The following is a 230,686-nucleotide window of genomic DNA, read 5'->3' as shown; positions in this document are numbered from 1 at the left end:
TGTGAGTGCAGGGATGTCAAAGATAGTCCTGGGTTTTACCCAGGCGATGACACAACGTTTCAATTTCGCGTTTTAGTTCTAGTGCTTCCATAGTTCTTGCTAATTAGAGCGCGCTTTATATTTTAAGCGCATTTATAATATGTTCGTACAATTTGCAAAGTAGAAATTAGGGAGCGGGGATTAGGGGTCAGGGATCGGGAGAAGCTAAAGGAAAACTTTCTTCCTTGTCCCTCTTCGCCCCCTAATCCCCTCCAGGGGACCCCGAGTTCCCCCTTGTCCTCCCAATCCCCAATCCCTAAAATTATGAAACAATATGAACTGACCATCGGTTGGCTATATCCTACGCTCATGAGTACCTACGGTGATCGCGGTAATGTGATTGTCTTAGAACGTCGTTGCCAGTGGCGGGAATATAATGTCAAAGTGTTGCCCTTAGACCAAAATGCTACAGCAGACGATATCAAATCTGTAGATTTAATTGTGGGTGGTGGCGCTCAAGACCGTCAACAAGAAATAGTCATGCGTGACTTGCAGGGTGCAAAAGCAGAAGCAATGCGCGAAAAAATTGAAAATGGTACTCCCGGCGTTTTTACCTGTGGTTCACCGCAACTGTTGGGACACTACTATGAACCAGGTTTTGGACAACGCATTCAGGGCTTAGGCATATTAGACATCGTATCAGTACATCCTGGTGAAAATGTCCAGCGCTGTATCGGTAACTTAGTCGTGGAAGTGACTGCAACTCGTTTAGCGCGGGATCTCCAAGAAATGACAGCTAGCAAACCATACCTCATCGGATTTGAAAATCATGGTGGACGTACTAAGCTAGGCAAAGTAGAAGCACTAGGGCGCGTAGTCTATGGCTTAGGCAATAATGGCGAAGATGGTACAGAAGGAGTATTTTATCAAAACGCGATCGCTACTTATTCTCATGGCCCGCTATTACCAAAAAATCCCTTCGTGGCAGATTGGTTAATTCAAACCGCGTTAAGACTAAAATACCAGCAGCCTATCACTCTATCAGCTATAGATGACACCTTAGCAATGCAAGGACGGCAAGCGATGTTTAAGCGGTTGCAAGTAGATTTGCTAACACCTGCCAAAGTATAAATACTAACTGTGCGTTCCTTTGCGTTAGCCTCCGCGTCCCTCAGCGTTGAAAACAGCCCACAAGTTGCAAAACTAACTACTTTGTCGAAATCACGTTAAAATCAAAAACGTTCGGTTCTAGTGGGGAGCAGCCACTAGAGGTAACGGGGAAAGTCCGGTGTAAATCCGGCGCTGTCCCGCAACTGTGAACTTAACAAAGTAAGTCAGGATGCCCGCCGAAGTTAATTTTGCTTCTAAAATATCTGCGAGGTACAGATGACCACAGCCACAAATACTTCTGCAATTTCTACACAGAATAATACTCAGCAACCCTCCCATACTTTATTTGTGTGCAAGACTTGTGCTAGCCTCTGGCAAGATGGTAAACGAGTCGGTGAGAGTGGTGGGCAAAAGTTATTAAAGCAGCTTCAAGAATTAGCTCAAGATTGGCATCTTAAAGATGATTTTCCGATTCAAGAAGTAGAATGTATGAGTGCTTGCAGTCATTCTTGTGTAGTCGCCTTTGCTGGTTCTAGAAAACTAACTTATATGTTTGGAGATTTACCAGTAGATGATAGTGCGGCTGCGATTCTCGAATGTGCTAGCAAATATTATGATAAACCAGATGGTTTGTTACCTTGGTCAGAACGTCCCGAACCCCTCAAGAAAGGCATTTTAGCAAGGATTCCTTCGTTATCTTGAAGTTTAAGTTGTAAATCAGGTTTCTGAGTTGTAAATTAGTTTCACAAGTCATAAAACAGATTCTTAACTCAAAAGTCCGGGTTTCAGTTTGTAAATATCTTATTTTCATCCAATTTCACTGGAATGCGTTCCAATACTGCTTCGGTTAAGATAAATCTCTTGGCATTTAAAATCTGTAGAGACGTGCTATGGCACGTCTCTACAGGGCAAAATTATGTCGAAAAATCCTTAATCAAACCCTTTTTTCCCGATTCCCGATCCCTTATCCTCTTTCCCTGATCGCCTACTCTTCCGCAATCAATTTTTGAAACCGCTCATCTGTGAGAAATTTTTGAAAGCTGGAGTTAGTTTTTACTGTCTTTTGACACTCAGGATTGAGACTAATGGCTTGTTGTAAGCTTTCAAGGGCCAATTCAAGATTTTTTTGCAAAGCATAACAGCAAGCTTTGTTGTAATGAGCTTCAAAGGAATCAGGAACTAGCGCAATTGCTTTGTTAAGGCTAATTAGTGCTTCTTGATAAGAACCTAATTTATTGAGCGCATTACCTCGGCTGTACCAAGCTTGGTAATTGTGAGGTTGGATAGTTAGTACTTTGTCGTAGCAAACTACTGCTTCTTTGTTGTCTCCCAAATTTCCCATGACTACACCCCGGTTGTACCAAGCTTCGTAATAATCAGGCTTGATAGCTAGTGCTTGGTCATAACAAGTTAGTGCTTCTTTGTATTTGCCTAAAGAGTATAGACTATTACCTTTGTTGTACCAGGCTTTGTAATGGTCAGGTGCGATCGCCACTGCTTTATCGCACGATGCAACTACTTCTTGATAAAAGCCCAAGGGATATAAGGCTATACTGCGGTTGTACCAGGCTTGGTCATAGTCTGGCTTGATCAGCAGCACTTTGTCGTAAGCAGCAACTGCCTCTTCGTAGTGTCCCAAAAAATACAACGCATTGCCCATGTTATACCAGGCTTGGTAATGGTCGGGTTTAAGTTCTACTACTTTGTCGCAGGATCTAACCACTTCCTCGTATAATCCCAACAGATATAGCACTACACTCCCGTTGTACCAAGCTTGATAATAGTCGGGTTTAAGTGCCAAAGCTTGGTCGTAGGAAGTAACTGCCTCGTCGTAATGTTTTAATGCATACAATGCATTACCTTTGTGATACCAAGCTTGGTAATGGTCGGGTTTAAGCGTCAGTACTTGATCGTAGGAAGCAACAGCCTCTTCATAACGCCCCAAGTTCTCTAGTGCTTGGCATCGACTGTAATAAGCTTGGTGATAGTCTGGTTTGATAGCTAGTGCTTTATCGTAGGAAACTACTGCTTCTTGATCGCGTCCCAAAAAATACAAAGCAATGCCTCGATTATACCAAGCTTGATCTAAATCGGGCTTGATCGCAAGCGCCTGATCATAGGAATCAACTGCTTCTTCATAGCATCCCGATAGGTGCAATGCTAGACTCCGATTATACCAACCTTGGTAAGAGTTACTCTTCAGGGCTAGGGCTTTGTCATAGGATGCAACTGCTTCTTCATAACTTGCTAATAAGTACAGTGCAATACCACGGTAAAACCAAATATCAGAGATTTCACAGTTGAAAGTGAGGAGATGATCGAAGCAAGTTAAGGCTTGTTTGGGGTGATTGAAGTTTAAGAGTTGACAGCCAAAAGTAAAGAGTTTACCCAGCATTTGCTGGGGATATCTATCCGTTAGCCGCAAAATCAAGTGGGATAGGGAATCAACATATTCATTCGCATCCACTTGCTTGGCTTTGGCTTCTATTTGTCCTTGGCGAGGATTAAGGATGTGTTCACTTTCAATCAGATCATTTAGGACTCTGCGAATTAACCAACGATGTTGTAACTGTTGCTGGGATTGATCCCCAATCATTAATAAAGCAGCTGGTTCTAGGATGAATCGCTCAACTGCAAGATTAAATTGTTGGAGCAAATCTACAGCATTGTAAATATATCGGCTAGCTGGATGTTTTTTGATGGCATCTGCGTAGCACTTTTCCCAAGTCTGTTGACAAGCTTCAATGTAATTATTAGAGCTTAAAGATAAGCCTTTATTTCTCAACCGACGGAGATTTGCAACTACATTTGTGAAAGTGTGGTCATTTTTCTGGGCGATCGCTAAATAATCTTCTTCGTTAGTTTTTATCTTATTTTGAGGAACAGTATTACTTAATAACTGAACAATCGCCGCATTTTCTGGTTCTGGTAATTGATAAACCTGAAAACGCTTCTGTTGCAGTTTTTCCCATTCACTTGCGGCAGTGGCAATCACCCGTATTTTATCCTGACCGCAGAACTGTTCATAAATTTCTAGAACTCGCCACAGTCGCTGTTGTAAAGGCACAGTCAAAGGGGCTAATTCAGATTCTTCTAGTCCGATAGGCAGTTTGGGGAGGCGATCGTCTATCCTCTGATGGAGATTATCAAGCACAAACAACAACTTGCGATTAGCAGCAATTTTTTGTAGTTGCTCTTGGTTTGGTTCATCTATCCATCCATTAGATTTTAGCCAAAGAACTGTCCAGCCTTCTCGGTTATAAAGTTGTGCTAATTCAGCGGCTTCTCGAGTTTTCCCGATTCCTGCTTGTCCGACAATCAAAAGCCAACGGAATTCTTCTAATTGATTTTCCAATTCTCGCCGCACATTACGATCAGCTTGTCGCATTTGATAAGGAATACAGGAATCTGCTAAGGGATCATTGCTATCCTCACCGAAAGCCACAGATAATACATTTCCATTGGGTTTGATAACCTCAAAGGGAAACATGGAAGGAGGTATTTGTCTAATCCGCCTCTGTTGCATGTAACACCACACAAGTCTAACAACGGCATTAATTTAGGGTGTGAGCAACGTGCAAAGAAAGGATATGAATAAGTTCACCACAGTTTTTTGTAGGTGGATCAAAGGTAAGGATAAAAATGTAATTATTTCCCTTTTAACCTTGAATCTTAACCTAATCAAAAATTATCAAATTTGGGTTGGTGAATTAATATTTAATCCTTCTTTCATCTTGATATAACTCTCAGCTACTCACCCAATTGCTTGAAAATCTAAGCCCAAAAATATTCGATTGCGTATTTAAATTCTCTTTCTTGAAACCTGAACAAAGGAATCATCCCAACTTGGCAACTTGGCGGTGTCAACCAAATTACACAAACTCAACCCACCTGCACGAGTTGATATAACAATACCAGGCGGAGTTTGCCTGTATAACTGCGATTTTCAATCGCCAGGGATTTTTTGCACATATGAGATGCTTCCTGAGCAAGTTACTCAAATATTATCCCATAACTAAATAAATAAGAGTTAACTGAAATCAGTGAACAGTAAACAGTGTAGACGCGCTCATAGGCTTCCCGTAGGGTACAGTTATCAAGCGCATGGTTGGGGATTAAAAGGGAACAGGGAACAGGGGGTAAGCAAGGGGAATAGTAAAATCCAAGGCGTTGCTGAATAAAGGTATGTTTTAGGCAGGTAAGGGAACAGAACGATATTTGAGGTAGTGCAATAACAATCGAACAGAGTATCTCAGCATTTCCTCGGTTTTGGAATAACATAAAGTTTTACGATGAAGACGAGCCAAATAATGTCTAAGCCTTGTGTTTTCATTTTCGACTCGTGTCATGTAGGTCTTACTCACAATTTGGTCACCATCAGGAACAAAACAAGGGTAAACAGGGTATCCATCTGTGACGTAAAAATAACTCTGCCAACACTGGACAATGTTCCATAACTGTTGGAAAGTAGTCGAACTACGATCACCTAAAACCCAAGCAAGAATACCTTGAGTAAAGTGATTTACCGCCGTCCACAACCAGATTTTATTTTTTTTGAACCAATAAATGTTTCTAATTCATCTAGTTCTCCCACCTGCGGAATTTCCTTTGAATTTGGTGTATCCGCCAATTGTGTACCCACTCGTTTAACCCAATGAATAATGGTAGTATGATGAACGTTTTTCACCCTTTCAATTCCACGAAATCCCATACCATTGACGTACATTTTTAGGCATTCTTGTTTGATTTCATCCGAGTAGCCCCTGGGTGGTTTATAGACATCAATGAATTGACGACCACAATCACAGCAAATGTGATTCTGTTTACCTCTTTTCTTTCCATTCTTACGGTTATGACAAGATCCACAGCGTGGACATTCCATGATTAATTGACCTCAATTCATACCGCTATTATGCAACGCCAAATCCAATTACCCATTACCAATTACCTATTACCAGCCTCTAGGGCAAGACTTGAATCAATTGGTATTGTTGCACAGTACCCAAAACACGATGAGGTGTAGATAAATTAGTTGCTTGTTTTGCAGAGATCCAAGCATAGCTATAAACTGGTAGTTCTGAAATTTGCTGTACATCTTCTCCGTGATGAGGAGTGTAAAAATCAAGTAGCACCCCTGTTTTTCCCCCAACTTTCACAAAGTGGATGGAATGATTCTGCAAAATATGAGCGATCGCAGGCTGTGCTAAAAAAGTTCTCATGTGTGGATTGTAATCACTCAAAAAGCCATTACTACCAGCAACAGCCAAAGCTAACCAAGCTGGAATTAACCAACCAGTCAACCAGTAGTTGGAATTCAAAAACTTTTTACCAAAGCGGTAACGACCAATCCAAACTAAAGGTAAAATCAACCAACCACAGCCTAGAGCCAAACCAACAGTTGCATATTTACGAATATCAGCACTACCCCAAATAAAAGCCAATATACTCATCAACAACAATAAAATAGCTAACACACCAAATCCATAGCTGAGATTGCAAAAAAGTTTCTGAAATCGGGGTTTCTGTGATGGGGTGATGGGGTGTAGACGAGGCAGTGCGGTGGACGGGTTTCCCGGCATAAAGCATCTGCCGTGCGCTTTACTCGGCTTCCCGTAGGGTAGGGGAGATGGGGAGAACTTAGAATTAAACTCTTCCCACCGGGAAGTTTCCCCATCAAAACCCACACTACCCAGCCAATCCAGCCCGACAGCCGCCAGCAACGCTATAAAAGGATATAGTGAAAGACTGTAGTGAGGTAAACGAGTAGAAAAAAGACTAAGTTCAAAAAATAAAACTAATGGTAAACCAACCAATATCAAATGATAGCGAGGAATAGGACGACGCCAAGCCACAAATAAACCCAAAAGACCAAAGAAAAACCAAGGAAAGGCTTTAATCGGGAGATTCCATAAATAAAATAAAATTCCATTTCCAGAACGTTCTTTAGAACCTAAACGAAATACAAATCGCAATAATTCTTCAACACTATCACTACCGTAGTGCGAAAAATTTAACCAAAGCCAAATAAAAGTAGGAGTTAAACCCAGCAAAAATCCTAAATACAACATTGGGTTTGTGAGATGACGATGACGGCTATGTTCCCAAACCAGATAAGGAAAAAAAGCTATCATTGGCAAAAAAATCATAAAGCTTCTGACAAAAAAACCCAAACCAAAACAAACACCAACCAGAAAAGTATAAAAATAGCAATATTGAGGATTAGATTCTGCTTTTAATAAAGCTAAAATTGCCAAAAGTATCAGAAAAATCATTGGCACATCAGGCGTGCCTAAACGACAGTATTGCAACCACAGAAATTCCACACTTAAAATTGCACTAGCTAGCCAAGCAATTTTTTTATCTAATAAAATTTTCCCAATTTCATAAAGAATGATGACACTCAGTATGCCCAAAATCATACTTGGCAGACGTACACTAGCCTCACTGATACCAAATAGGGTATAAGAACTAGCAATTAACCAGTAGGGACCTGGAGTTTTATGATGGGGTTGTGACCAAGGATTGATCCAATCACCAGAATCTAATATTTGACGCGATCGCCAAGCATAAAGTCCTTCGTCATGGGCCATTAAGCTACTATGCCCAGAATTAAATAACAATAACGGCAGTATCCAAAATAACAAAGTTACGTAAGGAAAGCCTACCCAATAATGTAGATGTTGCCAAATGAACTGATAACAACGTAGTAGTTGAAATAACATTTAATTCAGACCAAATGTTGTTATATTAGCCAAAAAATATAAATAATGAAAAAATTTATACTTCCCCCTTCATCCTTTCCCCTTCATCCTTTAGTTAACTCGCCTATTTTTCAGAGTGTTTTTAATATACGTATGGTGGTACACAAATTTAAGTAAGCCAGCACAAATAAAGCTAACTCGTTGGGGTCGTCATTTGTCCAAAGTCATTGGTCATTGGTAAGGGTTCTAGGTGTATTTACTTTTCGTAATATAGTTATGTTTATTCCCACCGACTTATTTGGGTAAGTCTTCTCATAATCTCAGTTTTATGCTCCTCAGACCAGAACAACGTACTAAACTTGACGCAGGCGACGACAAACAATTTTATTCCTTTGCGCGCTTTGTCACTCATGTAGACGAAGGTTTTATTAAACAATTAACCGACTTATATCGCGATCGCCTGCAACCCAACACACGCATTTTAGATATGATGAGCAGTTGGGTTTCGCATTTACCAGAAGAAATGCAGTTTGCCCATGTGGAAGGACACGGACTCAACGCTGAGGAATTAGCACGTAATCCCCGCTTAGATCATTATTTTGTTCAGGATCTCAACGAAAATCCCCGTTTACCACTTCCAGATCAAAATTTTGATGCTGTCCTCAATTGTGTCTCTGTGCAATATTTGCAATATCCAGAAGCAGTATTTTCCGAAATTTATCGCGTCCTCAAACCAGGTGGAATTGCTATCATCAGCTTTTCTAACCGCATGTTTTTTCAAAAGGCTATCCAAGCATGGCGAGATGCATCAGAAGCAACCAGAGTTGAATTAGTTAAAGGCTATTTTACCTCTGTACCTGGATTTACTACCCCAGAAGTGATTGCCCGGCAATCAAATATACCAGCTTTTCTTCAATGGTTGGGTGCTGCGGGAGGAGATCCCTTTTATGCAGCGATCGCTAAACGCCAGAATTAAGGGTGTAAGGGTGTGAGGAGTGTGGGGGAGAGTAAATAATGAAATGACCATTGACTAATGACTAATGACCAAAATCCAAAATCGGATGATCCACACCTCAATTTCCTCCTACACCCCTACACCCCTATACCCTTACACCCTCACACCCTTGTGTCACAAAGTCTGATCAAAAAGTAAATTTTCTGTTAAAAGCACGTAGAAACCGTGATAATTGCCTTGAAAGTTTAGCATCAAGGAGAGTCAAACATGAATTTTCCTCGTGTCCGCAGAATTTTAGCTGTTGTGTTACTGTCAGTATTGTTACTGACTACAGCCTGTACTCCCAAACAACCTGGACGCTTTGACCAGGTACAACAAGAAAGTAGCCGTCAAAAAACTGGTCAAGCTGTTGCCAAACAAGCAACTCAGGGTAGCGAATTTAACAAGTTTTTTCCCCCTGCTGGAAATGGGTATGAGCGTGTATATACTCAAGAGAAAAAAGGTTTTGCTGAAGCTAAGTTAAAAAAAGGTGGTCAAGAATTAGCGATGCTGGCTATTTCTGATACTAAAAGTACACCGACAGCAGCAGCAAAATTTGCCAGCAGCACTAAGCAAATTGCTGGTTATCCAGCAGTAGAAATTGGCAAGACTCAAACTGCCATACTCGTCAACAATCGCTACCAGGTAAAAGTACTTTCTCGTTCACCATCATTTACAGCTAGCGATCGCGAAATCTGGCTAAAAAAATTTGACCTGAATGGTCTGGCAAAACTGAAATAAGAAATTGTCCTTCGTCATTTGTCCTTTGTCATTTGCTAATGACCAGTGACCAATGACCAACGACTAATGACTAATGACAAAATAAGGAGATTTTTGTGAGTAAACCCATTTTTGAGTTGGTAGACGAACTACCAACTAATAACTTGACTGTTTCGATGTTAAATTCGCTGGATTTTGTCGCCCCTGGTGAGTGGCAAAATATTGTCGGTTTTGTCAACACGATTAAAACTGTGACTGGCGAGACTGATGAAAGCTTGATTCAAGCAATTGGCGAACGAGCAATTTATCTTTACAATGATCGTTCCCAAGGCTACCAAAGGGCTATGTGGTTATATCAAACTGTTGATCGCACAGATAAAGCCCTGGGTGCAGCAGCTTTGGCTAATAAGGTAGGAGAGAAAATTCCTTTGTTTGGGTTTCTCAACTCTGTTACTCCCAAAGCAGATAAAGCTCAAACTATTGATTTGTGTTTGAAATTAGTTGCTGAGTTGGTAGCTTTTTGTAGCATCAACGGTATTCCCGGCGATAGTATTGGTGACTTTGTGGCGTCCTTGGGTGAGTATAGCGGTGAGTCACTGATTCGCATGGTGGCTTTGGTTTGTGTTGATGGTTTGATACCTCTAGGCCCGGACTTTATCAGCAAAGCCTTATCTACAATTAGTCAAACCAATCCCCAAGAGTTGGAACAAAACACAACTTTCCAAAATATGCAAGAGGCAATTCCAGGTCAAAACTCTGCCAGCAAACTGAATTTTATTGGCGAAAGTTTTCAGTCGGTTCAAGGTTGGATGAGTAATTTAGTTACTGCCAATAATTTGACGCCCCAAAAGGTTGTTCATAACTTGCAAAATTTTGTTGAAATAACTGATGACAAATTAGATTATTTAGGAGCGTTTCTAGATGTAGCAACAAATTACTACGAACATACAGGCACACAAACCCTTGCACGCCGTTTGATTGAACGGGCTGTAGCAGAAATTTAGTTGGATAACTTAATGGGTAATTAGTAATCAATTCTATTACTAATTATCCTTATTCAAAGAATAATTCCTAAGAAAAAATTCTCGCCAAAAAGTAGTTAATTAAACTGGAAATTCAGGGGTTGTATTCGATAATAATTGACGCGACTCGCTAGGTTGGCATATATAAACGTATTTTTCGTGGTGGCTGTTAGTAGCTAATGGTTAGTAGTTAGTGGTTAACAAACAACTACTAACCACTAACTACTAACTACTAACTTCCTAGCAGTCAACCTTTGAGGAAGTTAAACATACAACCCCAATGAATCAGCATCATATTGAAGTCACAGTTTCCGCCAGAAACTTTAAAGATAATATTCGCTACATCCGAGATTTTGTTGCACCTGCAAAGTTGTGCGTAGTGATGAAGGCAAATGCCTACGGACATGGTTTGAGGCAGTTAGCAACAACGGCAGTTGTGGCAGGAACAGATTACATTGGTATTTGCACAAATCCGGAGGCAACAACTATCCGTGATTTGGGTTTGGATGTCAAACTCCTGCGTTTACGCATGGCGCTACCAGAGGAATTAGAAGAGTCGATACGCCGCCTGAATATTGAAGAACAGGTGGGAACAATAGAAGCAGCAGAGTATTTATCTGATGCAGGGGTGAAGCACAACAAAAAAATTCCTGTGCATATCAATATTGATACGGGGATGGGTAGAAGTGGTTTCTTTTCATCTCAGATTGAAGAATTAAAGAAAGTTTGTACATTGCCGGGTTTATCTATTGTTGGCATTATGACTCACTTCGCCAGTGCTGATGGTAAAGTTCTGGCGTTTACACAAAAGCAGATGGAAGATTTTTATCATGTTCGTACTGCTCTTCATGATTACTTGCCCGATAATGTATTAAGTCATACTCACAATAGTGCTGCAACAGTGCGCTTGACTCCTAAATGTAATAGCTTGGTAAGGGTTGGCGCTGCCTGTTATGGGGTACGCACTTCACGGGACTTTGAAAATCCTTTAGAACTAAAACCTGTTATGTCAGTCAAAACCAGGGTAGCGCAGGTAAGGAAAATACCAGCAGGCAGAACTATTGGTTATGGCAGTTTATATACTACCCAACGCGATAGTTTAATTGCATCTTTACCTGTGGGTTTTGGTGAAGGTTATCCGCGATCGCTATTTAATAAAGGTATTGTCTTAATACAGGGTCAGCGTTGTCCAGTCGTGGGAAGAGTTTCGCTAAATATTACAACAGTAGATGTTACTGATCTACCAAAAGAAGTAAAATGGGGTGACGAGGTAGTTTTGGTTGGTAGTCAAGGTAACGAGGAGATTACCTTTGAAGAATTAGCAGATAAGTTTCAGAGTGTACATACAGAAATCAACCTGATGGCTGGTTTTATGAACCAGGTAAGTTACTTATATTGATTCAGGTGATGTGCTTTTTCCCATCATGGCACGGCAAGCAGCCGTGCTTTTATTATAGATTCAGAAGGCAGAGGGCAGATGGGGTAAGAAATTTTATACTTGGTTGTGGAAATTCCCCGTGATTAGCTGTCTTGAAAATAGCGATCAACATTAGCGACCAACTTAACAGCAAACTCATAATCCATCGGTGGGTATCGGTATACCTTACGGAAGCCTATGAGCGCGTTTACGTTAGACTTTTCATCCCCTCATTGTGGGCAGTTGCCCGTGATCTTCAAGTTTGAAACATAAGATAATTTACGTAATTCCACGGGCTTGATGAAATCTTTATTTTTACTTTCGACTACTCTTATAAACTTTGTTTTATACATACTTGCAGTTTGGTAAATTATTAACATAGCTTAAAAAAAGTGTATTTAGGCAAACAAGGGGCGAAGTTGAGTTACTATCCAGAAGGCATTCCTGCTCATGGTGGGCAGTTGGTTAATCGCATTGCTACACCAGAACAAAAAGAAGTATTTATTTCTAAGGCTGAGTTTCTGCCGCGCGTGCAACTCGATCAAAGAGCAGTTTCTGATCTAGAAATGATTGCGATCGGTGGTTTTAGTCCTCTAACTGGTTTTATGAACCAGCAAGACTATGATCGCGTTGTCGCCGAAATGCGCTTGGCGAACGGTACTGTGTGGTCAATTCCCATTACACTTTCAGTCAGCGAAGAAGTTGCGGCTTCCCTTACCGAAGGCGGTTTGGTGCGTCTGGATAACCCTGAAGGCAGATTCATCGGGGTTTTGGAACTCAGCCAAAAATATCGCTATGACAAAAAGCGAGAAGCAATCAATGTCTACCGCACCGATGATGAAAAACATCCCGGTGTACAAGTAGTCTACAATCAAGGGCCTGTGAACCTTGCAGGTGATATTTGGTTATTAGAACGCGATCCCCATCCCTACTTCCCCACCTACCAAATCGATCCTGCCGAGTCCCGGCAATTATTTAAGCAAAAAGGCTGGAAAACCGTTGTTGGTTTCCAAACTCGTAATCCCATCCACCGCGCCCATGAATATATCCAAAAGTGTGCGCTAGAAACCGTAGATGGTCTATTTTTGCATCCCTTGGTAGGGGCAACAAAAGATGATGATATCCCTGCCGATGTGCGGATGCGTTGCTATGAAATTTTGCTAGAAAACTACTATCCCCAAGATCGGGTAATTCTAGCAATCAATCCTTCGGCAATGCGTTACGCTGGGCCTCGTGAAGCGATTTTCCATGCCTTAATCCGCAAAAATTATGGCTGTACTCACTTTATCGTTGGGCGGGATCATGCAGGCGTTGGTGATTACTACGGAACCTATGACGCCCAATACATATTTGATGAGTTTACACCAGAGGAAATTGGCATCACGCCAATGATGTTTGAACACGCCTTCTACTGCACCCGTACTAAGCAGATGGCGACGACTAAAACCAGTCCCAGCAAACCAGAGGAACGCGTTCACCTATCGGGTACAAAAGTACGGGAAATGCTGCGTCGAGGCGAGTTACCTCCACCAGAATTTTCCCGCCCAGAGGTAGCAGCAGAACTAGCACGGGCGATGAAAGTGAGTGTTTAACAGTGAACAGTTTTCATTGATAACTGATAACTGATAACTGCTCCAAAACTTTACACTACAGCCCTCTGCCCGATAAGCTTAATAAGCTGGTGGACTAAGGGCTGATAGCAATTATGAAGCGGCGGACGTTTTTGCAACGGTTTGGCTCCATACTCGCGGCGTTGGGTGTCGCAGAAGCTGAGTGGTTCCAATTTGGAACTCGTTATCAGCAGGCATTAGCGCAACCCAGTCCGCGTAAACTGGCGTTATTGGTAGGTATCAACCAATATTCTGAAAGTCCAGCACTGAATGGTTGTCTGGTAGATGTGGAACTGCAAAAAGAGGTTTTAATCCATCGTTGTGGTTTCCAAGCGTCAGATATTTTGTCTCTGACTGATGAACAAGCCAGTAGAGAATTTATTGAAGCTGCTTTTTTAGAGCATTTGATTAGACAAGCAAAACCCGGTGATCTAGTTGTATTCCACTTTAGCGGCTATGGTAGTCGTGTCCGCTTGGGGAACACACCAGAAGCGATACAAAATGCTCTTGTTCCCGTAGATGGAATTGAAGCAAAATCACAAGTTCCAAAAATTGTCAACTATTTATTAGAAGAAACCCTACTGTTGATGTTGCGATCGCTTCCTACAGATCGAGTTACAGCAGTATTAGACACCAGTTACTATGCACCTACTAGCATTTTGACAGCGCCTTTGCGAGTTCGCGCCCGCCAAACGCCACAAGAAGCGATTTTAGTAGATGCAGAACTCGATTTTCAAAAACAACTCCAACAAAAAGCCTCTACAGAACAGCCAGGAGTCATACTGTCTGCAACCTCCGCTCCCAACCAACTAGCACGGGAAATCCAATATTCTGGTTTTAGTGCCGGATTATTTACCTACACCTTGACACAATATCTCTGGGAAACAACACCAACAATCACAATTCCCGTGTTTAGCTCCCGGGTAGAGAGTGCAATGCAGCAGTTAGGTAGTAGACAGCAACCAGGCTTGTTGATCGGTAAAAAAAATCAGCAGCGAGTCCAACTCAACGAGAACTTTTTCCTAAATAATCCTGGTGCAGAGGGAGTAATAACAGCAACCGAAGAAGATGGCAAAACAGTACAAGTATGGTTAGCAGGAATTCCACCCCATGTACTGGAACACTACGGTGTGAATTCTCGGTTGCATCTGGTGAGTCAAACAGGTGTAACTACAGAATTAATCGTGCGATCGCGTAGTGGCTTGACAGCAAAAACGCAGATTTCCTCTACTGAGGATAAAACATCTCCCCAAGTCGGGCAACTTGTTCAAGAAGCAGTGCGAGTCTTACCCCGAAACATCAACTTAATAGTTGCTTTAGATGGAGAACTAGAAAGAATTGAACGGGTAGATGCTACCAGCGCCTTTGCTACAGTCGATCATGTGACAAGTGTAGTTGCAGGAGAACAACCAGCCGACTATGTATTTGGTAAACGTCCAGACACCAAAAACAAAGACTTAATTGCTTCCACCTCATTAATAGTCTCTCCCAGTCGCTATGGCTTATTTTCTTCTAGCAGCGAGAGAGTTCCCAATACCTTTGGCGAAGCAGGAGAAGCAGTCAAAGTCGCAGTACAGAGGTTAAGTCCCAAACTACAAACCCTTCTGTCAGCAAAATTGTGGCGACTCACAGATAACGAAGGTTCTTCCCGATTGAAGGTGAAAGCAACTCTAGAAATAATTAGTGGAATTGCACCTCGTGCAGTCATGCACCGCGAAACACTACGAACTGATCAACCAGAAACTACTAACAAGAAATTAGCTAATCCTGAACCAGGACACACCCCGACTATATCTATTGGGAGTCGGGTACAGTATCGCGTGCAAAACATGGGCAACAGCCCAATCTACTCTATACTTTTGGGACTAAATAGCGCTAAGAATGCGATCGCTCTTTACCCCTGGCAAAAAGTCACACAAACCGATGAGTCCCCAGAACCACAGCTGAGTGATATTACCATTACTCCCGGCGAAACCCTGACAATACCACAAACCACATCTGGTTTTGAGTGGGTAATCCAAGGACCACCTGCCATTAGTGAAACCCAATTAATTTTTAGCACAGCTCCATTTACCCAAACCCTCAACGCCTTGGCAGCTGCCAAACACCCACGGGCCGATCAACAACGTATTCTCCCAATATTAAACCCTCTAGAAGTTGCCCATGCCCTTCTGCAAGACTTACACAATGCTAGTACCACAACAGCCGATCCTAATACTATACCTACTGACTCCTATGTATTGGATGTAAATAACTGGGCAAGTTTAGGTTTTCTGTTTCAGGTGGTTTAATAGTGAGCATCCCAATTTTTCAATTATTCACGGGATAAAGCAAAAACCCTTTAGAGTTTCTTACCTTTGCGCTCTTTGTGTTCTTTACGATTCGTTTCTTCATTCTTGAGCGTAGAGGCAAAATACATCAATACCAATTCTTTATAAAATACACTGCTTTCAACTCAAACGAATACCTACTCCAAATCATCTTCTTTTTTCGACTTCTTATTCTCAACTGTATACTTAATCTCTAACTGCTCAGCAGCACGATAACTTTTTTCCTCACCAGTACCATAAACAACCTGTAAATTCCCTCTTCTGTTCTCCTTCTCTTGGCGATCTTGGCGTTGTGGCGGTACCCTGCGGGAAGCCACTTGCGCGTCTACATTTCTCACCCCTCTTCTCCTCGCCGAAGTTCCCTCTTCCGCCGTATCTTGCGCCACCACCTCATATAAAATCGCCTGCTTATGATTATCCTTACCCTTCCTTAACACCCTTCCCAATCTCTGAATATATTCTCTGGCCGAACCCGTACCCGATAAAATAATCGCTACACTCGCCGCCGGCACATCTACCCCCTCATTCAACACATGGGAAGCAACAACAGTCTTATACTCCCCCTCCCGAAACTTTGTTAAAACCTCATGGCGTTCCTTCACAGGGGTTTGATGAGTAATTGCTGGAATTAAAAACTCTTGAGAAATCCGATAAACCGTAGCATTATCAGCAGTAAAAATTAAAACTCGCTCCGGGTAATGCTTCGCTAATAAATTTGCTAAAATTCTTAACTTTCCATCTGTACCAACAGCAATTTCTTTGGCTTGGCGATGGGCTAACATTGCTCTACGTCCGGCTTGCGATCGCGCACTCATCTGTACAAACTTTTGCCAACCCTGGATACTCCCCAAAGAAATTTTCGCTTGCTGTAAGAAATCATTACGGATTTGAATCAACTCGTTGTATTTTTCCCGTTCATGCTGGGATAGCTTGACTTTAATTTGGACAATTTCATGTTCTGCTAACGCCTTCCCTGCCAAATCTTCAGCCCTTTTGCGATATACTTCTGGGCCAATCAATATATTCAAATCAGTATGTTTCCCATCGCTGCGTTCGGGTGTCGCCGATAATCCTAAACGATAGGGTGCGATCGCATACTCTGCAATTACCCGATTAAAATCTGTTGGTAAATGATGACACTCATCAAAAATCAACAAGCCGTACTGATTTCCCAAACTTTCAGCATGAATCGCGGCACTGTCGTAAGTTGCAACCAGTATCGCTGTTTTATCCCGCGAACCACCCCCCAGTAACCCCACCTCCCCATCCGGAAACGCTGATACCAAATGTGCATACCACTGATGCATTAAATCCAACGTCGGCACAACAATTAGCGTACTGCGCGGCGTCGCTTCCATTGCCATCTGCGCCAAATAAGTTTTTCCGGCGGCAGTAGGTAGTACCACTACACCTTGTCTTCCCGCCAACTTCCAAGCCGTTAACGCCTCACTCTGGTGGGGGTAAGGTTCCATTTCCAAACTAGAAAGCAATTCTAGAGAAGTAAAACCCTTCGCCTCATCAACAAAATAGGTATCTTCCGCTTGCAGTGCTTCCACCAAAGCACGATATTTGCTCGCCGGAATGCGGAACTTTTCAACTCTATCATCCCATACAGCGTAATCTGTCCAAGCTTTGCCACGCGGTGGTGGATGCAAAATTAATGTGCCACGATCAAAAGTTAATGTGGGGGTACGAGCCATTTTTAGCGTTCTCTCAAATAGTCATTTGTTATTTGTTGTTTGTTGCTTGTTTCCAGCAACTACCAAAACCAACTACCAAAAAAATTTACTTACTAAACTTATTCCCTTAACAAAAATAACTGAAAACGTGCATGATTAAACCGACAGACACAGATAAAGAGCAACTTGATATATTCCTGAAACAAGTGATGTCTCACTGGCAAAATCCTGCTAGTATTTTCGACTCTTACACCACACAAAGACAGAAAATGATGCTTGACCGACTACGATTACAAGCACAGATTATGTTAATTGTTGGACTAACAGTAATCGCCTTTTTTTTATGGGTGAATGTACAAGCAGCAGGGAAAATATCTGCTTTTAAGATTGGTCTGGTTGTCGAGTTAATGATTGGAGCTTGTTGGTTTCTCTGTCAAAATAATTTTGGTCGTCGTTATCCTCAAATTATCTTTTTGACTCTTTGTTGGTCTGTAACTTGCATTGCCCAAATTGCTACAGCTTTGTTTTTTAATTTTGTGGAGCCAAGAATAGGTATTTTGATTCTTATGTTTCTCACCCAGGCAACAATGGTTCCTGTTCTCTGGCATTTACATTTAATCTCTCAAATTGGGACTATTACATGCTATCTTGTTTTATATTTTTTCTATAATTCTACTTTAAAATATCCATTTACTTATTATGTAGAACAAGGCATATATTTGTTTTGGACTTGTATTATTTGTAATTTTTCTGTTTATTTATATGAAAAATTACGTAAAAATGAATATAACACTCGTAAAGAATTAGAATTAGCTCAAGAAAAGTCAGAAAGATTATTACTAAATATTTTACCAGAAATGATAGCAGAAAAGCTCAAACATCAGCATACAACTATTGCTGATAGCTTTCATGAAGTATCGGTTTTATTTGCTGATCTTGTAGGCTTTACAGAACTTTCTAGTAATATACCTCCCCAAAGATTAGTGGAATTGTTAAATGAAATTTTTACTATCTTCGACAAATTAGCCGAACATCACCAAATAGAAAAAATTAAGACCATTGGCGATGCTTACATGGCTGTAGCTGGTTTACCAATTCCCCGCAGCGATCATGCACAAGCGATTGCTTATATGGCGTTAGATATGCAAAAGGCGATTAATAAGTTTAATCAAGAAAGAAACTTATCATTTTGTATTCGTATTGGTATTAGCACAGACCCTGTAGTTGCAGGAGTAATTGGATTAAAAAAATTTGCTTATGATCTATGGGGAGATACTGTCAATACTGCTAGTAGAATGGAATCACACGGTTTAGCTGGCTGCATTCAAGTTTGCGAAGCTTCTCATCAATGTTTAAAAGAGAAATTTGTATTGGAAAAACGAGGATTGATTAAGATTAAAGGTAAGGGAGAAATGATGACTTATTTACTCAAAAGTGCGATCGCTAATTAATAGCCCTTCGGGCAAGGCAGAACGCAGAAAGAAGGTTTCAGAAAAATTTTTTGCTCCTATTGACGTAACAAGCTAACTAAATGGGAAAGTTCTGGCAAAATTAGTTTTTCCATCGCTAATTGCACCGCATTGCTAGAACCAGGAAGAGAAAAAATTAATTTACTTTGATAAACACCAGCAACAGCGCGAGAAGCGATCGCTCGGGAACCAATTTCCTGATAACTTAAAAAGCGAAACAATTCACCAAATCCAGGCAAAGTCTTTTCTAACAACTTTTCTATGGCATCATAGGTAGTATCTCTTGCAGCGATACCCGTGCCACCAGTGAAAATTACAGCATCTAAATTGGAATTTTTACCCAGCAGTTCTAACTGTTCTTGGATTTGAGTTGGTTCATCTTTAACAATCGTGTATACCCCGACTATATGGTTAACATCTCGGAGTAATTGTTGAATTAACTGACCACTTTTATCTGTGGATTGGGAACGTGTATCGCTAACGGTAACTACAGCACAAGTTACCGTCAACATTTGAGAATCTGAATGAGGAATATTAGTCATTTATTTGTTGTTTGGTGTTCGTTGGTTGTTGGTTGTGATTGGTTGTTTGAGCAAACACCTACCAACTATCAACCATCAACAAAATTCCTTAGCCAATGACCAATGAATTTTTAAGATTTATTAAATCCCAAGTCATTTTCTTCTGCATATCTTTGCATAAACCGCATAAAGCGATCCCATTGTTCTTTAGATTTCATTAAATAAACAGCTTCCAAGGCTTCTGGTTTACCGTTGACAAATCTACCTTTGACCTCGCGGGTGACAATTTCCCCTTCTTCGTCAATCATGTACATACCGGTGATGTCTTCGGTATTGGTACTATCTAATGCTTTGGGATTTTGAAAAATAAACGTTGCAGTACCACTTTCACCAGTGCGCGATCGCGTCAAGCGTACTTCTGGAATTACTTCTTCGTCAATACCTTTAGAAAACTGGATTTTTGCCATGATGAGTGATTTTAAAGTTTTGTGATGCTTAAATTAATATTCTCTCATCTTTTAGTACAAATAAGCCTAGATAATGATGAGATAGATTGCCTATGTGTAAACACTTATATACTTTCTTTATCTAGTATTAAGGTCACAGGCCCATCATTTTCAATAGTAACTTGCATCATTGCTCCAAATTTACCAGTTTCTACATTCAAACCACTCTCCCGTAACTTGGCAACAAAGCGATTATATAAATCTTCAGCTGTTTGAGGGGCTGCTGAACGATCAAATGACGGTCGTCGACCTTTGCGACAGTCACCGTAAAGCGTGAACTGACTAACTACTAGCAACTCACCACGGATCTCTTGTACAGATTTTTGCCATCTATCTCCGCCTTCTTGGTCAGGGAACAATCGCACTTCCAAACATTTACGTACCATCCAGTCAAGTTCAGCATCAGTATCACTATCAGCAATACCCACAAGCAAATTCAGTCCTCGTCCAATTTTGCCGATAATTTCACCATTAACTATGACTTGAGATGATTTAACTCGCTGAATCACAACACGCATTATTTAAAGTGAAGTCTTAAGTGTTATGTATACTGTATTATTTTTTATTTCACTTAATACTTCTTCATGTTCGATAATCTGTGTAAATTCCTTGCTGAAACCTTCTCAAGTGATTTTGCCAGTTGGCTATTAGGAGAACCAGTTACCCTCACCGAGTTAAGTCCCTCTGAACTCTCTGTTGAGCCGATTCGTGCCGATGCACTAATATTACTCCAATCCGATCAAGTTATACTTCATTTGGAATTTCAAACTCAACCCAAAACCGAAATTCCATTTCGGATGGCAGATTATCGACTGCGTGTGTATCGGCGTTTTCCTCACAAACGCATGAATCAAGTTGTGATTTACCTACAAAAGACGACTTCTGATCTGGTACAACAAAATACATTTACTCTAGAAAGAACTCATCACGAGTTTGATATCATTCGCTTATGGGAGCAACCAACCAGTGTGTTCTTGCAATATCCAGGTTTATTACCGTTTGCAGTCTTGAGTCAGACTAATGACCGCACTGAAACACTTAGACAAGTCGCTCAAATAATTTCTAATATTAAAGATCAACGTACACAAAGTAATATTGCAGCATCAACGTTCATCCTAGCTGGGCTAGTATTAAATAAAGACACAATTCAACAGTTGCTGCGAAAAGAACTTATGCAAGAGTCAGTAACTTATCAAGCTTTAATTGATGAAGGTCGGGCTGAAGGTCGGGCTATAGGTCGGGCTGAAGGTCGGGCTGAAGGTCGGGCTGAAGGTATTCAAGAAGGTATTCGACGGGTTGCTATCAACCTTTTCAAAGAGGGAATGTCAAGAGAAATGGTAGCAAAGTTGACAGGTTTATCAGTAGAACAGTTGCAACAGTTGGAGATTTCAGAGTCTGAAAACTCACAAGAATAAAAAAACTAATTATTCCCTCACCTCAAGGTACTTGTTAAGAAGGCAGGAGGCCCACGATAGTGGGGTTGGGGGAAACCCTCCAATGCAGGGGTCCTTTATGCTGGGGAAAGAGTCCACTGCACTGGTGGTGGCTTTCTCTCTACCCTCTGCCTTTCGTTGGTCATTAGTCCTTAGCTATTCTCATGACAAATGACTATTTCCCGAATCCTTTACCACGAGTCGTAGAAGGAATACATAAACAGTTTTCTAATTGTTCTCGCAATTTATCATGGTCTAAATTTTGACCAATTAGTACTAATTGATTTTTCTTTTCGCCTTTCCACTCATCATCATCTAAGGTAAAGCGTTTACCACAAAGGTGAAAAATGTGTCGCTTGGGACTTTCATCAAACCACATAATACCTTTTGCGCGGAAAATAGTATCGGGAAGTTGGTTATCTAAGAAATACTGAAATTTTCTGATTGCAAAAGGTTTGTCACTCTCAAAAGAGATTGAGGTAAAGCCATCATTTTCCAGATGATTGGAATGATGGTGATGGTGATGATGATGATGATCGTGGTCGTGGTGGTCGTGACCAGATTCTGAGTGGTCATGATCATGATCGTGATGGTCGTGCCCACATTCTGAGTGGTCATGATCATGGTCGTGGTGGTCGTGATCATGCGCTTCAACAGCGTCAAAATACTTATCTGTTTCAAACAGACCAACACTGAGAATTAAAGGTAGTGGTACTTGTGCGTTCTTGGTACGAATAATTCTCGCACCTTCCTTAACCTCTCGAATTTTTGCTTCTAGGGTTTCTAATTCTGCTTCAGAAACTAAATCTGTCTTATTCAACAAAATCACATCACCATAGGCAATCTGACTGTAAGCTGCTTGAGAATTAAATAAATCTAGGCTGTAATTTGCTGCATCGACAACAGTGATAATCGAATCGAGACGAGTTAAATCTCGTAATTCCGTGCCCAGAAATGTTAAGGCAACTGGTAGTGGATCTGCTAGTCCAGTTGTTTCTACAACTAAATAATCTATATTTTCTTGACGTTCCAAAACTTTGTAAACGGCATCGACCAAATCATTATTAATGGTGCAACATATACAACCATTACTTAACTCCACCATATTATTATCATCGTCAGTGGAGATAATTAACTCGTTATCGATGCCAATCTCACCGAATTCATTTACTAAAACAGCAGTTTTTAAACCTTGCTGATTGCTCAAGATATGATTGAGTAAAGTTGTTTTTCCACTGCCAAGAAAACCAGTAATAATTGTGACTGGTAATCCTTGTTTTGGGGCATCCATTGAATGAGATTCAGAAGTAGCTGCTTGCATAACACTGCCATCAAATGAGTCAAACTAAAGAATGTAGCGTAGAGAGTCAATAAAACACTAGCATAGGGATGCTGAATCAACGTCCCAGTTGCTTTAACCTATTATTGCGTATCTCAATTCAGTATTACTGTGTTATGACCCTAACTGTTTACAATACCCTCACTCGTCGCCAAGAACCTTTGGAAACAATTGAGCCTGGAAAAGTTAAGATGTATTGCTGCGGCGTGACGGTGTATGACTATTGCCATTTGGGTCATGCTCGTTCCTACATAGTTTGGGATACTATACGTCGTTATCTGCAATGGCGCGGTTATCAAGTCCACTACATCCAGAATTTTACCGATATTGACGATAAGATTCTCAACCGTGCTAGGGAACAAGGTACAACGATGGAAGCGGTATCATATCGTTTTATCGATGCTTATTTTGAAGATATCCGTCGTTTAAATGTCATGGATGCGGATGAATATCCCCGTGCAACGGAACATATTCCGGAAATCCATGAGATGATTAAAGCCTTAATGGCAAAAGATTATGCCTATGCGGCTAATGGTGATGTCTACTACAGAGTTGAGCGTTTCCCCACATATGGCAAGCTATCTGGGCGAGAACTAGAACAAATGCAAGCTGGTGCTAGCGGGAGAGTAGATGCAGAATATCAAGAAGGCAAAAAACAGCACCCCTTCGATTTTGCTTTATGGAAAGCCGCTAAACCAGGAGAACCTGCTTGGGACTCACCTTGGGGTAAAGGTCGTCCAGGGTGGCATATTGAATGTTCAGCGATGATTCGATCGCGATTAGGTGAAACAATTGATATTCATGGCGGCGGTGGTGATTTAATCTTCCCTCACCATGAAAATGAAATAGCCCAATCAGAAGCCGCCATCAACAAGCCCCTGGCACACTACTGGATGCACAACGGCATGGTAATGGTAGATGGTAAGAAAATGTCCAAGTCTCTGGGCAACTTTACTACCATTCGAGAATTATTAGATCGCCCCGTTGATCCAATGGCAGTGCGTTACTTTGTCTTGCAGGCACACTATCGCAAACCTCTTGATTTTACCGATGAAGCGATCGCTACTGCTGAAAGTAGTTGGAAAACCCTCAAAGAAGGTTTACTCTTTGGCTACGAACACGGTCAAAAACTTGGGTTTGGCAATGACGGTAATAATTTAGATAAAGAAATCATCAACAGGTTTGAAGAATCAGGAGATGATGATTTTAACTTCTCTGGTAGCCTAGCAGTACTATTTGAACTTGCCAAGGAACTACGTCGAGAGGGTAATCTTTTGGTACATGAAGGCAAAACCGAAACACCACCACAAGAATTAGCTAGACAATGGCAGACTCTGGTTACTTTAGCTGGGGTTTTGGGTTTAGAAGCTAAAGTTACAGAAGAAACAATTGGCAGTAGTGGTATTTCTGAAGCAGAAATCGAGGAGTTAATTCAAAAACGGCAAGAAGCAAGAAAAGCGAAGAATTTTGCCGAAGCAGACCGTATCCGTGATGAATTACAAACTCAAGGCATTACTTTAATAGATAGCCGTGAAGGTACGCGCTGGCATAGGGGTTGATTGGGAGGACAAGACAAGGAAGACAAGGGGGACAAGGAAAACAAACCAATTACTAACTACTAACCACTAATTACTAGCCCTTGACTTCCCCTATGGAGAGTCAAGGAAAAATCGCCAATTCTGTTTCTGGATCAAAAAAGTGGAGTTTTTCTGGTGTCAGGGATAACCATAGCTGTTCGCCCACATGTACCAGCCTATCTGGAGGTACTCGCACTTGCAAAGAATTACCAGAAGAAGTTACAGGTTGTTGGAAACTAGAATCGATAATTTTTGTAGATAAATAACTATCATTGCCGAGGTTTTCTACCAATTCGACTTGTACAGGAAGATTTCTGGTAGCTGGGACACTTAAAATTAAATGTTCTGGACGAATGCCTAATATTACAGTGCGTCCATCGTATTTTTGTAAGGCATTGCCCCAAAGTTCTGGTAAAGTAAGGCGAAAATCGCCGTTGGTAATTAATAAAGGGGCATGAAATTGCATCGGCATAAAATTCATTGGTGGTGAACCAATAAATTCAGCTACAAAAAGGTTGGCAGGACGATTATAAAGTTCCAACGGCTGGGCAACTTGTTGAATTTGACCTTGATTGAGAATTGTAATGCGATCGCCCATTGTCATCGCTTCTGTTTGATCGTGGGTAACGTAAATTGTCGTTGTTCCTAACTGGCGTTGCAGTTTGACAATTTGGGCCCGGGTTTCGGCGCGCAGTTTAGCATCGAGGTTAGAAAGCGGTTCATCCATGAGAAACACTTGCGGGTTGCGCGCGATCGCCCTTCCTAAAGCTACCCGTTGTCTTTGTCCCCCGGATAATTGTTTGGGTAAACGATTTAACAGTCCTTCAATTTGTAATAACTGGGCAACGTATTTTACCTGTTCATTTACTGAGCGTTCTTTCTCAGAAATATAACGTAGTCCCTTGGGTAAATTTCGTGTCATTCCCACTAACATCTTTTCTGCCCATTGGGAAACTCCTTCTGTCCCTACTTCCCCTACTTCCAAACAACGGCGTCGCAATCCAAAAGCAATATTGTCATACACCGACATATGGGGATAGAGGGCGTAATTTTGAAACACCATCGCAATATCTCGTTCCTTAGGCGGAAGATCGTTAACTAAGCGATCGCCTACCCAAATATTGCCTCCAGTCATGACTTCCAAACCAGCAATTAACCGTAGCAAGGTGCTTTTACCACAACCAGAAGGCCCCACCAGCACCATAAATTCACCATCTGCCACAGTCAGGTTAATTCGCCGCAAGACATTTACACTATCTGCACCTTTAGAGGCAGTTGCTTTATTCTTGTCCCCAGAGTTCAACACCAGCTGGGTTTTAGAAGTAACACTTTCTCCTCGACGAGGAGGAAAACTTTTATAAACGTTTTCTAAAATTACTTGGGCCACGAGTTTTTCAACAATGGTCAATGGTCAATGGTCATTTGTCATTCGTTAATAACTTTCAACAAATGACAAAGCATATTTAGGCTTCAGGGCTCATGATACACGTTTGCAGTGGCTACGAAAAGTTAAAAAAATAGCTTTTACTATAACAGCCACACTACCTAGAAAGTCACCTCACCCCGTCCTATCGGACACCCCTCTCCTTGTTAAGGAGAGGGGCAGGGGTGAGGTTTTTTCATGCTTAGTGGTGAAATTTTTTCATTGGGATTACCTTGAAAGAAAGCACATTGGGGAATTTTGTTATGGCTTCTCATCTTACCTCAAATCCTTCTCTTCAAGAGATGCCGACTCCTACCCATGACATTTTAGACGTACAAACTACAAATTGTTGCATTGTCGGTGGAGGCCCAGCAGGTGCTGTTCTTGCCCTAATGTTAGCGCGTCAAGATATTTCCGTAATTTTATTGGAAGCACACAAAGATTTTGACCGCGACTTTCGGGGAGACACCATTCACCCATCGGTGATGGAAATTATGGAGGAACTGGGCTTGGCTGAAAAGTTGCTGCAACTTCCTCACGCTAAAATGCGCCAAATCAGGGTTCGGACTCCACAAGCGAGTGTTACTTTAGCTGATTTCAGTCACCTGAAAACCCGTTATCCCTACATTACGATGCTTCCACAAGCGAGATTTTTGGAGTTTATTACTACTGAAGCCCAAAAGTATCCAAATTTTCAGTTAATTATGGGTGCGAATGTACAGGAGTTGATTGAAGAAGATGGGGTAGTTCGGGGTGTGCGTTATCGTGGGCATGGTGGTTGGCATGAAGTGCGGGCAATTTTGACGGTGGGTGCAGACGGACGTCACTCACGTTTGCGTCAACTGGGTGGTTTTGAATCTATCCAAACTTCACCACCGATGGATGTATTGTGGTTCCGCCTACCTAAGCAATCAGGAGATTCTGAAGGGGGAATGGGACGCATCGGTCGTGGTCATATTATTGCTATGCTCGATCGCGGTGATCTATGGCAAGTTGCCTACGTGATTCCCAAGGGAGGATATCAGGAAATTCGTGCTGCTGGAATCGAAGCTTTGAAAAAGTCTATTGTAGAAGTAGCACCTGAATTACAAGAGCGCGTTCAACACCTACAAGATTGGCAACAGATTGCTTTCCTTTCAGTAGAATCCAGTCGCCTAGTCCGTTGGTATCGTCCAGGACTACTGCTAATTGGTGACGCTGCCCATGTTATGTCTCCTGTCGGTGGAGTTGGGATCAATTATGCAATTCAAGATGCTGTTGTGAGTGCAAATGTCCTGAGTCAACCACTCAAGCAAGGACATGTAGAATTGCACGAACTCGCCAAAGTTCAGCGTCAAAGAGAATTCCCAACCCGCGTTATCCAAGCATTTCAGTCATTTATACAACAGCGGATATTTGCCCGTGTTCTCAACTCAAATCAGTTGATACAGCTACCTAGTTGGTTACGCTTGCCTTGGTTGCGTGAATTACCAGCAAGGTTAGTAGCCTACGGTGTTTTTCCTGCTCATGTCAAAACTTGAAGACAGTTATGGTACATTAGTACTAAGTTATTGTAGAATTAAATACTTAATCGCAGCCAAGTACAGTTTCCGAATAGTGGTTTGATACTGTTCGTAATACTTCCTTGGCTTTTATGCTAAAACAGTCTCAAAGCCAAGAGTGTAAATTATGGAATTTAATTATTCACCATCAATAAAGTTAATTCGTCTTGGTTGTCAATGGTCAATGGTCAATGGTCAATGGTCATTTGTCATTGGTCATTGGTCATTAATTATCATTAACAATATTTTTAATTTAGACATTAGCGTGATAAACCAAACAAACATTATTTAATATTCTTTCTTACCCTTTCCCCAATCCCCGACCCTATTTTCAACTCAGGAGAATTTTGATGAACAGCTGTATTTTAATGGCGGAAATTGTTAAAGAACCAGAACTGCGTTTTACACCAGATGGATTGGAAGTGACAGAGATGCTGGTGCAGTTTTCTGGGTTGCGAGAAGGTGAACCAGCAGCAAATATAAAAGTAGTAGGCTGGGGCAATATGGCTAAAGAAATTCAGCAGCACTACCACGTTGGCGATCGCATACTTTTAGAAGGACGTTTAGGAATGCATACTATTGATCGTCCAGAAGGTTTTAAAGAAAAACGTGCTGAGTTGACAGTACAAAAGATTTATCCTTTAGTTGCAAATTTAAACATGGGTGGGTCTTCAGTGACGACAGCACCAGCATCAGCACCAGCTTCCACTCCTCAAAAAGCTGTTTCTAGTTACGAACCACCACTTTCGACACCAACTTCAGCAAAAAGTAATATTGGTGTCGCTTCCCAAAATAATTACTCAGAACCTGTTCCCCAAACCTCAAAACCTGAGCGTAGTTCCTATCCTCCGGTAGTACCTAACCCAGAACCAGACGTTGATGACATCCCATTTTAAATCCAGTGGACAGTTATCAGTGATCAGTAAACAGTGAGGGAAAAGGTGTAAGTCCCAGAATCGATGTACCAATAACTGATAACTGTACAGACGCGAGGAACATCGCGTCTCTAACTGATAAAATCCTGTTTATTTTCAATTCCCGTTTAACCCTGACTTCCTATGAAAGAAATAGTCCTAGATGTTCGCGACTTACAGGTAGAATTTGCTGGTGATAGCAAACTCATCAAAGCTGTAGATGGAATTTCTTTTCAATTGCATCGAGGTGAAACTCTAGGCATAGTAGGAGAGTCGGGGAGTGGTAAATCAGTCACATCTCTAGCTGTAATGGGTTTGTTGCAGTCTCCGGGTAGGATAGCAGGCGGAGAAATTTGGTTTCGTGGCAATGAAAATAGTCAACCCATCAATTTGGTAGAGTTGTCTCCAAAGGAAATGCAACTGCACCGGGGTGGCGACATCGCCATGATTTTTCAAGAACCGATGAGTTCGCTTAACCCTGTGTATACTATCGGATTTCAACTGACAGAAGCAATTTTACGACATCAAAATATTTCAGAAGCAGAAGCCAAACACCAAGCGATCGCACGGTTGCAAGAAGTAAAATTGCTCCAAAGTGATGAGGAGATCCGACAGCATTATATTGACAGTTGGCAACACTCATCCTTTGCTTCATTCAACTTAGACGAACAAAAACTGCTCAAGTTAATTAAGCAACACAAAGAAGCCATCCTAGAACGTTATCCTCATCAACTTTCCGGGGGTCAATTGCAACGGGTGATGATTGCGATGGCAATTTCTTGCAACCCCTTGGTATTAATTGCTGATGAACCAACCACCGCCTTAGATGTGACGGTGCAAGCAACTATTATTGATTTGCTGCGAGAATTACAAGCCAGTCGCGACATGGCCTTGATATTTATCAGCCACGACTTAGGCTTAATTGCCGAAGTAGCCGATAAAGTCGTGGTCATGTACAGAGGTAAAATTGTTGAATTCGACGATGCCACCAAAATTTTTGCGAATCCTCAACATCCTTATACAAAAGGCTTGGTGGCTTGTCGTCCTAAACTTAACCGCCGTCCCCACAAGCTATTAACTGTTTCCGACTACATGAATGTCGAGGAAATACCAACGACGGGACAACTAATTATTCAAGGAAAAGAACCCACAGAACCGCCAGATGTCACGCCTGAAGAAATAGCACAAAGATTAGCAGATTTAGAAAGCGAACCACCTCTACTCAAAGTTAAGGATCTTAAGGTTGGTTTTCCGATCAAAGGCATATTTGGTGGTACAAAACGTTACTACGTCGCAGTTAATAGGGTTTCCTTTGATGTCAAAAAAGGGGAAACTTTAGGATTAGTAGGTGAATCTGGTTGCGGCAAAACTACCTTAGGTAGAACTCTGTTACGCTTAATTGAACCGATGAGTGGTCAAATTATCTTTGAGGGACGAGATATCACAACTCTCAAAGGAGAAGCGTTGCAAAAATTGCGACGGGAAATGCAAATAGTTTTTCAAAACCCGTTTAGTTCCCTTGATCCCCGCATGAAGGTAGAGGACACGATCATGGAACCCTTGCTGATTCACTCCATTGGTAGTACAAAGCAAGAAAGACAAAAACGTGCTGCTTATTTGTTAGAACGAGTTGGATTAAGCGCTGATGCTATGAAGCGCTATCCGCATCAGTTTTCCGGTGGTCAACGCCAAAGGATTTGTATTGCTCGTTCTTTAGCCTTGAATCCTAAATTTATTATTTGCGATGAATCGGTTTCGGCGTTGGATGTATCAGTGCAGGCGCAGGTGCTGAATTTGCTTAAAGAATTACAAGATGAGTTTGGTTTAACTTACATCTTTATTTCTCACGACTTGAGCGTGGTGAAATTTATGAGCGATCGCATTTTAGTTATGAATGCTGGTGAAATTGTCGAACAAGGCATCGCAGAAGAAATTTATCGCGAACCCAAACAAGAATATACCCAAAATTTAATTGCTTCGATTCCTACTGGTAGTCGCGATCGCGTCCAAAATCGCCAGTTGCGGGCAATGTAAAGTAGGGTGTGTCACGGCTTTAGCCTGACGCACCATGTTATGTAGCGGTGCGTTAGGTGTTTTGATAATGTTTTTTGTTAACAATCATCTCAAAAAATGCGCCTAACACACCCTACAGCCGCAATTTTCAATTTATCAAGCGCGAGTTTCAACTTCTCATACCCAGTTGTGTTTAAAAACCTCACCCCCTGCCCCTTATCCCCACAGGGAACCCCCCCATCCCCTCTGTTGCGAGTTCACCAGAGGGGTGGCGTAGCCGGGGTGAGGTAATATCTATAGAATGCAACTCGGTATCAACTACGAGTTCTAATACCTATTCAAAAAATGTTGGCGACACATTCAGAATATGAGACGCGATAAATCGCGTCTCTACAGAATTCATCTGTCGCATTCTTTTTTCAAATTGGTATAATATCGATTTCAGTTAATCACTTAAAATGAAAAACTTCACCCCGCCTTCGGCACCCCTCTCCTTGCCAAGGAGAGGGGATGGGGGTGAGGTTAAACGGGAATTATAAGTAATCATGCGAACTTGATATAACTTCTCATGGGCCAGTTTCAACTTCTCATGGGCGAGTTTCTGATTCTCAAGTTCATACAAGAGGTCTAATAAATATACTCTCAGCTAGGTAAGCAAATATTTCCATTCTGCTAAGGTGAGAATAGGCAGTGTATATTTAAGTATTTTCATCTGCGCTGCTATCAGGAGGAATCAATGCCTGGACACGATATAATCGTAGTCGGAACATCAGCAGGCGGGGTTGAAGCACTTACTTATCTGGCAAAAAATTTACCTCCAGACATCAAAGCTGCTATTCTCATTGTTCTTCATGTTCCTTCTCACGGTACAAGCGTACTGCCCCGCATCTTGAAGCGAGCTGGGAATTTGCCTGTGCATCATCCTCAAGATGGAGAAGCAATTGTTCTAGGTCGAATTTACGTTGCCCCGCCCAATTACCATTTACTTATCAAACGAGGGTACATCAGCTTGTCACGGGGGCCAAGAGAGAATAGTCATCGTCCAGCTATCGATCCCTTATTTCGTACCGCAGCGCGCGCGAGCTTACGGACGACGAGTAGTTGGTGTGATATTAACAGGTGTACTTGATGACGGCACGGCGGGATTAAAGGCAGTGAAGATGCGAGGTGGGGTAGTGGTTATTCAAGACCCCAATGATGCCATTTATGCAGGAATGCCACGTAGTGCCATCGAAAATGTAGAGGACATTGATTATGTTCTGCCACTAGCAGAGATTCCATCTGTGCTGGTGAAATTAGCTAACACACCTATAGAAGAAGCAGAAAATTTCCTATCCAATGAAATTGAATTTGAATCTGACATAGCAGAACTAGATATGGAAGCAGTAGACAGCGACAGCAGACCTGGTAAACCCTCAGCTTTCTCCTGTCCGGAGTGTGGTGGTACTCTTTGGGAATTGCAAGAGGGAGATTTGTTGCGGTTTCGGTGTCGCACAGGTCATGCTTACTCGACGGAAACTCTGTTGGCAGAACAATCTGACGCTTTGGAGGATGCCCTTTGGATCGCCCTGAGAGCATTAAAGGAAAAATCTTCTTTGGCACACCGCATGGCGAAGCGGATGCGCGATCGCAATCAAATCTTATCAGCTGAACGATTGCAACAAGAAGCTCAAGACTGCGATGAACGTGCTGCTGTGATTCGAGAAGTTCTACTTAACAGCAATCGCCACTCAGTAACAGAACTGAATGAGACTCCAGCTCTACAGAATCAAGAAGCGATCAATGACGAATAGCTACATAGTAGTAATGGTAGCCTCAGCTGGTGGACTCAAAGCTTTGAGTGAAATTTTATCTAACTTACCACCAGACTTTCCTGCGCCGATCGCGGTGGTACAGCACCTAGATCCCCACTATCCTAGTATGCTAGCCAGTATTCTGAGTAAGCGCACTCCTTTGGTAGTCAAACAAGCAGAAGCAGGTGACAAGTTAAAACCAGGCACAGTTTACATTGCTCCTCCCGATCAACATCTGTTAGTTAATACCGACGCAACATTGTCTCTTTCTCAAGACAAAAAAGTCTGTAATGTCCGCCCCGCAGGCGATGTGCTGTTTCAGTCTGCCGCAGCTAGTTTTCAAGAACAGGCGATCGCTGTAGTCTTAACTGGAATGGATAGCGATGGTGCCGCCGGAGTACAGGCAATTAAAAGTATGGGTGGTGTAGTTATTGCCCAAGATAAAGCAACTGCTGATTTTTTTGCGATGCCTGAAGCTGCAATTAAAACTGGAACTGTTGATTTTGTTTTACCCTTAGATGCGATCGCTTCTACTTTAATTGAATTAACAAATAGGTGACTAAAGAAAGGCAGAGGGCATTCCCAGTGAAAAAACCTCACCCCTGCCCCTCTGTTGCGAGTTCACCAGAGGGGTGTCCTCTCTTGACGGGGTGAGATGACTTCAAGGTTTTCGCTCACAGCTGGCGTCAGTTCTGTAACTATAAAATTTTATTTTTTAGGTACCATTACAAAATTAATTACACATTCTTTATATTCCTGTTCAAAATTCCCTATTCTTTACCCTGCAATGAGTACCACGGATACTAACCCAGAACTAGAAAACCTTTTAGAATACATCAAACGCAACCGTGGTTTTGATTTTAGGGGCTACAAGCGCACCAGCTTAAGTCGCCGCATCAAAAGACGTATGCAAATGATTGGTGTTGAAAGTTACAACGAATATCTTGACTACTTGGAAGTACATCCAGACGAGTTTGTTGACTTGTTTAACACGATTTTAATCAATGTCACGGGTTTTTTTCGAGATGCGGAAGCTTGGGAGTACGTAGCAAGTGATATTATTCCTCAAATAATTACTAACAAGCACCCCAGCCAACCGATCCGAGTATGGAGTGCGGGATGTGCTTCCGGGGAAGAAACTTACACCTTAGCTATGTTGTTGGCTGAAGCACTGGGTATGGAACAGTACACAGCACGAGTGAAAGTGTTTGCCACTGATGTAGATGTGGAAGCGCTAGAATATGCCCGTCATGCCAACTACAGCCCCAAAGAAATCCAAACCATTTCTCCAAAACTACTGGAAAAGTATTTTGAGCGTGTAGGTGGTCGCTATGTTGTACAAAAAGAATTACGTCGCGGTGTAATTTTTGGTCGTCATGATTTAGTGCAGGATGCACCAATTTCCAGAATTGATCTGCTGGTGTGTCGTAATACTCTCATGTATTTCAACTCTGAAACCCAGGCGAAAATTTTGGATCGCTTTCACTTTGCTTTGCACGATCACGGGTTTCTATTTTTGGGTAAAGCAGAAATGCTGTTTACTCGTAATCACTCCTTTACACCTCTTGACTTGCGGCGGCGGATATTCACAAAAGTACCAAACGGCAATCGTCGCGATCTATTGTTGAACATAACTCATTTGAGTAGCCAACAATCCAGACCTGAGATGGTTGACCCAATGACTCGCATTCATCAAGCTGCCTTCGAGATCGATCCGATCGCCCAAGTGATAGTGGATGTTCACAATTCATTGGTACTAGCCAACGAACAAGCCCGGAGTTTATTTAATCTCAATCCCAGGGATATAGGTCGCCCGTTGCAGGATTTAGAAATTTCCTACCGACCAGTAGAATTGCGATCGCGGATTGAGCAAGCTAGCACTAACCGTCGTGCTGTGATTTTGAAAGATGTTGAATGGTCAGTTACAGAACAAGAAACCAGATTTTTTGATGTCCACGTCATACCACTGATAGACAACAACGGTGATGAACTCTTAGGTGTAAAAATCGTCTTCACCGACGTTACCCGCTTTAAACAGTTACAAAACGAACTCGTACACGCCAACCAAGAACTAGAAACCGCTTATGAAGAACTCCAATCTACTAACGAAGAACTAGAGACAACAAACGAAGAACTCCAATCCACCGTCGAAGAACTAGAAACAACCAACGAAGAACTCCAATCTACCAACGAAGAGTTGGAGACGATGAACGAGGAACTACAGTCTACTAACGAAGAACTCCACACCCTCAACGACGAACTGCGGCAACGTAGTGATGAACTTGTCCAAGTCAACACCTTTTTGGAATCGATTTTATCTGGTTTGCATAGCGGTGTGACCGTTCTCAACCAAGACCTACACATCCAAATTTGGAACTACCGTGCTGAAGACCTCTGGGGCATCCGCCCTGATGAAGTTAAAGGTAGGCACTTCCTGAATCTAGATATCGGTTTGCCAGTCGAACAACTGCGTCAGCCAATCCGCGCCTGTTTACTAGGAGAGTTGCCATACCCAGAAGTCACATTACAAGCCACAAATCGTCGTGGTCGGGCAATTTTATGCAAAGTTTCCTGTACACCTCTACGTGCCTCGACCACACGCGATATTCAAGGAGTAATCTTGTTAATGGAGGAAATTGACACGAGTGAATAACTGATATTGTATTCTACTCTTCCTAAACTCATACTTTAGAAGCTGTATGTTATCACTCGCAGAGAAGATATAAAAATACTATATATTTGTCACTCTTAATAAATTAAAAGGTGTGCATTCTACTTATAGATGACCCTGCTTTTTGAAATAGCATTTATTTCCTAACAAAAGTTTAGGATCAATGCTTAAACTTGTGGACAATTAAATATTGCAGGATTTATAACGCTCGGAGGGTGTTAACTTCCTAAACTCTACTTAGTATGTTAAATAAAGTGACAAAAATTAGAGCTTATGGCTCTAGCTCAAAATCTTGCAATGTTTTAACTGAAAACATGCTGAAATCTTGTTACATAGTTAACAAAAACCCAATACTGTTTTTGCTCATAAGGCAAATTCTGTGAAATAATTTCTTTGACAGGAGCTATGATTTTACTAGTACAAGATAGGTAATTAAAAAACTTTCAATCAAAGATTTTTAACAAAATATTTTAAAATTCCATCTCATTTAATATGCCAAAAAAACTCCCCTACCTCTCTCCTGACTCTGTTAATCAATCAGTTTCACTACATAAATTTAATACTCCAGAGTCTTCCTGACTACTTCGTTAGTGCTAATTACTCTGAGAGTTTTACATAATTTGATTAAAAAAATTTGATTACAAAATATAGAAAACCAGCGAGAATCAATAGGAGTTTCAGTGTGAACGCCTACGAATTAACCCAACAAATAAATGCTGTGCGTCAACGTGCTGATGCACTACAAAATCATGCCAATATGTCGCCACTACCGCCATCGGAAATTCTGCACGACTGTCTTGAAGAACTTAATACAGCATTAGAAGAACTAAGAGTGGCAGAAGAAGAATTACGTCAACAAAACGAGGAATTAACAAGTATTCGCTTTTCGTTGGAAACAGAACGCCAACGCTACAAAGAACTATTTGATTTTGCGCCAGATGCCTATTTGGTGACTAACATCGAAGGCAAAATATTAGAAGCAAATCGCGCTGCTACCGGCTTATTTAAAATATCACAAAAATATCTCCAAGGCAAATTACTTATCAACTTCATTCCAGAAAATCAGCGTCGTACCTTTCGTTCCCAGCTAATGCGTTTGCACCAGATCAAACAAATCCAAGATTGGGAAATCCAAATGCATACGCGTGAAGGAGATAAATTTAATGCTGCTATCAGTGTAACTACAGTGTGGGATCGCGAAGGTAATCCCAAGGGCTGGCGTTGGTTGGTACGGGATATTACCGCCCGCAAACAAGCAGAAGAAGAGTTACGGGCGATTAGGCTGGAAAATTTGCAACTCCAAGAAGCTACAAGGCTGAAATCCCAATTCTTGGCGGTTATGTCTCATGAACTGCGTACCCCCATGAATGCGATCTTGGGCTTTTCCCAACTATTGCTACGCCACCCATACAATCAGTTTCCTCCCCAAGCAAGAAACATGGTAGAACGGATTGTATCTAGTGCTAGACGCTTGCTAGCGCTGATCGAGGATATACTAGATTTTTCCAAACTAGAGGCTGGGCGGCTGGAGTTGAATTTGACAGAATTCAATTTAGCTGAATTGGTAACAACAACTGTAGAAGAACTGCACTGTTTAGCCCAGCAGAAACATTTAGGTTTAGATGTTTATATTAACCTGCAAAATCCTAATGTTGTTAATGATAGCGATCGCCTCCGCCAAATTTTGGTTAATCTGCTTTCTAATGCGATTAAATTTACCGATATAGGTAAAGTAAATGTGGAAGTATTAGAAATTCAAGAACGAGTGATGTTGCTTGTCAAAGATACAGGCATAGGCATTAGCGAAGCCGACTTAAAAAACATCTTTCAAGAATTTCGTCAAGTCAACCAATGTCTCACTCGTAAACATAGTGGTACTGGATTAGGACTAGCAATTGTAGATCAATTAGTGCGCTTGATGCAAGGCAGCATCACTGTAGAAAGTAAACTCGGTGAGGGTTCAACTTTTCGTGTGGAGTTACCAAGAGTAGTTAACAGCCATAATTAATAATTAAATATATTGATACAGCGCTTTCAACCCCTCTCTAACCTTCCCCGCTAGTCAGGTTACCGTGTACATACAAATGATCGAATCACCCCAAACCCCGAAAAACCTCACCTCCAGCCCCTCTTTGAACCTGCAAAGAGGACGGGGTGAGGTTTGATTTTAGGCTTTTCGAGTCAATTTGAATCCGGTTTTTCCGACTTCTGTGTACACCGTAGGCTAGCGGGGAGGGTGCGCGTAGCGCGGGTAGGATTCTTGTGTGAATTCTGATTGGTAAATGAGAAATTAACAATTATGTTCTTAATTGCCCTATTGCAGTGGAGTAATTCTGTTCAATTGGATTTAAGTCAGTTTGCATTTGTATAGGTAATCCTCGAATAAGTTCCCGAATCACGTCTGTTGCTGGTCTTCCAGTTTGTTGGCAATATTTTTCAAGCTTTTCGGCTTCACCTGATGCTAGGTTCAAGGTAATTCGCTTTGTTGCCCATTTTTTGTTCATCATTACTGAATATTTACCTAAAATGTTTTGGGTGTGTTCAGAAGTAAGTAGATGAACATAAATAAACGAAAGTTTCTAGTAACTAGTCAAAGCTTCAACCTATAGGAACTTCTGTAAGGGTAGCATTTACTACAAACTAGAAGTATCTTTGATGTTTAATTATGTTCATGTACTTCATACATGAAGAAACGGAAGACCAGCCTCTTTTAGGGATACTCTAATAAAGGTGTCATTGCCTCAACGAGAAATTCTAAAGTCTCTCATTCACTAGTTGCACCCTAAAAAGGCAGGCTGGTTTTTCTCATCGGAACCAAGAAAAGCTTTTAGCTTGTGATGTTAATGTTGTTCTCTTTAAGAAATTACTGTTTTGTAGGCTTGCTTTCCATACGTCTAAGGTATAAAACCCCTGTTAATTTTTTAAGTAATTACCGATACAAATTGGATAATCAGAAGTAGCAAAAACTATCAATAAATACAGATTAGACGAGATTAATAAAAAAATCCATTGATATTTTACGCTTAATGTAAATTAAAGTCATGTTTTAGAAACCGACAAGTGCTAAAGTAGCTAAACTGTTGGCTATGATGAATATTTTCATGCCCTCGTTGTGGGATTTTCCCCTGATTAACTGTTTTGCAAATGGGTGTGGGGATGTAAGGGTGTAGGAGGAATCAAATTTCCATTTCCTCTTGTGGGCATAATTGCCCGTGAGGGTCTTGCTTCCTTTTTAAGAATTGGTACTATAATCCGTGTTTCCTCGTTATAGGCTATTGCCCGTGGGAGTCTTGCACCATTCTTAACAAGAGCCAGAGGCTCTTGTTCTTGTTACCAGGTTCAACCTGGTAACAAGAGTTTGGAGGCTCAGCCTCCTGTTTGTTGCAACTCTTGCAAAATATAAATTTTAACGGGTTTAAGCTTTGAGCTTAAAACTTTTAGTTTGGGGCGTGATGCAAGATATGGACGAGAAGTTAAATATTAAACTGCTGTCGTTGATACAGCGACCAATATAAACCCTTTTGCTGTAACAAGTCTGTATGTGTACCGCGTTCGACGAGAACTCCTTTTTCTAACACCAAAATTAGATCAGCACGTTTTAAAGGTGCAAAGCGGTGAGCAATTAAAAATACAGTCCGTCCTTGAGAAACTTTTTGCAAGTTTTGTAGTACTTGCTGTTCGGTTTCACTATCTAGGGCGCTGGTAGCTTCATCTAAAATCAAAATCGGCGCTTGGGAGAGGAACAACCGCGCTAAGGCAATACGCTGTCGTTGTCCACCAGATAAAGCTGTACCCCTTTCGCCGACGTTGGTTTCGTAACCGTGGGGTAATTCACTAATAAAGTCGTGGGCAACAGCAAGTCTAGCAGCTTCTACTACTTGTTCAGCGCTAATCTCCGGATTACCAAGGGTAATATTCTCCAAAATTGAACCGTTGAATAAAAAGTCTTCTTGGAGAACAACACTAATTTGTTGACGCAAGGAAGTTAAATCAGCACTTTTAATATCAAAACCATCAATCAGGATGCGTCCTGATTCAATTTGATAGAGGCGTTGCAGAAGCTTAGAAAGGGTACTTTTACCAGAACCACTACGTCCGACAATACCGACAAATTGCCCTGGCTGCACGTTAAAAGAAATACCTCGCAGTACGGGTTCAGTATTTTGGCGGTAGCGGAAGAAGACTTGATCAAAAGCAACTTGCCCTTTGAGGGGTGGCAAAACTAAACCTGTGCCTGGTTCTGCTTCTGGGGCGACGTTGAGAATATCGCCAATCCTGTCTACGGAAAGGAGAACTTGTTGCAGATTTTGCCATAGTTGCACTAATCGCAGTAATGGCCCGGTAACTCTACCAGAAAGCATTTGAAAAGCAACAAGTTGACCAACAGTCAGTTTATTGTCAATGACTAACTTAGCACCAAACCAGAGAATGAGTAAGCTAGAGAAATTGGTGAGGAAATCACCGATATTGCTGCTGATGTTAGAGGTAGTGGAAGCTTTGAAGCCTGTGCGGATAAAACGGGCAAATAAACCTTCCCAGCGATCGCGTGCTACTGCTTCGGCGGCATGGGCTTTCACTGAATGAATTCCTGTCACCGTCTCTACCAAAAATGACTGGCTATCAGCACTGCGATTAAAGGTTTCATTCAGCCAGTTGCGGAGAATTGGTGTAGCTACAAGTGTGAGGATGGCAAATAAAGGCAGCACAGCCAACGCCGTGAAGGTGAGAGGAATGCTGTAGTAAAACATCAATACCAGGTACACGACAGCAAACACACTATCTAAAACCACAGTCAACGCCGTACCTGTGAGGAACTGGCGAATTTGTTCCAGTTCTTGCACCCGCGCAACTGTGTCTCCTACCCGGCGTGATTCAAAATAAGCCAAAGGTAAGCGCATCAAATGGCGAAATAGCTGGGCGGACAAACTTAAATCCAAGCGTCGGGCGGTATGGGTAAAGACAAATAGCCGCAAAATACCAAGTACTGCCTCAAAAATTGCCACTAATAATAAGGCAAGTGCCATGACATCAAGAGTTGCCAAACTCTCTTGCACCATGACTTTATCGATCACGACTTGGGTAATCAGTGGCGTTGCTAACCCCAACATCTGTAACGTCAACGACGCCAGCAACACTTCCCCTAACAGTCCTCGGTACTGCCATACTGCTGGTAAAAACCAATTGAGGTTGAATTTTTCCTGCTTTTGGATTAACTCTACTTGCCACAGTTGCCCATTCCAATGTTCTTCCACCAAAGACTGCGGCAAAACTTCACAAGTGCGATCGCCATTGAGGGGATTGGCAATGAGTAAGCGATCGCCCCTGACAGCATAAACTACAACCCAGTTACCCTCAGCTTCTGGGGATGCACCCCACTGCAACAAAGCTGGAAATGACAACTGCTGCAAATCAAACCAACTCACCTGTAACCGTCGCAGCACAAAGCCTAACTTTTCTGCTGCTTCTACAACATGTTTCGGCTGCTGTCCTCTGACTTGTCGTTGTACCCATTCCAACTTCACAGGTTGATCTAATTGTTGTGCCACCATTGTCAAGCAAGCAGCAGCAGTGTTGCGGCTAGCAACAAACGGGTAAGTGGGGTGGGTGGAAGTAGGGGAGTGGGGGGAGTGTGTAGACGCGTAGCGGCTTAAGGTAAGGGTGGAGTGGGGGGAGTGTAAGGAGTCCCCCTTGTCCTCCTTGTCCCCCTTCTCTGCTTGCCTCCCTCGCCAAAACTCCTCAATCTGTGGTGTGGAAATTTCTGCCCATACTGTCACAGGCCAACGTACCACTACTACATCTTTACTAGCAGCTACAGCTTTGCATTCGAGGGGTAGTTCCTGCAAACTACCAAACCAATCATCCGCAGCTAAAGTTGCTAGGGGTTTACCAACTCCTTCTTCGCGCAAACGGACTTTACCAGTCGCAATCAAAAACTGATAACCCACTCCATCTTTTGGCCAGATTTTTTCTCCTAAACCGAAGCGTAGAGTTTCTGCCCGTTTTTTCAATAGAGTTTGCTGTTGTGGAGTTAACCAACATAGTGGTGCTTGTGTCCAAGGTAGAGAAGCTAGCACCCTTGTATGTGAAGACTCATCATCTATCAGCTTTAATTCACTTGCAGTTTTACCGTTAGCTTCTGAATTTTCTCTGCTAGCCATTTCTCAAACAACTCATTCTGTAGTGCTTGCTTTAGTTGAGTATCTTCCAATGAAGCTGGCAAAATTTGTTCTACACGAAACAAACCATAACGTTCTTCCAGCTCGATTGGCCCTACTATTTCCATTGGCCTTGCCACATCAATTGCTGCCCTGAGTGTATCAGGCAATGTTCCTCGGCTGACGGGCCCCATCATGCCGTTGACGATGCGATCCTCTGTGAGTGAATATTCTCTGGCTAATGCCTCAAAGCTAGCTCCTTCCTCTATTTGGGCTTGTAATTCCTCGGCTAGTTCTCGATTATCTACAATAATTCGCGAAATCACCACCCGATCCAGGAAGATCTTCCTTTCGATGAAATATTCTGGCAACTTTGGTTCTGTTACTACTGCTTTGAGTTTTTCTAACTTGAAGCTTAGAGCCACACTAGCGTGAAAAGAATCATAGTCTTTGCCATTATTTTGTAGCCATTCTTGAAAACTTTTTGGCTCTGTGAGTTGATTTTTCAGTCGAAAATCAATAATTGCCTGTTCAGTAAGAGCCGGACTAATAGCTATATCTTCGCGAGTTTGTAATTCTTTTTCTATTACATATTGACGTAGAATATCCCCAATGAATTGTCCTAATTTTCCAGAATTTTGCAAATACTTTACTGCTTGTCCAATCGAAATAGGTTGCTCATCAATATTTAAAAACGATGAAGATTCCATAAGGTAAGTACGTAAATCACCATAAGTTATTTATACATTTATTTCTCAGAGGAAATTCGTAAATTGCTTGGCAGGATTATGCCAAGTTTATATAGCCATAGTAAGACTTACAAGACAGAGTGGCAACTCCATCTTGTAAATATATCGTAAAAATATCTACCTAGTATCGGAAAATAATTAAGAGAGTATGGCAGAAACAACTAGTGGCGTTTGGGAAAAATAACTACGTATTCAAAATAAGCTGACAATCTCACGTTATTAGAATTACAATCCCCCGACTCTTACCGATTGAGATTAAGCAACTGTAATTGCCCAAAACCAAGCCAACAAAATCGCCGCGATCGCACCGATTAATGTATTCAAAATATTCACTAATTCGTTTGTTAACCAAGTGTATTTTGATTGCAATGTTGCTCCAATGACACTTTCTACATTTGTGGCAATAAATGCTGCTACTACGCACCAAAGTACACCCAAAAGTTCGACTAAACCAACAGCCCAACCCACAAAAGCAATAACCACTGAAGCCACCACCCCAGCTAAGGTTCCTTCTAAACTTACTGCTCCCTCAGTTCCACGGGGAACTGATTGTAGAGTGGTAATCAAAAAAGTACTCTTGCCATAGGCTTTCCCCACTTCACTAGCACAGGTATCAGACAGCTTGGTACTAAAACTGGCTACATAACCCAGGAGTAGTAGCGATCGCAGATCAGCGATCAAAGATTGGGTAACGGGAAGAATCCCCAACTCTAGCATTCCTACTCCTAAAGCGCACAGTGTCCCAATTAAAGCTGAACCCCAAACATTTTCCGGTCCTCTGGCGCCAGAACGCTTTTCAGCAATACCTTCAGCTTCTTTTTGGGTCATACCCATGCGTGTGACAAAAGAACCAACCAGAAAATAGAACATTACAACTATATATCCTCGCCAACCTAATGTCCCCCAAATCAAGACACCTAGTAACCAAGCGTGGAAGTAACCAGAGGTTGTAAGTAGTTTTTTGGGAGCAATCCAAGCCACAACTAACAAGATAGAATTCAGCACCACTCCCACTAGCCAGGGATTTACAGAGTTAATTAAAGCCAGCATTGTTTATGTGTTTGAGTATTTTATTCAAGCCACCAACAGGATATCCAAATTTTGGCTGGACTCCCAAACCCCATAGTCTAGTGTCCTAGTAAAATTACGCAGCAGAATTTTAAAGTTCAGGTAAAATTTTGATGCTGATTGATTAAAGACATGTAGAATCAGGTTATTTTCTCACGAAAGAAACAGATGATAGATGTAATTAAAGTTATCTGTAGTTTGAGATACCAGGTGAAAAATGTCATCGGATCTTGCTGGCAATTCCTTAGATAAAGCTAGAAGTTTTACATTTACAAATAATTCTGAGATTTTTACTGATAAACTTTCTCTTAAAGATCGAAACGATTATTACCAATTCACCCTTGAGGGTAAGAGCAGTTTTCAACTTGACTTGACTCGCTTAAGTGCTAATGCCAATGTCGAGTTGATTCGGGATGTGAATGGCAATGGTGTAGCAGACAAGGGAGAAGTCATTGCTGCTTCTAAGCGTACTGGTAAAAAAGCCGAATCAATCACCCAGATTTTAGAAGCCGGTACTTACCAGATTCGAGTTTATTCTCAGGGTAAAGCTAAAACTAAATATGACTTGAGTGTTTCGGCGACACCGATTGATAACGCAGGTAACACTATCGACACAGCTTGGGATATAGGTGAAATTTCAGCCAATACAGAAACTCTTAGCTATACAGATTGGGTAGGTAAATCCGACAGCTACGATTACTATAAGTTCAACATCAATACTGACGGCGATGTCACTCTGTCACTCAAAGATTTGGGTGCTGATGCAGATATGCGATTGTTGAATTGGCAAGGTGAGATTCTGGCGGGTTCTGCCAATATTACTAATACTGATGAATTTATTAGTAGTAGCTTAACAGCCGGAACCTATTACGTACAGATTTATCCATACAACGGCAATCAAACTTTTTACAATCTACGTTTATCATTAACACCGCCGGATTCTACGGTAATGATTCAAAGTTCAGATGAACTAGAATCAGTAGATGCTGCCAATAGCACATCTATCACACCTGCAACTGCTGGCAGTAACCAAGCTACACTCAGAGCAGATACGTTTGTATATACACCGACTTCAACACAAACTGTATTTTCTGGTAAAGGGAATATCGACTTTGGTAGCGGAGGGCGAGATATACTGGATCTCTCTGCTTTTGTATCTACACAAGTCCAAGCGTTTAACTATGCTAACACTGCCAATGGTGGTGTAGTTTACGATCCTGGTAATTCAGTTGCCCGTGTGTTTGATGCGATCGCTTTCTCTGACGGTAGGCAAATTTTCTTTGAAGGTATCGACACTATTAAGTTTGCAGATACTGTAATTGACTTATCGGTAATCCCAAATGATCCGCTATTTAGCCAACAATGGAACTTGCACATGATGGATGTGCAGAAAGCATGGCGGTTCACAACAGGCTCAGATCAGATTCTACTTGGAATTGAAGATACAGGATTAGCAACTGACATTAACGGCTACCTTCACCCTGATTTGCGATTTACCGAAAGTATTAGTTCTAACTATTTTGATGAATATTCCTCTGATTCTCACGGAACTTTAGTCCAAGGAACGATCGCTGCTGCTAGCAATAATAATATTGGTATCGCTGGCATCAACTGGAATTCTACGCTAATGCATGTCGATGTTGTTGGTGGTAACTCCGGAGATTATAGTTTAGCTGATGCGACACAGATATTAATCAATTGGGCAGATAGTCAAAATAAGCGTTTAGTTATTAACCTCAGCCTAGCTGGTGGTTACTCCACAGCATTTGAACAGCTAATTGCTAACAATCAAGACGATGTTTTGTTTGTCATCGCTGCTGGCAATGGTAATCAGAGTACCATTTCGAGTCCTGCCGATTTAGCTAAGAAGTACCAAAATGTGATCTCCGTTGGGGCTTGTTGGGGAACTCGAGACTACTACGGCAATGCGAAAACACCAGGAACAAGAGTTGATTATCCGAGTGCAGGTATACAGTGGTATGGTTCTAACTATGGGGAAGGTTTAACTCTAATGGCCCCAACAGAATTTACCTCTACCAGTGCTACTCGCAACACATCTGAATCTTTCTACAATAACTTCGACTACATAAACTATTTCAGTGGTACTTCCGCAGCAACAGCAAATGTTACAGGAATTGCATCATTAGTCTGGAGTGTTAATCAAGGGTTAACAGCCACACAGATACGTTCGATTCTTTCAGACACTGCTTACGATCTTGGTGATCCTGGTTATGATACAGTCTACGGCTACGGTGTTGTCAATACTGATGCTGCTGTACGTCGGGCGCTGGCTATTGCAAGGACTTAAGGGGGAAAGATGAAGGGGGAAGGGTGAAGGGTGAAGTGTAGTGATCGCATCTAGCATAGCTAGCGCCATGTCATACCATTTCACAAAATTCTTGATATAAATCCTCCTCCTTGTCCCCCTTGTCCCCCTTGTCCTAGTTTGTCGCCAAATGTATCAGACTTATGATGAAACGGTATGAGCGATCGCTTGGAGATAATTGGGATGGTGTGTAGGTAAATCGTTCAGTTTGTTCTTGTACTTGATTCCTAATTCCTAATTCAATCCTAAATCTACCGCTATTCGATGAGCGCAGGCAAAACCAGAAAAAGCCACTGCATTTAAACCCTGTCCGGGAAATGTACTATCTCCTACACAATAAAGTCCCCCAATTGCTGTTCTATTAAACGGCATTGCTAGCAATCCCCGCAATTTCCGTCGCGGAATTGGCCCGTAAGTACCATCCTCACGACCTAAAAAGCGACGATGAGTGCGTGGTGTTCCTACTTCCAGGTAGTCTAAGCCTGCATCTAACCCCGGAAATATCTTCTCCAAGCGTTCGATAATTCGCCAAGCAGCTTTCTCTTTGTTTGCTTCATAATTCTTTACAGATAGACCTTGCCAATCATTTATCCAATGTGGTGTAAAGGCGTGAATGATATGATAACCAGCTGGTGCTAAATCCGGGTCAAGCAACGTGGGAATCGACACAAAAATAGTACCTTCAGAATCTGCCATTTTCTCCCAGTCTTCTAATAAAATATGATGGCATTCTGTCTTGGCAGGTAAACAAGATGCCTGAATGCCCATATGCAGACTCAAAAAGCTAGGCGATTTCTGATATAATTGCTGCCACTTTTTCTCATTAGACGGAAAATTTTTTTGCGGTAGTAATTTCTGAAAAGTATCCCAACGTGTAGCATTAGAAACAATACGCTTAGCACGATAGATTTGGCCATTAGCTAATTTTACACCTACGGCTCGTCCCTTTTCTGTGAGTATTTGCGTGACTTTCGTTTGGTATTTAATGTTACCTCCAGCTTGAATCAGACCTTCTACAAGCTTTTGAGCGATTTGACCCACACCACCTTTGGGATAGTTCACACCACCATAGTGTCTGTCGGAAAACACCATTCCCGCATTGATCATCGGTGTCATGTCTGCTGGTACTACCGACCAGCAATAGCATTCCATATCGATAAATTTCAACAATAGGGGATCTTTTATGTATCGTTGTGCTACATTTCCAGCATTTTGTGGCAAATACCTTAATAACCCCAAACAAGCCAAGGGATGTTGAAAAAACATCCGCAGCAAATAGCGTGGCTCTTCTAAAGATAAGAGAGCCATGCAATTTAAGCAGTGAAATACTCGCCAACATTCGTCATAAAATCGACGAATACCCTTTGCTTCGTGGGGAAAATAGGCGATGAGATTTTGTAAGAACTTTTCGTAATTCCGCTCAACCCTCAGATCAAGACCATTAGGCAGATGATAATGAATCTGCACCATGTCAGGAATTACTTCTAAGCTGACATTCACAGCATCTAAAGCACGGGTGAGTAAGTTGGTTGTACCGCGTTGTCCAAACCCGAAAATCATCGAAGCGCCAACATCGAAGCGATAACCATGTCTTTCAAAATAGCCAGCACTGCCACCTGGAATGAGATAGCGTTCTAAAACAAGTACTTTGGCCCCTTTCGCGGCCAATTGAGTTGCTGTCACCAGACCACCAATCCCAGAACCAATGATAATTGCATCATAATAGGGATCGGTGATCGGGGAGCGAGGATTGGGAATTTTCGCTATGGAGTTAGCCATTTAAAAGGTAATAGGGAAAGGGAAACGGGGAACAGAGCAACAAGATTTTTTGAATTTTATGTATTTTATATAACAAATCAAGTTACCATATTTTACGTTTTTAATACCCTGATCCTTAATTCCAAAAAAAAGAGGGAAAAGCCTGCGATCGCTGGCCAATCCCGTCTGCCGATCCTTAAAGAGAGGAGAACACTGACTATTAATATAACTTTGATTGAGAAAGACTGTCAACTATTAATGAAAAATATTATCAATAATTTTTAGAAGAGTGTCTATTATAGCTAATAGCCGGATATCGGAAAGAGTATTATGATGTTTCAGTTGTTATACAATCACAGAACGCCTAATTCCGGCTATGACGCTACAATTGCGTGTTTATGTTCCACCGCATCCCTTAATCAAGCATTGGTTAGCAGTTGCCCGCGATGCTGCTACACCTTCAGTATTATTTCGCAGTGCTATGACTGAATTGGGACGCTGGCTTACTTATGAAGCTGCCCGAGAATGGTTGCCTACTCAAGATACAACGGTGCAGAGTCCTTTAGGTATCTGTCCGGCAACTTATATTGATCCAGAGGTTCCAATGGCAGTAGTGCCGATTTTGCGAGCAGGCTTAGGATTGCTAGAAGGAGCCCAAACATTACTACCACTGGCATCAATTTACCATCTTGGTTTAGTGCGGGACGAAATAACTCTACAACCATCTTGTTACTTGAACAAACTTCCAGAAAAATTTCATCCTCAAACACGAGTACTAATCACCGATCCGATGTTGGCTACAGGCGGATCAATTATTAAGGCAATGGAAGAATTAACACAACGGGGAGTTGATCCGGCTTTAACTAGAATTATTTCTGTGGTTGCAGCTCCCCCAGCTTTACAAAAATTAGGCGCGGCTTATCCTGGTTTAATAATTTACACTGCGACCATAGACGAGCAGGTAAATGAACGGGGATTTATTGTCCCAGGTTTGGGAGATGCAGGCGATCGCACCTTTGGGACTTAAGCTAGTATGCAGCTAGAAGTGGAAAGTTATTAAACAACCTAAAAGTGCAGCTTTTTTTATTGGCGGTAATAGATATGAGTCAGCGTGATGGTTTTGCAAGTGGTTTTTTCTTCGGAGCGATAGTTGGTAGTGTAATAGGTGGTGTTTTGGGTGCAGTTGTTGCTTCTCGCGCCGATAGCGAGTTAGCAGCAGAACAAGAGGAGCAAATCTCTATGAACCCAACAGAAGCCAAAAAATTATCTCTGCGACGGCCTCATATGAAGAGTTCAGAAACCGACAGCATAGAGATGGAAACAGCACGGCGATCGCTAGAAGATAAAATAGCCCAGTTAAATGCCACAATAGATGAAGTGCGGCAGCAACTGGGCAACGTTAATAGTAACTCCGCTCAGGCGATCAATGAAAGGCCTCTCACGAAAGATGCTTGAGAATCGGGAAAGAGGACAACTTATCAGTTATCAGTTATCAGTTATCAGTTCTCAAATTAAACTGGTAACTGTACCCTACGGAAAGCCTATGAGCGCGTCTACACTGTTAACTGTTAACTGATTTGGTGAAAACGTACACCATGACCTGAGCTAGCTTAAAATCTAAGATATAAGACCACAATAGACACTTACACAGGAAAGGAAACTAACCAATCCATGTATTTACTGATTTCCACACTTGCTACTTTCATCAATATTTATAGCACCCTCTTAATTATTAGGGTTTTACTGACTTGGTTCCCCAACATCAACTGGTATAATCAACCATTTGCTGCTTTGAGCCAAATCACTGATCCCTATTTGAATATTTTCCGTAACATTATTCCCCCATTAGGTGGAATTGATTTTTCTCCGATCTTGGCATTTTTAGTACTCAATATCATTGGCTCTTTGTTGATACAAGGTGTAAACTCTCTGGCAAGCCTGCCATCTTTTGGGTGAATGCAGAGCAAAAAAATATCTGAGTTTGTTTGTAGAGACGGCAGATGATCAACGTCTCTACAACTTATCTGTTTGTGTAGATAGGACAAGTTGCTTACAACTCAGGATGTAGCCAATTAAAAAGTCCTAAAGAAGCAACTGTCCCCACAAAATGAGCAGTAATACCAGTCATACTAGCCGTAGCGACAAAAATGTCGAGCGAGCGAATAATACGACTCGGGTCATAGATTGCTACTCCCTGGGGCTGGGCGATAGATTTGGACAGTAGCACACCTAAACCTGAGCCTCCTCCCAGAATAGTCAGCAACATGCCTACGAAACCGGCAATCACAGCAACCCGCAGCACCTTCATAACATCTGCTTTTTGTGGATGTAAGGCGGGATTAGGATTGCGGAGTCGTTTGGCAAAGCGAGTGAGGCGAAAAGCTAAATAAAGAGTAAATAACAGAGCTAAAATGCCACAAACTCCCCAAAATATACTAATGCCAATTCCAGGGGTTGTACCTTGAGTGTAGGTAGGAACTGGTACTCCTGGGGTGGGTGCTACTGCTTGACTAAAGCTACGACCTGAGATAGCAAATATTAACATTAACGCGGAAGCAGCTCCCAACCCAAGCTGTAACCAGAAGCTAACCCAACCAACAAGGCGTAAAATGTTGGCAATTCTTTCTATTTTGGGATTAAGAGTGTATACTTCCGATTGAGCTTGCATGGTTTTTGATCAGACTAGAACAGGATAAAATCTTTCTGATCTCAACCATAGGTATGTCCTTAAAGAATAACGACCTTCCCAAGAAAGAATATGCTTGGCTCAAACTCATACTTCAGTCGCTGTATTAAGAAGTATGACAATTGCAATCAGAACAATAAAAGGGAACGGGGATAGGGGACAGGGGATTGGGAATGATTAATAACTATTACCCATTACCCATTACCAGCAACACTAAACTCCTGATTCTGAGTAGAGTGTTCTATATCACGATAGTGGGAATCTAGCCAACAACGCGGTAAAGACTCACCAGAGGGGAACATCATTTCCCACTTCACGTAGGAATCAGGTTCTTGTAATTCTTCGCCTGCGTGAGTTACCCCCATTACTTCTTTGATACAGGGGTTGAAGAGTCGGTCTAGAGTCAAAATCTCGACTAGAGTTCCTGAGGGTTTATGCATCAAGAACATAGTAATTCTCCCATGTCAAGAGCTACTAATTAAATCCTAGATCGAACTCATTCTTTAGACTTAATTCCGAAATAGTTTGCAAAATTAATACACATCAAGATATTAATTGGCTTTACTTATACCAATTTAAATAATGTTTGCGACAATGTTTGCGACAGATAACCCCACCCGCCTAACGGCACCTCCCCTTAGCAAAGGGAGGGTTGGGGTGGGGTCTTATATAATCCATGTATTGTATTCTTTTTTCAAATTGGTATTAGCTTGCGTTGGCTTGCCAGACTACTAGCTTCGTAAAAATCAAATAGGCGTCCTAGAAGTAAAAATCATATTTGATGTATGATGTTTTCCTATTTAGATAATATTGATACTGTAATTAATAGTTTAAAAATTAGAAGACGAATTCTAAGTAAAAATGTTTCTTGTCGAACTAAAATTTTTAATATTGTGCCATTACAAAAACTGTCTATTTTCTCTCTCAAAAATTAGACTAAATGAATTATTGAGATAATTATAAGATTGCTAAAATATGCTTTTATTTAAATCTTGTAATTGTCATATTGCCCGTAGACATCCGCTAGGACTGTTTTGCAGAGGATAATTGATTTCAGGTCTAAAATTTAGGCTTGTTGATGTTGCTGCTAGATTTCAATTATGCGATTTTTATAAAAAAATTGGAACATGTTTGTACTATTTTCGACATTACATATAAAAGCAACTCCTACAATTTTTGGTCAAAAATATGCAAAAATTTTTCAAGTCTGTTTTGACAATTTCTGCGTTATCTTCTTTAGTAATCACTCCTATTTTTCTATCAATTAGTGCTGCTTCTGCTCAACCTATTCCTATTAAAAAAGGTACAGATGCTAGCTACGTTGGCGCTGGTTTTGCTGCTGGTGTTACCAGTGGTGGACAAAACAATGATGATGCTACTTTCGGTGGTAATGTTGCTGGTCGTTTGAAGCTTGGTAATACTCCTTTTTCTGCACGCGGTCAGATCAACTTTAGTAGTGAGACGAGCGCTATCACTCCCTATGTTTCCGCTGACGTAGGTATCGCTAAAAACACTAATGCTTTTGTGGGTGTTGGTTATCAATTTATAGAGTCAAACGGCAAACCAACCCCTAGTGGTAACAAAGATGCTGTGGCAGTGGTTGCTGGTGTAGAATCTGAAGTTGCTAAAAACTTTCTCGTTTATGGTAATACCACTTTAGGAATTAATGCTTATGAAAATAGCTCTGCTTCTGCTGTAAGTATTAATGGTGGTATCGGCTATCGGTTTAAGTAGCTTGGTTGTTTGGTTAGCCAAAAAAAAATTGGAGAACGTAACAAATAACTGATAATTTATAAGTAACATTGCTGGGTTTGCTAAGTATTGTATTACTGAAAAACCCAGCTTTTTGTCGTGTTAAAATTAGACTATTCTTCTTATTACCGACCGGATTACCGGGAAACAATTAGCCGAATGGGTGCTTCTAAAATTCACGCTTCGGCGCTTCCGATGCTTTCTTGAGAACACAATATAATTAGCAATGGTTAAATCCGCTCCTCTTCCCATCGCCAGCCGTAAGCCTTCTAAAGTAGAAGCAATCAAAGAACGCAGTAATTTTTTGCGTGAACCAGTCGCTACAGAAATTCTCCAGGATACAACGCATTTTAGCGAAGATGCGGTACAAATCCTCAAGTTTCACGGGTCTTATCAACAGGATAACCGGGATAATCGGATAAAAGGGCAGGAAAAAGATTATCAGTTTATGCTGCGGACAAAAAATCCTGGTGGTTTTGTACCGCCGCAGTTATATCTGGCTCTAGATAAACTAGCTGATGAATATGGCAATCATACTTTGCGTGCTACCACCAGGCAAGGATTTCAGTTACACGGAATTTTAAAGAAAAATCTCAAAGCAGCGATCGCTGCTATTGTGACTAACATGGGTTCGACGCTGGGAGCTTGTGGTGACTTGAACCGCAATGTCATGGCTCCTCCAGCACCTTTTAAAAATAAAGCAGAATACCAGTATGCCTGGGAATATGCTGAGAATGTCGCTGAGTTACTCACACCACAAACAGGCGCTTACTACGAAATTTGGTTAGATGGCGAAAAAGCCATCAGTGGTGAAGAAAGTCCAGAAGTCAAAGCAGCAAGAGAACGCAATGGCACTGGTACTATTTTCCACGACAAAGAAGAACCGATCTACGGCACATACTACATGCCACGCAAATTCAAGGTTTGCGTTACGGTTCCCGGTGATAACTCGATTGATTTGTATAGCCAAGACCTCACCTTAGTGGTAATTACTAACAACGAAGGAGAACTAGCAGGATTTAATGTCTTTGCTGGTGGTGGTTTAGGACGTACACACAACAAAGAAGAAACTTTCGCCAGAGTTGCAGATGAAATTTGCTACGTGGCAAAAGAAGATGTTTATGATATGGTGAAAGCCATCGTTGCCACTCAAAGAGATTATGGCGATCGCACAGACCGCCGTCACGCCAGATTAAAATATTTAATCCACGATTGGGGCGTTGATAAATTCCGGGCGATGGTGGAAGAATATTTTGGCAAACCGCTAGAACCCTTCCAACCTCTACCACAGTGGAAATATGAGGATTTCCTCGGTTGGCATGAACAGGGCGATGGTAAGCTGTTTTTAGGTATTTCTATCGACAATGGCCGGATCAAAGATGAAGGTGACTTCCAACTGAAAACAGCTTTACGGGAAATTGTCGAACAGTACAACTTGCCTATCCGCCTGACTCCTCACCAAAATGTAATTCTCTACGATATTGAACCTGAAATTAAACAAGCTATTGAAGAGACTCTCAATCGTCATGGTATTGTCACCAATGTAGACAGCATCGACCAAATTTTCCGTTACTCAATGGCCTGTCCTGCATTACCTACTTGCGGTTTAGCAATTACAGAATCAGAACGAGCTATTCCCGGAATTCTAGAACGGATTCGCACTTTGTTAAATAAAGTGGGTTTACCAAATGAGCATTTTGTGGTAAGGATGACAGGATGCCCTAACGGCTGCGCTCGTCCTTATATGGCAGAATTAGGGTTTGTAGGTAGTGGTCCAGAAAGTTATCAAGTGTGGTTGGGTGGTTCGCCAGATCAAACTAGATTGGCACAGGCTTACACTGATAAATTGCATCATAATGATATCGAAACTTTCCTAGAGCCAATTTTTGTCTACTTCAAGAAATCACGTAAAAAAGGTGAAAGCTTTGGGGATTTTTGCGATCGCGTTGGTTTTGATGCAATTCGTAAGTTTACCGAATCCTACAAATCGAAGATTGCTAAAGCTTTAAATGTTGGACGTCATCGGATTACTGTCCGGGATGATATTTATGCTGTGCTGAAGAAAACTGCTCAAAGTCAAGGAAAGTCAATGACGGATGTGGTGGATGAAGCTTTAAAACTTTACTTGAAAACAGAGTGATACAGATCCCCGACTTTTCCAAAAAGTCGGGGATCTCGTTACCTTACCATTGTTTGTAGTAAGGACTTCAGTCCTTGCTTTAAAGGTGAGGACTAAAGTCCTCACTACAAACTAGATTTTTACACTAGTCCTGAGTAACTATTTTTTAACACCTGTTCTATTGAACCCAGTTTCTTGAACTCAGTGATCATTAAAGACGCTCTTGTTTGTTTATGATTGAGCATGTCTTTGAGGGGTGTGAGTAAATTCACATCTGGATCTGCTTGAAGTGCGACTTCCGCAGCTTGCAAAACCTGTGATGCGATCGCGAAAATCTCTTGATTGTTAAATCCTTCTTTTGCAGAGATTTGATGTTTTTTAGCGTCTGGAATTATTGCTCTTCCTGGTAATGACGTATCCAAAACCAGACCTTTTAATAATGCTAGCAATGCAATATAAATAAAAAAGTCATCACAACTATCAAATGATTTGAATTCTATTCGCCCTACTTCTGCTGGAATACGTGCTATTTTTGTCAGTGAAGGTGTGGACTGAATCAACTGTTCAGGTTTTTCTACAAATACAATCGCTGCGGCTCTTTTACCTGTTCTGATAAATGTCCTTACTGATAAACCTTCCCATAAATCACCATTATAAAACGGAGAACTAAAACTAAAAGGAACAATATAAGGACTGTAGTAAGTTAGCTTCTTCGCAACATCAATTAAATTTTCATAAGATAAACCAGGGGATGATAAATTTAAATCTGGCCCATAGCTAACCATAAAAATATGAGCAGTTTGTTCATCAGGATTAGCCTGTAAGATGCTACGTTCATATTTATTGAGTGGAGGTTTAGGCTCAAAAACAGTTTTGTAAGGATTAAAACTAACTAAAATTGGTGAAAAATCAAATTGTGTAGCCACTTGATGTAGCAAGCAAAAACTTTCTGACAATTCATTAACAGCAGTTTTAATATCAGAATTTATTGTTGTTCTAATTTCAATTCCTTTGGGAATACAATCTATAAGTTTTTGCGTATCTTCTGCAAATCTCTCAAACCCTTCAATATACCACCTTTTCTTCCTAATACCAGCGTCTCCAATACACAATTGTGTTGAGTCGTTAGGGTATATGGGTAATTGTTCGATAATTTGATTAAAATCAATAAATTTTGTGCAAGAAAAATCTGCAAACTTTCCTTCTGAATTTAGAAAAGCAACTTCATGCTCAATTCCAAAATAAAACATTATTTAGACCTTATTTTTTAACTTGATATTCTTGGAAATCAACCTAATTTAACTAAAGCCAAACGATACATATTTACTAAGGGCGGGATATACGAAAACAAGAAGCGATTGATTAGAGAAAAACGCTTTAAATACTTTTTTGGCAAATCACTAAATCTACAAATCTCCAATATTTGATAGCGAGAATCCCAATTTTTAATTTTATGGATATCAGAAATTCCCCAATCAAACTTGGCTGATGTGTATTTCAGGGAGTCGTGGTGCTTTTGGTTTTTTACCATCAAAGGTGACATAGAATCAAAAGCAAACCATGAACCCGGAAATTCTTGCAAGAGATTAGCAAAAAGCTGCTGTACGTGTTTTTCATTTAGATACATCAGCACACCTTCTGCTACAAACATACAAGGTTGTACACCAACAGCTTTCACACACTCAAACCAATCTGTATCCAAACAAGAAGCGGTAATAAAATGACGACGTTCTGTTTTTGGGAAAAACTGCTGACGCAGTTGCATTGCATCTGGTAAATCTAAATCAAACCAGCGTACTTGTCTGTTATCTACCCGTTCAAAACGCGTGTTTAATCCTGCACCAATTTCGACAACTACACCTTGCGGATATTTTTTTAGGTAAGTGCGTACCCAATTGTCAAGGATCATACCTCGCAAGCAAGTACCTGTTTGCGAGTTATTTGCAGTAGCAAATTTAGCAAAATCATAATCAATTGCTTCTAGAATCTCGACTGATTTAGGATCTACAATAATCGGCTCAGGTTGCTTGATTTCCTTAGCCCTTGCCCATAGGGTAATTAATAATGTTTCTTGTATTACACCAAGATCAACTTTAGTTTTGGTCATTAGTATCTATTAACTAACCCTTTTTAGAAAACTTAATTACAAAAATTCTCAATAATTTTAACACAACAAAAAACGATAAAGAAGAGAAAGAGCCTTAGACATAGGAAAAATTAAAGATGTAAATAAAATTACCATATAAAATGGATAAAAAACTTATGATGCAAAGTTTCTAGCTTCAGCCCTCAGCCATCAGCCTCATGCCTTCTTGTACTAGGATGGATTTGGGAAAAGCTAGAGGCGTGAGTTTATGACAAGTGCCGTTCAATCTCCCTACAGCAGTGAACAAATAGCAGCATGGCTGCGTGGATTACTGACTATTGCTTGGGCAGATGGTGACTTTGACGACCAAGAACAAGAATTAATTGCCAGCATCACCAAAGATGAACTGGCTCCTGAGACAAACTTAGAATCTTTAGATATTATTGAACCAGAGGAATTGGCTACTGTTTTAGGCAGTGGTACGCCAACAGCAGAAAATTTCTTACGTACAGCTGTGATGGTGGCGATCGCTGATGGTACATATTCTAAAAGCGAAGACTATCTTCTACACGAGTTGTGTAAGGCTTTGGGAGAACCAGAGAACTTACTCGAGGCCCTGCGTCATACTTTAGAATTTCATCCAACAGAACCAGTAGAACAGCAGCTAGAGACTCCTTTAATCCTCGCACCTACAAAGCGACAACTTGACGCATTACACCCAGTGCGCGAATGGCTAGATGGACTAGACATCGAAGATCCCAGAGTTGCCCGCTTTTTATGCAAAATGATTCCTTCCCAGTGTCCATTTGAGCGTGATGTAAAGTTATTTGGACGCAAAGTCGTGCATATCCCACCGTTGTGTAAACTTAATCCGCTTTACGATCAGCTAGTCGGCTTACGTTTCCGCGCCCTCTCCTATTTAGCAGATGAATGTGGTGAGGATGTTTCGGAATATATTTAGTTAGTGGTTAGTGGTTAGTGGTTAGTGGTTAGTTGTTAAGAACCAACAAACAACCAACAACAACCTACTACACTACTAACTACTAACTACTAACAAACAACCAATTATGCAATTCATCGATCAAGCAGAAATTGAAGTAGCAGCAGGTAAAGGAGGCGATGGGATTGTCGCTTTCCGACGAGAAAAGTATGTACCAGCTGGTGGGCCATCTGGCGGTAATGGCGGTAAGGGCGGTTCGGTGCTTTTACGTTCTGTAGAAAGTCTGCAAACCTTACTTGACTTTAGATACAACCATCGTTTTCAAGCAGAAAATGGTTCTCGTGGTGGCCCAAATAATCGCACCGGGGCAAATGGCAAGGATTTAATTATTGAAGTTCCCTGCGGTACGGTGGTTTATGATGCCGAAACAGAGGAAATAATCGGGGATTTGGTAGAACCTGGGCAAGAGTTGCTAGTTGCCAAAGGTGGTAAAGGTGGACTGGGTAATCAGCATTTTTTGAGTAACCGTAATCGCGCCCCGGAGTACGCCTTACCAGGGTTACCAGGAGAAGTAAAGCAGCTGCGTTTAGAGTTAAAACTTCTGGCAGAAGTAGGGATTATTGGTTTACCAAATGCTGGAAAATCTACTTTAATATCTGCTTTATCAGCAGCACGTCCCAAAATAGCTGATTATCCCTTCACTACTCTTGTGCCTAATTTGGGTGTGGTACGTAAACCCAATGGTGATGGTACAGTTTTTGCTGATATTCCGGGATTAATTGCAGGTGCTTCCCAAGGGGCGGGATTGGGGCATGAATTCTTACGTCATATTGAACGTACGCGAGTGCTGTTGCACTTAATTGATGCTACTAGTGAAGATGCGATCGCAGACTATAAGATTATTCAACAAGAATTGCAGGACTACGGCAGGGGTTTATCAAATCGTCCACAAATTTTAGCTCTCAACAAAATCGATGCGGTAGATAGGGAAAGTGTAGATTTAGAAGCATTGGCAACACAACTTAATCATCTTTCCCACGCCCCAGTATTTTTAATTTCTGCTGTTACTGGTACTGGTTTAGAGCCAATGCTACAGGAAATTTGGTCAGTGCTAGAGAAAATTTAATTGATATTAAAGTTAAGCCATTATTTGAATGCCTATTTTTTCTCTGTCTATTCATAAAATAGGTTAATGTCTGTGAAAAGTTATAAAAATGCAAAAAGGCAAAAAAGTATAAGTAGTTACGCGGACATTGAGGGGAATTATAGCAGTTTTCAGTTGTGTGAATTACAGTCGAAACCCCACCCCGCCAAAGCTGTGCTTTTGCTCTTCTCCTCGCTTGCAGGGAGATTGGGGTTCAAGCGTATTGCATCTATCCAAACGAGAACAGCTATATAAAATTTAGTCAAAAGATATAATGAATAAATTTTTACATTTATTTACGTATATCTACATCATAAAAACTTACAATAGATAACCGAATAGTATTGACTTAATATCAAGTTAATTTAATCGTTAGTAAAAAAATATCTGTCATGCGTGCCAGTATAGTTTTTGCTGCGTCTACAGAATTATAACTGTTCAATCGGGTTTAATATTTCAACAAAACCAGGGTGCTAATACCAATTCAAATAATGTTTGCGACAGATAACCCCACCCGCCTAACCCCACCCTCCCCTTGGAAAGGGGAGGGTTGGGGTGGGGTCTTATATAATCCATGTGTTGTATTCTTTTTTCAAATTGGTATAATTTTGTAAAAATTCTGGATACACTTACTTACCCATCTACACAGTGTGATAGAGGATGTATACTCATAGCAAATTTTTGAATCTTAGCGTTGAAGAATATTTACAATTTGAACTAGAAAGCCGAATCCGTCACGAATATTTGGCTGGGCAAGTCTATCCAATGCGAGAAGATAGTGATAAAAGTAAAGTCATTACTGGCAATATATTGACCCGATTACGTACACATTTGTTTTGTACAAACTATCGAGTTTATTCATCAGAAATGAAGATTAAAATTCCTAAATTAAACATCTTTTATTATCCAAATATCTCTGTTACCTGCAACCCTCAAGATCGAGAAAAATTTTACAAAAGTCAACCTTGTTTGATAGTGGAAGTATTTTCATCAGCAACGGAACGTATTCATCGTAATGAAAAGTTGATGAATTATCGGCAATTACAAAACTTACAAGAATACATTTTAGTTTCAGAATCTGAAATCAAAGTTGAAGTGTACCGCAAAAACAATCAGAATAACTGGTTTGTGGAAGAACTGGGAAAAGAAGATAATCTGCAATTATCTTCGGTAGACTTAGAAATAGCGATCGCAGATATTTATGAAGATGTAAAAATCTAAATTTCATGTTATTCTCTGCCTGAATAGCATGGAAGTTTAATGATGCACAAACTATTAGTTACTGGAGCTAGTGGATTTTTAGGTTGGCATCTTTGTCAATTAGCAAATCTAGATTGGGAAGTCTATGGAACCTACTTGACTAATTCTGTAGAAATTCCCAATACCAAAATGCAGAAAGTCAATTTAACAAACTTTCAAGAACTAAAACAGGTATTTAATAAAATTCAGCCAGTCGCAGTCATTCATACCGCAGCGCAATCACAACCTAATTATTGCCAAAATCATCCTGAGGAATCTTACACAACTAATGTTATAGTCTCCCAAAATATAGCTGGTTTGTGTGCAGATGCTTCTATTCCTTGCGTATTTACATCTACCGACCTTGTTTTTGATGGTTTAAATCCTCCTTATCGAGAAACAGATTCCCTATGTCCTGTAAATAGATACGGTGAGCAAAAAGCGATGGCAGAAGTGGGAATGTTAGAACGCTATCCGATGACTGCCGTGTGTAGAATGCCATTAATGTTTGGTGCAGCTACACCCACTGCTACCAGCTTTATCCAGCCGTTTATCAAAACTCTGCAAGAGGGCAAAGACATAAAATTATTTATAGATGAATTTCGCACACCAGTAAGTGCCACTACCGCAGCCAAAGGATTATTATTAGCATTAGAAAAAGTGCAAGGAATAATTCACTTGGGTGGTAAAGAAAGAATTTCTCGTTATGATTTTGGACGTTTATTAGTAGAAACATTTCAATTACCCACTGCTGGATTAAAAGCTTGTCGGCAACAAGATGTAAAAATGGCTGCCCCCAGACCCAGTGATGTTTCTTTAGACAGTTCTAAAGCTTTTGCATTAGGGTATCAACCTCTATCTTTGAGAGCAGAATTAGAGAAATTAGTCAGCAAATAGAGAATTTTCTATTTAAATGTTATGGGACTTACGCAAAATCGTTAAGAAATGAACCGCATAGACGCGCTCATAGGCTTCTGAAAGTAGCCTATGAGCGCGTCTAATGCGTTCTTTGCGGTTCGTTTTTTATATTTAGTATAAGTCCTTTTCTATTTAGTTCTTAGTTTTTATATTCAGACACATTCATTACTTGTCTGTTTTTTGAGTTGTAAACTCCTATGATGCCATTAATTACTTGCTGCAAATCTTCATCTGTGAGATTAGAACTAGAAGGCAAGCACAGACCGTTTGTAAATAAATCTTCTGCCACTGCACCACCAATAGATTCACATTCAGCAAAAACAGGCTGGAGGTGCAAAGGTTTCCAAACTGGACGAGACTCTATTTGCTGTGCAGCAAGTGCTAGGCGCACTTGTTCTCTATCTGCACCAAAAGCTTGAGGATTGATCGTTAAGCAGGTTAGCCAGCGAGTAGCCTGTCCATAATTAGCTTCTGGCATAAATTCTATTCCTGGTAAATTTCCCAAAGCAGAGGTATAAATCATAAAGTTGCGTCGTCTTGATGCAATTCGTTGTGGTAAAACACGCAACTGACCACGACCAATGGCAGATGCAATGCTACTGAGGCGATAGTTGTAGCCAATTTCTGAGTGTTGGTAGTAAGGAAAGCGATCGCGTGCCTGAGTTGACAAGAAACGAGCTTTTGCCACTAATTTTGAGTCATCAGACACCAACATGCCACCACCAGAGGTGGTAATGATTTTATTACCATTGAAGGAGTAAATACCAATTCGTCCACAAGTACCAACATAACGTCCTTTGTAGGTAGCACCTAATGCTTCTGCTGCATCTTCAATTAAAGGAATATCATATTGATTGCAAGCTTGGAGAATCGGATCAATATCTGCACTTTGACCAAACAAATGCACGACTATAACTGCTTTGGGTAACTTGCCAATTCGTGCGCGTTTCTCTAGTGCTTCCTGCAACAAGTCAGGATTCATATTCCAAGAAGTGCGATCACTATCTATAAATACAGGTTTTGCTCCTTGATAAACAATGGGGTTAGCACTAGCAATGAATGTTAAAGTAGAGCAAAAAACTTCGTCTCCAAGTTCTACACCAACTAATCGTAAAGCCAAATGCAAAGCCGCAGTGCCAGAACTAACAGCAGCAGCATCACCAGCACCAGTTACTTGGCAAAATTCCTGCTCAAAAGCATCTATCTGGGGACCAACAGGGGCAATCCAATTAGTATCAAAGGCTTCTTTGACAAATTCTAGTTCAAGATCACCTATATGAGGTGTTGAAAGAAGAATTGATTGAGACATTCAATGATGTAATAAAAAAAATAATAATGTCAAAAATCAAAAAGTGGCGATTTCTCAGTTTCAGAAATTTACGCAATAAACTATTAAATGTTCAAGATATAAAGACTTGATTAACTGCCAAATTTAATCATTGAATTTAGCAGCATAAATTTGGGTAGACATCACATACATAACATTCTGGAAATAACTCCCGCCAAAAAATCAATTTCAAGGGCTTTTAGCTTTAGTTTGCAATTTACTGACTGGTAAGCCTTCAAATCCATTTTCAACGGAATTGCGCTATCAGTCAGAGAATTTATTCTTACACCGAAATGTTAGGTAATTGCAACATATAAAACATCAAAACTATTGTTGCAACAAAGAGAATATTTAAGTCTTATCTGTTTATTCGCAAACAGAAATAATTTATCAATACTTTTCCAGAGTATCATAAAAATTTTTTTCTGTTTATTTGAGCTACTAAAATTTTCGAGTATCGTGTTTCTCACTAAATAGTTTGTATTAGATTTTAGAAAAATGAAAAAAACTAAATTTTCATGCTCTCTTTTCATTGACAAATTACTTATATACAAGGGATTCTAATCATCTAGAATTATATATACAAAATTTATACTGGTGCATATACGGAAAAACTTTTTTATGTAAAATTTAAAATCTTTAGCTAATATACTCTAAATTCTCTCTCTAACTAAAAATTTTTATGAAAAATAAAAGTGTGCATTTATACTAAAAATATTTTAACTTTTTTTTAGTAAAAATAAGCATTTTCTAGAAACACTATGTATTAAAAATAAAAAACAAGTATTTCCAACTACTTTAATTGTAAATACTACTTAGAGATTCAAGCTAATCTATATTATTTTTTTATGTAAAACAAAATTCCAATATCCAAAAAAATAAGCTCATACAAGCCAAAAGTTTATGATTTATAAGATTATCTCCTTTCATGAACCGAGCAGCAATATAAATTTGTTTAATTGACTGAAAATCTAACGAATTTAATGACTTTTTGAGTATTTAACTTCCTTTTGACAACTATATTAAGAGAGATTTATTCAGAAAATTATATAAAAATTATTGGATAGTTTTATATTTAAATCCACTGTTAAAATAACAGTTTATTATATTGATCAATTTATTTTGTACGATTTAAATTGATAAGCATATAATACTTTTAATTACAACTTATATGCAATTTTTATGCAACTTTAGATAACTGTTGAGAAAAATACAGCAGTAAATCTTAAGTAGGAAGCCAGTGCGGTGGACTCCTCTCCCGGCATAAAGCAGCTGGCGTCATCTGGCGTTGTGTTATGGCTTCAACCTAACGCACCATCGATCACATGATGCGTTAGGCGCTTTTATCATGTTTTTTGTGAAAAATTGAGATCAAAAAATGCGTATAACACCGTTTCACCATAAGTTTTTCCCCACCCTAACCCTAAGCGTTTACGGGGAAGGAACTAAATATTCCCTCGGTGAACGGGGGGATTGAGGGGGGTTTTTAGAATTCATGTAATAGGTCTAATGCTTATGTTTTCAGGTATCTTTCCTTGCTCAATTAAAGTAAGCATTTTTTCTTCAGAATGCCCTATATAATTGATTGGAAAATTTTTATATTTTAAAAGTTTATTCATTTTAAGTTGGATTGATACGCATATTATGCTATTAAGATACTGAAGTGTAACTCATATGCAATATTTGTAAATTATTAGTCAAAAAATAAATTATTATACTAAAATATTGGGCATGTATAAGATATTAAGAGTAGCAGTTTATTGATGATGTAACAGCAGCAAGAACACTTTTTTATCAGCTTGCAGAAACTATTGGACTTTTGTCACAGCAGTATTGAGAATCTGAGTACATAAGACTCTTATTTGATTTTTGAAAAAATTCAGTACGCGTTTAATCACTTCTTTCTTTTTAAGCGACCCCTGTTAATATTTCCCTGCCACTAAGAGTTTTTAGGAATCAAATCGATTGCTATAGCATGAGGAAAAAATCAATTATTTACAGAATATATGATGTGTAGCCTGCTTGTTATTATGAGTATGGTATCATGGCTAATCTAATCTATAGCAATTAAAATTCGGTAGAAGTACTGATTTATCTATATGAGTGATTCTATTAACATTTATCTACGAATAAAAGTCTTAGCTTAAGCGTAAGTGATAAAGGTAACAGCATTTTTTTGAACATATAAATATCATTAAGAATTGTATGTCATGAATTAATCAAATTCATTTTTGCTGAATCTGAGAGATAAAAGGAGATCCCAAGGTGAACAAAATTCAACTGTCTTTGGTTGTTAGTTACCTACTGATGACCTGCTATTTTTTGATCAACTGGTTGAGATTTCATTTGCGTCATCCTGTTGATTCTCCTGAGGATAAATTTTTATCTTTAGTGTTGTTAGCGATCGCACTTATCTGCTGGCCCTTGGTCATTCCTATACACTGTTTACAAACTTTCAAGACAAGACAATTTGAGTTCAGCACTGTGGTTCCTGCACTAGTTGCGATCTCTGCGTTTGGATTAGTATTTTATATGACCTAGTATTAAGTTAGCTTTGCTCATAATTGGTTTTGCAACTTTCCCATCAGTTTGGCGGAAGTTCCAAGGGAAGTTTACCCAACAACCCCTTGCGAAAATCAGTTAAGATTTGCCGTGCAGTTCGTTCAACATCACCTTTATGACGTAACTCTGATAAGTTGTGCAAGTATGAATCGCCGGTGAAAGATGTAGGATCGAGATCGTAGCGCGATCGCAAAGGATTTTCTGGTAATACATCAGGTGCGATCGCATAAAGTTCATTCACTAAATCTACGAATGCTGCTGCTATTAATTGATTATCGTAAGCTGCTTCACCAATATCGTCACAAACAGCCAATTTTAATCCCGCTTCTTGGTCTTCTAACTTAGCAGGAATTACACCAGGAGCATCCAGTAATTCCAACTCTTCGGAGATTCGCACCCAACGCAATTGGCGAGTCACCCCAGGACGCGCTGCACTCTCCACTACTCGCCGTCCCACCAAGCGATTAATTAAAGCTGACTTACCAACATTAGGAAAACCAATTACCACAGCCCGGACTGGACGGGGTAACATACCGCGATCGCGTCTTCTTTTATTGAGTTCCACACCAGCAGCTTGTGCTGCTTTTGATACCGCCGCTACTCCTTGACCTTGTTGGGCATTGGTAAAAAAAACTTGTTCACCTTGGCGTTGAAACCAGTCTATCCACAACTGACGTACTTGGTCAGAAATCATATCTAAGCGGTTCAACACCAACAACCGTTTTTTATTCCCTATCCATTGTAATATCTGGGGATGAAAGGTTGACAAAGGAATGCGAGCATCCCGTACCTCTAGCACCACATCTACAAGCTTGAGTTGTTCTTTGAGGTTTTTTTCAGCTTTGGCAATGTGACCAGGATACCACTGAATCAAATTTAATTTGTAGTTTTGGTTTATACCCATTTTTTTATTTTTTGATATTAGTTAATTAATGAGAAGGCAAAAGGAAAACCCCATAAATAATGGGATTTCGCTCTCAGGATGGTAAGTAGACTCGTCGCACTTTTAGCTTGATACAAATTTTAGTTATCTTTTCCGCAGATAAATTCGTGTACATTAGGGTAAATTCTTACACCCTTTACACCCCTTTTTTAAGTTCAGACTGATGTAAAATCAAACGATTGCCATCAGGGTCATAAGCATAAATTTCTCTACCGTGAGATGCAATGATAATTTCCCCTGGTGGGGGATAGCCTAAATCTGTTAAGTGAGCGATCGCATCCTCTAAACTTCTCACCTCTAAACACAAACTAATTTTGCTTTTAGTTGAATACTCAAATTCTAAATAATGAGTTTGTTTTGGTTTAAATATTCCTAATTTTAAACTAGGTAGTTGGAACTCAGCATAGACATTAGATATGGTATGTTCAGGTTTTTGATGAAAAAGATTAGTATAAAAACTAACTAATCTTTCAAACTCAAAAGATGCGAAAGTCACAAGTGCGTCAGTACATTGAAATAGCATAAAGCGCCAACTACAAACTGGTTGACATTGTAAGATTGTTTTTACATCTTGGCAGCACCCCTGAGGGTACTTATGGATCGAGGAGGTGAGGAACTCACCGGCCCCCATGAGCGATTGCCGTAGACGCGCTTTACTCGGCTTCTGTAAAGTAGTAAGGGTTTCCCGGCATAAAGAAAGAGCGTCACCTGCCGTGCGCCTTCTTCGGCTTCCCGTAGGGTGGAGTGTGGAGAGTAAAACAACTAACCACTAACAACTAACCACTAATGTACAGACGCGATGTTCCTCGCGTCTCTACCCACTAACCACTAACCACTAACCAATGACAATTGACCATTGACTTAACTTTAATTGTGCTGATCTACTTAGACTTGCTGCGATCGCTCCATAATAAAATTAAGAAATATTAAGCAGCAAGATTTCAGTCTAGTATGAGCAAAACCGCCCTGAATTTAGTTGCAATTTTTGTGTTTCTCATCACCCTTTCGACTTTAGTAGGGTCAATGTTTAATTTATCGCCCACCGTACCAGCACTTGCGACCTTTACGATTTTGGGGATAGCTACCTTCGATTCTTTCGGCTTGCAAGGTAAGGGGGGAACTATATTTTTAGATTGGGTAGCCGGGTTTTCGCCGAAACACAGAGAACGCATCATTCATCACGAAGCTGGACATTTTTTGGTAGCGTATCTGTTGGGTATTCCCGTCATCGGCTATACCCTCAGTGCTTGGGAAGCTTGGAAGCAAAAACAACCAGGACAAGGTGGTGTTAGTTTTGATGATGCTGAGTTAGCATCTCAACTAGAACGGGGTACGCTAAGCGCCCAAATGATAGATCGTTACTGTACTGTATGGATGGCAGGTATTACTGCTGAAACTTTAGTATATGAAAATGCTGAAGGTGGGGCTGATGATAAAAGCAAATTGGCAGGAGTTTTGAGGAGTTTGGGTTTTTCTGCGTCTGCTTGTGAACAAAAACAACGTTTTTGTGCGTTACAGGCTAAAACACTCCTGGAAGAAAATTGGTCGGCTTATCAAGCTTTGGTAGATGCGATGCGACACAAGGCTACAGTAGCAGAATGCGTAAAAATTATTGACGGGAAATTATAAAATTTTTTAAGAAGAGACTACCCGCAGATGAGAGGTATGGTGAGAAAAGTATTTCTCACAGCTAATTACACAGTTACGTCCAGCCGCTTTAGCTTGCAATAAACATTGATCGGCGCGGTTCAACAGGCTGATACCGTTAACATCATCTTCCATTCGCAGACAAGCTGTTCCCAAGCTAATAGTAATGTTGATTGAGAGTTGATTGTTGATTGCAAATGGTTTTTCGCTAACTATACGGTTGAGACGACGCGCCACCACTACTGCTTCATCGCAACTTGTGTGGCTAAGAAGGATCACAAATTCTTCTCCGCCATAACGAAAAGGAGTGTCTTGATATCGGAGATTTTGCCGCAGTCGATTGGATAATAACTGCAAAAGGCGATCGCCAACTAAATGACCGTAAGAATCGTTAACTTTTTTAAAATAATCAACATCTAAAATAATCAAACTCAAAGGAGTGCCATTAGTACGGGCTTTTTGGATTTGTCTCGGTAAATCCCACTCTAAAGCCCGACGATTACTCAATTGTGTCAGTGAATCAGCTAAAGCGATCGCTGACAACAAATCATTTGTCCGGATCAAATCGCGGTATTTCTGTGCTTTTCGCAAACCAATAGTTAATTGTGCTAGCAACAAGTTTTGGCTAGCGGTTAACTCTGCTGAGGTAGAATCTGTTTCCTCTAGAGGTAGCCATATATAAGCATCAGCCCCTTCCTTAAGGGCGATCGAAGTCATTTCTAATTCCCATTCTCTGCCATACCTACTTCTATCTAGAAGTAATTGAGAGCGATCCTCCAAAACAATACAGTAGATCCAAGATAATTTTGTTTGTTCTTTTAACCAATAACAGAGTTCCGTGCTGCCATCACAGCTTGTCTGGACAATTAATATATCGGGCGGCGTGATTTGAATGCGAGATATCGCCTGATTAAGATTAGTGATAACTTCTAAATTAAAAGAGTTTGCATCATAGATCTGATCTGGAAGTTTGGCGATAAAGTTATCACTTCCAAAGATCAGAATAGAAATCTTCATTGTTTTGCTTTTTGCCCCATTTTAACTTTGAGGGAATGGTCCTAGTGAACCCTATTCAGGTTTACTCTCTTTACTATAAATACCTACATATTTAACTAGGGGTATTACCCCTCATTTTATTGTCTTGTTGTCCGAGCTACAAGCAATTTTCAATGTTTATCTCCTTAAAATACTAATCTTCACTACAGTGTCTAGAGTTAAAATTTCTGATACCTAATTTCTGCCCAGTTAACCTTAATTTCAAACAGTATAAATACTGAATAATCTTTTTAAGTATAAAAGCATTACTGTAATTTCCAGGAGTCTGTTAGTCAAAATTCTACAGCGATAAAATAATTACATTACCTACTACTCTTTAATATGAAATTGTTCCTTCAGTAAAACTTTCAGACATTATTGTACTGATATCAAGTACATGAATAATTTTATGCAAATTTCCGTAAAAACCATTACGTACTTAATTACCTCTAGGAATAGAGTATATCTATCACTTCGGTATCAAACAAGTTTGGATTTTGCGAAAAGTTTGTAGACGCGAAGCCAATTTCCGGCGAGGCTATCCCCCCTTGAGGAACGGTGAGTTTCCTAAGGGCAGGTAAGCTTTTCAAGACAATCATTTATGCTAGCTTTTGGCACAACCAAGGATAAAAATACCTATCTTCTTACACCCCTACACCCATTTTCAAGTTAGATTTTGGATTGAACCTACAGATTTTTCTGGCGGCTTGTACCATCAAGGAATTATTGCCTGGGAATCAACAAACAATTCAAAAATCACAATTCAGAATAATTACACAAATGAAGTTAAAGAAGGTAAAAATAATTAATCACTTGCAAGAGATAATCATGTAAGAGTAGGGTAAAGAAAATTTCTACCCACTTATCTTTCCTCCTTTCCCTTTGACCAATAGTTCCTTGATGGAACAAGGTTAATCCAAAATTTTAATTATTATTGATAGCCTTCGATAGTATATCCAGCTGCAACAATTGCTTGTTTGATAGACTCTTCTGATGCTGCGGATTCTACGGTTACAGTTTTACCTTTGACATCTACCGCGACTTTTGCATCAGGTTCCATTGTGTGAATAGATTCTGCAATTGTGCTGGCACAACCCTCACAAGATATATTTGGGACTGTTAATTTCAGGGCCATAAACAACCTCGGTACGTAAAAATACTACAAATTTTGAGATTTTTATTTTATGGAACAAAGTTAAACTCCTCATCCTACTAAAGTCAGGAAAATGTGCAGCTTCATATAGCGGCACATTTGACAGCGACTTTGTCACAAGTTAGTTATGCAATTACACTGAACAAGTAAATCCCTCTTCAGAAGCATTACGTAGTTAGTGGCACAGAAGTCCTTTTCTGCGGCATACTTTTTTTGTAAGAGAGACTAGTTAGTGGTTAGTGGTTAGTGGTTTGGGGATGATGTTAAACAACCAACAACCAAAAACCAACAACCAACAACCAACAACCAAAAACTAACAGTCCCCTAACTCCCTAGTCTTCGTGTAAGAACCTATGTCTTTTCATCCCCAGTACCTCAGCGGTAACGAAATACGCACCTTATTCCTTGACTTCTATGCCCAACGGGGACACCAGATTCTCCCAAGTGCCTCCCTTGTTCCAGAAGATCCGACAGTACTGCTGACGATCGCGGGGATGCTACCATTTAAACCCATCTTTTTGGGACAACGCACACCAGAGTTTAAACGGGCGACGACTTCCCAAAAATGCATCCGCACCAACGATATCGAAAACGTCGGCCGTACCAAACGGCATCATACGTTCTTTGAAATGCTGGGTAACTTCAGCTTCGGTGACTATTTCAAAGAACAAGCGATCGCTTGGGGTTGGGAAATTTCGACCACTGTCTTTAAGTTACCCCCAGAACGCCTTGTTGTCAGCGTCTACGAAGAAGATGACGAAGCTTACGCAATTTGGCGGGATAAAATTGGCGTTCGGGAAAAGCGCATCAAACGCATGGGTGCAGATGATAACTTCTGGGCATCTGGCCCGACTGGCCCCTGTGGTCCCTGTTCAGAAATATACTATGATTTCCATCCAGAACGAGGTGACGACAATATCGATTTAGAAGACGATACTCGGTTCATCGAGTTTTACAACCTCGTCTTCATGCAATACAATCGGGATGCAGAAGGCAACCTCACACCCCTTACGAACAAAAACATCGATACCGGCATGGGTTTGGAGAGGATGGCGCAGATTCTCCAAAGTGTTCCCAACAACTACGAAACTGATTTAATTTTCCCAATCATCAAAAAAGCAGCAGAAATCGCTGGTATTGACTACCACAAGTCGGACGAGAAAATTCAAGTTTCCCTGAAAATCATCGGCGATCACACTCGCGCTGTCGTTAATATGATTGCTGATGAGATTCGCGCTGCCAACGTCGGACGGGGTTATGTGCTGCGGCGTCTAATTCGGCGTCTGGTACGACATGGACGTTTAATAGGTATTCAAGGAGAATTTACCAGCCAAATTGCGGAAGTTGCCATTTCCCTAGCAGAAGATGCTTACCCCAATCTCCGTCAACGGGAAAATAACATTAAAGCAGAATTGCAACGAGAAGAATCTCGCTTCTTACAAACTTTGGAAAGAGGCGAAAAGCTGCTTGAGGAAATTATTGCTAAGGTGAAGCAACAGGGCAAAACCCAAATTAGCGGTGAAGATGCTTTCACATTGTTTGATACTTATGGTTTCCCCTTAGAATTAACTCAAGAAATTGCTGAAGAAAACAACTTTACAGTTGATGTTGCTGGCTTCGATGCGGAAATGGAAAAGCAGAGACAACGCGCCAGAGAAGCCCACGAAACCATAGATTTAACTGTGCAAGGTTCTCTCGACAAACTAGCAGAACATATCCACGCTACGGAATTCTTGGGTTATACAGAACCAACAGCAACTGCAAAAGTTGAAGCGATACTTATCAATGGTATGGCTGAAGAAGAAGCAGAAGCGGGAACAGACGTGCAAATCGTCCTCGACAAAACGCCATTTTATGCAGAGTCGGGCGGACAAATAGGCGATAAAGGTTATCTCAGTGGTGAGGGTGTCGTTGTTACTATTAACGATGTCAAGAAAGAATCGGATTTTCATATCCACTTCGGACGCATCGAACGGGGTACGCTGAGAGTCGGCGATACTGTTTCTGCCCAAATTGATCGCGCTTGTCGCCGTCGCGCCCAAGCTAACCACACCGCTACTCACCTACTGCAAGCGGCATTAAAGAAAATAGTTGATGATTCGATCTCGCAGGCGGGTTCTTTAGTCGACTTTGACAGATTGCGCTTTGACTTCAACTGTCCTCGGGCTTTAACTGCTGAAGAGATTCAGCAAATAGAAGAACAGGTAAACACTTGGATTGCTGAGGCGCACTCTGCGAAAGTAGCAATTTTGCCCATCACAGAAGCAAAAGCTAAAGGTGCGATCGCCATGTTTGGCGAAAAATATGGTGACGACGTACGCGTGATTGATTTCCCTGGCGTGTCAATGGAATTGTGCGGTGGTACTCACGTCAGTAATACTGCTGAGATTGGTGTGTTTAAAATTATCTCGGAAGCTGGGGTTGCTTCTGGGGTACGGCGAATTGAAGCGGTATCTGGTCCGGCTATACTAGACTACTTAAATGTCCGGGATACGGTAGTCAAAGATTTAAGCGACAGATTCAAAGTTAAACCAGAAGAGTTACCAGACAGAATCACCATTCTGCAAAACGAACTCAAAAACACCCAAAAGGAATTAGAAAATCTCAAATCACAGTTAGCGATTGTTAAATCTGATCAACTCCTGCAAACAGTGGAAACTGTAGGCGATTATAAAGTTCTTGTCGCCCAGCTGGAAGACGTTGATGCAGAGTCTTTGAAAACTGCGGCAGAACGCTTGCAGCAAAAACTTGGTGCAGGTGCGGCGGTGGTCTTGGGTTCTGTTCCCGAAGCTGGGAAAGTTAGTTTAGTTTCAGCTTTTTCGCCAGAGGTGAATAAGAAGGGACTGCAAGCTGGGAAATTTATCGGTGCGATCGCCAAAATTTGTGGCGGTGGCGGTGGTGGACGTCCCAATTTGGCACAAGCCGGCGGACGCGATGCAAGTAAATTGCCAGAGGCGTTGGAAAAGGCAACAGCCGAGTTAAAGTCAGCGTTGGGTTAATCTTTTGATAAAGCAGACATCTTGTTTGTCCTGAAATATTAATAAACTCATAGGGTGGGTTAGGTTCAGTCCTAATCCACCATCTGTTTGTGATAGAAAGATAAAACCCTACATTTAGTATTTTGAATTACATGTATATTATGCTTTTGAAGCATGACAGCTAGTACATTTATGAAGTTAAGCGAGTAAAATTTAACGACCCTTTGCCAAATCAGCATATATCACGATTTCTACACTCAAAACTATTAGAAGTCCTAATTCAATCCAACAAAGAACTTGGACAGTCCAATGAGGTTGTGGTACTAAAAAACCAAAACGCTATCAATCCGCTAATTCCTGAAAACACAAAAGTAATTTGGTCAATAGTTAGCTGCTCTATCTTACGTCGTCTCCGCCGCTGATCGTTTCTATGGGCAATTTCCCAACCAAATATAGACTCAATATCTGTATTACCAGTTTGTTCCTTGATTTTTTCAACCAACGTTAGGCGGATATATTTACCAATAGCAGTAATTTTTTCATCATTAACCAGGTAAGTCCAATCTAGAATTAGACAAACCCAAGGTATAACAAGAAGTGCATAATAATTAGCTTTATTGGAAACCGCGAAAGAGATGATAGCGCCAAATACCCCAAGAGTAAAGTAAAGAAGGTTGTCACGGAAGCCAATGCGTTGCGCTTGTTCATCCTTGAGTTTTTCATATTCCTGAAGAAAAACTTCCAACATTCGTTGTGTATCGCCACTCATGGTGCATTCCTGGGAGGATAAAGTTAAAAATCTACAAGCCAATTCAAAATAAGAAACTTAAGGATATAAATAGCACTAACAAGATTGATTTCTCAGTTCAAGAGGTCTGTCGAGGAGGAAATGTTTAGTATAGCCTGCGGCAACTGCGGCAGCATAAGAATGCCATTCGCTACTTTTGCTAGAGTCTGCAAAATCACAAATAGCTCTAATGACTATGTGACGCACTCTTTCAAAGCTTTGCCAAGCAGCTTTGCTTACACCGTACCCTTCCATTTCAATCGCTACTATTTTTCTATGGGCAGCAGCAATATCATCACGCATCGCTGCATCAGCTATTACTTTTTCACCGGAAGCAATTACCCCAGGATGAATCCTTGGTCTACTGTTCATACCGTCAGGTCTTGACACTGAAATAATTCCATTCCACTCAGGAAGAGAAATAATTCGGCTCCACAATGTTTGATCAACAGGATACTGGTATGGTTCAGGCTTTAATCCTTCAGGTGTAATCTTTCCTCGCTCATAGTAGTAAATAGCATTTCCCACAACAATATCCCCTAACGTTTGCTCTTGACTTGCTGCTGCTGCTATACCAACCATCAACATAGCCTCTGGATGCCAATGGTGAATTGTGTCAGATGCTAAAAGAGCTACATCTACATTAGCCATATCAGGTGATTGTGCAACCACTATTTCGTAAAATTCACTGTTTTGAAGTTCCATGCGATTGCGCCAGTAAACACGCGACCCTTTACGCACTCGATGTTCTGCCGTTATTTGAAAAGCCTCGCATACAGCCTTTAGTTCAATATCTATAGCCGTAATGATTGCAAAATCTATCAAAGGATCTGTAGAACCGATGCTTGCCTCTTTATATTCTTTATTTGATTGCGATGAAAGCGGTTTGCTATCTTTTATGACTGATGGCTTAAGTTTTGCTTTTACTCCAAGCATATCAAGCCACTCTTCAGTCGTAACGATATTATCGATGATCAATATCCAATAAATTCCCGTAATGAACCTTTACCAGGGAAAATTCAGCTACCTGAAGGATGGACATTTCACAAGTTGGAATTGAAGGTTTCCAAAGGTGCTTCTGGACAAGTCAGATTGATGTATTTGGTTAACAATATTGACTATGTAATTAAACTGGTGTGGATTTATAATCACGAACAGTTTGCTAAACGTCCTGCTGAAAAAGACTTGAAGAGTGTGATCAAGGAAATCCTAGAATTTTAACCAACGGTAGAATGCGATCGCATCCTAAAACAAAAAAAGGGATGCTTAGCTTCAATCCCTTTTCCAAAAATAAACTTAATCTTGAGTGGGAACGATTAGAACAGTCGAAAAATAAACGGATAACGGACAGGTTGATCAGGATTACTGAAACACTTTAATAATGCCCAAATTGTCAATCCCCAGTGCAGTAGAAAACCAAAAGCAACAACAGGAAAGAACAAAACTCCGCCGATACCAAAGGTTAGGAAAGATAGAATTCCAATAGGGACTCCGATGACAGTTCCCCAAAACCAAACATTGAAGTGAAAATTAATTGATTCTTTGGCGTTGCTTTTCACAACAGGATCATCAGAAAGTAAGTTAATTACAATTGGAACCCCAATCGAAAACAACGCTGTACTAAAGAAAATCGCCCCATGACACAGAGATGATAGCAATTTGCGCTGATCAGAATTGTATGTGACTTGCATCCTGGTAGCTCCCCCATTCGCTTTCTAGCTTTGATTGTAGCGATCGCCTTATAAATTTAGTATTGCAGGTTGCCGTACTAGGAAGTTTTCAGGCTTTTTCTGTAGACAGATTAACTTTGACTGCTATGGCTCAATTATCGATAATGAGGTTTACCGAACTCTCCAATTTTCTCAAAATCAATAGAGTGATACCAGTAAATTACCACAAATCTGAGAAAGTGCTAGAACAGAATTAAGAAACGCTTTGAGTTAAGATTCGTCTTTGGCAGGCAAATAGCCTGCCAATTTATTACTGATGTGAATTGGTATTGAAGTCTGCCAACAGGATTAACACTCAAAGCACCGAATGTCATCTAACCATAGTAGTGGGTTCAGAAACCTTGATATATTTCTTGGCAGACGCAAAAACTGGTGCAATATCTCAAAATACCCGTTCAAAATCACAACAGAGACTAAGATAAAGTAAGGCAAAGTTCTAACTTTAACATTACTTAAAAGAGGCGGTAAAAAATGGGTCGTTTAAATCCTTACTCTTTACAAATGCAAATTACCCAGATGTTTGAACAAGGGCAATCATTTTTTGCGACAACTAAAGTACAAGAATGGTTAAAAGAACGTAATCATAATCCCGCAGATTATGACATTATTTTCCATAAAAAACCTGCCCCTCCAGGTTCTAAAGAAGTGATGGTAGTAGAAATTGAATTACGGCGCAAAGACGGACAACCAGTAGATCCTTGGTTGCAAGAACAAGCTAATTTACATGCCTAAAACCTAGCATTTCTCTATTCACATGACAGCCAATATCCAAGAATCAATTACATATACAGGCGGATGCCATTGTGGCGCAGTACGTTTTCAAGTTGTAGTTGATAGGCATAAAGCCGATGATTGCAACTGTTCTATTTGCAGAAAAAAAGGATTTCTGCATTTAATCGTGCCACAAGGTAAATTTACATTACTCCAAGGCGATGATGTATTAACAACTTACACATTTAATACAGGAGTTGCCCAGCATAAATTTTGTCGCATTTGTGGAATACACTCTTTTTATATTCCTCGTAGTCATCCAGACAGCATAGATGTTAACATCCGTTGTCTAGATGGTGATGTAGTGAAAAACTTTGAAATTGTACCTTTCGACGGGGCAAATTGGGAGCAAAATATACACAAGTTGCGTTAAGTTAAATCAGGCTAGTTTTGATTTGTAATATTAGCGAGAAAATAAATATTACCTACTAGCTATATTTTCATACTATTCGATTAATAATGGTTAGTGAGATTTGATGATGTGTAGAGACATGCTATGCACGTCTCTACATTACTAAAATTTACATAAATTTCATATATTTTACTTAAAAAGAGTATTCTCAATTGTGGAATGCTCTTTGTTATTTTTGAAGTAATAAAATCATTAGTTTCAAAATCATTACAATGAAACCTCATCGCTTTTGGAATGAAAGATTAAGAATTTTTAAAGCACACTCGTTACTACAATCACCACACTCACAGCAGCTAAATCATTAGCGATCGCTTCATGACGATCAAATATAAAGCTTTATTTTGGTCATGTAATTACAAATTACCTATCTTCATAAATTTTCTAACAAGTGTAAAAAATACTTGGATTTTAAAAATATTTAATGAATTCTGTTTGGGAACTAGTTGTTTATTATACACCATAGTTATAATGTAACGATTGCAGACTGATTTAAAGCAGCTAAACCTTTAAATTTGCATTATAACTATTATTGACTCAACTAGGGAGGAAGTATTTTGTTTGTCTATAGAGAAATAAAGAGCAATATAAGTTATGTATTTCTTGTTGCATATCTCTTGCCTTCTCATTATTATCAATGTTATCTCTGAGTTAACTGTGTCATAGGAATAATTATGATAACTTTCTCACAGATGCCAGTCTAACATACAATTTCCAGTCATATATTTTGTATAGAACATACGATTTTAGGCATCATCTTTGTTGTGAAAATACAGAATGCTTATTTTGTTAGCTTAGTAACAATTTTCTTGATTGTTTTTAGCGGTTGGTTACGACTATTGGAATAGTGAAAAGTTAACAGAAACTACCGCAGACTTGGAACGTTGGAGTTACTTTGAAAATATAACATATTAACTAAACCTATTTTAGTATGTCATACCAATTTGCAACACTAAGTCTAGAACAGGAGAATTTAGTTCCAATTTATCAACGCAAGTGGAGAAATATTGCTCTTTCAACTCAGCGAATTGACCGAAAAAAAGCAGCTGAGGCAGTTAAAGAAGTTTATGCTTTTTGTGGTCTTGCTATGCCAGAAGTTGTATTCTGTGAAAGCCCTTATGAGGCTATGAGTAAGGCTTTACCAAGTTGTGAAAATTTAATGATTCCACGCTTAGTGCAGAAATTGTTACAATTGCGTTTACGTATATTAAAGTTATTTCCGGCTCAGGCAAGATATTATCAAGATCCTATTGCTATTCAAAGACCAGATAATATTAATGTACACATTCACACCACATTGTATTATCAATTTCTTTCTTACATGAAATCTTTAGAACAGCAGTTAAAAACTGAATTAGGATATCTCATTGAGTTAGAAATTGAAGTAAATTTATCAGCACTGTATCATCAACTGCAAAATGAATTAGGCAAACAATATGACAGTAACTTCATACCTGCTGCTACATTTTGCAGCTATTGCAGTTGGTTAGAATTTTGGAAATCTGCATTAAATTACACTGCTGATCAAGAGTTATTGCAGTTATTTCAATCTTTGGCTAAATCTTGTGGTTGGATTTTTCCTTATAAAAGAGTAGCAGTAGTGTGCGATCGCCCCACCAAACTGTGCTTTGATAGCGACAACCGCCTTCACGCTGAAGGTGAAACTGCGATTGAATTTGCCGACGGATACAAACTTTACGCCTATCACGGTGTTACTTTACCAGAAAAATACGGCAAGCTACACCCCCAACAATGGCAAGCACAATGGTTATTACAAGAAGATAACGCTGAACTACGACGAGTATTGATTCAGGGTATCGGCTACGCTCGTATGATTGAACAATTACAAGCATCTGAGTTAGATCGGTATCAAGAATATACATTATTAAAAATAGAGAACGATGTAGATGTAGAACCGATTTATTTATTAAAGATGACTTGTCCCAGCACAGGATATATTCATGTGTTACGTGTGCCACCAAATGTACAATCAGCACAAGAAGCAATTACTTGGGCGAATTGGGGAGTTGCACCAGCAGAATTTGCCATGCAAACTTGATTTGAGGAACAGTCTCCAGGCGAATCGGACCTTCTGGGTGTTGTAATACGATCGCTATGGTGGGGAGGTGGGGTGATGGGGAACTCACCGGTCCCCTGAAGGGGATTAGGGGCTGTGGGGAGTGTGGGGAGTGTGAGGAGAATAACCAACCACTAACTACTAACCACTAATGTACAGACGCGATGTTCCTCGCGTCTCTACCCACTAACTACTAACCACTGACAAATGACCATTGACCAATTGACCATTGACAATACTTCTATTCTTCTTCTTGCCAATCCTGGGTGTCGTCACTTTCCCAGTCAACAGTATCTTTGTAGCTATCTTGATTTCGATACAGTTCTGATTTTGTAGAGCGATTATACTGTCTGAGTGATTCTCTTTCTCTTGATTTTAGTGTTCCTTTTTGATTCATCAATAAGCGATCGCTTGTCCTTTTTGCAGGTTTAGAGCGGGTAAAACTTTTCCATGCAGCTTTAACGCCAACAAATACACTACGCGTGTTGATTTGAATATTTTGAGCCTGCTGTTTAGCGCTGTTCAAACTTTGATCAACTTGTTTAACAACCCCAGAAGCACTTTTAACTCCTTCACTCACATCATCAGTCAATTCATTGATTTCCAAGCCTGCCATACGGATAGCATCCAGAGTTGGTGGTAGCTCTCGCGAGAGGGTATCAAATAACTTTTCAGCACTACGAGCAGCACGTGCTAACTCCTGCAAAGCTGGTATAGCCACCACCAAAACAGCAGTTAGACTGATGGCCACCAGGAATATAGATAGTCCCAGCCAAAACAGCGGTTCACTCACAATTATGTCGTTAATTAGTTATCTACATGCTTGGGAAGAGAATCTGAGTCAGCCACTGTGCTGCTAGCCGTAGTTGGCGTGTCTGGTTGATTTTTCTGTTTCATTACTTGGCTTTCCCGTTGACTAGCATCAATACCGACTGCGATCGCTTCCCGCAGTCGTTCTAAAGTCTCATCCCAGTTTCGCAGTGCATTGGCAGATAGGCGATCAGCCTGAATTTGGACACTAGTTGATAAATCTTCTGCTAATTCTGGCAGTGCGTCAGCAGATTTTTTCAACAGTTTACGCGTTTCGCGTCCAGTACGCGGAGCCATAAGCAAACCGGTCAAAGCACCGATGGTTGCTCCTAGCATTAAACCGCCAATAAATACTCCAGAACGGTTATTAGACATTTTTCTCTTCTCTCCTTACACCCATTTTATGGGTTTTTCACGCCTTGCAAGCCCTGAATTATTTAACTTTTCTCGGAAAATACCAACGCCAAAATTTCTGTCCAACAGATAATATGCTATAAATTTGCTGCAATTGTTGAATTTGTAGTTCTAGCGCTTGGTTTGTTTGCCGCAGGTTATGAATATTCTGTCGGCTGATGTCAAGAGCCTGGGGTGCTGGAGAAAATAACATATGGCTACAACGCTCAGCGAGAATAAACCAGTTAGTGAGCCTAGCTAGTTTCAACCGCAGTCGCCATATTCGCCAAGTGGCGTATAGTAGGATTAGCGAGATGAGCGTGTTGATTCCGACAACCACTTTAACCATTGCTTACCTTTTCTAGCACCAGCATTGAGAAAATTTTTTGGGCTTGACTAGGTTCTGAATTCATCATAGCGACAGAGCTTCAATTCATCATTTAATATCATTTCTCTAAATCCTGACTACAGATTTTCCCCAATCCAAAATCTAAAATCCAAAATGGTATAACCTACATCGAAAATCTCTGTAGAGCAATGGTTCTAGCAATATCACTACTCCACCCCTTCTGGGAGTGGATTTCTTAACGAGGTATTTTATGATTTAAGTAGCAAATGCCGGACGATGCTCAATCCAAGGTTTTGCAGTTTCGATTTGAGCGGCTAAACTGATGAGAGTGGCTTCGGCAGCAGGTTTGCCAACTAGCTGCACACTCATGGGTAAGCCATTAGCGTCAAAACCAACAGGAATTGCGATCGCAGGTAGGCCAGTAGCATTGGCTGGTGGACAAGGAGCAACCCAATTCACAATCTTTTGAAATGTTTTTTCCGGGGTGAGATGCGCCCATTCACCCACACGAATAGGTGAATGCAAATATACTGGTAGCACTAGTATATCCACTGAATCAAAAAAAGCGACAATTTGCCGCGACACCATCTGCATTTGATAAACTGCTTGCAGGTATTCGCCAGCAGAGCCATTGCGTGTTAGTAACCAACGATTCATCGGCTGCAAAACTTCAGGAGGAAGACCGGAAGTAGCTACACTCGTTTGCCATACAGTTTGAAATGGTTCTACTAAACCGCTAAAATCTGGGCTTTTTTCTTCGACTGTGTGACCGAGTTCTTCTAGTAATTTCACTGTTTGCAGTACGCCTTGTTGACAATTAGCGTCTGCTGTACCAATCGGTGAAATAGCTGTACCATAAGCAATACGTAGTTTGCCAATTCTTTCTTTACTGGCAACCAAAAATGATGGTTCAGGATCGCTTAACCAATAAGGATCGCCAGTGACATAGCCAGACATTACATCTAAAAGAGCAGCTGCATCAGCCACAGTACGGGCAATAGGGCCATTAGTCGCAATTCCACTGAGGCGATCGCCTACAGGTGCATGGGTGACTCGTCCTCTAGCTGGCTTGATGCCCACCAAGCCACAACAAGCCGCAGGGCCACGAATTGAACCACCACCATCAGAACCTTGAGCGATCGCACACAACCCAGCTGCAACTGCGGCGGCTGCACCACCACTAGAACCACCAGGAGTATACTCTAAATTCCACGGATTTCTCGCTGGTGGAAAACCCGTAGGTTCTGTGTAAGGAAATGAACCAATTTCGGAAGTAGCAGTTTTACCAAGCAGAATAAACCCGGCTTGCTTAATCCGCGTTACTACACCATCATCAAAATCAAGAATGTTGTTGACTAACGCTGGATTACCAAAGGTACAAGGGACACCAGCCACCGGGTTAAGGTCTTTAATCGAAATTGGTACACCGAAAAACGGTGGTAGTTCATTGCTATTTGCCAACATTTCTGTCTTGGCTTGAGCATCAGCGATCGCTTGTTCTGCCGTTACCGTAAAATAACTTCCCAGTTCGGGATTGAGGCGTTGAATTCTTTCTAAATATATCTGCACCAACTCTAACGGCGACACTTCCCGACGACGGATCAATCGTGCTTGTTCAAGGGCTGGGGTAAAGGCTAAGTCTATTGAGTTCATTAGCAAAAAGGAACTAAGGGCTAGAGTCTAGGTAAAAAGGTATATTATGCATCCTGTTATCTACATTTAATGACAATTACATAAAAAATATGTATGTCATGTTTTAGAAATAAATTTTTAGCTTAGATCACAAATCTATTTACAGGGTTAAAAGTGTGACACTTAGTGCAGTACGCTTATAACTTTAGTTCTAGGCTGATAGCAAAATTCATCTCAAGATGACTGAATAATAGGATTTTGTGACTTTAGTAGACTTGAGCTATTAGCCAAGAAATAAATTTCTTGGTAGACCCCCAGGGGCGTTAGCGTAGCTCCCTCGATGTCTAACACTGACGAAAATACAGTTCGCATCACAGCCAGAATTCCTGTGAGTATTCAATAAACTCTAAAAAGAGCAGCAGAATTATCGGGTGCTACTTTAAATCAGTTTATGATTCAAGCGGCGTTGAAAGAAGCAAAAAAGTGATAGAAGATGAACGAGTGATTGTTTGTCACAAACAGATGCTGATGCGGTATTTAGCCTGATTGAAAATCCTCCTGTACCGAATGCAAAGTTAAAAGCAGCCTAGAAAAAGCACAAGGAATTTTTCAGTGAGAGCCATTGAATTGCTGGGTAAGCAGCATGAACGCGATCGCTTTGATTGTGGTAATGAAGTATTCAAGAACGACGATTGGAAAGATGCTCAGGTAAAGTTGTGGCAAGCAGAAAACAAATTCCTATGAGGACGAGGGCAATTAACAGTGAAGTTTTGATCCCTGAAGTTGCTGCATTCAGGTTAATTGATCGCAGCAATGGATAAATTGATGGTGGCACTCTGTTGGCAAATACCACTTTAAGTTCTTCTCTAGAAAAAGTCTGAAGCATCTGTTGTAATTCGGCAATAACTTCACTACGCTGGACTGGTGGCAATGTTTTGCCTAGATTTTGTAAGATGCGATCAACAATGTTTTGAGAGGCAAAAAATACGAGCGATGTACCGAGAATCCCTCTCCCTAACGAACTGCCCAAATTCTGAATCGGATTGTAGATTCCAGAACATTCTGGTTTCTCATGCATCGACGCAGCTGAGTAAGTGAGTCCGCTAATATAGGACAAAAATAATCCTGAACCCACACCCATGATGATCAATCCCGGCATCAGTTCCAGCGAGGTAACTTGGGGATGCAAGCTGCTGTAAAGTATGCCAATGCCGACAGCAACCAAAAAAATCCCGCTACAGACGATATACTTAGGTGCAATGCGGTTGCCCAAAACTAGATACTTCACAATCGCAACTAACACGATTACCATTGTTACGTTATAAGGTATGATTGTGAGCGCCGTTTTGAATGGATTCAGCGACAGTACAACAGGCACAAACTGATACAGATTAAATTGCACGCCCGTTACAATCATCGTGTGCAGCATCGCAGTGAGAACCCCCAGTACAAATACTCGCTTACGCAATAGTCCGACTCGCAGTAAGGAAGTTCCACATCGGTTTGCCTGCCGTCGTTGCCAGAAACCAAAGAACCCTAAAGTAATCATCCCAACGGCAACTAATACGGGGACGATCGAGAGTGAAAACGGTGGAATCACCAAACCTGCAATTGAAAACATGCGCTTCGGTTCCCACCAACCAAATTCTCCTGCCAAGCTCATGCCCACAAAGATAGAACCCAGCCCCACAAACGAGAGCAAACCTCCTACCCAGTCGATCAGTTGCGTAGGGCGAATAGTTAAATTTGGCAGCGATCGCCTCAACAGCAACACCAAGAGTAGGATACTCAGTGAAGGCGCAAATGCCCAACGCCAACCAAAAGTGGAGGCAAGGTAGCCCCCTAGCAGCGATCCAGATAAGCCACCCAGCGTTGAAGCTAAAATTAGCGCTAAGGTTGCCCACTCTTGTGCTTTGTCGTCATCAATTAAGTTTGCAAATGCCCAGGGAGTACTGATTAAGGGCGTAGCAGCTAAACCCGTCAACAGCGAAAAACTGATCGCCAGCATTTCAACCGTAGGACTCAGGGAAGTGAGCGCAATGCCGATGGCATATAAAATCAAGCCGATAGTAAATACGCGAATTCGACCGTAAAAGCGACACAAATTCTCCGTTGTGGGTGCAAAGGAAGCGGTTACAAGGGAAAAAACGACTAGAATGCTCTGAATGGAGCCAACACTGGAATTGAGTTGAAGTACGAGCGAAGACATGATGGCGGGCATAACACTGACATTGTAGGCAACCATAAATAAGGTAAGACAGATTGCCCAAAAACCTTGACGGCCAAATTGAAGCGTCCGCGCTTGATTCATAGATCGCCTCTGCATCGCTGCAACCAGAAGTAAACAAAGAATCATGAATTGAGTCTATGCAACTGGTTCACAGTTGTGCGACGGCGACTCCCGAAAAGGTGTGCATAAATATAGGAAAACTCGCAGCCAACGAAGAAGATTTCGCACGTTAGATAAATCCACAACAACAGAATCATGACGCTGCCAATCACGCCATAAGAGAGGAAATGGCTACCGATCTTAATGACACTATTGCTAACAAGTTGTTGCAATCCTACTAGCAACAAAGTGGTGAGCAGAGCAGCTAACCAGACATCCCGCCAACCGACATAAACGGAGGGCAAAATCTTGAACAAAATGCAGGCAGCTAGAGCCAGAATCAAAAAAGATGCACTAGTTTGCAGTCCTTTGGTTAATTGCAGTTCGTCAACCTGGATGAAGGAAAAGCTATTTTGAAAGGTTGCAACCAGTTTCAGGATAATCTTGATGGTAATATTGGAGATTAACGAAGTCAGCAATAATAGAGCAGTCCCAAGCACTAATAAAAATGCCAAAATTTGGTTAAAAATAAAAGAAAGCATAGTCTGACGAATTGATACTGATTCAGAATTTGGACTATTGGATCGCCAAATTTGATTGACTGAACTTCTTAGGACGGCAAATACTGTACTAGCTGAAAATAAGAGCAAGCTAAATCCAACGATTCCGGCTCCAACACTACTTTGGTTGAGGGTAGTGACAGTTTCTTTAATCAAATCGTGAACTTCTGGAGGTAGATAGCGCTCTACCACTTCTTTAATATATTGAAACGCTTCAGTATTCGGTTCAATCAGCGCTCCAATAACGCTGAGGATGACTAATAGAATCGGAAACAGTGAGAACAGAGCGTAGTACGAAAGAGCGGCTGCCATAGCGGAACAGTTATCTTGACCCCACTTTACCCCTGTCTGAATGAGGAGCTGAGCTGGTTTTGAAGGCAGGATGGTAGAGCGAATATATCGAATCATAAGGATTGGTGCAGTGGGTCGATCGCATGGATGAACAGGCGGGACGGTTGCGGCGCTTTAAGTATAGGTTTTTGATGCCTGCAAGCGATCGCTAATCATATTGGTTACACTACCTAATTTTTGAGTTTTCCATATTTAGATAGCTAGTTGCAAGAGCAGATAAGACAGTTAATACCAATTTTGGATTTTAGATTTTGGATTAAAAATCTTGATTGCAAGGTTCTGTCATTTCAAAATACTATCTCTTCCAATCTGGTATAAGCTATTGAAAAAACCAAATTAACAGTAGATTAAAAAGTTCTGTTTGATTCTTTAACATTAAAATTTCTCCAGCGCACCTTATCTATAGCGTTTGTAGTTGAGTGCTGTACAAGGTAAAACGTAGACGCGCTCATTGGTTTAAGCAGGTACACAGATGAACGAAAAAACGAACACAGATGTACACAGATGAACACGGATGTACGCCGTACTTCATCAAAACGAGAAGGGTTATATGCTGCTATCACTGGATTCTTGAGAAACCCAAAAACTGTTGAGTAGGCATTCCGGAGAAGTTGGTTGAGAGGCAAAATAAATCTCCGGCGTATAACCCCTGTTGAATCTCCTTCTGACTCAGCCCAACTGATGCAGAGGTGATGTAAAGGTCACTCAAGTGGCTGCCCCCGAAGGCGAGACAAGTAGGGCGCTGCACTGGCATTTTTACCCGCAGGATTTCTTGTCCTGCTGGGCTAAAGCAGGCAATGCACCATCCATCCCACAGTGCAGACCAGAGATTACCTTGGCAGTCGATCGCTAGTCCATCCGGTTCTACAGTTTCGTTACCAAGGTCAACTAGGATACGGCGATTGGTAATGGTTCCCGTTTCTGCCTCAAAGTCATAGGCATAGATTTGATGTTGAGCGGAGTCAGTTAAGTAAAACGTTGACTGATCGGGACTCCAGCCTAACCCGTTAGAGATTGTTAGCCCTGTTTCCATAACGTGTAGGGAACCATCTGGATCATAGCGGTAAAGTGCTGCCTGTCCTGGTGCTTCGCTGACGGAGCCGATCCAAAAGCGCCCTTGGGAATCGCATTTGCCATCATTGAAGCGAGTATCGGGATGGGGAAACTCAATTTGATATAAAGTCGTGATTTCGCCCGTGGGGGTGCTGAGAAAAGCAAGGCGATCGCGCAGCGCCACTAGCAGTCGATCATTGCCTGCTAGAGCGATCGCACTCACCACATCGCCTGTATCAAAGTAGCGATCTTGCCCAGTGGCAGGCTCAAAGTGGTGGACTCGGTGATTATAAATATCAACCCAAAAAAGCTGCTGGCGATCACTATCCCACACAGGACACTCGCCTAAGCGCGCACGAGCAGTAAGTACATTTTGAACTGATTGGCTCATGAGGTTGCTACCAAGTTCTCTGGGAGTCGATTTGCCCTATTTTGATAAAATAAATCCGGAACTAAGAATTTGGAATTATTATCCTACGCATAAGGTAGTGGAGACATTGCACTTTGGAATTAAGTGCAAGATATTCACGGGCAATTGCCCACAACGAAAGAATGAAAATTTGACTCCTCCTACATCACGGACTTCCTTAGCCGGAGGTTTCCTCCGGCTCCAGTCCTCCCTAAACCCCTACACCCCACACCCTTTTTCAAGCTAGTTTGCCCAAGAAAAATTTGCACTAGAGGCTTAATTCTCTAACTTGCTTCTCCCCAAAGACTGGTATTCACGCCCAAAACCATCCGGTTTACCTCACTAACTCTTCAATAGAGAGTCGCCATCATAGATGTATGAATCAAAAGTCAAGAATTAAGGGCGATCAGGGGAAATTAAAAATGGCTATTATTCGTTGGCAACCTTTCCAAGAAATTGATGCTTTACACCGTCAAATGGATCGAATTTTTGATGATATGTTGAAAGTTAAGCGTCAGCCAGAAATGACTTGGAAACCAGCAGTTGAACTCCAAAATACGAATGATAACCTAATTTTGCGGGTTCAAATTCCTGGTGTGGAAGCAAAAGACTTAGATATTCAGGTAACAAGAGAAGCAGTTGCCATTACTGGTGAACACCGTTACGAAAACAAAGGTCATATCCGTTCAGAGTTCCGTTACGGTAAATTCCAAAGAGTGATTCCTCTGCCAATAGCAATTCAGAATGACCAAGTGCAAGCTGAGTACAAAAACGGTGTATTGACCTTGACATTACCTAAAGTTGCACAAGCGCGTCAGCAAGTAGTCAAAATCAATTTAGCAGATAACACTACTGAGCCAGTTGCAACAACCCCAACTGAAGAACCTCAAGCTGCTTAATTAGTAATTGTTCAATTCAAAAGTTTGCCTCATTGGTTGGTTTGTGTGACATGAATTCACCGCTTTCGTTTTCTAGAAATTAAATTTTAGACCGCGAAAGCGGTTTTTTTATGATTAGTAGTTAGTGGGTAGAGACGCCAGGAACATCGCGTCTGTACATTAGTGGTTAGTAGTTAGTAGGTAGAGACGCCAGGAACATCGCGTCTGTACATTAGTGGTTAGTGGTTGGTTATTCTCCTCACACTCCCCACACTCCCCACAGCCCCTAATCCCCTCCAGGGGACCCCGAGTTCCCCATCTCCCCAGTCAATTTACAATAAAGTAGAGATTTCTAAATTTTGACTGTGCTGTCTTCTGCTTTACCAACAATTAACATTCTCAAACAATCCACCAGTTCTGCTTGGGTAGAACAGGCTATATCTAATTTAGACATTATCCTCCTCGACCACGCTCAATGTGAACGCAAAGCTGCTGGTGTGGCGTTGAACTTGATGTTTCGCTATCCTTCCAATGCCAAGATGGTACGGGAACTAACTAAAATTGCCCGCGAAGAACTTGAACATTTTGAGCAAGTAAATCAATGGCTAGAAGATAGAAATATACCTATGCGCCCCCTGACACCACCTCCCTATGGTGCAGGTTTAAAAGCCCAAATCCGCCCTAAAGAACCCGATCGCTTTTTAGATTCTTTGTTGGTCAGTGGTTTAATAGAAGCACGTAGTCACGAACGTTTGGGTTTATTAGCTACTCATTGCCCTGAGCCAAAATTAGCAAAATTCTATCATGGTTTAATGGCATCAGAAGCACGACACTTCGGTACATATTGGGTGTTGGCTGATAGTTATTTTGACCGTGAAATTGTCATACAGAGATTAGATGAATTAGCAATTATTGAGAGTGAATTGCTAGTAAATTTACATCCTGAACCGAGAATTCATAGTTAAGAGTTATGATTACTGATATCAATCACATCACTCTAGCTGGTAAAGACTTGAAAGGGTTGATGGTTATGACGAACACCGATGATTTATCTGTGTGTATTTGTGTTTATCTGTGTTCGACATTCATTTATTTTTGTCGTGACAGCAACTCATCTCAATAATCCAATCTTTTTTGGGAAAGCGAACACCGTGCAAGGCGATAAACACAGATGGATTATCGGTGTGTATTTGTGTTTATCGCATTTAGTTTATGGGAATAATAATTTCGTGAGGCAAAAGTAAACCTGCAACACGAGGCAAGTATAAATGAGTACTATAAATCATGCTTCTGTTATCCCCGGATATGAAATTAGCGAACATTTGTACACTGGTTCCAGAACTTTGGTATACCGAGGGGTGAGAGAAAAGGATTCTCTGGCTGTGGTTATTAAGCTTCTTGCCTCTGAATATCCTAGTTTCAACGAATTACTGCAATTTCGCAATCAATACACTATTAGCAAAAATCTCGATATTCCCGGTATCATTCATCCTTTATCATTGGAAGCCTATGGTAATGGTTATATTTTGGTGATGGCGGATACTGGGGGAATTTCTTTACGAGAGTACATAAAAAATACTATTCTCTCTCTGGAAGAATTTTTGGCAGTAGCAATCCAATTAATTAATATTCTCCACGATTTACACCAAAACCTAGTCATCCACAAAGACATTAAACCTGCGAACATCCTGATTCATCCTCAAACAAAACAAGTTCAACTGATCGACTTTAGTATCGCTTCATTACTTCCTAAAGAAACCCAAGAAATTAAAAGTCCCAATGGTTTAGAAGGAACACTCGCTTATATTTCCCCGGAACAAACTGGCAGAATGAACCGAGGGATTGACTACCGCAGCGATTTTTATTCTCTTGGTGTGACGTTTTATGAGTTATTAACAGGAGAGTTACCTTTTATATCTGATGATCCGATGGAGTTGGTGCATTGTCATATTGCGAAAATGCCGACACGGAGGAACAAAGAAGAGATTCCCCAAGTATTATGGGATATTGTGAGCAAATTAATGGCGAAAAATGCCGAAGATAGATATCAGAGTGCTTTGGGATTACAGCACGATTTAGAAACTTGTTTGCGTCAACTAAAAGATACTGGCAAAATTACATATTTTGAAATTGCTAAGCGGGATTTGTGCGATCGCTTTCTCATCCCCGAAAAACTTTATGGACGGGAAGTGGAAGTGCAGACGTTACTTGATGCTTTTGATCGCGTCGCTGATGGCACATCGGAAATGATGCTTGTGGCGGGATTTTCGGGTATTGGTAAAACGGCTGTTGTTAATGAAGTCCACAAGCCTATTACCCGTCAGCAAGGGTATTTCATCAAAGGCAAGTTTGATCAGTTTAATCGCAACATTCCTTTTTCTGCCTTTGTGCAAGCTTTGCGGGATTTGATGGGACAATTGCTGTCGGAATCTGATATCCAACTGCAAACCTGGAAAACTAAGATTTTGGCAGCTGTGGGAGACAATGGACAAGTTCTGATTGAAGTCATTCCCGAACTAGAGTGGGTGATTGGCAAACAACCGATCGCACCCGAACTTTCAGGTAGTGCGGCACAGAATCGCTTTAATTTGCTGTTCCAAAAGTTCATTGAAGTGTTTACGACTGTGGAACATCCACTAGTGATGTTTTTGGATGACTTACAGTGGGCAGATTCGGCTTCTGTTCAGTTGATCAAACTGCTGATGGGGGATAAGGGGTATCTGCTGTTGTTGGGGGCTTATCGTGACAATGAAGTTTCACCAGTACACCCATTCATCTTAACGGTGGAGGAACTGAAGAAAGCTGGGAAGACTGTCAATACAATTACTCTCGCCCCCCTTACTTTTGATGATACGAATCAGTTGGTTGCTGATACGTTGCATTGTTCAACTCAGCGATCGCAACCTCTGACGGAATTAATTGATCGCAAAACCAAAGGTAATCCCTTTTTCACAACGCAGTTTCTCAAAGCCTTACACGAAGATGGATACATTAGGTTTAACCACCTTAGCAAGTCAGGAGGCTGGGAATGTGATATTTCTCAAATTAATGCGGTGTCTCTCACCGATGATGTGGTGGAATTTATGGCGCAGCAGTTACAAAAATTGCCTAGCCAAACCCAACAGGTTCTCAAGTTAGGGGCTTGTATCGGCAATCAATTTGATTTAGCCACCTTGGCGATTGTTTCAGAAAAATCAGAAGCAGATACGGCGGCGGCTTTGTGGAAAGCGTTACAGGAAGGATTGATTCTGCCGCAAACTGAGGTATATAAATTTTATTTGACTCATGATGAACTAAGTGTAAATACAGAAAAAATCGCAAATGTTGCCTATCGGTTTCTCCACGATCGCGTCCAACAAGCTGCCTATTCACTAATTCCAGAAGTACAAAAACAGTCAACCCACCTGAAAATTGGGCGATTGTTGTTACAGAATACACCAACAGACCAGCAAGAGGAAGAAATTTTTGCGATCGTTAACCAACTCAATTATGGAGTGGAGTTAATTGCGGAAGCTGACGAACAAGAACATCTTTCTCGGTTAAATCTGATAGCTGGTTGTAAAGCCAAAAACTCGACTGCTTACGGCGCAGCGGTGGAGTATTTCAAAGTAGCAATGGATCTTTTACCAACAAATTCTTGGCAAAGCAGCTATGAATTGACTTTGGCTATTTACGAATCTGCGGCTGAGGCAGAATATCTGAATACAAACTTTGAATCATCAAAATCTTTAGTAGATATTCTCCTCAAAAATGCTAAATCTCCCTTGGAAAAAGTTCGTACCTATGAGATTCAAATCCAATCTTATACGGCACAAAATAAATTTATTGAAGCGATCGCTACAGGTAAAGAAGCACTGCAATTACTAGACTTGACTTTGCCTGAAGACAGTAACACTCAAATGATTTTTGCTGAACATCAGCAGTTGCAACAATTGTTGATGAATCAATTGATCGCAGCCTTGGCAGATATGCCAGAAATAACTAATCCAAAATACTTGGTGGCGCTTCGGATTTTATCGGGTTTGTTTGCCCCGGTTTATATAGCTAAACCTATGTTGCTACCACTCAAGATTTTTACCATGATCAGAATTTGTATCCAAAATGGTAATTCACCCCAGGCAGCTATTGCTTATAGTCTTTATGGATTGTTCTTGTGTAGTATTGGTGCTATTGAAGATGGGTATCAGTTTGGGCGACTGGCGGTACAACTGTTAGATAAATTTCAAACTAAAGAACTTAAAAGTAGAGTTTATCTAACATATAGTCTGTTTATTAAACACTGGAAAGATGCCATTAAATCTACATTAATTTTGTTTTTAGATGGATTGCAAAGTGGATTAGAAACCGGAAATTTAGAATATGTAGGCTATTGTGCTAATTGCTATTGTCAGTTTCTGTTTTGGAGTGGAGAAAATCTAGAAAATGCTGCCCGAGAAGCAGATAAATATTGCGACCTGATGCAGCAAATTAAACAGGAAGTATCTTTGATTTGGGGAAATATCTGGCGGCAGACTGTGAAAAATTTGCAAGGCGAAGCTGTCAATCCCTGTCAATTAAATGGCGAGAATTTTAACGAAATAGAGATGTTGCCGACTTTGATTGCCACTAATAATATTAATGGTATTTGTTATGTCTATCTCGCCAAATCACTACTGGCTTATCTATTTGGTGAATACGAATCTGCTTGGGAATATTCTCAAAAATTTGAGCAGTATGAACAGGGTGCAGCAGGCTTATTAATAATTCCTTTACGCAATTTCTATCAATCTCTGAGTTTGTTAGCCCTTTGTCATCAAGCAAATGAAGCACAGCAACAACTTTATCTCCAGAAAGTAGCCGAAAATCAGGCAAAAATGCAGGAATGGGCATACCATGCGCCTGTCAATTACCAGCATAAATATAATTTAATTGTGGCTGAACAAGCGCGTATAACTGGGGATAAGCTACAAGCCGCAGATTATTACGAAATGGCTATCCAAGAAGCGATCGCTAATGGCTATGTTCAAGAAGCAGCGATCGCCAATGAACTCGCAGCCAAGTTCTACCTCGACTGGAACAAAGAAAAAGTTGCCCAAGCATATATGCAGGAGGCGTATTATTGTTATGCACGTTGGGGAGCAAAAGCCAAGACCAATGATTTAGAACAACGCTATCCCCAACTTCTCAAACCCATCCTGCAACAACGACGACTCAATCTCAATCCTTTTGAAACGATTGCGACTATTACCCGTAGTTCCACTTCTAGATCAACTCACACTTCTACTACAGCTAGTAGTAGTATTGCCGATATTCTAGATTTTACTTGTGTGATCAAAGCCGCTCAAGCAATTTCCAGCAGCATCGAATTAGAAGAATTAATTATCAACCTGACGCGAATTATCTTAGAAAATTCTGGTGCGAAAAAAACTGTCTTAATTCTCCTCCAAGAAAATACTTGCCAAGTAAGAGCAATTACTTTTATTAGCCACAAGAACAAACCACAAGGTGAAATCCAAAGTATTCTGGTTTCAGAATCAACCGATACTTGTGAATATATACCAAGAAGAATAATTAATTATGTCAAAAATACCCAAGAAACTGTTGTTATAGATAATTGTCAAACAGATATTCCCGGGCTAATTGGTCAATATATGCTCGAATATAAACCCAAGAGTGTATTGTGTACCCCAATTATTAACCAAGGGCATTTAGTAGGTATTTTATATCTAGAAAATAAACTGACATCTGGAGTATTTACAAGCGATCGCCTCAGTGTCATTAACTTACTTTGCACTCAAGCAGCTATATCTCTAGAAAAAGCTCAATTATACACTAATTTACAAGCAAGTGAAGCCCGCTTTTTACGATTAGCAGAAAATGCTCCTGGTATGATTTACCAGTTCCAACTTTCTCCAGAAGGTATGCCAAAATTTAACTATATCAGCCCTGGATGCTATGGAATTTACGAAGTTTCACCAGAGGAAATAGTCGCAGACGCTAACAAATTACTTTCCTTGACTCACCCAGAAGACATTGTCCATTATCAAGAGTCTGTAGCAATTTCTGCTCAAACCTTGCAATCTTGGCAATATCAAGGACGAATTATTACCCCTTCCGGTAAAGTCAAATGGATTCATGCTGCATCTCGTCCGGTCAAACAAACTGATGGCACAATTATTTGGGATGGTTTGTTATTAGATATCACAGAACGCAAACAAGCAGAAGCTGCTGTCAAACAAAAATCCCAAGAATTAGAAAAAGCATTACAAGATTTACAACACGCCCAATTACAAATTATTCAAAATGAAAAAATGTCTGCACTAGGTAATTTAGTAGCCGGGGTAGCCCATGAAATGAATAATCCTCTCGGCTTTATTTTTGCTACTCTTAGACAAGCTAAACCTATTGTTGCTGATATTACCGAACACCTGAAATTATATCAAGTAACTTTACCCAATCCTAGCGAAGAAATTCTTGAACATGCCGCAGAAATAGACTTGGATTATAGCTTAGAAGACTTGCCGAAGATGATAGATGCAATGGTAATGGCGTGCGACAGGTTGCAAAATATCAGCACTAGTTTAAGAACTTTCTCCCGTGCTGATAAAGATTATAAAGTTGCATTTAATATCCACGAAGGTATCGATAGTACAATTTTAATTCTCAAACATCGCCTTAAAGCTAATGAAAAACGTCCAGCAATTGAAGTTTTCACTGAGTACGCAAACTTACCTCAAATCGAGTGTTTTCCTGGACAATTAAATCAGGTATTTATGAATATTTTGGCAAATGCGATCGATGCTTTAGATGAAGCAAGTATAGGGCGTACTTTGGAGGAAATGAAGGCAAATCCTCACAGAATTACAGTTAAAACCTCAGTCGAAAATAACAACGTAAAAATATCAATTGCTGATAATGGAAAAGGGATGAGTGAAGATGTGAAAAACCGAATATTTGACCACTTATTTACTACCAAAGGGGTTGGTAAGGGAACAGGATTAGGGTTAGCGATCGCACGACAAATTGTGGTTGAGAAACATAGCGGGACAATTGCAGTTAATTCTGTTTTGGGAGAAGGTACGGAGTTTGTCATTTCTTTACCGATGAAGGGGAGGTGGGGTGATGGGGAGGTGGGGGATGGGGTGATGGGGAGGTGGGGTGGTGGGGGGATGGGGTGATGGGGTGGTGGGGGATGGGGTGATGGGGTGGTGGGGTGATGGGGTGATGGGGAGGTGGGGGATGGGGTGATGGGGTGGTGGGGTGATGGGGTGATGGGGTGGTGGGGTGAATAAAAAGTGACAATTGACTAATGACTAATGACAAATAAATGAATAGTTATTATCAAGATTTTTTGATTCGTGATTGGGAAGAAGGCGATCGCATTCCGGCTTCTGAAGTTATTCGGTGGGTGTTAGCAGAGTATGGTCTTGGTTGGGAACCAGATGGTGCTGATCGGGATGTGTTGCAAGTGGAAGAATGTTATTTAGCTACGGGTGGGGAGTTTTGGGTAATTGAATACCAAAATCAAGTTGTAGGTACGGGGGCATATTATCCCATAAAAAGGGGCGAAAAAGCTGTAGAAATCAGGAAAATGTATCTTTTGCCGAGTGTTAGGGGTGTAGGGTTAGGGAAATATTTGTTACAAGAGTTGGAAGGTGCGATCGCCCGTCGTGGTTTTCAGCAAATTTGGATTGAAACCGCCAGCGTTTTAGCTCAAGCAGTTAAGTTATATGAAAGTAATGGTTACAAAGCTGCAACAGGTATAGAGACAACACGGTGCGATCGGGTTTATGTGAAACTTGTTAACGAGTATTTTTGATGCTGGAGGGAATGGCTGCTAATTATTTTAAGAGGTGCGATCGCATAGGCGCAACTTTGGATTTTATATCAAGTTTGCATGATTACTTTAATAGTTCCCCTTTAACCTCACCCCGCCTTCGGCACCCCTCTCCTTAGTAAGGCTACAATGTACACAGAACTCGGAAAAACCTCATTCAAATTGACTCGAAAAGCTCAAAATCATAACCTCACCCCCTGCCCCTTATCCCCAGAGGGGACCCCCCTATCCCCTCTCTTTACTAAGGAGAGGGGTGCCCGCTAGGGCGGGGTGAGGTTTTTGATCATAAGCAACTAACAAACTTGATATAGGTTGGGCAACCGTTCAGCTTTGACACCTACCAGGCTACCCAAACCAGTTTGATTTTCGGATGTCGTCGCCGACATCGCAGGAACAGGTCTGGACTCTTCTTTGGCACGCTCGACGCATTCCCATACGCCGACTCTGGCACAGAAGAGCGCTCGGCGCAACGAAACAGACCACCCGAAACCCGATGTTGTTGTTGTCGTTGTCTGGGTTGTTCCTGTTACGATTGGCAGAACGGCAATTTTCAGGATTGTTGTTCCAAGAACCACCGCGCAGCAGCCGGAGTTGCCTGTCCCTTCTTTACTCCCTCGTCCAAGCGAGTGCAGCAAATATCTGTTGACACAACTGCCAAGTATCACCATGCTCTAAATGAGCAAACCAACTCTGAATTGATTGGGATACTTTCTCTTGGCTAATCTTACCGTGAATGTAGTCATTGTGCATTTTTCTCAATCTGCGTTTTGCCCTTCGCAAGTTTTCTGTACGTACTCGGATGCGGTCTGTCAAGATGCGAAAACCAACAAAATTAGCGCCGTGCTTTGTTTCAAATAATTGACTTTTTACTGGATGAATTTTTAGTCTTAATTTGGCTAAATATTCTTCAATAGCTAATCGTGCTTCACTTAAAAATCCCCTGTCATCTGAGAATAAAGCAAAGTCATCGACATAACGAAGATATTTTTTTACTTTGAGTTGTTCTTTAACAAAATGGTCAAAATTATTGAGATAGACATTTGCAAAAAATTGACTGGTAAGATTCCCAATTGGCAAACCCCGGCGTCTTTCTACTGGTGTTAATAAATAATCTGACTCAAAATATTCAATTGCTGCTAACTGTTCATTGCTGTTGTCGATGATAGTATCAATTAACCAAAGAGTATCCGGACATTTAATTTTCCGACGGAGGAGATTTTTCAAAATTTTGTGGTCGATGCTGGGAAAATATTTCTGAATATCACACTGAAGCACATAGCGACTGCTACGAGCAAATTTAGTAAAGCGATGTAAAGCGCGATGAGTACCAAATCCTAACCGATTAGCGTAAGAATCAGAAATAAATGTGGATTCAATTTGAGGAACAATAACATTACATAAGGCATGATGCACTACTCTATCACGATAAGGAGCAGCAGAAATCATGCGACTTTTTGGTTCTTTAATATAAAAAGTTCTATAAGTACCAGGTTGATATGTTTTGTAGATTAGTTCTTGTTGTAATTTCGTCAGTTCACCTTCTAAGTTATAGTTGAAAGCTAACACGTTTTCTCGAAATCGCTTACCTTTTTGTGCTTTCCTGGCTGCTGCTAAAATATTTTCAAAATCAATAATTTGAGAATAAAGATTACCGTAGCGTTTCATGTCACTTTAACTTATTCTGCTGTTTAATCCATCCACCTAATTCCAGACCAATTTCGTTGATTATTTTTCCTGCATATTCGTATCTATGTACTGGAATTAATTTAAAATCAAATAACAGACGTGTTTGATAACGTAAAATATCTAATTGACTATTCAGCGATTCTAATTTATTTAATTTATCTTTCGCATAACGGGCAATAATTAAACCATCTAATAAATTGTACAATTCATTGATTATTCTGTTTGCTAAAGTAAATTTATGAGAATTGGGCAGACTGTTGAGGATTGGAACGTACCATTTAATTAAATCGTAGGTTTTTTGAATAATTGATAATTCTTCCATTGATTTTTAATAAGAATGCAAAATAGACTTTATATCCTAAAAATTGTATTTTACACACTTTTAAAGTAGAATTAAAAAAGAATAATTTAAGTTTTATCAAATTTAAAAAAATTTTAGATCGCTCCGCTCCGCTACGCTTGGAAAGGGCAAAAAAAGAAGGGTAAAGGGTAAAAGTGCAAAAGTATCAAGGGCTATTTAGTCCTCGGCGCAACGAAACAGACCACCCGAAACCCGACGATGTAGTTGTCGTCGTCTGGGTTGCTCCCGAAACGATAGGCAGAACGGCAACTCTCAGGATAGTAGAGCCAAGAACCACCGCGCAGCAGCCGGATTTGATTATCATTATCATTATTACCTAGCCAAGCTCTGCCATCTGTTGGCGCTCCTTGATAGTTTTCATGCCCGGTATCTTGACACCACTCCCAGACATTCCCGTGCATATCGTAAAGTCCAAAGGCATTAGGTGGAAAACTACCTACAGGAGTTGTTTTTTCACGATAGATCCCTTTAGGACCTCGACCATAAGAACCTGACCATTTATATTTATAGAATTCTTTTTTATCTGTACCTTGATAATTTGCTAAATCCGTCGTAATCGTCTCACCAAAATGAAATGGCGTAGTCGTTCCTGCGCGACAAGCATACTCCCACTCAGCTTCACTGGGGAGGCGATAATCACGTCCTGTTTTTCGCGCCAGTCTAGCACAGAACTCGACAGCATCATACCAATTAACGCATTCTACCGGGAGATGATCACCTTTAAAATAAGAAGGCTCTGACTTCAAATCCAGTTCTACTCTGGGTAATGCTGCGACTACTCGCCACTGCGCCTGAGTTATCGGATATTTACCCATAAAGAAGGGTTGAACAGTGACTTGGTGTTGAGGACGTTCATCATCAGTACTTCCTTCTTCATTTTCTGGTGCGCCCATAGTAAAGCTTCCACCAGGGATAGCAACCATTTCTAAGGTGACACCATTGCCAAGATTTTCAGTGAAATATTCGGCTTGACGTTTGTCTCGCCTAATTTCTTTACCTCTGTCGTTAACAGTGATGATTTCAAACTGAAAAATCGGTAATTGATTTTTTGGGGTTGGTGTGTCTCCTCTTGAGGAAGTGACAGGTTGAGTAGTTGATGAAATTACAGTTTCAGGGTTTGGATGTGTAATCGGTTGTCCTTGACGTAAAGCAATTCTTTTAATCGCATTAATCGCCTGTCGGTCTGCGATCGAAACTGCTAACACTCGAATCCATAATTGTTCAGCTAGTTCTAGGTTTCCTTCCGCTTCAGCTTCCCATGCATCGTTTTTGAGGATAGTGACATCGGTTAGGGTTGCTTGCCTGGGTAAAAGAATTAAATGCAGCTTGGTTGCAGGATCAGCGACAGTGTATGGAGTTTGTCTGGGCTGATTGTAGCGACGATTTAGTTCTGGAACATAATAACACAAGTGTTGGTAGAGTCGCTCAACAGTAGCACAATTACCCTCTCCTTGTATCCGCAAAGCTTCTAGCAAGACATGAGTGAATGATCCTTGATTTAAAGCTTCAATTTCGTAGGCTTTCTCTTGAGGACTGCAAGAATAAAACGTGATCACTCCTGGATGTTCTTTACCAATTCCTAAACCGCCTCTACCTCCTTCATTACGGCAAGCATCTAAAAACAAGACTACATTATCAGCCCCACTGCGGCGCAATCTTTGGGTAACATAATCAATTGGGATTGCCGTATGTTCTACATCTCCTGGATCACTATCCAAAAACATGAGATAGTCACGATCATTTTCACGACAACCATGTCCAGCAAAGAAAAACCAAAGATTATCTCCTGTTTCCAACAGTGGTTTTTCAAAGTTTGCCCGTAAAAAACGGCGAAAATTAGCGTAGGTAGGCTGAGTTGGTATCGGCGGATTAGCTTTGTAGATGTCTACTTGATAAATCGGGGGAGAATCTTCGGTAAACGGCAAAACTGCATCAAACCTGGCTTCATCTTGGAACCAAGTTACCATTGCTTCAGCATCTCGCTTGGCACACTTGAGTTGCTGAAGATTATTGTAATTGTTTATGCCGACAACGATCGCCCAATTCCTACCCATATTTAATTACTAATAGTCCGCCAAACTAACTTTGCGGCGTTTGTAGTGAGGACTTTAATCCTCAAATATTCAAGCACTAAAGTGCTGACTACGAACACCGTTTGAATTTGAAAGTCATCGCACCCTTACCTCCCGCTTTTCCACCAACGCCAAACAGGCTGATTTTTCCTTCGCCATTAATTTCTACAGATAACTCCACCTCCTCAAGTTGGATTTTAGAATTTGGCGAGTCTGCTTCTTCAAGAATTTCTCGCATCGCCTGTAAGAATCCTGACATTTCCTGCTTGAGTTGGTCTACTTCAACAGCTTTGTACCTGGTGAACTTTACTTCTGTCGTTTCCGTAACTTCTGCACCAAGTATTCCGCCAAGATCGCGACTACTTCTAGCACCAGTAGTCGTAGTTTCCACAGAAGTAGCAGTTTCAGCGACTTCTTCAGTAATAATCCAGATTGTTTTTGGGGTTGGAATTTCTGTTGACATAGTTTGTTGATTGTTGATAGGTAGAGACGCGATTAATCGCGTCTGTACAATTAATCGCGTCTGTACAATTAATCGCGTCTGTACAATTAATCGCGTCTGTACGATTAATCGCGTCTGTACGATTAATCGCGTCTGTACGATTAATCGCGTCTGTACATTAGTGATTGGTGTCCCATGTAATAAGACTACCCAAAGTATAAGTATAATATTTTTTTAAGATAATTTATTGATACGTCTCATTAAATGAGACTTAATGATAGTAGAGAAGGGCGATCGCACGACCAAGTACCCTCGCCCCTTCTGTTCCTAAACATACACTCAGGACATTTCCATCAACATACATTTAGGACACTTCCATAATGCCACAACTTATTCTCTGTCAAACATTTACCAAAGGATTAATAAATCTAGCTTACATTCGTCAAGTTGATTTTCGCAATTTATCTAGTCAAAATCGCTCTCAGTATACCTGCTTTATCACTTGGAGTAACGGCGAAAAAGAAATCTTTATTGACAAACATGCTCAAGCGATCGCCCAAACACTAAGAAAAGTCACAAAACGAATTTAAATCTTTATCCAGGGTGGGTTATGCTCACCCTAAGGCATCAACAATTCCTGTCTACCCAAACGAATTACCTCACTGATGGGTTTGTCGATTTCACCCTGCTTAGTCAGTTCTACTTTTAAGAATTGGTATTAGAAGTAAAAAATGTTTAAATAGCCCTAGTTAAAACTGACGCGGTGACTCACAAATGGTATGAACTACGAAACTGCTTGCAAATTTCTCATAGATCAAACAATCGCCTCTGAAGAAAACCCCGATGCGTTACTCAGCCGCTTGCAGCAGGGAAAACCACCAGTTCCCGGTCAGATTACCTCAACTTTACTGGCGTTGAAGGTGGTGTTTGAAGGTCTCAAAGAAGCCACTACTATTGAACGAGAACTCGCCTACGCTTTATATCAACTCACCATTAAAACTCAAATGCTGTTTGCAGCAGGACGTAAAGCAGGGGTTGACTGGCCGCCTCTCCTGAAAGAAGATTTATTGAGAATAGCGATCGCTACTGAAAGTATCTTTTCTGGTAACTGGCAAAATTTACATTAATGGTTAGGGGTTAGTGGGTAGAGACGCGATGTTCCTCGCGTCTCTACATTAGTTGGTTAAAGGTTAGGGGTTGATGACTAATAACAATTACGCATTACCAATTACCCATTACCCATTATCAATTACCTACTAACTACTAACTACTAACTACTATCTACTTTTCAACTGCGCTTCTAGTTTATCCAAATCAGATTTAAGTAAAACAGTCATTTGACCTGTAAAAGCCTTACCATTCTTAGGTTGGGCAATTTCTACCCAGTAGGCGTAGCGATCGCCCACACGTAGTTCTCCCCGCAAAGCTTCCCGGATGGGAGTTTTGGCAAAACGAGCGGAGTTAACGGTACTTTGACTAGGATATTCGTAGACTACCAGAGCGCGTTTAAAGTCTTGGTAAATATCCAAGCCATATACTACTCGCAATGATTCTTCTAAGCGATCAAAACTCATGCCATTTATGGCATCATACATGCTCAGCCTCTCACTACGAATGCGACTCCGGTCTTTGATAAACTCCACTTTTCCAGGAGCAAATACCGATGCTTGAAAAGTGAATCGCTGGGCTGCTGTATCGCTTTTCTGTATAAAAAATTTCTCGTTACTATTGGGACGCAGGGTAGGGTGTGCTTGAATCCAGGCACCAACTTCTTCTGTCGTTTGCCCTGGTAAAGCCTTGGCTTGGTCAGCAAAGTATGTTCCCCCACACAGATAGGGAACGAGAGAAAAAGGCAGTATCAAAACTTTCAGCAGAGGGTTTTTTAGCATGTATTTATACCAACCTTTATTAAAAGGAGTGATTTTATTTTTCCCCTGCTGCCTTGATTTCTTTATAAGTAATTCTACGGAATCATTGCGACTTTAATCACTTTACGCGATCGCATATCACAAAACACAGCTTCTAAATCTTGTAACGGACGCTGTTCGCTAATTAGTAACTCAAAAGGAATTCTGCGACTAGCAATTAATAATAACGCTGCCCTGACAAACTCAGGGGTATTATGAAATACTCCCTTGAGAGTAAGTTCGCTGTAGTGGAGTTGTTCTGTGTTGACAGTGATTGTTGTGTCTCGTGGACAACCACCGAATAAATTCACAGTTGCACCAGGACGGGCGCAGGCGATCGCTGTTTCCCAAACGCTAGGTAAACCTGTCGCTTCAATAACCACATCTGCACCCCAGCCATCGGTAAATTCTTTGACTACGTTCGGTATATCTGGTAACTGTCGATAATTAAATGTTTGGGCTGCACCGAATTTTTCACCAATTTCTAGCCTGTCGTTATTACCGCCGAATAGTACTACTTCCGCCGCTAAATCATGAGCCAACTTAGCTACAAACATCAGCCCGATCGCCCCATCTCCCAAAACTACCACCCGGTCTCCAGGTTTGACGTTGGAACGGGCTACCCCATGTAGGACGCAAGCTAAAGGTTCTGTGATTGCTGCCAATTCATAAGGTAAATCTTCTGGTATTGGCAATAAATTATGCTTTACAATCGGCGCGGGAATTTTGAGATATTCTGCAAAAGTACCGTTATTCCACGTCAAATTTGGGCAAAGAGAATACTCTTGACGTTGACAAAAAAAACAATTCATGCATGGAGCCGAATTATTAGCAACCACGCGATCGCCAATTTGCCTACCTGTGACACCTTCACCAATAGCCACAATTTGCCCAGCAGCCTCATGACCAAAGAGAGTAGGAGGTTTCAGCATCTTGGCATGACCGCCGCGACGCCACACTTTTAAATCTGTACCACAGGTTGTCGCTGCTCCCACTTGGATCACCACCTCTCCTTTTTTGGGAGTAGGGTCAGCAACTGTTTCTAAGCGTAAATTTTCTTTACCGTAAAGTAAGGCTGCCAGCACAGATTTTGATCCAATAATTAAACTCCAGCTAATTTTATCAACAGGAGGTAGAAACAAGCAGGTAGCTATGCTGGAGGAAGGTTAATTTTTTTATGAGTGTCTGGGACTAAGGTGCATTGCGTTGGCTTGACTTGGCGAACTATCTCCATAAATGGCACTTGAAACGGGTTCCCTTCAATGTTAAACTCAACTGTTACAATCTCTGCCAAGGCGTAAACATCCGCAGGGCGAATATGACGCCCATCTGGACGAGGATGAACTGTAATATCGAGTTCGGTTAATCACTTAAAATGAAAAACCTCACCCCGCCTTTGGCACCCCTCTCCTTGCCAAGGAGAGGGGATGGGGGGGTCCCCTCTGGGGAACTCGGGGACCCCACTCCCCTAAGGGAGTGGGGATTAGGGGTGAAGGGGCTGTTCTTGTGAGGTTAAACGGGAATTATAAGTAATCATGCGAACTTGATATAATTCCCTGAGTACCTGCTTGCATACAAATTTTTGCAGCTTTGGTAAGGCTAGGTATTTCCAAATTGCGTGTATTTCTCAGCAGGGCAACTTTATTCAGGTTGACACTAAGATTCGTCATTGCTCTTCTCTTTCATATTTACGAGTATAGTTATGCACATAGTTAGGTAGAGTAATGCCTGAGTGCAAACGAGGATCTGGAATTGGTGCTGCTGCTTTCTGTTGCAATGGTAATACACCAGCCCATACAGGCAAACTGTAATCTGCCTCATCATCAAGTGGCGGGTCTGACCGTACCTTTGCTGATGCTTCATCTAGTGGCAGAGATAATACTAAAGTTCCTTGCAGTTCCAGAAAACTGGGCGGGCGCACCTCTGCCCATCGTCCCGACATAACATGTTCAGTAAAAGCGTGCAGTGCTACTAGCTTTTCTTCAGAATTTTCCACAGTGATTGCTGTACCAAATATTACTACTGACCGATAGTTCATCGAATGGTGAAAAGCAGACCGCGCCAGTACTAGTCCATCAAGTAGTGTCACAGTAACGCAGACTTCGATACCATTTTGGAGCGATCGCAACATTCTACTTGCAGGAGAACCATGAATATAAAGTCTGTCTGCCACCCTGCCATAAGCTGTAGGAATCACAAATGGTTGATTATCTACAGCAAACGCGATATGGCACACCAAACCTTCATCTAAAATGTCATAGATAACTTGACGTTCGTACTGTCCACGTTGGGGAACACGCCTAATTTTAGTGCGTTGCGTCACAGGCAACACATTTTCACTACTATTACTCATGATCTAAAGCTTGTTTTTATTGCGTATACTGTCAGCTTAATTGTCCAAGTGGTTTACTACAAGAGCCACTTTTGTGTTGTAATATCAGTCCACTTATACCAATTTTGGATTTGAGATTTTGGATTAAAAGCTCAGAGCTTTGAAACTAGAACACTATTGTAATTTATACCAATTCCAATAATGTTTGCGACAGATAACCCCACCCGCCGAACGACACCCTCCCCTTTCTAAAGGGAGGGTTGGGGTGGGGACTTATATAATCCATGTGTTGTATTCTTTTTTTAAATTGGTATTAGTATTATATATTACATAAACTAGAGTATGGATTTGGCGATCGCACTCAACAGTCAGATAGATGTGCCATTACACCAGCAGTTATACGAAGAAATACGTAAAGCAATACTCAACAAACGCCTGCTACCCAATCAACGCATTCCATCCACGCGAAAGCTCTCCAAATCCTTGGGTATTTCTCGTACTACGGTGACTACTTGCTACGATCAACTCCTTAGTGAAGGCTATATCAAAACTATAGTTGGTTCTGGCACATATGTCTGCGATCAACTCCCCGACGATCTGCTAAATCCTACACCATTTGAGTCTTGCTACAAACAGATTTTTGCGCAAAGACCGCTATCTAAGTATGCCACCAGTTTGATGGAAAATGATGTATCTACAACTACTGAACCTCATGCCCCTATTAACTTCCGCTATGGACGGCCTGCTTTGGAATTATTTCCAATGCAACTGTGGCGGAAATTACTGTCTCGTCATTGTCGTTCCCATTGTCATTGGCTAGATTATGCTACAGATGCCTTGGGATATGAACGGTTAAGGGAAGCGATCGCTCGTTACCTGTCCCAGTCCCGTGCAGTGCAATGCGAACCTGAGCAGGTGATCATTACTAATGGCACTCAGCAAGCTTTATATTTGGTGATGCGCTTGTTAATCGATCCTGGTGATGCTGTTGCTTTGGAAGATCCTGGTTATTTAAGCGCACGCCGTATCTTTCTTGCACAAGCTGCCAAGCTTTTACCAGTACCTGTAGATGAGTCAGGTTTAATAGTCAGGGAGTTAGGGAACTATAAGGATGAACACATTAAGCTTATTTACGTGACTCCTTCTCACCAGTTTCCTACAGGAGCAATACTGTCTTTGTCTCGGCGACTAGAGTTACTAGCTTGGGCGCATTCTCATGGAGCTATGATTATTGAGGATGATTATGACAGTGAATATCGCTATGGTGATAGACCAATACCAGCCCTACAAGGATTGGATAAAAGCGATTGTGTGCTGTACATAGGTACTTTCTCCAAGGTACTGTTTCCTTCACTGCGGATTGGTTACTTAGTTTTACCCAAAAGTTTAGTAGCAATATTTGCCCAGGCTAAGTGGTTGAGCGATAGACACTTACCATTGTTAGAACAGTATGTTTTGACTGATTTTATTGAATCAGGGCATTTAGAAAGACATATTAGAAAAATGCGTCAGCACTATGATCAATGTCGCCAAGTATTAGTGCAAGCATTAAGCGATCGCTTTGGGGAACGAGTAACAATTTTAGGCGAGAAGGCTGGGCTGCATTTAATGGTGAAACTACACACGCAACTTACGGATGAGGAGATTATTGAGGGGGCTGCATCCTTAGGTGTGGGGATGATGTCTGCTCAACCCCATTATCTGAAAGAGAATCGCACTGGCGAATTTATTTTTGGTTACTCGGAACTGACATCACAACAAATTCAAGAGGGAATTTGCAGATTGGCTAAAGTTCTTGTTGCATAGTTAATTTCTCTCATCGTGGGAATGATTGTTAGAAAACAACAGCCCAAGCTGATAAAACCTGATTGCCTTAGATATAATGATAGGATTGACTAGCTACTATACAAAGAAATTTCAAATTCTGTAGCTTTGATTGCTTGTCTCTAACCCTGCAAATTGGATCTCAGATATGTCAAATCACCGGACTGTCCTTGTAATTGGTGACTCGGATGAGGGCAATAACAATTATAAGCAGCAGTTACAGCAAGATAGAAGCGTAGCATACAGGATTATATCACAGCAATATAACAGTTCAGTTTTGACACTGCCTCAATTGCAGCAGATTGATGGCATTCTCTTAGAACTTCGCTCTCCCTGTTCCAATAGCATCAACTTGCTGCGTCAATTAAAAGAGCAGATGGGCGATCGCTGTCCGCCGATCATTGTTATTGATGGTGGAGACACAAAGACCGCAGTACAGGCGTTTAAGAATGGAGCGGTAGATTATCTGGTTAGAGATCAGATAACTCCTGAGGATTTGCGCCTAGCAATGTGCAGTGCGATCAAAAATGCCCAGTTACGACAGGAACTGCAACGCAATCAAGAGCAGTTTCAAACATCGGTTGAGAATATGCTGGACTGCTTTGGCATCTTCTCAGCCATACGGGATAAGTTGGGGCAAATTGTAGACTTTCGCATTGATTATCTCAACAAAGCAGCGTGCGAAAACAACCAGATGCCTAAAGCGATGCAGATTGGTCGGGGTTTATGTGAGATTTTTCCCGCCCATCACGAATCAGGATTGTTTGACGAATATTGTCGGGTCGTGGAAACTGGAGAGCCGTTAATCAAAGACTTGCTGATCTACGATGATACTTTTGGTGATCGCCGATTGGTGCGAGTGTTTGATATCCGGGCAACCAGGCTCAATGATGGCTTTGTTGCCTGTTGGCGCGATGTTACCGACCGCAAACGTTTAGAGTTGGAGTTGAGCCAGACGGTAACAGACTTGCAACAGCAGCAGTATCGAATACAACGGCTGATCGATAAGGCTCCGATTGGCATTGGCATAGGGTCAGTAAGCGGCGCAGTCAAAGTAATAAACGATACCATGTTGCACCTGCACGGGCTAACACGGGAAGAATTTGAGCAACAGGGTATGAACTGGCGTGAGTTTGCCCCGCCTGAGTTGTCTGAACAAACCGAGCAGGCAATGATACAAGTGCAGCAGCAGGGCTTTACCCCGCCGATAGAGAAACAACTGTGCCGCCGGGATGGAACGCGCCTTCCCATCTGGATTTGCACCATGCAGTGGATGGATGGCACGGATGAGCATGTAGCATTCGCTGTGGATTTAACCCAGCGAAAACAAGCTGAGGCCGCCATTCAACAACTAAACCAAGAGTTAACCAACCGGGTGTCTGAACTGCAAACCCTATTAGAAATTCTGCCTGTGGGCATTGCGATCGCCACCGATCCAGGCTGTACTCACATGCAAAGCAATGCTTACATTCGGCAACTACTTAACATTCGTCCTGGTGATAACATCTCGAAGAGTGCGCCTGCTGAGGAGCAACCAGCCTACCGAGTTTTCCAAAACAAAGAGGAAGTCCCGGCTGAGAACTTGCCGATGCAAGTAGCTGCCAGATTGGGCGTAGAGGTGCGAGATGCAGAATTTGACATTCTGCTGCCAAATGGCACGGTGCGCCAGCTTCTATGCTATGCAACTCCCCTGCGAGGCGACCAGAATCAAATCCGGGGTGTAATCGGAGCCTTTGTTGATATCACAGAACGCAACCAGGACGCTGCTGCTCTCAAAGCCAGTCAACAGCGTTACCGAGAGTTAGCTGAAGCCATGCCCCAAATGGTTTGGACTGCCGACGCAACAGGGGCGGTTAATTACTGGAATCAACGCTGGTACGAGTACACTGGTTTGAGTGAAGCTGAATCAATGGGTTTGGCGGGGACTAGTACGGTTCACCCCGATGAGCGCGATCGCACCCTAGCTTTATGGAGTCAGGCGATCGCCAACGGTGAATCCTTTGAAATTGAATACCAGCTTCGTCGCTGGGATGGCGAATATCACTGGTTCATCTGTCGAGCCATCCCAACACAGGATACTCAGGGACAGACAACAGGCTGGATTGGCACGATTACTGATATTGACAACCAGAAGCAATTAGAAACAAGACTACTGCATGAGATTGTCAACCACCAGCGCACCGAACAGGAACTGCGCCGAGGCGAGGAGCGGCTGAGGTTGGCCCAACTGGCAGCCAATGCGGGTCACTGGGATTGGGAAATCGAAACAAATAGAGTCTTCTGGTCAACCGAATATTACACGCTCTACGGTCTTGACCCTGCCATACCATCATCCTATGAAAACTGGTTGGCTAGCATTTTGGAAATAGACCGGGAACGGGTGGATCGGGAAGTTCGCGCTGCCCTGGCAAGCAACCAGGGCGAAGTTAATATTGAGTATCGCATTCATCACCCAATTCGAGGCGTGCGATGGCTGGTAGCAAAGGGGCAAACCCGATTTAATGCTGTCGGACAGCCGCAGGGAATGAGTGGCTTTACCTTTGACATTACTGATCGCAAGCAAGCCGAAATTGCTTTGCGACAAAACCAAGAGCGGCTTTACCTGGCAATGAAAGCTGCCAAGATGGGAAGTTGGGATTGGGACATTCAGACAGGTAAAGTCAACTGGTCTACTAATCTGGAACACTTATTTGGTATGGCTTCCGGTAGCTTTGATGGGCAGTATAAAACCTTCAGGGCAATGATTCATCCAGACGATTTGCCTTGGGTTGAATCAGCTATTCATCGCGCCGTTTATGAACGAGAAGACTACAACATTGAATTTCGCTTCATGAAGCCAGATGGAACGGTGCGTTGGGCGTTGGGTCTCGGGCGAGTCTTTTACGATGCATTCGGCAATCCAGTCACGATGACTGGTGTTGATATGGATATTTCAGAGCGCAAACAAGCAGAAGCAGACCTACGAGCTAGTGAAGAACGATTCCGCCACATGGCAGACAACGCACCTATGATGATTTGGGTGACAGATGCCACTGGTTATTGCACTTATCTCAGCCAACGCTGGTACGAGTTCACCGGACAAACGGAAGCCACAGGACTGGGAATGGGATGGTTAGAGGCAGTGCATCCAGACGATCGCGAACTTTCTAAAAGTATCTTCTTAGACGCAATTGAGCGTCAAGCAGATTTTCGGTTAGAATATCGTCTGCGCCGTCAAGACGGAGAATATCGCTGGGCAATCGATGCAGCAAGTCCGTGGTTGGGGAAAGATGGAGAGTTTAAAGGATATATTGGCTCTGTCATAGACATTAGCGATCGCAAGCGGGCTGAGCGAGAACTGCAAGAGAGCGAAGCACGTTTCCGCACCCTGGCAGATAACATCTCCCAATTTGCCTGGATGGCAGATGAGAATGGGTGGATTTTCTGGTATAATCAGCGCTGGTTTGATTACACAGGTACAACCCTGGCAGAGATGGAAGGTTGGGGCTGGCAAAAAGTGCATCACCCTGACCATGTGGAAGGGGTAGTAGAAAAGTTTCGTCACTGTGTTGAAACAGGCGAAACCTGGGAGGATACCTTTCCCCTACGCGGTAAAGATGGACAGTATCGCTGGTTTCTCTCCCGCGCCGTTCCAGTTCTGGATGAACAAGGCAAGGTGTTGCGGTGGTTTGGTACCAATACGGACATTACTGATCGCCAACAACTCCTTCAGCAAGAGCAAGCCGCACGGGAAGCCGCCGAACGCGCCAACCGCATCAAGGATGAATTTCTCGCTGTCCTTTCCCACGAATTACGATCACCGCTCAACCCGATTTTGGGTTGGACAAAGCTGTTGCAAACTCGTAAGTTTGATGAAACAAAAATAGCTCAAGCCCTTACCATCATTGAGCGAAATGCCAAATTACAAACTCAACTGATCGATGATTTGCTCGATATCGCCAAAATCTTGCGCGGCAAACTGAGCCTGAATACTACCTCGGTTAGTTTATCTTTGATTGTTGAAGCCGCGATCGAAACAGTCACAACAGCAGCTGTTGCTAAATCCATCTCACTGCATTCTGTATTACCCAATATTGGGCAAGTGTCTGGTGATGCTGCCCGCCTTCAGCAAGTTGTCTGGAATTTGTTGTCCAATGCCATTAAATTCACGCCCAATGGTGGCCGAGTAGACATCCGCCTCCAACGGGTCGGCAATCAGGCACAAATTACAGTCAGTGACACAGGTAAAGGCATAGGCGCAGACTTTGTACCTTACATCTTTGAATCCTTCCGCCAGGAAGATGCTTCAATTACTCGCAAGTATGGAGGATTAGGTCTGGGCTTGGCGATCGTTCGTCAGTTAGTTGAGGCACACGGCGGCACCATTACGGCTGACAGCCCCGGTGAAGGGTTAGGAGCCACATTTACAGTTCGATTGCCACTGTTGAATGTTGCACCCCAAATTCAGCAGACAGATGAGTTACCCCAACAAGAACTCGAACTCACGGGAATTCGAGTCCTTGCAGTCGACGATGATGCCGATGCTCGTGAGTTATTAACAGTATTATTAACCCAATATGGAGCAGAGGTGTTGACTGTTAGCTGTGCGTCAGAGGTACTGGCAAATTTAGAATCCTTGAAACCGGATGTGTTAGTCAGTGATATTGGGATGCCCGAAGTCGATGGCTACACCCTGATCCAACAGGTGCGTAACTTATCCCCCGCAAAAGGAGGACAGATTCCTGCGATCGCCCTGAGTGCCTATGCAAGAGTTGACGATCACCAAAAATCTATAAGCAGTGGCTATCAAAAGCATTTAACAAAGCCACTTGAGCCAGAACAGTTAGTTCAAGCTGTGGTGGCCCTCACACACACCAAACTAAATCGTTCCTTGACATCCTCACCGAGAAGACACTCACGCTAGGTTTACTTGTCCTTTGTCATTTGTTTTTCACAAATGACAAGAGACTAATGACAATTACAACACACAATTTAATTCGCCGACTTTTTGAGTAAAGCGAATGTTTTCCCGATAGTCTACAGGACAATCTATCACTGCTGGCACATCTTGAGCGAGGGCTTCTTTGAGGATGGGAACTAATTCGGTAGCGTCTTCTACACGATAGCCTTTTAATCCCATACTTTCTGCTAATTTGACAAAATCTGGGTTGCCAAAATGCACAAAGGATGACCTACCTTTACCAAATTGATTTTCTTGTTTCCACTCAATTAGACCATAGCCACCATCATTAAAAATTAAGGTGACGAACGCTGTACCAACACGCAAAGCAGTTTCTAATTCTTGGCAATTCATCATAAAGCCGCCATCGCCGGTTGCAGCCACAACTTTACGATTAGGATGAACAAGTTTAGCTGCAACTGCACCAGGGATAGCAATCCCCATTGCGGCAAAACCATTAGAAATAATGCAAGTATTGGGACTATAACAATGGTAATGACGGGCAATCCACATTTTATGTGCGCCAACATCAGAAATGACAATATCTTCTGGTCCCATTACCTGGCGCAAGTCATAAATGATTTTTTGGGGCTTAATCGGAAACCCGTCATCCTTGGCATACAGTTCATAATCAGCACGAATATTAGATCGTAAATTGATAGCGTAGGGATTGGGTTTACCCTGGCGATCTGCTACTTTTAAAATTTCATAGAGAGAATCAGAAATATCACCAACAACTTCCACGCTGGGAATGTAACTACTATCTATTTCTGCTGGAGTTGCGGCAATATGAACGATGGGAATTTGACCATCGGGATTCCATTTTTTCGGGGAAAATTCGATTAAATCATAGCCAATTGCTATGACTAAATCTGTGTTATCAAAGCCACAGGTAATAAAATCCCGTTGTTGCAATCCTACAGCCCACAATGCCAAAGGATGGGTGTAGGGAATCACTCCTTTACCCATAAATGTGTTGGCAACAGGGATATTTAATTGGGTGGCAAATTGAGTAACAGCGTCGCTGGCTTGGTCGCGAATTGCACCATTTCCGACTAAGATGATTGGATTAACTGCCTGAGAAATTATGGCTGCGGCTGACCGAAGACTAGCAAAAGAAGCAAAAGTTTTTTCTATATTATCCTTATGTAACGGTTTGCCTTCTACTGGCATAGCAGCTATATTTTCTGGTAAATCAATATGAACTGCACCTGGTTTTTCACTTTGCGCTACTTTGAATGCTTTGCGCACTACTTCTGGTGTAATACTAGGTCGCACAATCTGTTTATTCCATTTGGTTACTGGAGCAAACATAGCCACCAAATCTAAATATTGATGGGATTCGATGTGCATTCTATCTGTTCCGACTTGTCCGGTAATTGCCACTAGTGGCGCACCATCGAGGTTGGCATCAGCAACCCCTGTCATTAAGTTTGTAGCCCCTGGTCCTAAAGTGGAAAGACACACTCCTGCTTTTCCTGTCAGACGTCCGTAGACATCCGCCATGAATGCTGCACCTTGTTCATGACGAGTGGTAATAAATTGAATGGAGGAGTGTTTGATCGCTTCCAAAACGTGCAGGTTTTCTTCGCCAGGGAGTCCGAAAACATATTGCACCCCTTCATTTTCTAAGCACCTTACTAATAACTCTGCTGTATTCATTGAACTTCCTCACTAGCGAAAAGATTTAGGAGTAGATAGTGGTTAGTGGTTAGTGGATAGTAGTAAAGAAAACACTACTAACTACTAACTACTAACTACTAATAATTCCCAACTATTTAACCCACACTGTTTTAATGTTGACGAACTCATGTATACCTTGGATACCTAATTCCCTACCATACCCAGAACGTTTAATACCGCCAAATGGTATACGGGGATCGGATTTCACCATGCCGTTAATAAATACGGCACCTGCTTCAATTTCATTGATGAAACGCTGTTGTTCTTGGGAGTTGGTTGTCCAAGCACTTGCACCCAAACCAAAGGGTGTAGCGTTTGCTAGTTTAATTGCTTCATCAATATTAGGTACGCGGAATAGTAAAGCTACCGGCCCAAAAAATTCTTCTTTGGCGATCGCACTATCCGGTGAAAGATCGGTGATCATCGTTGGTGGAAAAAAGTTACCAGGACGATCACTCAAAGCCTGTCCCCCAATCAGAACTTTTGCCCCTGCTTGGACACAAGTTTGCACTTGTTGCTCCAGGTCTTGGAGAATATCAGGTGTGGCTAGTGGCCCAACATCGGTGTCTGGTTGCATAGGATCGCCTACTTTCAGCGCTTGGTATTTTTCTAGCAGTAGCTTTTGAAATTGATCTGCGATCGCTTCTTGGATAATAAAGCGTTTCGCAGCAATACAAGATTGCCCGTTATTGAGCATTCTTGCTGTAGTCGCAACTGCAACTGCTGCTTCCAAGTCAGCACTTTCTAACACAATAAATGGATCGCTGCCACCCAATTCTAGAACTGTTTTCTTAATTTGTTTACCAGATGCAACAGCAAGTGAGATGCCAGCTGGTTCACTGCCTGTTAAGGTTGCAGCTTTGATGCGCTCATCACTCATTAAATTCCCTACTTTCGCACCAGGTATTAACAAAGTTTGAAATACACCTGCGGGAAAACCAGCCTTGTGAATGATTTCCTCAATTGCTAAAGCACACTGCGGCACATTAGAAGCGTGTTTGAGTAAACCGACATTTCCTGCCATCAGTGCAGGTGCTGCAAATCGGAATACTTGCCAAAAGGGAAAATTCCACGGCATGACTGCGAGGATAATACCTAATGGCTGGTATTTTATAAAACTTTTTGTGGCATCGGTTTCCACGTAAGTATCAGCAAGGAATTGGGCGGCGTGTTCGGCGTAGTATCGACAAACCCAAGCACATTTTTCGACTTCAGCGATCGCACTTTTGTAGGTTTTGCCCATTTCTAGGGTCATCAACTTCCCCAAGTCTGCTTTTTCTTGCTCAAGCATGTCAGCAGCTTTGTCAAGCCAGCGCGATCGTTCCGAAAAACTTGTCTGGCGGTAATGCTCAAAAGCTTGTTGAGCCAAATCTAGTTTGGCGGCGATTTCAGCATCACTATGCGGTTCAAAGTTTTTGAGCAATTCCCCTGTCGCAGGGTTAATGGTGGCGATAGGCATAGCCAACCTCCCGTAAAAAATAATTTCAGAAAGTGCAAAAGTCACTTTTGCAAAAGGTCTATTCTAAATGCTTACCCGTGTTCTGACTGTTAGCTTCCATAAAGATTTTAGACTTTTCGGCAAGACTTGGTTGGCAAATGTTAATTTTTCGCAATCTAAATGCATAAAAAAATACAAGTACTTAAGTAATTCTATGTATTAGGTAATTGGTTAGTACAGACGTGATGTTCCTCGCGTCTCTACCCACTAACTATTAATGCAATTTCGTCTGATACACTTTTACTAAGCGATTGATGCCTTTAAACCGATAATCTCCCATTTCATGGAAGTACGCAGGTTGGGAAAGCATTGTGTAAGTGGCTTCACTGACGACACATTCACCGGGGGGACAAACTGCTTCCATACGCGCAGCTAAATTTATAGTCGCACCCAGAGCAGTGTAATCTACCCGTTGAGAACTGCCAACATCGCCAACCACAGCCTTACCACTGTTAATGGCAATGCGTAATTGCAGTGGTTCTTGCCAAAATTTACTAGTGTTGAGATGTTCCAGACGCGTGAGCATTTTTAGGGCTGCGGACACGGCGCGATCAGCATGATCTGATTGTGGTTCGGGAGCGCCAAAAAATGCCATGATGCAATCGCCAATATATTTATCTAGAGTGCCGCCGTAGGCAAACACTTCTTTTAACATCTCCTCAAATAATTTATTGAGCAATTCCGCAATTTCTCTAGCGGTGAACCGTTCGGATATGGCAGTAAAACCAACAATGTCCGCAAACAAAATGCTAATTTCACTTTCTCGGGGGGCTAAGCGTCCATCTGGTAATGCTCCCACTGCGATCAACTGCTGTACAACTGCTGGGGAGTGATAGCGTTCGAGTCTATGACGAATGACTTCTTCACTTTTGAGTTTTTCTGCTAATAACCAACGTTGGACACTGGAAGCGACAAGATTTGCTAAAGCGGAAAAAAAGCTGAGTTCTTCTTCACCTTCTTTTGCCCAATGGTAGGAAGAAAGATGAGCATCGGCATAAAGCACACCAACCACCTTATTTTCATCCCATAAAGGCACAGCCATCGCGCTGCGAATGTCTTTAACTAAAATACTGTGTTCGCCAGCAAAACGCTCATCATGCTGGGCATCAGCAGTTTGAATTGCAACTTTTTCTTCAAAGACTTTTTGACAGATACTACGACTGATCCAACTGCCATCGTTAGGTAAATGTTCGTGTTGACAGGTACTTCTAGTCGCAGAACTTAATATTTCTAATTTGCCACAACCACTGACATCAATTAATAATGCCAAACGATCTATACTACTTAAGTAACGAAAGACTACTTCTTGAACTTGAGAGAATATTTCTTCTATAGAAGTCGCAGCCGAGAGATTTTTGGCTATATCAACTAAGTCTTTCAGGCGAGCAATACTCTTATCTTTATTGCTGATATCACCATTGTCACTATCAGCTTGTATCCATTGCTGTTGCAATTGTTTAACGTTGTGAAAAATAGTTCTGTGTTCGGCTGTGTCAACCTGTTTAGGCATAACTGTTTCTACAGGTTCCGCCAACAGTACCAGCACACTCACATCTCCTAGCCAAATAATGTCACCGTGATGTACCTGTTGGGGAGAACTGACAAGGCGATCGTTCAATTGTGTACCATTTTTGCTGCCCATGTCCTCAATAGTCCACACATTAGCAGCTGTTTTGATCAAACGAGCGTGCCAACGGGAAACCCCCCCAAAGGGCAAGTACAAATCACACTCTGGCAATCGCCCGATGGTGAAGATATCTTGATTAACTGTTACTGTTCTTTCTGTATTTCCCTGTTGTAAACGCAGTTTGAGTTCAGTCATGGTTGTGATTCAAGAAGAAAGGCAGAGGACAGAAGGAACCAATTAAAGGGGGATTTAGATCCCCAGTAATTGTAGACCACCAAATTCAAAAGAGGCGCGGGGCATATGCCAGAGTTAAACCTTTATTCTTTATGGCACTCTCTAAGCCATTCCGACAACTAGCTGAAAAATAAGGTAGAGGGCAGAAGGCAGAAGAGGTAAGAATTTTCATGGCAAGGTTAGTGTACCAATGTTCATGATTAACTGCCTTGAAAATAATAGATGCGGTGATATGTCAAACTAGTTTGGAGAGTTTGTAGTAAGCACTTTATGCTTAGAAAGAATGCACAAGTATTTAATGTCGGTGGTGGGTGTTGTCAGGTTTTAGTAACAACCCGTGAAGGTGTAATTGCCGAAGCTTTAGGAGCCAGCTTGTATAATGTTCACTGATTTGCGATCGCACTTGTGCATCCCATCCGCAAAAGCAGGACAAGGCGTTTAAAAGCTGTGTCACAGGAAACAGCAATGGAGAAAGCTTAACTAGTATAGTATCTTTCATCGTTAACTACTCACTAAACTCTGATTTCGCCAGAATAAAAATCAAAAATACATATGTGGAGCTTACTGCATCACTAAAATGTAGTGACAAATTTTGAGTAGATGAACAAAAATGAGTAAAATTACGTCTTTAGTTAGACCATCTTCAGAATTATGATTAAGTAAAATAAATCGCTATGAAGAAACGTCAAACTATTCGTAACGCTCATTTATTAGGTCTGTTTAAAGATTACGGGCTTGTTGCTATAAGTGTATTAGTAGTACTGTTAGCGACACTTTATCCTTATAATTTTTCATTTCCAGATTCTTTTTCTTTAGAAGAAATAGTTAATAGTTTTAGTAATACTAGTTCTTTCCAAGACACAGTCAACAATATTTTATTGTTTCTACCTCTAGGGTTTTTTTGTACTAGTCTTTTGCAAAAATACAGGGCAAAATTAGGACTGGAAATTTTAATAGTTATATTAGCAAGTGCGAGTTTATCGACGATAGTTGAAATCTTGCAAGTATTTGTGCCTGGGAGAAGACCGACTCCAGAAGATATTATTAATAATTCTATTGGTGGTTTTGTTGGTTGGCTTTGCTTTAATTGGCTTCTTTCTCGCAGCTTTGCTTACATCTTGGCAAGGATTGAGAATAATAGCAGTAGACGGGTGAATCAAAGAATAGCTGCCTTTTGCCTTGGTTATATATTATTATCATCTCTGAATTTAGTATTTTGGCAAAGTACAACACATTTAAGTAATTGGAACTCCAACTATCCACTTATAATTGGCAATGAAGCAACAGGAGATAGACCTTGGCAAGGATATATCTCTAAAGTATATATAACTGATCAAGCCATTTCTGCTATTGAAGCCGCACAGATATTTACAGATAAAGATTACTTCAAAAATTATAGAGATTCTCTGTTAGCTGCTTACAAATTAGATACTGGTAGTAAATATTATTATCGAGATAAAAGTGGTAATTTACCTAGATTATTGTGGCGTGGGCAGCCTGTAGATACTCAGGAAAACAAAGGAGCTTTATTGAGTTCTAGTAACTGGCTAGAAACAGCAGACGCTGTGAAAAAATTAAATAAAAGAATATCTAATACTTCTGAGTTTACTATCAGTACAACTGTAGCTACTAGTGACATCAATCAAACTGGTCCAGCGCGAATTGTGTCAATTTCTCATGATCCTCTGCGTCGTAATTTTACTTTGGGACAGCAGGGAACAGCTTTAAACTTGCGATTAAGAACACCAATTACTGGAGAAAACGGTGGAGATGTTCAACTTAGCATTCCTAATATTTTTATAGACAAACAACCACATCATCTGATAATTACTTATTCTCGTCCAATTATTCAGGTATATGTAGACAATCTCCAAAATTATTATTCATTAAATTTGCTCGATCTCATTCCCATAGCCCATAAGGTATTTTACTATTCCTTAAATTTTATTCCTTTAGGTATTTACCTCGCCCTTCTTTCTCTCTTAGTAAAAAACAATCGCGTCATTCATAGATTATTAATATTTTTAGGTATATTATTACCTTCTTTGATGCTGGAAGCTTTTTTGGTCAGTACGTACAGTAAGGAAATTAGTTTGAGAAATATTTTGATTGGTATATTTTTTACGGCAACTACAGCCTTAATGCTGAAAACTCGGGCTAGGATTTTAGTAAAAAAAGTAGTTTGAGATTGAGGAATATTAACTCGATTCACTTTTGGTTTTGAAAGTAATTCCAATCAAAATATAATTGTTGCATAGAATATGGGCTAAATTTCATAGGGCGATCGCACGCATTCCCACGTCAACTCCTTTGCTTAATTAAAAATTAACATCCCCATAAATAAATAATGGTGCGTTAAACAAGGACGCCGTATTTCTCGCGCCTACTCGATGGAATACATTTTTCTTTCTTTTCCATAAATGAATTCTCTTTCTTGTATCCTTTTTAATTTTTCATTTTTAATTAGAGCGAAGCGACGGTCAAGGCACTTAGCGCTAGGTATAGGGGAAGACACCCGTAGATGCTTAGTCAAAACTCAGATATTTGATCTGTATACATAAATTTTGTAATCAATCCTGAAGAAACTACCCATGATTAGAAAAGTCTATTGTTGTTAATTTTGCATAACAGTTTAGCCATAGCATGATTGGCAAATTGCTAGATCGGCGTTATCAGGTGGTTCAGATACTAGGCCAAGGTGGATTCGGTCATACCTATATAGCCGAAGATACTCGTCGTCCTGGAAATCCCTCCTGTGTAGTCAAACACCTCCAACCAGCAACTAGTGATCCAGATTTTTTGGAAACAGCTAGACGCTTATTTAAAAGAGAAGCTGAAACCCTGGAAAAGCTGGGTAATCATGACCAAATTCCCCGACTGCTAGCTTACTTTGAAGAAGACGAAGAATTTTACCTGGTGCAAGAATTTGTCCCTGGTAATCCGCTATCTATAGAATTGCAACCGGGTGTACAGTGTAGTGAAAGCCAAGTTATTTATCTATTGCAAGACGTTTTACCCATTCTAGAATTTGTCCACAGTCATGAAGTAATCCATCAGGATCTCAAACCCCATAATTTAATTCGCCGTAGTTCTGACAATAAGTTGGTTTTAGTTGACTTTGGTGCAGTGAAACAAGTGAAGATGTATTCACTGATGACACCAGATCAGCTAAAGAATGAGACTATTCCGATTGGGACACCCGGCTACATGCCAAGTGAACAAGCACTAGGTAGACCGTATCCTAACAGTGATATTTATGCTTTGGGTATGATAGCTATTCAAGCTTTGACAGGCTTACATCCCAAACAGTTAGGTGAAGAGCCTGCAACTGGGGAGATAATATGGCAGCATCATGCCCAAGTTAGTGACGCCTTGGCAGCTGTTTTAACTAAGATGGTGCGTCAACATTACAAATACCGCTATCATTCAGCAACTGATGTACGACAAGCAGTAGCTGCGATTACCAGTCCCAACACACCAAGCGTTGTAGCCGCTGTCGTCAACCAGATATTAAAAGATTATTGGCAACAAGGCTATCTTTCTGCTACAAAAATGGTGCGATCGCTCCAAGAACTAGCAAAACCTTGTTACGTTCCCCCAGATAACACAACAGTTCGCTTATCCACAGGATCAACACCCACAATTCCACCAACAATACCACAAACACAGAATTTAGGAAAAACTGCTCGTCTCAATCCATTTGCGTCACGCAGCAATTTCCAGATTAAACGTCGTCAATTACCATTATTAATTTTTGGTACTGGTGCTGGGATCTTACTTACTTACGGTGTAATCACCACAAGTCGCCCACCCCAGCCTGCACCTGTAGTTGCAAAAAATCAAGTTAAACAAACAACCGATAAAAATCAAACCCCAGAAAAAGATAGTTGTATTGTAGTTGTTAGCCCATCTAATTTACGCTCTACATCCGGACGCAGGAGAACAGGAAAAGTTGTCAAAGCTGGAACCAAAGTTACAGTTACAGGCAAAGAACAAAATGGTTGGATAGAGATTAGTTCTCCTGAGTCTGGGTGGATTTGGAAGAGTCGGACAAGAAATATTTGTTCTAGGAAATAAATGCACACCCATAAACTATCTGTGTGCATCTGTGTGCATCTGTGGTTGATTTTCAAAATGATTAATTTGTGGGTGCAGCATTTGGTGAGTTATCTTTTCTACAAAACCAACAAATTATTATCCAAATGCTCACCCTATAGACACCCAATCATCAAAAACTTATTGTTGATTCATAGCAGTGGGAAATGCACCTGGTTGTACAGCTAAATTGACGGTTTGACCTTGACGACGCAATTCTATACGTAAATTGCCACCAATTTGGCTATTATCTACTGCTTTTTGGACACTGCTAGCATCTGTGACAGTTTTACCATTGAGTTTTTGAATCACATCACCAGCACGTATACCTGCTCTTGCAGCCGGTGAATTGGGCATAACTTTCACGACTAATACGCCCTTATCTTCACTTACACTCAAATTGCTGTTGGGATCTGAGTTAATATTATCTCTCAACTCTGGCGTCAACCCGATCATTTGAATACCCAAATAAGGATGTTGAGCTTTACCTGTGGTAATCAGTTGATCAGCGATGCGTTGGGCTGTGTTGATGGGAATGGCAAAACCGATTCCTTGCGCCCCCTGGATAATAGCTGTATTCATGCCAATGACTTGGCCACGATCATTTAATAAGGGGCCACCAGAGTTACCAGGGTTGATTGCTGCGTCTGTTTGAATATAGTCAACTCGTTTATCAGTAGCACCAATCAAATTGCCATTGCGTCCAGTAGCGCTGATAATACCTGTGGTAACAGTATTATCTAATCCCAAAGGATTACCGATCGCGATCGCTAATTGTCCTGGTTGCAATTGATCAGAATTGCCCATTGCCAAGGTAGGTAGGTTATTAGCTGCAATCTTGACAACTGCTACATCAGTCAACTCGTCTTTACCCAACACTTTACCGTCAAAGCTGCGTCCATCTGTGAGTGTGACTTTCACTGTATCCGCACCATCAACAACGTGAGCATTAGTGAGGATGCGACCATCACCACTAATGATAAAACCAGAACCAGTACCACGTTCTACTCGCTGTTGTGGTGAAGATGGTATTTGCCCCCCAAAAAAGCGACGGAAGAAGGGGTCATCAAATTCATCTGGTAACTGAGTTTTTACAGTTCTAGCAGAATCAATTCGCACTACCGCAGGGCCAACTTTTTGAACAACATTTGTGACAAAGTTGGGGTCTGTGGTTGTTGGTAATGGTGGAGCAGCATTAACTGGAGTTACTGCTAAATTAGATGCATTCTTAGACATCTGCTGATGGTTATTAGCTACGTAGCCACCAGCAAGAGTCATTCCAGAACCGAGTAACACTAGCGATAAATTCATAGCTGCCCTGCGCCAAGGTGCAATAGAATGGGGTTTGTCGCTAGATGAATTCCAGGAAATGTTGTTTGATAAATTTTTGCGATCGCGTGGTTCGTGTAACATTTTTTGTACAGAGTATCTTTAAACTTATATCCAATCTAGATACTCTTTATGAAGTTTTTGTTTCAAAAATATGGCACTGATGTGAAACTCGAACTAGAAAAAGGGAACTGACAATCATTTTCTTTGAGTTCGCCACCAAGCCAACCACCACAACAAGCCGATAGCCAGAAGACTCCAAAACAAAGATGATACTTGAGGATGAGGTGGATTTTTCCAAGATATGGGTGTAAAAGGTTAGTCAGTGCTGTTTCATAGTCAGTGAGAGCAATTCTATATTGCTGGCTTTGTCACCCAAGGGAAATTCGCTAATTCTATTGCTCAAAAGAACATTACGAAAGAAATTTACGTATAAATAACCAGATAAATAAACTAAATTAACTACTACTAATAACCCTTTTCCAACCCAAGATTGCAGCAATGGAAATATATAAAAAGTCGCTACTAATACTAATAATTTTTCCATCAAAGATACCACTCTGCCATGATACTTGGGATTCCAATAAGAGATAGGACTAATAAATCGGTAATTACTGAACGGAAAAAAGTGTCTGTGGGCATCTTTATTATGAACAGGCAAATCACCCAAAGCATGTAACAAAGCACTCATCCCAATAATTTCTACTTGCCACCAGCCAAAGTAATGGGCAATCAAAATACTAATTAGTGCCAAAGGTATGGAATGAAATGCATGAGTAAAATTTTGCCAAAAGGATTTAAAGTAGATTTCTGACCAAATTTGATACTCTGATTGCCGACGAATTACTTTTGCCCAAAAATACATAACAAACATCGGCATATCTGGTAAAACCGCACCACAAACAATTGCCAAAGTAGCCGTCGGCTGCTGGGGAGCAATCAGAATTGCTAGGTTGAGAATAGCATGACTGGGAGTGTTCATTTCGTAAAAGGGAACAGGGGACAGGGAACAGTTAACAGTTAACAGTTAACAATTGAATTTGATAACTGATAACTAATAACTCATAGCTGATAACTTGTTCAGCACGGTTGTTGGAAACCCTTACCATCTGTGTAATTGGCATAAATCATCTGGGAAACCTTCGGCGGTTGATCACCGATATGAAAAGCCCGCGCCTGTTCTTCTATTACCTTGTCTGCATTGGTGACTCGTGCAAATTGCCGCTTATGTTCAGCCCAAGATTCTACGATTGCTGTTTCAACAAACCTACCAGGCTGGGATAAATCATGATACAATCCCCATTGAATCGCACCATCACGCAGACGAATATTTCTGAGTATTTTCATGACCTTGGTGAATTCATCAGCCTTAGCTGGGTCAATGTGATACTCTAGGGTAATTAATACCGGGCCGTCGTTGGGACAGGGTTCAAAGGCGCGGGTAGGTTGCTCCCAGTGTAGTGATGACGCCAAATCCAATTTTTCAGCACAGCGCAGACGATAGCGGCTAGTCACCACCACAAATACAATTAATCCAATAGCAGCACCAGCAAGGGCAACTGAAATATTTGTGCGTTGGGCAACACTACCCCATAACAAGCTACCTAATGCCATACATCCCTGAAATACGAGCAATTGTACAGCTAGGGCGCGTGCCCGTACCCACGTAGGTACAGCAGTTTGTGCCGCTACATTCAAACTCACCATAACGCTGAGAGAAGAAATTCCCACCAGCATCATCACCCCACAAATTAAAGGCACGTTGCGGAGGTATGCCAGTGCTACCATCATCACTGCCATAAGCAAGGATGAACCAGCCACCAACTGATCGATAGAAAACCCCTGCCGCAACTTAGGTAAAATGAAAGCTCCCGCCAAGCCACCAATACCCCAAAAACCAAGTATAATCCCGTAGCCGAATGCATCTAGTTTTAATTCTTGTCTTCCCAATAATGGCAACAGAGCAAATAAGGCACTGGCAAAAAATATATACGCGGCTGTGCGGATTAATACTGTTTGCAAGGGAGGGGCATAGCGTACATAACGAACCCCCGCTTGCATTGCTCCCCAAAATCGTTCCGCAGGTAAGCCACTATTTTGTGGTGTACGTCGCCAGCTATAAATTACCCATATTACCCCTACAAACGAAAGAGCATTCAACAAAAATACGACTCCTGTCCCCGCAGCAGCAATAACTATCCCTGCCAAAGCTGGACCAATGGAACGGGAAAGATTAACTATTATGCCTGTGAGGGTGACAGCTTGCGGTAAATCCTCTTTGCTTACTAATTCCGGAGTCACTGCTTGCCAGACAGGCATATTCATTGAACTACCGACACTCAAGGCAAAAGTCAATCCTAAGAGTATCCAAGGACTAATGATTTGTGCCAGAGTCAATACTCCCAATAGCACCGCCACCACTAGCATGACACTCTGTGTCAATAACAACAGCTTCCGGCGGTCTACTACATCGGCGATCGCCCCGGCTGGTAATGCCAGCAAAAAAAAGGGCAGACTTGCTGCCGCTTGCATCAGCGCTACTAAAAGCGGTGAATTGGGAGCCAGAGTCGTCATTAACCAGGCTGCCGCCACATCATGCATCCAAGTACCAATAGTTGATACTGCTGATGCGATCCACAAAGCACGAAACACAGGTTGTCGCAGGGGACTCCACATGGATGCAGGTGCTGCTGGTGCGGTCATAATATTGAGATGGGGTGATGGGGGAATGGGGTGATGGGGAGAAATATTGATGCTTTTGTTGATAATAAGAAATAATAAGACGGAAAGCAACTTTTTAACAGTTATCAGTTATCAGTTATCAAATTCGATTGTTAACTGTACCCTATGGGAAGCCGAAGAAGGCGCGTCTACACTGTTCACTGTTCCCTGATTTAAGTATGCCTGCACCAACTGTTCATTTTCGGGAGGCTATTCCCCAAGAGGATTCTCTGATTGCTCAGCACTTTTATCAGATGTGGCTAGATAATAACGTTGTGCCTGAGTCGATTCATTCTAATTGGCTGGAGAACACTCTGGAATTTATTAAGCGTGCGCGTCAAGAATTACACTACAAGGCATTTGTAGCAGAGATTGATGGCAAGGTAGTTGGTTCTGCCAGTTGTCAGCTTTTTGCTGGTCTTTATCCGGTTTTCTTTACAGAGGATTACCGCAAATTTGGCTACATTTGGGGTGTTTATGTTGACTCACCTTACCGGAATCAAGGTATTGCCAAGCAACTCACGAATATGGCTATTGACTATCTTAAGGCGATCGCTTGTACGCGAGTCATTCTCCACGCCTCACCCTCCGGTAAACCAGTTTACGATCGTCTTGGTTTTGTACCCAGCAATGAAATGCGGTTAGATATTTAATTTAGTCAATTGTCATTAGTCATTAGTTTGTCTCCCCATCTCCCCATCTCCCCATCTCCTAGCGACTTTTCAAAATCGACTCTTGACTCATCAATGGTTGTGCTGAGCGCAGTATTACATCCAGCAATCCTGGAAACAATTGTTCTAAATCTTCGCGCCTGAGTGAATTTATGTGTTGTGTTCCCTCTTTGCGAGTCCAGACTACGCCAGACTCTCTTAAAATTTTAAAATGATTGGACATCGTAGACTTTGCGATCGCAAAATCAAAGTCAGCACAACATTGCTCTCCTTTGGTCGCTAATTGCCGCACAATCTCTAACCGCACAGGATCGCCTAAAGCATACAATACTCCTGCCAATGATATATTTTTTTGTTCTGGGTGAAACAGAAATCTCATACTTGCACAATCGCTTAAATTAGATTATATTTTATTTATTCGATTTTATCGAATAAACGAATTAAATAGGAGGGCAAGAATGTCATCCATTACTAATGTGACAGAAGCCACATTCAAACAAGAAGTCCTAGAAAGCGAGATGCCCGTATTAGTGGACTTTTGGGCACCTTGGTGTGGTCCTTGTCGCATGGTGGCTCCCGTGGTAGATGAAGTGGCTGCTGAGTACGCGGGGCAGGTGAAAGTGGTGAAACTGAATACAGATCAGAATCCCACCGTTGCCAGCCATTATGGGATTCGTAGCATTCCTACGCTCATGGTGTTTAAAGGCGGTCGCCAAGTCGATACGGTAGTGGGCGCCGTGCCAAAAACAACCCTAGCTAAAACTTTAGCACAGTATCTGTAATCTTGGGTTGATAGTAGGGTGGGCTATTTGCCCACCTCACCTTAGCTAATCTTAAAAAATAGAGGCAACTACAGGGAAAATCTTTTCTTGAAACCATCCGGGCAGAATGCATAGGACTAAAATACTTAGTAAAAATATTTCTTAAACTTCTAGCTTCTGCCCTCATCATAGCTGCCTTTCTTCGGTCAATTATTTAGCAGCGAAAGCACAACCGAATCGGAGGAAAATTTATGATAGAGCTTTACTATTGGACAACACCCAATGGTCACAAAATTACCATGTTCTTGGAGGAAGTCGAACTTCCTTACACAATTATTCCTGTAAACATTGGTGCAGGCGAGCAATTTAAACCAGAATTTCTCAAGATTTCACCCAACAATCGTATACCTGCGATTATTGACCGCGAACCTGTTGATGGTGGTGAGCCAATATCAGTGTTTGAGTCTGGGGCAATTCTGTTGTATCTAGCCGAAAAAACTGGGAAATTGATGCCAAATAATGTGCGCGATCGCGTCGAAGTCCTGCAATGGTTATTCTGGCAGATGGGAGGATTAGGGCCAATGGCTGGTCAAAATCACCACTTCAGCCAGTACGCACCAGAAAAAATTCCCTACGCTATCAACCGTTATGTAAATGAGACAGCAAGATTATACGCTGTGCTGAATAAACGGCTGAGCGATCGCTGTTTTGTTGCTGGTGAAAACTACTCAATTGCTGATATCGCCGCCTATCCCTGGATTGTTCCCTACGAACGTCAAGGGCAGAAATTAGAAGATTTTCCTCATCTCAAACGCTGGTTTGAAACAATTCAAGCACGTCCAGCTACAGTCCGCGCCTACGAAAAAGCAGAAGCATTTAAAAATCAGACACTTGACGTTGAAAAATCGCGGTCATTCTTATTTAATCAATCAGCACAGACAGTGCAACCTTGAGAAATGCAAGTTGCGAAAATTATTTTCTAGAAATCGACCACCGATGCACACAGATAAACACAGATAGATAAACACAGAGATATTTCATAGATTTACGCCTGAGAATAACCGAACTAATTTAGTGTGTAAATCTCTTCTTCTATCTCTGTGTCTCTCTTGCCTCTGCGGTTTATAAATGCTAATTTGCATTTGCCCAAAAATTTTGGAGCTAATTTCATGAACGCAGATATCAATTTATTCACCCCATACCAAATGGGCAACTTAGAACTGCCTAACCGGATCATCATGGCTCCCCTAACCCGGCAACGTGCAGGTGAGGGGAACGTACCCCATGAACTCAATGCAGAGTATTATGCTCAACGGGCATCCGCAGGACTAATTATTGCCGAAGCAACTCAGATTTCACCCCAAGGGCAAGGGTATCCTCATACACCAGGTATTCATTCGCCTGAACAAGTAGCAGGCTGGAAGTTGGTTACAAATGCAGTACATGAGCAGGGAGGCAGAATATTCTTGCAACTGTGGCATGTCGGACGCATTTCTCACCCCGATTTGCTGCCAGACGGAGCCTTACCTGTAGCGCCTTGTGCGATCACACCAAAAGGAGAAGCAGCAACCTATGAAGGGATGAAACCCTTCGTTACACCTCGTGCTTTAGAAACCTGGGAAATTCCAGAGATTGTAGAACAGTATCGCCAAGGTGCAGCAAATGCTCTTGCTGCTGGGTTTGACGGCGTAGAAATTCACGCAGCTAATGGTTATTTAATTGACCAATTTCTCCGGGATGGTACTAATCAACGTACGGACAAGTATGGTGGTTCTACAGAGAATCGTGTCAGACTGCTGCTAGAAGTGACACAAGCAATAACTAGTGTGTGGGATAGCCAACGGGTAGGAGTGCGTCTTTCTCCTAGTGGCACATTTAATGATATGCATGACTCTAACCCTCTAGAAACTTTTGGTTATGCAGCCCAAGCACTCAATCAATTTGATCTAGCATATTTGCATATCTATGAAGCGACAGAAGCAGATATCAGACACGGAGCGACAGTAGTACCTACTAGCCATCTCCGGCAAAAGTACCAAGGTACACTCATGGTCAATGGTGATTACACTTTAGACAGAGGTAATGCTGTCTTGGCAAAAGGAGAAGCTGATTTAGTAGCCTTTGGCAGATTGTTTATAGCTAATCCTGACTTACCCCGACGCTTTGTATTGAATGCACCACTGAATCAACCAAACCCATCTACATTTTACGGTGGTGGAAAGCAGGGATACACTGATTACCCAACGCTAGAAATGCAACAAGTACATTAATCCCCATAGACTACATTGGTGTCAATAAATCACGTATTCGTCAAATTTTGAGGGAAATTGCATGAATCCAATCACTCAAGAATTGAACTTACAAACTCAGCCTCTGGATGTACCAACAGCTATTCTTCAGCGTCGTTCCATCAAAACCTTTAAACCAGACCCCATCTCCCCAGAACAACTGAAACAATTGGTAGAGTTAACTGTTGCAGCACCCAGTAGCTACAATATTCAGGACTGGCGGATTATCTTAGTACAAGATAAAGCGCAAAAAACTGCTCTATCAGAAGCTGCTTGGAATCAAAAACAAGTTTTAGAAGCACCTGTAACTTTTGTATTTGCTGCTGATGCCAAGGGTGGTGAGAAAGACTTGACACCGATTTATGAACAAGGGTTACAAAGCGGTGCTTGGGCAGAAAACGTAGTGAACTACTTCAAAACAGCTATTCCCCAACATCAAACTAGTCTGGGAAACAAGCGGCGAGAATATGCTATCAAAGATGCAATGATTGCTGCAACTCACCTGGTATTAGCAGCAGAAAGTTTAGGTTTATCCACCTGCTTTATGAATGGTTGGATTGAGGATAAAGTGAAAGCAGTAATCGGTGCTACCGATGATCCAGATTTAGCGATCGCAGTTTTAGTACCTGTAGGATATGCAGCAGAACCACGTCTAAATCCCGGTCGTTTGCCATTTTCTTACAATATTTTTGTAGATAGAGTAGGCAATCCTTACCAAGTTTAGGGAATCTACAGTTAGCAAAGTTATACCATTTTGGATTTTAGATTTTGCGAAAAGTTTGTAGACACGAATTGGCTTCCCGTACGCCGTAAGGCGTTCCCGTAGGGTAGGGTGCTAGGGCTTGGGGCGTACTCTACCTTGAAGCCGAGAAAGCGGGCGTCTACAAAGCAGCGTCCCAAAGGAAACCTCAAAGCTTTTCAAGACGGATTGGGAAACTCCTTGTGCATAAGAGTTCTGTCAGTCTATCTATCTCATTATTTTTTTCAAATTGGTATTATCTATTGCTACACAAAATATTTTGTCTCGATAGTGAGGTGGACATTGTCCACCCTCCATAACTAAAAGTTCAATAGTCAAGAGTTAGTAGGTAATAGTTAGTAGTTAGTGGTTAGAAATCAGTGTAGACGCGTAGCGGCTTGCCGCAGGCTACAGTGAACAGTGATTAATATAAGTTGATAACTGATAACTGAACTACACCCCCCACCTCCCCACCCACCCATCCCTCTTCCTAATTTTGATGCAGAGGAATAGTAATCATAAATAGGGACATAGGCAACATACCTGCTAGCCTAATAAAGCACGTAGGTAAAAATCGGTTCAGCAAAATGAATGGCAAATTGATCGTATTTGAAGGGGTAGAAGGTTGCGGTAAAACAACTCAGATACAACTTTGTAGTAAGTGGTTGCAAAGTCTGAGTATCTCTGTCGCAGTGACTCGTGAACCAGGAGGAACTTCTTTAGGCTTGCATCTGAGGCGCTTATTACTGGAAAAGTCACCAGATCAGCTGATCGCTGATCGAACAGAATTATTGTTATATGCTGCTGACCGATCGCAACACGTAGAAGAAGAACTCAGACCAAATCTTGCAGCCGGGAAAATTATATTATGCGATCGCTATACTGACTCCACCATTGCTTATCAAGGTTATGGTCGCGGCTTAGATATGAGTTTAATTTATAAGCTCAACAGCATTGCCACCGATGGCTTAGAAAGTGATATTACCCTATGGCTTGATCTTGATGTTGAGGTCGGATTAACCCGCAAACGTAGAACAACCACAGCGTTGGATCGTATTGAACAAGAAGCAATTGCCTTTCATCGTCGCATCCAACAAGGATATGCAGAATTAGCTACAACCGAACCAAACAGAATTGTACGTATAGATGCTAGTGCTAGCGTAGAGATAGTACAAAAACAAATTCAAGACGTTTTGACTCAGAGACTTACATTGATTTAGAACGTTGTTTTGGATAATCGATATTAGTTACACCAATTTTACTAACTTTATCCAAGTTTAGTAATTTCAATTTTCTATGTATTCATACATAAATACTTATCATTAAGACTAACGCGCTGATGATCAGACAAACTGTAAAGGCAGAGATTTTAATGGTAAGTGATTAGCTAGACTTGATATAAACTTAAGTTTTCTAATGACAAATTATATTTGCTCAATGCTTTTTAGAGGGCATCAGGAGAGCTTCTAATCATGCTAATTTCAGTCAAGTTTATTTGTTGTAGTTACTGCTACAGGATAATTTAACAATACTTACTCTTCTACTAATCACATAGATAGATTCGTAGTTTTGTTTTTTTCGATAATCTTTGATTTTAGCTAGTTCATATAAAATCATAGTTTACATAGCACATTGACTATTTATGCACTAATTACAAGCAATTTTATGACTTTAAAAATCAAAAAACAAATTAGTTAACGAGATTTTATAAATACTAAAATCATAAATATTTGGACAGATTAATGATATCAGATGAATTCAATACACTCAATGGTTTACAGATACTTTTAGTGGAGGATGAACCTGATACAGCAGAATTGTTTGCTTTTGTACTGAAAGACGCTGGAGCAGGCGTAATAGTAGTAACAGCAATAAGTGAAGCACTCTTAGCACTCGAATATATGAAACCAAGTATCTTGATCAGCAGCATTAATTTACCAGATGGAAATGGTTGCTCATTAATACAGAAAGTTCGCTCCCGTGAGCAAGAATTCGGTGGATTTATTCCAGCTATTGCTGTAACAGGTTACTTGAGAGATGATGAAGATATCCTCGTAATCCATGCAGGTTTTCAGACGCATCTAACCAAACCTATTGATCCTGATAAATTAGTAAAAGTAGTTGCTAGTCTGTCTGAAAAAAAAGAATTACAATAATAAACTTGCTTACTCAGATCAAAATTAAGACAATGAAGCTTTGCAGCTATTTTTAAGAAAATTTATAACCAAGATGCATGAGTTTGAGTATCGTAGCGTGGATGGAAATTGAGGTAATGCTAAAATCTCGACAACTATTGGTTACACAAAAAGTCCTAGTTATGCATCCAGCATATGTAGCGGGAAAGATTGGAGTAGTTTGTGGTGAAGAATTACTGGCAAATGGTCGCCCAACAGGACGCTGGCTGATTCGAGTAGATTGTACTTCAGAGCATATTATAGTATCATTGCCCCGGAATGAATTTGAATTACTTAATCAAGATGTAGGGTAACTTTAGGTTGTATTTGGTCTAATTAAAAACTTGGACTTTCCCTTCTAATCTTTAATTCATTACTCAAAATCCTATCTTAAGAGGGAAGTTTTAATTTTACAGATACGTCAAAAATTAATTTGATAACTTTACAACTATATTATTTTTCACACACAGTATATGAAACGTTCAGCCTGCCTCATTTTTAATCCAGTTGCAGGTCAGGGCGACTCAGAGCAAGAGTTGGCACAAATTCGAGCTATCTTAGAGCCAGAAATCGACCTAGATATTCACTTCACAACAGAAGAAATCTGTGCCGATGAACTAGCACATGATGCAGTGCAAAGAGGAGTACATGCTATCATTGCTTCTGGAGGAGATGGTACTCTCTCGGCAGCAGCAGCGGCTGTAGTAGGTAGTGATATTCCGTTTGGTATCATTTCTCGTGGAACAGCAAACGCCTTTGCGACAGCTTTAGGCATACCAGACACAATTGAAGGTGCTTGCAAAACAATTTTGCAAGGTGGGACGCGGATTGTGGATACTGCCACTTGCAACGGTTATCCAATGGTACTGCTGACAGGTATTGGCTTTGAAGCAGAAACCGTAGAAAAAGCAGATCGGGAATCGAAAAATCGTTTTGGTTTTTTGGCTTATATTATAGCTGGATTTAAACAATTAAGTGAATTACAGTCATTTGATGTAAAAATTGAAACTGAAGATAAAGTAATTTCAACGTGTGCGGCAGCAGTAACAGTAGCAAATGCTGCACCTGCTACATCTGTTTTAGCCCAAGGGCCAGCAGGACTGATTATAGATGACGGATTACTGGATTTAACTATAGTAGCTCCGGCTAATAGAGCAGCTGCGATCGCAGCTACATTTCATTTATTTCAGACAGCTTCTGCGGGTAGTCCAGCAGAAAGAAATGACATTGGTTATCTACGAGCTAAAAAATTTAAAATTACAACCGACCCACCTCAAAAAGTTGTTGTTGATGGTGAAGTTTTAGGGAAAACTCCAGTAGAAATTGAGTGCATACCAGCAAGTCTAAAAGTTTTTGTACCCCTAGCGGAAGAGGAACTTCCTCCTCCAGAAAAGTTAAACGGATTACCTAACTTAAACATTCAGGTCAAAGAAACCAATGAAAGTCTTGATTCCTAAATATTTAAGTATAAAAAATAACTAATTATCAAAAACCTTGGCTGATAGCATTAAGTCATTTTAAAGATGACTCAATTTAAGGATGAGTCTACTTAAGAAGAATAGGAGTTTGGTCACTTAACTTTGAAGGACTCCTATTTCATTTTTCTGGTAGATTTTGAGGTGCGATCGCGCAATCCTCGACCAACTAAATTGTTCTACAAAAGCACAGCCAGCTTCAACTATAGAACTACGTTGATTGGGATTGTTGAGCAACTGACAGAGTGCATCTGTCAAAGCATCTACATGACGAGGGGGTACAAGCTGTACTCTCATTCCACTGGGTAAAGGTATATTATGCTGTGTGCCAATAACTGGTAAACCATGAGCTAACAAAGTTAACAGTGAACCACTTTTCATAGTAAGTCCGTGATTGAAAGGCAAAACCCCAATATCAGCGCCAGCAAGATATTCTGAGGCAGTTTCAGCATCTAGATAGCCAGTAAAGTAGACTTTGTTGCCTAAATTCAATTCCCTTGCCAAAGCGTGAAGTTTATCCCAATAGCGTTTTGCTTCTTCTCCTCGCAAAGCTAAACTTTCCACACCGCCAACAAGTAATAGTCTTGCTTGTGGGGAAGTCGTCAGCACTTTTTGAAATGCGTTTAAGAGAGTTTCTAATCCTTTGACTGGGTGGAGAAAACCAAAAAAGACAATGACAATTGTATTTAATTCCCAGTTACAAATTTTACGCAAATTCTCCCGTGCTGTAGTTTGTTCAACGGGTGTAAATTCCACATTTGCAGCAATAGGTATACTAAAAATACGTTGCTGAAACTGCGGCAAGCGTTGGTGAAGGACTTTTTCGGCTTCAGCGTTAGTTGTAATAATTGCATTGCTCAAAGTTAGTAAAAACCCATCTTCTCTATCCCACCAACCGCGACTTTGTCCCCACATTTTTAACCATTCCAAAAACTGTGGTGGTAAATACTTCGGTTGCCACTCCCACCAGCCATACTCATGCACAGTTGTGACAATTGGTTTGTTATAGCCTGTCGCTTTTAGAAGTAGTGGTAACAAAAAGATGGCACGATCAAATCCATAGGTTCCAGCAGCGTGTTGGATATGCAAAATATCAGCATTAGTTAAATGTAGTGCTCGTACTAAAGACATCAAATCGGTAAAACGCCAATCTTCTACAACACCTCTAACACTGGAGTCCTTTGCCTCTGTAGCAGCTGCATAAGTAGTGAGGACAACAGATTGAATATCTTCTTGTTTGAGAACCTCTCGTAAACGTGCAGTGTAGTGAGCAACACCACAATGTTGAGGCTTGTAAGTACCAGTAATAATAGCAATACGAGTCATCTTTTATTGAGCAATGCCTAAAATATAAGGTAATATTTGTAATCTCTAAATTTATTCACACCAGAGTATGAAGATTTTCCCTACTCTTTTGTTTTTAAAAGAGATTGATGCGTCGGGGAAATCATTCATGCGTATTCATCATCTAAATTGCGGTTGTATGTGTCCGATTGGCGGGGCGCTCTTCGATGGCTTTAGTCGCGGTCTAACAGCCTGCCTTGTTTGTCACTGCCTGCTCGTTGAGACAAATCAGGGGCTCGTTCTCATTGATATCGGTTTTGGAGAACGCGATGTCAAAGCACCATCGTCACGACTCAGTCCGTTCTTCATGAATTTGAATCGCATCAAGTTTGAACAAAAATACACGGCGCTTGCTCAGATTAAGCAGCTTGGCTTTGACAAAAGTGATGTCCGCCATATAGTACTTACTCACCTTGATTTCGATCATGCTGGTGGATTGGAGGATTTTCCAGAGGCAACCGTGCATGTGATGCAGACTGAATTTGAGGCAGCACAGAAACGGCGTGGCTTCATCTCATCGCAACGTTATCGTCCAGGTCAATGGGATGAAGTTAAACAATGGAAGTATTATTCGCCAGGGGGAGAGCCTTGGTTCGATTTCGAGGCAGTGCGTGATCTCGAGGGACTGCCACCTGAGATTCTCCTGATTCCGCTTGCTGGTCATACGCGCGGTCATGCTGGCATTGCCATTGAGACACCCCAAGGTTGGCTGCTACATGCAGGCGATGCCTACTTTTATCGGCATGAAATGAACACCTCCAAACCACGCTGTACTCCAGGTCTGCGTGCTTACCAATCGTTGATGGAAGTAGATCGCAAGGCTCGGCTCTACAATCAAGAACGGTTACGTGGGTTATCGCTCTCACACAATAGTGATGTGCGCCTGTTTTGCAGTCATGATGCGATCGAATTTAAGACGTTTGCTGAGCAAAACAAATCATAACCAATTGCTAAGTCTTAAGTACTTCTAACAAACCCAAGCCAACAGTGACTACTTCCTCTGGTGGAATATCTAAACATTCCAAGTTGTAAGGACAGGTAAAGGCGTAGCATGGACTACAGTGAGTTGGACGACGCAGTAAACGAGAATAACCGTTACGTGGTTGCCACTGTGACTCAAGTTCAGTGCCGGCGAACATTACTACAGTAGGTGCGCGGGTAGCATCAGCTATATGCATTGTGGAAGTGTTGTTAGTTAGCACTAGCTTGGCGTTGGTAATTAGTGCTGCGAGTTGAGGTAGAGTTGTTTTGCCGATGAGATCAATAGCATAGTCACCCAACATCGCCAATAAAGATGCGCTTTTGTCGCGGTCTTGTTCTACACCCGTCACAACTACAGGCATTTGTGTAGATTCTGCTAGCTGACGGGCAGCGATCGCAAATCTCTGGGAATCATAATTGCGTGATTGGCAGCTTGTCCAAGGGTTAAGTAAGAGATACGGAGGAAATAGGGTATTGTAATTTTTATTACTTCCCAATAATAAACTTAAGGCTTCTTTTTGGGCAATTTCTGGAATTTGAATACAAAGACTGCGATCACTTACTTCAAAACCACCAGCCTCTATTAATCGTAAATTTCTCTCAACTTGATGAATTTCATCTAGTGCGGCTGGAACTTCCAGTGTCAATACACCATTACCTAATTCCTTAGACTCTCCCCATCGCAAAGGTATACCAGCTAAATAACATAAAAAAGCGGCTGGGTGAGGACTCTGACTAAAACTGGTAAAAATAATTGCCGCATCAAACTTGCCAGCTTGTAAAGTCTTCACTAATTCCCACTCTCGTTCTGGGTTAAAATCTAACTTCCCCAAATCTTGCCATAGTACTCGCCACGATAAAACTTCATCTACCCAAGGCAACAACGTCGCCGCCTGCGCCCCACCTGGACTTGCCATCAACGTCAAACGGCAATAAGGCAAATTTTCCTTAATTGCCCGTAACGCCGGGCTAGTCATAATCACATCGCCAATATTATCAAGGCGCATTACTAAGATATTGTGCATATTGGTTGGTTGTTGGTTGGTGGTGGTTAGTGGTTGGTGGTCATTTGTCATTGGTCATTTGTTAATATTTATTCTCCCCACACTCTCTCCACAACACCCAAAACCTCATCAACCGAAATCCCTTCCATACAACTTTGCCAACCTAGATCCAAAGGACATACGTCACCATACCAACACTGCTGTACCGTAAAATTACTGGTATTACGCTCTGGACAATCCGGATAACCTTGCAAATTAACATGGGGTAACGGCTGACCATATCGCCCGTACCAAGAAGGGCCAAATAAAGTAATTGTTGGTACATTCAGCGCAGCAGCAATTCGGGCGGGACCAGTGTCAGCAGCTACAACCAAATCAGCACAGGCCAAAGCAGCAGCCAAATCTCGTAACTTTCCCCGAGGTAAAATTTGTGCTGCCCCACCAATTCCTTCCACAATACTTGCTGCTTGGTTAACATTGGAACCAACAGGAACAATTACAGTTGCACCCCAATGCTGCTGTAATATTTGACCTAAAGTAATAAAACTAACTTCGGGCCAACGCTTAATAGCCATACCCGCATCTGGACAGAAAAACACAAGGGGACGACGCAGATAATTAAATAGCTTTTGTGCTTTGTTTAATTCATCTGGCGTGATGTCGATTTGGACAGGTTTAATTGCATCTGAGGTGATTAAGCCTTCTGCAAGGAGGATTTTAATAAAGCGATCGCCTACTCTTTCATCTGCTGGAGGATGTCGCCATAAATTTGTCACCACCCGCGAAGCAGCACTATTTTGAATGACTTGATCAATATCGTCGTAATTTGTATCTGAAACAATCAAATCAAAAGTTTCATGAGTCAATAAATCAACAACCGCTTGTTTTGCTTTTCCTGGTTTAGCATAGACAACCCGATTAATAAGTGAATCAGTCTCTAGTAATTCGCCTCCTGGGGAGAAAGTTAAAACAGTTAATTCAGCAGTTGAATGGGAGCGTGAAAGTGCTTGTATAGCAGCCAGAGCAATTACAACATCACCAATTCCACCCAATAATTCCACGAATAAAATTTTATTCATATCAACTTTTTTTACCCCTGCTTGGTGGGGAGTATCTCAAATGTTTGAGTTTATTTTTAAACGCAGAGGAACGCAAAGTGTAACGCAAAGGAGCGCAGAGTGTTATGCTGAGCTACTTCGTTTTGTGTTTTGAAAAAATTAGGATACTCTCGCTTGGTGTCTTGGTGTTTAAAAAAATTTAGAACCATTAAGATACCTAGACACAAAGAGTTTTAAAAGAAGTGGTCGAGTTTATCTGCATGTACATCACGATTCACAATTGTTGTTGGCAACTCTTGGTGATACACACCGGAAGGAATCACTGCACAACCGCCGTATAACGCCATCAATCGTTGTTGTACCAAGACATCCTCACCACAATGTTCTGGGGGAAGTTGCCGCCAAAACAAGTAACCACCAACATCACGAAGTTTTTCTGTGTCATACATAACACAAGCACTAACCCAAGCAACACGGTATTTATATTGCTGAATAGGAGTTAAACCCAGTCTTTGCTGGACGTGGTAGAGATTAGCAGCATTATGTAAACGCCAGCGTTCCCATTGGGGTGTATCAGGTTTGACAATCTCCGGCTGAACTCGTCCTTCCCAAAACTCAATTTTTTGCTCATGGGGACGCACATCATCAATAAAGCTGAGTCCAATAAATGCACTACCAACGAAACCACAGCTTTCTTCTTTGATGGCTGTGAGTATTTGTGCAACTACATAGGGTTCCAAAATCAAGTCATCATCCAGGAAAAGCACATAGGGAGCTGTTGCTTGATCCAATAAAAACTGTCGCTGTTCGGCAATACCTCGGCGAGGTAAGTGTTTATGGACTTCTATATGATGACCATAAGCGCGAAGCACTCGTAACACCGCTTGCACTTCACCACTTTCTACAGGGTTGCTATCTTCAGTTTGGTCAGAAATGATCACACGAAAATTACGGTAAGTCTGAGCTAACAAACTGGTAAGAGTAACAGCCAAAGCAGCTGGACGGTTGTAAGTAGGAATCAGAATATCGACAGTCATGTTTGACAGTTCTTTACACATGAAAAATCTATCTGTGTTCATCGGTGTTCATCTGTGTTCGCAAAACATAATCTTCGTCACCGCTTTAACCGTAATTTTGCACCACAGACACCTAGTAATTCACACGCAGCATTCACCACAGACTCTGGTGTGACAAGATCTAGACATTGATGGTGTCCTTCAGGACAGATACTTTTATAACAATATTTGCAGGGGACATCATGAAATAACACACGATGGGGAATACTCCAAGGAGTATGCTGGGGGTTGGTAAGCGCATACAAATCTACAACTGGTGTACCAACCGCAGCCGCAATGTGAACCGGACCAGTATTGTTAGAAATTAACAGAGAAGAAAGTTGCAAAAGTGCCGCTAATTCACTGAGCTTTAGGCATCCTACCAGCGAATGAAAACTAGCTGATTTTGCAGATAAATTATCCGTTAAATTTGCGATCGCATCTGCTGCGATGATCATCCTCTGAATTTCTGCCACTAGTTCTTGCTCTGATTCTGTACCTGTAAAAATTACTTGCATACCCATTTCCATAACTAGAGTTCTGACAACCAGAGCAAATTTTTCTGGTGGATAGCGTCGAGAAGCAGCAGTTGCACCAGGATGAACCACAACCAAGGGACGCTGTTGATCAATACCTAATTTTTGGAGAATATCATCCACGACAGCTAAAGCTTTTTCCGGGACATGCAAAGATAATCTTTTTTCATCTGTATTGCAGCCGATTGTGCCAACTAAGTCTAGTTGACGCTGCACTTCATGACGTACAAAGTTCTCTGGTTCTGGATCTTTTACCCAATCTGTTAGTAACTGGTAAGGATTTTCATGACAGTGAGCCAATCGTAGAGGAATATCTGCCAAATAGCACACAAATGCTGAAGGTAAAGGATTTTGACTATATACAGTGAAAATTACAGCACCATCAAACTTTAAACTTCGCAAGTATTGTGCCATTTCATACTCAGGAATGCTGTTTAATCGTGGTGCTGTTGCTTTTAACCAAGGTGCATCATAGACTATCACTTCATCAATCTCTGGCACTAGTGAAGCAACTGCTGTACCCGCAGAGGAAGTTAGTAGGGTAATGCGGCGACGAGGATGAGATAATTTCACAGCGCGAATTGCTGGTGTAGTCATCAGGACATCACCAATCGTGTCCAGTCTAATGCACAGAATATTTTCAGCAGATTCCCAGCTAGTCATTTGTCGTTAGTGGTTAGTTGTTGATAGGTAGAGACGCGATGTTCCTCGCGTCTGTACGTTAGTAGTTAGGAATCAGTGTAGACGCGTAGCGGCTTGCCGCAGGCTACAGTGAACAGTTAACAGTAAGTAATATAATTTGATAACTGATCACTGATCACTGATAACTGAATTACACTCCCCCCACCTCTTCGATCCCTTGTCCTGCTAGTTCACGGATGCGCTCAATGATACGAGTGGTAGAACGGTTTTCTACAAACGGCAGTAATCTCACTTCTCCACCTAATTCTTCTACTAAAGGTGCTTCTGGCAATGTTTCTTTTGTGTAGTTACCACCTTTGACAAAGATATCAGGACGAACTATACGAATGAGATTGCTAGGAGTGTCTTCTTCAAAAGCTATGAGATGATCCACACAGCCGAGTCCGCTTAGAACTTGGATGCGATCTTCTAAGGTATTAATAGGGCGGGTTGCTCCCTTGAGACGTCGGATGCTGTCGTCAGAATTTAAGCCAACAATTAAGATATCGCCTAATGCTTTAGCGTAATTGAGATAGGAAACATGTCCAGCATGGAGGATGTCAAAACAGCCGTTAGTGAAAACAATTTTGCGTCCAGCTTGACGGTAGAAGGTAACAACAGAAAGCAGTTGATTTAAACTAGAGATGTATTTTTGAGATGATACCTCCAATAAACTCCCTTCGTCTGTTTGTCCCCCTGTCTCCCCTGCCTCCTCTGTTTCCCTTGTCTCCTGATTCAAGAGGAACTCACGCAATTCTTGGGCAGAACAAGCAGTTGTGCCATCTTTACCAACAACCACAGCAGCAGCAACAGCAGCAAAATCGGCTGCTAGTGGTGTTGTTGCACCAGCAGCAAGAGCAAGGGTAAGGGCGCTAGCAAATGTATCTCCAGCACCTGCGGTACGAGATTGAATTGTAGGTTGGGCATAGGTGCGATGGGGTTGAGAACCTTGCTCAAAAATAATTCCACCTTCAGCATCTAAAGTAACGGCAGCAATTTTTGCACCTGTGAGGCTGAGGATTTCATCTCCATAAGCTGTAATTTGGTCAATACGAGATTTGATGCTTTTATTACCTGGTTTGAAAGCAGGGATATTTAGTAGTTGCAGCACTTGTTCATAGTTGGGTTTGACTGCGGTGATACCAAGCTGACGGTATACGGCGAGATTTTTGGCATCCACGACCAAAATATTGTTATAGCGTGCTTGCAGTTGAGATAACTTCTCAAGTACCTTTTTGGTTAAAATTCCATAGCCATAATCAGATACTATAACCGCATGAGATTCTGGATATTTATGCTCAAGTTCGCTAATTAGGGCTTGCTCAGCTAGTTGATCAATGGTGTCTGTAGTACCGGAATCAAATCTTACTAGTATTTGTGAAGATGCCATGACTCGTTGTTTAGCCAGAGTTCGTCGATTTGGTAGTGTAATCAGGTGTTGTGGTGAAACTCCACGCTGAGAGAGCACTTGCTTGAGTAAATAACCTTCCCAATCATCTCCAATTACCGATAGAAATGACACTTGTCCACCAATACTACAGACATTAACAGCAGTATTAGCCGCACCACCAGGTACATAGTCACTATTGGTAACATTGACAACTGGTACAGGAGCTTCTCGACAAAGGCGATCGCTAAATCCTTGGAGATAGCAATCAAGAATCGCATCACCGATGACGATGACATTTAGATGAGCGATCGCATCCAGCAACCAATCTAGATGCGAGATACGATATGCAAGATGCTGAAAATTAAAAGGCTGATAGTTCATAACTCATTTGTGATCGTTCCTTGTAATTGTCTGTGCTGCTGTCGCCAAGTCACTAACAACGTAGTGTGGAATTCGCATAGGAGACAGCTGCCACTGTGTCTCGTTACCATTGTCAATGAGAATCGTTTTACATCCAGCACGCTGACCAGCTTCCACGTCATTGAGGATGTCGCCAATAAACCAAGATTTTTGCAAATCAATATTATGTTCGTAAGCTGCACGCAGAATTAACCCTGGTTCTGGTTTACGACACTCGCAAGTAATTGCATATTCTGCAACCACACCATCTGGATGATGAGGACAATAGTAAAAATCATCCAACGTGATATCTTGCTGTGAGAGAAGTTTGCACAAATGCTCCTTAACCACTAACAACTCAAGTTCTGGAAAATAGCCCCGCGCTACACCTGACTGATTACTGATGACAATTAATTTGTATGCGTGTGCTTGTATTAACTGCAAACCTGCGATCGCACCTTGAGTTAGCTTGATTAAATCGGGCTTAACATTGTATGGCACATCTTCAATCAGAGTTCCATCCTTATCCAGAAAAACAGCTCGATTAGTCATTGGTCAATTGTCAATGGTTAGTTGTTAGTGGTTATTGCTTAGTACAGACGCGAGGAACATCGCGTCTGTACATTAGTTGTTAGTGGTTATTCCCTTACTTCTCACACCCCACCCTTACCTTAAGCCTATGAACGCGTCTACACACTCCCCCCACTCCCACTACGGCCAAGAACTTTCACCCATTGGCAATACCATCATTTCAGGGATCACTGTTCCTTCCGGTGTGGATAGTAAAAATCGAATGGTTGCGGCGACGTTTTTCGGGTCTTGCAACTTGCTGACATCAATGTCTGGAAATCTATCTAGCAAAAATGGTGTTTGCATTCCACCGGCTACTAGGGCTGTAACTTTGATATTGTAGGGACGTGCTTCTACATGCAAAGCATGACTAAAGCCCAAAAGTCCCCATTTACTGGCATGGTAAGCGGCAGCATTTGGCCAAGCACGCTTGGCTGCTGTGGAAGTTATGTTAATAATGTGACCGCTACCCTGTTCTTTCATCACAGGTAAGACGAACTTAGACAAAATAAAGGGCGCACGGAGGTTAACTGCAATAATTCTGTCCCAATCTGGAATTGCAAGTTCTTCAATGGAAAGGGTTACATCTGTTCCGGCATTATTAATGAGAGCATCCAAGCGCCCATACTGAGAAGTAATCTTGTAAATAGCAGTTTCTGCTTGTGCCTCATTGGTAACATCTATTACTAATGGCATGGCTTGTAAACCATTAGCTTGAATTTCACCAGCCACTTTTTGGGCTAATTCTTCTCGAATATCTGCAACCACAACCTTAGCACCAGCTGAGGCTAATGTGTGACAAACGGCTTCACCTAATCCGCGTCCACCTCCAGTTACCAATACCACTTTGTTTTTGAGTTCTTCCATAGTTGTTTTTCCTTTGTTGTAATAGTTTGGTTGAATAAAATCGCACCAGACACAGAGAACGTAGAGGAAAACAAAAGTGTCAGACCTAATATATTTCTTTTGCCTCCTGCCTTCTGCCTTCTTCTAATTCCTCTTCAACCAATTCACAAAAAATATGCAGTATTAGGTGTTGTACTTCTTGGATACGTTGGGTATCTGTTGCCGGGACAACTACTGCTAAATCTGCTAGCGATCGCAGTTCCCCACCATCGCCACCTAGTAAGGCGATAGAGTGAATGTTGGCTTGACGTGCTGTTTTGAAAGCTTCAATCAAATTGCGCGATCGCCCACTAGTACTAATGCCCAGTAATAAGTCTCCTGGTTGGGCAAAAGTTTCTACTTGGCGAGAAAAGACGTAATCATATCCGACATCATTAGCCCAAGCACTCAAAAAAGATGAGTCTGCCGTCAGTGCAATTACGGGCATTCCTGGCCTGTGAGAGCAGCGAAATTTACCAACGAATTCGGCGGCAAAGTGTTGGGCATCCGCAGCACTACCACCATTGCCGCAAACAAGTACCTTGCCACCCAAAGCAAAACAGGTGCTAATTGCTTTTGCTGCCTCCATAATTATAGGTGTCAAAGTTTGGCGGGATTTCTCCATTGCTGCGATCGCAGCCACAAAGTTTTTGTCAATGAGGGTGGGGAGATGGGGAGGTGGGGAACTCGGGGCCCCCACTCCCCCAAGGGAGGAGCCAGTGCGGTGGACGGGTCCCCCGGCATAAAGAAAGAGGCGTTGGGGATTAGGGGCAATGGGGAGGTGGGGTGATGGAGAGTGTGGGGAGATGGTTGAAAGTTGATACCTGTGAGGGGTAGAAGCGTGGTTTAGGGATATACTCTGTGGTTGAAGGTATTGCGGTAGTTTTTGCCAAAGTATATACTCTGGTCTGTTGTTGACCCATTGGTTGTGTTTTATTGTATCCAGAACTTTTTCATAAAGAGCAGCAACAGCAACAGCTACATTTTTCCAGGTAAACATTTGATGGGCGCGTTGTATTGCTTGCTGTCCCAAGTTATAGAGTACTTGAGGATTTTTGTAGAGGTAGGCAATTCGTTCGGCGATCGCTTCAGGGTCGTTTGCTGGTACAAGATAGCCAGTTTCACCGTCTTTGACTGTAAACTTAATGCCACCGACATTTGAACCAATCACAGGTGTTCCACAAGCCATTGCTTCAATAGGCGTAATCCCAAATGGCTCATATAGAGGAGTTGTAATAAATACATCTGCACCACTGTAATAATACTTAAGCAACTCTCGACGGCGGCGTCCGGTAAAAGTTATGTGTGACTCAACTCCTTCTTCGCAAGCGATCGCCTGCAAACGACTGATTTCAGGTGTGAAGCGGGGGTCTGGTTCTTCTGATTCACCGCCAACAATCAATAGTTTTGTTTGGATATGATAGTGTCTCAGCAAATATCCAAAGGCGCGAATCACCGTATCAACGCCTTTACGCGGTACTAAGCGCCCTAACTGAAGGATTAAGTTTTCATTAGGCTGTAAACCCAGCATCTGACGGGCTGTTGTTTTTTCCACTTGCCAAAATTCTGCCGTATCGAAGCCACAGGGAATAATTGTGATTTTCTCTGGCTTAGCATTGTAAAGATACAACAAGTCTTGTTGATCTTGGGGACATTCAGCAATGATATGGTCAGCTGTTGCGACAATTTGGTCTTCTATGGTAAAGCGTTCATTAGGGAATTCATCAGCATCACCTTGCCAAAAGCGACGCACACGACCAAGGGCATGAAAAGTGACAACAAAAGGTATATTTAAGCTTCGCTTAATTTCCGCCGCCACCATTGCTGACATCCAGAAATTAGCGTGAATTAAGTCGTATTTTGGCACAGAAAAAGTGTCTATCCCTTCAGCCATCCCAAAAGGGTTTTGACAAAAATTTAAAACATAGGCTGTAAATTCCTCCATGTACGGCAGCATATCTTCTTTCCGCACATATCTAGGAGGGCCAGCTGGGACATTGATAATCCGAACGTTATCTATCAATTGAATAATTTCTGGCAATTCTTGACTATCGCGTCTAGTAAAAATATCAACTTTGTAGCCAAAACCAGCCAAATGTTTAGCCAGCTGTCCTACATACACATTTTGACCCCCGCTATCTACACCGCCAAAAGTGCCAAGCGGTGAGGCGTGTTCGCTAATTAAGGCAATGAATTTTGTCATTTGTCATTTGTCAATAGTCATTTGTCATTGGTGAACAACATTCAGACCAATGACTGATTTGAATGTTTTATCCCAGTCATCAATAAAGCGTTGGATGTGAAAGCGTTTTTGTGCTGTTTGTGTTGCGCCTTTACTTAAATTTTGGGCGTGGGTTTGGTTGTTTAAAAGTTGGCGCATTCTAAAAATGAGCTTTTCTAAATCTGTATCTACATAGCCAGAAACTCCGTTTTCCACTACCGTCACCATTTCTGTTGTTGCTAGCCCGATGATTGGTAAACCCACCATCATTGCTTCGCATACAGCTAGTCCTAAGCTGGTGTAGCGGATAGGATTGAAGAAAAAGCGGTAACGTGAGGCAAAAGCTGGTAGTTGGTGGTGGGGTACTTCGCCGATACCACCCAGTTTTTCTGAATCCAGACCTACCAAATCTAGAGGAATTTGTTGGCTAACATGGGCAAATATATCAGCACCTAGACGGCGACCACGCGATCGCAAACCATTTACTACTACCAGTCCCTTTTCCAACTCACCCGTGTAGTGAACATTTTCTGGCACAATTACACCGTGTTCAATGACACGGCTTGGAGTGCGATCGCTATCCCACATCAACTGGTTAAAATGGGTAACATGAACCAGTAAGACATCCGGGTCATCTACAATATGGCGAGTGTCAGTTGGATGTTCTCGCGGCGGATCGTGTTCTAAGTAAATTTGGGGAAGCCGTCGCTGTGAATCCGAGAGAATCTCATACTGGTCTTCTAAATAATTCCGTTTTGACTGAAACAAAATACAGTCAAATTTGAGATTTTTGACTTCAGACGCAGGAACATCATAAACGTTATTGGACCAAGGAAAACCACCTAAACGACCACCATAACCCTCAGGTCGTCCTGGTTTAACAGGCAAATAAAAATGATGCTGAGTTTGGGTTAAATAGTAGAGATAACTACCGTGGACGTGCCAGGTCAAGATACGTAATGGTTGCATAATCAAGTGTTAACTAGAAAGCATCCTTTAAACTTTTAATTCTCAATTTTTGGGCGTTGCACAATATAGGGATGAAGTAATGTAGACGCAAAGCGGCTTGCCGCAGGCTACCGCAAAGACGCAAAGTACGCGAAGAAGGGATTTTTTTATAGAGAGATTTTGATGAAATTAGTAGTCTAGTAAATTAACTTTGCTAAGTGAATCAACTTTTCGATTACTCTTGTTTTCCTCTTCCTTCGTGTTCTTTGTGCCCTTTGTGGTTCGTTCTTTTACTCTTCAAAGTTAGGTTGCCAGATCATTAATAATTAATAAATAAAATAAAGATTACTTAAATGCAGATTCCAGTAAGAAGAGATGATCGCCTATAGGATCATATAGGTCTGAGGTATGTATATCAACAATACTCTCCGTGTCTCCCTGTGTCCTTATCGGCTTTACGCAATGGGAGAGAACACTACCACCAAACTCTTTCGACTGACCAATACGAATTGGGATTCCTGCCAAATAGCAAATATAAGCAAGAGTATATGGTGACTCTCCAGAATTTGTAAAAATTACGGAGACATCAAAAGCATATTGGCGCAGATTTGATATTAAAGCCAATTCATATTCATTATTTTTAAACTTGCTTTCACCACCTTCGTAAACCAATACATCATCTATCCAACGCCTATGGGAATCTAGTTGTTTAGCGCTTGGGGAAACCATTAAAGTAATGACAGCATCTGAGAATAAGTAGCGCAGTTTTTGCAATGCAGGGATAGTCAGCATTAAATCTCCCTGACTACCTACTTGAATTGCCAAAACTCGCCGCACGTTTTCCCAAGTCTCAGGTAACATTGGAAGTTTTCTTCAACAGTAGGTCTTCTACCTGAGTCATTACCATTGCTGGTGTTACGGGAAAATAAAAACCACCAAATTTTGTATCAAAGGATTTGCTTGTAGAACTTACAAATGATTCTTCGACATCTGGGAACTGTATGAAACTAGGACTGAGAGAACGGTGAATTTCACGGTTTAAAGGAGCCCATCGATACAGTGATGCATTCGTAAAAATGACAACACTCTTGACTCGTAAAGCAGCAGCTAAATGGGAAACACCAGTATCGTTACAAACTAGTAAACTAGCTTTACTTAAAAGGGCTGCCATTGTCCCTAGACTAGTCTTTCCAGCCAGATCAATCGGCTGGAAACGCATCATTGCCGTTAATGCCTGGGTTAAATTTGCTTCTGATGCTGTACCAGTAAGCACAATTTGGAATCCACGAACAGCGATCGCATCAGCAACAGCTGCAAAGCTTTTTAAAGACCAGCGTTTCTCTGGCAGACTAGCACCAGGATGAACGCAGACATATTTATCAGGTAGGTGTGGCAAAGCCGCAAAATCTTCATCCTGCAACGGAAATTCTAGTTCATCCCCCTGGAGTGGTATCCCTAAAAATTCCATTAAGCGTAGGTGACGCCATATTTCTGGTTCGTTGTCTGGATAAGGCAAAAAGTAGTCTGGATTAGGGCAATAATGTTCCGGAAGATAAAAACCAGCGTTAATACAAGCACCAAGTAAGGTAGTAAAGGAATTGCTGACAATACCGTTACCATGCATTTGCAATGCTAAGTCAAAATGTTGCTCTTGAGCTTTTAGCAAAAACTCTGGCAATTTATGGACTGAAGATGGTAATTCTGGGATTCCTGGGTAGCCAGGAAATTCTAAGAACTCATCAAGATAATGGCTGAAACGTTCTATAAAAGAACGCGCCCAAGGTAGACCAATTAAGGTAATTTGGGCTTGGGGAAAAGCTGCTCTGAGCGCCCTAAAGGCTGGTACAGTACAAAGTAAATCACCTAATCCAGGGAGGGCGCGCACAATAGCGATCCGAGAAATAGACAGTTGCTTTAGAGATTGAAGTTCGTGTAACATGCATCTTTTATCTTCAAGGGCAACTCTCTTAAAATTACTTACTTATAAGTCTTAGTTCATTGGGCATTTGACTAAAATATTTTTTCTTTTCACTCACAACAATTGTGCAAATGCACAAGTCATATTATGTTCGCTTGAACACTTATATTATCCCTTGGGGTCGGTAATTGGTAATTGGTGATGGGTAATGGGAAAAAACAATGACCAACAACTAAGCATAATATCGTAAGCAATTAGCCGGGCTTGATATAAGGCGTAACCGTGAGCAAAGTGGTTCGACATAATTGCACAGGCTAGAGAACAAGGGTATGATATTTTCTCTTATATTGCATGTTCTTCTATTTTGTTGTTCCTTCCTGCTGCTGTTGTTTTCCATACTCACGTAATTTCTGCAATAGTTTTTCTTGAGATGGCGAGGAAGCAAATTCAATAGCTGTTGGTTGAATTTCTTGAGTTGCACTGTTCAAAGTTGTAGGTGGAATATTAAATTTCAATTGTGATTGATTGTTTGTTGTTAATGTTGTGGCATTGGGATTTTTCATTGCTGTTTTGACTGCATTAAGTGTAGAAGCAACTTCAATTTGTTGTTCTATTTGTTGAGTAGAAGACAGCAATTTACCTAGACCATTTACCAGCTGCCTGACATTTTCTCGAAAAGTTGGATCACCAGTCAATTCGTCTAAATCTGATGTGATTTTCTGGGCGTTTTCAAACGTTACCCTGGCAGAATCTAGGGTTTGTTGTAACACCAACAAGTTATTAGGATTGTTGAGTGCTTGGCTAGCATCCCGCAAATTAGCCGAAGCTTGTGCAGCATTTGCGGAGAGAGTTTCTAAATTTTGGATTAACTCTCCCTGTGTTAAACGATTGAGAGTAGGTGATAAACTACTAACTGTAGTTCTTAGTTCAGTGGTGGTTGCCGTAATATTATTTAAAGTGCCAACCAAAGCAGAGCGATTACCTGTTAGTAAGGTATCCAAATTTTTAATTAGTTGACTTGCCTGATTTGCTGTGAGGCTGAGATCCTTTGCTGTAGCACTAAAAGCACTCGCTGTATTACTAAATTGATTGGTTGTTTTTGCAGTAGATGCGCTGATTTGATCTGCTGCATTTGCAACTGAATTTGTGGCGGTTGACAAACCACTTAATTGCTTTTGCGTAGTTTTAGTCAAGTTGGAAAGATCCCGACTGAGAACAACGACTTGAGCTGCTGCCTTAGAGGCGTTTGCTAATGTATTGTTGAGGTTATCGTAGATTTGAGGCTGAGTATAAAGATTGGCAAAAACAGTACTGCTACGAATTAACTCATCCAAACTGATACCAATTTGACCTTTTAAGCGTGAACCATTACAAACGATCAGACTTGGATCGCAATCTCTATCTAATGGTTTAGCTACATTTACACCACTCGGTAATGGTGATTTAGGTGTAATGTCAATTATGCTTTCGCTAATGAGACCCGATTGATTCGCTTCTACCTTGACATCCCGGGGAATAATTAGGTTAGGATTGGCAATTTCGATTTCTACTTCTACATTATTTGGCCCTGGTCGAATTGCAGCAATATTACCGACTTTGACACCACGAAAGCGAACTATTGCTCCTTTTTGCATCCCGCCAGCATTGGCAAATTCTACAAAAGCTTTGTATGAACTTGCAGCAGCAGTAAATCTTGTTAACCAGAGGATAATCATTCCAAACACACCCACTCCCAAGAGGAGTAGTAAACCCACAGAACCTTCTCGAAATGTGCGCGATCGCATTTTTTTATCCTCCGTCTTAGATTTTTAGATTTTAGATTAGGTTGTGGTTTGTTGGTGGTTAGAAATCAGTGAACAGTTAACAAGTTAACTGTTAACTGTAGAGTAATAAATTTTTGATAACTGATAACTGAATTACACTCCTCACACTCCCCACACTCCACCCTTACCTTAAGCCGCTACGCGTCTACACACTCCCCACACTTCCCCACCTTCCCACCTCCCCATCTCCCCATCTCCCTCATCCTGCTACTTGAATTGGTCCGGATATACTACCACTCATAAATTGTCTGATTAAAGGATTATCTGTATGGTCTAGTTCAGTAACTGTACCTTGCCACTGTACTTTACCCTGATACAGAAATACTAGCCTATCAGCTGTACGACGGATGGTACTCTCTTGGTGAGTCACAATTGCGTAGGTGCTACAAACTCCTTGTGTAGATCGCAACTGTCGAATTAAATCTTCAATTACTGTTGAGGCGATGGGGTCAAGTCCAGCAGTAGGTTCATCGTATAGTAAAACCTCTGGACCTTCTTTAGTGTTTTCGGGATTAGACATAATTGCACGGGCAAAACTTACCCGTTTTCGCATCCCTCCAGATAGTTCCGCAGGATAGCGATCGCCTATTCCTGGTAAACCCACCATCTCTAATTTTTCCTCAACTAAGTCGCGAACTCGCGATCGCGACAGTTTTGAGTGCTGATAGAGAAAGAACCCGACATTTTCATCAACTGTCAGTGAATCAAATAATGCCGCCTGCTGAAACACCATACCAATACCAACTGGATCAGCACCATCTTCTATCAATCCTTCTCGGCGCACACCTTGCACAATAATTTCTCCAGTATCAGGAGCAATCAAACCTGCAATGACGCGTAAAATTGTTGATTTACCAGTACCACTAGGCCCAATTATCCCTAATGCTTCTCCCCGAAAAATCCTCAAATCCACATTGTCTAAAACCTTATTGTCACCAAAGGACTTGGAAACACCTTTTAATTCAATTAATGGTTCGTCATTGGTCATTGGTCAATAGTCAGGGTCATTGGTCAAGGGTCAATGGTCAAGGGTCATTGGTCATTTGTTATTTAGTATTAAACAAGGGACAAAGGACAAATGACAAATGACAAAGGATAAATATGATGTCATCGTCATCGGTAGCGGTATCGGTGGGTTGTGTGCTGCGGTCTTACTGGCGCGTTATGGCAAACGCGTGATTGTCTGCGAAAGTCACACAATTGCTGGTGGTGCAGCTCATAATTTTAGACGTCGGGGATTTGAATTTGATTCTGGTCCTTCATTTTATTGTGGTTTGACAGATATTCAGAGTGTAAATCCCCTGAAACAAGTTCTGGATGTAATCGGTGAATCTGTTAGAGCTGTTCGTTATGACCCATTAGGACATTACCATTTTCCCGAAGGAACTTTGGCAGTTTACAGTGATGGCGATCGCTATCGGGAAGAAGTAGCTAAAATTACTCCTGTTGGCGCCAGGGAATTAGAACAGTTTGAACGCCGCCTCTTGCCTTTATATGATGCCATGAAAGGCATTCCCACCCTGACACTGAGAGCAGATTGGCAATTACTACCCGTGCTGTTAGGGCGTTATTTACCCTCATTGTTAAAGATGTTACCTAATTTGCCCCTTGTCCAAGCTTCTGTGGGTAACGTGATGGATGCTACTGTCAAAGACCCTTGGGTAAGACGGTTGATTGACCTAGAATGCTTTTTGTTATCGGGTTTAAAAGCACACGGGACAATTGCCCCCGAAGTAGCTTTTATGTTAGGTGAACGCTCCCGCGCTGGCGTTGAGTATCCTGTGGGTGGCAGTGGAGCAATTGTTAACGCCTTGGTGCGGGGGCTAGAACGTTGGGGTGGTAAATTGCTATTGGGGTGTCATGTCGAGCAAATTTTGGTGGAATCAGGGAAAGTTGTAGGTGTACGGTTGCGATCGCGAAGGGGTGACACTGGGGTAAAAGGACAAGGAGGACAAGGAGGACAAGGGAGCAGTATTTACTTATCCGAGTCTTCAATTCTCAAAGCGCCTACAGTGATTTCTAATGCCAGTATTTGGGATACCTATACTCAGCTATTAGATTCTAAGGATTTACCTGCATCTTACCACCAAGCAGCTTTAGCTACACCAAGTATTGATAGTTTTATGCATTTACACTTAGGTATCCGTGCCGATGGTTTAGAACATTTAACGGGACATCATGTAGTAATTCACGATGCGAACAAAGATATCACCACACCTGGGAATACTTGTATGATATCTATTCCCAGCGTCTGGGATGCAAAACTTGCCCCCCAAGGACATCATGTAGTCCACGCTTACACCCTAGAACCCTACCTGGGCTGGGAACGCAATGATGGATATGAACACAAGAAACGGCAGAAAGCAGAAACTTTATACCGTGCCTTAGAGAAAATTATCCCGGATATTAGGGAGCGTGTGGTGTTAGAACTGGTTGGTACACCCCTAACTCATGCTTATTATATAAGGAGGTATCAAGGAACCTACGGTCCTGCGATCGCAGCAGGTAAGGGTATGTTTCCAGGAACCCACACACCGATACAGGGTTTGTATCGCGTTGGTGATAGCACTATGCCAGGAATTGGTGTCCCTGCGGTAGCTGCATCTGGAATTTTGTGTGCGAATACGTTGGTGGGAGTAAAGCAAACGCAGGAATTGTTGAAATTTTATAGCTGACAAATTGCTTTAATGCCAATATTCTACTAAATGAGGAAAAGGTAAAATTGAAAAGATAATCTTAATATATAGGTCTTACGCAAAATCTCTGTGAAAGTCTCTTTCTTCGTGTTCTTTGTGTCCTTTGTGAGTCCAGCCCCCAAAAAGGTGGTTTGCGTCACGTAGACGCGTTCGCGCAGCGTGTGGCTTTGCGACTCAGCGGCTTCAAGGTAGAGTACCCGGAGGGTGGTTCTTTTTTCGTTACTACTGCCTAAGTCCTAATATAATCTCAAAGATATTTAACTTTTTATTTATAGAATCAAAGTCATGAAAATCAAAGGCCTAAAACGCGGCAAAACTATAGAAATATTTCATAAAATCAATATTCCTGATGGGCAAGAAATTGAAGTTGATATTTCATACGCAGAGTCTAGCATCATCACGAGTGAGGAGTCTGGATTCTGGCAATCTCTGGAAATTTTTCGGCAAGCAGAAGATTTGGAAAAAATGGGTATTGAATCTGACATTTTTGCAGATGTACGCGACTCTTCACCAGGACGTGAGGTAGTTTGGTGAGTTGGCGCTTTTTACTGGATACTAATATTCTTTGTGAACCATTACGTCCAATTCCCAATGCGAAAGTGATGGAAAAGTTGCGGCAATATGAAAATGAAATAGCAACAGCAACAATTGTCTATCATGAATTACTTTTTGGTTGCTATCGTCTTCCAGAGTCTAAAAAACGTCAAACTATAGAAAGATATCTCAAAGAAGTAGTTTAACCCAATATTCAATTATTATCATATGATGCTAAGGCTGCACAATGGCAGGCTATAGAAAGATCACGTCTGGTTAGCATTGGCAAAACGCCATCATTTGCAGATGGTCAAATTGCCGTGATCGCTAAAGTTAACCAATTGATTATCATGACTAACAATGTGTCAAACTACACTGATTTTATCGATCTAGAAATCGAGAATTGGTTTACGTGAATTTGGAGACATTATGACGAGGTTGCGATTAATAATAAATTCACACAATTAATAGGAACTAATGATAGTGTTAAGTGAAAGCTGTTAGTTGTCAGTGAACAATTATCAGGTGAAATCATAAGACAATTTTGGGAGTTATGACAAAATCGTTATGGATTGCCTATGCTGGAAGCATATGGCAAGGAAAGTGGCATGACCAGTCAGACAACTAATTCAAAAACATTGAAAATCGCTGTAGTTGGAGATGTTCACGACCAATGGGAAGTGGAGGATGGCAATGCACTTAAGCATCTTGGTGTTGACTTAGTGCTGTTTGTCGGGGATTTTGGTAACGAGTCGGTAGAAGTGGTAAGGGCGATCGCATCCCTTGATATTCCCAAGGCAGCGGTGATGGGAAACCACGATGCATGGTACACTGCCACAGAATGGGGACGAAAAAAGTGTCCCTACGACCGTTCTCAGGAAGATTGGGTGCAGGAACAACTAGATTTATTAGGTGCAGCCCATGTTGGTTATGGAAAACTCGATATTCCTGCTTTTAACCTGACAGTGGTGGGAGGACGTCCCTTTACCTGGGGTGGGCCAGAGTGGAGATTTGCTGACATCTGCAAAGAACGGTATGGTGTAAAGGATCTAGATGAGTCCGCCGCCCGGATTTTTTCGGCTGTCAAAAAGGCTGCTTATGAGACAATTATTTTTGTCGGTCATAATGGGCCTTCTGGGTTAGGCGATCGCCCCGAAGATCCCTGTGGTAAAGATTGGCACCCTATCGGTGGTGACTTTGGCGATCCAGATTTAGCTGAGGCGATATCTCTGACTCTTACTGCTGGTAAAACCGTTCCTCTGGTGACGTTTGGTCATATGCACCACACGTTACGACACACCAAAAAAGTGTTACGAAAGCGTGTGTTTAGAAGTCCAGAGGGGACAGTTTATTTGAATGCAGCGACTGTGCCGAGAATCGTGGATAGTGATGGTCTAAAACTGCGGAATTTCTCGATTGTGCTACTGGAAGATGGTGTAGTTTCCCAAGTTTCTAGTGTCTGGGTTGGTAATGACTACAAAGTGGCTGAAGAAATTTTGTATGAAAAATCCCGTTCAGTAGTGCAAACTGCATGAATCTGAGTTATAATAGCTTACTGGTCAGCTTTTGTAGCTGACAGCTGCCGAAGTGTATTCGTCAGCTTTTTTTGGAGAGGTGGCAGAGTGGTCGAATGCGCTCGACTTGAAATCGAGTGATGTGAAAGCATCCGTGGGTTCGAATCCCACCCTCTCCGTTTGAGAATGTTATTAACGATTGTTGATAAGTTATAACTCCTAAGAGTACTATTTTTGACCTTCACTGATTGGTAAGAGCAGACTGTCTTCTATTTCCTGCCTAACCTGTCGACTGATATAACAATCGCTATTTAGACAATCAACCATTAATGTGTTGGCATCATAGTAATTCCATATCAATTCACATTGTTGATCATTTAATTCATCTTGATAACAAATTTTTCTATATCTTATTATCAAACTTCTCAAATCATGCAACCATTGCTTTATAGTTTTGTCTTCTCGTTGCATCCACTTTTTTGGATCATCAGGGTAAGGAATTTGCTTTTTTAAATTTTGAAGTGATTTTTGAAATTCAGGTTCTAAGTTAAGATTAAGAGAAAGAGCATAACTCAGGCATTCTGCGGGATCAGAGTTTACAATTTCAAGAGCATCAGTAAGTTTCTCGTCAAAATCAATCTCTGGATCAACTTCAATATTAAATCCAAGTGCTTTAGTAAGTTCACTACAGTAATCTAGAACTGAGTAACTAAAAAAAAGAGCGTGTTCCAAGTAGAATGCTCTTACTACCGCTCCTTTATGATTATATTTCACTGATAAAGATTTATTATATACTGTCTGTAAAAGGTACTGTAACTTATCATCTAAGGCCACAATGGAGTCAATTTTTGACTTCATCAAAAGTAATAAATCATCAGCCTTCCGCATCATTCCGGCAGCAAGCAAAAATACTTCCCGCCAACTTATTTCTGTAATATGCTCTACCAAGCTTTCCAAGGCAGAGTTAGCAACTATTTCTCTTGCAGCAAAATACTCATGAAATGTTAAGTGAGAAAAAGAATAAATACCCTTTGCTCGTTCCACTAATAGTCCATGTTGTGCTTCAATAAACTTTAAAACAGCTTCGCTATCGAGTTTCAACACTTTTGGATCTGTGTCCGCATCACGTAAGTTACGGATAAAATCAGCAATGTATACTTCGGTTGTTTTTTGTTTAAAGAAATAGTCTTTTTGCTCAAAGGTGGTTAAAGCAATTTGACTCAATAAATCTTCCTTACGCTGCAAAGACAGATTTTTGTAGACTTGCTCTCGTTCAATGTTGCGTTTGGCATCCCATTTTTTCAGCAATACATTTAATCCTTCTTTATAAAGTTCAGAACGGTTTGCAGGGAAATCTCCACTATCTCCAAATACCAAACACAGTAGTGTCAATAGTAAAGGACTACTAGCTAGTTCTTGGATTGATTCGTTCTCCTTTAGTTTTTGAATGAATCTTTCACCTTTAACTGGATCAGTTAATTGGAACCAGTTTTGAGCAAAAATGGCTATTTGTTTTTCGTCAAAATCTGCCATTTCCACTTCTGTAAAACTTTCAAATGTGTATTCCTTAGCAGCAATGCGACAGGTAATTACAAACTGATTGGTATGAAACAGATCAGATCAGAAAATTCCTGAATTTGTCGTAAGACACGCTTGGTGTCTTCTTCTCGTACTTCATCCAATCCATCCAGCAATATCAATGTCTTACCCTGTTTCAACAGTTTCTCTACTGTTACATTGGCATGAGTTACCCCACAGCTTGATAATTGTTGAACAATAAATTTCAAAATATCTAGTTTTTTAAGTGCTTCTGCAAAATCCTTTAGGGTGATAAACAAGGGAACTCTGTTTGCTTGAAACTTCTCCTCAATACACTGCATTGCTAGATATTTTAAAAAAGTGGTTGTTCCTGCTCCTGGTTTGCCTAATACCATTAGCTTACTATGACGCTGCACAGCCTCTAATCCTGATACTCGCTTCTATTTTATTTGGCTAAGTCCAATCCGCTCAAAGTTATCATGGTCGCAGTTTTGTATTAGTTCCGAAATTTTTAGTCGTCTTCGTCCAGTTATTTTCTCCAGAATATTGACATTCGTGTAAATACCTTGTTTTCCTGTGAACTTAATGGGCTTAGGCATATCTAATACCCGCATGGTTCCGCACTTTTCTTTGATGTAGAGTTTGATTTGTTTACGGATTTCTTGCACTAAAGTATCAATAGAATTGTCTGTGTCATCTATAGTTAAATCACCAGAGGGTTGTTCGTGTGAGTATCTTTTGCTCAAATACTCCCGTAAGCGACTTTCTTTAACAGGCCCATTACCGATGATGCGAAATTTTTTGTAAATGCCTGTAAGACAAGTACTGAGGTTGCTTTTAGAAATGTTTAGTTCTTGAGTTACATGGATTCGACTTTTACCACGAGCAAATATCTCCAGAAAGACTTCCTTTTCTCTATTTGATAATTCGGTGTATTGCTCCAGTTGTTTTAGAAAGTCCTCTGGTATAGACATTTACTACTCCCACAAATACTTATAAGCAAGTGTAGCTAAAGTTTTCATTAAAATGTAGAGTTAACTCAGTGTAAATCAGGCTAAGTCAAGGTAAGTCAGATAAATAGCTACAAAAGAAAATTGCGACATTGAACTCAGTCAAGCTACTGAGGAAATCGTAATGCTAGAAACACTAATACCTCTGGTTGTAAACAAGTCAGTTGAGGTTGTTGGAATACTGCTGGAAAAGTTTTGTAAATGGGTGCTGAGTGATACCAATACCAAAAGTGCTAACAATTTTCTGAAAATGCAAATTCTCGTACTGTATCTCGATTGGGTTTTACAAAAAACACCACTGAAATCTTTACCAGAGGAATCAGAAGAGCATGATTGAGACACAGGTGGGTGGTAGAGGTGACAAAGCGATCGCACTCACTAACAAAACGTGATCGCCCCTTTTTCTCACCCCAACCCAGCCTTGTAATATTGTACTACAATTACTTATTTACCTGATATCATCCAACTTCAACTAACCCCAAACTAATCTGAATCGCCTGATTAACTTGTTCCATCGTCTCTTGATTCAGTTCACCCAATCGCCTCACTAATCTTTGTTTATCAATAGAGCGGATTTGATTTAACAAGACAACAGAATTTATCGTTATACCGCCCTCTGGAGGTTTAATTAACACTTCCGTTGGATAAAGCGTCTCATCAAATTGAGACGTAATGGCAGCTACAATCGTGATTGGGCTGTACTCGTTAGCTATATCATTTTGCAGCACTAACGCCGGACGAGTTTTTTGTATTTCAGCACCAAGAGTAGGGTCAAAACTTACAAGATAAATTTCTCCGCGTTTAGGATATATTATTTTGCCTTTTGCTGCCATGCTTCTTCCTCTAGAGCAAACCAGTCTTCCGCAAGATTGCGATCGCGTGCTGCACGACGAATAGCACCTTCTTTTAATTGCTGTCGTAGTCTGTCTCTGTGAATTTGAGCAATGTAATTTTGAATAGCTTCGTCAATGAAGCGACTTCTATCTCCTTTTGGTGCAAACTGGTCTAGCAATTCTAAAGTTTTATCGGGTAAGGTTACGTTAATACGGCGATACATACACCATCAACTCCACATTCCGAATGTGTAATTATAGTGTATCTATAAGTTCTAGTTTGATGGTGATCTTTTTGCAAATGTGATCTGTCTCGCTTCTTTCCCACTTCAACTCAGGCTTGTAGTATCGTGCTACTATTGCTTGTAAACCTTACTAGGAGGTCAAGCAATGACTAGACTAAACACTATGGTAAATTTACCTGATGACTTATATAAAGAATTAGAGTTAGCTAAGGCTAAAAATACCTCAATAGACGCGCAAATCGTCACAATATTAGAGAAAGCCTTACCAATACTACAAGCTGAAGAACAGCAACGGCAAAAATTTCTACAACTCCTAGAGGAAAGCCGTTGTCGTCGTGAGCAACTTCCACAGGATATTGAATGGCCAGATAGTACTGCCATGATTAGAGAAGATCGTGATAGATGACAAGCCCTCTAAAAGTGTTGTAGATACGAGTGTTTGTATTAAGCACTTGATTCCAGATCCTCTATCTCCAAAAGTTGATCAACTTTTGGCTCATATTGGTAATCCTCCAAATGAGTTTTTTGTACCTGATCTGTTTTATATTGAGTGTGCTAATACCCTTTGGAAGTATGTCCGTGCAGGACTTTACCCTACTGCGAAAGTTTCAACAGATTTAGCAACTCTCAAAGCGCTTCCCCTGCGTGTCGTTTCCACAGCGGACTTAATGGCGGATGCTGTGAGTATCGCCTTGAGTTATAGAATTTCTGCTTACGATGCTTGTTATGTTGCGCTTTCACAGCAGGTTAATGCTACGCTACTAACTTTAGACCAGCGACCGGTGAGAGCTTTAGCCACTTCATCTTACAATGTGTGCTTTTTCAATGAGTTTGAGGTTCCACCTTTACCTGGAATTTAAGAACTGCTAACACTCAAGCTTTCGCAAGAGAGAATTTATCGGTTGCTGATTTTGCTAATTAGATTGTGAATGTCTACCCGACTTCCTGTACAATCGCCACATTTCCAAACTCAGAATACAAGTCATCAACCAGACTACACCTGCCGCATAACCAGCTATGACATCGGTAGGCCAGTGTACACCAAGATAAAGCCGACTAAAACCAATTGCTATAATTAATATAACGGTGAGTGTAAAAATCCATGCTCGCCAACGAGGATATCGCTTTGCAATCAAATAGCCAATGAAACCATAAATTACTAATGAAATCATCGCATGACCGCTAGGAAAGCTGTATTGACCGACGTCAACGATACGATTCCACAGTTGCGGGCGCGCTCTACCAAATAGTACTTTTATTAAATAATTTAAGCCGATCGCACCAACTGCGGCTATACCCAAAGTAGTTGCTTGCGAACGACGGTGAATATAGAGTAATCTGATTGCTATTCCCAAACAAATCAGCAGCAAAAATACTGGTTCACCCAAAAAAGTGATACCCAGCATTACGCGATCGCCTAATGGTGTATGCATCTGCCGAATTGCCAATAAAATGCTTTGGTCGAACGTTTGAGTTTCTTTTTCTAGAACTTCGTCGGCGATGTGAGCAAATACCCACAAAGCTAAGGCTGATAGTAACAGCCCCATCAATCGAATGCTGAATATCAAAGAAAAAATTCGTGATCGCATCTAATACCAGTTTTATTTATAGTATCCTTGACTACTCTTCTACTACTTCCACCAAGTCTTCTATCATTACATCCAATGCCCGCGCCATTTTCAAAATTGAGGTAAAATCTACCATTGCTAACCCTGGCGATCGCGCGTAAGCTCTTACTGAACTATAGGCTACTCCCGAACGGTCAGAGACATCTTTTAGCGTCCAACCTTTTTCACCTGCAAATTCCCTAATCCGTAGCCTAATCAGCCCCATCTTAATCTTGACAAACGATGAAATTCTATCGTTTAATTATTACACTTTAAATTAAAAAACGATCTCCCCCCGGCGTAGGAAACTGAAGGGCGATCGCGTTCGCATTCAATGAAATCTCTTTTTCAAACAGATACAACACCCGTAAAAACTTATCCACCAAGGGATTTGGATGTATCCATCTCCAAAGGATTTGTCTATATGTTATCATTACCCACACCAAAAGCGATTGTCATCCGTGAATCAAAAATTGTCCACAAGTCGATAACCATCAACCCATTAGCCAGGTTTGTCACAGAAGAAGCTGTTTGCTTGATGTTGAATATCAAGCCTGAAAGTATTTATGTTGTAGAATGCTGGCGCTACATGGTTTATGTCCATGCCAAGGGTGTGAGTAAGTTTATCAGTTATGCAGATTTTCCGCCAATTGTAGGAGTCCGACCACCAACTCAAGCAGAAACAGCCAAATGGCGCAGGCGTTGGCGAAAACAGTTAAACCCAGAATACAGAAAGCAAGCTCCTAAATGGTGGACAGAGTTTTTTGCTGAGGAATTTTGGCAAGCAACAGGAGAACCTGCACTGCAAAATTGGGGTGATTTAGTGGAGTCAATTAAATTTGCTTTTAATGAAGAAAGCTTGCAGACATTACGAAAAGAGTTGTTAGTTGTTAGTTGTTAGTTGTTTGAACAGCCAACAATCAACCATCAACAACCAACAACCAACCATTAACAAACATTATTCAGTAATCTTTTTCCTGGCTCTTTCTGCACGTGCTTCGGCAGTTGCCATCACTTCGTCCATATTCTCCAAGACTTCACCAGGGAAATTTTCTAAGACTTTGGTGGAAAGAGCAACCCGATTTTTTCCTTCATCCAAGTCAATAATTACAGCTTTGATTGATTGACCAACTTGGAATACTTTTTCCAGATTGTCAATAAATTTCTGAGTTATCTGCTTTATGTGAAGTAAGGCACTCACACCATCTATATCTACAAATACACCAAAAGGTCTGATACCACTAATTTTCCCTTCTACTAACTGTCCTAGTTCAAAGGTACTGAAGCTAGCGGAACGAGTTGCCAAACGCTGGGAAAGTATAAGTTTTTTGTTATTGCGATCAATTTCTAAAAAACTAACGGTCAGAGTTTGTCCTTTGAGAGATTCTAAATTATCACGTTCTAGAAGGTGCGATCGCGGGATAAATCCCCGTAATCCTTGTAGATCAACGGTAACACCACCTTTATTGACATTTAATACCCGCACTTCTACTGTCTGAGAATTCTCCCGCATTTGGGCTAACCGTTCCCAAATGTGTTTAATTTCCAGCTGTCGCCGCGAGAGAGTGACTTGACCTTCAGCATCTTGTTCACGAATGATTAAAAATTCTAATTCCTCATTTAGTGGTAGCACCTCAGACAAATCTGTGACATTTCTCAAAGCAGCCTCTTCACGAGGAATAAAGGCAGAAGATTTGCCACCAATATCCACATAAGCGCCATCTGGATCTAACTGGAATACTTTCCCATGCACTACCTGCCCTTTTTGAAACTGGTAGTCGTGTTTTTCCAGTGCTTTGGCAAAATCATCTAGTGAAAAGGATGAATTGGCTTTTTGAGAAAGTTTAGTTTCAGAATTCATGACTTGTGAAGACAAATTGTTAATTAGTCCAGAGTCTAGAGTCAATTGTCCAGAGTCCAAAATTTTTTATGATTTTGACAATTGACTATTGACAATTGACTATTTTTGTAATTGCTGTGCAAACAGTTGTTTTACCTGTTCCCAAGCATCGCCCGCAGCTTTAGGATTATAACTGCCACGTTGGTCACAGAAAAATCCGTGATCAGCTCCATCGTAGCGAAACACGCGATGAGGAATTTTATATTTTTCTAACTCTGCTTCAATTTGGTCTACTTGTTCAGCAGGAATGCTAGCGTCTTCCATGCCAAAAAAAGCATAGAGAGTGCCTGGAATGTCTTTTGTACGGGTAATAGTGGCATCGCCGCCTCCTGGTGTGGCGCTAGTAATACGTGCGCCGTAGAAGGAAGCTGTTGCTTTAATATCTGGCAGAGTGGCTGCTAGATAGGCAACATGGCCGCCAAAGCAGAAACCTATACAGCCGAAACCATCTTTTTTGACGTACGGTAGAGTTTTTAGGTAGTTGATCGCACTTTGAATATCACTTAATAATTCCGATGCTTGAGTTTGTTCCCAAGCGTAGACTCTACCCACTTCTATGTCTGCTGGTGTATAACCTGTTTCAAAACCAGGGGCGAAACGTTGAAACAGTGCCGGTGCGATCGCTATATAACCTTCACGAGCGATACGTTCTGTAACATCGCGGATGTGGGAGTTAACACCAAAAATTTCCTGCAATACTATAATTCCTGGATAAGAACCTGGTTCTTGGGGCTGGGCTAAGTAAGCAGCTATTGCCAAATCCGCTTGTGAGAGATTAACTGTTGCGGTATCGATTGCTCGTGCCATAACAATTTTTACCAGTACTATGTATTATTTTAGATATACCTATGCAAGTATCTCTAGGCTATTCCAAATCAAATTATTAACTACTGGTAATGAACGCACTATTATACTATAAATTTCCCTCGAATAATTTGAATATATAAATAAAATATTTAACAAGTAAAATTTGTAGCTGGTTACAGTATGCTCTAATGCAGTGTGGCAAAAATAACTATGCAGTCAAAAAGGCTAAAAAAACAAATTATATAAGCTTTGTAGCTTTCTGCTTGCAGCATAACTGCCTTCTGCCTTCTTATACCAGCATCTTTGGAGGCTCGGTGATGATTCAGTTCCGTATTCAGCCAGACAGTGAAATTCCCGCATCTACTCAACTGTTTAATCAAATTAGGTTTGCGATCGCCTCGCGGCAATATCCCCCTGGTTATAAATTGCCGAGTACACGGGCGCTGGCTATGCAAACTGGGCTACACCGTAATACCATTAGCAAGGTTTACCGCCAACTCGAAGATGACGGACTAGTAGAAAGTCTTGCTGGTTCAGGTATTTACGTCCGCGCCCAAGGTCATGAAGGTGGTAGCAAACTGCAATCACCGATTCTCAAAGAAAATCCTCAAGCATACAAGGTCGTGCAACAAGCACTAGATGAGTTACTGTCTCACGGCTGTTCACTCAATCAAGCACGAGAGATCTTTTTGGCGGAAATAGACTGGCGCTTGCGTTGTAGCGCCCGAGTATTAGTGACAGTTCCTGCTAGTGACATTGGTGCTGGAGAACTGATGGTCTTTGAATTGGAACAAAGCCTAAAAATCCCAGTACAGCTAGTCACAATGGAAGAATTAACTGCTGTACTTGATAAAACTTCCTCTGCTACAGTTGTCACTAGTCGATATTTTATCGGTGAAGTAGAAGTGATTGCTGCCCCGAAAGCAGTGCGAGTGATTCCCTTGGACATCTACGACTACGCCAAAGAAATCAATCTTCTAAAGAATCTACCAAAAGATAGTTGTGTTGGTATTGTTAGCCTTAGTTCTGGTATTGCCCGCGCTGCAGAAGTTATCCTCCACGGTTTTCGAGGGGATGAACTACTTGTGATGACAGCCCAACCAAAAGATACTTACAAAATGCACGCCATAGTCAAGCGGGCGCAGATGATCATTAGTGATCAAGCAAGTTTTGTTGCTGTGCAAGCAGCAGTACAAGCACTACAAGAAGACATCATTCGTCCACCTAAGCTAGTACGTTGCGAAAATTATATCGGGACTACATCGATTAATTTGCTCAAAAGAGAATTAGGTTTAAGTTAGTTAGTGGTTAGTGGTCAGTGGTTAGTAGCAGGTGACAAATGACTATTGACCATTAACTTGTCTAAGAGTTCATTTTAACCCTCGTAACAACAGAGCGATCGCCCACTTTCTCCACTTTGAGAAGCTTGGAAAACAGTGGTATTTTTCTCTCATAAGAGTCTTAACCATTAACTATTGACAAAAATTCTTGCACTTTTTTTAAGTAAGTTGGTGCATCTTCCAACATTGGGAAATGGGCTGTTTTGGGAATCATCACATATTCTACTGCTTGATTCAGTTTTGCCGCTTGACGTCCCATCTCGGCAGGAATAATTTTGTCATATTCTCCTGACACGAGCAGCGTCGGTACAGTTATCTGAGTAAATTCCTGCGGCATTAACTCAGCAGCAGCTTTGCTGACAGAAGTAAAAATTGTGCCTAAAGCTGCATCATAATCAGCAACAAGAAAATCTTGTAAAAAAGCCCGCCTTTCTGGTGCTGGTATAGGGCGATGCAAAAATCGCGCTATGAACATCCTGTCTACTAACGGTATTTTTGCTAACCATTGGGGACGAAATTTGACAACGTAGCTACCGAATTTATGAAAGGCTGCAAACGCTTTTTCATCGTACTCAAAAATACCACTACAGGTGAGAATTGCTTTTTCTACTCGTTCTGGGTAGCGGTTGAGAAATAGAGTAGCGATGGAAGCGCCCATAGAATGGGCGTGAATGTAAGCGCGTTGAATTTGTAATTGATTCAACAACGCTGCTAAGTCATGGGCGTATGCTTCTAATTCGTAAGTTAATTCTGTAAGTGCTTGTAATTCTTCCTGGGGAGAATCGGAATCAACAACAGCTTCACTAGCTTTAGTGACAGCAGTCGGCTTACCACAGGAACGTCCGAACCCCCGTAAATCATAAAGCAGACAATCAAATTGTTCCAATAAAGCTGTTGCAGTACTTTGCCAGTACCTAGCGGAACCAGCCCAACCGTGTACAAAAACCATCACTGGTTTAGGTTGAGAAACAATGGATGGTTTTCGTATCCACTCGTAATAATGCTCTACGCCACGGACATTAATGTAAGGCATCTGAAGGCTGAAGTATCAAGTATAAAGTATGAAGGCTGAAGTATAAAGTTTCATCCTTCATCCTACCCTACCCTGCGGGTTCTGCTTCGCAGTACGGGAAGCCACCCGAAGGGCGTCTACATCCTTCATCCTTATTTTATGCTGATTCTGGTTTAGGTAGGGAAGAAGGATGCACTAATAGCTCAGCAGTGGAACGCTTCTCTACCATTTCCCGCGTGACTGTACAGCGAGTCACGTCTTTACGAGACGGTAACTCATACATCACTTCCAGCATTAGCTCTTCGACAATACCCCGCAGCGCCCTTGCACCAGTTTTACGACGGTAGGCTTCTTGAGCGATCGCTCGTAAAGCTTCTGGTTTAAACTCTAACTGAACATTATCCATCTTCAGCAGTTTTTGGTACTGCTTGACTAAGGCGCTACGTGGTTGAGTCAATATCGCCATCAGTGCTTCTTCATCGAGTGGATCTACCACTGCCACCATTGGCACACGCCCAATAAATTCAGGTATCATGCCAAATTTGACTAGATCATCTGGTTCTAAATGTCGCAGAGTATCTGCTGCACGCTTTTCTTTTGTTTGACCTTCTCCTGGTTGCACAAAGCCTATTGACTTTTTACCAGTTCTCTGTTCTACAACCTTCTCTAAGCCAACAAAAGCACCACCGCAGATGAACAAGATATTGCTAGTGTCAATCTGGATACAGTCTTGGTAGGGGTGCTTACGTCCGCCTTGGGGGGGTACGTTGGCAACTGTACCTTCCAGCATTTTTAGCAAAGCTTGCTGTACGCCTTCACCAGACACATCGCGTGTAATCGAGGGATTTTCACTCTTGCGAGCAATTTTGTCGATTTCGTCGATGTAGATAATTCCCCGTTGCGCTTCTTCGACATCCAAATCTGCTACTTGCAACAGTCGCAACAAAATATTTTCTACATCTTCGCCCACATAACCAGCTTCTGTCAGGGTAGTCGCGTCAGCAACAGCAAAGGGTACATCCAGAATTTTCGCCAGAGTTTGGGCAAGAAGAGTTTTGCCACAACCTGTAGGGCCAATTAGAAGGATATTGGACTTTTGCAGTTCAACGGCATCATCGGTTGCTCCTTTGCCATTGTTTTTAGACTGAACGATCGCCAGTCGCTTATAGTGATTGTAAACTGCTACTGATAGTACTTTTTTGGCTTCGTCTTGCCCGATTACATGTTCGTCTAGATACTTTTTAATCTCTCGTGGTTTGGGGATTTGATTGAACGAGAGACTGGTGGAGCGGGCACGGCGTTTTTGAGGAGCTTCTGACCGTTGTGTTGGTTGCGACGCAGCACTATTTGTGTCGAGCAACTCCTCATCTAGGATTTCATTACACAAGTCAACGCATTCATCGCAGATATAGACTCCCGGTCCAGCGATTAATTTACGCACCTGCTCCTGAGACTTACCACAAAACGAACATTTTAAATGGGAGTCGTACTTAGACATACCAGCCTCTTATTTCAGAATGGTGACGTTTTCCCCTGCTGCGGGAAGATTTTGCCTGGTGATGACCTGATCGATCAAGCCATAATTTTTGGCTTCTTCAGCCGACATGAAAAAGTCCCGGTCAGTATCAGCTTCTATTCTTTCTAATGGTTGACCAGTATGGTGTGCTAGTAACTGATTCAACTTCCCCTTAATGTAAAGAATTTCCCTTGCTTGAATTTCTATGTCAATTGCTTGCCCTTGAGCGCCACCAAGGGGTTGGTGAATCATAATCCGCGAATCAGGTAAAGACATACGTTTACCCGCGGTTCCTGCGGCTAGTAAAAATGCTCCCATGCTTGCGGCTAATCCAAAACAAATGGTCACAACATCCGGGCGAATTTGCTGGATTGTATCATATATTGCCATGCCCGCATATACCGAGCCACCAGGAGAATTAATGTATAGCTGAATATCTTTTTCTGGATCTTCAGCGTCTAGAAACAGTAACTGAGCGACGATTGAGTTAGCAACAGTATCATCTATTGGCGTTCCCAAGAAAATAATTCGTTCACGCAGTAGGCGGGAGTAGATATCAAAAGCGCGCTCTCCCATACCAGATTGCTCTACCACCATCGGTACGATGTTACTCGGGTCGTTCTGGGTGCGAATTTCAAAAGGACTTAAACTGCTAATTGGGTAATTCCCCGACTGCGATACAAGCATACAGACAAATGTTTGACTTTTAATTTATACAGTGGGTGAGACAGCGTATGCTGCCTGTGATGAGCGAATGGTTTTTTATTTTAGGTATGTGTTAACCATTATGCCTCATATAATTTCTTATCGTGTGAATACAGTATGAATATAGGGAAAGGAGATAGAGGATAAGGAGGACAGAGGACAAGGGGGGACAAGAAATTTTAGATTTGAGATTTTGCGAAAATTATGTAGACGCGCAAGCGGTGAGACAGCGACTCTTACGCAGGGGGTTCCTCCCCCAACCCCAAAGGGAACCCTGAGCCCCCAATCCCTACCAGGGGCCGGTGAGTCCCCCATGAGCGACTGCGTTCGCGTAGACGCGCTAGCGGCTTCTCGTAAGAGTAGCGTCCCAGAGGGAACTACCCGAAGGGCTTCCCGTACGCCGTAAGGCGTTCCCGTAGGGTAGGGTGCGCCGATGTCCGGCGTTCACGTAGCCGGAGAGAACCTCAAAGCTTTTCAAGACAGATTTTAGATTGAAATCCAATCCAAAATCCAAAATAGGTATTAACCTTGATCCTCTATTCCTAAATTTATTGTGCCTCTTCTGCCGGTGGGGTTGTCTGTTGTGCTATTTCCTCAGCATCTGTAATAGTCTGTTCTTCGCTTTCGGCTGTTGGGGCTGGTGATTCTTCTGTCGCACTCAAAGAACCTTCAGGTACGAGTTCAACTGTTGCATGTTCCAGCAGCCAGTCGATTGTTTTTTCAGTCAGCAGTTCGTCTTTGACGTATTCTTGCAGTCGGTCTGGATCATAATCTTGCCCAGATAACTGTTCGGTAAGTTCTTTGACTCTGGCGGCGACCTCTTCATCAGTGACTTGGATCGACTCGCGTTTGCCGATTTCTTCGAGGGCTAGGGTTCGCTTGAGGCGTTCTATCGCTTCATCACGAGAACGCTGACGTAATTGCGGAATCACATCGGCAGTAAAAAATTTCTTGACATCTAGTCCTTGCTGTGACAAACGCATAGCTGTTTGTGTGAGCATGTTATCAACTTCCCGTTCAATCATTGTTTCTGGCAAGTCAATTTCTACATGCTTGAGCAGTTCCTTTAACAGGGCTTCCTGCTTGTTCTCTTTAGTTTTTTGTTCTGCTTCTTTTTGGAATTTCTCTTCTAGATCAGTGCGTAATTCAGCCAAAGTCTCTTTTTCACTGATGTCTTTAGCGAAATCATCATTCAACTCTGGCAGTTCTTTTTCTTTGATTTCTTTGAGCGTTACGGTAAAAATAGCTGGTTTTCCGGCTAAATCTTCATTGGGATAGGGGTCTGGAAAAGTTGCGGAAATTTCCTTGGTTTCTGTGGGGTTCATTCCTACTATGCCTGTGACAAAACCAGGGATAAACTTATCTTCCTGTAACTCTACTTGAAAATCAGTGGCTTCGCCGCCAGGTATTGCTTCCGGTTCTGCTGCTTCGTCTTCACCTTCAGCTTTTGCGAGTACGCCTTTAAAATCAACTACGGCAATATCACCCAACTGTGCTGGTCGTCCTTCTACAGGAATCAATGTCGCCATTTGTTGACGTTCATTTTCCAGGACTTGATCTACTTTTGCGGGGTCGTAAGTGATTTCTTCAGCTTTGATTTGTAAATCGCTATACTGATTCAACTTGACTTCTGGTGGCACATCAACAGCAGCCGAAAAAGTCAAGGGCTTACCTGGTTCGTAATTATTAATCAAGTCATCAAACGATGAACGTAATTGTGGTTGCCCGATCGCCTTAATATCTTCTTGTTTAACGGCTTCTGTGATGCCATCTTGAATAAGTTCTTCTAGCGCTGCTGCCTTGATTCGAGTTGTCCCCAGGCGCTGTAGCAGTATCTGCCGTGGCACCTTGCCTTTACGAAACCCAGGAATGTTGGCAGAACGGCTTAAATTTTGGATGACTTGTTCGTAGGTTTGCTTGGTTTTTTCTGGTGTAATCTCTATTTCCAGACCGATTTGACTGGAGGGAAGTTTTTCCTGGGTAACTTTCATGCTTTAGTCTCTATTTGCTTTCTGCTACTATTTTTTTACTTATTGCTTCTACAACAGATGTCAAACTTCTCGTTTGCTGGGCTGTTCCTCATTGACAGAAAATCTACCTATAAGGCTTGATCAGGTTTATTGAACCTATGTTGATGAACAGAGATCCAGTTTACTGCTAATGCGAAAGCTCTTGACACTTTAGCGCAAATAAGTTTATGTATCTATACCCTGAGAAAGGGGTGTAGGGAAGTAAGGGTATTAGGGTGTAGACAAAGTCATATTTTTATTCATCCTGTGTACACAGTTAATCATGGCTGTTTAGAATCATTTTGCTCAGCTAAAACCGAGCCATAGTAAAATGAGTATCACTAAAATGAGATCTTGCTGTATAATATATACGCTATAAATCATTAAAATAATTAATAGTTATTAATTGTTGTAAAGTACAACTCAGGTTTTGTAACAGTAAAAAAATAAATGTATTAAATTAATAAATAAAGTTTATTTAAGTTAAATCATTAAGATCTGTAAAATTATTAAGAGCCTGTATTTTTAATAAATGCATAAATTGTAAATTGACTCAAAAAATTGCAAGAAGAAACTTCAAGGAGGAAGCCAGTTTGTCTAATTCCTATTGTGTAGCTATTTTGGGTGCGACTGGTGCTGTCGGCAGGGAGTTGTTGGAATTATTAGAAAGTCGTAATTTTCCGATTTCAAAATTAAAGTTATTAGCATCAGAACGTAGTGCAGGGCAAAAACTAACGTTCAAAGGAGAAGATTTATTAATAGAGCCAGTTAGCGATCGCGCCTTTGAAAATGTTGATATAGTACTAGCGAGTGCGGGAGGTTCCACCTCAAAAACTTGGGCATCCATCGCCACAGAAAAAGGTGCAGTTGTTATTGATAATTCCAGTGCCTTTCGCATGAAGGAAGAAGTACCTTTAGTTGTTCCCGAGGTTAACCCCCAAGCAGCTGCAAACCACAAAGGTATTATTGCTAACCCCAACTGCACCACGATTTTAATGGCGGTAGCAGTGTGGCCTCTACACCAAATCAAACCCATAAAACGCATTGTTGCAGCAACATATCAATCTGCCAGTGGTGCAGGTGCAAAAGCAATGGCAGAAGTCCAAACTCAAGCTAGTGCTATTTTAGAAGGCAAACAACCAACAGCAGAAGTATTTCCTTACCCCTTGGCTTTCAATTTATTCCCGCACAATTCCCCATTAAATGATATGGGATACTGCGAAGAAGAAATGAAAATGGTCAACGAAACACGGAAAATCTTCGGTGATCAACAGATAAGAATTACTGCTACTTGTGTACGGGTTCCCGTACTGCGCGCTCACTCAGAAGCGATTAATCTAGAATTTGAAACTCCGTTTAGCCCAGATGAAGCCAGAGAAATTTTAAGTAAATCTCCTGGTATAAAATTAGTGGAAGATTGGCAGAAAAATTACTTCCCAATGCCATTTGATGCCACAGGACGTGATGAAGTTTTAGTGGGCAGAATACGTCAGGATATTTCCCATCCTTGCGGTTTGGAACTGTGGTTATGTGGTGATCAAATCCGCAAAGGGGCTGCATTGAATGCTGTACAAATTGCGGAATTATTAGTAGAAAAAAGTTTACTAAAGGAGTTAGTGGTTAATAGTTAGTGGTTAGTGGTAAACAATTAACTACTAACTAGTATCTACTAACTACTAACAAATTCCCCTTGAAAGTAATTTGCAAATAGGTTATTACAATAAAGAACCACCAAAACACAAAAACAAAAAATCAGGAGTAAAAATAGGGTGGTAGATTTTGGTAGAGTTTTAACCGCAATGATTACGCCGTTTAAAGAAGACGGTAGTGTTAACTATGATGTAGCAGCAAAACTAGCAGAGCATCTAGCAAATAACGGTACTGATACAGTGGTGGTGTGTGGCACAACTGGAGAATCTCCGACATTAAGTTGGGAGGAAGAATATCAGCTATTTTCCGTTGTGTTGGAAGCGGTAGCAGGAAAGGCACTTGTAATGGCAGGATGCGGTTCCAATTCTACCAAAGAAGCGATCGCCGCTACTCAAAAAGCAGCTAAAATAGGAGTACACGGTGCTTTACAAGTTGTTCCGTACTACAATAAGCCACCACAAGAGGGACTTTACCAACATTTCCAAGCCATAGCCCAAGCTTCTGGTGACTTGCCCATTTTGTTATACAACGTACCCGGTCGTACTGGTCAAAACCTCAGTCCCGAAACAGTTGCTCGGTTAGCTGAAATTAAAAACATTGTTGGTATAAAAGAAGCAAGTGGAAATCTGGATCAAGCGAGTGAAATTCGTCGCTTGACACCAAAAGAATTTCAGATTTACTCTGGAGATGATTCTTTAACTTTGCCATTGTTAGCAGTCGGCGCTAAGGGTGTAGTTAGTGTAGCTTCTCATATTGTAGGCAACGAACTACAACAGATGATTCAAGCCTTTAATTCGGGTAAAATTCAGGTCGCTATCGACATTCATTTGCGGCTTTTCCCCATATTTAAAGCTTTGTTTGTAACCGCAAATCCCATTCCAGTTAAAAAAGCACTACAACTTCAAAACTGGCAAGTTGGTTCAACGCGTCTGCCTTTGTGCGAAGCTGACGCAAAAGTTACTCAAAAGTTGGAAGTTGTAATGAAAGAACTTAGTCTTCTCTAATAAAATTGGCATCTAACCTACTTTGATCCTCAAAAATATATTAGAAGAAGTTAATAAAAATTCTCAGTAATTTTGACAGTGTAGCATATAAAAAGCCTATGCTACGACAGAAAAATTACTAATAAATTCTTTGGTGTAAAGTTATTTTTATCAAAAATATCTAAGCAATAAAGAAGCTCATAAAAACAGGACTACAAGAAGGCAGAAGGCAGCTATGTTAGAGGAAAAAAGTTAATTTCATAAAATATTAAAATTGTCAATTTGTGACTTAATTTATTTTTGCCACACTCAACAACCTTCTCGCTGAACTTTTAATAGACAGATATTTTGAACTGTCTTCTAAAGACCGCTAAATCCTCATATTCCAACTACACAAAAATCTCAGGAGAAAATGACTAAAAACGAAACTAATTCCGCCCTCAAAATTATTCCATTGGGTGGCTTACATGAAATTGGTAAAAACACTTGTGTTTTTGAGTACGAAGATGAAATTATCCTCTTAGATGCAGGATTGGCGTTTCCCACAGATGGAATGCACGGAGTCAATATTGTTCTACCAGACATGACCTACGTGCGGGAAAATCGCCATAAAATTAAAGGCATGATTGTTACCCACGGTCATGAAGACCATATCGGTGGTATTGCCTTTCACCTGAAGCAATTTGAAATTCCTGTGATCTATGGTCCTCGTCTGGCTATGGCCATGCTAGAGGGTAAATTGGAAGAAGCAGGAGTACGCGATCGCACAGAATTAAGAAGTGTCCTTCCCCGTGATGTGGTGCGAATTGGCAAACACTTTTTTGTGGAATATATTCGCAATACCCACTCTATTGCTGATAGTTTCACTGTCGCTATCCATACACCCCTTGGTGTGCTGATCCACACAGGAGACTTTAAATTTGACCATACACCTGTAGATGGTGAACGGTTTGATATCCAGCGCTTAGCCGAACATGGCGAGAAAGGCGTTTTGTGTTTGATGAGTGATTCGACTAACTCGGAAGTCCCCGGATTCACGCCTTCGGAACGCGCAGTTTATCCCAATTTGGATCGGGTTTTTTCCCAAGCCTCAGGGCGACTGTTTGTAACCACCTTTGCCTCTAGTGTCCACCGCATCAACATGATTTTGCAGTTAGCACAGAAACATAACCGTGTCGTTACAGTCGTTGGACGTTCGATGCTGAATTTGATTGCCCATGCCCGCAATCTTGGTTATATCAAGTGCAACGACGATTTGCTTCAGCCTTTAAACGCCATCCGTAATATTCCAGAGGAAAACGTGTTGATTTTGACAACAGGTTCTCAAGGAGAGCCGATGTCAGCCATGACACGCATTGCCAACAAAGAACACCCCCACATCAAAATTCGCCCAGGAGACACAGTCGTATTTTCTGCTAACCCCATTCCAGGTAATACGATCGCTGTTGTCAACGTCATCGATAAATTGATGATGCAGGGGGCAAATGTAGTCTATGGTCGGGAAAAAGGCATTCACGTTTCCGGTCACGGCTGTCAAGAAGACCAGAAACTCATGCTGGCCTTAACTCGTCCCAAGTTCTTCTTACCTGTTCACGGAGAACATCGGATGTTGGTGAAACACGCCGAAACAGCCCAGAGTATGGGTGTTCCTGCCGAGAATATGGTAATTATCCAGAATGGTGATATTGTAGAGCTGACAGAAGAATCAATTAGTGTTATTGGGAAAGTTCCATCTGGTTTGGAACTGGTAGATACTTCCAGTTCTGGTATGGTCAGCGCCAAAGTCTTGCAAGAACGGCAAAAAATGGCAGAAGAAGGTATTGTTACCATTGCCGCAGCAATTGATTGGACTGGCAAACTGATGGCCAAACCAGAAATTCACCTGCGCGGTGTAGTCACAAGTATCGAGCGATCGCTACTACAACAGTGGGTAAAACAGCGAATTGAAGAAATCCTCAGTGTGCGTTGGTCAGAATTTGCCCAAGGTTTCGAGAGTGACCAACCAGAAGTTGACTGGGGTGGATTGCAAGAAGTATTAGAACGGGAACTAGCGCGTTCCATCCGTCGCGAATTGCAATGTCAACCATCACTGACATTGCTGATGCAAATTCCTGATGAACCGCCTGTAAAAGTCGCCGATGGTAGAAGACGGCGGACTCGTACAGCTGCTCAGGTAGCATCGTAGGAAATTGAAAATTGCATATCTGTTGGCAAGATTTCAACTGTTTTAGAGAAAGCGAACACCAACAGATACATAGATACACACGGATAATTCATCTGTGTGTATCTGTGTGCATCTGTGTACCCTAAGGAAAGCCGCGCTTAGGCGCTTCTACGATTTTTAAAATATTTGTGCAAAACGTTAAAGACAGGTCAGAAATAGTAATATTATTTGGCAATAAATATTACTAATTACTGACCTGTTTTTTGATATGAAATATAAACCTTATATATGGTTAGCTGTTGTATGTACTACTGCATTGGGCGTTGTTATTCCTGGTAGAACCCAGCAAAACAAATCATCAAATCTTCTTTTTCAAACATCGACAATTAATGCACTCATGACGGGTGTTTATGATGGGGATACTAATTTTAAAGAATTAAAAGCATACGGTAATTTTGGTTTAGGAACATTAAATAATCTGGATGGAGAAATGATTGGGTTAGATGGCAAGTTCTATCAAATTAAATCTGATGGAGTTGCTTATCCTATTCCAGATGGAATGAAAACTCCTTTTGCTGCGGTCACTTTCTTTAAATCAGATCAATTGATTAATTTGGCGGAAAAACTGAATTATCAACAGATGCAACAATCTTTAGATCGCCAATTACCATCAAGAAATTATCCTTATGCGATTCGTATTCAAGGTACTTTCCCATACCTCAAAGTTAGAAGTGTGTCAAAGCAAACCCCACCTTATCGTCCTTTAGTAGAGGTGGTAAAAAATCAATCTATATTTGAGTTAAAGAATGTCAAGGGTACTTTAGTAGGCTTTCGTACACCCACTTATATGCAAGGAGTAAGTGTTAGTGGTTATCATCTGCATTTTATAACTGAAAATCGCAAAGCTGGCGGACATCTTTTAGATGGACAATTTCAGAATCTGCAAGTCGAAATTGATCAGATGTCACATGTCAGGGTTGATTTGCCTAAGAATTCCCAATTCAACCAAGCTAATTTAGAGGGTGATAAAGCTGGAGAAATAAACAAAGTTGAGCGGTAAGTAAATTTAACAATGTAGCAATTGCCAGCACTTAACGACACTATCTTACGGTTCCGAACTGTTGCGAACACGCTCAATAAATTCAGGGTAATTTTCTAAGTCTTCTGGAGACTGTAACGCTGGCATTTCAACCCACCTAGCCTCAGCATGTAACTTGTCCACATACGCATAAAAAGCCTCTTGATCATCCCGATGAGCCAGAACATAAGCGTGTAATTCCTTCCAGCTCATTGTTTGAAAGTTAGGGTTGCTCATTGTACATATCTCCATCTGCCATTGGGATATATCTCAATGATATTCTCCTCACCTGCTAAGAAGAAGACGTTTCCTGTACGCTCGTCTATACGCACCATATTGATAGGTAAGTAAAGTTTTGTAAACCAACAACACAAGACAAAACACTGTGTTTTTTGCTCTGACGTAGGAATAATTTTTGCTCCTCATGATATCTCATCGCGCAGAGTATAGCAGTTCTTAGTCGTCTATAGATTACTTTTCCAGCAGTCTGTTGGTTTCAAGAGATTCATTTTCTTGAGTTGATCCACATATCTATTCCCCTCTTTGAATGCAAGCGATCGCTATAATCTTTTTGTCAAAAGTCTAGTGAATCCACAGAAAAACCAAAAGTAAAGTTAACACCGTCACTGGTACACCAAAACGTAAATGCTCCCAAAAGTTTAACTTGTAACCCAACTCCGCCGCCGCTTCTACGACAATCAAGTTAGCGACTGCACCAAACAAAGTTAAATTACCTGCCAAAGTAGATGCTGCTGCTAGCAATAACCAAGATTGGGTATCATCTTTCGCAATCAGGGGATGCAGTAGTAGTACCGCAGGCACATTAGAAATTAAGTTCGACAAAATAGCTGTCACTCCCAATAGACCAGCAGCAGAGTTCACTGCATAGGTGAAGGGTTGCAGTAAATTCAGTTTTTGAGTCGCTTTACTCAATATAAATAGTCCAGAGAACATCACCAATAGATTCCAATCTACTTTTTGCAGAATGCGCTGTGGTTTAACTCGCCTAGTGATGAGTAACAGGCTAGCAGCAACTAAAGCTGACTCTGCTAGAGGTAAACCAACGGCAAAAGCGATTAACAATCCGGTGGTTATTATTAAGGTTTTGTTATATAAAGGTTTAAAGATGCGCTTTTTCCCTGTGGGTAAGTGTTCGCAGGGCACAATTGAGCGTACATTTGGGTAAAGTAAACACAGTAAAATTACTTGAATTGCTAACCCTGTTACAGCAATTGGAGTCATCACCCTCATAAAATCCAAGTAATGGATGCCTGAAAAGGAGCCAATTAGGATGTTTTGAGGATTACCGCTCAAGGTGGCGACAGAACCAATGTTTGTTGCACCTGTGATCGCTAATAAGTAGGGTATGGGATGCAATCTCAAAGCTTGAGTTAGGCTTAGGGTAAGTGGTGTAAAAATTAGCGCCAAGGTATCATTCAAAAAAAAGGCGGAAAGAATACCACTGCCAAAGGTTAAAGCGATCAAGATCCCCAAAGGACTGCGAGTAAAACGTAAAAGCAGCGACAATGCTTGAGGGAAAAATCCTGCGTAGGTTAAGTTAGCGTTCACCACCATCATGCTCAACAAAAACACTATCGTGGTGGGATCAATTGCTTGCCAAGCCTCCTGCAAATTTACTACACCCAAAGCAATTAAAAACGCAGAACCCACTAAGGCGATCGCAGCACGATTCATGCGTAAACCAGGCAGATAGCCTAATGCCAATCCTAGATAGGTCAACCCTAAAAAAATATAGATGGCAAATTTCAATATATGTGATAACATCTTTTGCTGGTTATCCTAATTCAGAATTAGGAATGCACAATTGTTGAGTCAGGGGCAAAAAGCGACAAACAGCGACCAGAAGACTTGTACCTCCAATCGGTGCGGCGTGAAAAGCATCGCAACTGATGACCAAAAAGTAATTGCTGGATGCTGGGTATTATTTAACACTAGATATATATTTAGGCAAAATTCTAGTGAGAAATTTTCTGCAAAAAAACTTCACAAATGTTACATTAATATCTGTCTAAAGACAGATGGCTTTATTAAAATTTTAACTATGTCAAGTTATTAAGAAAATATTACAATCACACTTCCGATCCCGAGGAAATTGAGATTAACTTGACGTAGTTAGAAGAGTTCTGATCAAAGTGACTACTGAAACAGCAAGTAGCATGTGTGTCGGGACAAGAATTTTCCGGGAAATGCAATTGTTACATTGTATATCTTCATCGAAGTGGTGAAGACCCTCAAGCAAAAAGAGGAGTAGATAATGAAGGTATTTGACAATACCACAAAAAAGATTTTTTTCGCTAGCTGGGTAGCACTAACTCCAACCGAAGCCAGCAATAGCAGTGCTATTCACTCACATCGTCCAGTCTCTAAGCCTGATTTTGATATTCTCCAGCCTCTACGTCGGTGGCTAGACCACGTTAAAGTTAGCGATCGCCAATTCGCACACCGCTTGTGTCATCTCATTCCTGCTCAATGTCCCTTTGAGCGCGACGTTAAGTTATTTGGTAAAACCTTATTTCACATCCCACCAATGTGTAAGCTCAACCCCTTATACGAAGAAGTCGTAAGCTTACGTTTCCGAGCGCTTTGTTATCTAGCCGATGAATGCGGCGAGGATGTTTCCCAGTATTGTTGAGGGATCGGGGATCAGGGATCGGGGATCGGGAATTGGTGTTTATTCTTTCCCTCGTCTCCCTTGTCTCCCGTGTCTCCCTTGTCTTCCCTTCCCTTGCTCACTTTTGCGGCTTTTTGTTTTGCCACTTTTCTATAGCTTGCTGAGCCTTGTTATAGGCCGATGTTCCCTCTGGCACTAAAGAAGCCGTTATAATTGCTGCTTTGGTTTCTCCTCTGGAAGCACGGCGCTTAGCCAGTTGCAGAATAATTTCGCTCCACTTATTTATAGATTTTCGAGCTTGATCGGAACCTGGTTCCCCTAGTGAAACTTTTTTAGCAACTTCGATCGCACGGTTGTAACTAGAAGCTTGTCCCGGCTGAATTAAGCCATTAGCAGCATCCAAAAGGGTTGTGTTGGCCACAAACTGCTTGGCTTGTTGACGCCACTTTTTAATTGCTGCTTGTGCTCGTGGATAATTTGGCTGATCTTGGTTAATTAACTCAGCAGCAGCTACGGCTGTGGCATACTTTCTCTGTTTGGCACGATTTTTAGCTAAGTCTAAAATCATGCCACTCCAAACTTGAATGTTTGTTTGTGCTTGTTCGTAACCTTGAGTACTAGGTTTGATTTTTTTAGCTTTAGCGATCGCCAAGCTGAGATCGCTGGCTTGATTTGGTTGCAGCGACATTTTCGCTAAGTCCGACAGCGCTTGCTTACGCTTGGCTAATTCAGATTTAGGAACAGTCGGTGGTTTTATTTGATTACTTTGTAGAGGCGGTGGAACAGTTGGCAAAATCTTGACAATCTTGTTATTCCTAGCACCATCTGGTAACACAGGCAGAATTTCTGTGTCACTGTCATCATTAGCAGTTTTAGTGGCAACTGGAGAAATCTCTACAGTTTTAAAACCTGCTTGATTGCGAAGAACAACCACTGCCAGCAAGCCAATAACCATCATCGTACTTACACCCCACCACAGTAGTGGTTTCCAAATAGAAGTGCTGGCTGTGGCTGTTTGTTTTACTTGTGAGTAGTTTGTTGTTGCTGGGGGCGAAAGTGATGAATAATTGGCAATTTCTTCCTCCATTTCCCCTACTTCCCCCACTCCATTCCAGGTAGTTGCATTTGCTGCTGATTGATGGGAATTGGAATGCAGCGAAGGTGTGGGCAGGGCAGCAGCAGCAGCAGCTAAGATTTCTTTAGAACTGAGGGCTGTTGTATATTTTACGCGATGATTTGTTTGTGATGCTGGTAAGATACCTTGTTGCCTAGAGGGAATGATAGTAACAGGGTTTTGCGTTGGACGCCAATAGTGTTGACATAGTTCTGGAGTGCGCAGACTCAAGTATCTTTCTAGATCCTCCAAAGTATTGCCGTTGCCAGAACGCAAAGCTTCCAATACTGATGCTGTAAAGAATCCATGACCGAGTTCGGTACTCTCGTGAGAAAATTGTTCTGGTTGGCAAGAAATAATAGTAGGAATTTGTAATTCTTGTGCTAATTCAATTGCTTCTTGACCAATAAGAGTATTGGCCTGACTAGCATAAGCACGGTTGATGTCAAGCAATATTAATGTGTCAAGCCTCGCAAGTTGCAGATTTTGCATTAATGCCCGCAATTCTATGCCAGTTTCTTCAATTTGAGCGGGGTTTGCTTCTATAGGCATCAGATAATCTTGTCCGTTGTGATTGATGCCATAACCACTAAAGAAAAACCACAGTCTGTCTTGGGGCTGCCAACATGCCGCAGCTAAATCTTCTAATAAAAGCAGAATGTTTTCCTTGGTGGGATAAGTAGATCTATCACCTAGAGGTGGGGAAGTGTCTGTCATTAATAGACACTGTTGTTGTAAAAAACCTGCTTCTACTACCAAGAAGTCTTTTAACGCCTCGGCATCGGCTTGAGCACATCCTAACGGTTGAAAGAATTGATATTGATTTACGCCAATAGCGATCGCCCAGTTATTTGCCATCGCACTTTCTGCCGGTTATGTTTTGCTTACTTAAAATCGCGGTTGTCTTTGCTGAAAAAACAAAGCTAACCTAGTGTTTTATTGATAGTCTGGGTGACTAAAACAATTGGGAGTTGGGAGTTCGGTGTTCACAATTCCTAATTCAGGTTGGCTTTCATTTAGATACAAAATACAAATTATGTATTTTTTCTTACTTGATTAACCGAAATTATACTGTGCTTGGATTCACCAAAAATTTTCATAGTGAGGAGTATACAGCTTATGAAGAGTTACAGTCATCAGTCATCATGCAGAATTCTCTGTGGAAATAGAATTTCTTATCAGAGACTTATTCAACTTATGCCATTAATTGCTAAGAGAATCCGGATAGCTCAGGCAGTAGTTTTGCTGGGTACTGCGGTTCCGATTTGGCTGTCAATGGGCGCGATCGCACCCGAGATTGTGCGAGCTTACACCGCCAGAGTAGACCTGTCTATTGATCGCTTACCAGAAGAAAACTACGAAACCCTACTGCAAAGAGCAGAAGCCGCTGCCAGATCTGCTGCTCAACGTAGTTTTGATCAAGATATCTTGGTAACAGATGTTTCCATATTTGTCTCCGTACAAAACAACGGAGCGATCGCACCAGTTTTAGAATTAGCAGTTACTCGCCCCCAGTGGCGCAATCGTCCCGATCCACGACGCTGGGCAAAATATTTCAAAACAGCGCGATCGCTTCTATATTTTGAAGACAACTTCTCAACCCCTGCTCCAGCAACAACGAACCAAGCTGGGAAGTAGGAGGGGGGAGGTGGGGGGAGTGTGAGGGGAGTGTGAGGGGTGTAAGGAGTGTGTAGACGCGCTTTGCGCGGCTTCCCGTAGGGTGGGGTGAGGTAATTAGTAAATAACTAACTACTAACCACTAACAACCAACAACGAATTATGCCTTGATGGCTTAGAATAATAAGGTTGTCAAAAATTGCGTTATCCGCTAGTATGGCTGTTCCAAAGAAGAAAACATCTAAATCCAAACGTGATAAGCGTCGAGCTACCTGGAGACGTAAAGCTAGCCTGGAAGCCCAAAAAGCCCTCTCCCTTGGTAAGTCGATTTTGACTGGACGCTCTACTTTTGTTTACCCATCTGCTGAAGAAGAGGAAGAAGAGGAATCGTAAGTGAAAGGATGAAGTGTGTAGACGCGCTCATAGGCTTCTCGTAGAGTAGGATGAAGGATGAAGAATGAAGAATGAAGAATGAAGTGTGAAGTATTAATTTTAATCCTTCTGCCTTCTGCCTTCTGCCTTCTGCCTTCTGCCTTACTTCATGTTGTAATCATTTCTAATGGTCGATTACCAAATACTCATATAAAAACTAAAGTGTCTTCAGAAGACCTCTTTTTCTGGTGACTTATGCGAGGAAAGTTTTTTCAAAAACCAGCGCAGGAAGAACAAGAACGGGTTCCACCCGGTCAATATTTAACTAAGGGTTTTCCTGTCTTAACCTATGGTGCTACTCCCCAAGTCAATACAGAGGAATGGGAATTCCGAGTATGGGGGTTAGCGACACCCAAGACTTTTACTTGGTCAGACTTCATGGCATTACCCCAGCATGAATTTACTGCTGACTTCCACTGTGTAACCCGTTGGTCTAAACTTGATGTCAAATGGACTGGTATTAAGGTGACAGACTTCATGAAGGAAATTGAAGTTGATCCTAAAGCAGTCCATGTGATGGAACACTGCTACGGCGGTTACACCACTAATATTTCTCTGGAAGATTTTCTCAGAGAAGAAAATTTCTTTGCTTTGAAATTATTTGGTGAACCATTACCAGCAGAACACGGTGGACCGATGCGACTAGTAGTTCCTCACCTTTATGCTTGGAAAAGCGCTAAGTGGATCAATGGCTTAGAGTTTCTCCAACATGAAGAAATGGGCTTTTGGGAACGCAATGGTTATCATCATAGAGGCGAACCTTGGGCAGAGGAGCGTTATAGTAATTTTTAAGAATGTTGAAGAAGGCAGCAGGCAGAAGGTTAAAAGTTAAATTATTTACCTATTCCCAATGCCTTATGTCCGTTTTCATTCTTTATTGGTGTACGCACCTTATGATGGCTACTTAGATAGATTCTTAAAAATTTAAGTCATCTTGTCGATTAGGGAATTTATAACGGTAAGTTAGGAGAATCACCTACTGTGTGTAGCATGGAAGGAGAACTGTAAATCAGTATTTATTGCAGACCAGTGCAAAGTCATTCCAACCCAGAATTGAATCCTAGTGTCACAGTGCATCGCGATCGCGGTTTGCACAAAGTACTTGAACGCCTGATCGGAACAATGGAACGAGACGCGTTAGTCATACAAACAACAAACCGTCTCAGAGAAACGCTTCAAGTTGATCGCGTGGTTTTGTATTACTTTTATTATCAGTGGCAAGGACAAGTAACATTTGAAGCTTTGAGTTCTGAAGAATTTTCTATTTTAGGTTCAACAGGACCTGATGATTGTTTTAATAATGAGTATGCCGCCATGTATTTGGCAGGACGGGTACGCGCAATCTCCGATATTGAATCAGAAGCAATTGCTACTTGTCATCGAGATTTTCTGCGCCAATTGCAGGTTCGTGCCAATCTGGTTGTACCAGTCTTGACTCCCAAAGGATTATGGGGACTATTAGTGGCACACCAGTGTCAAGCACCTCGTCAGTGGTTGTCATCAGATATTGAACTAATGCAAACAGAGGCGCAAGTTCTAGCAGCAGCGCCTTGTATTCAGGAGAGTTAGGAATTAGTATCCAATCAATCTTTTTAAAAAAGATAATTTACCTTTTGTGTAGGGAGCGTACCGCCATTTTAAATCCAGCCAAAAGGGATTGTGTAATACGCTTTTATAGTGAGAAAAAGTGTCAAAACTAAATTTACCATGATAACTGCCGATACCGCTATCACCTACGCCACCAAATGGTAAGGATGAAACACCAATATGCATGACTGTTTCATTGAGACACACAGTTCCTGATGAAGTTGTCTGTAATACTCTTTTTTGGAGATTTTTATTATTAGAAAATAAGTACAAAGCTAAAGCTTTGGGCAGAGAATTGATTAAAGCGATCGCTTCTGATATATCTGTGTATTCAATAATTGGTAAAATTGGGCCAAAAATTTCCTCTTGCATAATGAAATCTGCTAAGGAAACATTCTCTATTAATGTGGGAGCAATATAAAGTTGTTCTCTGTTTGTTTCTCCACCAAAAACAATATTACCTCCCTGCAAAAGATTCGTTATTTTATCAAACTGTTTTTGATTGATAATTCTGCCATAGTCAGAACTGATGGCAGGGTTATTACCATAAAATTCTTGGATACATTTTTTAATCGCAGCGATTAAATCTTCTTTAATATGAGTATGTACTAATAAATAATCTGGTGCTAAGCAAGTTTGTCCAGCATTAATAAACTTACCCCAAGTAATGCGTCTAGCAGTATGTGTAATATTAATATCTGTATTAACAATACAAGGATTTTTGCCACCTAATTCTAAGGTAACAGGTGTAAGATGTTTAGCTGCGGCTTCCATAATAATTTTAGCTACAGCAGTACCACCAGTGAAAAATATGTGATCAAACTTTTCTGCCAGTAATTTTTGACTTGTTTCCACACCTCCTTCAATAACTGTAATGTATTGTGGTTGAAAATATTTAGCGATGAGCTTAGCAATAAGACTAGATGTATGCGGAGCCAGTTCTGATGGTTTAATAATAGTACAATTTCCAGCAGCGATCGCTCCAATCAATGGTGCGATCACTAACTGAAAAGGATAGTTCCAAGTACCAATAATTAAAACGACTCCTAACGGTTCTGGATAAATTTGTGCTGAAGCAGGGAGTAGTTGCCAAGGGACTTTTGCTTTTTGAGGCTTAGTCCAATTCTTAAGATTTTTAATACAATTTTCAATTTCTTTGAAAACTAATATTATTTCCGAAGAAAAAGCCTCAAATTCTGGTTTATTTAAATCTGCTTTTAAAGCCCGACAAATTGCTGTTTCGTTTTCCTTAACTATTTGTTGTAAAAGTTTTAGTTGGTAAATACGAAAAGAGAGTGATTGAGTTTTACCCGATTGAAAAAAAATTCGTTGTTGATGAATAATTTCATTGACTGATATTTCCGGAATCATTTAATCTCTCAAATAAATATATTTTATTGATATGAATATAAATGACAAAATGTCCACATCCAAAAATTTTAGTACATTTTTGTTATAAATAGATGTATCTCATGTGAATTCACTCTTGTTGGTAACAAGTAATCTATCTGCATCCATCGGTGTGTATCGGTGTGCATCGGTGTTCGTCTTCCCAAAATTTATCGGACTATCGATCAGGAATTTAAGCTACAAAAAAATTGATGAATAACGAACACGGATGTAGACGCGCAAGCGGCTTCCCGCAGGGTACACAGATGAACACAGATAAAATTACTGTTTTACAGGCAAATTAACAATAAATATACTGCCTTTTCCTAACTCTGAACTTACTTCGATACTTCCTTTGTGTGCTTCTACTATTCGACGAGAAAGATACAGCCCTAAACCACTACCGGAACGTTTGTGACTTCCTTGGCGAAATCGTTCAAATAAAGTTGCTTGTTCTTGTGGAGGAATACCAGGGCCTGTATCTGCTATTTTGATCGTAATACTCTCATCATCAGTGGTAATTGCTACAAGAGTGATAGTGATAAAACCTTTATCGGTGAACTTGATGGCGTTACCGATCAAGTTGGTGAATAGGCGGTGTAGTTCTAAGCGATCGCCAACAATTGTACTTTTGCTAGAATCCTCATCAATATCTAAATTTATTGCAAGTTGCTTGGCTTGGGCCAAAGGAGTCAATTCGCCTGCAACTTCTTTGAGTAATTTCCCTAAATTAACTGGCTGAAACGCTAGGGTTTTACGACCTGCTTCAAAACGATATACTTCCAATAAGGTATTCACCATCGCTAGAAGGTTTGTATTGCTACGACCCATAATGGTGATCACTTCCTGCATCGGTGGTGATAAACTTCCTAGCGCACCTTCCGAAAGCAGTGTTAGCATTCTTTCTGCTGCAACTAGAGGTGTGCGTAAGTCGTGGGTGAGACGAGAAACAAAATCTTCTCTTTGGCGGGCTATTTCATCTCGTTCATCTATACTATGCTTTAATCGCAGCAGCGATCGCACTCTTGCTAATAACTCATCCACTGTTACAGGTTTACGGATAAAATCATCAGCGCCTAAATCTAAACCTTGGGCGACATTGGGTGAATCGTGGGCAGTGATCAGTAAAATTGGGATAAATGGCAAACTCTTATTTTCTCTCATCCGCTTAGTTACTTCATAACCATCCATCCCTGGCATCATCAGATCTAGCAACACTAAATCAAAAGTAGCCTCAGCAATTTTTGCCAATGCAGAAACACCATTTTCTGCTGTATAAACTGTGTAGCCTTCTTCTTCCAATATGGTTTTGATTAAAAACACGTTATCGGGTGAATCATCGACTACCAGGATATTGTCTGAGTTAGAAGATTGTGTAATCATTGACCTTTAGGAATTTTAGTAATGTTTAATTAATATTTAATTGATTAGTATTAATGATATTTATATATACTACTTTTTTCTTACTTACTCTCTGATTCCTTTCATTTGTCATTCATAAAATTATTTGGCGAATGAATCATTAAAAATACAAATATTTTCGTATGCTGATGAAAGAAATTAGCATAAATCAAGCTGATAATGTCAAAAATACTAATAACTGTTTGTTTCTCAAGCAATAAACAACAATCATCTATGCTCACATCAAATTATATTTTGTCACGTCTATCTATTTATAACAGATGAAGAGAAAACAAAACACCACAAACTAATATAATGTCATGTAGGTGGTAGTTTACCAGTTAATTGTCCCACCTATATGAACTGGCAGCAGACCAAGATTTATATACAGCTTTGAGAGCAAGAGAATTTTGCTGTCCATAAATTTGCATCCAAACGGTTTATTTTTACTTGACTAGGAGTAGCCACTTACTCAAATTTAATAAAAGCTATAAATTGCACACTTTTTAATATTTGTAAAACAATTGAGCGGAATGATTTTAAATCGTATAACGCTGAAGCATTAGCTCAAGGATTTGTTGGGTAAGTTAGCAATCCTCATGCAATGCTGAAGTTAATTTTAGCTTAGATTGGTGATCAATCTTGTTCTGACTCCAACTGGATTCTTAATAGCAGCAAGTTGCGATCTAACAACATCATCTTGTAATTGAACGACAGCAAGTAGTGATCTAATGACAGCGATCGCATACCCAGAAAATGGATAAAATCAACTTGAAAAGTAATAAAATAGACCTCTTGCAAAAGTTGAATAAACCCCCCTCAATCCCCCGTGAACGGAGGGAAGATTTTGTTGCCTAAGTGAAATCGCTTAAGGTTAGGGTGGGGTAAAAATATTTTTGCAAAAGGTCTAATATGTACCTAAATCAGGTTTTTAGGGGTAAAAATAATCAAAGCGATCGCATTTATCTTGGCAGCCGTTAAGAAAATAGAGAGGTTTAGTTAAAGGGGAAGCAGACAGAATCCTTACCAACAAGGCCTGACAGCAATTGGTGTGGTGTTTTCCCAGGTAACTGATAACTGATAACTGCTAACTGTTAAAGACTCTGGCAAAAGATGAGACTTGTCCTATATTTATGTAGTATTTTTGGTGAAAGCCTGTCTTTATCCATAACATTACTCCAATGAAACAGATCCTCTGCCAATTATTGAATTGGAAAAAATATATCCAATGGATAATGTCAAAATCAGAAGGATTTAGAATTTCTGCCTTCTGGAGGCAGCGCGTTGCGGGGGTTCCCCCCATTGTAGCGACTGCCGTCCTTCTGCTGATGGTTTCTGCATTTTTTGCTACACCAGCTTTTGCTACAGGTGTATATGAAATGCCCAAATTTACACCCAATACTTGGGTTGTAGACCAAGCTGAAGTCCTTAGTCGTATTAATGAAGGCAAAATTAGTAGTGCCTTAGAGGATTTAGCGAAGCAAACTGGGAATGAAGTTAGATTTGTTACAGTACGTCGATTAGATTATGGTGAAACCCCAGAAAGTTTTACGAAAGCATTATTTGAAAAATGGTTTCCGACAACAGAAGCACAAGCCAATCAAACTTTATTAATGATTGATACCGTTACTAACGGTGCTGCCATTGTCAGTGGCGATCGCGTCAAGTCTTTACTTACAGACGAAATTGCCAAAAGTGTGACAGATGAAACCCTAATGGCACCTCTACGAGAAGGTGACAAATATAATCAAGCATTTTTAGATGCTAGCGATCGCTTAGTAGCTGTACTTTCTGGTGAACCTGATCCTGGTCCACCCCAAATAGTGGAAAAAGTACAGGTAGAAGGCACCTTTGGGAAAACAGAAGAAGCCGACAAAGGCAATGCGATCGCCTGGATAGTGGGACTTTTAATTGCTGCCACTGTCATCCCAATGGCGACTTATTACATTTACCTAGCTATTCAACCATCATCTTCTGATGGTAATGGTTAGTGGTTAGTGGTTAGTGGTTAGTGGTTAGTGGTGATGAACTACTATCTACTAACTACTAACTATTAACAAATTCCAACTAATCTTGAACATACTCTTGCCCTGTCACCAAAGCAATCTCAGCACGAACAAATTCTCGACCTAAATAAGCTGCATGGTTTAGCTGAGTTACGGGACAGGGCTTTGTTTGTTCAAATATTTGCACACATAATTCTTTTGCTGTCCTCCCTGCAAATACCGTTGTGTGAGTTCGTTCTACTTTTCCTCGTGCCGGAATTACTTTTCCCGTTTCTGGATCTACTGCTAAACCATGCTCATCAATTACATTAGTGAAATGCTTGGCACAAATCAGCCCTGTTTCTCGCTCTAAGTAAATAATGAAATATCCACCGGGATCAAGATCAATATGACGCTGAGAAAGTTTATCATCTATTTGCGTTATATCTTCCAATTTCAAACCCATACGTATCGTAAAACTAAACTTGACTCAGGGATTTTTTACCCTTTCTCAAGTTTAGTTCTTATCTTCCTCTAAGTAGTCTGTTACAGGAGAATTTTAGGCTTCAATTATATTTTTGAGAAAATGGTAATTCTGCATTGATTGCTTCAATTTCTTCTTGTTCGAGTTCATTTACTTCAGTAATGTAAGAAGACAAAATTTGTCGCAAACGATTGTTGTAAAAACGATGCAAACTATAGTTAGGCATTGCTGGAAAACCACGGCGTTTTTTGTGGCGTCCGCCTGCACCAGGATCAAAAATTTGGATACCGTTAGCGATCGCCCATTCAATCGGGGCATAATAACAAGCATTAAAATGTAAACAATCTATTTCTTCAAAGCTACCCCAGTAGCGCCCATACATCCTATCGCCCTTGAATAAACAAAAAGACATCCCTATTGGTTGACGCTGATTGTGTTCGTTATATGCAGCGAAAAATAAAACGCGATCGCGATAATTATCGTATAGCTGCTCAAAAAATCGCTTGGTTAGATATTTACTACCCCACCAGCCAAATTTATCGCAAGTATCTGCATAAAACTCGTACATTAACCCAAATAAAGACTTGGGAATTTCCTCCCCACACAAGGGTTGCAGTTGCAAACCAGCCTTTTCTACCGCTTTGCGTTCTCGCTTGATATTGCGGCGCTGGTTAGCGTTAAATACTGCTAGATAATCATCAAAAGTTTGAAAGCTAAGATTCTCCCAAATATAGCTATGATGCAGCCAAGCAGTAAAACCGCAGCGTTCTAAAACAGGACGCCATTGGGGATCTACATAGAGAAAATGGCAACCACAAATACGGTGTTTTGAGCAAAAAGCATCAATTTCATGCACCATGGTTGCTGTAATCTCATCTTCATCTTCCCCAGGCGCGATTAAAAATCGATAGCCTTCAGCAGGGGTAAACGGTGACATGCCCAACATTTTTGGGTAATATTCTACACCTATACGTTGCGCCAAATCAGCCCATTGGTGATCAAACACAAATTCGCCATAACTGTGTCCTTTCAGGTAAAGTGGAGCAGCTGCAATAAGTGTTCTGTCTCGCCACAAGGTGAGGTGATTAGGCAACCAACCTGTTTTAGCTGTAGCGCTACCTGAAGTTTCCAAATTGTTCAGCCAGTTCCACTCTAAAAACGGGGTTGTCAGTGGTAGTGCCAAAGCATCCCAGATCGTTTGGGGAACTTCGGCAATTTTATTTATCCAAGCAACAGAGTAGCGAGGCTTGAGTTGTTCCACCATCGTGGGCTTCCGATACAAAAGTTAATGATTATTTTACCTATTATGGTGGGGGATTGGGGAATGGGGAGTGTGAGGGGTGTAAGGAGTGTGTAGACGCGCCTTCTTCGGCTTAAGGCAGGGTGGAGTGTGGGAATAACCACTAACCACTAACTACCAACCACTAACCAATAACCACTAACTACTAATGTACAGACGCGATGTTCCTCGCGTCTCTACCCAATAACTACTAACTACTAACTACTAACCACTAACAACCAACAACCAACTATCAACCATTAACTAACGAACAATTTGATAGTGAAGAAAAACTTCTTGTCCTACAGTATTAACTTCTAGAAGTTGTAACTGGGGAGCTAATTTTGGTAAAAATCCTTTGCCTCCTACTGGTGTCGGCGCAGCAGTACCGCCTAAAATCAAGGGACAAATAGTCAGCCACAGTTCATCTATTAAATCTAATTCCAGCATAGAGGCGACTAATTCACCACCACCTAGTATTGCTAATCGTGCTACACCTAATTTTGTTAGATGCTCTAGGGCTGCTGCAATGTCAATTTTTCCCTCTTCTGTTTCAAATACCAAAATCTGCTCAAATTCAGGTCGTTGATGCCAAAAAACCGCCCCCGTGGTTGTAGTAAGCAACCAACGTTTCACCGACTGCTGAAAAAAACGAATTTCCGGATTTAGGTTGGCAGTGTGTGTAATTACTATGTGTACTGGTTGAAGGGGTTTACCCCCTTGTGTTCGATTTTGCAACAGTTGTGGATTCGTTACTGTCAGTGTTGCGCCGTAAGCGCGGAGAGTATCAGCACCAAATAAGACTGCATCTGCAGCAGCGATTTTGCTTTCTAAATGTGCTTTATCGCTATTGGAGCCAAAGCGAGCAGGCGATCGCATAACATCAGCTATCTTGCCATCTGCACTCATGGCTAAAACTACCGTAGTATAAGGACGATATTTTATCATTAATTTTTTTGTATATTTTTTCTCTAATATTTTTGACTTTAGATTCTCAAAAATAATGATACTGATACATTCCTGTTTACAACTAATTTCACTACTTTATTTGCATCAAATTAAAGTTGCAATCACAACTAGTTGTTTTCAGTGTTTGTGTAAAATATATTTTTTTGCTATCCAGCCAAATGATGGTTTAAAATTTTTGGCAACAACCAATATTCATTGCTTAATAATATTAGTTAATCTAATTGCATTTGGTTGCTGTTGTGGTTTGCAAATGCCAAGTGAGAGTGCCGATGGCTAAGCAGCGTCAATCCTCCTTTAGAAGGATTTTAGTATCAAAGATTTTGCTCCTGTCTGTTCCAGTGTTATTGATAGGTGAAATAGTCGCTTATCAAAAAGCACGTTATAGCCTGCTAGAAACTGCCCGTCAAAATTTAACAGCAAGTGCCGTTCTCAAGGGAGAAAAGATTGCAGATACATTCGCTGCTTTAAAAGCAAATTTACTCAGTGCTACTAAAACCCAGGTAATTCAATCAGGTACACTTCCCAAAATAGAAGAGTTTTTAAATCAGCTAGCACAACAGCAACCACGGCAAATTGAATGCATACAGTTAGTAGATTCTAATAGCGATACAATTAGTGCTAGTACGTGCGGCAAAGAGCCAATTATTCAATCCAATTCTTCTTTTTCTGATCACGAATTAGAAGTGAAGTTATTACCACCACAATTAAACACTACCGGAAATAAAGATGAACAAAGTAAACTAAAGTTACTACTATCAGCACCCGTTTATGATATTGCTGGTCAATGGCGCTACAATTTAGTCTTCAAATCAACAGTTCTACGTGAAAAAATCAAAAATAAACCTGGCTTACTGACAGGTTCAACAGTAGTTATTGCCGAAAATGGAATAATTTTAGCACATCCAATCGCTAGTCGAATTGGTACTAATATTGCCCAGCATATAGATGCTTCACGTCTACAAATGATTGTGAAAAATGCCATTGCTGGTAAGCAAGATACTCTGCATTTATTCTTTGATAAAGAAGGAGAAGAATTACTCGCTGGTTACACTGCGATTGATAGTCCAATCATCCAAGGAAAACAGCAAAAGTGGGTGATTTTAGCAGTTACTAGCCTGGACAATGCTTTATATGATTTAGGACAAATCAAACTAATTTTGATTGTTTTGACAGTAGGCTTAATTGGTGCTAGCGTTTTGGCAGCTTTATATCTAGCTCGTTGCTTGGCTCTTCCTGTGGAAGAATTGCGCGACTATGCTCTTAATCTCCACAGTCACCACACTACAGCACCAGTGCCGCGCAACTTAAAAATCCGAGAGTTCAATCAACTGGCCCAAGCCCTGGATCAGATGCTAGAACGTCTCAAAGCTTGGGCAGAAGAAGTAGAAATAGCTTGGAAAGAAGCAAAAACCGCTAACCAGAGTAAAAGTCAGTTTCTGGCGGCAACTTCTCATGAATTGAGAAATCCATTACACATTATTATTAATTGTATTCGCTTAGTTCGAGATGACTTGTGTGATGACCGAGAAGAAGAACTCGAATTCCTCAAGCGTGCTGATGACACAGCAATTCACTTACTAGGTATTATTAATGAATTGCTTGATATTTCCAAAATAGAAGCTGGTAAACTCTCTGTATCTTTAGAACCAATTGACCTGCAAAAATTACTTAAAGAGGTCATCAATTTGCAATCTGTGAATATTCAACAAAAAGGCTTACAGTTAAATATTCCTCAACAGATGAGCGAGTTGATCTTGGTGAATGCTGATTCAGCCAAACTGAAGCAGGTAATAATTAATATTATCGGTAATGCTACTAAATTCACTGATGAGGGCAGCATCACAATCACAACAGAAATTCAACAAATTGATGGTAAATCCCAGGTGATTGTTACTGTTCAAGATACAGGTGTGGGCATTGATCCCGCCCAGCAACAAAAGCTATTTCGCCCGTTTGTTATGGTAGATGATGGTACTACACGCAAATTTGGCGGTACAGGACTGGGACTAGCTATTTCACGCAACTTAATTGAACTGATGGGAGGTAGGATCACCCTCGAAAGTAGAGGTATCAATCAGGGTACAACAGTGAGCATTATTTTACCTTTGATAGATACCCACCAGGAGGACAGAGAAGATGATACCAAGTTGCATTCAAAAATAGTAACTGAGGTATCGGAAGATGGGGAGTTTCCCGATGGGGAGAGAATTTCACCCCATCACCCCATTGCCCAAAGTGTTACGCTTGATCGCAACTTGGTATGAGGAGAGTAGAACAATTAAACTCTCTTAGCCAAAAACCAGAACTCAGTCCTGATTTGTGTTCAGTACAATAAGTTTGCCATCCTGGTTAAGTGATTCTGTTAAGGCAGCGAGAATATTGACTAACTGCGTTCCTACCCAACCAGATGAAACCACGCAAGGAGTATTGTTGTGGACGCAATGAATAAAGCGATCGCATACTCGTTTTAATGGTTCATTTTTTTCGATTTGCAGCACTTGTTGGCTTTGATTGACAGGAATAAAATGATTGCTTTGCATTTCTAGTTCGCCATGTAGCAGGGTTAAAGGTGATGCAGCTGACATTTCATCAAAAATTAAACTCCCCCGACTACCTACAACTACTAAACGTCGCTGCTTATCAGAATTGAGCCAACATAAATGAATGTAAGCTTGAAAACCATTAGGATAGGTTAGTGTCACCCAAACTAAGTCTGCTAAACCTGATGGGGTGATGGGGTGTAGACGCGCTTTACTCGGCTTCCCGTAGGGTAGGGGTGATGGGGAAGACAAGGAAGAGGGGGAAGACAAGGAACAAAGATCACCTCTTTGTCCCCCATGTCCCCTCTGTAGCCACACTTTACCTAATGCTTGGACACTCACTGGTTGTTGACCTAACCAAGTATTGAATATAGCAATATCGTGAATTGCTAAGTCCCATAGGGCATCAACATCTTGACGGACTGGCCCCAAGTGGGTACGGCAAGCATAGCCATAGCGCAAATCCCCTAATTCTCCTTCCTGAACAACAACTTGCCCTCTTTCCACTGCTGGATGAAATAGATAGGTGTGGTCAACCATGAGTTGCCGTTGCCGTTTTTGGGCTAGCTGACAGAGTTCATGACATTCCCTTAGGTTTAAAGTTAAAGGTTTCTCTGCTAAAACATGGTATCCCCAATCTAAAGCGTCAGTAATTAGGGAATAATGTGTGCTAGCAGGAGTAGCTATTACAACTGCATCTAAATCTGTTATTTGCTTAATTTTTTGCCATTCGGTGATTAATAATACATTTTCTTCTGTTGTTTTACTTAAAAAATATTGACGTTGTACCGTTGCCAAACGCTCTGAATTGGGGTCTACCACTGCTGCAACCCTAACCTGGGGATGTTCTAGAAAATTTCGCAGCAAATGCACGCCCCAACGTCCTACTCCAACAACAGCGATTTTAATTTGATTAGTCATTAGTCAAGTGTCAAAAGTCAAGAGTAGAGACGCGAACTTTCAAGAAACAAGGCAGAGGGTAGAAGGAAAGAGGATTTGACGGATTCGCCTTGTTTCTTAAGAACGAAGAAGATCGCGCCTCTACTCAATCGTGTGTAGTCTATATAACTATCGTCAATTGTGAAAAACCCTGGAATTTGGAATTTTGCTTGGAATTAACTCAGTGGTTTTCCTGGGTACTTAAGGTTAAAAAAGCAATTTTTGCTGCTGCTTGTTCGGCAGCTTTAATGGAACGGCCCTTGCCTTCACCAAGTTTTTGTCCGTGCAGCCACACTTGGGCAATGAAACGCTCTTGATTATTATGAGGCTGACTTATTTCTACAACTCGATATTCTGGTAAGACCTTAAACTGGGCTTGAGTCCATTCTTGGAGAGCAGCTTTGTAATTTAATCTGGCTGGATCGAGGCGAATTTCTGCTGCTAGTTCTTTGAAGTGAGAGTCTAACCAAGGACGAATCAAATCTAGATTGTTAGTGCTGAGATAAAGCGCTCCTAAAACTGCTTCAAAAGCATCTGCTAATCTTGACTGTTGACCAGCTTTGTCAGCAGTAGCACTGCCAGCCACAAGTAAATATAGTTCAAAACCGTAAGAGCGTGCTAGTTGAGCCAAAATGCGATCGCTTACTAATACCGAACGAATTGCCGCAAAATCTCCCACCGGACAATTTGGATAGTTTTCCCACAACACAATTGCTGCCACCAACCGCACCACAGCATCACCAACAAATTCCAGATGTTCATAGTTTGCTGACTCAGATACGGTTGGATGAGTCAGTGCTAAGTCCAGCAGTTGCCATTTAATTGGTGCTTCTACTGCTAAACCTAATTTTCTGACTAGACTTTCAAGTTGTCGTTGTCGGCGTGGATAAGCGAGGGTCATCCGATTTTAGATTTTGGATTTTAGATTTTGCGAAAAGGCGCAGCGTCCCGAAGGGAACCTCAAAGCTTTTCAAAACGGATTAGGTTTGATAACCCTTGAAACTTTTATCAATAGGTGTTTTTAAGTAATATACCTGTTTTTTATATAAATAACGTACAAAGAACACTGAATGTAATAGTAAAGTTACATGTATATTACAAAAAAACTAGTACAAATAACATACAACTTTAGTTTATACGGTCTTTAAAACATATAGCTTTTTGAGTATCCAGATATAAAATACAAATTGCCCCTTGATAACATAATGATTGGCTGTTGATTTATGTTGACAGATTTGGGGACTACTAAGTTATCAGCCGAATAGTCCACAATTATTTTATATATTGGTTAACCAGCTAATAAGTCAATAATTATGTAGTTATATTAATGGCACGTAAAGGCGGTAATCCTGATTTAAAAAATTATGGTTTCACTCCTAAAGGGGATGAACCATTAAATAAAATGCTTGCGGTTAAAGTGACGGAAACAATGTTTAACAAAGTAAAAAGCTTGCCGAACTCCGCTGAGTTTATGAGGCAAGCGATTCAGGAAGCATTAGATAAACTTGAGAAACAGTAAAATTAACGCCCTAACTGTTTATAGATTGTTTACATTAACTATCCTACAAAATTGTACAAAAAAAGAATGGAATGTAGCTTATAGTTGCTATCATCCCATCTTAAAGTAGAGAGTTGGTAGTAAGCCGGGTTCTGTTCTCTTAATTCAAGAGGGCGGTTATCTATCTGGGACGGCTGTTACCAGACGTCTCTAGCGGCTCTAATTCCGGAACTGGTAAAAGACCAACCATAGTTCCGTTCGCCTTGCTCCCAACCGGGGTTTACCGAGCCAACACCTCTCGATGTTGCTGGTGCGCTCTTACCGCACCTTTGCACCCTTACCAAAGATTGGTAATTGGTGATTGGTAATTGGTAATTGGTTTTTTCCCATTACCCATTACCCTTTACCCATTACCCATTCTTGGCGGTATCTTTCTGTGGCACTATCCTCGCGATCGCTCGCACTGGGCGTTACCCAGCAAGTTTGGTCTTTCGGGAGCCCGGACTTTCCTCAAACTAACCACAAATTAGCTAGTCTGCAACCGCCTACGCCTACTCTCCACCAATACTAGTGTAGTCCTGAATGATCTTTTACCGCCTTCTATTCCAAGGCATAGCGTAATACCAAGGTAGTTTTTTGATTGTGAAGGGACAATCGATAATACACATGGGAGGTTTATTCTCACCTGGAGCTAGACCAACTCGCAATTCGGAGATTCTCAATACTAGCTGCAAAGAAAATTTTAATTCTTTTTTTCTCTCTATAAAATCTTGAAATAATAACCTTTGCGCTTTCAGAGGGCTTTTTTCTAGCGCACTAATATTAATCAAAGGAGTATTGACTTGGTATGTTTTTGTTAACTCATCCAATTTAAAAACATCTTCAGCAGTCACTGCTGCTGAGAGAGTTTTGGTAGGGGCGATTAAGCTAGGACTTTGTGGTACACCAAGGTCACGTGTGACATCTGGTGATTTGCGAATTACTCGTCGTGATTGCTTGTTATACTCAACTACTAAAGAGCAATTATCCCAATCTACATATAAGGCAAGATTTTGGGATTTATTTTCAATACTTACAGACAATTCTTTCAATTCATCAATAAAATATGAGGGGCTGAGCCTAAAAGAGATACCGATATCATTTTGGAGGTCTTTGTCTTTGAGTTGGTCATCGACAAATTGCTTTTCGTAAATAAACTTAATTTTGTCGTCGATAGACTCAATCATTTTCGTAAAGGTATACGTGACGCCGATAATATATAGCGTCAAAAAAATTAAATTACTCTCATTTCTGGCTACCATGTATATAAGCTCCTGTAAGCATTTTCATTGGCGATAATTTCCTAAACAATTATCAGTTCTATAGTAGTTTACTGATAACTGTTAACTGTTCACTGATTTAACGGTTTAACCTCGAACTATTTTCTAGCCATCCCTTGCGCCAAAAAATATATAGTAAGACAACTGCTATGATTGCCATCACTGCTAAACAAGCTGGGTATCCCCAATACCAGTTCAATTCAGGCATATTATATGGTGATTTTTCTGTATTAAAGTTCATGCCATAGACGCCAGCAATAAAAGTTAGAGGAATAAAAATTGCTGAAATCACGGTTAGCAATTTCATAATTTCATTCATTCTATTGCTGACCGCCGAAAGATAAACATCCATTAAACCTGATGCAAGTTCCCGATAGGTTTCTACCATATCTATGACCTGCACTGCATGGTCATAACAGTCTCGCAAATAAACTCGTACTTCATTTCTAATCATTTCATTGTCGTCTTGAATTAAAGTATGAAGTAAGTTGCGTTGTGGCCAAATTGCACGACGCAGTTGTAGTAATTCTCGTTTAACTTTATAAATTTTCTTTAAGGTTTTAGGTGTCGGTTGAGAGATGACTTCATCCTCTAAATCTTCAATGCGTTCACCATACTTTTCCAATACCGGAAAAAAGCCATCAATAATTGCATCTATCAGAGCATAGGCTAGATAATCTGGGCCATTTTTGCAAATAATACCTTTATTTTTGAAGATGCGCGATCGCACTGGTTCAAAACAATCTCTTTTTGGTTCTTCTTGCACTGTCAACAAGTAATGTTTTCCTAATACAAAGCTGACTTGTTCACTATGAAAACCATGAGATTTTTTCTTAGGCATGACCATGCGCGCAATAATCACTAATTGATCTTCATAATCTTCTACTTTTGGGCGTTCTGGCACATTCACAATATCTTCTAAAACTAAAGGATGTAACTCAAAAACCTGCCCTAATCTCTGTAAAATATCTTCACTACCTAAACCACGTACATCTACCCAAGTTACTGATTCAGTATCTAGGTAAGGAATGCACTCTTCTGGTGTTTCTACTTCTTTACTAATAGCTTCGGTTGGACTATAGTCAATTAATACTATCTTTGGTGGTGGTGCGTTTGCATCAACAATAATTGTTCCTGGTATAGTTCCAGGTTGATGATAAAAATCTTCGTTCTTTGGTTCATTTACTGTCGAAACAGGGCGATGATTTTTTTTAGCCATGTTCTTTTACTTAATAGGTTATACCAATTTTGGATTTTGGATTTTGGATTAAAACCATTAATTAATAGGTTATTCCAGAATTTTGAAAGACTCCCACGTGCCAATTTAGTGTTAATAGTCAATAGTCAATAGTCAATAGTCAACGGTTAATAGTTGGATAAAAAAACAGTTTGCCTTAGCAAGACAAACTGCTGACAAATATTTAAATACAGACAGTATGAGGCTACATCATACCCATGCCACCCATACCGCCCATGCCACCCATACCACCCATACCGCCCATACCACCCATATCGGGAGCACCACCGGCGGGTTTTTTCTCAGGTTTTTCGGCAACTACAGCTTCGGTAGTTAAGACCATAGAAGCAATAGAAGCAGCATTTTGCAAGGCAGAACGTACCACTTTGGCAGGGTCAAGAATACCTGCGGCGATCATGTCTTGAAACCCACCAGTCGCAGCATTGTAGCCGACGTTGAATTCTGTAGTACGGACTTTTTCAACGATCACAGAACCTTCAACACCAGCGTTGTCTGCAATTTGGCGCAGGGGTGCATCTAGCGATCGCCCAACAATATCAGCACCAATTTGTTCTTCTTCATTAAGGTTCTTTTTAATTTCAGGGATTTTTGTAGATAGGTGAATCAGCATTGTACCACCACCAGGTACGATACCCTCTTCTACGGCAGCCTTGGTGGCGTTGAGAGCATCTTCAATCCGTAATTTGCGGTCTTTGAGTTCGGTTTCTGTGGCTGCACCGACTTTAATGACAGCCACACCACCTGCTAACTTGGCAATGCGTTCTTGCAGTTTTTCTTTATCGTATTCGGAATCAGTTTCTTCTAGCTGATTACGAATTTGAGCGATGCGCTTTTGTACGTCGTCTTTGTGTTCGCCATCAGCAACGATGGTTGTGTTTTCTTTGTCAATGGAAATTCTACGCGCAACTCCTAGCATTTCCAAAGAAACCATATCCAAACTTAAACCAATTTCTTCGGAAATTAATTGTCCGCCAGTCAGAATAGCAATGTCTTGCAACATCGCTTTGCGGCGATCGCCAAACCCAGGTGCTTTAATAGCAGCAACTGACAGCACACCCCGCGCTTTATTGACTACCAAAGTTGCTAAAGCTTCGCCTTCTACATCCTCAGCGATAATCAACAGGGGTTGACCTAAACGGGCAACTTTTTCTAAAACAGGCACTAAGTCCTGAATGCTGTTGATTTTTTTGTCAGTGATCAGAATGCGGGTATTTTCAAATTCCACCGTCATCCGTTCGTTGTCGGTGATAAAGTAGGGGGAAATATAACCCCGGTCAATCTGCATCCCCTCAACTACTTCTAATTCCGTAGTTAGGGATTTAGATTCTTCTACGGTAATTACACCATCTTTGGTGACTTTTTCCATTGCTTCGGCAATCATGGCACCGATTTCTTCATCGTTACCAGCCGAAACAGTCGCGACTTGAGCGATCGCACTTCCTTCTACTGGCTTGGCGACTGCTGCAATCTCCTTCACTAGCCTTTCAACGGTTTTTTCGATACCATGTCTTGTTGCCACTGGATTTGCTCCAGCTGCGACATTTTTCAAACCTTCACGGATCATGGTTTGAGCTAGCACAGTTGCTGTAGTCGTACCATCGCCAGCTACTTCTTTAGTTTTAGAAGCAACTTCTTGGATGAGTTTTGCACCTGTATTTTCCAGGGGATCTTCTAGTTCAATTTCTTTAGCAACGGTGATCCCGTCATTCACGATTTGGGGTGTACCAAACTTTTTTTCTAAAAGGACGTTGCGGCCCTTTGGCCCCAGGGTAATTTTCACTGCATCAGCAAGAGTATTGATGCCCCTTTCTAAGGCACGTCGGGAATCTTCATCAAATGCAATAATTTTGGCCATACTTTTTAGTTTGGTTTAATTTGTGAGTTCTTCCATTAGACAATTTAGCACTCACAAGGCAAGAGTGCTAAGTCAACAAGCCATAAGCTGTTGAGTTTATTAATCTTTACTAGGCTATAGGAGGATATAAGTTTAGTGATGTAGGGGAATCCACCCAAAAAAATCTAAATTTCCTCCTATTCCCTTAATCAGGGCTAAGGAAATCAAAACAAGGCAGTCCATACATCCTCATATTTGTAGTGAGAAAAAAAAATGATTGTTATACACTTGATGCTGATATTGGATACTGGCATTAATGGTGGAAACGGGAGATGAATATATACAGCTCCCTTGAGGCGCTTGGTATTGCTGAACCCAGCGGTTCCGGCTGGTTAGCAGTAGTGTTTACATTTCTATTGGCGTGGGTTGTGACGTGGCGTTTGATTCCGGCGGTACGTAAATTTGCCTTACGAGTTGGTTGGGCTGATCAACCAAATGCACGGCGTTTAAACCGGGAACCTTTGCCTAATGCAGGGGGCCTGGCTATCTACGCGGGAGTAATAGCGGCTTTGATCTTGGCAAGTCTGTTAAGACCAATTGAACTTCAAGGTGTACTAGCTCAAGTTTTAACCATTCTTTTGGGAGGTTCGATACTGGTGCTAGTTGGCTTTATCGACGACCAATTCGGCTTACCTCCCTCAGTTCGGATGCTAGTACAAGTTCTAACGGCCCTGCTGTTGGTTGGAAATGGCATTAGCATTAAAGTTACTTTTGGTACTCCCCTCGACTCGCTACTCTCCACATCGCTAACGGTGTTTTGGGTAGTAGCAATTACTAATGCCATCAACTTGATGGACGGTATGGATGGTTTGGCAGGAGGAGTTAGTTTTATCACTGCTATGAGTTTACTAGCTGTTTCAGCACAGTTTCCCAACTGGGCAGCAGCGACACTAGTTTTGGCAGCCTTAGCAGGAGCAGCATTAGGTTTTTTACGCCATAATTTTCATCCGTCGCACATCATTATGGGTGATGCCGGAGCATACTTTTTCGGCTACGTTTTAGCAGCAACTGCTATTGTCGGTGAACTACAAGCTACTACAATTTTTTCTTTAGTACCACCTGTTTTGTTTTTGCTCTTGCCAGTGCTAGATACTACCCAAGTGGTAGTCCGGCGACTTCTGGCGGGAAAAAACCCTATGAAAACTCCAGGGAAAGACCATTTACATCATCGCTTGCTAGCTTGGGGCTTATCTCAGCGCCATGCAGCTTTGACTCTTTGGTCAATTGCTTTAGTTTGCAACTGGCTGGCGATGACAATCCGAGGCATGAGCTTGGTAGTTATTATTGCTACTACACTCAGTATTATTACTTTGTTAGGTTTTACCGTTTGGCAGAGGATAAAGGCAAAATGAAAAGGATGAAGTGTGAAGGATGAAGTGTGAAATATACATGACTATTTTCAAGCATTAGCTTTTATTCTTCAGCCTTAAGTTTTCATGCTATCCTGCCTTAAGCCGCCCTCAGGGGTGTCACAGTTTTCATCCTTCAGCCTTCATACTTTCTCTTATGCCATTACCATACCGCCGTCTACGTTAAAGACTTGTCCGGTGATGTAGCCTGCTGCGGGGTCGGCAGCCAGGAAACGCACCATGCCAGCGATATCTTCTGGCTGACCATAGCGACCAAGGGGAATATACTTGAGAATACCTTCGGCATCAAGATTGCTGGTCATATCGGTGGCAATAAAACCAGGAGCAACGGCGTTAACAGTAATGCCACGAGAAGCCAGTTCTTTTGCAACAGTTTTAGTAAAACCAATCACACCTGCTTTAGCAGCGCTGTAGTTGGCTTGTCCGGGATTACCCATTAGTCCAGCAACGGAGGTAATGTTGATGATCCGTCCTGAACGCTGTTTCAGCATGATTTTACTGACGGCACGTGTGCATAAAAATACACCTGTTAAATTGAGATCAATTACTGCCTGCCAATCTTCTGGCTTCATTCTGAGTAACAGTGTGTCGCGGGTTATACCCGCGTTATTGACCAAGATATCAATGCGATTGAACTTTTCAATCGCAGCGTTGATTAAAGCATCGACTTGTTCTTCTTTACTGACATCAGCCGCAAGCGCGATCGCACTTCCACCAGCTTGCGTAATTTCTGACACTAATTCATCAGCTGCTTGACTAGAACTAGCATAGTTGACAACTACACTAGCACCAAATTTTGCCAATTCGCGTGCGATCGCTCTTCCTATTCCCCGTGAAGCGCCCGTTACAATTGCTACTTTTCCTTGTAAAGTTTGTAAGTTTTCTGGCAACAATTCCATAACTACTCTTGTTGATTGTTTCACCGCGCTAATCATCATAGGGCGATTTGGGATCGCAACTAATAACAATTCGCTTTAATTCGACTACAGATAATCAGGTGGAGATGCTTTTCAAGGACTAGAGGGGGATTAATTTCGACTTTTACAAGAGATCTAATAATTATACCAATTCAAATAATATTTGCGGCAGATAACCCCACCCTCCCCTTGGAAAGGGGAGGGTTGGGGTGGGGTCTTATATAATCCATGTGTTGTATTCTTTTTTCAAATTGGTATTACTTAATTACTGCTTTGACAATTGTAAGAGGCGTTGCCAGTGCGACTGTGACACTGGGACTACAGATAGTCTGGGAAGACGCAGTAAATCAAAGTCTGTAAAGCTGCTATCTTGTTTTATTTGTGCTAAGGAGATCGGTTGAGGCACTCTTTGAACAGGCCGCAAATCTACAACTACTCGTTTAACATCACCTAATTTTGGATCGGGGTAAGGTTGACTGGTTACTTCTGCCACGCCTATAATTCGCCGCTCCTTGCCAGTGTGATAAATTAACGCTAAATCACCAATGGTCATTGTCCGTAGATGCTTTAGGGCCAAGGCATTGCTGACTCCATTCCAAACCGTACTGCCATTGTGTTCTAAATCTGAATAGGAATATTCCTCCGGCTCAGTTTTCAGCAACCAATACGCCATGAAAGCATCTCCTATAGTTGTGGTGGATTTTTCAAGTTTCTAAAAATGTAACCATCCTAGATATAGTAATAATCACGTGTCAAAGTAGAGACACATAATTAGTTAGTGGTTAGTAGTTGGTGGTTAGTAGGGACGTAAAGCGTTGCGTCTGTATAGAAGTACTTTCAAACAACTAATAACAAACAACTAACAACTACCAAAAAGTAATTTCGAGGAGTGAAATCTTATGAATAAACCCACCTTGTTGGGTTCTCAGTTATTGACTGGGAACTTATGGAAGAGTTTATCATTTGCCATGCTGGTATGTATTACCTTTACCCAGCCTGTCCTAGCACAAGACAAACAAAGGATGTTACGAACTCTCACAGTTACTGGTCGCGGGGTAGAAACAATTCCTGCTACTCTAGCTCAAGTGGTATTAGGTGTAGAAGTACAGGCTAAAACTGCCCAAGAGGCACAACAAGAGGCTGCTCGTAGATCATCAGCTGTGGTAGCACGGCTCTTGAGCCGTAATGTCGAGAAACTACAAACTACTGGCATTACTCTTAATCCAGTATATAGTTATAAAGATAACATTCAACGTCTAACTGGTTATAGTGCTAGTAATACTGTAAGTTTCCGTATCGGTACTGATAAAGCTGGCCCGTTGTTAGATGAAGCAGTCAAAGCTGGAGCAACGCAGATAAGCGGTATTAGTTTTGTGGCTACTGATGAAGCGATCGCTCAAGCCCAAAAGCAAGCACTAAAAGAAGCTACTCAAGAAGCTCAACAGCAAGCTGAAGCCGTTTTTGGTGCTTTGGGTTTCCAACGTAAAGAAGTAGTAAGCATTCAAATCAACGGAGCAAGCCCACCACCTCCACCGCCACGTCCCATGTTTCGTACAGATGCGGCTCAAACAGCAAATGCTTCCACTCCTGTAGAAGGTGGTGAACAGCAAGTAGAAGCATCGGTAACGTTGGAAATTAGTTATTAGTTTAGTGGTTAATGGATAGTAGTTAGTGGTTAGTAGTTGTTGTTCTTGACCACTAACTACTAACTCATCAAAAATTATCAGGATTATTATCCATCATCTCTGCTTCGTCCCGCTTAGAACCAAGTAAATCTAGTTGATCTACTCTAATGACTGGGGAAGAACGCAGCGCCCCAGTAGTGCGATCATTCCAGGTATCAAACTTTAACGAACCTTTAACTCCAATTAGACTTCCTTTACGTACAAATCGACCGGCGATCTCCGCAGTATTTCCCCATAGTTCCAAATTGAACCAATCAGGTTCATCACTACTACGCGATCGCCGCCTTACCGCTAGTGTTAGTTTACATTTTACACTGCCACTATCCTCAAAATACTTCATATCAGGGTCGCCGCCTACACGACCAACTAGGGTGACGATATTAATGCTCATGGTGTTACCTTTCAGTACAGACGTACTCATTACATAGTGACTTTCATAATAGCGAATTCTCAAACTGGAAAAAGTGTGTTAAATAATTAACAATTATATTTACTGACTATAATGATAAAAATTACTCTGTTATAACTACAAAAGTGTACGGATATGTCCTTACAGTCAGAGAATATAAAACAGTAGCAGCAACAAAAAGGCAAAAGATTCCTAAAACTTATACAAAATATAGCCTGCTTTACTAGACTCAGGTCAAAAAAAGTAATAAAATCCTGCACGATTCTCTCTTACGGTAGTAGTCAAAAGTATCGAAATAGGGGGCGACAAAACCCGTGGGCCTTTTCAGTAAATTTTCCTTATCGCGAGATATGGGTATCGACCTTGGTACCGCCAATACCCTAGTGTATGTATCCGGTAAAGGTATTGTTCTTCAAGAACCATCAGTAGTTGCTATCGACCAAAACGAAAAGGTAGCACTAGCAGTAGGAGAAGACGCCAAAAAAATGCTCGGTCGAACACCGGGAAATGTGATTGCCCTGCGCCCCTTGCGCGATGGTGTAATTGCTGATTTCGATACAGCCGAAATCATGTTAAAAAGCTTTATACAGCGCGTCAATGAAGGTAAATCACTAGTACTACCCCGGATTGTCATTGGTATACCCAGTGGTGTAACAGGGGTAGAAAGACGAGCTGTGATGGATGCAGCAACACAAGCGGGAGCCAGAGAAGTTTACCTAATTGATGAGCCTGTAGCAGCAGCAATTGGGGCGGGATTACCCGTAGCTGAACCGACTGGCAACATGATCATTGATATTGGTGGTGGTACTACAGAAGTAGCAGTACTGAGTCTTCAGGGTACAGTACTGAGCGAATCAGTGCGTATTGCTGGAGATGAACTGACAGAATCGATTGTGCAGTATTTGAAAAAAGTTCATAACCTGGTGATCGGGGAACGTACTGCTGAGGATATTAAGATTCGTATTGGTTCTGCCTATCCGACTCACGATGATGATGATGCCATCATGGAAGTCCGGGGTTTGCACCTCCTGTCTGGTTTACCGCGCACTGTAACCATCAAAGGACCAGAAATTCGTGAAAGTATGGCAGAACCGCTATCAATCATTATTGAGGCTGTGAAGCGGACTCTGGAACGCACACCTCCAGAACTTGCAGCAGACATCATTGACAGGGGCATTATGCTAGCAGGTGGCGGCGCTTTGCTGAAGGGACTAGATATCCTAATTAGCCATGAAACTGGAATTGTCACCCACGTCGCTGCCGATCCTCTCTGCTGTGTTGTATTGGGAACAGGTCAAGTGTTGGAAAATTTCAAACAGCTAGAACGAGTCTTCAGTGGACGTTCCCGAAATATGTAGTAAGAACAAGCAATTCCTGATATTGGGTTTGTAAATAATCCAAGTTTGTTAGTATTTACACTACTAAATAAAGGTATATATGTTTACAGCACGTCGCTGGTGGGAGCATAAAGGATTACACATTGGAATACTGTCTCTAATAGTTGGTGGAGCCTGGATACTGAGACAAACTCAAGGAGCGCTGTTACTGGAAATTTATCAGGACGTTACCAGTCAGTTCCAGATTTTACAGCCAGGGACAAATCCAGAGGAACGGTTGAAAGATGCTCGTGTATTAGAATTAGAAGCTCAAATAACAGAATTAGAAAACCAAAATAAAAAGCTGCAACAGTTGTTGGGTTACGTTGAAAAAGAGTCCATTTCATTACGTCCAATCCCAGCACGGGTTGTAGGGCGCAGTGCCGACAACTGGTGGCAACAAGTGATTCTCAACCGGGGTAGTCTGGCAGGAATTCACGAAGGGTTTGTAGTCAAGGCTGAAGGCGGACTAGTCGGTTTAGTAGAAAGTGTGACTCCTAATACTAGCCGTGTGTTGTTAATTAGTGACCTAAAAAGTAAGGTAGGTGTAAATATCAGCCGTACCGGAGCCAAAGGAGTTGTACGGGGTGATGCTTCCGCAGAAGCAGTACTGGAGTTTTATGAAAAAGTTCCCAATGTCAAGCCTGGAGATGTAGTTGTCACATCGACCTATAGCCAAAAGTTTCCCTCTGGTTGGCCTATAGGAAGAATTAAGTCTCTAGATTTAAAGAAACTGCCAGCCTCTGTAGCGAAAGTAGAACTGTTTCCCTCAATTCGCTCTTTGGATTGGGTGACAGTATATCCCAAGCCAGAAAATCAACAACAGGAGAATCCTCAATCACCAGGTCAATAAGCACAAATATAAGGGTGAAGGATGTAGACGCGCTTTACTCGGCTTCTCGTAGAGTAGGATGAAAGATAAAAATTAATATCTATATTTTTGTGTACTTTAAATATGAGTATTTAATAAGAAAATGAAAATTCCTGCATTTCGGGGTGGCAGGCAAAATAAGCCAAAATCGCGATCGCGAAAATCCATCATAAAAATTAACCCCATTTCACGTTGGCATCCCCGCCTGCGACTACTGGTAAATTGGGCTGTGATTTTTGGTTCTGTAATCCTCTGCTTGCTGATGCTGCTTACCCGTCTTCCTGGTATGGAACTATTAGGGATAGGCCCTAATTGGTTATTAATTTGGGTAGTAGCTTGGAGTGTAAAGCGTACACCTTTCCAAGGTGCATTAGCAGGTGTAGTTTTGGGATTACTTCAAGATGGAATGACATCACCAGATCCGACTCACGCCCTCAGTTTAGCAGTGGTAGGCTGTCTCACAGCTTTGCTGCAAAAACAGCGTTTTATTCAAGAAGATTTTATTTCAATCGCCTTAATTGTTTTTGGTATGGCGGTTTTGGTAGAAACAATCTTTGCTTTACAACTAATTTTTATGGGCGATCGCAATGTAGCAGATATCTGGGGTTATTACCAAAAGGTAGCCTTAGCCTCTGCTATAGTTAGTAGCCTTTGGGCGCCAGTGGTTTATTTTCCTCTAAATCGTTGGTGGCAGCAACTGAAATTAGCAGAACAACAATCATAAAAACAAGTTTAAAAGTCAGTTTTTTAATTTCTGTGTGCGGAGTGTGGATCACCTGGATTTCAATCAGGCAAACAGTGAAGGGTGGAGATAATTTGAGACTACAATCCCAAGTTATCCTCACCCTTAATTTTTTCTGGAATTTTGGCAACCTCTGGCAAGATGGATTAAAGCTAGAGTTGGAACAGGGCTAGAAAAATTGAAAATATATCATTTTCTGTTTTTAATTGATTTCCAGTCCCTAGTTGATCGCAGTTAAAAAAATGTACTTATAGTAAATTCAGTGATTAAATCAGATTCACATCCCCAACAAAAAGTAGGAACTGAGTTTGATCGGGCAATGATGCAGCGCTGTTTGGAACTGGCCCGGCGCGCTTTGGGATGCACTTCCCCAAATCCAATGGTAGGGGCAGTAATTGTTAAAGATGGTGAAATTATTGGAGAAGGCTTTCATCCCCGTGCAGGTGAACCGCACGCAGAAGTTTTTGCACTCAAAGCAGCAGGTACAAATGCTCGTGGGGCAACTATCTATGTTAGTCTGGAACCTTGCAATCACTACGGACGCACTCCTCCTTGTTCGGAAGCATTAATTGCTGCTGGAGTGGCTAAGGTAGTAGTCGGTATGGTTGACCCTAACCCCCTGGTTGGTGGTGGTGGTATTGCTAAATTACGGGCGGCGGGCATAGAAGTAATAGTTGGAGTGGAAGAGGAAGCTTGTCGGAAGTTGAATGAAGGCTTTATCCATCGCATTCTCTACAAAAGACCTTTGGGCATATTAAAATACGCTATGACCTTAGATGGCAAAATAGCTACGACTACTGGTCATAGCGCTTGGGTGACTAACCAGGAGGCTCGTAGCGTAGTGCATCAATTACGTGCTGCCTGCGATGCTGTAATTGTTGGTGGAAATACGGTCAGACTGGACAATCCACATTTAACAAGCCGTCAACAGGGAGCGCATAATCCCCTACGGATAGTCATGAGTCGCAGTCTGAATTTACCAGCACAAGCTAATCTATGGAAAACTGAAGAGGCTCCTACTTTGGTGCTGACAGATGTAGGAGCAGATCCTCTTTCTCTGGAAATGCTGCTCAAGCAGGGAGTAGAAGTAATAGAATTATCACCACTGATACCAGAAAAAGTAATGGCTTACTTATATGATCGCGGTTTTTGTAGCGTGCTATGGGAATGTGGTGGAACTCTAGCAGCTAATGCGATCGCTCAAGGAGCAGTACAGAAAATCTTAGCATTCATTGCTCCAAAAATAATTGGTGGAAGCAATGCTCCTACACCCGTCGGTGACTTGGGTTTAACCACTATGACTGAAGCATTGTCTTTGGAACGTGTAGAGGTGCGTGTAGTGGGAGCAGATTGTTTAATAGAAGGATATTTACCTCAAAAAGTCATTAATTTTTAGTCCTTTGTCGTCAGTCGTTTGTCATTTGTCAAGAGCTAATAGTTAGTAGTTGTTAACCATGACCAATGACTGATGACCAATGACTTATCCTTATGAATACTGACGTTCATTAGCAAGGTCGCGGATGAGGGGTAAGCGAGATTGAATGTAGTCACAGAGAAAATCTGTTTCTTGGCAATCTAGCAAAGCTTGCATTTTGGTTTGCTTAACCAACCACTGTACTAAGCTAGCATCATCTAATTGTAATAGCGTCTTTGTTTGGGTGGTCTCAATTACAGACCAAAGCTGACGCATGATTTTGGGAGTCATTAGACCTCCATTTTATCGTAATCTCAGTTGTCTTCAGGATACACAATTTAGATAGAAACTTCCGGCATTACCCTACAAGCTGACACAAGTGTTATTACAAACTTAATAATTCGATTCATAACTTGATGAAGATTAAGAATAAGGATATTACAGTGCTTGTTTAATAGAAATTAATGTCATCTATATTTGAATTTTTTTGCAATTGTTAAAGTTAGTAATGCATGTTTTAGGGTAAAAGATTTTTCAATCCCTTTAACCTTCCCCCTTAAACATCCCACCCCTGCATTTCTACTAATTTTATACATAATTCGTTAACCTGCTCTAAATCAGGTTTGTCAGGTAATATTGATTCTTCATCAACTTTTTGGATCTCAGTCATCAAATTAGTAGCCATTTTCATTACTTGTTCATAAGAATAATCTCCTCTCAGAATTGCTTTTAATTCATTCACATCCCCAGCAATTCTTCTGTCTACTATCAATTCTCCTGTTCGTAATATTTCTAGTCCACTACGTAATAATCTAATACAATGCATTCCGTGCTTGAGATCAAAACCTGACTTTCTTTCCATTTCTGCTCGCACAGGATTTCTATTCTCTTGCCATGATAAATATGCTTTCCACTCTCTTAAAGCAATTTGATAGCTTTGGCTTTTCTGAAGTAGGCGAATAAAATCTTTGCGGCTATGAGTTAACTTTTGAGTATATCCTAAAGTTTCATTAGGCAATGTATATTGTTTTAATATGGCTTTAAAATCAATATCTGCTGTTAATAATCTATATAATGTTTCTGCTTCTTCTAAATATTCAATCTTGCCTTTAATTAAATTATAAAGATACTCCAAAAAAGCATTTAACTCTTCTTTGTTCAGTGGTGCTTCATCTTCTATACCAAAATCAGATGGTACTGGTTTCTTAGTTGGTGGATTTAATAGCCATTTCCGATGAGTTTCCATTTTTTTTATTTGGGCAAAAGCATATCCAGAATAAGTATGCTTAACCTTCTTAGTTAAAAATATTTTTCTATGATTTATTAAGTATTGTCCTACCGATGTCAATACTGGATAATCATTTAACCATAGTAATTCTAAAACATTGGGATTTGCTCCCGCTAATAACTGGATGATTTTTCTTATTTCATAAATGACTGTATCTTTATTTCCATCTAAAAATGAAAATATGCCTACTTCATCCCAACCACTGTCTTTTTGTTCAATCTGGTCAAACCCTAAGTAATATCTTTTGGGAGCAATAAAAACTCCTCGATAATCATAGTCTGATTCTGGACGATTTAAACCATATCCATGACTACCTGCTAAACCAATTAAAATAGTTCTTTTTTCAACTTCAATTCTTTTCATATATCTTTCCTAGTGTTCAACATCAATAAATTTTGCCAGAGATCTAATTTATCTATGAGAGAATGAAGCAGAAAACGGAAAACAGGTGTAGAATTTGACTGTTTCCTATTTCCTATTACCACACCGAAAATTTCTAATTAATAATTTTGTTTAGTTAGTTAATAAATATTATCGGTAATTACTAATTATAAGTATTGATACTTAATCATTGATAACCGTAAATTCTCGTATTTTTACACCAACTTCACCAAGTATACGTAAGCAAAAAAACTTATAATAATTAATACATAAACTTATGTTTAGTAATGCAAACTTTTTATAGTAAAAAATACAAATTTTATGTGTTTTTGGGGAAATAATTGCCATACTTGATGGGGAAATTTTTCTCCCTGGTGAGAATGCTTATTTAATCACAAACAATTGATTATGACAACTTTAAAATCTTGTGTTTCTGCTTGTCGCTACTGTCGGCATTATACGCCCGTAGGGCAGCGTGGGGGTACGTGTAATCTATTAAATGTAGCAGTAAAGTCTGGATGGAAAGCTTGCTCTTTATCAATTCCATCTTTTGCTCCCTCTTGGGAAAGCATAGATGCAATTCACAGCTTTCACTCAAAACACTAATCAATACAATTACAAATGATGATTGTAATTGTTACTTATCGTTTTTTGTTCACCAATAAGAATAACTTGCCTGCAAATATCAACTGTTAACAATTAATTACTGTATGAATATGTGCTGTAGGGTTTAAAAAAGGCTTTATCAAATGCTCTCAAACACAACCCTTTGTGATCTACCTAAAATATGGTAATTTGCTTGACTAATATATACTTTGTCAAGTACAATGATAGATTGTCTGTCTAATTCCTGCTCGGATCAGGTAGACGCATTACAAAAGCTGGCAAAATATAGTTCCAACAACGCAAGCGATCGCGTTTATTCTCAAACCATAGTCAGCTACCTGTACGGCAACCTCATAAGGACAATTACATGACTTACGCAATTATTGAAACTGGCGGTAAACAATTACGAGTTGAACCGGGCCGCTTTTATGACATTGAACTGCTTGCTGCCCAAGCAGATGACAAAGTTAGCATAGAATCAGTCTTGCTAGTGCAACACAATGGTGAAGTGACAATTGGGCAGCCATTAGTGGCAGGAGCAAAGGTAGAAGGGACAGTAATGCGACACTTTCGGGGTCGTAAAGTCCTAGTTTATAAAATGAAACCGAAAAAGAAAACCCGCAAAAAACGCGGACATCGCCAAGAAATCACTAGGTTGATGATCAATTCTATTAGCCTCAATGGTTCTGTGCTTGCTTCAGAAGCAGAAACTTCTGTAAGTAGTGAGGCAACAACTGAGGTTGCACAAGAATCTGCGGAATAATTTGTTATTAGTTAATAGTTAGTAGTTAGTTGTTAGTTGTTAACCACTAACCACTATCTACTAACCACTAACCACTAACCAATATCTACTGGAGAAAATCATGGCTCATAAGAAAGGAACAGGTAGTACACGTAACGGTCGTGACTCAAATGCTCAACGACTGGGTGTAAAACGCTATGGTGGCCAAGTTGTTCGCGCAGGTAATATTCTAGTGCGTCAGCGTGGAACTAAATTTCACCCCGGCAATAACGTCGGCATTGGTAGCGATGACACTCTATTTGCCCTAGTTGATGGTGTCGTAACATTTGAACGCAAGGGTAAAACCCGTAAAAAAGTCAGCGTTTATCCTGCTGCTAGTGAAGCTGTTGCTGCATCTTAATATCAGTAATGTTGGGGCGGGTGTTGCTACCCGCCCCAATTTTAAGGAATTAAACTATAGTGGAACATCAACTTTTCTGCTAACACACCTAAGGCTAAACCTGCAAAGGAAAGGGCTGTTGTGAGCCAAAAGGCTAGTCCTTGGCTAAATCCTGCTGCTTGAAAGTCTATTTTTAACAACATAGTCGCAGCAATAATTACTAAGGTATCAAGAAATAGACGAAACCGGGCGATGATTAGAAAGAACAAAAAAGCCCCCAAAACAGCGATACCAAATGACTTTAGATTTGATCGAAATAAGCTTACAGAATAGTCAGCCATTTTTGACAGAGGAATAGTCAAGATAGCAACAAAAAGTACAATAGCGATCGCAACTAATAGCCATAGTATAGGCTGAGTTCTGGATCTTGATAGTACCCAGCCGAAGGTAGTGTACGTAAGCAACAGCAGTATCAAAGAAAGCCAAGGAAGTCTTTTCAAAAATGCCATAAGATGAGTTGTTATTGCCACAGGGATTTATGCTTTTAGTAAGGCAGAGGGCAGAGAGCAGAGGGCAGCTATGCTGAAGGATAAAAAAATTTCATACTTCATACTTCACACTTCATCCTTGATATCTAGCTTGAAAATGGGTGTAGGGGTGGTTTGGGTGTGGGGGTGTAGGAGGAGTTAAATATTCATTCCCTCTTTGTGGGCAATTGAATTGCCTGTGCGGGAATCTTGCACTCCTGCACTAGAAGTTGCGACTACACATACAAAACCCATCTACGTGGGTTAACAACCCCTTGATTTCAAGAACTTTATTTTTACAGGCTTGCTATTTAATAATCCCGTTTTTAAGCTGTTTTTAAGCTAAATAGCTGCAACAATAACTAAATTTTCTGACTTGTTTTGTCTGTAATCAATAGGCGATAATGCTCTGCTAAAAAACAATTTAGCGATTTAACAGAAGATTTTCAGCAAAATTAAGTTATATATATTCTTAAACATTTGTAAACTATTAGCAGTTATGTAGCCACGTGTCACATCTTGATTCAGGAAATATTATGAGACAACTTGTTATCGCTGAGCGCGTGTGCCTGATTGGTCATATTGTATCAATGGTGTTTGGACTGGTAGGAATATTACTGGTCGTTCCTCACGCTGAAATAATTTTGAATTTAGCTGAAATTGGACAAACCGCCATGCAATGGAGTTTGGCTGGAGGCGGCGTAGTTTATATGATTTTGGGAGCAGCAGCAGTTTCCTTATATGTTTGTAGAACATTAGGATTAGGTTTGTGGCTCTCGTTTCTGCTGCCATCGGTTTTGATTTCTTTAAGCAGTGAATTACTAGGAACCAGTACTGGCTTTCCTTTCGGTCATTACAGCTACTTAAGTGGCTTGGGTTATAAAATAGCGGGCTTAGTACCTTTTACTATTCCTTTGTCTTGGTTTTATGTAGGCTGTGTAGCTTACCTACTAGCACGTGCTGGTTTAGAAGTTGAGAAAAAACCTAGTTTGTGGCGTCATCTAGGCGCGATCGCTTTAGGTGCTTTATTGCTGACTTCTTGGGACTTTGTACTTGATCCAGCAATGAGCCAAACATCTCTACCTTTTTGGTATTGGCAGCAACCAGGAGCTTTTTTTGGGATGCCTTATCAAAACTTTGCTGGCTGGATTGGTACTGGCTCAGTGTTTATGACGGTAGCTGCATTATTGTGGCGGAATACACCGATCAAATTAGAGCGATCGCAACTTAATTTACCTTTAATTGTTTATTTAAGTAACTTTGGCTTTGCAACAGTCATGAGTTTGGCGGCTGGTTTTTCCATCCCCGTCTTACTAGGTTTGTTCTTAGGTGCAGTTCCAGCTGTAGTCTTATGGTGGAAGACTCAAAGTACTTCTATAGATGCTGCTGTAGAACCTGCTAGCAATAAAGTACAAATAGCTCCAGTAAAAGTTGCTCTTAAGTAAACTACTCACCGCCAGCCGAAGAAGTCATGGCATGGCGGGAGAATAAAGTCTGCTGGTTTTGAGGGTACGAGCCTTAGTAGCAAGTATCTCAGGTGTTGCGTGGTGGCAAATGGTGGCGGGGGCTGATTTCACCTCAGGTCAATCCTCGGGCGAAAAATGCCTTTTAAGTCGCTTTCTTCTGATGGTCTTTGTGCCGTTCATCCTTAGGTTTGGCCAAAATATATTTAAGGAAGGCTCTTGCTTTTATTTTTTGGAGATTCCTCAAGTAGAGAAAGGCAAAGTTAATGGAGGAATTATGGACGTTTACAAAAAATACATCACCATTACAGACCCAAAGCAAGTGATATTATCTGATTTACCTTTTCAGGCAGGACAGCGAGTAGAAATAATTATCTTAGCTGAGGATAACCCAAGAGCGGAAATTAGTAAAAAACCGAGAGATTTATTTGAGAAAACACAGTTACTTCCAGGAGTACAAGATATTACCGAAGCAGAAATAGCAGCAGAGATTGAAGCTTACCGACGCGGAGAATGAAAGTTATTATTGACACAAATGTTTTAGTTTCTGCTGTCCTTAAGGGTAGAGTACCAAGAGTAGTTATTCAATTGTTTAGTCTGATAATATTAATCGAACTCACGTTATATTAACTCAGTATTTTTACAGTGATAGACTCGTTGACTATACTAAGTTCTTTTTCGTTTTTTCTACTACTTATACAAGTACCAGCAGTAGCAATTCTGTTGTCACGTCTGTTGAAAGGCCCTCTACGTCAACCCCCTGTTACGCCACAAAACCCTACACCAGACCTTTTAGGTAGTGTGAGTGTAGTGGTTCCTACCCTGAATGAAGCCCTGCGCATTAGTCCCCTATTGGCAGGCTTGAGTCGTCAAAGTTATGAAGTCCGGGAAGTGATTGTTGTAGATAGTAATTCCCAGGATCACACTCCTGATTTAGTGAAAGCTGTACAAAAACAAGACCCTCGCTTTCGTTTAATTACCGATGATCCTTTACCCCCCACTTGGGTGGGACGTCCTTGGGCGTTACACAACGGCTTTTTACACTCTAGCGAAGCAAGCAAGTGGTTTTTGGGTATGGATGCTGATACTCAACCATCACCAGGTTTAGTTGCAGGTTTGGTAAAAACGGCAGTAAATGGAGGATATGATTTAGTTTCTCTCTCGCCGCAATTCATTCTTAAGTATCCAGGAGAGTGCTGGCTACAGCCAGCATTGTTAATGACATTACTTTATAGATTCGACCCTGCTGGTATAAATACGCAACAACCAGAACGAGTTATGGCTAATGGACAATGCTTTTTATGCCGTCGTTCTGTTTTAGCTGCTGTTAATGGTTATACTAGTGCCAAAAGTTCTTTTTGCGATGATGTTACTTTAGCTCGACACATAGCCGCTTGCGGCTTTAAGGTAGGCTTTTTAGATGGGTCAAAAGTCTTGAAAGTGCGGATGTATGAAGGAGCAATAGAGACTTGGAAAGAATGGGGTCGGAGTCTTGACTTAAAAGATGCTTCTTCCCGTCCTCAGCTATGGACTGATTTATGGGTACTAAGTTCAACTCAGGCTTTACCTGTTTTGATCATCCTCAGTTACTTATTGTTTTCCCCCCATCTCTCCATCCTCCCATTGCCCTTAATCCCCACTCCCTTGGGGGAGTGGGGGCCCCGAGTTCCCCATCACCCTATCACCCCATCTCCTCATCTCCTATTACTGGGACTGAACCTATTTTTGTTGATAGTTCGCTTTGGTATGCTTTTGGCGATCGCACCCTGTTATGATCGCACTCAGACCAGAGGCGGTTGGTTGTTTTGGCTTTCCCCATTGGCTGATCCCTTAGCCGTCATGCGAATCTTTTTATCAGCATTTCGCACTCCACGACAGTGGCGAGGTAGGAATTATAACTAATTGTTGTGGTTGAGGGTTGGTAGTTGCTGGTTCTAGCAACAAACAACAAACAACACTATCAACTATCATTTTCATCATTAAGATGATCACCACGTTCCAACTCCCAAAGAATTTGATTGCCTTCTCGTCGGACTCGTGAAACAATCCAGTTACGCCAGCGCCATTGATCACCGCGACTAGTAACAGCACTAGCGTGGACATCCATTAAATCTGCTAATTCCGAACTAGTAATTAAGTAACCTTTTTCGGCGATTTCGTCAGCAATCCGTAGAGTTTCAACTAAGTTGCGGAGTTGTACTACCCTCATTTCGCGAGGTAATTCTTCATGGGAGAGGGTCGTTAAATGATTCGATGTATCCGTCATAGTTATTTCTGATGCAAGGGTACTGATCTCTGGTGTGTTTTTGTTAATTATCATCGATTCGGGATCACAATCAGATACACTTGCTACCACAACATCAGTTGATGTCTGTAAAAAATCATCAAATAAACTGATATCAGAAATTTTTTGCAACAACGGAGTTTTGCCACTAGCAAAAGCACGAGCGATCGCATCACAGCGTTCGTTGCCTTCGTTACCAGCATGACCACGGACGTGTTGCCATTTTACCTGACGGCTATTGAGTTGCTCAAGTTGTTCTAGCAAGTCTCGGTTCAGAACAGGACTACCATCTGCCTTTTTCCAGCCTTTTCTTTTCCAGGTTTTGATCCATTTATTTACACAGTTAATCAGGTACTCACTATCACTATAGAGAGTGATCGCTTGAGTTTGTCCTGATGCTTTGAGGAAAGATAAAGCTGCGATCGCCGCTTGCATTTCCATTTTGTTATTAGTGGTTTTAGCAGCAGCATCGCCCATTTCATGCACCGAACCATCATCAAAGTAGACGACAACACCCCAACCACCAGGGCCAGGATTACCGATGCAAGCACCATCAGTATATATACTCGCAATTGTATGTTGACAAGACATATTGAGAATCATCGAACTGCACAAGGATATTTAGACACCCTGAGAGTGCCTTCCCGCAGGTAAATTCTTCCAAGTTTATCAAAACTTTGGCAAAAATTGCTCTAGTAATTGTCAAAAGTGACTAGATGGCAAAATGCCAAAATGAGTGGCATGATACTGGAATTATAATTAGCCATTGTAGAGGAGTGATATTTGTGAGCCAGTCCCCTAACCCAGAAACCAGAAAATTTTTGTATATTATTGGTGTTTCTGTTGGTCTTGCTTTATCATTAACTGCCTTAATTTATTTGTTATTGGGAATGGGTATAATCAAGTCCATTTCGACCTACGTTATTTGGGCAATTATTCTGTTTTCAATTGGTGCAGGTATTTTGAGCGGTGTTAGCAGACGAGGTTAGTATTTCAATATTATGTCAGGTTCTCCTACTTTGATATTTCTACCTGAGTGCAAAATAGCTAATCTCACTACCGTTGAGCTAGTAACATTTTTATCCCATATTTTGGACGCAGTGTAAAAGCAGGCCAAGGTACAATATCTTGGTCTGGTACTAGTGTTAAACGGAATTTTTGAGCAATACTTGCCAACAGTAGCACTGCTTCCATCATTGCAAAGGATTTACCAATGCAAATTCTTGGCCCACCACCAAAGGGAAAATACGCAAATGTTGGTAGTTTTTTCACCAAATCCCCTTGCCAGCGTTCTGGCTTCAAGACTTCTGGATCGTCAAAATAGCGGGGGTCGTGGTGCATTACCCACTGGCTGACAATTACGCTGTCACCAGCACGCAACCGATACCCAGCGATTTCACAGTCTTGCATAACTGTGCGTCCTAATGCCCAAACAGGTGGGTATAACCGCATCGACTCCATCACTACCCATTCTGTATAACGTAACTGGGGCAAGTCAGCAAGGGTAGGCATTCGCCCACCTAAAACACTCTGCAACTCCTGCACTAACTTGGCTTCAACTTCGGGATACTGCGAAAGCAAGTAAAATGTCCATGACATTGTTAAAGCAGTGGTTTCATGACCTGCGATGAACAACGTCATCACTTCATCTCGTACTTGTTGGTCACTCATACCAATGCCATCTTCATCTTGAACTTGCAGTAGCATCGATAGCAAGTCACCCTTGTCTTCACCACTTATGCGTCGCTGGCGAATGAGATTGTAAACTATTTCATCTAACTGTTTTACCGCCCTTAAAAAACGCAAATTTTTTCTGGTGGGAAACCATTCGGGCAGTAAAAATAAAAACAGGTTATTGTTACGCGTCTCAAAATACTCGATACTTTCCTGTAGCGCTGTACCTATCGTTTTTACCTGCTGTTCCACATCAGCTTCAAACAGTGTCTTCGCTACAATTTCCAGCGTCAGCGCCATCATCTCTTCGTGAACATCCCGAGTTTCGCTATCTTGCCATGTAGCAAGTAACTGTTGGGCGTAGTCAACGATCACCTCACCATAGGCAAAAATTCGCTCTCTATAAAAAGCTGGTTGCATTAATCGCCGCTGACGCTGCCAAAACTCTCCTTCACTGGTAACTAATCCATTCCCAAAAATTCGCCGAAAAAGTTGTAGACTTCTATTTTTGTGAAATAAGTTACTCTTGGTAACTAGCACTTCTTGAATATGGTCAGGATGATTTAGCTGATAAAGGGAAAACCAACCTACTTTCCAGTAAACAACATCACCATATTCTTGAGCAGATTTACTGATGAAGCCGAGTGGATCACGGCTATATTCGGGAAGAATACCAAAGAAAAAGTCACCTTTAGGCCCAGGTGGGTAGCTAGGAGATGCTTTCGGTTTAGATACAGGAACCATAGCAATTTGCTTTGTAAATTAAAACTTTCTTCAATTTGAATACTTATGATGCTATGGTGGCAAAATTTTTTATGGTATGGGACTTCAAAAAATTAAGTGTACAACCGTGAGGAAAATAAACCAATGGTAGAGTCTTCCATGATCACTCCACACCTAACTGTCCGTGATGCCAAAGCAGCAATTGAATTTTACAAAGCCGCCTTTGGTGCGGTGGAGAAATATAGTATGCCTTCTTTGACAGGTGATGGAATTATGTTTGCGGAGTTAGAGATTGGAAACTCAGTGATTTTTTTAAATGATGAATTTCCTGAATATGGTTTAGAGTCACCTGCAACTCTCAATGGTTCTCCTGTAACGATTCACCTACAAGTTGACAATGCAGACACTTGGTTTAATCGTGCTATCAGTGCAGGTGCAACAGAAACAATGCCTTTAGATGATATGTTTTGGGGCGATCGCTATGGTAGATTAGTCGATCCTTTTGGTCACTATTGGTCGATCGCTAGCCAAATTGGAGATGTATCACGAGAAGAAATGATGCGACAAGCAGCAGCAGAATTGGCTGGTTAGGAAGCAGGGAACTCTTAACAGGGAATACGGAACAGTGAAAAATTTTATTTGATAACTGATCACTGATAACTGACCACTGATAACTGCTTGGTGTTTTTTTCTGCTAAATATTTCTTGCTGCTTTCAGCATCAAACCAAGCAGCAATACTAGGTGGATGGTTCATACCGTTGAAGTGATCTTTAAGAACTTCTAGGTTTTGAGCCATTGCGACCATGATATCTCGCATATGCTCTGGGGGATTCAAGAAGCAATCAGTTAAAGTTTGGGTGTATTGAGCGTAATTCCAAAATTCATTAAATACGCTTTGCATCCATGACTCATCAAAGCGTTGATTACCATGTTCAATAATGCGTTGCTTGACTAAATGAGCCATCTTTGTAGCGGTATTTGCTCCCTGTGCGGCGATCGGATCATGTAAAATCACTGCATCGCCAATTCCCATGACTATTGCACCTGAAGGCAAATGACCAACTGGCTGACGGACTATTGGTGTAATCGCACCCTTTACCCATGCTTGATCGTCTACCAGTTGCATATCTTTGACAGTTTCGTAGTCGCCTGGTTTGAGTTGCTGGATTACCTTTTTGCTCACCTCTAACAATTCCTGACCACTCTGTACCTGGGAAAATTGATCCATGACTCCGCCAGGATGGGCTTCAAAAGCAACAGCATAGGCTGGGATTTTATCTTTAGCGTAGAACGGAACTTGCATCATCTCACCAATACCAGGCAGATTAGTGACTCTGAAGGTACGGTAATCTATCGCTTCTCCCTTGAGTCCTGTAAAAAGACCTCCTGCTATATGGCGCTTTGGCTGATCATGCTTGGATTTTTGGACGTCTCGCTCAAACAAAGTCGAAAAGGAACCCCTACCGACAGCTACCACAACCAAGTCATAGTTTTGCACACATTCTTCTAGGTCTTGTGATGTCATTGCTTTAATCAAAAGTTCACCACCTCTTTTGACAAACTCTTGCATCCAAGTAAAGAACTTGAGGCGCTGATCCACAGCTTGCCAAGGTTGTTCTAAATCAGAAGATAAAGTTAAAGCTAGATTTCCCTCTGGATCATATACCTCGTTGTGAAACCGATCGCAACCAGGAAATTCATCATCCCAAAAATTGATTCCTAAATCACGTTCTAGTTGTAGTGCATTGGGGAACAACAATGGCAATGCCATTGGTTTACCATTGAGAATCGCTTCTGGAGTGCGATCGCTATACAATGTCACTGGATAACCCGCATCAACCAGACCAATACCCAAGTGAAGTCCTGCTTGTCCTGCCCCGATAATTCCTATTCGTCGCATATTTATTATGTGAGTTGTTAGTTGATAGTTGTTTGTTTGGTTTGTTAAACGCTAAAAATCAACTACCAAGACATAACTGGAGATTTCGGATAAAAGTTGCGATCGTACGTTTAAACCTAAAAGTTTTTGGTTGAAGGTTGATACTTGATAGTTGATTCTCCAAATAACGAGCAAATAACAACTAACAACATATACATTAGTAAAGAATGATTTCCACAGAATCAATGCAGTTTCTAAGTGCAATCAACTCATCGTTACCCTTACTCGCAACTACAGGTGAAACAGCTGATAGTTCCCTAGTAGTGGCAGCAGTGCTGCTGAGTTTGGTAGTAGTCTACTTTGCTAGTAAACTTGGTGGAGAATTATCCAATCGCTTCGGTTTACCACCGGTATTAGGCGAACTTGTAGGTGGTGTAGTAGTAGGTATATCTGTTCTGCATTTGTTGGTATTTCCAGAAACAGGGGCAGATAGTTCTAGTTCTTTAATTATCTCCTTTCTAAAAACCACTGCTGGCTTGAATCCTGATGCCGCAGAGAGTGTGTTTGTTACTCAATCAGAGGTAATTTCTGTTTTAGCAGAACTGGGTGTAATTATCCTACTGTTTGAAATTGGTCTGGAGTCAAACCTCAAAGAGTTAATGGCAGTGGGTATTCAAGCTACTATTGTGGCAATAGTAGGGGTGGCTGTACCCTTTTCTGCTGGGACGGCGGGTTTGATGATTTTGTTTGGTATCCCCGCAGTTCCGGCAATTTTTGCTGGGGCAGCACTAACTGCCACTAGTATTGGTATTACTTCCAAAGTTTTGTCAGAGTTAGGGCGTCTCAATTCTAAAGAGGGGCAGATTATTCTGGGTGCGGCTGTCATAGATGACGTACTGGGGATTATTGTTCTGGCTGTGGTGGCCAGTCTCGCCAAAGACGGTGCTGTTGATGTCGGCAAAGTCGTTTATTTAATTATCAGTGCTAGTGGTTTTCTTTTGGGTGCGATCGCTCTTGGTAACATTTTCAACAAAACTTTTGTAGCGATCGTTGATAAGCTCAAAACACGCGGCGAACTGGTCATACCAGCATTTATTTTTGCTTTTGTGATGGCGTATATTGCCGCCGTCATCCAGCTAGAAGCAATTTTGGGGGCTTTTGCAGCCGGTTTGGTTTTGGAAGAGACAGATAAACGTAAAGAACTCCAAAAGCAAATCGTTCCTATTGCTGACATGCTAGTGCCGATTTTCTTTGTTACTGTAGGGGCAAAAACTGACTTGAGTGTGTTAAACCCAGCAGTTCCTACCAACCGAGAAGGTTTAATTATGGCTACTTTCCTGATCTTAGTTGCCATTCTTGGTAAAGTTGTCACAGGTTTTAGTGTGTTTGGTCAATCTCAAATCAACCGCTTGGCAATTGGTGTGGGAATGATTCCTCGGGGCGAAGTCGGTTTGGTGTTTCTTGGTATTGGTTCGAGTATTAATATTCTCTCGAAACCACTGGAGGCAGCAATTATCATGATGGTGATTATCACAACCTTTTTAGCCCCTCCTTTGTTGCGGTTCGTTTTTCCCGAACCAACCTTGGTTTCACCAAACTCCAATGAACTACTTCTAGATGGTGCTTCAGGAACTTCGTTAGCAATAAATTCCTCTAATAGTGAAAGTCTAGAAGCTAATCCAAATTCTCAAGAAGCTAAGTAAATGCTCAATTCCCTTTTTCCTGCACTAGACTTATTGCAGAAGTTGGGGAACTCAGACTCCTCTATAAAATTAGGGAGAAAGGAGAAAGGATAAAGGTGAAAGGTTAAAGGAATTGTGTTTTCTTTACCCTTTAGCCTTTACCTACGAGGTAAGTATCTACGCAGAATTAATTACGCATATTGTTTCTTTCTCTATTGCCTATTGCCTTTCTCCACCGAGGAATTTTATTTTGTCCAACTGAGTGGAAAATGGGTATGGGGGTGTACGCAGTTCATGATGGCGACTTAGAAAAGTTACCTTTGCAAGTTGCTTTATGAACTTTTACTCATCAACAAACATTGTAAATTCGTCTTTTCCTTCCCCTTAACTCCAGATAGGTCTATTTTGGTATACGTAGTTCATGACGATTACTGAGGTCATTATTTAGAAGATTTCATGAAGATAGGAAACTTCTATGCTGCACTACCCGTCACTTCTAGTTATGCTTTTGAGGAGCTTTTCTTAATTACTAAATAGCCATGCATTTAAATTGCATCTTAAATTGTGAGATTATCATTTATCATTAAGTCATTTGAGGTATTTAGTGTTGTATAAAAGACAAAAGCATCACCTACTAGTCTTGAATCATCCATTAAGAAAGGCTGATTTTTTGTAGCCAGTACTGATAGGAAAAATCAACCTACCAAATGACAAGAGAAGGAATGCTCACAAAAGAAGACTTTTGACTTTTATACAGTCCTTATCAATTACCTCTGTTAGGTCGGCTTCCTTATAGGGAAGGTGCATCAGTTACAAACAACCAAAAATTCAAAAAATCTTTGTGCAACGCAAGTGTATATCGTTGTGATTGACTGCTATTGTTAATTTTATCCATTTATTTTGTTGATTTAATCTGATGCTTTGCAGATGAAATATTCCTATCATAAAGGCACAGTAAGAGTAAATAACATGCTAAAATTTTACGCCATTATTTGCCAGTTTATCTAAGTTCAAAATCACCTTATGCAGCTATATATGTTAGTAGTGACAACAACTATACAAATGAAATAAGGAAGTGAACAAAATTATACATAAAACCCCAATGATTGAAACCGTATACAAAAAGGAATTTCCCTTTTCTACTAACTTATTTAATCGTATAGCTAGTAGCTGCTCGCTATTTAGATTACTCACCCAAGCCAAAAATTGGCAGTAACCATCTGTTGGATTGACTAACACTTCTACAGATTAACCGCTCTCATAAAATGCGACTCAGGAGAAAGCACTGTGAAACTACACTGGTTGATACCTAGTACTGTATTAAGTATCTCCTCTCTTTTATCGTCGCCTGCTGATGCAGCGAATCTAGAATCCTGGCGTTTTGATAGCAATCAAAATCGATTAGAACTTAATACTGATGGTGCTGTCCAACCCACAGCCCAACTTGTTTTTAATCCCACACGCTTAGTAATTGATTTACCTGGGATTAAATTTGGGCGTCCACAGCTTGTCCAGTCGGTTGGTGGTGCGATTCGTGCTATCCGTATCGGTCAGTTTGACCCCCAAACCACCAGGGTAGTAGTGGAAATGACTCCTGGTTATACCCTTGACCCCCAAAAGGTAAAATTTGAGGGAATAAGTGCCAATCGGTGGCGGGTGCAATTACCCAAACCAAAACGTGAGGAAACTAACTCACTCAACAGAAATCTTTACAGTGTGGTCAAAACAGAATCTCGTACCTCATCCAATAATAGAGAGACGATAGTTCAAACTGCAGTTGGTGCAACTCAAATTGAAAGTTTACGCGTCACAGGAGATGGCTTTTTTGTGCGCACCAGTGGCGGGAAACCACAGGTGAAGGTAAGACGCAGTAGCGATCGCAAAAACATTTACATGGATATCTCTAACGCTACTGTTTCACCAAATCTGGAACAACGGAACCTACCAATTAATCGCTATGGTGTTAACAATATCCAACTCTCTCAACTCGAAACCACACCACCCACAGTCCGGTTGACAATGCGGGTGAACAAAAATAGTCCCGATTGGCGAGCAACAGTTAGTGGTGGGGATGGTTTGGTAATTTTACCCAATGCCGTACTTAGTAAGTTGCCCAGGGGCAGTAGTTCTAGTATTTCTTTTGGCGAGAACCAACAATCATCGCTATCTCGTAACTCTGATTCCCGTAACTCTGACAATAATAATGATTCACTAGCCACAATTGAATCTATAGAATTGGCTGATAATGGCACTCAATTACTCATTAAAAGTGATCAATCTTTATCTGGTGATGCTGGTTGGGATAGATCCTCTACATTGTTCCGCATCACTATTCCCAATGCACGCCTAGCTTCTGATGTTAAAGGGCCAGAATTAAATGCTACTAGCCCAATTTTACGGGTACGCCTACAACAGCAAGACCCTCGTACTGTCGTTGTTTTTGTCCAACCCGCAGCAGGGTTACAAATTGGCGAACTTAACAAACCAGGCGGTCGGCTTTTAGCCCTAGAGTTACGACGCTCATCAAATCGATTATCAAATCGAGTGACACCGCCCGTTGTTTTACCTCCTTTACCAAGACCGAACCCGCAACCTTTGTCAGAAATTCCCAATCCAAATCAACCCCCACCGTTACGTCCCGTCAAGGGAAAAGTGGTAGTTCTTATAGATCCAGGACATGGTGGTAAAGACTCAGGGGCTCTTGGTATTGGTGGAGCTAGAGAAAAGGATATTATTCTACCTATCAGCAAAAAAATAGCAGAGGTTTTGCAAAAAAATGGCGTACAAGTTGTATTAACGCGGACTTCTGATTACTTTGTAACTCTTCCAGGTAGAGTACAAATGGCTGAACGTGTGAATGCGGATGTATTTGTCAGCATTCATGCTAATTCAGCAGGTGCAGGTCGTCCGGATGTCAGTGGTTTGGAGACGTATTATTACGATACTGGTTTAAGTCTGGCACGTATTGTACATAGGAGCATTTTGCAAAGTGTGAACGTCAGAGACAGAGGAGTGCGAAAGGCTAGATTTTATGTTCTTCGGAAAAGTTCTATGCCCTCAATTTTAGTAGAAACAGGTTATATGACTGGTCGGCAGGATATGGCTAAGTTAAGAAGTGCATCTTACCGTAATCAAATGGCAGAAGCGATCGCGCGTGGTATTCTCCAGTATCTTCAGCGCAGATAATTAGCTCAGAATATACTTTAAATGATTACCGTATTTATGCTGAAGCGGCAAGATTTTTTCAGCAATTAAACTATGGTATTTTCCAGTTTTACTCTCAGGCTGAATGTATAAACTACCAGAAAATATACAATACAAACTTTTTTTGCTGTCAATCACATTGTTGACCAAAATTAACAACAGTAGTTAATTTGGATTATCTGTATATTGGTTTCATGAAGGCAGAAGTAAAGAAGACAGACGTGATTAGGTAACCCATGCTTAAAAGCATGGGATTGAACTAAGGAAATTTTATACCTAGCGCTTGGCGTCATGTTTGTTCTCCATACAAGTGAGCTTTAAACGCAAAACATAAGTTCTCCTTTATACCTTTGAATTCCTTCTGCCTTCTGTCACGGCGCTCCTTGAACGCGAACCGCAGCTTTGCAAGCCGCGCCTCCTCTGCCCTCTGTCTTTTTTTGTAATTTGCTGCTATTAATAAACAGTTTTTACTGTGTTGCCAGCAGCGAAAACTTAAAGGATTTTACTAGATTATGACGCCATTAGCTGTAACTTTATAAAGTATCTTTGTCTATCAAGTACAAACCGATAGATCAAATGTATAAGCTAAGACTTGGGCGATAACGGTGTGAGGATTTGAGGCTTAGCCAAAACTTACTTGATAAATTACATCTCCCCTAAAAAGCCAATCAGGAGAAAGCACTGTGAAACTACACCACTGGTTGATACCTACTACTTTTTTAAGTATCTGCCTGTTATCGTCGCCTGCTAACGCAGCGAATTTACAATCTTGGCGTTTTGATGCCAATCAAAATCGATTAGAACTTAATACTGATGGTGCTGTCCAACCCACAGCCCAACTTGTTTTTAATCCCACACGCTTAGTAATTGATTTACCTGGGATTAAATTTGGGCGTCCACAGCTTGTCCAGTCGGTTGGTGGTGCGATTCGTGCTATCCGTATCGGTCAGTTTGACCCCCAAACCACCAGGGTAGTAGTGGAACTGAATCCTGGTTATACCCTTGACCCCCAACAAGTAAAATTTGAAGGAGTGACAGCTAATCGCTGGCAAGTGCAATTACCACAGCCCAAACGACAGGAAGTTGCTACTACTCCTAGAAATATTTATAGTGTGGTGACTCCAGACAACCCTAGCACTCCTCCTGCAAATAAAGGAACATTGGTTAGTGCCAATACTGGTACAACACAAATAGAAAGTTTGAGAGTCACTGGAGATGGATTTTTTGTTCGCACTAGTGGTAGCCGTCCCCAAGTACAGGTAAATCGTAGTCAAGATAAAAGTACTGTTGATATAGATATTGCTGGCGCCACTTTATCACCTAATTTAGTACAGCAGAATGTAAATGTGAATCGCTACGGTGTTGGCAGTATCCAATTTACTCAACTAGCAACTACACCACCCACAGTCCGGATGACAATGCGAGTAAATAAGAACAGTCCTGATTGGCGGGCAAGTACCAGTGCGATTGGTGGTTTAGTGGTTTTACCTAATAGTGGTGTAACTAGATTACCAGGAGATAGTTTAGCTAATAATCCCAGCTCTTCGCCCATTGTTACCAATGATGTAGCCACAATTCAAGCTGTGGAACTGAGTGCTACTGGCAAACAATTAATCATCAAAGGCGATCGCAATTTAACCGCAAATGGTGGTTGGGATAGATCCTCTGGTTTGTTCCGCATCACTATTCCCAATGCTAAGTTGTCTACACCTGTCAAGGGTCCGGTTATGGATGCAAACAGCCCCATCCTCCGGGTACGCTTGCAACAACAAGACTCTAATACTGTTGTTGTTTACGTCCAACCCGCTTCTGGAGTGCAAATTGGGCCTGTTAACCAAATTGGTGATCAATTTGTCTCTGTAGACCTACAACGTAATCGTGCTTCTGTTGTGTTACCTCCTCTACCACAAGCAGACCCACAACCATTACCAGTACCAAATGCCAATAATCCCGATGGTCTACCAAAGACACAACCACCACGTCCAGCGCCAAGGGGAAGAGTAGTAGTAGTTATTGATCCTGGACATGGTGGAAAAGACTCAGGTGCGCCAGGTATAGGCGGGTTGTTAGAAAAAGATGTTGTTCTGCCTATTGGTAAAAGAATCGCAGCGATCTTGGAGCAAAATGGCATTCAAGCAGTACTAACACGGGATGCTGACTTTTTCGTAGAGTTACAGGGAAGAGTAGACATTGCAGAGCGTGCTAATGCTACTCTGTTTGTCAGCGTTCATGCTAATTCCGTTGATAAGCGTCCTGATGTCAATGGGCTGGAAGTTTACTATTACGATAGTGGCTACAATCTCGCTGAAGTCGTCCGCAAAACCATTCTGCAAAATATCTCTACCCTCAATGACCGAGGAACACGTAAAGCCAGATTTTATGTCCTCAGAAAAAGCTCCATGCCCTCTATTCTAGTGGAAACAGGTTATATGACTGGTCGGGAGGACAACCCTAGACTAGGAAACCCCGAATATCAAAAGCGTATGGCAGAAGCAATAGCTGATGGTATACTTAGATACTTAAAATCAAGATAGAAGTATAGTTATTTGTTGTTTGTTGTTTGGTGTTTCTTGTTTGGGTATCGTAACATCGTTTCACTATAAATCTGATACATTTGGCGAGCAGGAAGACAAGGAGGACAAGGGAGAGTGTGGGGAGTGTGGGAAGACAAACCAGACAAGGGAGAAATTGCCTATTCCCTATTCCTGTCAAGAGTTCCCTCTTACCTATGACTAATGACTAATGACCAATGACAATTGACCACCAACTACCAACAATCAACTATCAACAAATCATTACTAAATCCTGTATCTTAAATATCGCAATACTGACATTAAATTCTGCCTGTGATTTCATCTTCTCAATTTGAAGGCAACCTATACGATTTCTCCCAAGAACCCCAACGGGCGCCAATTGGTATTTTTGATAGTGGTGTGGGTGGACTGACGGTACTGCGACAACTCTATCGCCAACTCCCAAATGAATCAATTATTTATTTTGGCGATACAGCTAGACTTCCCTATGGCATTCGTTCCCAAGCAGAAATTCTCCAGTTTGTCCGAGAAATACTCACCTGGATGCAACAGCAACAGGTGAAAATGGTGATTATGGCTTGCAACACCAGTTCTGCCCTAGCGCTAGAGATAGTACGGGAAGAATTTTCCATGCCAATTCTGGGGCTGATTCTACCAGGGGCAAGGGCAGCAGTGCAGCAGGGAAAGCGCATAGGTGTAATTGCTACTCCCGCAACCGCTAAGAGCAATGCTTACAAGCGTGCTATTATCGAAATAAATCCCGATGTCCAGGTTTGGCAGGTTAGCTGCCCGGAATTTGTGCCACTGATTGAGCAAAATCGCATTCATGACCCCTACACAGTTGAAGTGGCACGTTCCTATTTGGAGCCTTTAGTACAACAGCAAATAGATACTCTCGTTTATGGCTGTACTCATTATCCCCACCTAGCGCCAGTATTGCGATCGCTTCTTTCAACTTCTGTGAAATTGATTGATCCGGCTGTGCATGTAGTAGCTGCTTGTGCGAAAGAGTTAGACCTAATAGGTCTTAAAAATACCCATCCAGCTTTGCCAACCCGCTTTGTTGTTAGTGGTTGTCCACAACAATTTGCTGAGTCATCCGCGCAATGGTTAGGTTTTACTCCTATGGTTGAGGTCGTATGCTTATCTAATACAGCAGTTTCTAGTAATTAGTCATTGGTCATTTGTCATTGGGCATTGCTTAATAATTAGTACTCATTACAAAGACCAAAGACCAATGACAATTGACAATTGACCATTGACTAACGTACACTACTGGCTTCGGTGACATTTGGTGTTACCGATACCTCCTGTGTATAATTTCCTTTCTGAGTTAAAGCAACATTGTTAGATGTTGTTTTATTTCCTGCTCGCTTTGCTAGTGCCAATAGCAAGTAGATGGTGAGCAAATATCCAGAAGCTAATATAAAGATCATCATAGGCATCTTCCCATAAATCATTTTTCCTACCAGTGCCTTTGCCAAAGAAATATAAATTGAGTAAAATTAACAGAATTCAGCCACACAAATTATTGGCGGCTTTGATATTACATACGAAACTCGTGGGAGAACTTTTGTCCTTCCGAATTAACAGATTGTGTTTTATACGATTTTTTTGCAGACCATACTTCTCACAGCAGTTGAATAATCTAAGAGAAATTCAACTACTGCTTCAGCAGTCTACCTAGTCTGCTATATTCAAAGCGTACCCTTAATTGGTAGGAGCGACGCCGACACACAAACAGCGTCGAAGATGTGTAAACCACTCTGCTTCCTCTAAAGGAAATCCACAGCTCCTTACCTATAGGTTCGCACATCACAGGAGTAAGCACAAAAATTAAATTTTTGGCTTGACCTGCGATTATTCGTGTTCATTCACAGCGTATAAGCAAATTTACCTAAAGGGTATTTACCTTGCTGTGGTGAACATCTGAAAAATTTAAAATCCCTAGATTTTAGCGTAACACAATAGCCCTGACTTTTTCAGGTAAGTTTTGTGCTAATTCAAAAATTTTCTAAACTATTGCACAATGAGATTTCAGAAATTTTTCTTTATATTAGAAAGATTTATGTGTAATATTTTACAAGCAACTAAGCAGTAGTATTTTGTAGTTTTTTTCGCCTTTACTTAAAGATTTAGTAGAGTAGAGATAAATTTTTTGTAAAGAAATCACGTATTTACCATATTTAATCAATATGTACGCAAGTACGAACGTATTAAATATATCAATTAAATGTTGAGTTTCTTGAAACTAGTACAAGTATATTTTATTTAACTGTCCGAAAAATCGGGAACTTCATAAGAAAAACTTTGCGCTAATTCTGGGTTATCTTAAAATGAGTATAGGATATGTAAACTTTCGTAACCTAAGCCAAAGTCCGCCAATCCATGACCCCAGCTACCTCCCTATTTTCCCCTGTGGAAGCAGACCTGCAAATACTAGCAGATAACCTCAAACAGCTAGTTGGGAATCGTCATCCCATCCTTTATGCAGCAGCCGAACATCTATTCGGAGCTGGGGGAAAACGCATCAGACCAGCCATTGTTCTACTGATATCGCGAGCGGTCATGCTCGATATAGACATTACACAACGTCATCGCCGCTTAGCTGAAATTACGGAAATGATTCACACAGCGAGCTTGGTACATGACGATGTTGTTGACGAATCAGAAATGCGGCGTGGTGTACCCACAGTTCATAGTTTGTTTGGCAATCGTATAGCCGTCCTAGCAGGGGATTTTCTCTTTGCTCAGTCTTCGTGGTATTTAGCAAATTTAGATAATTTAGAAGTGGTAAAGCTGCTATCAGAGGTGATCATGGATTTGGCCGCTGGAGAGATTCAGCAAGGGTTGAATCGTTTTGATACCAATATTTCTCTAGAAACCTATCTAAAAAAAAGCTATTACAAAACAGCATCTCTGATTGCTAACAGTTCCAAAGCTGCTGGCGTCATCAGTGAAGTATCAAAAGAAACTGCCGAACATTTTTATCACTATGGTCGAAATCTGGGTTTGGCATTTCAGATTGTCGATGACATTTTAGATTTCACCAGTTCGACAGATACCCTTGGTAAACCCGCTGGTTCGGATCTCAAAAGTGGTAATTTGACAGCACCAGTGTTATTTGCCTTAGAAGAAAAGCCTTACTTAGAAGTACTGATTGAAAGAGAGTTTGCTCAACAAGGCGATTTAGAGCAAGCATTAGCACTAATTCATGATAGTCAAGGTATCCAACGAGCAAGGGATTTAGCTGCTCACCATGCTAAGTTGGCAGTTGAACAACTTGGGGTGCTTATGCCTTCAGAATCACGTCAGGCATTAATTCAATTGGCTGATTATGTGTTAAGTCGGCTTTATTAGGGATTGGAAATAATTTTGGATTTTGGATTTCAATCTAAAATCCAAAATCTAAAACCTAAAATTTTTAGTCCCCTCAAGCAATATCAGGCGGAACTTGTTTTTTTTGCAGATGCTGTTGGACTAAATGCTGCAAATCGCTTCGCCTGACTTCAATTCCATTTGTGTTGGTGCTAGCCGTGTCAAAAAATACTATACTATCTACGGGTTCTAGTGCCAGTAGCTGAAACAATATATGGGTAACAGGTATGGGGGCAGCTATTACTTGAGGGTCAAGCCCAGCACTATAAGATGTAGGAATATCCTGTAAGGTAGGAAAAGCATAAATTACCTGCTTTTCTTCTTGTGGATTTCCACGGTTGCTTAATGTAGTTAAGACCCATTCCTCATCCAAGTTTTGGAGAATATAGTATTGGGGATGGCGTAACTTCTGAGCGATCGCACTCAAGGCGGGGGCAATTGCTGTAACCAGTGTTGGTGTTATACCATCTTGGGGTGCATTATCAATCAGTGATTGGATTTGTGCTTTTAAGTCCATAATTACCTGTAAATGGCTTATCGGTATTGGCTATAACTTCAAGGGCTGTGCGAACAATCAAACAAAAATCGGGAATCATAAAATCAGCCGTCTTCTCAAGGCAAAACTGCCTTGGGTTTAGCTTATATGTAAAACCCCTCCCAATACCCACAGTCATACAGGTTGTCAACAAGTATGTTAGGGTCAGTTTAGACACGAAACTTATGAAATTAGCCGCAACCACAACTATTCAGGGAGAATTTTCTATCGGCGTGGAGGCGATATTTCCATTCCTTTTCCAAGAACTTCAGCAGTCAACTAAAGCTTGCGAACAGAATTGCCGTGACGTAGCAATGCGAATTGCTGCCGAGGTCTACCGGATTTGCAATGAAAGTAAACGTATTCAGGCTTCCGGTTCTGTAGAAAATTCGGCAATGACCCTAGCCAAGCATCGCCTGCAACAATGCCTGAGATACTACCAATTGGGTTCAAATCGCGGCAGGGTTGAATTACATAGTACCTTGAGTGCGATCATTTACCGTTACATCAATCCGCCACAAAGGCAATTGAGTTATCAAGGCCGACTAACCGTGATTGAAGATTTTCTCCAAAGTTTTTACCTGGAGGCTTTAAACGCTTTCCGACGAGAAAATCAGTTAGAACCAACTTACCGTCCACGCACGCTGCTGGAATTAGCAGAGTACATGGCATTTACGGAACGCTACGGCAAGCGACGCATTCCCTTGCCAGGACGTCAGCAACAATTGATTATCCTACGGGCACAAACTTTCTCGCAACAGCAACCTCCAGAAACGTGTGTAGACATAGAACAAGCGGCAGAAGGTAGTGGTGAAGCCGAGGGTTCTTGGGAAGACCCAGCAGTACAGCAATTGCGAAGTGCAATGGCCACACAGACTGAACCAGAACCCCAAGAAGATACTCTGCGTTCAGTTGTGGTTACGGAATTAATGAATTATTTAGAGGAACGCCAACAAACTGATTGCGCTGATTACTTTGCTTTACGCCTTCAAGATTTGTCCGCTCAAGAAATCGAGTCAATTTTGGGCTTAACCCCCCGTCAGAGGGATTACTTGCAGCAACGATTCAAGTATCATTTAATTCGGTTTGCTTTGTTGCATCGTTGGGAGTTAGTTCACGAGTGGTTAGAAGCTGATTTGCACACTAACTTGGGTTTAACTCCTCAACAATGGCAAGGTTATACCGAAAAGCTTGACGAAAAGCAGCGCTCTTTATTAGAACTGAAGCAGCAGGGACAAACCGACGAAAAAATAGCTAAAACTTTGGGTTTATCAATGGCACAACTTCAGAAGCGATGGTTTAAAATTCTTGAACAAGCTTGGGAGATTCGTAACTCCTTAGTGTCCGGATCAAGTGCTTCTACTCATGAATAGTGACTCAGAAACCTTACAAAAAAATTTACTCTCTTGGTTATTGACAGATGCTCTCAGTTCCAGAGAGTATACGCAAGTTGAACGTAAGGATATCAACGGGGCAGACAAACCTTTAGTAACAACCACCGAAATTACCAGTGGCGAACAAGAGGGATGCAAGCCCCAAACATCTTTATTGGGAGAAATTCCAACTGTGCAAGAACGTTTCCAAGCCGTACTTAAACGTCGGTTACAAGTCGAAGTTGAAGACCAGCCTCCGCTATTTCCTTGGGAAACACAAATACTAGATTATCCCGAGTATATAGACGAACCAGTGGTGGAACTAGTTCCTAGCCGGGCATGGATAGCACATCAGTCCAGACTCAATTTACCGACACTTCTGCCGGAAAACATTTTCC

Annotated in this window: 199 protein-coding genes, 1 tRNA gene, 1 other RNA gene, 4 pseudogenes and 1 riboswitch (2 of these 206 only partly in view); of the genes and pseudogenes, 98 read left to right on the top strand and 107 right to left on the bottom strand. The window is 41.2% G+C overall.

The window, feature by feature from the left end:
- Positions 1-91 (bottom strand): peptide chain release factor 2 gene (gene prfB, locus RS893_RS28445; RefSeq protein WP_315788923.1). Its coding sequence is split into 2 segments (ribosomal slippage): positions 1-18 and positions 20-91, totalling 1,119 coding nucleotides (it extends 1,029 nt beyond the left edge of the window); the frame shifts between segments, so codons are not numbered across the junction.
- 212 nt (positions 92-303) lie between these two features.
- Between prfB and RS893_RS28440 the strand changes: the two genes are divergently transcribed.
- Complete coding sequence (locus RS893_RS28440; RefSeq protein WP_315788922.1) at positions 304-1,110, top strand: type 1 glutamine amidotransferase; 807 nt, start codon at positions 304-306, stop codon at positions 1,108-1,110.
- A 95-nt stretch (positions 1,111-1,205) separates the two neighbouring features.
- A riboswitch (cobalamin riboswitch) is annotated at positions 1,206-1,344 on the top strand.
- A 21-nt stretch (positions 1,345-1,365) separates the two neighbouring features.
- Positions 1,366-1,791, top strand: coding sequence for a DUF1636 domain-containing protein (locus tag RS893_RS28435; RefSeq protein ID WP_315788921.1), 426 nt, complete (start codon positions 1,366-1,368; stop codon positions 1,789-1,791).
- A gap of 283 nt (positions 1,792-2,074) precedes the next feature.
- Here RS893_RS28435 and RS893_RS28430 read toward each other — a convergent pair whose 3' ends face one another.
- From RS893_RS28430 to RS893_RS28420, 3 genes are all read right to left on the bottom strand, one after another.
- Entirely contained in the window at positions 2,075-4,615 is a 2,541-nt protein-coding gene (locus tag RS893_RS28430) for a tetratricopeptide repeat protein (protein ID WP_315788920.1), read from the bottom strand.
- Positions 4,616-5,279: 664 nt separating this feature from the next.
- A protein-coding gene (locus tag RS893_RS28425; protein WP_315784082.1) for an IS1 family transposase occupies positions 5,280-5,971 on the bottom strand; the annotation gives its coding sequence in 2 pieces (ribosomal slippage) (positions 5,280-5,647 and positions 5,647-5,971; 693 coding nt in all).
- Between the two features lie 79 nt (positions 5,972-6,050).
- A complete protein-coding gene (locus tag RS893_RS28420; protein ID WP_315788919.1) occupies positions 6,051-7,811 on the bottom strand; it encodes a glycosyltransferase family 39 protein in 1,761 nt (586 codons plus the stop codon).
- A gap of 307 nt (positions 7,812-8,118) precedes the next feature.
- Here RS893_RS28420 and RS893_RS28415 point away from each other — a divergent pair, with 307 nt between their 5' ends.
- From RS893_RS28415 to RS893_RS28390, 6 genes are all read left to right on the top strand, one after another.
- Positions 8,119-8,766 carry a class I SAM-dependent methyltransferase gene (locus tag RS893_RS28415; protein WP_315788918.1) on the top strand — a complete coding sequence of 216 codons (648 nt, stop codon included), beginning with the start codon at positions 8,119-8,121 and terminating at the stop codon, positions 8,764-8,766.
- Positions 8,767-9,012: 246 nt separating this feature from the next.
- Complete coding sequence (locus RS893_RS28410; protein ID WP_315788917.1) at positions 9,013-9,525, top strand: hypothetical protein; 513 nt, start codon at positions 9,013-9,015, stop codon at positions 9,523-9,525.
- 95 nt (positions 9,526-9,620) lie between these two features.
- Entirely contained in the window at positions 9,621-10,508 is an 888-nt protein-coding gene (locus RS893_RS28405) for a hypothetical protein (protein WP_315788916.1), read from the top strand.
- Between the two features lie 298 nt (positions 10,509-10,806).
- Positions 10,807-11,925, top strand: coding sequence for an alanine racemase (gene alr, locus RS893_RS28400; RefSeq protein WP_315788915.1), 1,119 nt, complete (start codon positions 10,807-10,809; stop codon positions 11,923-11,925).
- A 437-nt stretch (positions 11,926-12,362) separates the two neighbouring features.
- Positions 12,363-13,535, top strand: a complete 1,173-nt coding sequence (gene sat, locus RS893_RS28395; RefSeq protein WP_315792127.1) for a sulfate adenylyltransferase — start codon at positions 12,363-12,365, stop codon at positions 13,533-13,535.
- A 113-nt stretch (positions 13,536-13,648) separates the two neighbouring features.
- Positions 13,649-15,844, top strand: a complete 2,196-nt coding sequence (locus RS893_RS28390; RefSeq protein WP_315788914.1) for a caspase family protein — start codon at positions 13,649-13,651, stop codon at positions 15,842-15,844.
- 176 nt (positions 15,845-16,020) lie between these two features.
- On the opposite strand, the gene RS893_RS28385 is transcribed toward RS893_RS28390, so the two are convergent.
- Positions 16,021-17,583 (bottom strand): DEAD/DEAH box helicase, encoded by a 1,563-nt coding sequence (locus RS893_RS28385; protein ID WP_315788913.1) that lies wholly within the window; start codon positions 17,581-17,583, stop codon positions 16,021-16,023.
- A gap of 131 nt (positions 17,584-17,714) precedes the next feature.
- On the opposite strand from RS893_RS28385, the gene RS893_RS28380 reads away from it, so the two are divergent.
- On the top strand, positions 17,715-19,013 hold the full coding sequence (locus RS893_RS28380) for an adenylate/guanylate cyclase domain-containing protein (protein WP_315788912.1): 1,299 nt from the start codon (positions 17,715-17,717) through the stop codon (positions 19,011-19,013).
- A 56-nt stretch (positions 19,014-19,069) separates the two neighbouring features.
- Here the strand turns inward: RS893_RS28380 and RS893_RS28375 are convergent, their stop codons facing one another.
- The 3 genes from RS893_RS28375 to dtd all read right to left on the bottom strand — a co-directional run bounded on the left by RS893_RS28375 (position 19,070) and on the right by dtd (position 20,576).
- Complete coding sequence (locus RS893_RS28375) at positions 19,070-19,573, bottom strand: MogA/MoaB family molybdenum cofactor biosynthesis protein (protein WP_315788911.1); 504 nt, start codon at positions 19,571-19,573, stop codon at positions 19,070-19,072.
- Positions 19,574-19,683: 110 nt separating this feature from the next.
- Complete coding sequence (gene psb28 / locus RS893_RS28370) at positions 19,684-20,019, bottom strand: photosystem II reaction center protein Psb28 (RefSeq protein WP_315788910.1); 336 nt, start codon at positions 20,017-20,019, stop codon at positions 19,684-19,686.
- A gap of 104 nt (positions 20,020-20,123) precedes the next feature.
- Entirely contained in the window at positions 20,124-20,576 is a 453-nt protein-coding gene (gene dtd, locus RS893_RS28365; protein WP_315788909.1) for a D-aminoacyl-tRNA deacylase, read from the bottom strand.
- A 66-nt stretch (positions 20,577-20,642) separates the two neighbouring features.
- On the opposite strand from dtd, the gene RS893_RS28360 reads away from it, so the two are divergent.
- Entirely contained in the window at positions 20,643-21,473 is an 831-nt protein-coding gene (locus tag RS893_RS28360) for an Rpn family recombination-promoting nuclease/putative transposase (protein ID WP_315788908.1), read from the top strand.
- Positions 21,474-21,666: 193 nt separating this feature from the next.
- On the opposite strand, the gene RS893_RS28355 is transcribed toward RS893_RS28360, so the two are convergent.
- Entirely contained in the window at positions 21,667-22,812 is a 1,146-nt protein-coding gene (locus tag RS893_RS28355) for a GTP-binding protein (RefSeq protein WP_315788907.1), read from the bottom strand.
- A 134-nt stretch (positions 22,813-22,946) separates the two neighbouring features.
- On the opposite strand from RS893_RS28355, the gene cysS reads away from it, so the two are divergent.
- On the top strand, positions 22,947-24,389 hold the full coding sequence (cysS, locus tag RS893_RS28350) for a cysteine--tRNA ligase (protein WP_315788906.1): 1,443 nt from the start codon (positions 22,947-22,949) through the stop codon (positions 24,387-24,389).
- A 100-nt stretch (positions 24,390-24,489) separates the two neighbouring features.
- On the opposite strand, the gene RS893_RS28345 is transcribed toward cysS, so the two are convergent.
- The gene (locus RS893_RS28345) at positions 24,490-25,794 is read right to left on the bottom strand and encodes an ABC transporter ATP-binding protein (RefSeq protein ID WP_315792126.1); all 1,305 of its coding nucleotides are present in this window, start codon (positions 25,792-25,794) and stop codon (positions 24,490-24,492) included.
- Positions 25,795-26,093: 299 nt separating this feature from the next.
- Between RS893_RS28345 and RS893_RS28340 the strand changes: the two genes are divergently transcribed.
- The 7 genes and pseudogenes from RS893_RS28340 (at position 26,094) to RS893_RS28310 (ending at position 36,770) form a co-directional block, all read left to right on the top strand.
- Complete coding sequence (locus tag RS893_RS28340) at positions 26,094-27,350, top strand: FAD-dependent oxidoreductase (RefSeq protein WP_315788905.1); 1,257 nt, start codon at positions 26,094-26,096, stop codon at positions 27,348-27,350.
- A 371-nt stretch (positions 27,351-27,721) separates the two neighbouring features.
- Positions 27,722-28,267 (top strand): single-stranded DNA-binding protein, encoded by a 546-nt coding sequence (locus RS893_RS28335; protein WP_315788904.1) that lies wholly within the window; start codon positions 27,722-27,724, stop codon positions 28,265-28,267.
- A gap of 162 nt (positions 28,268-28,429) precedes the next feature.
- Entirely contained in the window at positions 28,430-30,319 is a 1,890-nt protein-coding gene (locus RS893_RS28330; RefSeq protein ID WP_315788903.1) for an ABC transporter ATP-binding protein, read from the top strand.
- Positions 30,320-31,034: 715 nt separating this feature from the next.
- Positions 31,035-32,091 (top strand): annotated as a pseudogene (locus RS893_RS28325) (chemotaxis protein CheB).
- Complete coding sequence (locus RS893_RS28320; RefSeq protein ID WP_315788902.1) at positions 32,081-32,650, top strand: chemotaxis protein CheB; 570 nt, start codon at positions 32,081-32,083, stop codon at positions 32,648-32,650. The pseudogene RS893_RS28325 and the gene RS893_RS28320 overlap by 11 nt, the downstream one beginning before the upstream one ends.
- A gap of 228 nt (positions 32,651-32,878) precedes the next feature.
- The gene (locus tag RS893_RS28315; protein ID WP_315788901.1) at positions 32,879-34,744 is read left to right on the top strand and encodes a CheR family methyltransferase; all 1,866 of its coding nucleotides are present in this window, start codon (positions 32,879-32,881) and stop codon (positions 34,742-34,744) included.
- 700 nt (positions 34,745-35,444) lie between these two features.
- Positions 35,445-36,770: a PAS domain-containing sensor histidine kinase gene (locus RS893_RS28310; RefSeq protein ID WP_315788900.1), complete on the top strand. Its 1,326-nt coding sequence runs from the start codon at positions 35,445-35,447 to the stop codon at positions 36,768-36,770.
- Positions 36,771-37,059: 289 nt separating this feature from the next.
- Here RS893_RS28310 and RS893_RS28305 read toward each other — a convergent pair whose 3' ends face one another.
- The 4 genes from RS893_RS28305 to RS893_RS28290 form a co-directional block, all read right to left on the bottom strand.
- On the bottom strand, positions 37,060-37,269 hold the full coding sequence (locus RS893_RS28305) for a CopG family transcriptional regulator (RefSeq protein ID WP_180976494.1): 210 nt from the start codon (positions 37,267-37,269) through the stop codon (positions 37,060-37,062).
- Positions 37,270-38,235: 966 nt separating this feature from the next.
- Positions 38,236-40,920, bottom strand: coding sequence for a peptidase domain-containing ABC transporter (locus RS893_RS28300; protein WP_315788899.1), 2,685 nt, complete (start codon positions 40,918-40,920; stop codon positions 38,236-38,238).
- The gene (locus RS893_RS28295) at positions 40,869-41,627 is read right to left on the bottom strand and encodes a peptidylprolyl isomerase (RefSeq protein ID WP_315788898.1); all 759 of its coding nucleotides are present in this window, start codon (positions 41,625-41,627) and stop codon (positions 40,869-40,871) included. The genes RS893_RS28300 and RS893_RS28295 overlap by 52 nt, the downstream gene beginning before the upstream one ends.
- Positions 41,628-41,921: 294 nt before the next feature.
- On the bottom strand, positions 41,922-42,716 hold the full coding sequence (locus RS893_RS28290; protein ID WP_315788897.1) for a TIGR00297 family protein: 795 nt from the start codon (positions 42,714-42,716) through the stop codon (positions 41,922-41,924).
- A gap of 235 nt (positions 42,717-42,951) precedes the next feature.
- On the opposite strand from RS893_RS28290, the gene RS893_RS28285 reads away from it, so the two are divergent.
- On the top strand, positions 42,952-45,042 hold the full coding sequence (locus RS893_RS28285) for a S8 family serine peptidase (RefSeq protein ID WP_315788896.1): 2,091 nt from the start codon (positions 42,952-42,954) through the stop codon (positions 45,040-45,042).
- Between the two features lie 252 nt (positions 45,043-45,294).
- Here the strand turns inward: RS893_RS28285 and crtH are convergent, their stop codons facing one another.
- Positions 45,295-46,839, bottom strand: coding sequence for a carotenoid isomerase (crtH, locus tag RS893_RS28280; protein ID WP_315788895.1), 1,545 nt, complete (start codon positions 46,837-46,839; stop codon positions 45,295-45,297).
- Between the two features lie 355 nt (positions 46,840-47,194).
- Here crtH and upp point away from each other — a divergent pair, with 355 nt between their 5' ends.
- The 3 genes from upp (at position 47,195) to RS893_RS28265 (ending at position 48,774) form a co-directional block, all read left to right on the top strand.
- On the top strand, positions 47,195-47,845 hold the full coding sequence (upp, locus tag RS893_RS28275; RefSeq protein WP_315788894.1) for a uracil phosphoribosyltransferase: 651 nt from the start codon (positions 47,195-47,197) through the stop codon (positions 47,843-47,845).
- Positions 47,846-47,919: 74 nt separating this feature from the next.
- Positions 47,920-48,273: a hypothetical protein gene (locus RS893_RS28270; protein ID WP_315788893.1), complete on the top strand. Its 354-nt coding sequence runs from the start codon at positions 47,920-47,922 to the stop codon at positions 48,271-48,273.
- Positions 48,274-48,489: 216 nt separating this feature from the next.
- Positions 48,490-48,774 (top strand): YggT family protein, encoded by a 285-nt coding sequence (locus tag RS893_RS28265; protein WP_278559717.1) that lies wholly within the window; start codon positions 48,490-48,492, stop codon positions 48,772-48,774.
- A 94-nt stretch (positions 48,775-48,868) separates the two neighbouring features.
- Here the strand turns inward: RS893_RS28265 and RS893_RS28260 are convergent, their stop codons facing one another.
- Together RS893_RS28260 and RS893_RS28255 are read right to left on the bottom strand one after the other, a co-directional pair.
- The gene (locus tag RS893_RS28260) at positions 48,869-49,486 is read right to left on the bottom strand and encodes a DUF3611 family protein (protein ID WP_315788892.1); all 618 of its coding nucleotides are present in this window, start codon (positions 49,484-49,486) and stop codon (positions 48,869-48,871) included.
- A gap of 212 nt (positions 49,487-49,698) precedes the next feature.
- Positions 49,699-49,953 carry an acetyltransferase gene (locus tag RS893_RS28255; RefSeq protein ID WP_315788891.1) on the bottom strand — a complete coding sequence of 85 codons (255 nt, stop codon included), beginning with the start codon at positions 49,951-49,953 and terminating at the stop codon, positions 49,699-49,701.
- A gap of 739 nt (positions 49,954-50,692) precedes the next feature.
- Here RS893_RS28255 and RS893_RS28250 point away from each other — a divergent pair.
- Complete coding sequence (locus RS893_RS28250) at positions 50,693-51,238, top strand: outer membrane beta-barrel protein (protein ID WP_315788890.1); 546 nt, start codon at positions 50,693-50,695, stop codon at positions 51,236-51,238.
- A 244-nt stretch (positions 51,239-51,482) separates the two neighbouring features.
- The gene (sir, locus tag RS893_RS28245) at positions 51,483-53,396 is read left to right on the top strand and encodes a sulfite reductase, ferredoxin dependent (RefSeq protein WP_315788889.1); all 1,914 of its coding nucleotides are present in this window, start codon (positions 51,483-51,485) and stop codon (positions 53,394-53,396) included.
- Positions 53,397-53,515: 119 nt separating this feature from the next.
- On the opposite strand, the gene RS893_RS28240 is transcribed toward sir, so the two are convergent.
- Entirely contained in the window at positions 53,516-54,625 is a 1,110-nt protein-coding gene (locus tag RS893_RS28240; protein WP_315788888.1) for a glutamate--cysteine ligase, read from the bottom strand.
- A 38-nt stretch (positions 54,626-54,663) separates the two neighbouring features.
- On the bottom strand, positions 54,664-55,482 hold the full coding sequence (locus tag RS893_RS28235) for a class I SAM-dependent methyltransferase (RefSeq protein ID WP_315788887.1): 819 nt from the start codon (positions 55,480-55,482) through the stop codon (positions 54,664-54,666).
- Positions 55,483-55,729: 247 nt separating this feature from the next.
- On the opposite strand from RS893_RS28235, the gene RS893_RS28230 reads away from it, so the two are divergent.
- The 4 genes from RS893_RS28230 (at position 55,730) to RS893_RS28215 (ending at position 59,681) form a co-directional block, all read left to right on the top strand.
- Positions 55,730-56,422: a Mo-dependent nitrogenase C-terminal domain-containing protein gene (locus RS893_RS28230; protein WP_315788886.1), complete on the top strand. Its 693-nt coding sequence runs from the start codon at positions 55,730-55,732 to the stop codon at positions 56,420-56,422.
- Between the two features lie 106 nt (positions 56,423-56,528).
- Positions 56,529-57,527 carry a GTPase ObgE gene (gene obgE, locus RS893_RS28225; RefSeq protein ID WP_315788885.1) on the top strand — a complete coding sequence of 333 codons (999 nt, stop codon included), beginning with the start codon at positions 56,529-56,531 and terminating at the stop codon, positions 57,525-57,527.
- Between the two features lie 678 nt (positions 57,528-58,205).
- Positions 58,206-58,766 (top strand): Uma2 family endonuclease, encoded by a 561-nt coding sequence (locus RS893_RS28220; RefSeq protein WP_315788884.1) that lies wholly within the window; start codon positions 58,206-58,208, stop codon positions 58,764-58,766.
- Between the two features lie 42 nt (positions 58,767-58,808).
- Positions 58,809-59,681 (top strand): NAD(P)-dependent oxidoreductase, encoded by an 873-nt coding sequence (locus RS893_RS28215; protein ID WP_315792125.1) that lies wholly within the window; start codon positions 58,809-58,811, stop codon positions 59,679-59,681.
- A 160-nt stretch (positions 59,682-59,841) separates the two neighbouring features.
- On the opposite strand, the gene RS893_RS28210 is transcribed toward RS893_RS28215, so the two are convergent.
- Positions 59,842-61,011, bottom strand: coding sequence for a DegT/DnrJ/EryC1/StrS family aminotransferase (locus RS893_RS28210; RefSeq protein ID WP_315788883.1), 1,170 nt, complete (start codon positions 61,009-61,011; stop codon positions 59,842-59,844).
- Positions 61,012-63,294: 2,283 nt separating this feature from the next.
- On the opposite strand from RS893_RS28210, the gene RS893_RS28205 reads away from it, so the two are divergent.
- Positions 63,295-63,570: a hypothetical protein gene (locus RS893_RS28205; protein ID WP_315788882.1), complete on the top strand. Its 276-nt coding sequence runs from the start codon at positions 63,295-63,297 to the stop codon at positions 63,568-63,570.
- A 43-nt stretch (positions 63,571-63,613) separates the two neighbouring features.
- Here the strand turns inward: RS893_RS28205 and ylqF are convergent, their stop codons facing one another.
- Positions 63,614-64,495, bottom strand: coding sequence for a ribosome biogenesis GTPase YlqF (ylqF, locus tag RS893_RS28200; RefSeq protein WP_315788881.1), 882 nt, complete (start codon positions 64,493-64,495; stop codon positions 63,614-63,616).
- Between the two features lie 175 nt (positions 64,496-64,670).
- Positions 64,671-65,057: a VOC family protein gene (locus tag RS893_RS28195; protein WP_315788880.1), complete on the bottom strand. Its 387-nt coding sequence runs from the start codon at positions 65,055-65,057 to the stop codon at positions 64,671-64,673.
- Between the two features lie 428 nt (positions 65,058-65,485).
- Here RS893_RS28195 and RS893_RS28190 point away from each other — a divergent pair, with 428 nt between their 5' ends.
- Positions 65,486-66,163 (top strand): ATP-dependent Zn protease, encoded by a 678-nt coding sequence (locus RS893_RS28190; RefSeq protein ID WP_315788879.1) that lies wholly within the window; start codon positions 65,486-65,488, stop codon positions 66,161-66,163.
- Positions 66,164-66,169: 6 nt separating this feature from the next.
- On the opposite strand, the gene RS893_RS28185 is transcribed toward RS893_RS28190, so the two are convergent.
- Complete coding sequence (locus tag RS893_RS28185) at positions 66,170-67,198, bottom strand: diguanylate cyclase (RefSeq protein ID WP_315788878.1); 1,029 nt, start codon at positions 67,196-67,198, stop codon at positions 66,170-66,172.
- A 949-nt stretch (positions 67,199-68,147) separates the two neighbouring features.
- Entirely contained in the window at positions 68,148-68,351 is a 204-nt protein-coding gene (locus tag RS893_RS28180; RefSeq protein ID WP_315788877.1) for a heavy-metal-associated domain-containing protein, read from the bottom strand.
- Between the two features lie 371 nt (positions 68,352-68,722).
- Between RS893_RS28180 and alaS the strand changes: the two genes are divergently transcribed.
- Complete coding sequence (gene alaS / locus RS893_RS28175; protein WP_315788876.1) at positions 68,723-71,368, top strand: alanine--tRNA ligase; 2,646 nt, start codon at positions 68,723-68,725, stop codon at positions 71,366-71,368.
- A gap of 259 nt (positions 71,369-71,627) precedes the next feature.
- On the opposite strand, the gene RS893_RS28170 is transcribed toward alaS, so the two are convergent.
- Complete coding sequence (locus RS893_RS28170; protein WP_315788875.1) at positions 71,628-72,116, bottom strand: hypothetical protein; 489 nt, start codon at positions 72,114-72,116, stop codon at positions 71,628-71,630.
- A gap of 75 nt (positions 72,117-72,191) precedes the next feature.
- Positions 72,192-73,070, bottom strand: a complete 879-nt coding sequence (locus RS893_RS28165; RefSeq protein WP_315788874.1) for a 5'-methylthioadenosine/S-adenosylhomocysteine nucleosidase — start codon at positions 73,068-73,070, stop codon at positions 72,192-72,194.
- A gap of 114 nt (positions 73,071-73,184) precedes the next feature.
- Between RS893_RS28165 and RS893_RS28160 the strand changes: the two genes are divergently transcribed.
- Positions 73,185-73,355, top strand: coding sequence for a hypothetical protein (locus RS893_RS28160; RefSeq protein ID WP_315788873.1), 171 nt, complete (start codon positions 73,185-73,187; stop codon positions 73,353-73,355).
- Between the two features lie 95 nt (positions 73,356-73,450).
- Here RS893_RS28160 and RS893_RS28155 read toward each other — a convergent pair whose 3' ends face one another.
- Complete coding sequence (locus RS893_RS28155; protein WP_315788872.1) at positions 73,451-73,825, bottom strand: DUF4870 domain-containing protein; 375 nt, start codon at positions 73,823-73,825, stop codon at positions 73,451-73,453.
- A gap of 510 nt (positions 73,826-74,335) precedes the next feature.
- Between RS893_RS28155 and RS893_RS28150 the strand changes: the two genes are divergently transcribed.
- The 3 genes from RS893_RS28150 to RS893_RS28140 all read left to right on the top strand — a co-directional run bounded on the left by RS893_RS28150 (position 74,336) and on the right by RS893_RS28140 (position 77,103).
- Positions 74,336-74,596 carry a hypothetical protein gene (locus RS893_RS28150; protein ID WP_009455393.1) on the top strand — a complete coding sequence of 87 codons (261 nt, stop codon included), beginning with the start codon at positions 74,336-74,338 and terminating at the stop codon, positions 74,594-74,596.
- Positions 74,597-74,618: 22 nt separating this feature from the next.
- Positions 74,619-75,008 carry a GFA family protein gene (locus RS893_RS28145; RefSeq protein ID WP_315788871.1) on the top strand — a complete coding sequence of 130 codons (390 nt, stop codon included), beginning with the start codon at positions 74,619-74,621 and terminating at the stop codon, positions 75,006-75,008.
- Positions 75,009-75,975: 967 nt separating this feature from the next.
- Positions 75,976-77,103 (top strand): DUF6745 domain-containing protein, encoded by a 1,128-nt coding sequence (locus RS893_RS28140; protein WP_315788870.1) that lies wholly within the window; start codon positions 75,976-75,978, stop codon positions 77,101-77,103.
- A 259-nt stretch (positions 77,104-77,362) separates the two neighbouring features.
- On the opposite strand, the gene RS893_RS28135 is transcribed toward RS893_RS28140, so the two are convergent.
- The 4 genes from RS893_RS28135 to RS893_RS28120 all read right to left on the bottom strand — a co-directional run bounded on the left by RS893_RS28135 (position 77,363) and on the right by RS893_RS28120 (position 80,326).
- Positions 77,363-77,914 (bottom strand): DUF948 domain-containing protein, encoded by a 552-nt coding sequence (locus RS893_RS28135; RefSeq protein ID WP_315788869.1) that lies wholly within the window; start codon positions 77,912-77,914, stop codon positions 77,363-77,365.
- 14 nt (positions 77,915-77,928) lie between these two features.
- A complete protein-coding gene (locus RS893_RS28130; RefSeq protein WP_315788868.1) occupies positions 77,929-78,306 on the bottom strand; it encodes a YtxH domain-containing protein in 378 nt (125 codons plus the stop codon).
- Between the two features lie 58 nt (positions 78,307-78,364).
- A complete protein-coding gene (locus RS893_RS28125; protein ID WP_315788867.1) occupies positions 78,365-78,673 on the bottom strand; it encodes a hypothetical protein in 309 nt (102 codons plus the stop codon).
- Positions 78,674-78,928: 255 nt separating this feature from the next.
- Positions 78,929-80,326 (bottom strand): amidase, encoded by a 1,398-nt coding sequence (locus RS893_RS28120; protein WP_315788866.1) that lies wholly within the window; start codon positions 80,324-80,326, stop codon positions 78,929-78,931.
- Positions 80,327-80,747: 421 nt separating this feature from the next.
- Between RS893_RS28120 and RS893_RS28115 the strand changes: the two are divergent.
- A pseudogene (locus tag RS893_RS28115) lies at positions 80,748-80,792 on the top strand (hypothetical protein); the annotation flags it as partial.
- 192 nt (positions 80,793-80,984) lie between these two features.
- Here the strand turns inward: RS893_RS28115 and RS893_RS28110 are convergent.
- The 3 genes from RS893_RS28110 to RS893_RS28100 all read right to left on the bottom strand — a co-directional run bounded on the left by RS893_RS28110 (position 80,985) and on the right by RS893_RS28100 (position 84,989).
- A complete protein-coding gene (locus RS893_RS28110; RefSeq protein ID WP_315788865.1) occupies positions 80,985-82,616 on the bottom strand; it encodes an MFS transporter in 1,632 nt (543 codons plus the stop codon).
- Positions 82,617-82,657: 41 nt separating this feature from the next.
- Positions 82,658-83,602, bottom strand: a complete 945-nt coding sequence (locus RS893_RS28105; RefSeq protein ID WP_315788864.1) for a YihY/virulence factor BrkB family protein — start codon at positions 83,600-83,602, stop codon at positions 82,658-82,660.
- A gap of 502 nt (positions 83,603-84,104) precedes the next feature.
- Complete coding sequence (locus RS893_RS28100) at positions 84,105-84,989, bottom strand: SMP-30/gluconolactonase/LRE family protein (protein WP_315788863.1); 885 nt, start codon at positions 84,987-84,989, stop codon at positions 84,105-84,107.
- A 440-nt stretch (positions 84,990-85,429) separates the two neighbouring features.
- Between RS893_RS28100 and RS893_RS28095 the strand changes: the two genes are divergently transcribed.
- The 4 genes from RS893_RS28095 (at position 85,430) to RS893_RS28080 (ending at position 93,683) form a co-directional block, all read left to right on the top strand.
- Positions 85,430-85,906: an Hsp20/alpha crystallin family protein gene (locus tag RS893_RS28095; protein WP_315788862.1), complete on the top strand. Its 477-nt coding sequence runs from the start codon at positions 85,430-85,432 to the stop codon at positions 85,904-85,906.
- Between the two features lie 344 nt (positions 85,907-86,250).
- Positions 86,251-86,850: a tRNA-(ms[2]io[6]A)-hydroxylase gene (locus RS893_RS28090; RefSeq protein ID WP_315792124.1), complete on the top strand. Its 600-nt coding sequence runs from the start codon at positions 86,251-86,253 to the stop codon at positions 86,848-86,850.
- A 303-nt stretch (positions 86,851-87,153) separates the two neighbouring features.
- Positions 87,154-93,042: an ATP-binding sensor histidine kinase gene (locus tag RS893_RS28085; RefSeq protein ID WP_315788861.1), complete on the top strand. Its 5,889-nt coding sequence runs from the start codon at positions 87,154-87,156 to the stop codon at positions 93,040-93,042.
- Positions 93,043-93,191: 149 nt separating this feature from the next.
- Positions 93,192-93,683: a GNAT family N-acetyltransferase gene (locus RS893_RS28080; RefSeq protein ID WP_315788860.1), complete on the top strand. Its 492-nt coding sequence runs from the start codon at positions 93,192-93,194 to the stop codon at positions 93,681-93,683.
- A gap of 311 nt (positions 93,684-93,994) precedes the next feature.
- Here the strand turns inward: RS893_RS28080 and RS893_RS28075 are convergent, their stop codons facing one another.
- The 6 genes and pseudogenes from RS893_RS28075 to RS893_RS28050 all read right to left on the bottom strand — a co-directional run bounded on the left by RS893_RS28075 (position 93,995) and on the right by RS893_RS28050 (position 98,283).
- Entirely contained in the window at positions 93,995-94,171 is a 177-nt protein-coding gene (locus tag RS893_RS28075) for a hypothetical protein (RefSeq protein ID WP_235147965.1), read from the bottom strand.
- A gap of 64 nt (positions 94,172-94,235) precedes the next feature.
- Positions 94,236-94,283: pseudogene (locus RS893_RS30430) on the bottom strand (hypothetical protein); the annotation flags it as partial.
- A 24-nt stretch (positions 94,284-94,307) separates the two neighbouring features.
- Positions 94,308-95,366 (bottom strand): RNA-directed DNA polymerase, encoded by a 1,059-nt coding sequence (locus RS893_RS28065; RefSeq protein WP_315788859.1) that lies wholly within the window; start codon positions 95,364-95,366, stop codon positions 94,308-94,310.
- A 1-nt stretch (position 95,367) separates the two neighbouring features.
- The gene (avd, locus tag RS893_RS28060; RefSeq protein WP_315788857.1) at positions 95,368-95,709 is read right to left on the bottom strand and encodes a diversity-generating retroelement protein Avd; all 342 of its coding nucleotides are present in this window, start codon (positions 95,707-95,709) and stop codon (positions 95,368-95,370) included.
- Positions 95,710-95,900: 191 nt separating this feature from the next.
- Positions 95,901-97,802 carry an SUMF1/EgtB/PvdO family nonheme iron enzyme gene (locus RS893_RS28055; RefSeq protein ID WP_315788856.1) on the bottom strand — a complete coding sequence of 634 codons (1,902 nt, stop codon included), beginning with the start codon at positions 97,800-97,802 and terminating at the stop codon, positions 95,901-95,903.
- Between the two features lie 88 nt (positions 97,803-97,890).
- Positions 97,891-98,283: a Pepco domain-containing protein gene (locus RS893_RS28050; protein ID WP_315788855.1), complete on the bottom strand. Its 393-nt coding sequence runs from the start codon at positions 98,281-98,283 to the stop codon at positions 97,891-97,893.
- A gap of 359 nt (positions 98,284-98,642) precedes the next feature.
- On the opposite strand from RS893_RS28050, the gene RS893_RS28045 reads away from it, so the two are divergent.
- The gene (locus RS893_RS28045) at positions 98,643-98,852 is read left to right on the top strand and encodes a hypothetical protein (protein WP_315788854.1); all 210 of its coding nucleotides are present in this window, start codon (positions 98,643-98,645) and stop codon (positions 98,850-98,852) included.
- A 189-nt stretch (positions 98,853-99,041) separates the two neighbouring features.
- Complete coding sequence (locus RS893_RS28040; protein ID WP_102171328.1) at positions 99,042-99,389, top strand: Dethiobiotin synthetase; 348 nt, start codon at positions 99,042-99,044, stop codon at positions 99,387-99,389.
- Positions 99,390-99,539: 150 nt separating this feature from the next.
- Here the strand turns inward: RS893_RS28040 and RS893_RS28035 are convergent, their stop codons facing one another.
- The 5 genes from RS893_RS28035 to RS893_RS28015 form a co-directional block, all read right to left on the bottom strand.
- Positions 99,540-100,151 (bottom strand): hypothetical protein, encoded by a 612-nt coding sequence (locus tag RS893_RS28035; RefSeq protein WP_315788853.1) that lies wholly within the window; start codon positions 100,149-100,151, stop codon positions 99,540-99,542.
- Between the two features lie 74 nt (positions 100,152-100,225).
- Complete coding sequence (locus RS893_RS28030; protein WP_315792123.1) at positions 100,226-101,254, bottom strand: zinc-dependent alcohol dehydrogenase; 1,029 nt, start codon at positions 101,252-101,254, stop codon at positions 100,226-100,228.
- 65 nt (positions 101,255-101,319) lie between these two features.
- Positions 101,320-101,520, bottom strand: a complete 201-nt coding sequence (locus RS893_RS28025) for a pyridoxine 5'-phosphate synthase (protein WP_315792122.1) — start codon at positions 101,518-101,520, stop codon at positions 101,320-101,322.
- A gap of 172 nt (positions 101,521-101,692) precedes the next feature.
- Positions 101,693-101,839 carry a pyridoxine 5'-phosphate synthase gene (locus tag RS893_RS28020; protein ID WP_315788852.1) on the bottom strand — a complete coding sequence of 49 codons (147 nt, stop codon included), beginning with the start codon at positions 101,837-101,839 and terminating at the stop codon, positions 101,693-101,695.
- Positions 101,836-102,522, bottom strand: a complete 687-nt coding sequence (locus tag RS893_RS28015) for a pyridoxamine 5'-phosphate oxidase family protein (protein ID WP_315788851.1) — start codon at positions 102,520-102,522, stop codon at positions 101,836-101,838. Before RS893_RS28015 ends, RS893_RS28020 begins: the two co-directional genes overlap by 4 nt.
- Before the next feature lie 321 nt (positions 102,523-102,843).
- Here RS893_RS28015 and RS893_RS28010 point away from each other — a divergent pair, with 321 nt between their 5' ends.
- Both RS893_RS28010 and RS893_RS28005 read left to right on the top strand, forming a co-directional pair.
- On the top strand, positions 102,844-104,307 hold the full coding sequence (locus RS893_RS28010) for a PLP-dependent aminotransferase family protein (RefSeq protein ID WP_315788850.1): 1,464 nt from the start codon (positions 102,844-102,846) through the stop codon (positions 104,305-104,307).
- 166 nt (positions 104,308-104,473) lie between these two features.
- Positions 104,474-109,228: a PAS domain S-box protein gene (locus RS893_RS28005; RefSeq protein ID WP_315788849.1), complete on the top strand. Its 4,755-nt coding sequence runs from the start codon at positions 104,474-104,476 to the stop codon at positions 109,226-109,228.
- A gap of 54 nt (positions 109,229-109,282) precedes the next feature.
- Here the strand turns inward: RS893_RS28005 and RS893_RS28000 are convergent, their stop codons facing one another.
- The 3 genes from RS893_RS28000 to RS893_RS27990 form a co-directional block, all read right to left on the bottom strand.
- Positions 109,283-110,926: an acetolactate synthase large subunit gene (locus RS893_RS28000; protein ID WP_315788848.1), complete on the bottom strand. Its 1,644-nt coding sequence runs from the start codon at positions 110,924-110,926 to the stop codon at positions 109,283-109,285.
- A 112-nt stretch (positions 110,927-111,038) separates the two neighbouring features.
- A complete protein-coding gene (locus RS893_RS27995; RefSeq protein ID WP_315788847.1) occupies positions 111,039-112,406 on the bottom strand; it encodes an NAD-dependent succinate-semialdehyde dehydrogenase in 1,368 nt (455 codons plus the stop codon).
- A gap of 253 nt (positions 112,407-112,659) precedes the next feature.
- Positions 112,660-114,267, bottom strand: a complete 1,608-nt coding sequence (locus RS893_RS27990) for an adenylate/guanylate cyclase domain-containing protein (protein WP_315788846.1) — start codon at positions 114,265-114,267, stop codon at positions 112,660-112,662.
- 713 nt (positions 114,268-114,980) lie between these two features.
- Here RS893_RS27990 and RS893_RS27985 point away from each other — a divergent pair.
- Together RS893_RS27985 and RS893_RS27980 are read left to right on the top strand one after the other, a co-directional pair.
- Positions 114,981-116,492, top strand: coding sequence for a VanZ family protein (locus tag RS893_RS27985; RefSeq protein ID WP_315788845.1), 1,512 nt, complete (start codon positions 114,981-114,983; stop codon positions 116,490-116,492).
- Positions 116,493-116,949: 457 nt separating this feature from the next.
- On the top strand, positions 116,950-118,383 hold the full coding sequence (locus tag RS893_RS27980) for a serine/threonine protein kinase (protein ID WP_315788844.1): 1,434 nt from the start codon (positions 116,950-116,952) through the stop codon (positions 118,381-118,383).
- A gap of 159 nt (positions 118,384-118,542) precedes the next feature.
- On the opposite strand, the gene RS893_RS27975 is transcribed toward RS893_RS27980, so the two are convergent.
- The 3 genes from RS893_RS27975 to RS893_RS27965 form a co-directional block, all read right to left on the bottom strand.
- The gene (locus RS893_RS27975) at positions 118,543-119,814 is read right to left on the bottom strand and encodes an HhoA/HhoB/HtrA family serine endopeptidase (protein WP_315788843.1); all 1,272 of its coding nucleotides are present in this window, start codon (positions 119,812-119,814) and stop codon (positions 118,543-118,545) included.
- Between the two features lie 238 nt (positions 119,815-120,052).
- Positions 120,053-120,712: a hypothetical protein gene (locus RS893_RS27970; RefSeq protein WP_315788842.1), complete on the bottom strand. Its 660-nt coding sequence runs from the start codon at positions 120,710-120,712 to the stop codon at positions 120,053-120,055.
- 98 nt (positions 120,713-120,810) lie between these two features.
- Positions 120,811-122,523, bottom strand: a complete 1,713-nt coding sequence (locus tag RS893_RS27965; RefSeq protein ID WP_315788841.1) for an MFS transporter — start codon at positions 122,521-122,523, stop codon at positions 120,811-120,813.
- A gap of 107 nt (positions 122,524-122,630) precedes the next feature.
- On the opposite strand from RS893_RS27965, the gene RS893_RS27960 reads away from it, so the two are divergent.
- A complete protein-coding gene (locus RS893_RS27960; RefSeq protein WP_315788840.1) occupies positions 122,631-123,104 on the top strand; it encodes a GNAT family N-acetyltransferase in 474 nt (157 codons plus the stop codon).
- 58 nt (positions 123,105-123,162) lie between these two features.
- Here the strand turns inward: RS893_RS27960 and RS893_RS27955 are convergent, their stop codons facing one another.
- Positions 123,163-123,501 (bottom strand): metalloregulator ArsR/SmtB family transcription factor, encoded by a 339-nt coding sequence (locus RS893_RS27955; protein ID WP_315788839.1) that lies wholly within the window; start codon positions 123,499-123,501, stop codon positions 123,163-123,165.
- A 79-nt stretch (positions 123,502-123,580) separates the two neighbouring features.
- Between RS893_RS27955 and trxA the strand changes: the two genes are divergently transcribed.
- From trxA to RS893_RS27915, 8 genes are all read left to right on the top strand, one after another.
- Complete coding sequence (gene trxA / locus RS893_RS27950) at positions 123,581-123,904, top strand: thioredoxin (protein ID WP_315788838.1); 324 nt, start codon at positions 123,581-123,583, stop codon at positions 123,902-123,904.
- A 230-nt stretch (positions 123,905-124,134) separates the two neighbouring features.
- A complete protein-coding gene (locus RS893_RS27945; protein WP_315788837.1) occupies positions 124,135-124,836 on the top strand; it encodes a glutathione binding-like protein in 702 nt (233 codons plus the stop codon).
- Between the two features lie 216 nt (positions 124,837-125,052).
- Positions 125,053-126,153, top strand: a complete 1,101-nt coding sequence (locus RS893_RS27940; RefSeq protein WP_315788836.1) for an alkene reductase — start codon at positions 125,053-125,055, stop codon at positions 126,151-126,153.
- Between the two features lie 61 nt (positions 126,154-126,214).
- The gene (locus RS893_RS27935; protein WP_315788835.1) at positions 126,215-126,895 is read left to right on the top strand and encodes a nitroreductase family protein; all 681 of its coding nucleotides are present in this window, start codon (positions 126,215-126,217) and stop codon (positions 126,893-126,895) included.
- 602 nt (positions 126,896-127,497) lie between these two features.
- The gene (gene tmk / locus RS893_RS27930) at positions 127,498-128,130 is read left to right on the top strand and encodes a dTMP kinase (RefSeq protein ID WP_315788834.1); all 633 of its coding nucleotides are present in this window, start codon (positions 127,498-127,500) and stop codon (positions 128,128-128,130) included.
- Between the two features lie 522 nt (positions 128,131-128,652).
- Entirely contained in the window at positions 128,653-129,066 is a 414-nt protein-coding gene (locus RS893_RS27925) for a response regulator (RefSeq protein WP_315788833.1), read from the top strand.
- 116 nt (positions 129,067-129,182) lie between these two features.
- Positions 129,183-129,398 (top strand): hypothetical protein, encoded by a 216-nt coding sequence (locus tag RS893_RS27920; RefSeq protein WP_315792121.1) that lies wholly within the window; start codon positions 129,183-129,185, stop codon positions 129,396-129,398.
- 141 nt (positions 129,399-129,539) lie between these two features.
- Positions 129,540-130,541: a YegS/Rv2252/BmrU family lipid kinase gene (locus tag RS893_RS27915; RefSeq protein ID WP_315792120.1), complete on the top strand. Its 1,002-nt coding sequence runs from the start codon at positions 129,540-129,542 to the stop codon at positions 130,539-130,541.
- Between the two features lie 117 nt (positions 130,542-130,658).
- Here RS893_RS27915 and RS893_RS27910 read toward each other — a convergent pair whose 3' ends face one another.
- Positions 130,659-131,885 (bottom strand): glycosyltransferase, encoded by a 1,227-nt coding sequence (locus RS893_RS27910; RefSeq protein WP_315788832.1) that lies wholly within the window; start codon positions 131,883-131,885, stop codon positions 130,659-130,661.
- Positions 131,886-131,952: 67 nt separating this feature from the next.
- Between RS893_RS27910 and RS893_RS27905 the strand changes: the two genes are divergently transcribed.
- Positions 131,953-132,846, top strand: a complete 894-nt coding sequence (locus tag RS893_RS27905; protein ID WP_315788831.1) for an MBL fold metallo-hydrolase — start codon at positions 131,953-131,955, stop codon at positions 132,844-132,846.
- Positions 132,847-132,853: 7 nt separating this feature from the next.
- On the opposite strand, the gene RS893_RS27900 is transcribed toward RS893_RS27905, so the two are convergent.
- From RS893_RS27900 to RS893_RS27835, 14 genes are all read right to left on the bottom strand, one after another.
- A complete protein-coding gene (locus RS893_RS27900) occupies positions 132,854-133,960 on the bottom strand; it encodes a glycosyltransferase family 9 protein (RefSeq protein ID WP_315788830.1) in 1,107 nt (368 codons plus the stop codon).
- Between the two features lie 17 nt (positions 133,961-133,977).
- On the bottom strand, positions 133,978-134,967 hold the full coding sequence (locus RS893_RS27895; protein WP_315788829.1) for a glycosyltransferase family 9 protein: 990 nt from the start codon (positions 134,965-134,967) through the stop codon (positions 133,978-133,980).
- Between the two features lie 212 nt (positions 134,968-135,179).
- On the bottom strand, positions 135,180-135,983 hold the full coding sequence (locus RS893_RS27890; RefSeq protein WP_315788828.1) for a glycosyltransferase family A protein: 804 nt from the start codon (positions 135,981-135,983) through the stop codon (positions 135,180-135,182).
- Between the two features lie 77 nt (positions 135,984-136,060).
- A complete protein-coding gene (gene waaF / locus RS893_RS27885; RefSeq protein ID WP_315788827.1) occupies positions 136,061-137,200 on the bottom strand; it encodes a lipopolysaccharide heptosyltransferase II in 1,140 nt (379 codons plus the stop codon).
- A gap of 169 nt (positions 137,201-137,369) precedes the next feature.
- Positions 137,370-138,989: a D-glycero-beta-D-manno-heptose 1-phosphate adenylyltransferase gene (gene rfaE2 / locus RS893_RS27880; RefSeq protein ID WP_315788826.1), complete on the bottom strand. Its 1,620-nt coding sequence runs from the start codon at positions 138,987-138,989 to the stop codon at positions 137,370-137,372.
- 3 nt (positions 138,990-138,992) lie between these two features.
- Entirely contained in the window at positions 138,993-139,559 is a 567-nt protein-coding gene (locus tag RS893_RS27875) for an HAD family hydrolase (RefSeq protein WP_315788825.1), read from the bottom strand.
- 159 nt (positions 139,560-139,718) lie between these two features.
- On the bottom strand, positions 139,719-140,444 hold the full coding sequence (locus RS893_RS27870) for an SDR family oxidoreductase (protein ID WP_315788824.1): 726 nt from the start codon (positions 140,442-140,444) through the stop codon (positions 139,719-139,721).
- Positions 140,445-140,529: 85 nt separating this feature from the next.
- Positions 140,530-142,665, bottom strand: coding sequence for a glycosyltransferase (locus RS893_RS27865; protein ID WP_315788823.1), 2,136 nt, complete (start codon positions 142,663-142,665; stop codon positions 140,530-140,532).
- Positions 142,666-142,689: 24 nt separating this feature from the next.
- On the bottom strand, positions 142,690-143,652 hold the full coding sequence (locus RS893_RS27860; RefSeq protein WP_315788822.1) for a glycosyltransferase: 963 nt from the start codon (positions 143,650-143,652) through the stop codon (positions 142,690-142,692).
- 324 nt (positions 143,653-143,976) lie between these two features.
- Positions 143,977-144,492, bottom strand: a complete 516-nt coding sequence (locus tag RS893_RS27855) for a hypothetical protein (RefSeq protein ID WP_315788821.1) — start codon at positions 144,490-144,492, stop codon at positions 143,977-143,979.
- Positions 144,482-145,570, bottom strand: coding sequence for a glycosyltransferase family 9 protein (locus RS893_RS27850; RefSeq protein ID WP_315788820.1), 1,089 nt, complete (start codon positions 145,568-145,570; stop codon positions 144,482-144,484). Before RS893_RS27850 ends, RS893_RS27855 begins: the two co-directional genes overlap by 11 nt.
- 147 nt (positions 145,571-145,717) lie before the next feature.
- Positions 145,718-145,852, bottom strand: a complete 135-nt coding sequence (locus RS893_RS27845) for a hypothetical protein (protein ID WP_315788819.1) — start codon at positions 145,850-145,852, stop codon at positions 145,718-145,720.
- Positions 145,853-145,908: 56 nt separating this feature from the next.
- Positions 145,909-147,333: an MlaD family protein gene (locus tag RS893_RS27840; protein ID WP_315788818.1), complete on the bottom strand. Its 1,425-nt coding sequence runs from the start codon at positions 147,331-147,333 to the stop codon at positions 145,909-145,911.
- Positions 147,334-147,571: 238 nt separating this feature from the next.
- Complete coding sequence (locus RS893_RS27835; protein ID WP_315788817.1) at positions 147,572-148,360, bottom strand: ABC transporter ATP-binding protein; 789 nt, start codon at positions 148,358-148,360, stop codon at positions 147,572-147,574.
- Positions 148,361-148,457: 97 nt separating this feature from the next.
- Between RS893_RS27835 and RS893_RS27830 the strand changes: the two genes are divergently transcribed.
- The 5 genes and pseudogenes from RS893_RS27830 (at position 148,458) to RS893_RS27810 (ending at position 152,295) form a co-directional block, all read left to right on the top strand.
- Complete coding sequence (locus tag RS893_RS27830) at positions 148,458-150,047, top strand: NAD(P)/FAD-dependent oxidoreductase (RefSeq protein WP_315788816.1); 1,590 nt, start codon at positions 148,458-148,460, stop codon at positions 150,045-150,047.
- A 306-nt stretch (positions 150,048-150,353) separates the two neighbouring features.
- On the top strand, positions 150,354-150,602 hold the full coding sequence (locus RS893_RS27825) for a hypothetical protein (protein WP_315788815.1): 249 nt from the start codon (positions 150,354-150,356) through the stop codon (positions 150,600-150,602).
- Positions 150,599-151,018: pseudogene (locus RS893_RS27820) on the top strand (type II toxin-antitoxin system VapC family toxin). Before RS893_RS27825 ends, RS893_RS27820 begins: the two are co-directional and overlap by 4 nt.
- Positions 151,019-151,180: 162 nt before the next feature.
- Entirely contained in the window at positions 151,181-152,137 is a 957-nt protein-coding gene (locus RS893_RS27815; RefSeq protein WP_315788814.1) for a TIGR04168 family protein, read from the top strand.
- Between the two features lie 73 nt (positions 152,138-152,210).
- A tRNA-Ser gene (locus tag RS893_RS27810) sits at positions 152,211-152,295 on the top strand.
- Between the two features lie 49 nt (positions 152,296-152,344).
- Here the strand turns inward: RS893_RS27810 and RS893_RS27805 are convergent.
- The 3 genes from RS893_RS27805 to RS893_RS27795 are packed head-to-tail and all read right to left on the bottom strand — an operon-like array spanning position 152,345 to position 154,629.
- Positions 152,345-153,649, bottom strand: a complete 1,305-nt coding sequence (locus RS893_RS27805) for an NACHT domain-containing protein (protein WP_315788813.1) — start codon at positions 153,647-153,649, stop codon at positions 152,345-152,347.
- Between the two features lie 56 nt (positions 153,650-153,705).
- Positions 153,706-154,071 (bottom strand): NACHT domain-containing protein, encoded by a 366-nt coding sequence (locus RS893_RS27800; protein WP_315788812.1) that lies wholly within the window; start codon positions 154,069-154,071, stop codon positions 153,706-153,708.
- 24 nt (positions 154,072-154,095) lie between these two features.
- On the bottom strand, positions 154,096-154,629 hold the full coding sequence (locus tag RS893_RS27795) for a helix-turn-helix transcriptional regulator (protein ID WP_315788811.1): 534 nt from the start codon (positions 154,627-154,629) through the stop codon (positions 154,096-154,098).
- 160 nt (positions 154,630-154,789) lie between these two features.
- Between RS893_RS27795 and RS893_RS27790 the strand changes: the two genes are divergently transcribed.
- On the top strand, positions 154,790-155,002 hold the full coding sequence (locus tag RS893_RS27790; RefSeq protein ID WP_315788810.1) for a hypothetical protein: 213 nt from the start codon (positions 154,790-154,792) through the stop codon (positions 155,000-155,002).
- A 121-nt stretch (positions 155,003-155,123) separates the two neighbouring features.
- Here RS893_RS27790 and RS893_RS27785 read toward each other — a convergent pair whose 3' ends face one another.
- The gene (locus RS893_RS27785; RefSeq protein WP_315788809.1) at positions 155,124-155,498 is read right to left on the bottom strand and encodes a type II toxin-antitoxin system PemK/MazF family toxin; all 375 of its coding nucleotides are present in this window, start codon (positions 155,496-155,498) and stop codon (positions 155,124-155,126) included.
- Positions 155,477-155,722, bottom strand: coding sequence for a hypothetical protein (locus tag RS893_RS27780; RefSeq protein WP_315788808.1), 246 nt, complete (start codon positions 155,720-155,722; stop codon positions 155,477-155,479). The genes RS893_RS27785 and RS893_RS27780 overlap by 22 nt, the downstream gene beginning before the upstream one ends.
- Positions 155,723-155,888: 166 nt before the next feature.
- Here RS893_RS27780 and RS893_RS27775 point away from each other — a divergent pair, with 166 nt between their 5' ends.
- Complete coding sequence (locus tag RS893_RS27775) at positions 155,889-156,149, top strand: hypothetical protein (RefSeq protein ID WP_315788807.1); 261 nt, start codon at positions 155,889-155,891, stop codon at positions 156,147-156,149.
- The gene (locus RS893_RS27770; protein WP_315788806.1) at positions 156,139-156,603 is read left to right on the top strand and encodes a type II toxin-antitoxin system VapC family toxin; all 465 of its coding nucleotides are present in this window, start codon (positions 156,139-156,141) and stop codon (positions 156,601-156,603) included. Before RS893_RS27775 ends, RS893_RS27770 begins: the two co-directional genes overlap by 11 nt.
- A gap of 54 nt (positions 156,604-156,657) precedes the next feature.
- Here RS893_RS27770 and RS893_RS27765 read toward each other — a convergent pair whose 3' ends face one another.
- On the bottom strand, positions 156,658-157,332 hold the full coding sequence (locus RS893_RS27765) for a phosphatase PAP2 family protein (protein ID WP_315788805.1): 675 nt from the start codon (positions 157,330-157,332) through the stop codon (positions 156,658-156,660).
- A gap of 31 nt (positions 157,333-157,363) precedes the next feature.
- The gene (locus RS893_RS27760) at positions 157,364-157,576 is read right to left on the bottom strand and encodes a helix-turn-helix domain-containing protein (RefSeq protein WP_009457959.1); all 213 of its coding nucleotides are present in this window, start codon (positions 157,574-157,576) and stop codon (positions 157,364-157,366) included.
- Positions 157,577-157,774: 198 nt separating this feature from the next.
- On the opposite strand from RS893_RS27760, the gene RS893_RS27755 reads away from it, so the two are divergent.
- Complete coding sequence (locus RS893_RS27755) at positions 157,775-158,251, top strand: hypothetical protein (protein WP_315792119.1); 477 nt, start codon at positions 157,775-157,777, stop codon at positions 158,249-158,251.
- 57 nt (positions 158,252-158,308) lie between these two features.
- Here RS893_RS27755 and RS893_RS27750 read toward each other — a convergent pair whose 3' ends face one another.
- Positions 158,309-159,211 carry a S1 RNA-binding domain-containing protein gene (locus RS893_RS27750; RefSeq protein WP_016866103.1) on the bottom strand — a complete coding sequence of 301 codons (903 nt, stop codon included), beginning with the start codon at positions 159,209-159,211 and terminating at the stop codon, positions 158,309-158,311.
- 99 nt (positions 159,212-159,310) lie between these two features.
- Positions 159,311-160,057 carry a dienelactone hydrolase family protein gene (locus RS893_RS27745; protein WP_315788804.1) on the bottom strand — a complete coding sequence of 249 codons (747 nt, stop codon included), beginning with the start codon at positions 160,055-160,057 and terminating at the stop codon, positions 159,311-159,313.
- A gap of 317 nt (positions 160,058-160,374) precedes the next feature.
- On the opposite strand from RS893_RS27745, the gene RS893_RS27740 reads away from it, so the two are divergent.
- A complete protein-coding gene (locus RS893_RS27740; protein WP_315788803.1) occupies positions 160,375-161,358 on the top strand; it encodes a GntR family transcriptional regulator in 984 nt (327 codons plus the stop codon).
- 160 nt (positions 161,359-161,518) lie between these two features.
- On the opposite strand, the gene RS893_RS27735 is transcribed toward RS893_RS27740, so the two are convergent.
- The 4 genes from RS893_RS27735 to tig form a co-directional block, all read right to left on the bottom strand.
- Positions 161,519-162,430 (bottom strand): alpha/beta hydrolase, encoded by a 912-nt coding sequence (locus tag RS893_RS27735; protein ID WP_315788802.1) that lies wholly within the window; start codon positions 162,428-162,430, stop codon positions 161,519-161,521.
- Between the two features lie 136 nt (positions 162,431-162,566).
- Entirely contained in the window at positions 162,567-163,907 is a 1,341-nt protein-coding gene (clpX, locus tag RS893_RS27730; RefSeq protein WP_315788801.1) for an ATP-dependent protease ATP-binding subunit ClpX, read from the bottom strand.
- Between the two features lie 9 nt (positions 163,908-163,916).
- Positions 163,917-164,612: an ATP-dependent Clp endopeptidase proteolytic subunit ClpP gene (gene clpP, locus RS893_RS27725; protein ID WP_315788800.1), complete on the bottom strand. Its 696-nt coding sequence runs from the start codon at positions 164,610-164,612 to the stop codon at positions 163,917-163,919.
- A gap of 566 nt (positions 164,613-165,178) precedes the next feature.
- Positions 165,179-166,621 (bottom strand): trigger factor, encoded by a 1,443-nt coding sequence (gene tig / locus RS893_RS27720; protein WP_315788799.1) that lies wholly within the window; start codon positions 166,619-166,621, stop codon positions 165,179-165,181.
- Positions 166,622-167,232: 611 nt separating this feature from the next.
- On the opposite strand from tig, the gene RS893_RS27715 reads away from it, so the two are divergent.
- The 4 genes from RS893_RS27715 (at position 167,233) to budA (ending at position 172,496) form a co-directional block, all read left to right on the top strand.
- Entirely contained in the window at positions 167,233-168,270 is a 1,038-nt protein-coding gene (locus tag RS893_RS27715) for an aspartate-semialdehyde dehydrogenase (RefSeq protein WP_315788798.1), read from the top strand.
- A 138-nt stretch (positions 168,271-168,408) separates the two neighbouring features.
- Positions 168,409-169,293, top strand: coding sequence for a 4-hydroxy-tetrahydrodipicolinate synthase (gene dapA, locus RS893_RS27710; RefSeq protein ID WP_315788797.1), 885 nt, complete (start codon positions 168,409-168,411; stop codon positions 169,291-169,293).
- 391 nt (positions 169,294-169,684) lie between these two features.
- Positions 169,685-171,457: a ribonuclease J gene (locus RS893_RS27705; RefSeq protein ID WP_315788796.1), complete on the top strand. Its 1,773-nt coding sequence runs from the start codon at positions 169,685-169,687 to the stop codon at positions 171,455-171,457.
- Between the two features lie 247 nt (positions 171,458-171,704).
- A complete protein-coding gene (budA, locus tag RS893_RS27700; protein ID WP_315788795.1) occupies positions 171,705-172,496 on the top strand; it encodes an acetolactate decarboxylase in 792 nt (263 codons plus the stop codon).
- A 45-nt stretch (positions 172,497-172,541) separates the two neighbouring features.
- On the opposite strand, the gene RS893_RS27695 is transcribed toward budA, so the two are convergent.
- The 3 genes from RS893_RS27695 to RS893_RS27690 form a co-directional block, all read right to left on the bottom strand.
- A complete protein-coding gene (locus RS893_RS27695; protein WP_315788794.1) occupies positions 172,542-172,751 on the bottom strand; it encodes a DUF6887 family protein in 210 nt (69 codons plus the stop codon).
- Positions 172,748-172,924 (bottom strand): DUF6888 family protein, encoded by a 177-nt coding sequence (locus tag RS893_RS30425; RefSeq protein WP_396336477.1) that lies wholly within the window; start codon positions 172,922-172,924, stop codon positions 172,748-172,750. Before RS893_RS30425 ends, RS893_RS27695 begins: the two co-directional genes overlap by 4 nt.
- 172 nt (positions 172,925-173,096) lie before the next feature.
- Positions 173,097-174,299, bottom strand: a complete 1,203-nt coding sequence (locus tag RS893_RS27690; protein WP_315788793.1) for an anion transporter — start codon at positions 174,297-174,299, stop codon at positions 173,097-173,099.
- Between the two features lie 490 nt (positions 174,300-174,789).
- Here RS893_RS27690 and RS893_RS27685 point away from each other — a divergent pair, with 490 nt between their 5' ends.
- Entirely contained in the window at positions 174,790-175,167 is a 378-nt protein-coding gene (locus RS893_RS27685; protein WP_315788792.1) for a Mo-dependent nitrogenase C-terminal domain-containing protein, read from the top strand.
- A gap of 97 nt (positions 175,168-175,264) precedes the next feature.
- Here the strand turns inward: RS893_RS27685 and RS893_RS27680 are convergent, their stop codons facing one another.
- Complete coding sequence (locus RS893_RS27680) at positions 175,265-177,118, bottom strand: caspase family protein (RefSeq protein ID WP_315788791.1); 1,854 nt, start codon at positions 177,116-177,118, stop codon at positions 175,265-175,267.
- 339 nt (positions 177,119-177,457) lie between these two features.
- Between RS893_RS27680 and RS893_RS27675 the strand changes: the two genes are divergently transcribed.
- The 4 genes from RS893_RS27675 to RS893_RS27660 all read left to right on the top strand — a co-directional run bounded on the left by RS893_RS27675 (position 177,458) and on the right by RS893_RS27660 (position 179,878).
- Positions 177,458-177,898: a hypothetical protein gene (locus tag RS893_RS27675; protein ID WP_315788790.1), complete on the top strand. Its 441-nt coding sequence runs from the start codon at positions 177,458-177,460 to the stop codon at positions 177,896-177,898.
- A gap of 195 nt (positions 177,899-178,093) precedes the next feature.
- Entirely contained in the window at positions 178,094-178,270 is a 177-nt protein-coding gene (gene rpmF, locus RS893_RS27670; protein WP_009457986.1) for a 50S ribosomal protein L32, read from the top strand.
- Positions 178,271-178,504: 234 nt separating this feature from the next.
- Entirely contained in the window at positions 178,505-179,101 is a 597-nt protein-coding gene (locus tag RS893_RS27665) for a sulfite oxidase-like oxidoreductase (RefSeq protein ID WP_315788789.1), read from the top strand.
- A 237-nt stretch (positions 179,102-179,338) separates the two neighbouring features.
- Positions 179,339-179,878 (top strand): GAF domain-containing protein, encoded by a 540-nt coding sequence (locus tag RS893_RS27660; RefSeq protein WP_315788788.1) that lies wholly within the window; start codon positions 179,339-179,341, stop codon positions 179,876-179,878.
- 3 nt (positions 179,879-179,881) lie between these two features.
- On the opposite strand, the gene RS893_RS27655 is transcribed toward RS893_RS27660, so the two are convergent.
- The 3 genes from RS893_RS27655 to RS893_RS27645 form a co-directional block, all read right to left on the bottom strand.
- Complete coding sequence (locus tag RS893_RS27655; RefSeq protein WP_315788787.1) at positions 179,882-181,267, bottom strand: aldehyde dehydrogenase; 1,386 nt, start codon at positions 181,265-181,267, stop codon at positions 179,882-179,884.
- A 300-nt stretch (positions 181,268-181,567) separates the two neighbouring features.
- Entirely contained in the window at positions 181,568-182,668 is a 1,101-nt protein-coding gene (locus tag RS893_RS27650; protein ID WP_315788786.1) for a hybrid sensor histidine kinase/response regulator, read from the bottom strand.
- 654 nt (positions 182,669-183,322) lie between these two features.
- Positions 183,323-183,487 carry a hypothetical protein gene (locus RS893_RS27645; protein WP_315788785.1) on the bottom strand — a complete coding sequence of 55 codons (165 nt, stop codon included), beginning with the start codon at positions 183,485-183,487 and terminating at the stop codon, positions 183,323-183,325.
- A 434-nt stretch (positions 183,488-183,921) separates the two neighbouring features.
- On the opposite strand from RS893_RS27645, the gene psb32 reads away from it, so the two are divergent.
- Positions 183,922-184,677, top strand: coding sequence for a photosystem II repair protein Psb32 (psb32, locus tag RS893_RS27640; RefSeq protein WP_396336391.1), 756 nt, complete (start codon positions 183,922-183,924; stop codon positions 184,675-184,677).
- A 76-nt stretch (positions 184,678-184,753) separates the two neighbouring features.
- Here the strand turns inward: psb32 and RS893_RS27635 are convergent, their stop codons facing one another.
- The 3 genes from RS893_RS27635 to RS893_RS27625 all read right to left on the bottom strand — a co-directional run bounded on the left by RS893_RS27635 (position 184,754) and on the right by RS893_RS27625 (position 187,382).
- Positions 184,754-185,137: a DUF4346 domain-containing protein gene (locus RS893_RS27635; protein WP_315788783.1), complete on the bottom strand. Its 384-nt coding sequence runs from the start codon at positions 185,135-185,137 to the stop codon at positions 184,754-184,756.
- Positions 185,138-185,237: 100 nt separating this feature from the next.
- A complete protein-coding gene (locus RS893_RS27630; protein WP_315788782.1) occupies positions 185,238-186,419 on the bottom strand; it encodes a GNAT family N-acetyltransferase in 1,182 nt (393 codons plus the stop codon).
- Positions 186,420-186,698: 279 nt separating this feature from the next.
- Positions 186,699-187,382, bottom strand: coding sequence for a RibD family protein (locus tag RS893_RS27625; protein WP_315788781.1), 684 nt, complete (start codon positions 187,380-187,382; stop codon positions 186,699-186,701).
- 290 nt (positions 187,383-187,672) lie between these two features.
- Here RS893_RS27625 and RS893_RS27620 point away from each other — a divergent pair, with 290 nt between their 5' ends.
- Complete coding sequence (locus tag RS893_RS27620) at positions 187,673-189,667, top strand: sensor histidine kinase (RefSeq protein ID WP_315788780.1); 1,995 nt, start codon at positions 187,673-187,675, stop codon at positions 189,665-189,667.
- A gap of 42 nt (positions 189,668-189,709) precedes the next feature.
- Here the strand turns inward: RS893_RS27620 and RS893_RS27615 are convergent, their stop codons facing one another.
- A complete protein-coding gene (locus tag RS893_RS27615) occupies positions 189,710-190,864 on the bottom strand; it encodes a Gfo/Idh/MocA family oxidoreductase (RefSeq protein WP_315788779.1) in 1,155 nt (384 codons plus the stop codon).
- Positions 190,865-191,063: 199 nt separating this feature from the next.
- Complete coding sequence (rnc, locus tag RS893_RS27610; RefSeq protein ID WP_315788778.1) at positions 191,064-191,783, bottom strand: ribonuclease III; 720 nt, start codon at positions 191,781-191,783, stop codon at positions 191,064-191,066.
- Between the two features lie 426 nt (positions 191,784-192,209).
- Between rnc and RS893_RS27605 the strand changes: the two genes are divergently transcribed.
- Positions 192,210-192,401 (top strand): hypothetical protein, encoded by a 192-nt coding sequence (locus tag RS893_RS27605; protein WP_315788777.1) that lies wholly within the window; start codon positions 192,210-192,212, stop codon positions 192,399-192,401.
- A gap of 104 nt (positions 192,402-192,505) precedes the next feature.
- Here RS893_RS27605 and rnpB read toward each other — a convergent pair.
- The 4 genes from rnpB to groL form a co-directional block, all read right to left on the bottom strand.
- Positions 192,506-192,939, bottom strand: an RNA gene (rnpB, locus tag RS893_RS27600) — RNase P RNA component class A.
- A 31-nt stretch (positions 192,940-192,970) separates the two neighbouring features.
- Complete coding sequence (locus tag RS893_RS27595; protein ID WP_315788775.1) at positions 192,971-193,681, bottom strand: hypothetical protein; 711 nt, start codon at positions 193,679-193,681, stop codon at positions 192,971-192,973.
- A gap of 97 nt (positions 193,682-193,778) precedes the next feature.
- Complete coding sequence (corA, locus tag RS893_RS27590; protein ID WP_315788774.1) at positions 193,779-194,918, bottom strand: magnesium/cobalt transporter CorA; 1,140 nt, start codon at positions 194,916-194,918, stop codon at positions 193,779-193,781.
- Positions 194,919-195,141: 223 nt separating this feature from the next.
- Positions 195,142-196,812, bottom strand: a complete 1,671-nt coding sequence (gene groL, locus RS893_RS27585) for a chaperonin GroEL (RefSeq protein WP_315788773.1) — start codon at positions 196,810-196,812, stop codon at positions 195,142-195,144.
- Between the two features lie 311 nt (positions 196,813-197,123).
- Between groL and RS893_RS27580 the strand changes: the two genes are divergently transcribed.
- Positions 197,124-198,203 (top strand): MraY family glycosyltransferase, encoded by a 1,080-nt coding sequence (locus RS893_RS27580; RefSeq protein ID WP_315788772.1) that lies wholly within the window; start codon positions 197,124-197,126, stop codon positions 198,201-198,203.
- 152 nt (positions 198,204-198,355) lie between these two features.
- On the opposite strand, the gene fabG is transcribed toward RS893_RS27580, so the two are convergent.
- Positions 198,356-199,120: a 3-oxoacyl-[acyl-carrier-protein] reductase gene (gene fabG / locus RS893_RS27575; protein ID WP_315792118.1), complete on the bottom strand. Its 765-nt coding sequence runs from the start codon at positions 199,118-199,120 to the stop codon at positions 198,356-198,358.
- Between the two features lie 283 nt (positions 199,121-199,403).
- Positions 199,404-199,811, bottom strand: coding sequence for an EVE domain-containing protein (locus RS893_RS27570; RefSeq protein WP_315788771.1), 408 nt, complete (start codon positions 199,809-199,811; stop codon positions 199,404-199,406).
- 226 nt (positions 199,812-200,037) lie between these two features.
- On the opposite strand from RS893_RS27570, the gene RS893_RS27565 reads away from it, so the two are divergent.
- Complete coding sequence (locus RS893_RS27565) at positions 200,038-200,784, top strand: SIMPL domain-containing protein (protein ID WP_315788770.1); 747 nt, start codon at positions 200,038-200,040, stop codon at positions 200,782-200,784.
- Between the two features lie 67 nt (positions 200,785-200,851).
- Here RS893_RS27565 and RS893_RS27560 read toward each other — a convergent pair whose 3' ends face one another.
- Positions 200,852-201,214, bottom strand: a complete 363-nt coding sequence (locus RS893_RS27560; RefSeq protein ID WP_009458019.1) for a single-stranded DNA-binding protein — start codon at positions 201,212-201,214, stop codon at positions 200,852-200,854.
- 368 nt (positions 201,215-201,582) lie between these two features.
- Between RS893_RS27560 and RS893_RS27555 the strand changes: the two genes are divergently transcribed.
- From RS893_RS27555 to ribD, 4 genes are all read left to right on the top strand, one after another.
- Positions 201,583-202,590 (top strand): rod shape-determining protein, encoded by a 1,008-nt coding sequence (locus RS893_RS27555; protein WP_315788769.1) that lies wholly within the window; start codon positions 201,583-201,585, stop codon positions 202,588-202,590.
- A gap of 79 nt (positions 202,591-202,669) precedes the next feature.
- Positions 202,670-203,461: a rod shape-determining protein MreC gene (mreC, locus tag RS893_RS27550; RefSeq protein ID WP_315788768.1), complete on the top strand. Its 792-nt coding sequence runs from the start codon at positions 202,670-202,672 to the stop codon at positions 203,459-203,461.
- Positions 203,462-203,582: 121 nt separating this feature from the next.
- Entirely contained in the window at positions 203,583-204,203 is a 621-nt protein-coding gene (gene mreD, locus RS893_RS27545) for a rod shape-determining protein MreD (protein WP_315788767.1), read from the top strand.
- Between the two features lie 280 nt (positions 204,204-204,483).
- The gene (gene ribD, locus RS893_RS27540; RefSeq protein WP_315788766.1) at positions 204,484-205,617 is read left to right on the top strand and encodes a bifunctional diaminohydroxyphosphoribosylaminopyrimidine deaminase/5-amino-6-(5-phosphoribosylamino)uracil reductase RibD; all 1,134 of its coding nucleotides are present in this window, start codon (positions 204,484-204,486) and stop codon (positions 205,615-205,617) included.
- A 90-nt stretch (positions 205,618-205,707) separates the two neighbouring features.
- Here the strand turns inward: ribD and RS893_RS27535 are convergent, their stop codons facing one another.
- Entirely contained in the window at positions 205,708-205,926 is a 219-nt protein-coding gene (locus RS893_RS27535) for a hypothetical protein (protein WP_315788765.1), read from the bottom strand.
- 265 nt (positions 205,927-206,191) lie between these two features.
- Entirely contained in the window at positions 206,192-207,286 is a 1,095-nt protein-coding gene (locus tag RS893_RS27530; protein WP_315788764.1) for a nucleotidyltransferase domain-containing protein, read from the bottom strand.
- A gap of 991 nt (positions 207,287-208,277) precedes the next feature.
- Between RS893_RS27530 and rplU the strand changes: the two genes are divergently transcribed.
- Complete coding sequence (gene rplU, locus RS893_RS27525) at positions 208,278-208,673, top strand: 50S ribosomal protein L21 (protein ID WP_315788763.1); 396 nt, start codon at positions 208,278-208,280, stop codon at positions 208,671-208,673.
- Positions 208,674-208,773: 100 nt separating this feature from the next.
- Positions 208,774-209,052 carry a 50S ribosomal protein L27 gene (gene rpmA / locus RS893_RS27520; RefSeq protein ID WP_315788762.1) on the top strand — a complete coding sequence of 93 codons (279 nt, stop codon included), beginning with the start codon at positions 208,774-208,776 and terminating at the stop codon, positions 209,050-209,052.
- A 41-nt stretch (positions 209,053-209,093) separates the two neighbouring features.
- Here the strand turns inward: rpmA and RS893_RS27515 are convergent, their stop codons facing one another.
- Complete coding sequence (locus RS893_RS27515) at positions 209,094-209,540, bottom strand: hypothetical protein (RefSeq protein WP_315788761.1); 447 nt, start codon at positions 209,538-209,540, stop codon at positions 209,094-209,096.
- Between the two features lie 554 nt (positions 209,541-210,094).
- Between RS893_RS27515 and cruF the strand changes: the two genes are divergently transcribed.
- The 3 genes from cruF to cruG all read left to right on the top strand — a co-directional run bounded on the left by cruF (position 210,095) and on the right by cruG (position 212,923).
- A complete protein-coding gene (gene cruF / locus RS893_RS27510; protein ID WP_315788760.1) occupies positions 210,095-211,003 on the top strand; it encodes a gamma-carotene 1'-hydroxylase CruF in 909 nt (302 codons plus the stop codon).
- A gap of 295 nt (positions 211,004-211,298) precedes the next feature.
- Positions 211,299-211,538, top strand: coding sequence for a hypothetical protein (locus RS893_RS27505; RefSeq protein WP_315788759.1), 240 nt, complete (start codon positions 211,299-211,301; stop codon positions 211,536-211,538).
- A gap of 128 nt (positions 211,539-211,666) precedes the next feature.
- Positions 211,667-212,923: a 2'-O-glycosyltransferase CruG gene (gene cruG / locus RS893_RS27500; protein ID WP_315788758.1), complete on the top strand. Its 1,257-nt coding sequence runs from the start codon at positions 211,667-211,669 to the stop codon at positions 212,921-212,923.
- A 58-nt stretch (positions 212,924-212,981) separates the two neighbouring features.
- Here the strand turns inward: cruG and rnhA are convergent, their stop codons facing one another.
- The gene (rnhA, locus tag RS893_RS27495) at positions 212,982-213,896 is read right to left on the bottom strand and encodes a ribonuclease HI (RefSeq protein WP_315788757.1); all 915 of its coding nucleotides are present in this window, start codon (positions 213,894-213,896) and stop codon (positions 212,982-212,984) included.
- Positions 213,897-214,090: 194 nt separating this feature from the next.
- Between rnhA and RS893_RS27490 the strand changes: the two genes are divergently transcribed.
- Entirely contained in the window at positions 214,091-214,294 is a 204-nt protein-coding gene (locus RS893_RS27490) for a hypothetical protein (protein ID WP_315788756.1), read from the top strand.
- Positions 214,295-214,361: 67 nt separating this feature from the next.
- Here RS893_RS27490 and RS893_RS27485 read toward each other — a convergent pair whose 3' ends face one another.
- Entirely contained in the window at positions 214,362-215,723 is a 1,362-nt protein-coding gene (locus RS893_RS27485; protein WP_315788755.1) for a cytochrome P450, read from the bottom strand.
- 123 nt (positions 215,724-215,846) lie between these two features.
- On the opposite strand from RS893_RS27485, the gene RS893_RS27480 reads away from it, so the two are divergent.
- Positions 215,847-216,293 (top strand): VOC family protein, encoded by a 447-nt coding sequence (locus RS893_RS27480; RefSeq protein WP_315788754.1) that lies wholly within the window; start codon positions 215,847-215,849, stop codon positions 216,291-216,293.
- 59 nt (positions 216,294-216,352) lie between these two features.
- Here the strand turns inward: RS893_RS27480 and RS893_RS27475 are convergent, their stop codons facing one another.
- Positions 216,353-217,603, bottom strand: coding sequence for a styrene monooxygenase/indole monooxygenase family protein (locus RS893_RS27475; protein ID WP_315788752.1), 1,251 nt, complete (start codon positions 217,601-217,603; stop codon positions 216,353-216,355).
- Positions 217,604-217,809: 206 nt separating this feature from the next.
- Between RS893_RS27475 and RS893_RS27470 the strand changes: the two genes are divergently transcribed.
- From RS893_RS27470 to murI, 4 genes are all read left to right on the top strand, one after another.
- Entirely contained in the window at positions 217,810-219,285 is a 1,476-nt protein-coding gene (locus RS893_RS27470; RefSeq protein WP_315788750.1) for a cation:proton antiporter, read from the top strand.
- Positions 219,286-220,551: 1,266 nt separating this feature from the next.
- Positions 220,552-222,450, top strand: a complete 1,899-nt coding sequence (locus tag RS893_RS27465) for an N-acetylmuramoyl-L-alanine amidase (protein WP_315788749.1) — start codon at positions 220,552-220,554, stop codon at positions 222,448-222,450.
- Positions 222,451-223,151: 701 nt separating this feature from the next.
- Complete coding sequence (locus RS893_RS27460; protein ID WP_315788748.1) at positions 223,152-225,002, top strand: N-acetylmuramoyl-L-alanine amidase; 1,851 nt, start codon at positions 223,152-223,154, stop codon at positions 225,000-225,002.
- A gap of 312 nt (positions 225,003-225,314) precedes the next feature.
- A complete protein-coding gene (gene murI / locus RS893_RS27455) occupies positions 225,315-226,175 on the top strand; it encodes a glutamate racemase (protein ID WP_315788747.1) in 861 nt (286 codons plus the stop codon).
- A gap of 89 nt (positions 226,176-226,264) precedes the next feature.
- Here the strand turns inward: murI and RS893_RS27450 are convergent, their stop codons facing one another.
- Positions 226,265-226,441, bottom strand: coding sequence for a hypothetical protein (locus RS893_RS27450; protein WP_315788746.1), 177 nt, complete (start codon positions 226,439-226,441; stop codon positions 226,265-226,267).
- Positions 226,442-227,390: 949 nt separating this feature from the next.
- Between RS893_RS27450 and sds the strand changes: the two genes are divergently transcribed.
- The gene (sds, locus tag RS893_RS27445) at positions 227,391-228,362 is read left to right on the top strand and encodes a solanesyl diphosphate synthase (protein ID WP_315788745.1); all 972 of its coding nucleotides are present in this window, start codon (positions 227,391-227,393) and stop codon (positions 228,360-228,362) included.
- Positions 228,363-228,435: 73 nt separating this feature from the next.
- Here sds and RS893_RS27440 read toward each other — a convergent pair whose 3' ends face one another.
- Positions 228,436-228,897: a hypothetical protein gene (locus RS893_RS27440; protein ID WP_315788744.1), complete on the bottom strand. Its 462-nt coding sequence runs from the start codon at positions 228,895-228,897 to the stop codon at positions 228,436-228,438.
- Between the two features lie 203 nt (positions 228,898-229,100).
- On the opposite strand from RS893_RS27440, the gene hetZ reads away from it, so the two are divergent.
- Both hetZ and RS893_RS27430 read left to right on the top strand, forming a co-directional pair.
- Positions 229,101-230,288: a heterocyst differentiation protein HetZ gene (hetZ, locus tag RS893_RS27435; RefSeq protein WP_315788743.1), complete on the top strand. Its 1,188-nt coding sequence runs from the start codon at positions 229,101-229,103 to the stop codon at positions 230,286-230,288.
- A protein-coding gene (locus RS893_RS27430; RefSeq protein ID WP_315788742.1) for a PatU crosses the window boundary here: on the top strand, positions 230,281-230,686 show its start. 575 nt of this gene lie beyond the right edge of the window; 406 of the gene's 981 nt are visible here — the first part of the coding sequence; its start codon is at positions 230,281-230,283; its stop codon lies beyond the right edge, outside the window. Before hetZ ends, RS893_RS27430 begins: the two co-directional genes overlap by 8 nt.

Origin of the sequence: Fischerella sp. JS2, assembly GCF_032393985.1 — a bacterium.
Taxonomy (GTDB): domain Bacteria; phylum Cyanobacteriota; class Cyanobacteriia; order Cyanobacteriales; family Nostocaceae; genus Fischerella.
Note: the sequence above shows the minus strand (reverse complement) of the source record. Positions and strands in the feature narration are given on the sequence as shown.

Excerpts from the sequence above, each read along its gene's own strand:
- RS893_RS27675 (WP_315788790.1), top strand. The coding sequence starts at position 177,458 with ATGCCATTAATTGCTAAGAGAATCCGGATAGCTCAGGCAGTAGTTTTG.
- RS893_RS27845 (WP_315788819.1), bottom strand. The coding sequence starts at position 145,852 with ATGTCGAACCACTTTGCTCACGGTTACGCCTTATATCAAGCCCGGCTA.
- RS893_RS27535 (WP_315788765.1), bottom strand. The coding sequence starts at position 205,926 with ATGACTCCCAAAATCATGCGTCAGCTTTGGTCTGTAATTGAGACCACC.
- RS893_RS28415 (WP_315788918.1), top strand. The coding sequence starts at position 8,119 with ATGCTCCTCAGACCAGAACAACGTACTAAACTTGACGCAGGCGACGAC.
- RS893_RS28085 (WP_315788861.1), top strand. The coding sequence starts at position 87,154 with ATGAGTACTATAAATCATGCTTCTGTTATCCCCGGATATGAAATTAGC.
- RS893_RS27690 (WP_315788793.1), bottom strand. The coding sequence starts at position 174,299 with ATGTTATCACATATATTGAAATTTGCCATCTATATTTTTTTAGGGTTG.
- crtH (WP_315788895.1), bottom strand. The coding sequence starts at position 46,839 with ATGGCTAACTCCATAGCGAAAATTCCCAATCCTCGCTCCCCGATCACC.
- RS893_RS28250 (WP_315788890.1), top strand. The coding sequence starts at position 50,693 with ATGCAAAAATTTTTCAAGTCTGTTTTGACAATTTCTGCGTTATCTTCT.
- RS893_RS28095 (WP_315788862.1), top strand. The coding sequence starts at position 85,430 with ATGGCTATTATTCGTTGGCAACCTTTCCAAGAAATTGATGCTTTACAC.
- RS893_RS27875 (WP_315788825.1), bottom strand. The coding sequence starts at position 139,559 with ATGACTAATCGAGCTGTTTTTCTGGATAAGGATGGAACTCTGATTGAA.
- RS893_RS27560 (WP_009458019.1), bottom strand. The coding sequence starts at position 201,214 with ATGAGCATTAATATCGTCACCCTAGTTGGTCGTGTAGGCGGCGACCCT.
- upp (WP_315788894.1), top strand. The coding sequence starts at position 47,195 with ATGACGCTACAATTGCGTGTTTATGTTCCACCGCATCCCTTAATCAAG.
- RS893_RS28385 (WP_315788913.1), bottom strand. The coding sequence starts at position 17,583 with ATGGCTCGTACCCCCACATTAACTTTTGATCGTGGCACATTAATTTTG.
- RS893_RS27805 (WP_315788813.1), bottom strand. The coding sequence starts at position 153,649 with ATGGCAGATTTTGACGAAAAACAAATAGCCATTTTTGCTCAAAACTGG.
- RS893_RS27595 (WP_315788775.1), bottom strand. The coding sequence starts at position 193,681 with ATGGTAGCCAGAAATGAGAGTAATTTAATTTTTTTGACGCTATATATT.
- RS893_RS28220 (WP_315788884.1), top strand. The coding sequence starts at position 58,206 with ATGTATACTCATAGCAAATTTTTGAATCTTAGCGTTGAAGAATATTTA.
- avd (WP_315788857.1), bottom strand. The coding sequence starts at position 95,709 with ATGGAAGAATTATCAATTATTCAAAAAACCTACGATTTAATTAAATGG.
- RS893_RS27515 (WP_315788761.1), bottom strand. The coding sequence starts at position 209,540 with ATGGCATTTTTGAAAAGACTTCCTTGGCTTTCTTTGATACTGCTGTTG.
- groL (WP_315788773.1), bottom strand. The coding sequence starts at position 196,812 with ATGGCCAAAATTATTGCATTTGATGAAGATTCCCGACGTGCCTTAGAA.
- RS893_RS27450 (WP_315788746.1), bottom strand. The coding sequence starts at position 226,441 with ATGATGATCTTTATATTAGCTTCTGGATATTTGCTCACCATCTACTTG.
- rnc (WP_315788778.1), bottom strand. The coding sequence starts at position 191,783 with ATGACCCTCGCTTATCCACGCCGACAACGACAACTTGAAAGTCTAGTC.
- psb28 (WP_315788910.1), bottom strand. The coding sequence starts at position 20,019 with ATGGCAAAAATCCAGTTTTCTAAAGGTATTGACGAAGAAGTAATTCCA.
- RS893_RS27750 (WP_016866103.1), bottom strand. The coding sequence starts at position 159,211 with ATGAATTCTGAAACTAAACTTTCTCAAAAAGCCAATTCATCCTTTTCA.
- RS893_RS28105 (WP_315788864.1), bottom strand. The coding sequence starts at position 83,602 with ATGATTCGATATATTCGCTCTACCATCCTGCCTTCAAAACCAGCTCAG.
- RS893_RS28195 (WP_315788880.1), bottom strand. The coding sequence starts at position 65,057 with ATGCTATTTCAATGTACTGACGCACTTGTGACTTTCGCATCTTTTGAG.
- RS893_RS27970 (WP_315788842.1), bottom strand. The coding sequence starts at position 120,712 with ATGAACACTCCCAGTCATGCTATTCTCAACCTAGCAATTCTGATTGCT.
- tmk (WP_315788834.1), top strand. The coding sequence starts at position 127,498 with ATGAATGGCAAATTGATCGTATTTGAAGGGGTAGAAGGTTGCGGTAAA.
- RS893_RS28170 (WP_315788875.1), bottom strand. The coding sequence starts at position 72,116 with ATGAGTGGCGATACACAACGAATGTTGGAAGTTTTTCTTCAGGAATAT.
- RS893_RS27745 (WP_315788804.1), bottom strand. The coding sequence starts at position 160,057 with ATGGCACGAGCAATCGATACCGCAACAGTTAATCTCTCACAAGCGGAT.
- sir (WP_315788889.1), top strand. The coding sequence starts at position 51,483 with ATGGTTAAATCCGCTCCTCTTCCCATCGCCAGCCGTAAGCCTTCTAAA.
- RS893_RS28235 (WP_315788887.1), bottom strand. The coding sequence starts at position 55,482 with ATGACCAAAACTAAAGTTGATCTTGGTGTAATACAAGAAACATTATTA.
- RS893_RS27485 (WP_315788755.1), bottom strand. The coding sequence starts at position 215,723 with ATGGTTCCTGTATCTAAACCGAAAGCATCTCCTAGCTACCCACCTGGG.
- RS893_RS27480 (WP_315788754.1), top strand. The coding sequence starts at position 215,847 with ATGGTAGAGTCTTCCATGATCACTCCACACCTAACTGTCCGTGATGCC.
- RS893_RS27840 (WP_315788818.1), bottom strand. The coding sequence starts at position 147,333 with ATGCGATCGCGCACATTTCGAGAAGGTTCTGTGGGTTTACTACTCCTC.
- RS893_RS27895 (WP_315788829.1), bottom strand. The coding sequence starts at position 134,967 with ATGAATAAAATTTTATTCGTGGAATTATTGGGTGGAATTGGTGATGTT.
- RS893_RS28080 (WP_315788860.1), top strand. The coding sequence starts at position 93,192 with ATGAATAGTTATTATCAAGATTTTTTGATTCGTGATTGGGAAGAAGGC.
- RS893_RS27635 (WP_315788783.1), bottom strand. The coding sequence starts at position 185,137 with ATGGGTTTGAAATTGGAAGATATAACGCAAATAGATGATAAACTTTCT.
- RS893_RS28000 (WP_315788848.1), bottom strand. The coding sequence starts at position 110,926 with ATGAATACAGCAGAGTTATTAGTAAGGTGCTTAGAAAATGAAGGGGTG.
- RS893_RS28265 (WP_278559717.1), top strand. The coding sequence starts at position 48,490 with ATGTATTTACTGATTTCCACACTTGCTACTTTCATCAATATTTATAGC.
- RS893_RS28355 (WP_315788907.1), bottom strand. The coding sequence starts at position 22,812 with ATGCAAGCAGCTACTTCTGAATCTCATTCAATGGATGCCCCAAAACAA.
- RS893_RS28010 (WP_315788850.1), top strand. The coding sequence starts at position 102,844 with ATGGATTTGGCGATCGCACTCAACAGTCAGATAGATGTGCCATTACAC.
- RS893_RS28040 (WP_102171328.1), top strand. The coding sequence starts at position 99,042 with ATGAACTACGAAACTGCTTGCAAATTTCTCATAGATCAAACAATCGCC.
- RS893_RS27680 (WP_315788791.1), bottom strand. The coding sequence starts at position 177,118 with ATGGCAAATAACTGGGCGATCGCTATTGGCGTAAATCAATATCAATTC.
- RS893_RS28305 (WP_180976494.1), bottom strand. The coding sequence starts at position 37,269 with ATGATGAACAAAAAATGGGCAACAAAGCGAATTACCTTGAACCTAGCA.
- alr (WP_315788915.1), top strand. The coding sequence starts at position 10,807 with ATGAATCAGCATCATATTGAAGTCACAGTTTCCGCCAGAAACTTTAAA.
- rpmF (WP_009457986.1), top strand. The coding sequence starts at position 178,094 with ATGGCTGTTCCAAAGAAGAAAACATCTAAATCCAAACGTGATAAGCGT.
- RS893_RS28340 (WP_315788905.1), top strand. The coding sequence starts at position 26,094 with ATGGCTTCTCATCTTACCTCAAATCCTTCTCTTCAAGAGATGCCGACT.
- RS893_RS27835 (WP_315788817.1), bottom strand. The coding sequence starts at position 148,360 with ATGACCAATGACGAACCATTAATTGAATTAAAAGGTGTTTCCAAGTCC.
- RS893_RS28055 (WP_315788856.1), bottom strand. The coding sequence starts at position 97,802 with ATGGGTAGGAATTGGGCGATCGTTGTCGGCATAAACAATTACAATAAT.
- RS893_RS27780 (WP_315788808.1), bottom strand. The coding sequence starts at position 155,722 with ATGTATCGCCGTATTAACGTAACCTTACCCGATAAAACTTTAGAATTG.
- RS893_RS28255 (WP_315788891.1), bottom strand. The coding sequence starts at position 49,953 with ATGTTCTTGATGCATAAACCCTCAGGAACTCTAGTCGAGATTTTGACT.
- RS893_RS27920 (WP_315792121.1), top strand. The coding sequence starts at position 129,183 with ATGCTAAAATCTCGACAACTATTGGTTACACAAAAAGTCCTAGTTATG.
- RS893_RS27975 (WP_315788843.1), bottom strand. The coding sequence starts at position 119,814 with ATGTTACACGAACCACGCGATCGCAAAAATTTATCAAACAACATTTCC.
- RS893_RS27615 (WP_315788779.1), bottom strand. The coding sequence starts at position 190,864 with ATGACTAATCAAATTAAAATCGCTGTTGTTGGAGTAGGACGTTGGGGC.
- RS893_RS28390 (WP_315788914.1), top strand. The coding sequence starts at position 13,649 with ATGAAGCGGCGGACGTTTTTGCAACGGTTTGGCTCCATACTCGCGGCG.
- tig (WP_315788799.1), bottom strand. The coding sequence starts at position 166,621 with ATGAAAGTTACCCAGGAAAAACTTCCCTCCAGTCAAATCGGTCTGGAA.
- RS893_RS27980 (WP_315788844.1), top strand. The coding sequence starts at position 116,950 with ATGATTGGCAAATTGCTAGATCGGCGTTATCAGGTGGTTCAGATACTA.
- corA (WP_315788774.1), bottom strand. The coding sequence starts at position 194,918 with ATGGCTAAAAAAAATCATCGCCCTGTTTCGACAGTAAATGAACCAAAG.
- RS893_RS27935 (WP_315788835.1), top strand. The coding sequence starts at position 126,215 with ATGAATCCAATCACTCAAGAATTGAACTTACAAACTCAGCCTCTGGAT.
- rfaE2 (WP_315788826.1), bottom strand. The coding sequence starts at position 138,989 with ATGAACTATCAGCCTTTTAATTTTCAGCATCTTGCATATCGTATCTCG.
- RS893_RS27555 (WP_315788769.1), top strand. The coding sequence starts at position 201,583 with ATGGGTATCGACCTTGGTACCGCCAATACCCTAGTGTATGTATCCGGT.
- rpmA (WP_315788762.1), top strand. The coding sequence starts at position 208,774 with ATGGCTCATAAGAAAGGAACAGGTAGTACACGTAACGGTCGTGACTCA.
- RS893_RS28290 (WP_315788897.1), bottom strand. The coding sequence starts at position 42,716 with ATGCTGGCTTTAATTAACTCTGTAAATCCCTGGCTAGTGGGAGTGGTG.
- RS893_RS27990 (WP_315788846.1), bottom strand. The coding sequence starts at position 114,267 with ATGACTGAACTCAAACTGCGTTTACAACAGGGAAATACAGAAAGAACA.
- RS893_RS27795 (WP_315788811.1), bottom strand. The coding sequence starts at position 154,629 with ATGTCTATACCAGAGGACTTTCTAAAACAACTGGAGCAATACACCGAA.
- RS893_RS27955 (WP_315788839.1), bottom strand. The coding sequence starts at position 123,501 with ATGAGATTTCTGTTTCACCCAGAACAAAAAAATATATCATTGGCAGGA.
- RS893_RS27570 (WP_315788771.1), bottom strand. The coding sequence starts at position 199,811 with ATGGCGTATTGGTTGCTGAAAACTGAGCCGGAGGAATATTCCTATTCA.
- RS893_RS27735 (WP_315788802.1), bottom strand. The coding sequence starts at position 162,430 with ATGCCTTACATTAATGTCCGTGGCGTAGAGCATTATTACGAGTGGATA.
- RS893_RS27815 (WP_315788814.1), top strand. The coding sequence starts at position 151,181 with ATGCTGGAAGCATATGGCAAGGAAAGTGGCATGACCAGTCAGACAACT.
- RS893_RS28140 (WP_315788870.1), top strand. The coding sequence starts at position 75,976 with ATGTCATACCAATTTGCAACACTAAGTCTAGAACAGGAGAATTTAGTT.
- RS893_RS28145 (WP_315788871.1), top strand. The coding sequence starts at position 74,619 with ATGACAGCCAATATCCAAGAATCAATTACATATACAGGCGGATGCCAT.
- RS893_RS28375 (WP_315788911.1), bottom strand. The coding sequence starts at position 19,573 with ATGACTAATATTCCTCATTCAGATTCTCAAATGTTGACGGTAACTTGT.
- RS893_RS28020 (WP_315788852.1), bottom strand. The coding sequence starts at position 101,839 with ATGACGAATCTTAGTGTCAACCTGAATAAAGTTGCCCTGCTGAGAAAT.
- RS893_RS27850 (WP_315788820.1), bottom strand. The coding sequence starts at position 145,570 with ATGTTACACGAACTTCAATCTCTAAAGCAACTGTCTATTTCTCGGATC.
- RS893_RS27740 (WP_315788803.1), top strand. The coding sequence starts at position 160,375 with ATGATTCAGTTCCGTATTCAGCCAGACAGTGAAATTCCCGCATCTACT.
- RS893_RS28015 (WP_315788851.1), bottom strand. The coding sequence starts at position 102,522 with ATGAGTAATAGTAGTGAAAATGTGTTGCCTGTGACGCAACGCACTAAA.
- psb32 (WP_396336391.1), top strand. The coding sequence starts at position 183,922 with ATGTCAAAATCAGAAGGATTTAGAATTTCTGCCTTCTGGAGGCAGCGC.
- RS893_RS27825 (WP_315788815.1), top strand. The coding sequence starts at position 150,354 with ATGAAAATCAAAGGCCTAAAACGCGGCAAAACTATAGAAATATTTCAT.
- RS893_RS28120 (WP_315788866.1), bottom strand. The coding sequence starts at position 80,326 with ATGAACTCAATAGACTTAGCCTTTACCCCAGCCCTTGAACAAGCACGA.
- rnhA (WP_315788757.1), bottom strand. The coding sequence starts at position 213,896 with ATGTCTTGTCAACATACAATTGCGAGTATATATACTGATGGTGCTTGC.
- RS893_RS27505 (WP_315788759.1), top strand. The coding sequence starts at position 211,299 with ATGGACGTTTACAAAAAATACATCACCATTACAGACCCAAAGCAAGTG.
- RS893_RS28270 (WP_315788893.1), top strand. The coding sequence starts at position 47,920 with ATGAGTCAGCGTGATGGTTTTGCAAGTGGTTTTTTCTTCGGAGCGATA.
- fabG (WP_315792118.1), bottom strand. The coding sequence starts at position 199,120 with ATGGAATTGTTGCCAGAAAACTTACAAACTTTACAAGGAAAAGTAGCA.
- RS893_RS28005 (WP_315788849.1), top strand. The coding sequence starts at position 104,474 with ATGTCAAATCACCGGACTGTCCTTGTAATTGGTGACTCGGATGAGGGC.
- RS893_RS27960 (WP_315788840.1), top strand. The coding sequence starts at position 122,631 with ATGCCTGCACCAACTGTTCATTTTCGGGAGGCTATTCCCCAAGAGGAT.
- RS893_RS28035 (WP_315788853.1), bottom strand. The coding sequence starts at position 100,151 with ATGCTAAAAAACCCTCTGCTGAAAGTTTTGATACTGCCTTTTTCTCTC.
- RS893_RS28185 (WP_315788878.1), bottom strand. The coding sequence starts at position 67,198 with ATGAAGATTTCTATTCTGATCTTTGGAAGTGATAACTTTATCGCCAAA.
- RS893_RS28110 (WP_315788865.1), bottom strand. The coding sequence starts at position 82,616 with ATGAATCAAGCGCGGACGCTTCAATTTGGCCGTCAAGGTTTTTGGGCA.
- obgE (WP_315788885.1), top strand. The coding sequence starts at position 56,529 with ATGCAATTCATCGATCAAGCAGAAATTGAAGTAGCAGCAGGTAAAGGA.
- dtd (WP_315788909.1), bottom strand. The coding sequence starts at position 20,576 with ATGCGTGTTGTGATTCAGCGAGTTAAATCATCTCAAGTCATAGTTAAT.
- clpP (WP_315788800.1), bottom strand. The coding sequence starts at position 164,612 with ATGCTTGTATCGCAGTCGGGGAATTACCCAATTAGCAGTTTAAGTCCT.
- RS893_RS28295 (WP_315788898.1), bottom strand. The coding sequence starts at position 41,627 with ATGGAATCTTCATCGTTTTTAAATATTGATGAGCAACCTATTTCGATT.
- cruF (WP_315788760.1), top strand. The coding sequence starts at position 210,095 with ATGAGACAACTTGTTATCGCTGAGCGCGTGTGCCTGATTGGTCATATT.
- RS893_RS28285 (WP_315788896.1), top strand. The coding sequence starts at position 42,952 with ATGTCATCGGATCTTGCTGGCAATTCCTTAGATAAAGCTAGAAGTTTT.
- RS893_RS27470 (WP_315788750.1), top strand. The coding sequence starts at position 217,810 with ATGATTTCCACAGAATCAATGCAGTTTCTAAGTGCAATCAACTCATCG.
- RS893_RS27785 (WP_315788809.1), bottom strand. The coding sequence starts at position 155,498 with ATGGCAGCAAAAGGCAAAATAATATATCCTAAACGCGGAGAAATTTAT.
- RS893_RS28180 (WP_315788877.1), bottom strand. The coding sequence starts at position 68,351 with ATGGCCCTGAAATTAACAGTCCCAAATATATCTTGTGAGGGTTGTGCC.
- RS893_RS27475 (WP_315788752.1), bottom strand. The coding sequence starts at position 217,603 with ATGCGACGAATAGGAATTATCGGGGCAGGACAAGCAGGACTTCACTTG.
- RS893_RS28240 (WP_315788888.1), bottom strand. The coding sequence starts at position 54,625 with ATGTTTTATTTTGGAATTGAGCATGAAGTTGCTTTTCTAAATTCAGAA.
- RS893_RS28420 (WP_315788919.1), bottom strand. The coding sequence starts at position 7,811 with ATGTTATTTCAACTACTACGTTGTTATCAGTTCATTTGGCAACATCTA.
- hetZ (WP_315788743.1), top strand. The coding sequence starts at position 229,101 with ATGAAATTAGCCGCAACCACAACTATTCAGGGAGAATTTTCTATCGGC.
- RS893_RS27605 (WP_315788777.1), top strand. The coding sequence starts at position 192,210 with ATGGCACGTAAAGGCGGTAATCCTGATTTAAAAAATTATGGTTTCACT.
- RS893_RS27580 (WP_315788772.1), top strand. The coding sequence starts at position 197,124 with ATGAATATATACAGCTCCCTTGAGGCGCTTGGTATTGCTGAACCCAGC.
- RS893_RS27775 (WP_315788807.1), top strand. The coding sequence starts at position 155,889 with ATGACTAGACTAAACACTATGGTAAATTTACCTGATGACTTATATAAA.
- RS893_RS28335 (WP_315788904.1), top strand. The coding sequence starts at position 27,722 with ATGAACAGCTGTATTTTAATGGCGGAAATTGTTAAAGAACCAGAACTG.
- RS893_RS28190 (WP_315788879.1), top strand. The coding sequence starts at position 65,486 with ATGAGCAAAACCGCCCTGAATTTAGTTGCAATTTTTGTGTTTCTCATC.
- RS893_RS27865 (WP_315788823.1), bottom strand. The coding sequence starts at position 142,665 with ATGACAAAATTCATTGCCTTAATTAGCGAACACGCCTCACCGCTTGGC.
- RS893_RS27765 (WP_315788805.1), bottom strand. The coding sequence starts at position 157,332 with ATGCGATCACGAATTTTTTCTTTGATATTCAGCATTCGATTGATGGGG.
- RS893_RS28315 (WP_315788901.1), top strand. The coding sequence starts at position 32,879 with ATGAGTACCACGGATACTAACCCAGAACTAGAAAACCTTTTAGAATAC.
- RS893_RS27760 (WP_009457959.1), bottom strand. The coding sequence starts at position 157,576 with ATGGGGCTGATTAGGCTACGGATTAGGGAATTTGCAGGTGAAAAAGGT.
- RS893_RS28410 (WP_315788917.1), top strand. The coding sequence starts at position 9,013 with ATGAATTTTCCTCGTGTCCGCAGAATTTTAGCTGTTGTGTTACTGTCA.
- RS893_RS28130 (WP_315788868.1), bottom strand. The coding sequence starts at position 78,306 with ATGTCTAATAACCGTTCTGGAGTATTTATTGGCGGTTTAATGCTAGGA.
- RS893_RS28215 (WP_315792125.1), top strand. The coding sequence starts at position 58,809 with ATGCACAAACTATTAGTTACTGGAGCTAGTGGATTTTTAGGTTGGCAT.
- clpX (WP_315788801.1), bottom strand. The coding sequence starts at position 163,907 with ATGTCTAAGTACGACTCCCATTTAAAATGTTCGTTTTGTGGTAAGTCT.
- mreD (WP_315788767.1), top strand. The coding sequence starts at position 203,583 with ATGAAAATTCCTGCATTTCGGGGTGGCAGGCAAAATAAGCCAAAATCG.
- sds (WP_315788745.1), top strand. The coding sequence starts at position 227,391 with ATGACCCCAGCTACCTCCCTATTTTCCCCTGTGGAAGCAGACCTGCAA.
- RS893_RS28260 (WP_315788892.1), bottom strand. The coding sequence starts at position 49,486 with ATGCAAGCTCAATCGGAAGTATACACTCTTAATCCCAAAATAGAAAGA.
- RS893_RS27685 (WP_315788792.1), top strand. The coding sequence starts at position 174,790 with ATGAAGGTATTTGACAATACCACAAAAAAGATTTTTTTCGCTAGCTGG.
- RS893_RS28300 (WP_315788899.1), bottom strand. The coding sequence starts at position 40,920 with ATGGCTAGCAGAGAAAATTCAGAAGCTAACGGTAAAACTGCAAGTGAA.
- RS893_RS28320 (WP_315788902.1), top strand. The coding sequence starts at position 32,081 with ATGACGAATAGCTACATAGTAGTAATGGTAGCCTCAGCTGGTGGACTC.
- RS893_RS28360 (WP_315788908.1), top strand. The coding sequence starts at position 20,643 with ATGTTCGATAATCTGTGTAAATTCCTTGCTGAAACCTTCTCAAGTGAT.
- RS893_RS27830 (WP_315788816.1), top strand. The coding sequence starts at position 148,458 with ATGACAAAGGATAAATATGATGTCATCGTCATCGGTAGCGGTATCGGT.
- RS893_RS28050 (WP_315788855.1), bottom strand. The coding sequence starts at position 98,283 with ATGTCAACAGAAATTCCAACCCCAAAAACAATCTGGATTATTACTGAA.
- RS893_RS27890 (WP_315788828.1), bottom strand. The coding sequence starts at position 135,983 with ATGACTGTCGATATTCTGATTCCTACTTACAACCGTCCAGCTGCTTTG.
- RS893_RS27695 (WP_315788794.1), bottom strand. The coding sequence starts at position 172,751 with ATGAGCAACCCTAACTTTCAAACAATGAGCTGGAAGGAATTACACGCT.
- RS893_RS27755 (WP_315792119.1), top strand. The coding sequence starts at position 157,775 with ATGTTATCATTACCCACACCAAAAGCGATTGTCATCCGTGAATCAAAA.
- RS893_RS27905 (WP_315788831.1), top strand. The coding sequence starts at position 131,953 with ATGAAGATTTTCCCTACTCTTTTGTTTTTAAAAGAGATTGATGCGTCG.
- RS893_RS28440 (WP_315788922.1), top strand. The coding sequence starts at position 304 with ATGAAACAATATGAACTGACCATCGGTTGGCTATATCCTACGCTCATG.
- RS893_RS27655 (WP_315788787.1), bottom strand. The coding sequence starts at position 181,267 with ATGATTCCGGAAATATCAGTCAATGAAATTATTCATCAACAACGAATT.
- RS893_RS27620 (WP_315788780.1), top strand. The coding sequence starts at position 187,673 with ATGGCTAAGCAGCGTCAATCCTCCTTTAGAAGGATTTTAGTATCAAAG.
- RS893_RS28230 (WP_315788886.1), top strand. The coding sequence starts at position 55,730 with ATGACAAGTGCCGTTCAATCTCCCTACAGCAGTGAACAAATAGCAGCA.
- RS893_RS27665 (WP_315788789.1), top strand. The coding sequence starts at position 178,505 with ATGCGAGGAAAGTTTTTTCAAAAACCAGCGCAGGAAGAACAAGAACGG.
- RS893_RS27900 (WP_315788830.1), bottom strand. The coding sequence starts at position 133,960 with ATGACAAATGACCACCAACCACTAACCACCACCAACCAACAACCAACC.
- RS893_RS27565 (WP_315788770.1), top strand. The coding sequence starts at position 200,038 with ATGAATAAACCCACCTTGTTGGGTTCTCAGTTATTGACTGGGAACTTA.
- RS893_RS27925 (WP_315788833.1), top strand. The coding sequence starts at position 128,653 with ATGATATCAGATGAATTCAATACACTCAATGGTTTACAGATACTTTTA.
- RS893_RS28210 (WP_315788883.1), bottom strand. The coding sequence starts at position 61,011 with ATGTCTCAATCAATTCTTCTTTCAACACCTCATATAGGTGATCTTGAA.
- RS893_RS27530 (WP_315788764.1), bottom strand. The coding sequence starts at position 207,286 with ATGAAAAGAATTGAAGTTGAAAAAAGAACTATTTTAATTGGTTTAGCA.
- RS893_RS27995 (WP_315788847.1), bottom strand. The coding sequence starts at position 112,406 with ATGCCTATCGCCACCATTAACCCTGCGACAGGGGAATTGCTCAAAAAC.
- RS893_RS28100 (WP_315788863.1), bottom strand. The coding sequence starts at position 84,989 with ATGAGCCAATCAGTTCAAAATGTACTTACTGCTCGTGCGCGCTTAGGC.
- RS893_RS28150 (WP_009455393.1), top strand. The coding sequence starts at position 74,336 with ATGGGTCGTTTAAATCCTTACTCTTTACAAATGCAAATTACCCAGATG.
- RS893_RS27985 (WP_315788845.1), top strand. The coding sequence starts at position 114,981 with ATGAAGAAACGTCAAACTATTCGTAACGCTCATTTATTAGGTCTGTTT.
- RS893_RS27855 (WP_315788821.1), bottom strand. The coding sequence starts at position 144,492 with ATGTTACCTGAGACTTGGGAAAACGTGCGGCGAGTTTTGGCAATTCAA.
- cysS (WP_315788906.1), top strand. The coding sequence starts at position 22,947 with ATGACCCTAACTGTTTACAATACCCTCACTCGTCGCCAAGAACCTTTG.
- RS893_RS27910 (WP_315788832.1), bottom strand. The coding sequence starts at position 131,885 with ATGACTCGTATTGCTATTATTACTGGTACTTACAAGCCTCAACATTGT.
- RS893_RS27870 (WP_315788824.1), bottom strand. The coding sequence starts at position 140,444 with ATGGAAGAACTCAAAAACAAAGTGGTATTGGTAACTGGAGGTGGACGC.
- RS893_RS28165 (WP_315788874.1), bottom strand. The coding sequence starts at position 73,070 with ATGCTTGGAGTAAAAGCAAAACTTAAGCCATCAGTCATAAAAGATAGC.
- budA (WP_315788795.1), top strand. The coding sequence starts at position 171,705 with ATGAAATATAAACCTTATATATGGTTAGCTGTTGTATGTACTACTGCA.
- alaS (WP_315788876.1), top strand. The coding sequence starts at position 68,723 with ATGTCTTTTCATCCCCAGTACCTCAGCGGTAACGAAATACGCACCTTA.
- waaF (WP_315788827.1), bottom strand. The coding sequence starts at position 137,200 with ATGACTAGCTGGGAATCTGCTGAAAATATTCTGTGCATTAGACTGGAC.
- ylqF (WP_315788881.1), bottom strand. The coding sequence starts at position 64,495 with ATGGGTATAAACCAAAACTACAAATTAAATTTGATTCAGTGGTATCCT.
- RS893_RS27625 (WP_315788781.1), bottom strand. The coding sequence starts at position 187,382 with ATGATAAAATATCGTCCTTATACTACGGTAGTTTTAGCCATGAGTGCA.
- RS893_RS28125 (WP_315788867.1), bottom strand. The coding sequence starts at position 78,673 with ATGGTTAAAGTGGTTGTCGGAATCAACACGCTCATCTCGCTAATCCTA.
- RS893_RS27940 (WP_315788836.1), top strand. The coding sequence starts at position 125,053 with ATGAACGCAGATATCAATTTATTCACCCCATACCAAATGGGCAACTTA.
- RS893_RS27630 (WP_315788782.1), bottom strand. The coding sequence starts at position 186,419 with ATGGTGGAACAACTCAAGCCTCGCTACTCTGTTGCTTGGATAAATAAA.
- RS893_RS27790 (WP_315788810.1), top strand. The coding sequence starts at position 154,790 with ATGCTAGAAACACTAATACCTCTGGTTGTAAACAAGTCAGTTGAGGTT.
- RS893_RS28155 (WP_315788872.1), bottom strand. The coding sequence starts at position 73,825 with ATGCAAGTCACATACAATTCTGATCAGCGCAAATTGCTATCATCTCTG.
- trxA (WP_315788838.1), top strand. The coding sequence starts at position 123,581 with ATGTCATCCATTACTAATGTGACAGAAGCCACATTCAAACAAGAAGTC.
- RS893_RS27650 (WP_315788786.1), bottom strand. The coding sequence starts at position 182,668 with ATGATTACACAATCTTCTAACTCAGACAATATCCTGGTAGTCGATGAT.
- RS893_RS28065 (WP_315788859.1), bottom strand. The coding sequence starts at position 95,366 with ATGAAACGCTACGGTAATCTTTATTCTCAAATTATTGATTTTGAAAAT.
- mreC (WP_315788768.1), top strand. The coding sequence starts at position 202,670 with ATGTTTACAGCACGTCGCTGGTGGGAGCATAAAGGATTACACATTGGA.
- RS893_RS27945 (WP_315788837.1), top strand. The coding sequence starts at position 124,135 with ATGATAGAGCTTTACTATTGGACAACACCCAATGGTCACAAAATTACC.
- rplU (WP_315788763.1), top strand. The coding sequence starts at position 208,278 with ATGACTTACGCAATTATTGAAACTGGCGGTAAACAATTACGAGTTGAA.
- RS893_RS28045 (WP_315788854.1), top strand. The coding sequence starts at position 98,643 with ATGCCACAACTTATTCTCTGTCAAACATTTACCAAAGGATTAATAAAT.
- RS893_RS28435 (WP_315788921.1), top strand. The coding sequence starts at position 1,366 with ATGACCACAGCCACAAATACTTCTGCAATTTCTACACAGAATAATACT.
- RS893_RS27705 (WP_315788796.1), top strand. The coding sequence starts at position 169,685 with ATGACTAAAAACGAAACTAATTCCGCCCTCAAAATTATTCCATTGGGT.
- RS893_RS27860 (WP_315788822.1), bottom strand. The coding sequence starts at position 143,652 with ATGCAACCATTACGTATCTTGACCTGGCACGTCCACGGTAGTTATCTC.
- RS893_RS28380 (WP_315788912.1), top strand. The coding sequence starts at position 17,715 with ATGATTAAACCGACAGACACAGATAAAGAGCAACTTGATATATTCCTG.
- RS893_RS28330 (WP_315788903.1), top strand. The coding sequence starts at position 28,430 with ATGAAAGAAATAGTCCTAGATGTTCGCGACTTACAGGTAGAATTTGCT.
- RS893_RS27440 (WP_315788744.1), bottom strand. The coding sequence starts at position 228,897 with ATGGACTTAAAAGCACAAATCCAATCACTGATTGATAATGCACCCCAA.
- RS893_RS28430 (WP_315788920.1), bottom strand. The coding sequence starts at position 4,615 with ATGCAACAGAGGCGGATTAGACAAATACCTCCTTCCATGTTTCCCTTT.